Origin of the sequence: uncultured Roseobacter sp., assembly GCF_947488185.1 — a bacterium.
Classification (GTDB): Bacteria; Pseudomonadota; Alphaproteobacteria; order Rhodobacterales; family Rhodobacteraceae; genus Roseobacter.
This window is the reverse complement of sequence record NZ_CANKYM010000002.1, coordinates 789,553-1,020,238: the sequence shown is the minus strand read 5'-3', so window position 1 is coordinate 1,020,238 and position 230,686 is coordinate 789,553. Positions and strand designations below refer to the sequence as shown.

The 230,686-nt window shown below is 60.3% G+C and carries 208 protein-coding genes and 3 tRNA genes (2 of these 211 running past the window's edge); 95 read left to right on the top strand and 116 right to left on the bottom strand.

Annotated elements, in window-relative coordinates; genetic code table 11:
- From glnA to Q1A52_RS10785, 4 genes are all read left to right on the top strand, one after another.
- Positions 1–1,189, top strand: partial view of a type I glutamate--ammonia ligase gene (gene glnA / locus Q1A52_RS10800; protein ID WP_299830559.1) — the 3' portion only. It extends 215 nt beyond the left edge of the window; the window shows 1,189 of its 1,404 coding nt (coding positions 216–1,404); its start codon lies beyond the left edge, outside the window; the stop codon is at positions 1,187–1,189.
- A gap of 204 nt (positions 1,190–1,393) precedes the next feature.
- Positions 1,394–2,221 (top strand): hypothetical protein, encoded by an 828-nt coding sequence (locus Q1A52_RS10795; protein ID WP_300014696.1) that lies wholly within the window; start codon positions 1,394–1,396, stop codon positions 2,219–2,221.
- A 100-nt stretch (positions 2,222–2,321) separates the two neighbouring features.
- Entirely contained in the window at positions 2,322–3,245 is a 924-nt protein-coding gene (locus Q1A52_RS10790; protein WP_300014694.1) for an alpha/beta fold hydrolase, read from the top strand.
- A 195-nt stretch (positions 3,246–3,440) separates the two neighbouring features.
- Positions 3,441–3,884: a glyoxalase superfamily protein gene (locus tag Q1A52_RS10785; protein WP_300014691.1), complete on the top strand. Its 444-nt coding sequence runs from the start codon at positions 3,441–3,443 to the stop codon at positions 3,882–3,884.
- A 33-nt stretch (positions 3,885–3,917) separates the two neighbouring features.
- Here Q1A52_RS10785 and Q1A52_RS10780 read toward each other — a convergent pair whose 3' ends face one another.
- On the bottom strand, positions 3,918–4,655 hold the full coding sequence (locus Q1A52_RS10780; protein WP_300014688.1) for a DUF3445 domain-containing protein: 738 nt from the start codon (positions 4,653–4,655) through the stop codon (positions 3,918–3,920).
- A 128-nt stretch (positions 4,656–4,783) separates the two neighbouring features.
- Here Q1A52_RS10780 and dddP point away from each other — a divergent pair, with 128 nt between their 5' ends.
- Positions 4,784–6,124 carry a dimethylsulfonioproprionate lyase DddP gene (dddP, locus tag Q1A52_RS10775; RefSeq protein ID WP_300014685.1) on the top strand — a complete coding sequence of 447 codons (1,341 nt, stop codon included), beginning with the start codon at positions 4,784–4,786 and terminating at the stop codon, positions 6,122–6,124.
- 16 nt (positions 6,125–6,140) lie between these two features.
- On the opposite strand, the gene Q1A52_RS10770 is transcribed toward dddP, so the two are convergent.
- Complete coding sequence (locus tag Q1A52_RS10770; protein WP_300014682.1) at positions 6,141–6,938, bottom strand: penicillin-binding transpeptidase domain-containing protein; 798 nt, start codon at positions 6,936–6,938, stop codon at positions 6,141–6,143.
- A gap of 591 nt (positions 6,939–7,529) precedes the next feature.
- Here Q1A52_RS10770 and Q1A52_RS10765 point away from each other — a divergent pair.
- Positions 7,530–8,225: a VPLPA-CTERM sorting domain-containing protein gene (locus tag Q1A52_RS10765; RefSeq protein ID WP_300014679.1), complete on the top strand. Its 696-nt coding sequence runs from the start codon at positions 7,530–7,532 to the stop codon at positions 8,223–8,225.
- A 166-nt stretch (positions 8,226–8,391) separates the two neighbouring features.
- A complete protein-coding gene (locus tag Q1A52_RS10760) occupies positions 8,392–9,606 on the top strand; it encodes an alpha/beta fold hydrolase (protein ID WP_300014676.1) in 1,215 nt (404 codons plus the stop codon).
- Between the two features lie 84 nt (positions 9,607–9,690).
- Here Q1A52_RS10760 and Q1A52_RS10755 read toward each other — a convergent pair whose 3' ends face one another.
- From Q1A52_RS10755 to Q1A52_RS10745, 3 genes are all read right to left on the bottom strand, one after another.
- Positions 9,691–10,296 carry a biotin transporter BioY gene (locus Q1A52_RS10755; RefSeq protein WP_300014673.1) on the bottom strand — a complete coding sequence of 202 codons (606 nt, stop codon included), beginning with the start codon at positions 10,294–10,296 and terminating at the stop codon, positions 9,691–9,693.
- 74 nt (positions 10,297–10,370) lie between these two features.
- Entirely contained in the window at positions 10,371–10,784 is a 414-nt protein-coding gene (locus Q1A52_RS10750) for a DUF6314 family protein (protein WP_300014670.1), read from the bottom strand.
- A complete protein-coding gene (locus Q1A52_RS10745) occupies positions 10,774–11,112 on the bottom strand; it encodes a hypothetical protein (RefSeq protein WP_300014667.1) in 339 nt (112 codons plus the stop codon). The genes Q1A52_RS10750 and Q1A52_RS10745 overlap by 11 nt, the downstream gene beginning before the upstream one ends.
- A gap of 83 nt (positions 11,113–11,195) precedes the next feature.
- Here Q1A52_RS10745 and purB point away from each other — a divergent pair, with 83 nt between their 5' ends.
- From purB to Q1A52_RS10725, 4 genes are all read left to right on the top strand, one after another.
- Positions 11,196–12,500: an adenylosuccinate lyase gene (gene purB / locus Q1A52_RS10740; protein ID WP_300014663.1), complete on the top strand. Its 1,305-nt coding sequence runs from the start codon at positions 11,196–11,198 to the stop codon at positions 12,498–12,500.
- A gap of 96 nt (positions 12,501–12,596) precedes the next feature.
- Positions 12,597–12,758 carry an adenylosuccinate lyase gene (locus Q1A52_RS10735; RefSeq protein WP_195820718.1) on the top strand — a complete coding sequence of 54 codons (162 nt, stop codon included), beginning with the start codon at positions 12,597–12,599 and terminating at the stop codon, positions 12,756–12,758.
- A gap of 101 nt (positions 12,759–12,859) precedes the next feature.
- Positions 12,860–13,381 (top strand): hypothetical protein, encoded by a 522-nt coding sequence (locus Q1A52_RS10730; RefSeq protein WP_300014660.1) that lies wholly within the window; start codon positions 12,860–12,862, stop codon positions 13,379–13,381.
- 72 nt (positions 13,382–13,453) lie between these two features.
- Complete coding sequence (locus tag Q1A52_RS10725; RefSeq protein WP_299779085.1) at positions 13,454–14,512, top strand: FliG C-terminal domain-containing protein; 1,059 nt, start codon at positions 13,454–13,456, stop codon at positions 14,510–14,512.
- A 324-nt stretch (positions 14,513–14,836) separates the two neighbouring features.
- On the opposite strand, the gene Q1A52_RS10720 is transcribed toward Q1A52_RS10725, so the two are convergent.
- A complete protein-coding gene (locus Q1A52_RS10720) occupies positions 14,837–15,532 on the bottom strand; it encodes a thioredoxin family protein (protein ID WP_300014657.1) in 696 nt (231 codons plus the stop codon).
- Between the two features lie 229 nt (positions 15,533–15,761).
- On the opposite strand from Q1A52_RS10720, the gene acnA reads away from it, so the two are divergent.
- Positions 15,762–18,452: an aconitate hydratase AcnA gene (gene acnA, locus Q1A52_RS10715; RefSeq protein ID WP_300014654.1), complete on the top strand. Its 2,691-nt coding sequence runs from the start codon at positions 15,762–15,764 to the stop codon at positions 18,450–18,452.
- A 100-nt stretch (positions 18,453–18,552) separates the two neighbouring features.
- On the opposite strand, the gene Q1A52_RS10710 is transcribed toward acnA, so the two are convergent.
- Positions 18,553–18,837, bottom strand: coding sequence for a hypothetical protein (locus Q1A52_RS10710; RefSeq protein WP_300014651.1), 285 nt, complete (start codon positions 18,835–18,837; stop codon positions 18,553–18,555).
- 314 nt (positions 18,838–19,151) lie between these two features.
- Here Q1A52_RS10710 and Q1A52_RS10705 point away from each other — a divergent pair, with 314 nt between their 5' ends.
- Positions 19,152–20,036, top strand: coding sequence for a DMT family transporter (locus Q1A52_RS10705; RefSeq protein ID WP_300014983.1), 885 nt, complete (start codon positions 19,152–19,154; stop codon positions 20,034–20,036).
- A gap of 49 nt (positions 20,037–20,085) precedes the next feature.
- Here the strand turns inward: Q1A52_RS10705 and Q1A52_RS10700 are convergent, their stop codons facing one another.
- The 10 genes from Q1A52_RS10700 to yajC are packed head-to-tail and all read right to left on the bottom strand — an operon-like array spanning position 20,086 to position 26,960.
- On the bottom strand, positions 20,086–20,628 hold the full coding sequence (locus Q1A52_RS10700; RefSeq protein WP_300014648.1) for a DsbE family thiol:disulfide interchange protein: 543 nt from the start codon (positions 20,626–20,628) through the stop codon (positions 20,086–20,088).
- On the bottom strand, positions 20,621–20,776 hold the full coding sequence (gene ccmD, locus Q1A52_RS10695) for a heme exporter protein CcmD (RefSeq protein WP_300014645.1): 156 nt from the start codon (positions 20,774–20,776) through the stop codon (positions 20,621–20,623). The genes Q1A52_RS10700 and ccmD overlap by 8 nt, the downstream gene beginning before the upstream one ends.
- Positions 20,776–21,543: a heme ABC transporter permease gene (locus Q1A52_RS10690; protein WP_300014642.1), complete on the bottom strand. Its 768-nt coding sequence runs from the start codon at positions 21,541–21,543 to the stop codon at positions 20,776–20,778. Before Q1A52_RS10690 ends, ccmD begins: the two co-directional genes overlap by 1 nt.
- Positions 21,544–21,595: 52 nt before the next feature.
- Positions 21,596–22,252, bottom strand: a complete 657-nt coding sequence (gene ccmB / locus Q1A52_RS10685; RefSeq protein WP_300014639.1) for a heme exporter protein CcmB — start codon at positions 22,250–22,252, stop codon at positions 21,596–21,598.
- On the bottom strand, positions 22,249–22,866 hold the full coding sequence (ccmA, locus tag Q1A52_RS10680; RefSeq protein ID WP_300014636.1) for a heme ABC exporter ATP-binding protein CcmA: 618 nt from the start codon (positions 22,864–22,866) through the stop codon (positions 22,249–22,251). The genes ccmB and ccmA overlap by 4 nt, the downstream gene beginning before the upstream one ends.
- Before the next feature lie 41 nt (positions 22,867–22,907).
- Positions 22,908–23,261 (bottom strand): Mth938-like domain-containing protein, encoded by a 354-nt coding sequence (locus Q1A52_RS10675; protein WP_300014633.1) that lies wholly within the window; start codon positions 23,259–23,261, stop codon positions 22,908–22,910.
- A 9-nt stretch (positions 23,262–23,270) separates the two neighbouring features.
- Positions 23,271–24,023: a sulfite exporter TauE/SafE family protein gene (locus tag Q1A52_RS10670; RefSeq protein ID WP_300014630.1), complete on the bottom strand. Its 753-nt coding sequence runs from the start codon at positions 24,021–24,023 to the stop codon at positions 23,271–23,273.
- Entirely contained in the window at positions 24,016–24,984 is a 969-nt protein-coding gene (gene secF / locus Q1A52_RS10665) for a protein translocase subunit SecF (RefSeq protein ID WP_300014627.1), read from the bottom strand. The genes Q1A52_RS10670 and secF overlap by 8 nt, the downstream gene beginning before the upstream one ends.
- 1 nt (position 24,985) lies before the next feature.
- Positions 24,986–26,647, bottom strand: a complete 1,662-nt coding sequence (gene secD, locus Q1A52_RS10660; RefSeq protein ID WP_300014623.1) for a protein translocase subunit SecD — start codon at positions 26,645–26,647, stop codon at positions 24,986–24,988.
- Positions 26,648–26,681: 34 nt separating this feature from the next.
- Complete coding sequence (yajC, locus tag Q1A52_RS10655) at positions 26,682–26,960, bottom strand: preprotein translocase subunit YajC (protein WP_300014619.1); 279 nt, start codon at positions 26,958–26,960, stop codon at positions 26,682–26,684.
- 206 nt (positions 26,961–27,166) lie between these two features.
- Here yajC and Q1A52_RS10650 point away from each other — a divergent pair, with 206 nt between their 5' ends.
- Positions 27,167–27,934 carry a trypsin-like peptidase domain-containing protein gene (locus Q1A52_RS10650; protein ID WP_300014616.1) on the top strand — a complete coding sequence of 256 codons (768 nt, stop codon included), beginning with the start codon at positions 27,167–27,169 and terminating at the stop codon, positions 27,932–27,934.
- Positions 27,935–28,010: 76 nt separating this feature from the next.
- On the top strand, positions 28,011–29,303 hold the full coding sequence (serS, locus tag Q1A52_RS10645) for a serine--tRNA ligase (protein WP_300014613.1): 1,293 nt from the start codon (positions 28,011–28,013) through the stop codon (positions 29,301–29,303).
- 53 nt (positions 29,304–29,356) lie between these two features.
- Here the strand turns inward: serS and Q1A52_RS10640 are convergent, their stop codons facing one another.
- A complete protein-coding gene (locus tag Q1A52_RS10640) occupies positions 29,357–30,301 on the bottom strand; it encodes an NAD(P)-dependent oxidoreductase (protein ID WP_300014610.1) in 945 nt (314 codons plus the stop codon).
- A 114-nt stretch (positions 30,302–30,415) separates the two neighbouring features.
- Here Q1A52_RS10640 and Q1A52_RS10635 point away from each other — a divergent pair, with 114 nt between their 5' ends.
- Positions 30,416–31,579, top strand: coding sequence for a reductive dehalogenase domain-containing protein (locus Q1A52_RS10635; protein WP_300014607.1), 1,164 nt, complete (start codon positions 30,416–30,418; stop codon positions 31,577–31,579).
- A 4-nt stretch (positions 31,580–31,583) separates the two neighbouring features.
- Here the strand turns inward: Q1A52_RS10635 and Q1A52_RS10630 are convergent, their stop codons facing one another.
- Both Q1A52_RS10630 and Q1A52_RS10625 read right to left on the bottom strand, forming a co-directional pair.
- The gene (locus Q1A52_RS10630) at positions 31,584–31,793 is read right to left on the bottom strand and encodes a hypothetical protein (RefSeq protein ID WP_300014604.1); all 210 of its coding nucleotides are present in this window, start codon (positions 31,791–31,793) and stop codon (positions 31,584–31,586) included.
- A gap of 115 nt (positions 31,794–31,908) precedes the next feature.
- Entirely contained in the window at positions 31,909–32,511 is a 603-nt protein-coding gene (locus tag Q1A52_RS10625) for a TetR/AcrR family transcriptional regulator (protein ID WP_300014601.1), read from the bottom strand.
- 97 nt (positions 32,512–32,608) lie between these two features.
- Between Q1A52_RS10625 and Q1A52_RS10620 the strand changes: the two genes are divergently transcribed.
- The 5 genes from Q1A52_RS10620 to Q1A52_RS10600 all read left to right on the top strand — a co-directional run bounded on the left by Q1A52_RS10620 (position 32,609) and on the right by Q1A52_RS10600 (position 37,253).
- A complete protein-coding gene (locus Q1A52_RS10620; protein WP_300014598.1) occupies positions 32,609–32,893 on the top strand; it encodes a hypothetical protein in 285 nt (94 codons plus the stop codon).
- 85 nt (positions 32,894–32,978) lie between these two features.
- Entirely contained in the window at positions 32,979–34,265 is a 1,287-nt protein-coding gene (locus Q1A52_RS10615) for a homoserine dehydrogenase (protein ID WP_300014596.1), read from the top strand.
- A 69-nt stretch (positions 34,266–34,334) separates the two neighbouring features.
- The gene (gene glpX / locus Q1A52_RS10610) at positions 34,335–35,300 is read left to right on the top strand and encodes a class II fructose-bisphosphatase (protein ID WP_300014592.1); all 966 of its coding nucleotides are present in this window, start codon (positions 34,335–34,337) and stop codon (positions 35,298–35,300) included.
- Between the two features lie 48 nt (positions 35,301–35,348).
- The gene (gene recJ, locus Q1A52_RS10605) at positions 35,349–37,094 is read left to right on the top strand and encodes a single-stranded-DNA-specific exonuclease RecJ (RefSeq protein WP_300014589.1); all 1,746 of its coding nucleotides are present in this window, start codon (positions 35,349–35,351) and stop codon (positions 37,092–37,094) included.
- An 84-nt stretch (positions 37,095–37,178) separates the two neighbouring features.
- Positions 37,179–37,253, top strand: a tRNA-Glu gene (locus Q1A52_RS10600).
- 220 nt (positions 37,254–37,473) lie between these two features.
- Here Q1A52_RS10600 and Q1A52_RS10595 read toward each other — a convergent pair.
- From Q1A52_RS10595 to Q1A52_RS10565, 7 genes are all read right to left on the bottom strand, one after another.
- Complete coding sequence (locus Q1A52_RS10595) at positions 37,474–38,802, bottom strand: c-type cytochrome (RefSeq protein ID WP_300014587.1); 1,329 nt, start codon at positions 38,800–38,802, stop codon at positions 37,474–37,476.
- Between the two features lie 118 nt (positions 38,803–38,920).
- On the bottom strand, positions 38,921–40,777 hold the full coding sequence (locus tag Q1A52_RS10590; protein WP_300014584.1) for an SLC13 family permease: 1,857 nt from the start codon (positions 40,775–40,777) through the stop codon (positions 38,921–38,923).
- Positions 40,778–41,400: 623 nt separating this feature from the next.
- Positions 41,401–42,441, bottom strand: a complete 1,041-nt coding sequence (locus tag Q1A52_RS10585) for a diguanylate cyclase (protein ID WP_300014581.1) — start codon at positions 42,439–42,441, stop codon at positions 41,401–41,403.
- Positions 42,441–43,025 carry a heme NO-binding domain-containing protein gene (locus Q1A52_RS10580; protein WP_300014578.1) on the bottom strand — a complete coding sequence of 195 codons (585 nt, stop codon included), beginning with the start codon at positions 43,023–43,025 and terminating at the stop codon, positions 42,441–42,443. The genes Q1A52_RS10585 and Q1A52_RS10580 overlap by 1 nt, the downstream gene beginning before the upstream one ends.
- A 98-nt stretch (positions 43,026–43,123) precedes the next feature.
- Positions 43,124–44,686, bottom strand: a complete 1,563-nt coding sequence (locus Q1A52_RS10575; RefSeq protein WP_300014575.1) for a trimethylamine methyltransferase family protein — start codon at positions 44,684–44,686, stop codon at positions 43,124–43,126.
- Positions 44,687–44,795: 109 nt separating this feature from the next.
- Positions 44,796–45,494 carry an HAD family hydrolase gene (locus Q1A52_RS10570; RefSeq protein WP_300014572.1) on the bottom strand — a complete coding sequence of 233 codons (699 nt, stop codon included), beginning with the start codon at positions 45,492–45,494 and terminating at the stop codon, positions 44,796–44,798.
- Entirely contained in the window at positions 45,491–45,775 is a 285-nt protein-coding gene (locus tag Q1A52_RS10565) for a DUF3572 domain-containing protein (RefSeq protein ID WP_300014980.1), read from the bottom strand. The genes Q1A52_RS10570 and Q1A52_RS10565 overlap by 4 nt, the downstream gene beginning before the upstream one ends.
- Before the next feature lie 99 nt (positions 45,776–45,874).
- On the opposite strand from Q1A52_RS10565, the gene Q1A52_RS10560 reads away from it, so the two are divergent.
- Complete coding sequence (locus tag Q1A52_RS10560) at positions 45,875–47,278, top strand: diguanylate cyclase (protein ID WP_299776873.1); 1,404 nt, start codon at positions 45,875–45,877, stop codon at positions 47,276–47,278.
- A 24-nt stretch (positions 47,279–47,302) separates the two neighbouring features.
- Here Q1A52_RS10560 and Q1A52_RS10555 read toward each other — a convergent pair whose 3' ends face one another.
- The 4 genes from Q1A52_RS10555 to Q1A52_RS10540 all read right to left on the bottom strand — a co-directional run bounded on the left by Q1A52_RS10555 (position 47,303) and on the right by Q1A52_RS10540 (position 49,294).
- Positions 47,303–47,806, bottom strand: a complete 504-nt coding sequence (locus Q1A52_RS10555; protein WP_300014568.1) for a periplasmic heavy metal sensor — start codon at positions 47,804–47,806, stop codon at positions 47,303–47,305.
- A 3-nt stretch (positions 47,807–47,809) separates the two neighbouring features.
- Positions 47,810–48,181: a hypothetical protein gene (locus Q1A52_RS10550; RefSeq protein WP_300014565.1), complete on the bottom strand. Its 372-nt coding sequence runs from the start codon at positions 48,179–48,181 to the stop codon at positions 47,810–47,812.
- Positions 48,165–48,758, bottom strand: coding sequence for an RNA polymerase sigma factor (locus Q1A52_RS10545; protein ID WP_300014562.1), 594 nt, complete (start codon positions 48,756–48,758; stop codon positions 48,165–48,167). The genes Q1A52_RS10550 and Q1A52_RS10545 overlap by 17 nt, the downstream gene beginning before the upstream one ends.
- A 71-nt stretch (positions 48,759–48,829) precedes the next feature.
- Positions 48,830–49,294 carry an EF-hand domain-containing protein gene (locus Q1A52_RS10540; RefSeq protein ID WP_300014559.1) on the bottom strand — a complete coding sequence of 155 codons (465 nt, stop codon included), beginning with the start codon at positions 49,292–49,294 and terminating at the stop codon, positions 48,830–48,832.
- A gap of 195 nt (positions 49,295–49,489) precedes the next feature.
- On the opposite strand from Q1A52_RS10540, the gene Q1A52_RS10535 reads away from it, so the two are divergent.
- Together Q1A52_RS10535 and Q1A52_RS10530 are read left to right on the top strand one after the other, a co-directional pair.
- The gene (locus Q1A52_RS10535; RefSeq protein ID WP_299867926.1) at positions 49,490–49,915 is read left to right on the top strand and encodes a DUF983 domain-containing protein; all 426 of its coding nucleotides are present in this window, start codon (positions 49,490–49,492) and stop codon (positions 49,913–49,915) included.
- A gap of 39 nt (positions 49,916–49,954) precedes the next feature.
- Positions 49,955–50,662, top strand: a complete 708-nt coding sequence (locus Q1A52_RS10530) for an NUDIX hydrolase (protein WP_300014556.1) — start codon at positions 49,955–49,957, stop codon at positions 50,660–50,662.
- A 2-nt stretch (positions 50,663–50,664) separates the two neighbouring features.
- Here the strand turns inward: Q1A52_RS10530 and Q1A52_RS10525 are convergent, their stop codons facing one another.
- From Q1A52_RS10525 to Q1A52_RS10510, 4 genes are all read right to left on the bottom strand, one after another.
- On the bottom strand, positions 50,665–51,582 hold the full coding sequence (locus Q1A52_RS10525; RefSeq protein WP_300014553.1) for a DMT family transporter: 918 nt from the start codon (positions 51,580–51,582) through the stop codon (positions 50,665–50,667).
- 94 nt (positions 51,583–51,676) lie between these two features.
- On the bottom strand, positions 51,677–53,149 hold the full coding sequence (locus tag Q1A52_RS10520; RefSeq protein ID WP_300014550.1) for a carnitine 3-dehydrogenase: 1,473 nt from the start codon (positions 53,147–53,149) through the stop codon (positions 51,677–51,679).
- Positions 53,146–53,697, bottom strand: a complete 552-nt coding sequence (locus Q1A52_RS10515; RefSeq protein WP_300014547.1) for a lipocalin family protein — start codon at positions 53,695–53,697, stop codon at positions 53,146–53,148. Before Q1A52_RS10515 ends, Q1A52_RS10520 begins: the two co-directional genes overlap by 4 nt.
- Positions 53,698–53,729: 32 nt before the next feature.
- A complete protein-coding gene (locus Q1A52_RS10510; protein ID WP_300014544.1) occupies positions 53,730–54,644 on the bottom strand; it encodes a 3-keto-5-aminohexanoate cleavage protein in 915 nt (304 codons plus the stop codon).
- 77 nt (positions 54,645–54,721) lie between these two features.
- On the opposite strand from Q1A52_RS10510, the gene Q1A52_RS10505 reads away from it, so the two are divergent.
- Positions 54,722–55,720 carry a GlxA family transcriptional regulator gene (locus Q1A52_RS10505; RefSeq protein ID WP_300014541.1) on the top strand — a complete coding sequence of 333 codons (999 nt, stop codon included), beginning with the start codon at positions 54,722–54,724 and terminating at the stop codon, positions 55,718–55,720.
- Here Q1A52_RS10505 and Q1A52_RS10500 read toward each other — a convergent pair.
- The gene (locus tag Q1A52_RS10500; RefSeq protein WP_300014539.1) at positions 55,671–56,714 is read right to left on the bottom strand and encodes an aldo/keto reductase; all 1,044 of its coding nucleotides are present in this window, start codon (positions 56,712–56,714) and stop codon (positions 55,671–55,673) included. The two genes, Q1A52_RS10505 and Q1A52_RS10500, sit on opposite strands and share 50 nt — an antisense overlap.
- A 139-nt stretch (positions 56,715–56,853) precedes the next feature.
- Here Q1A52_RS10500 and Q1A52_RS10495 point away from each other — a divergent pair, with 139 nt between their 5' ends.
- The 4 genes from Q1A52_RS10495 to metG all read left to right on the top strand — a co-directional run bounded on the left by Q1A52_RS10495 (position 56,854) and on the right by metG (position 61,235).
- Positions 56,854–57,468, top strand: coding sequence for a hypothetical protein (locus Q1A52_RS10495; RefSeq protein ID WP_300014536.1), 615 nt, complete (start codon positions 56,854–56,856; stop codon positions 57,466–57,468).
- Between the two features lie 60 nt (positions 57,469–57,528).
- On the top strand, positions 57,529–58,125 hold the full coding sequence (locus Q1A52_RS10490) for a YceI family protein (RefSeq protein ID WP_300014533.1): 597 nt from the start codon (positions 57,529–57,531) through the stop codon (positions 58,123–58,125).
- A gap of 65 nt (positions 58,126–58,190) precedes the next feature.
- Positions 58,191–59,420: an MFS transporter gene (locus Q1A52_RS10485; protein WP_300014976.1), complete on the top strand. Its 1,230-nt coding sequence runs from the start codon at positions 58,191–58,193 to the stop codon at positions 59,418–59,420.
- Positions 59,421–59,513: 93 nt separating this feature from the next.
- On the top strand, positions 59,514–61,235 hold the full coding sequence (gene metG / locus Q1A52_RS10480) for a methionine--tRNA ligase (RefSeq protein WP_300014530.1): 1,722 nt from the start codon (positions 59,514–59,516) through the stop codon (positions 61,233–61,235).
- A 65-nt stretch (positions 61,236–61,300) separates the two neighbouring features.
- On the opposite strand, the gene Q1A52_RS10475 is transcribed toward metG, so the two are convergent.
- The 4 genes from Q1A52_RS10475 to Q1A52_RS10460 form a co-directional block, all read right to left on the bottom strand.
- Positions 61,301–63,907 (bottom strand): methyl-accepting chemotaxis protein, encoded by a 2,607-nt coding sequence (locus Q1A52_RS10475; protein WP_300014527.1) that lies wholly within the window; start codon positions 63,905–63,907, stop codon positions 61,301–61,303.
- Between the two features lie 536 nt (positions 63,908–64,443).
- Positions 64,444–64,529, bottom strand: a tRNA-Leu gene (locus Q1A52_RS10470).
- A gap of 373 nt (positions 64,530–64,902) precedes the next feature.
- On the bottom strand, positions 64,903–65,457 hold the full coding sequence (locus Q1A52_RS10465) for a tetratricopeptide repeat protein (RefSeq protein WP_300014524.1): 555 nt from the start codon (positions 65,455–65,457) through the stop codon (positions 64,903–64,905).
- 32 nt (positions 65,458–65,489) lie between these two features.
- On the bottom strand, positions 65,490–65,951 hold the full coding sequence (locus Q1A52_RS10460) for an Lrp/AsnC ligand binding domain-containing protein (protein ID WP_195822577.1): 462 nt from the start codon (positions 65,949–65,951) through the stop codon (positions 65,490–65,492).
- Between the two features lie 123 nt (positions 65,952–66,074).
- Here Q1A52_RS10460 and putA point away from each other — a divergent pair, with 123 nt between their 5' ends.
- Positions 66,075–69,500, top strand: coding sequence for a bifunctional proline dehydrogenase/L-glutamate gamma-semialdehyde dehydrogenase PutA (gene putA, locus Q1A52_RS10455; protein WP_300014521.1), 3,426 nt, complete (start codon positions 66,075–66,077; stop codon positions 69,498–69,500).
- A gap of 69 nt (positions 69,501–69,569) precedes the next feature.
- Positions 69,570–70,340, top strand: a complete 771-nt coding sequence (locus tag Q1A52_RS10450) for a rhomboid family intramembrane serine protease (protein ID WP_300014518.1) — start codon at positions 69,570–69,572, stop codon at positions 70,338–70,340.
- Here Q1A52_RS10450 and Q1A52_RS10445 read toward each other — a convergent pair whose 3' ends face one another.
- The 5 genes from Q1A52_RS10445 to Q1A52_RS10425 form a co-directional block, all read right to left on the bottom strand.
- The gene (locus Q1A52_RS10445) at positions 70,341–71,126 is read right to left on the bottom strand and encodes an inositol monophosphatase family protein (RefSeq protein WP_300014515.1); all 786 of its coding nucleotides are present in this window, start codon (positions 71,124–71,126) and stop codon (positions 70,341–70,343) included.
- Between the two features lie 123 nt (positions 71,127–71,249).
- Entirely contained in the window at positions 71,250–72,038 is a 789-nt protein-coding gene (locus tag Q1A52_RS10440; protein ID WP_300014512.1) for a hypothetical protein, read from the bottom strand.
- The gene (locus Q1A52_RS10435) at positions 72,032–72,856 is read right to left on the bottom strand and encodes a sulfite exporter TauE/SafE family protein (RefSeq protein WP_300014509.1); all 825 of its coding nucleotides are present in this window, start codon (positions 72,854–72,856) and stop codon (positions 72,032–72,034) included. Before Q1A52_RS10435 ends, Q1A52_RS10440 begins: the two co-directional genes overlap by 7 nt.
- Positions 72,857–72,873: 17 nt before the next feature.
- Positions 72,874–73,875 (bottom strand): tRNA dihydrouridine(20/20a) synthase DusA, encoded by a 1,002-nt coding sequence (gene dusA / locus Q1A52_RS10430; RefSeq protein ID WP_300014506.1) that lies wholly within the window; start codon positions 73,873–73,875, stop codon positions 72,874–72,876.
- Positions 73,876–74,486: 611 nt separating this feature from the next.
- Positions 74,487–74,711: a hypothetical protein gene (locus Q1A52_RS10425; protein ID WP_300014503.1), complete on the bottom strand. Its 225-nt coding sequence runs from the start codon at positions 74,709–74,711 to the stop codon at positions 74,487–74,489.
- 332 nt (positions 74,712–75,043) lie between these two features.
- On the opposite strand from Q1A52_RS10425, the gene Q1A52_RS10420 reads away from it, so the two are divergent.
- The 5 genes from Q1A52_RS10420 (at position 75,044) to Q1A52_RS10400 (ending at position 80,459) form a co-directional block, all read left to right on the top strand.
- A complete protein-coding gene (locus Q1A52_RS10420) occupies positions 75,044–76,051 on the top strand; it encodes a D-cysteine desulfhydrase (RefSeq protein ID WP_300014971.1) in 1,008 nt (335 codons plus the stop codon).
- A gap of 31 nt (positions 76,052–76,082) precedes the next feature.
- Positions 76,083–77,042, top strand: coding sequence for a glycine betaine ABC transporter substrate-binding protein (locus Q1A52_RS10415; protein WP_300014500.1), 960 nt, complete (start codon positions 76,083–76,085; stop codon positions 77,040–77,042).
- Between the two features lie 95 nt (positions 77,043–77,137).
- Positions 77,138–78,193: a glycine betaine/L-proline ABC transporter ATP-binding protein gene (locus Q1A52_RS10410; protein ID WP_299776927.1), complete on the top strand. Its 1,056-nt coding sequence runs from the start codon at positions 77,138–77,140 to the stop codon at positions 78,191–78,193.
- The gene (locus Q1A52_RS10405; protein ID WP_300014497.1) at positions 78,190–79,731 is read left to right on the top strand and encodes an ABC transporter permease subunit; all 1,542 of its coding nucleotides are present in this window, start codon (positions 78,190–78,192) and stop codon (positions 79,729–79,731) included. The genes Q1A52_RS10410 and Q1A52_RS10405 overlap by 4 nt, the downstream gene beginning before the upstream one ends.
- Complete coding sequence (locus tag Q1A52_RS10400; RefSeq protein ID WP_300014494.1) at positions 79,728–80,459, top strand: alpha/beta fold hydrolase; 732 nt, start codon at positions 79,728–79,730, stop codon at positions 80,457–80,459. Before Q1A52_RS10405 ends, Q1A52_RS10400 begins: the two co-directional genes overlap by 4 nt.
- A 545-nt stretch (positions 80,460–81,004) precedes the next feature.
- On the opposite strand, the gene Q1A52_RS10395 is transcribed toward Q1A52_RS10400, so the two are convergent.
- A complete protein-coding gene (locus tag Q1A52_RS10395; protein WP_300014491.1) occupies positions 81,005–81,694 on the bottom strand; it encodes a helix-turn-helix transcriptional regulator in 690 nt (229 codons plus the stop codon).
- 72 nt (positions 81,695–81,766) lie between these two features.
- On the opposite strand from Q1A52_RS10395, the gene Q1A52_RS10390 reads away from it, so the two are divergent.
- The 4 genes from Q1A52_RS10390 to pobA all read left to right on the top strand — a co-directional run bounded on the left by Q1A52_RS10390 (position 81,767) and on the right by pobA (position 85,864).
- On the top strand, positions 81,767–82,090 hold the full coding sequence (locus tag Q1A52_RS10390) for an NIPSNAP family protein (protein ID WP_300014488.1): 324 nt from the start codon (positions 81,767–81,769) through the stop codon (positions 82,088–82,090).
- Positions 82,087–82,440 carry an antibiotic biosynthesis monooxygenase gene (locus Q1A52_RS10385; RefSeq protein WP_299776937.1) on the top strand — a complete coding sequence of 118 codons (354 nt, stop codon included), beginning with the start codon at positions 82,087–82,089 and terminating at the stop codon, positions 82,438–82,440. The genes Q1A52_RS10390 and Q1A52_RS10385 overlap by 4 nt, the downstream gene beginning before the upstream one ends.
- Before the next feature lie 109 nt (positions 82,441–82,549).
- Positions 82,550–84,595 (top strand): EAL domain-containing protein, encoded by a 2,046-nt coding sequence (locus Q1A52_RS10380; RefSeq protein ID WP_300014485.1) that lies wholly within the window; start codon positions 82,550–82,552, stop codon positions 84,593–84,595.
- Positions 84,596–84,694: 99 nt separating this feature from the next.
- A complete protein-coding gene (gene pobA / locus Q1A52_RS10375) occupies positions 84,695–85,864 on the top strand; it encodes a 4-hydroxybenzoate 3-monooxygenase (RefSeq protein ID WP_300014482.1) in 1,170 nt (389 codons plus the stop codon).
- Here the strand turns inward: pobA and Q1A52_RS10370 are convergent.
- The 3 genes from Q1A52_RS10370 to dctP (Q1A52_RS10360) all read right to left on the bottom strand — a co-directional run bounded on the left by Q1A52_RS10370 (position 85,861) and on the right by dctP (Q1A52_RS10360) (position 88,975).
- Entirely contained in the window at positions 85,861–87,261 is a 1,401-nt protein-coding gene (locus Q1A52_RS10370) for a TRAP transporter large permease (protein WP_300014479.1), read from the bottom strand. The two genes, pobA and Q1A52_RS10370, sit on opposite strands and share 4 nt — an antisense overlap.
- Entirely contained in the window at positions 87,261–87,890 is a 630-nt protein-coding gene (locus Q1A52_RS10365; RefSeq protein WP_300014476.1) for a TRAP transporter small permease subunit, read from the bottom strand. Before Q1A52_RS10365 ends, Q1A52_RS10370 begins: the two co-directional genes overlap by 1 nt.
- A gap of 68 nt (positions 87,891–87,958) precedes the next feature.
- On the bottom strand, positions 87,959–88,975 hold the full coding sequence (gene dctP, locus Q1A52_RS10360; RefSeq protein ID WP_195819227.1) for a TRAP transporter substrate-binding protein DctP: 1,017 nt from the start codon (positions 88,973–88,975) through the stop codon (positions 87,959–87,961).
- A gap of 426 nt (positions 88,976–89,401) precedes the next feature.
- On the opposite strand from dctP (Q1A52_RS10360), the gene acs reads away from it, so the two are divergent.
- Positions 89,402–91,366 carry an acetate--CoA ligase gene (acs, locus tag Q1A52_RS10355; protein ID WP_300014473.1) on the top strand — a complete coding sequence of 655 codons (1,965 nt, stop codon included), beginning with the start codon at positions 89,402–89,404 and terminating at the stop codon, positions 91,364–91,366.
- A 167-nt stretch (positions 91,367–91,533) separates the two neighbouring features.
- Positions 91,534–92,061: a flavin reductase family protein gene (locus Q1A52_RS10350; RefSeq protein WP_300014470.1), complete on the top strand. Its 528-nt coding sequence runs from the start codon at positions 91,534–91,536 to the stop codon at positions 92,059–92,061.
- Here the strand turns inward: Q1A52_RS10350 and Q1A52_RS10345 are convergent.
- Both Q1A52_RS10345 and Q1A52_RS10340 read right to left on the bottom strand, forming a co-directional pair.
- A complete protein-coding gene (locus Q1A52_RS10345; RefSeq protein ID WP_300014466.1) occupies positions 92,055–95,666 on the bottom strand; it encodes a translocation/assembly module TamB domain-containing protein in 3,612 nt (1,203 codons plus the stop codon). The two genes, Q1A52_RS10350 and Q1A52_RS10345, sit on opposite strands and share 7 nt — an antisense overlap.
- On the bottom strand, positions 95,666–97,411 hold the full coding sequence (locus Q1A52_RS10340) for an autotransporter assembly complex family protein (RefSeq protein WP_300014463.1): 1,746 nt from the start codon (positions 97,409–97,411) through the stop codon (positions 95,666–95,668). Before Q1A52_RS10340 ends, Q1A52_RS10345 begins: the two co-directional genes overlap by 1 nt.
- An 830-nt stretch (positions 97,412–98,241) precedes the next feature.
- Here Q1A52_RS10340 and Q1A52_RS10335 point away from each other — a divergent pair.
- Positions 98,242–99,006: an HAD-IIB family hydrolase gene (locus Q1A52_RS10335; RefSeq protein ID WP_300014460.1), complete on the top strand. Its 765-nt coding sequence runs from the start codon at positions 98,242–98,244 to the stop codon at positions 99,004–99,006.
- A 3-nt stretch (positions 99,007–99,009) separates the two neighbouring features.
- Positions 99,010–100,509 carry a glucosylglycerol-phosphate synthase gene (gene ggpS / locus Q1A52_RS10330; protein ID WP_300014457.1) on the top strand — a complete coding sequence of 500 codons (1,500 nt, stop codon included), beginning with the start codon at positions 99,010–99,012 and terminating at the stop codon, positions 100,507–100,509.
- A 38-nt stretch (positions 100,510–100,547) separates the two neighbouring features.
- Here ggpS and Q1A52_RS10325 read toward each other — a convergent pair whose 3' ends face one another.
- Positions 100,548–104,348: an Ig-like domain-containing protein gene (locus Q1A52_RS10325; RefSeq protein WP_300014454.1), complete on the bottom strand. Its 3,801-nt coding sequence runs from the start codon at positions 104,346–104,348 to the stop codon at positions 100,548–100,550.
- A gap of 281 nt (positions 104,349–104,629) precedes the next feature.
- Here Q1A52_RS10325 and Q1A52_RS10320 point away from each other — a divergent pair, with 281 nt between their 5' ends.
- Positions 104,630–106,894, top strand: a complete 2,265-nt coding sequence (locus tag Q1A52_RS10320) for a CHASE2 domain-containing protein (RefSeq protein WP_300014451.1) — start codon at positions 104,630–104,632, stop codon at positions 106,892–106,894.
- Here the strand turns inward: Q1A52_RS10320 and Q1A52_RS10315 are convergent, their stop codons facing one another.
- From Q1A52_RS10315 to Q1A52_RS10275, 9 genes are all read right to left on the bottom strand, one after another.
- Positions 106,895–108,217, bottom strand: coding sequence for an HlyD family type I secretion periplasmic adaptor subunit (locus tag Q1A52_RS10315; protein WP_300014448.1), 1,323 nt, complete (start codon positions 108,215–108,217; stop codon positions 106,895–106,897).
- A gap of 3 nt (positions 108,218–108,220) precedes the next feature.
- Positions 108,221–110,425, bottom strand: a complete 2,205-nt coding sequence (locus tag Q1A52_RS10310; protein ID WP_300014445.1) for a type I secretion system permease/ATPase — start codon at positions 110,423–110,425, stop codon at positions 108,221–108,223.
- A complete protein-coding gene (locus Q1A52_RS10305) occupies positions 110,422–111,801 on the bottom strand; it encodes a TolC family protein (RefSeq protein WP_300014442.1) in 1,380 nt (459 codons plus the stop codon). Before Q1A52_RS10305 ends, Q1A52_RS10310 begins: the two co-directional genes overlap by 4 nt.
- Before the next feature lie 168 nt (positions 111,802–111,969).
- Positions 111,970–112,359 (bottom strand): DUF3307 domain-containing protein, encoded by a 390-nt coding sequence (locus Q1A52_RS10300; RefSeq protein ID WP_366944006.1) that lies wholly within the window; start codon positions 112,357–112,359, stop codon positions 111,970–111,972.
- 175 nt (positions 112,360–112,534) lie between these two features.
- On the bottom strand, positions 112,535–113,641 hold the full coding sequence (locus Q1A52_RS10295) for an ABC transporter ATP-binding protein (RefSeq protein WP_300014439.1): 1,107 nt from the start codon (positions 113,639–113,641) through the stop codon (positions 112,535–112,537).
- Positions 113,642–113,666: 25 nt separating this feature from the next.
- Positions 113,667–115,319: an alpha-glucosidase gene (locus tag Q1A52_RS10290; protein WP_300014436.1), complete on the bottom strand. Its 1,653-nt coding sequence runs from the start codon at positions 115,317–115,319 to the stop codon at positions 113,667–113,669.
- Positions 115,320–115,333: 14 nt separating this feature from the next.
- Positions 115,334–116,458, bottom strand: a complete 1,125-nt coding sequence (locus tag Q1A52_RS10285; RefSeq protein WP_300014433.1) for a carbohydrate ABC transporter permease — start codon at positions 116,456–116,458, stop codon at positions 115,334–115,336.
- On the bottom strand, positions 116,458–117,438 hold the full coding sequence (locus Q1A52_RS10280) for a carbohydrate ABC transporter permease (protein WP_299776981.1): 981 nt from the start codon (positions 117,436–117,438) through the stop codon (positions 116,458–116,460). Before Q1A52_RS10280 ends, Q1A52_RS10285 begins: the two co-directional genes overlap by 1 nt.
- Positions 117,439–117,510: 72 nt before the next feature.
- Positions 117,511–118,866 carry an ABC transporter substrate-binding protein gene (locus Q1A52_RS10275; protein ID WP_300014430.1) on the bottom strand — a complete coding sequence of 452 codons (1,356 nt, stop codon included), beginning with the start codon at positions 118,864–118,866 and terminating at the stop codon, positions 117,511–117,513.
- Positions 118,867–119,123: 257 nt separating this feature from the next.
- Between Q1A52_RS10275 and Q1A52_RS10270 the strand changes: the two genes are divergently transcribed.
- Positions 119,124–120,155, top strand: a complete 1,032-nt coding sequence (locus Q1A52_RS10270) for a substrate-binding domain-containing protein (protein ID WP_300014427.1) — start codon at positions 119,124–119,126, stop codon at positions 120,153–120,155.
- A 1-nt stretch (position 120,156) separates the two neighbouring features.
- Positions 120,157–121,470 carry a GH1 family beta-glucosidase gene (locus tag Q1A52_RS10265; protein ID WP_300014424.1) on the top strand — a complete coding sequence of 438 codons (1,314 nt, stop codon included), beginning with the start codon at positions 120,157–120,159 and terminating at the stop codon, positions 121,468–121,470.
- Here the strand turns inward: Q1A52_RS10265 and Q1A52_RS10260 are convergent.
- Positions 121,460–122,701, bottom strand: a complete 1,242-nt coding sequence (locus tag Q1A52_RS10260; RefSeq protein ID WP_300014421.1) for a cytochrome c peroxidase — start codon at positions 122,699–122,701, stop codon at positions 121,460–121,462. The two genes, Q1A52_RS10265 and Q1A52_RS10260, sit on opposite strands and share 11 nt — an antisense overlap.
- A gap of 45 nt (positions 122,702–122,746) precedes the next feature.
- Here Q1A52_RS10260 and Q1A52_RS10255 point away from each other — a divergent pair, with 45 nt between their 5' ends.
- Positions 122,747–123,217 (top strand): tetratricopeptide repeat protein, encoded by a 471-nt coding sequence (locus Q1A52_RS10255; protein WP_300014418.1) that lies wholly within the window; start codon positions 122,747–122,749, stop codon positions 123,215–123,217.
- A 126-nt stretch (positions 123,218–123,343) separates the two neighbouring features.
- Here Q1A52_RS10255 and dctP (Q1A52_RS10250) read toward each other — a convergent pair whose 3' ends face one another.
- From dctP (Q1A52_RS10250) to Q1A52_RS10225, 6 genes are all read right to left on the bottom strand, one after another.
- The gene (dctP, locus tag Q1A52_RS10250; protein WP_300014415.1) at positions 123,344–124,402 is read right to left on the bottom strand and encodes a TRAP transporter substrate-binding protein DctP; all 1,059 of its coding nucleotides are present in this window, start codon (positions 124,400–124,402) and stop codon (positions 123,344–123,346) included.
- 24 nt (positions 124,403–124,426) lie between these two features.
- Positions 124,427–125,716, bottom strand: a complete 1,290-nt coding sequence (locus Q1A52_RS10245; RefSeq protein ID WP_299776995.1) for a TRAP transporter large permease — start codon at positions 125,714–125,716, stop codon at positions 124,427–124,429.
- On the bottom strand, positions 125,716–126,306 hold the full coding sequence (locus Q1A52_RS10240) for a TRAP transporter small permease (protein WP_300014412.1): 591 nt from the start codon (positions 126,304–126,306) through the stop codon (positions 125,716–125,718). Before Q1A52_RS10240 ends, Q1A52_RS10245 begins: the two co-directional genes overlap by 1 nt.
- A gap of 80 nt (positions 126,307–126,386) precedes the next feature.
- Positions 126,387–126,911 carry a flavin reductase family protein gene (locus tag Q1A52_RS10235; RefSeq protein WP_300014409.1) on the bottom strand — a complete coding sequence of 175 codons (525 nt, stop codon included), beginning with the start codon at positions 126,909–126,911 and terminating at the stop codon, positions 126,387–126,389.
- Positions 126,911–127,801 carry an aldo/keto reductase family oxidoreductase gene (locus tag Q1A52_RS10230; RefSeq protein WP_300014406.1) on the bottom strand — a complete coding sequence of 297 codons (891 nt, stop codon included), beginning with the start codon at positions 127,799–127,801 and terminating at the stop codon, positions 126,911–126,913. Before Q1A52_RS10230 ends, Q1A52_RS10235 begins: the two co-directional genes overlap by 1 nt.
- On the bottom strand, positions 127,801–128,955 hold the full coding sequence (locus tag Q1A52_RS10225; RefSeq protein ID WP_300014404.1) for an LLM class flavin-dependent oxidoreductase: 1,155 nt from the start codon (positions 128,953–128,955) through the stop codon (positions 127,801–127,803). Before Q1A52_RS10225 ends, Q1A52_RS10230 begins: the two co-directional genes overlap by 1 nt.
- 103 nt (positions 128,956–129,058) lie before the next feature.
- Here Q1A52_RS10225 and Q1A52_RS10220 point away from each other — a divergent pair, with 103 nt between their 5' ends.
- Together Q1A52_RS10220 and Q1A52_RS10215 are read left to right on the top strand one after the other, a co-directional pair.
- Positions 129,059–129,766, top strand: a complete 708-nt coding sequence (locus Q1A52_RS10220) for a GntR family transcriptional regulator (RefSeq protein WP_300014402.1) — start codon at positions 129,059–129,061, stop codon at positions 129,764–129,766.
- Between the two features lie 9 nt (positions 129,767–129,775).
- On the top strand, positions 129,776–130,870 hold the full coding sequence (locus Q1A52_RS10215) for a Gfo/Idh/MocA family oxidoreductase (protein ID WP_300014400.1): 1,095 nt from the start codon (positions 129,776–129,778) through the stop codon (positions 130,868–130,870).
- A 10-nt stretch (positions 130,871–130,880) separates the two neighbouring features.
- Here the strand turns inward: Q1A52_RS10215 and Q1A52_RS10210 are convergent, their stop codons facing one another.
- The gene (locus tag Q1A52_RS10210) at positions 130,881–131,612 is read right to left on the bottom strand and encodes a hypothetical protein (protein ID WP_367278017.1); all 732 of its coding nucleotides are present in this window, start codon (positions 131,610–131,612) and stop codon (positions 130,881–130,883) included.
- Positions 131,613–131,882: 270 nt separating this feature from the next.
- Between Q1A52_RS10210 and Q1A52_RS10205 the strand changes: the two genes are divergently transcribed.
- The 6 genes from Q1A52_RS10205 to Q1A52_RS10180 all read left to right on the top strand — a co-directional run bounded on the left by Q1A52_RS10205 (position 131,883) and on the right by Q1A52_RS10180 (position 138,355).
- Positions 131,883–131,958: transfer RNA gene (locus Q1A52_RS10205), tRNA-Thr, on the top strand.
- Positions 131,959–132,240: 282 nt separating this feature from the next.
- Positions 132,241–133,311, top strand: coding sequence for a tyrosine-type recombinase/integrase (locus tag Q1A52_RS10200; protein WP_300014394.1), 1,071 nt, complete (start codon positions 132,241–132,243; stop codon positions 133,309–133,311).
- A 28-nt stretch (positions 133,312–133,339) separates the two neighbouring features.
- Positions 133,340–133,723 (top strand): hypothetical protein, encoded by a 384-nt coding sequence (locus tag Q1A52_RS10195; protein ID WP_300014391.1) that lies wholly within the window; start codon positions 133,340–133,342, stop codon positions 133,721–133,723.
- 446 nt (positions 133,724–134,169) lie between these two features.
- A complete protein-coding gene (locus Q1A52_RS10190) occupies positions 134,170–134,523 on the top strand; it encodes a hypothetical protein (RefSeq protein WP_300014388.1) in 354 nt (117 codons plus the stop codon).
- An 815-nt stretch (positions 134,524–135,338) separates the two neighbouring features.
- Positions 135,339–136,661 (top strand): hypothetical protein, encoded by a 1,323-nt coding sequence (locus Q1A52_RS10185; RefSeq protein ID WP_300014385.1) that lies wholly within the window; start codon positions 135,339–135,341, stop codon positions 136,659–136,661.
- Positions 136,658–138,355 carry a hypothetical protein gene (locus Q1A52_RS10180; RefSeq protein ID WP_300014382.1) on the top strand — a complete coding sequence of 566 codons (1,698 nt, stop codon included), beginning with the start codon at positions 136,658–136,660 and terminating at the stop codon, positions 138,353–138,355. The genes Q1A52_RS10185 and Q1A52_RS10180 overlap by 4 nt, the downstream gene beginning before the upstream one ends.
- A 546-nt stretch (positions 138,356–138,901) precedes the next feature.
- Here Q1A52_RS10180 and Q1A52_RS10175 read toward each other — a convergent pair.
- The 4 genes from Q1A52_RS10175 to Q1A52_RS10160 form a co-directional block, all read right to left on the bottom strand.
- Positions 138,902–139,126: a hypothetical protein gene (locus Q1A52_RS10175; protein WP_300014379.1), complete on the bottom strand. Its 225-nt coding sequence runs from the start codon at positions 139,124–139,126 to the stop codon at positions 138,902–138,904.
- 15 nt (positions 139,127–139,141) lie between these two features.
- The gene (locus Q1A52_RS10170; protein ID WP_300014376.1) at positions 139,142–139,270 is read right to left on the bottom strand and encodes a hypothetical protein; all 129 of its coding nucleotides are present in this window, start codon (positions 139,268–139,270) and stop codon (positions 139,142–139,144) included.
- 50 nt (positions 139,271–139,320) lie between these two features.
- Positions 139,321–139,956 carry a hypothetical protein gene (locus tag Q1A52_RS10165; protein ID WP_300014373.1) on the bottom strand — a complete coding sequence of 212 codons (636 nt, stop codon included), beginning with the start codon at positions 139,954–139,956 and terminating at the stop codon, positions 139,321–139,323.
- 168 nt (positions 139,957–140,124) lie between these two features.
- Positions 140,125–141,192: a vanadium-dependent haloperoxidase gene (locus Q1A52_RS10160; protein WP_300014370.1), complete on the bottom strand. Its 1,068-nt coding sequence runs from the start codon at positions 141,190–141,192 to the stop codon at positions 140,125–140,127.
- 437 nt (positions 141,193–141,629) lie between these two features.
- Between Q1A52_RS10160 and Q1A52_RS10155 the strand changes: the two genes are divergently transcribed.
- Positions 141,630–143,135, top strand: coding sequence for a winged helix-turn-helix domain-containing protein (locus tag Q1A52_RS10155; RefSeq protein ID WP_300014367.1), 1,506 nt, complete (start codon positions 141,630–141,632; stop codon positions 143,133–143,135).
- A gap of 25 nt (positions 143,136–143,160) precedes the next feature.
- On the opposite strand, the gene Q1A52_RS10150 is transcribed toward Q1A52_RS10155, so the two are convergent.
- Complete coding sequence (locus Q1A52_RS10150) at positions 143,161–143,889, bottom strand: hypothetical protein (protein ID WP_300014364.1); 729 nt, start codon at positions 143,887–143,889, stop codon at positions 143,161–143,163.
- Positions 143,890–144,054: 165 nt separating this feature from the next.
- Here Q1A52_RS10150 and Q1A52_RS10145 point away from each other — a divergent pair, with 165 nt between their 5' ends.
- The 4 genes from Q1A52_RS10145 (at position 144,055) to Q1A52_RS10130 (ending at position 145,311) form a co-directional block, all read left to right on the top strand.
- Positions 144,055–144,348: a hypothetical protein gene (locus Q1A52_RS10145; RefSeq protein WP_300014361.1), complete on the top strand. Its 294-nt coding sequence runs from the start codon at positions 144,055–144,057 to the stop codon at positions 144,346–144,348.
- A 2-nt stretch (positions 144,349–144,350) separates the two neighbouring features.
- Positions 144,351–144,524: a hypothetical protein gene (locus tag Q1A52_RS10140; protein WP_300014358.1), complete on the top strand. Its 174-nt coding sequence runs from the start codon at positions 144,351–144,353 to the stop codon at positions 144,522–144,524.
- Position 144,525: 1 nt separating this feature from the next.
- Positions 144,526–144,738, top strand: coding sequence for a conjugal transfer protein TraD (locus Q1A52_RS10135; RefSeq protein ID WP_300014355.1), 213 nt, complete (start codon positions 144,526–144,528; stop codon positions 144,736–144,738).
- Between the two features lie 288 nt (positions 144,739–145,026).
- A complete protein-coding gene (locus tag Q1A52_RS10130) occupies positions 145,027–145,311 on the top strand; it encodes a hypothetical protein (RefSeq protein WP_300014352.1) in 285 nt (94 codons plus the stop codon).
- A 1,626-nt stretch (positions 145,312–146,937) separates the two neighbouring features.
- Here the strand turns inward: Q1A52_RS10130 and Q1A52_RS10125 are convergent.
- Complete coding sequence (locus Q1A52_RS10125) at positions 146,938–148,314, bottom strand: DUF3179 domain-containing protein (RefSeq protein WP_300014348.1); 1,377 nt, start codon at positions 148,312–148,314, stop codon at positions 146,938–146,940.
- A 156-nt stretch (positions 148,315–148,470) separates the two neighbouring features.
- Positions 148,471–149,493, bottom strand: coding sequence for a substrate-binding domain-containing protein (locus Q1A52_RS10120; protein ID WP_300014345.1), 1,023 nt, complete (start codon positions 149,491–149,493; stop codon positions 148,471–148,473).
- Positions 149,494–149,587: 94 nt separating this feature from the next.
- Between Q1A52_RS10120 and Q1A52_RS10115 the strand changes: the two genes are divergently transcribed.
- The 5 genes from Q1A52_RS10115 to Q1A52_RS10095 are packed head-to-tail and all read left to right on the top strand — an operon-like array spanning position 149,588 to position 155,534.
- Entirely contained in the window at positions 149,588–151,099 is a 1,512-nt protein-coding gene (locus Q1A52_RS10115) for a tripartite tricarboxylate transporter permease (RefSeq protein ID WP_300014342.1), read from the top strand.
- Positions 151,096–151,566, top strand: a complete 471-nt coding sequence (locus tag Q1A52_RS10110; protein ID WP_300014339.1) for a tripartite tricarboxylate transporter TctB family protein — start codon at positions 151,096–151,098, stop codon at positions 151,564–151,566. The genes Q1A52_RS10115 and Q1A52_RS10110 overlap by 4 nt, the downstream gene beginning before the upstream one ends.
- A 43-nt stretch (positions 151,567–151,609) precedes the next feature.
- The gene (locus Q1A52_RS10105) at positions 151,610–152,578 is read left to right on the top strand and encodes a tripartite tricarboxylate transporter substrate binding protein (RefSeq protein WP_300014335.1); all 969 of its coding nucleotides are present in this window, start codon (positions 151,610–151,612) and stop codon (positions 152,576–152,578) included.
- Between the two features lie 53 nt (positions 152,579–152,631).
- On the top strand, positions 152,632–154,035 hold the full coding sequence (locus Q1A52_RS10100) for an aldehyde dehydrogenase family protein (RefSeq protein ID WP_300014332.1): 1,404 nt from the start codon (positions 152,632–152,634) through the stop codon (positions 154,033–154,035).
- On the top strand, positions 154,032–155,534 hold the full coding sequence (locus Q1A52_RS10095; RefSeq protein WP_300014329.1) for an AMP-binding protein: 1,503 nt from the start codon (positions 154,032–154,034) through the stop codon (positions 155,532–155,534). Before Q1A52_RS10100 ends, Q1A52_RS10095 begins: the two co-directional genes overlap by 4 nt.
- Positions 155,535–155,628: 94 nt before the next feature.
- Here the strand turns inward: Q1A52_RS10095 and Q1A52_RS10090 are convergent, their stop codons facing one another.
- On the bottom strand, positions 155,629–156,546 hold the full coding sequence (locus Q1A52_RS10090) for a LysR family transcriptional regulator (RefSeq protein WP_300014326.1): 918 nt from the start codon (positions 156,544–156,546) through the stop codon (positions 155,629–155,631).
- A gap of 164 nt (positions 156,547–156,710) precedes the next feature.
- Between Q1A52_RS10090 and Q1A52_RS10085 the strand changes: the two genes are divergently transcribed.
- Genes Q1A52_RS10085 through Q1A52_RS10070 form a run of 4 tightly spaced genes read left to right on the top strand, consistent with a single transcriptional unit; the run spans position 156,711 to position 160,821 of the window.
- The gene (locus tag Q1A52_RS10085; protein WP_300014323.1) at positions 156,711–157,631 is read left to right on the top strand and encodes a tripartite tricarboxylate transporter substrate binding protein; all 921 of its coding nucleotides are present in this window, start codon (positions 156,711–156,713) and stop codon (positions 157,629–157,631) included.
- 4 nt (positions 157,632–157,635) lie between these two features.
- Positions 157,636–158,106 carry a tripartite tricarboxylate transporter TctB family protein gene (locus tag Q1A52_RS10080; RefSeq protein WP_300014320.1) on the top strand — a complete coding sequence of 157 codons (471 nt, stop codon included), beginning with the start codon at positions 157,636–157,638 and terminating at the stop codon, positions 158,104–158,106.
- A complete protein-coding gene (locus tag Q1A52_RS10075; RefSeq protein WP_300014317.1) occupies positions 158,087–159,616 on the top strand; it encodes a tripartite tricarboxylate transporter permease in 1,530 nt (509 codons plus the stop codon). The genes Q1A52_RS10080 and Q1A52_RS10075 overlap by 20 nt, the downstream gene beginning before the upstream one ends.
- The gene (locus tag Q1A52_RS10070) at positions 159,616–160,821 is read left to right on the top strand and encodes a CaiB/BaiF CoA-transferase family protein (protein WP_300014314.1); all 1,206 of its coding nucleotides are present in this window, start codon (positions 159,616–159,618) and stop codon (positions 160,819–160,821) included. The genes Q1A52_RS10075 and Q1A52_RS10070 overlap by 1 nt, the downstream gene beginning before the upstream one ends.
- Before the next feature lie 49 nt (positions 160,822–160,870).
- On the opposite strand, the gene Q1A52_RS10065 is transcribed toward Q1A52_RS10070, so the two are convergent.
- Positions 160,871–161,602, bottom strand: a complete 732-nt coding sequence (locus Q1A52_RS10065; protein WP_300014968.1) for an alpha/beta hydrolase — start codon at positions 161,600–161,602, stop codon at positions 160,871–160,873.
- 286 nt (positions 161,603–161,888) lie between these two features.
- On the opposite strand from Q1A52_RS10065, the gene Q1A52_RS10060 reads away from it, so the two are divergent.
- Positions 161,889–163,076 (top strand): helix-turn-helix domain-containing protein, encoded by a 1,188-nt coding sequence (locus tag Q1A52_RS10060; protein WP_300014311.1) that lies wholly within the window; start codon positions 161,889–161,891, stop codon positions 163,074–163,076.
- A gap of 6 nt (positions 163,077–163,082) precedes the next feature.
- Here Q1A52_RS10060 and Q1A52_RS10055 read toward each other — a convergent pair whose 3' ends face one another.
- The 4 genes from Q1A52_RS10055 to Q1A52_RS10040 form a co-directional block, all read right to left on the bottom strand.
- A complete protein-coding gene (locus tag Q1A52_RS10055; RefSeq protein WP_300014308.1) occupies positions 163,083–163,667 on the bottom strand; it encodes a histidine phosphatase family protein in 585 nt (194 codons plus the stop codon).
- A 181-nt stretch (positions 163,668–163,848) separates the two neighbouring features.
- On the bottom strand, positions 163,849–165,678 hold the full coding sequence (locus tag Q1A52_RS10050; RefSeq protein ID WP_300014305.1) for a serine hydrolase: 1,830 nt from the start codon (positions 165,676–165,678) through the stop codon (positions 163,849–163,851).
- Positions 165,679–165,989: 311 nt separating this feature from the next.
- Complete coding sequence (locus Q1A52_RS10045) at positions 165,990–168,167, bottom strand: molybdopterin cofactor-binding domain-containing protein (protein ID WP_300014302.1); 2,178 nt, start codon at positions 168,165–168,167, stop codon at positions 165,990–165,992.
- Between the two features lies 1 nt (position 168,168).
- Positions 168,169–168,633, bottom strand: coding sequence for a (2Fe-2S)-binding protein (locus tag Q1A52_RS10040; protein WP_300014299.1), 465 nt, complete (start codon positions 168,631–168,633; stop codon positions 168,169–168,171).
- Between the two features lie 139 nt (positions 168,634–168,772).
- Here Q1A52_RS10040 and Q1A52_RS10035 point away from each other — a divergent pair, with 139 nt between their 5' ends.
- On the top strand, positions 168,773–169,378 hold the full coding sequence (locus Q1A52_RS10035; RefSeq protein WP_300014296.1) for a TetR/AcrR family transcriptional regulator: 606 nt from the start codon (positions 168,773–168,775) through the stop codon (positions 169,376–169,378).
- Between the two features lie 15 nt (positions 169,379–169,393).
- On the opposite strand, the gene Q1A52_RS10030 is transcribed toward Q1A52_RS10035, so the two are convergent.
- The 5 genes from Q1A52_RS10030 to Q1A52_RS10010 all read right to left on the bottom strand — a co-directional run bounded on the left by Q1A52_RS10030 (position 169,394) and on the right by Q1A52_RS10010 (position 174,588).
- Positions 169,394–170,395, bottom strand: a complete 1,002-nt coding sequence (locus Q1A52_RS10030; protein ID WP_300014293.1) for an endonuclease/exonuclease/phosphatase family protein — start codon at positions 170,393–170,395, stop codon at positions 169,394–169,396.
- On the bottom strand, positions 170,392–171,441 hold the full coding sequence (ugpC, locus tag Q1A52_RS10025; RefSeq protein WP_300014290.1) for a sn-glycerol-3-phosphate ABC transporter ATP-binding protein UgpC: 1,050 nt from the start codon (positions 171,439–171,441) through the stop codon (positions 170,392–170,394). Before ugpC ends, Q1A52_RS10030 begins: the two co-directional genes overlap by 4 nt.
- Before the next feature lie 12 nt (positions 171,442–171,453).
- A complete protein-coding gene (locus tag Q1A52_RS10020) occupies positions 171,454–172,323 on the bottom strand; it encodes an ABC transporter permease subunit (protein WP_299777052.1) in 870 nt (289 codons plus the stop codon).
- Positions 172,324–172,333: 10 nt separating this feature from the next.
- A complete protein-coding gene (locus Q1A52_RS10015) occupies positions 172,334–173,215 on the bottom strand; it encodes an ABC transporter permease subunit (RefSeq protein WP_300014287.1) in 882 nt (293 codons plus the stop codon).
- Positions 173,216–173,283: 68 nt separating this feature from the next.
- Positions 173,284–174,588, bottom strand: coding sequence for an extracellular solute-binding protein (locus Q1A52_RS10010; RefSeq protein WP_300014285.1), 1,305 nt, complete (start codon positions 174,586–174,588; stop codon positions 173,284–173,286).
- 235 nt (positions 174,589–174,823) lie between these two features.
- Here Q1A52_RS10010 and Q1A52_RS10005 point away from each other — a divergent pair, with 235 nt between their 5' ends.
- A complete protein-coding gene (locus tag Q1A52_RS10005) occupies positions 174,824–175,855 on the top strand; it encodes a LacI family DNA-binding transcriptional regulator (protein WP_300014283.1) in 1,032 nt (343 codons plus the stop codon).
- 76 nt (positions 175,856–175,931) lie between these two features.
- Here the strand turns inward: Q1A52_RS10005 and Q1A52_RS22855 are convergent, their stop codons facing one another.
- The 4 genes from Q1A52_RS22855 to Q1A52_RS09990 form a co-directional block, all read right to left on the bottom strand.
- A complete protein-coding gene (locus tag Q1A52_RS22855) occupies positions 175,932–176,270 on the bottom strand; it encodes a GFA family protein (protein ID WP_367278024.1) in 339 nt (112 codons plus the stop codon).
- 161 nt (positions 176,271–176,431) lie between these two features.
- Positions 176,432–177,343 (bottom strand): LysR family transcriptional regulator, encoded by a 912-nt coding sequence (locus tag Q1A52_RS10000; RefSeq protein ID WP_300014281.1) that lies wholly within the window; start codon positions 177,341–177,343, stop codon positions 176,432–176,434.
- 227 nt (positions 177,344–177,570) lie between these two features.
- Positions 177,571–180,723: an AAA family ATPase gene (locus Q1A52_RS09995; protein ID WP_300014278.1), complete on the bottom strand. Its 3,153-nt coding sequence runs from the start codon at positions 180,721–180,723 to the stop codon at positions 177,571–177,573.
- A 259-nt stretch (positions 180,724–180,982) separates the two neighbouring features.
- On the bottom strand, positions 180,983–181,918 hold the full coding sequence (locus tag Q1A52_RS09990) for a calcium-binding protein (protein WP_300014275.1): 936 nt from the start codon (positions 181,916–181,918) through the stop codon (positions 180,983–180,985).
- A 500-nt stretch (positions 181,919–182,418) separates the two neighbouring features.
- Between Q1A52_RS09990 and Q1A52_RS09985 the strand changes: the two genes are divergently transcribed.
- Both Q1A52_RS09985 and Q1A52_RS09980 read left to right on the top strand, forming a co-directional pair.
- Complete coding sequence (locus Q1A52_RS09985; protein WP_300014272.1) at positions 182,419–183,318, top strand: NAD-dependent epimerase/dehydratase family protein; 900 nt, start codon at positions 182,419–182,421, stop codon at positions 183,316–183,318.
- Between the two features lie 95 nt (positions 183,319–183,413).
- Positions 183,414–184,655, top strand: coding sequence for an oxidoreductase (locus Q1A52_RS09980; RefSeq protein ID WP_367278016.1), 1,242 nt, complete (start codon positions 183,414–183,416; stop codon positions 184,653–184,655).
- Positions 184,656–184,805: 150 nt separating this feature from the next.
- Here the strand turns inward: Q1A52_RS09980 and Q1A52_RS09975 are convergent, their stop codons facing one another.
- From Q1A52_RS09975 to Q1A52_RS09960, 4 genes are all read right to left on the bottom strand, one after another.
- Positions 184,806–185,369 (bottom strand): hypothetical protein, encoded by a 564-nt coding sequence (locus Q1A52_RS09975; protein ID WP_300014265.1) that lies wholly within the window; start codon positions 185,367–185,369, stop codon positions 184,806–184,808.
- Complete coding sequence (locus tag Q1A52_RS09970; protein ID WP_300014262.1) at positions 185,366–187,909, bottom strand: HWE histidine kinase domain-containing protein; 2,544 nt, start codon at positions 187,907–187,909, stop codon at positions 185,366–185,368. Before Q1A52_RS09970 ends, Q1A52_RS09975 begins: the two co-directional genes overlap by 4 nt.
- A 235-nt stretch (positions 187,910–188,144) precedes the next feature.
- Complete coding sequence (locus Q1A52_RS09965; RefSeq protein WP_300014259.1) at positions 188,145–188,531, bottom strand: response regulator; 387 nt, start codon at positions 188,529–188,531, stop codon at positions 188,145–188,147.
- 133 nt (positions 188,532–188,664) lie between these two features.
- On the bottom strand, positions 188,665–190,068 hold the full coding sequence (locus Q1A52_RS09960; protein WP_300014256.1) for a short-chain fatty acyl-CoA regulator family protein: 1,404 nt from the start codon (positions 190,066–190,068) through the stop codon (positions 188,665–188,667).
- A 138-nt stretch (positions 190,069–190,206) separates the two neighbouring features.
- Between Q1A52_RS09960 and Q1A52_RS09955 the strand changes: the two genes are divergently transcribed.
- From Q1A52_RS09955 to sucD, 4 genes are read left to right on the top strand one after another with little or no spacing between them, the layout of a single operon-like run.
- Positions 190,207–191,409, top strand: a complete 1,203-nt coding sequence (locus Q1A52_RS09955) for an aminotransferase class V-fold PLP-dependent enzyme (protein ID WP_300014253.1) — start codon at positions 190,207–190,209, stop codon at positions 191,407–191,409.
- Between the two features lie 25 nt (positions 191,410–191,434).
- A complete protein-coding gene (locus Q1A52_RS09950) occupies positions 191,435–192,376 on the top strand; it encodes a CoA ester lyase (RefSeq protein ID WP_299866052.1) in 942 nt (313 codons plus the stop codon).
- A gap of 22 nt (positions 192,377–192,398) precedes the next feature.
- Entirely contained in the window at positions 192,399–193,574 is a 1,176-nt protein-coding gene (locus tag Q1A52_RS09945; protein WP_299955248.1) for a malate--CoA ligase subunit beta, read from the top strand.
- A 23-nt stretch (positions 193,575–193,597) separates the two neighbouring features.
- The gene (sucD, locus tag Q1A52_RS09940; RefSeq protein ID WP_195819045.1) at positions 193,598–194,494 is read left to right on the top strand and encodes a succinate--CoA ligase subunit alpha; all 897 of its coding nucleotides are present in this window, start codon (positions 193,598–193,600) and stop codon (positions 194,492–194,494) included.
- 48 nt (positions 194,495–194,542) lie between these two features.
- Here the strand turns inward: sucD and Q1A52_RS09935 are convergent, their stop codons facing one another.
- Positions 194,543–195,628, bottom strand: coding sequence for an NmrA family NAD(P)-binding protein (locus Q1A52_RS09935; RefSeq protein ID WP_300014249.1), 1,086 nt, complete (start codon positions 195,626–195,628; stop codon positions 194,543–194,545).
- Between the two features lie 81 nt (positions 195,629–195,709).
- On the opposite strand from Q1A52_RS09935, the gene Q1A52_RS09930 reads away from it, so the two are divergent.
- Positions 195,710–196,372, top strand: coding sequence for a helix-turn-helix domain-containing protein (locus Q1A52_RS09930; RefSeq protein ID WP_300014246.1), 663 nt, complete (start codon positions 195,710–195,712; stop codon positions 196,370–196,372).
- Here Q1A52_RS09930 and Q1A52_RS09925 read toward each other — a convergent pair.
- Genes Q1A52_RS09925 through Q1A52_RS09905 form a run of 5 tightly spaced genes read right to left on the bottom strand, consistent with a single transcriptional unit; the run spans position 196,369 to position 202,344 of the window.
- Positions 196,369–197,700, bottom strand: a complete 1,332-nt coding sequence (locus Q1A52_RS09925) for an FAD-binding oxidoreductase (protein WP_300014243.1) — start codon at positions 197,698–197,700, stop codon at positions 196,369–196,371. The genes Q1A52_RS09930 and Q1A52_RS09925 overlap by 4 nt on opposite strands.
- A 7-nt stretch (positions 197,701–197,707) precedes the next feature.
- Complete coding sequence (locus Q1A52_RS09920; protein WP_300014240.1) at positions 197,708–199,258, bottom strand: trimethylamine methyltransferase family protein; 1,551 nt, start codon at positions 199,256–199,258, stop codon at positions 197,708–197,710.
- Complete coding sequence (locus Q1A52_RS09915) at positions 199,255–200,745, bottom strand: aldehyde dehydrogenase (protein ID WP_300014237.1); 1,491 nt, start codon at positions 200,743–200,745, stop codon at positions 199,255–199,257. The genes Q1A52_RS09920 and Q1A52_RS09915 overlap by 4 nt, the downstream gene beginning before the upstream one ends.
- A complete protein-coding gene (locus tag Q1A52_RS09910) occupies positions 200,745–201,650 on the bottom strand; it encodes a dihydrodipicolinate synthase family protein (protein ID WP_300014234.1) in 906 nt (301 codons plus the stop codon). The genes Q1A52_RS09915 and Q1A52_RS09910 overlap by 1 nt, the downstream gene beginning before the upstream one ends.
- A complete protein-coding gene (locus Q1A52_RS09905; protein ID WP_300014231.1) occupies positions 201,640–202,344 on the bottom strand; it encodes a GntR family transcriptional regulator in 705 nt (234 codons plus the stop codon). Before Q1A52_RS09905 ends, Q1A52_RS09910 begins: the two co-directional genes overlap by 11 nt.
- A 156-nt stretch (positions 202,345–202,500) precedes the next feature.
- On the opposite strand from Q1A52_RS09905, the gene Q1A52_RS09900 reads away from it, so the two are divergent.
- On the top strand, positions 202,501–203,505 hold the full coding sequence (locus Q1A52_RS09900) for a D-cysteine desulfhydrase family protein (protein ID WP_300014228.1): 1,005 nt from the start codon (positions 202,501–202,503) through the stop codon (positions 203,503–203,505).
- Here Q1A52_RS09900 and Q1A52_RS09895 read toward each other — a convergent pair.
- Positions 203,502–204,131 carry an NAD(P)-dependent oxidoreductase gene (locus Q1A52_RS09895; protein ID WP_300014225.1) on the bottom strand — a complete coding sequence of 210 codons (630 nt, stop codon included), beginning with the start codon at positions 204,129–204,131 and terminating at the stop codon, positions 203,502–203,504. The genes Q1A52_RS09900 and Q1A52_RS09895 overlap by 4 nt on opposite strands.
- 205 nt (positions 204,132–204,336) lie before the next feature.
- Between Q1A52_RS09895 and Q1A52_RS09890 the strand changes: the two genes are divergently transcribed.
- Positions 204,337–204,729 carry a nuclear transport factor 2 family protein gene (locus Q1A52_RS09890; protein WP_300014222.1) on the top strand — a complete coding sequence of 131 codons (393 nt, stop codon included), beginning with the start codon at positions 204,337–204,339 and terminating at the stop codon, positions 204,727–204,729.
- A 45-nt stretch (positions 204,730–204,774) separates the two neighbouring features.
- Here the strand turns inward: Q1A52_RS09890 and Q1A52_RS09885 are convergent, their stop codons facing one another.
- Positions 204,775–205,059 carry a DUF2312 domain-containing protein gene (locus Q1A52_RS09885; RefSeq protein ID WP_195819039.1) on the bottom strand — a complete coding sequence of 95 codons (285 nt, stop codon included), beginning with the start codon at positions 205,057–205,059 and terminating at the stop codon, positions 204,775–204,777.
- A gap of 165 nt (positions 205,060–205,224) precedes the next feature.
- Here Q1A52_RS09885 and Q1A52_RS09880 point away from each other — a divergent pair, with 165 nt between their 5' ends.
- From Q1A52_RS09880 to Q1A52_RS09870, 3 genes are all read left to right on the top strand, one after another.
- Positions 205,225–205,464, top strand: a complete 240-nt coding sequence (locus Q1A52_RS09880) for a hypothetical protein (protein WP_299777109.1) — start codon at positions 205,225–205,227, stop codon at positions 205,462–205,464.
- Positions 205,465–205,528: 64 nt separating this feature from the next.
- Positions 205,529–206,392, top strand: a complete 864-nt coding sequence (locus tag Q1A52_RS09875; RefSeq protein WP_300014219.1) for an MBL fold metallo-hydrolase — start codon at positions 205,529–205,531, stop codon at positions 206,390–206,392.
- 144 nt (positions 206,393–206,536) lie between these two features.
- Positions 206,537–206,968: a TIGR01244 family sulfur transferase gene (locus tag Q1A52_RS09870; RefSeq protein ID WP_300014216.1), complete on the top strand. Its 432-nt coding sequence runs from the start codon at positions 206,537–206,539 to the stop codon at positions 206,966–206,968.
- A gap of 8 nt (positions 206,969–206,976) precedes the next feature.
- Here Q1A52_RS09870 and Q1A52_RS09865 read toward each other — a convergent pair whose 3' ends face one another.
- The 5 genes from Q1A52_RS09865 to Q1A52_RS09845 all read right to left on the bottom strand — a co-directional run bounded on the left by Q1A52_RS09865 (position 206,977) and on the right by Q1A52_RS09845 (position 213,117).
- On the bottom strand, positions 206,977–208,191 hold the full coding sequence (locus Q1A52_RS09865) for a FliM/FliN family flagellar motor C-terminal domain-containing protein (RefSeq protein ID WP_300014213.1): 1,215 nt from the start codon (positions 208,189–208,191) through the stop codon (positions 206,977–206,979).
- 125 nt (positions 208,192–208,316) lie between these two features.
- A complete protein-coding gene (locus tag Q1A52_RS09860; RefSeq protein WP_300014210.1) occupies positions 208,317–211,010 on the bottom strand; it encodes an ATP-binding protein in 2,694 nt (897 codons plus the stop codon).
- Positions 211,010–211,285: a hypothetical protein gene (locus Q1A52_RS09855; protein ID WP_300014207.1), complete on the bottom strand. Its 276-nt coding sequence runs from the start codon at positions 211,283–211,285 to the stop codon at positions 211,010–211,012. The genes Q1A52_RS09860 and Q1A52_RS09855 overlap by 1 nt, the downstream gene beginning before the upstream one ends.
- 3 nt (positions 211,286–211,288) lie before the next feature.
- Positions 211,289–211,672: a response regulator transcription factor gene (locus tag Q1A52_RS09850; RefSeq protein WP_195819032.1), complete on the bottom strand. Its 384-nt coding sequence runs from the start codon at positions 211,670–211,672 to the stop codon at positions 211,289–211,291.
- A gap of 155 nt (positions 211,673–211,827) precedes the next feature.
- Positions 211,828–213,117 carry a helix-turn-helix transcriptional regulator gene (locus tag Q1A52_RS09845; RefSeq protein ID WP_300014965.1) on the bottom strand — a complete coding sequence of 430 codons (1,290 nt, stop codon included), beginning with the start codon at positions 213,115–213,117 and terminating at the stop codon, positions 211,828–211,830.
- Between the two features lie 236 nt (positions 213,118–213,353).
- Between Q1A52_RS09845 and Q1A52_RS09840 the strand changes: the two genes are divergently transcribed.
- The 6 genes from Q1A52_RS09840 to Q1A52_RS09815 all read left to right on the top strand — a co-directional run bounded on the left by Q1A52_RS09840 (position 213,354) and on the right by Q1A52_RS09815 (position 219,602).
- On the top strand, positions 213,354–214,703 hold the full coding sequence (locus Q1A52_RS09840; protein WP_300014204.1) for a substrate-binding protein: 1,350 nt from the start codon (positions 213,354–213,356) through the stop codon (positions 214,701–214,703).
- Between the two features lie 80 nt (positions 214,704–214,783).
- A complete protein-coding gene (locus Q1A52_RS09835) occupies positions 214,784–215,815 on the top strand; it encodes a branched-chain amino acid ABC transporter permease (RefSeq protein WP_300014201.1) in 1,032 nt (343 codons plus the stop codon).
- A complete protein-coding gene (locus Q1A52_RS09830) occupies positions 215,815–217,014 on the top strand; it encodes a branched-chain amino acid ABC transporter permease (protein ID WP_300014962.1) in 1,200 nt (399 codons plus the stop codon). Before Q1A52_RS09835 ends, Q1A52_RS09830 begins: the two co-directional genes overlap by 1 nt.
- 11 nt (positions 217,015–217,025) lie before the next feature.
- Positions 217,026–217,790: an ABC transporter ATP-binding protein gene (locus tag Q1A52_RS09825; RefSeq protein WP_299777128.1), complete on the top strand. Its 765-nt coding sequence runs from the start codon at positions 217,026–217,028 to the stop codon at positions 217,788–217,790.
- Positions 217,791–217,915: 125 nt separating this feature from the next.
- Positions 217,916–218,671, top strand: a complete 756-nt coding sequence (locus Q1A52_RS09820) for an ABC transporter ATP-binding protein (protein WP_300014198.1) — start codon at positions 217,916–217,918, stop codon at positions 218,669–218,671.
- A 154-nt stretch (positions 218,672–218,825) separates the two neighbouring features.
- On the top strand, positions 218,826–219,602 hold the full coding sequence (locus Q1A52_RS09815) for a hypothetical protein (protein WP_300014195.1): 777 nt from the start codon (positions 218,826–218,828) through the stop codon (positions 219,600–219,602).
- 21 nt (positions 219,603–219,623) lie between these two features.
- Here the strand turns inward: Q1A52_RS09815 and Q1A52_RS09810 are convergent, their stop codons facing one another.
- Entirely contained in the window at positions 219,624–221,138 is a 1,515-nt protein-coding gene (locus tag Q1A52_RS09810) for a class I adenylate-forming enzyme family protein (protein ID WP_300014192.1), read from the bottom strand.
- Between the two features lie 147 nt (positions 221,139–221,285).
- On the opposite strand from Q1A52_RS09810, the gene accB reads away from it, so the two are divergent.
- Genes accB through aat form a run of 3 tightly spaced genes read left to right on the top strand, consistent with a single transcriptional unit; the run spans position 221,286 to position 223,793 of the window.
- Positions 221,286–221,786, top strand: a complete 501-nt coding sequence (gene accB, locus Q1A52_RS09805; protein WP_300014189.1) for an acetyl-CoA carboxylase biotin carboxyl carrier protein — start codon at positions 221,286–221,288, stop codon at positions 221,784–221,786.
- Between the two features lie 12 nt (positions 221,787–221,798).
- Positions 221,799–223,151, top strand: a complete 1,353-nt coding sequence (gene accC, locus Q1A52_RS09800) for an acetyl-CoA carboxylase biotin carboxylase subunit (RefSeq protein ID WP_300014186.1) — start codon at positions 221,799–221,801, stop codon at positions 223,149–223,151.
- 9 nt (positions 223,152–223,160) lie between these two features.
- Positions 223,161–223,793: a leucyl/phenylalanyl-tRNA--protein transferase gene (gene aat, locus Q1A52_RS09795; protein ID WP_300014181.1), complete on the top strand. Its 633-nt coding sequence runs from the start codon at positions 223,161–223,163 to the stop codon at positions 223,791–223,793.
- On the opposite strand, the gene Q1A52_RS09790 is transcribed toward aat, so the two are convergent.
- From Q1A52_RS09790 to Q1A52_RS09765, 6 genes are all read right to left on the bottom strand, one after another.
- Positions 223,757–224,113, bottom strand: coding sequence for a DUF2155 domain-containing protein (locus tag Q1A52_RS09790; protein WP_300014178.1), 357 nt, complete (start codon positions 224,111–224,113; stop codon positions 223,757–223,759). The genes aat and Q1A52_RS09790 overlap by 37 nt on opposite strands.
- On the bottom strand, positions 224,110–224,556 hold the full coding sequence (mlaD, locus tag Q1A52_RS09785; RefSeq protein WP_299777145.1) for an outer membrane lipid asymmetry maintenance protein MlaD: 447 nt from the start codon (positions 224,554–224,556) through the stop codon (positions 224,110–224,112). Before mlaD ends, Q1A52_RS09790 begins: the two co-directional genes overlap by 4 nt.
- Before the next feature lie 8 nt (positions 224,557–224,564).
- Positions 224,565–224,948: an NADH:ubiquinone oxidoreductase subunit NDUFA12 gene (locus tag Q1A52_RS09780; protein ID WP_299777147.1), complete on the bottom strand. Its 384-nt coding sequence runs from the start codon at positions 224,946–224,948 to the stop codon at positions 224,565–224,567.
- Between the two features lie 93 nt (positions 224,949–225,041).
- Positions 225,042–225,404, bottom strand: a complete 363-nt coding sequence (locus tag Q1A52_RS09775; protein WP_300014175.1) for a RidA family protein — start codon at positions 225,402–225,404, stop codon at positions 225,042–225,044.
- A gap of 169 nt (positions 225,405–225,573) precedes the next feature.
- A complete protein-coding gene (gene clpX, locus Q1A52_RS09770) occupies positions 225,574–226,839 on the bottom strand; it encodes an ATP-dependent Clp protease ATP-binding subunit ClpX (RefSeq protein WP_300014172.1) in 1,266 nt (421 codons plus the stop codon).
- A gap of 140 nt (positions 226,840–226,979) precedes the next feature.
- On the bottom strand, positions 226,980–227,606 hold the full coding sequence (locus Q1A52_RS09765; protein WP_300014169.1) for an ATP-dependent Clp protease proteolytic subunit: 627 nt from the start codon (positions 227,604–227,606) through the stop codon (positions 226,980–226,982).
- 586 nt (positions 227,607–228,192) lie between these two features.
- Here Q1A52_RS09765 and Q1A52_RS09760 point away from each other — a divergent pair.
- Entirely contained in the window at positions 228,193–230,226 is a 2,034-nt protein-coding gene (locus Q1A52_RS09760) for a PhoX family phosphatase (RefSeq protein ID WP_300014166.1), read from the top strand.
- A 68-nt stretch (positions 230,227–230,294) separates the two neighbouring features.
- On the opposite strand, the gene Q1A52_RS09755 is transcribed toward Q1A52_RS09760, so the two are convergent.
- Positions 230,295–230,686 carry the end of a zinc ABC transporter substrate-binding protein gene (locus Q1A52_RS09755; RefSeq protein WP_300014162.1) on the bottom strand. 670 nt of this gene lie beyond the right edge of the window, so the window shows 392 of its 1,062 coding nt (coding positions 671–1,062); the start codon falls outside the window, past its right edge — the gene reads right to left on this strand; it ends in the stop codon at positions 230,295–230,297.

Below are 230,686 nucleotides of genomic sequence, written 5' to 3'. Positions count from 1 at the left end.
CAGCGCCTATGTCGATCCTTTCTACGCGGAAAAAACCGTTTGTCTGCACTGCTCCGTCGTGGAACCCGACACCGGCGAAGCTTATGAGCGCGACCCGCGCGGCACGGCGCAGAAAGCCGAAGAATACCTGAAATCCACCGGCGTGGGTGACGTGGCCTACATGGGTCCCGAGGCGGAATTCTTCCTCTTCGACAACGTGAAATATTCCACTTCGATGAACAAAGTCTCCTACGAGGTCGATGCCTCCGACGGTGCGTGGAACACAGACACCGATTACGAGATGGGCAACATGGGCCACCGCCCGGGCGTCAAGGGCGGCTACTTCCCGGTCAACCCGGTGGATGAAAGCCAGGACCTGCGCTCCGAGATGCTGTCCACCATGAAGCGTCTGGGCATGAAGGTGGACAAGCACCACCACGAAGTGGCCTCCTGCCAGCACGAGCTGGGTCTGATCTTTGACAGCCTGACCAAACAGGCCGACGAGCTGCAGAAATACAAATACGTGATCCACAACGTGGCACACGCCTACGGCAAATCGGCAACCTTCATGCCGAAGCCGATCGCGGGCGACAACGGCACCGGCATGCACGTGAACATGTCGATCTGGAAGGACGGCAAGCCCGTGTTTGCAGGTGACAAATACGCTGATCTGTCTCAGGAAGCGCTGTATTTCATCGGTGGCATCCTGAAGCATGCCAAGGCGCTGAACGCCTTCACCAACCCCGGCACCAACAGCTACAAACGCCTGATCCCGGGCTTTGAAGCCCCCGTGCTGCGTGCCTATTCCGCGCGCAACCGCTCGGGCTGTGTACGGATCCCATGGACCGAAAGCCCCAAGGCCAAGCGTGTCGAGGCCCGCTTCCCCGATCCGTCGGCGAACCCCTACCTGTGCTTTGCAGCACTGCTGATGGCCGGTCTTGACGGCATCACCAGCAAGATCGATCCCGGTGAGGCGATGGACAAGAACCTCTATGATCTGCCCGCGGAAGAGCTGGCCGGCATCCCGACCGTTTGCGGTTCGCTGCGCGAAGCCATGGAAGAGCTGCAGGCCGATATGGACTTCCTGCTCAAGGGTGACGTCTTCACCAAGGATCAGATCGAAGGCTACATTGACCTGAAGATGGAAGAGATCGAGCAGTACGAACACACGCCGCACCCGGTCGAGTTCGCACTCTACTACAGCTGCTGATCCGGCCCAAAAAGCCGTCACATCATGTCAAAACTGGGGCGCTCCGATCGGGGGCGCCCTTTCTTTTTCGGTAACCTACTGAAATCTAAAACTTTCCTAAAATTTCCCTCAAAACGGGAATACCCCGCTCCCTGCACCGAATCTCCCAAGGATCATCGCATTTGCAGATGAAACTATAAGTTGAATTCAGACAGGAGCGGCACCATGTCAGAGACTGACAGAGGGTATCAATCTGGGCTGGTATTGAGTAGCGGAACCACGGCGGACCTCGACGAGATCGCCAGACTGGTTTCGGGGTTTTTCAAGGCGATGGGGGCGGTCATTTGCGTCACGCAACCCGTGGGAGACCGCGAGGTTCTCGTGCAGACTGAAATTGTCGATGTGGGCATTCTGATGGAAGACGGGGGTGCGGCCTGCAGGATCATGCTGCGGCTCTCGGGTGCGACCGATGGCGCGAAAGCTGAGTGTGACACGCATCTGGCCGCCCTGCTCTACCTGTTGGCCCATAGTCATCCCTGCGACGGGATCTGCTGGCTCTCGCGCGATGCGCTGATGGCGACCAACGATTTCTTCCGGTTTTTCGCTCCCGCAGCCGCCCCCGGCCCGGTCACGGTTCGACGGCCCCGGTTGCGGCAACCCGCACGGACGCAGCGACCCGCGCGTTGCGTTGAGACCGCTGTTGCGATGCCCGCGCTATGCAAACCGGGCACGCAGGTGGTGCCGCGACGCCCCGTGGCCGGCCCAATCAGCCGGCAACGTCAGGACACCCGGATTATACGCGCAGCACTCTCGCCGCACCGACCCGCCATGCGGCAGGCCGCGCCATCTCCGGACAATTCTGTCAGCGTGACCACATGGGTCAGTGCGCTGCGGCGCTCGAAGATCACCACAAGGCTTACGGCAGCGTTGACGCAACGGATCGGATCCGAAGCGGCCCTCCGCCTTACGGCCTTTGCGTTACTGGTCTGCGGCATCATCGGACAGCCGGAAATCGGCCATGCGCTCCACAGCGCGGCCGACGTTCTGCACTGACAATAGCCACGCCTCGGAAAAATCTGCGTTTTGTAATTTCCCGTTTCTGGTGCATCATCATCGCATTTGATGACACGTATTTTTGACGGAGATTTTTCGCATGACCCTGTTCTTTTCGCGCCGTACCTATAATGCCTCGAAAAAACGCTTCACCAATAATCCCGCCGATGTGACCCGCTATGTCCAGTTGACCAGCGGTCCGGACGCGAGCGGGAAATGGCAGGGCGGAATCATCAGCAAGGACGACTGGCTGGCCCAAGTCAAGGCAGAAGCCACGACCAACGAGATTACGATCTACGTGCATGGGTTCAACACCAACCAGATCGACAACCTTGGCCGCATGAACAAGATACGGGCCGGGTTGCGGGGGGAAGGCTACCGCGGTGCCCTGATCGCTTACGACTGGCCCAGTGCGGGCACGGTCACGGCCTATGACAGCGACAAACGCCACGCCAAGCTGACAGCGGAACACCTCGTCCGCGATGGCATCCTGCCCCTGCTGGCGCTGTCCCCGCGCCCCAAGGTCAATCTGATCGCGCATTCCATGGGGGCCTATCTGGTGCTGCGCGCGCTCTCTGAATTCGACGATGACGCAGGCCCCGGATCGGGGGCATGGAAGCTGAACGAGACGATGTTTGTCTCGGGTGACGCGGATCGTCGGTGGTTCGGGAAAGGCGCCTGGGGCGCGCTTTTGCTTGCGCATAGGTCCAAGCGGTTCACCAATTATTACAGCCAGTTGGACGATGTTCTGAATGCTGCTGTCCCCGCCAACGGGTTCCGCAAACGGGCGGGTCGCAGTGGCATGCCCCCCGGCATCCACAAAAACCACGTCGATCTTTACAGCCACGAGCAATACCTCAAGGATGTGGACGGGCCACAGCGGACGGTACTGAACTCGCACCGCTGGTGGTTCGACAATGCGAAGTTCTACAAGGACGCAGGCCTGACGCTGGCGGGCAAGCCTGCCTTCCCGCTGCCAACACGGCGCCGGACAACGACGACGGATCTCGCGCTGTTGAGTTGAGGCCAGCGGGTCGACAGGCGGAATGGTCTTGCCATTGACCGCGCACCGGCGTAGAGGCGGCGCAGGCGCGTGGTGCCTGCCGTTCGCATTCTGGTGAAACCACGATGGACCTTCCGATTTCTGATCCCATGGGTCGCGCATCGGTGCCGGCAATGCGAACACCCGCCCTCTCCTGCGACCTGAATGGAGATGAAAGTGGATACACCTCTTCCTTCCCGCGACGCGTTGAAGGCCCAGGCCCGGCGGCTGCGGGCCCGGCTGATCGAGGCCGGTCAGCCCATGTCGCATTCGATGGCGCTCGAAACCGTCGCACATCAATGGGGCATCCGTGACTGGAACACGCTCTGCGCGCTGGCCGACGATGCGCCCAAGACCGTCTGGCAAGTTGGGCAGCGCGTCACCGGCCGTTATCTCGGGCGCCGCTTTCAGGGCGTCGTGAAGGCGGCAAACCAGCGCGCGCAGGGGTTCTGGCGCATGACCATCCGATTTGACCAGCCCGTGGATGTGGTGCGGTCAGAGCAGTTTTCCTGCCTGCGTCGCCAGATCAACTGCAGCCTCGATGCACGGGGGCGCAGCCCGCAGAAAACATCCGATGGCATGCCGCAGGTCATTCTGAATGATCACTGGTCGCGCCCCTGACAGCGGTCCGGGCGTTCGATCACGACGCCCGGATCACCCTTGCGTGGCTTTGACCACATAGCTGTGAATGGAAAAGACCACCGCGCCGCTCTCGGGCATGCGTACGATGCACTGACGTTCCGCCCGTTGGTAGGCGGCCTCCACCTCGCCCGGTGCAATCCGGCGGGGCGACAGGGCCGAGCGGGGCTGAAACAGGTCCGGATCATCATACCACAGGCGATTGTAGCGCCACATCGGGCGGCCCACCTGTACCCCGTCAAACAGGCGTTGTACCCGGCGGGCGATGCCTGCGTCATATTCCGGCACCGTGTCGTGGATGCCGATCAACGGGCGCCCGACCTTCTCGCTCAGCCGCCAGCTGGCGGGAAAACACAGGCAGGCGGCGGTTAGTACGTGTTCGTCACCGCGCTTTTGCAGAATGCAAATGTCCTCCTGCACCAGCTGGCCCAACGCGACCAGTGGCGCATCGTCATCGAATGGGACGACCTGCCCGTCCGGGCAGCGGCACTCTGTGTCTGAAACCTCGAAACCCAAACCCGGCAGCAGCTTGAGAGCCTCACTCAACACCTCCCGCGCAGCGATATGCGCGCCAGCGTCCTGCCAATAGACATCCGCGCGCTGCGTCGCGAGCAGCGACCGACGATGCGCCATCTGGGCGGCATACGCCTCGTCCAGACGCAGCCAATCGGCACCACCAAGCGGCTGCACACCCGGCAAGGCGCGCTCTTCCAGCATCTCCTGCGGCAGTTTTTTCTGCAAAATCTCCACCATAACAGCGCCTTAGTCAGAGACAGCCATGATGTCATCAAAAAACGACCATGAGGTGTGTCGCATTCGAGCAAACCTGCAACGGAAATTGCGCCCAAGCTTGAGTGGAAACAGATACCGCGAGGTCCGCGATGAACCAACATTACCGCGATACGCGCAAGATCGACCCGAACCGGGGCGCCACGCTGGGCGATGGCTCCCCAAATGACATGGACCGGGTGGAGATCGGCCCAACACAGCTGGCCTTTGCCGAATGGGCGAATGCGGGGCTGGAATTGCCTAACCTCGCCGCGATGCGCGCCTATCGGCACGCACGGCTGACGCAGCATATCGTTGACCGTGGTTATGCCGGGTTGCTGATGATCGACCCGCTCAACATCCGCTATGCGACAGACAGCACCAATATGCAGCTTTGGAACACCCACAATCCCTTTCGCGCCGTGTTGCTCTGCGCCGATGGCTATATGGTCATGTGGGACTACAAGAACGCGCCTTTCCTGAGTAAATTCAATCCTCTTGTCCGCGAACAGCGCTCCGGCGCGGATCTCTTTTATTTCGATCGCGGCGACAAGGTGGACGTGGCCGCCGACGCATTTGCCAATGAAGTGCGGGTGCTGCTGGCCGAGCACGCGCCCGGGCTAAGGCAACTGGCCGCGGATAAGATCATGCTGCACGGGCTGCGCGCGCTGGAGGCACAGGGGTTCACCATCATGGACGGTGAAGAGGTGACCGAAAAATCCCGCGCGGTGAAGGGCCCAGACGAAATCAAGGCGATGCGCTGTTCTTCCCACGCCTGCGATGCCGCGATGCGGGTGATGGAGGATTTTGCCCGCACCCATGTGGGCGACGGCGTGACCTGCGAAGATGACATCTGGGCCATTTTGCATGCCGAAAACGTCCGTCGCGGCGGCGAGTGGATCGAAACCCGCCTGCTGTCGTCGGGACCGCGCACCAACCCGTGGTTCCAGGAATGCGGTCCGCGCGTCTGCCAGCGAAACGAGATCATCTCCTTCGACACCGATCTGGTGGGGGCCTATGGCATCTGCACGGACGTCTCGCGCAGCTGGTGGATCGGCGATGAAAAACCGCGCCCCGACATGATCTATGCCATGCAGCACGGGGTCGAGCACATCATGACCAACATGCAGATGCTGAAACCCGGCGTGATGATCCCGGAGTTGTCGGCAGGTACCCATGTGCTGGATGCACCGTTCCAGAAACAGAAATACGGCTGCCTGATGCATGGCGTGGGTCTGTGCGATGAGTGGCCGTTGGTGGCCTATCCCGACCAGGCAGTGGACGGCGCCTACGACTATCCGCTGGAGCCGGGCATGTGCCTTTGCGTGGAGGCGCTGGTCAGCCCGGAGGGCGGTGACTTCTCGATCAAGCTGGAGGATCAGGTTCTCATCACCGAAGACGGTTTCGAGAACCTGACCACCTACCCCTTCGACGACGATTTGATGGGGCGTTGATGGGCGTTAGACCCGGTTACGGCGCGGGAAAGATATCGAGCCGCGCAAGCACGTGCCGGGCCAGCAGCTTGCGCTGCGGTGCCTCGTCAAAGCCACCCAGATCCATGTTGACCGCAAAGACATAGGTTTCATCCGCCGTCTCGACCCAGCCGACATACCATCCCAGATCCTCCTTCCCGCTGCGCAGGTTATAACCGGTTTTCGCATAGAGTCGCGCGCCACCGGCTTCCGCCTCCATCATGATCTTGCGCGCGTCCACATAGGTCGCGGGCGCGAGCTGCAGGTCTTCCTGTGCCAGTTTGGTCAGAAAGTCGACCTGCTCCTCGGCGCTGATCGCAAGCGGGCCGCGCAGCCAGTAATTGTCGAGCGCGCTTTCATCGCCGATCTCCGCATTGCCGTAGTCCAGGGCCTGCAACCAGTCTGCCATCTTGTCGCCACCGATGCTGGTCGTGATGTGCTGGTAGACCCAGACCGCTGATCGCTGATAGGCGGATGTCAGCGACTGGTCCTGATTCCAGCTGTCGATAAATCGTTCCTTGCCATCCCAGTCAAAGGTGGTCTCAGGCGTGGCAAAACCGCTTTCCAGCGCGATCAGCGTATGGGGAATTTTCGATGTCGACGCGGGCTGAAAGCGTTCCTCGGCCCGGGCAAAGTTACTGCTCCACTTATGTCCGTCCGACAGGCGCTTCACCACTACGGCCGTGGTCGCATTCTCCACGCCAATTTCTGAAACATAATCAGAAATATCATAGGGTTGCGCATAGGCACCCGCCGCGAAAATACTACAAAACGCAGCGGTTCTCAACATCGACATCATAACGTTTCTCCTGATCGAAAATGCTCTGACGGCACATCTGTGACATCCAGAGTTTGGGTTTTTTGGATAGGGATTACTGCTTCTTTTATCCCACCCTGCTTCTAGTATTGCGGGAAGCGGGGAGCAAAGGAGAAATCACAAACCAACCGCCCAAATATCTGCCTGCGCGGCAATCCGCTTGCGACACATCTCTGGAGACCGTGGACATGCCTGATGACTTTTCCGTCAGATTGGTTGATCGGATTCTGGCGCCCTGGATCGGGCGCACTTGACGTCATGCCCATGGGTCGAATGGTAGCTCACCCATCGGGTCGATTCAAGGAAACCCAGGTGGAGGCCTGTGCCCAACATGGTTAAGGTCTTGCCCAGCAAGACCAGAATGCGCCATAGGCTGGAGTACTATGCACGCTGAGGGCGAAAAAGACGGATTCGCAGCGGGATACAGAAAATTCCCCTTCCGTTCCGTCGCGCACCATTGTAGACAAATTTTAATCTCTGGGTTCGGCGAAATAGATTCGCAGGGCTCAGGTTATGTTCATTTGGATCGGCCCTTCAAACGGTCGAACAGTAACGAGTTGGAGACACGGTTTGAAACTCATCGCTCTGGCGGCTGCGGCTGCTCTTTCCCTTACGACATTTGCAACACATGCGCAGGCTGCGACGCTGTCCGGCACTTTTGAAGTGCAGGTTGTGAACTTCAACGCCGGCGGGTCCGGTAATGGTGCACGTGCTGACCGCGAAAACTTTGACGCGCGTTTTGCCGCCGCTGATGATACGCACAAGGACACGTTTGTTTACACCGGCGCGCTCGACTTCTTCGTCGATAACTTCCCCAAGGACATCGATCTGGAAACCGTTTCGGACTTTCTGGAGTCTCTCAACTCCGGCACGGTCAGCGGCTTGGACGCTGGGGTTGCCGGTTTGCGTCTGAGCAACCCGACGTTCCAGACCACCACATTGTTTTCCTTCACCGAAGTTTATGCCAACGCCTTTGACACATCCGTGACCCACGATGATGGCTTCACCATCTATGATGACGGTGAGGAACTCATTGGCTTTGCGAACCCGACGGGCATCCGCACAACGCCGAAAACCGGCACCGTCAACTTCACGGGTGGCGAGTTCAACCTGATCTATGCGGCCGCAAACGGTAACCCATCCAAGCTTTTCGTTGAAGGCGATGGCGTACCGGCTGTGCCGCTGCCAGCTTCGGCCTTTCTGCTGATCGGTGCGATGGGTGGATTTGGTGTTGCAGCACGGCGCAAGGCCCGCAAGGCAGCCTGAACCAACAGTATAGTTGACTGGAAACGCGCTCTGCTTCGGGCGCGTTTTTTTATGTGACACCGTCACTGTGAATGCGCGCGCGTCACCTCCCCGTGATCCTGCTGTCACACCCCTTGCATGCGTCCTGTCATGGCCCCACTCTGATCCCTGACAAAGGAGCCCTGCCATGCCCACTCAACGTATCACTTTCCCCGGACATGACGGCTCGGAACTGGCCGCGCGTCTGGATCTGCCGGACGGGCCACATCTGGCGACGGCACTCTTTGCGCATTGCTTTACCTGCGGCAAGGACATCCCGGCGGCACGGCGTATTGCGGCGCGGCTGGCGTCCATGGGAATCGCCGTGCTGCGCTTTGATTTCACCGGGCTGGGGCATTCGGCGGGTGAGTTTTCCAACACCTCCTTCACCTCCAACGTCGATGACCTAATTGCCGCCCATGCCTATCTGTCAGGTCGCGGCATGACGCCGTCCTTGATGATCGGTCATTCCCTGGGCGGTGCTGCGGTGCTGAAGGCCACCGCGCAGCTCGACACGATCAAGGCGGTTGCCACGCTGGGTGCGCCCTTTGATACCGAGCATGTCACACACAACTTCGCTGACGCCCTGCCCGAGATCATGTCGAAAGGCGTGGCCGAGGTGTCGCTGGGGGGGCGTCCTTTCCAGATCGGCAAGGGTTTCGTAGAGGATGTCGCGCAGGAAAAGCTGACGCCCGCGATTGCCGCCCTGAACGCCGCACTGCTGGTTTTGCATGCTCCGCGGGACGAAATCGTTTCCATCGACAACGCCAGCCAGATTTTTCTGGCGGCAAAACACCCCAAGAGCTTTGTCACCCTCGACAGCGCCGATCATCTGGTCACCCGTGGCGAGGATGCGGAATACGCCGCTGACGTCATTGCCACCTGGGCGCGGCGCTACATCGCTCTGAAACCGCCCGCCCCGCCCCCCGGCGCGCCTGAAGGTGTGTTGCGCGTATCTGAGGCCGATCCAAATGGATACCTGACTGACATAACCTCATCGGACGGGCATCATCTGCTGGCGGATGAACCGCTGGCCTATGGCGGCAGCAACAAGGGGCTCAGCCCCTACGGGTTTCTTTCTGCCGGTCTGGGGGCTTGCACCTCCATGACCATCCGCATGTATGCCCGCCGCAAGGGGTGGCAACTGGCCCATGTCTCCGTCGATGTCAGCCACAACAAGATGCACGCCCAGGATGCGGAAACCGCTGTTGGCGAGAAAATCGACACCTGGCGACGGCGTATTACCCTCACCGGGGAGCTTGACGCAGAGCAACGCACGCGCCTGCTGGAGATTGCCGACAAATGCCCCGTGCACCGCACGTTGGAGCGCAGTTCCACCGTCATCACCGAACTGGCGGAGTAACGGGCTCAGCGTGCCACAAGCGCCAGAATGAAATGAGGCGCAGCCATCGGCTGCGCCTCGCATGTTAACAAAGCGGCGGTGCGCTTAACGGCGCGCGGTGCCGACCATTTTCCAGATCGCCGGCAGGATCAGCGCGGCCAGCGCCAGCTTGATCGCATCCCCCAACAGGAAGGGTGTCAGACCCCATGCGAGGATCGGCTTGTCCCAACCGTAAAGCTGGCCCAGCCACAGAAGGCCCGGCACATACAGCAGGATATTGCCCAGCAGCATCGCCACCGCCATCCACACCATGGACCGATCCCAGCCGCGCTGTGCCAGCGCGCCCAGCAGAACAGTCGCCATCACATAGCCAACCAGATAGCCACCGGTGCCCCCCATCATGTATTCGATACCGTTCAGATCGGCGGTGGAGCTTTGGAACACGTCAAATCCCAGCGCGCCGATGATCATGTAGCCCAGGATCGTCGCCAGGCCGAGCCGCGCCCCATAGGCCGCACCAATGGTGAGCACGGCAAAGGTGCCAAGGTTCATCAGCACCGGCGATCCCGGCACCGGCACCTTGATGTTCGCGGCGATCGTCACCAAAGCGATACCCAGAACGACAAGCACAGCCTGTTTGATCCGACGCGCGGTGCCTTCCGAGGGCACGAAGTAATCTGCCAGAACGGAGTGTGAGGCGGACAATTGCATGAGAAGAGGTCTCCTGTTGAGAATGCTTGGCCCCTGAATGCCGCAGCCACCCGCCCGGTGCAAGACCTGTTGCGCTAACGGCGGCTGTATTGGCTGACCATTCTGTAGGCCTTTTTCGGCCCGGTCACCTCCCAGACCGTCGAAAAAGCAGGCCAGCGCGTGAAATCATACTGCACCACATAGCTATCGGGGTCACACCAGTGGCGCGCCGTGCCCCCCACCGCAGGTACCCGGTGAAAGAACCGGCCATCGTCGAAATTGACGTCCAGATTGTCACGCCACCGGTACATCCGCTCTGCCTGCAAGACCGGTCCGCCGATCATCTCCAGCCGTCCCGTCTCACGGTAGATCATGCCGTGCCCGTCCGGTGTCCAGACCGCCTGCCCGACAAACTTTGCCGTCTGGCCGCCTTGGTGTTCGATCTGGCGGTGCAGGTCCCACTGGCCCTCGAAATCCGCCAGCACGCGCTCTGCGGCCTCAGTCTGCATAGACCGCATCCGTGATGTCGCCACCCGTCCCGATAAAGCGCAGCCTGTCGCCGGACCGCGCAATGTCATAGCAGGCCCAAAGGTCGGACGGCGGCCATTGGCTGCAGTATTGGTCGCCCTGCACGCGCCAATAGCCCCAGCTGTCCGCTCCCGCGTTATACAGCGTGCGGCCCGAGGCGCGAAACTCCTGCCAGGCGCTGTCATACTGCAGTTTGCGGTCCGTCAGCGCCTGCTGCACTTCATCCCCCGTCAGCGGGATCCAGACGACCGTTTCCGCCGCTGCCAGAGCGGGCCACAGCCACATCAAAGCGATCCACACCAAACGCATAAACCCCGGCTCCCGTCTTGTAGCGCCATGCCCGTCAGTCTATGAGCGCAGGCGAGCCGACACAAATACGAAAAGGTGCGCCGATGATCCCCCGCTACTCCCGTCCTGACATGGTTGCCATCTGGTCTCCGGAGACGAAATTCCGCATCTGGTACGAGATCGAGGCCCATGCCTGTGACGCGATGGCCGATCTGGGCGTGATCCCGCGCGAGAATGCCGAGGCCGTCTGGAAGGCCAAGGATGTGGAATTCGACGTGGCGCGGATCGACGAGATCGAAGCCGTGACCAAGCACGATGTGATCGCCTTCCTGACGCATCTGGCCGAACATGTGGGCAGCGACGAGGCGCGTTTCGTGCATCAGGGCATGACCTCTTCGGATGTGCTGGATACCTGTTTCAACGTGCAGCTGACCCGCGCCGCCGACTTGCTGATTGGGGACGTGAAGGCCCTGCTCGCCGCGCTGAAGCGCCGCGCGCTGGAGCATAAGGACACCGTGCGCATCGGGCGCAGCCACGGCATTCACGCCGAACCCACGACGATGGGTCTGACCTTCGCGCGTTTCTATGCTGAGATGGATCGCAATCTGGACCGTCTGGAAAGAGCCCGAGACGAGATTGCCACCGGCGCAATCTCGGGGGCCGTCGGCACCTTCGCCAATATCGACCCGGCGGTGGAAGAGCACGTCTGCAAGCAATTGGGATTGGAGCCTGAGCCGATCTCCACCCAGGTGATCCCGCGCGACCGACACGCCGCCTTCTTTGCCGCCCTAGGCGTCGTGGCCAGTTCCATCGAAAACATCGCGACCGAGATCCGCCATATGCAGCGCACCGAAGTGCTCGAAGGCGCGGAGTTTTTCTCCATGGGCCAAAAGGGCTCCTCGGCCATGCCGCACAAAAAGAACCCGGTGCTGACCGAAAATCTGACCGGGCTGGCGCGCATGGTCCGCTCCGCCGTGATCCCCGCGATGGAGAATGTGGCCCTCTGGCATGAGCGCGACATCTCGCATTCCTCGGTTGAGCGCATGATCGGGCCGGATGCGACCATCACGCTCGACTTTGCCCTCGCCCGACTCACGGGCGTGATCGACAAGATGTTGATCTTCCCGGATAACATGCTGGACAACATGAACAAATTCCCCGGTCTGGTCATGAGCCAGCGCGTGCTTCTGGCGCTCACCCAGGCCGGTGTCAGCCGCGAGGACGCCTACACCTTCGTGCAGCGCAACGCGCTCAAGGTCTGGGAACATCGCACGGATTTCAAAGAGGAACTGCTGGCAGACCCCGATGTAACAGCGGCGCTCGGCCCTGCGGAGATCGAAGAGAAATTCGACCTCGGTTATCACACTAAACATGTCGACACGATCTTTGCGCGGGTGTTCAAGGACTAGGCACAGCGTCGTTATCGCCAGAGCGGACCCGGCATTTTTGTTGACCAAACGTCAACCGCTGCTACCTTGGAGGGTATTCAACACAGGAGACCCGCAATGACGATCAAGACGTTGGCCGCCGCGGTGGCCCTCACGCTTGCCCCCGCCCTGGCTTTTGCCGCCGGGTGCAACTACGGCAAGGAAGAAATAACCATGTCCTGCGCTGCAGGCACGGTCTATGACACCGACAGCAAATCCTGCGTGGCCACGACCACCTGATTTGAACTTTTTTATGCGATCACGCTTCTGTGATCGCATAAAATGACCCTCTGCCTTGTTATCGGCGTACAGTAATTAACCCGTGCAAGGAGATTTCTTAAATGCGTATTTTTCTGACAGCAGCCTTTCTGTTGCCCACCGCCGTTATGGCCAATGGGGGCAACGACGATGCTCCGCCCCCAAAACCGACTGTGAGCTGCGACGGCGCAAAGGTCTATGACAAGAAAACCAAGACCTGTGTGGATGCTCAGGAAAGCAGCCTCGAAAGCGAACAGCTCTATCTGGCCGTGCGCCAGCTGGCGTATGCGGGCCGCTACCAGGACGCCCAGACAGTCGCGCAGGCATTGCCCCGCGATCATGCCGGGCGCCTGACCTATATGGGGTTCACCCACCGCAAGATGGGCAATGTCGATCTGGGCATGATGTTCTATGAACAGGCGATTGCCGAGAACCCGGGCAATATTCTGGCACGCTCCTACATGGGTCAGGGCCTTGTCGAGGCGGGCGATGTCAAAGGGGCCATGGTGCAATTGCGGGCCATTCGTGCCCACGGTGGCGCAGGCACCTGGTCCGAGGCGTCGCTGCGCAATGCCATCGCAACAGGCACCACTTACAACTACTGACTTCAGCCAATCCTTAACCTTTATCTGCGAGAACAAAGAGAGATCAAGTTCAGGCAGGTGAAGATGACAGATATGGTTCCAATGGCTCCGTTTCCGGCTTTGCCGGAGACGGGAAACAAGGCTCCGGTCTCCTTGAGCCGCAAGGCGAAGGCGGCGATCGTCGTGCGGCTGCTGTTGAACGAAGGGGCAGATATCCCGCTTGAGGATCTGCCCGAGGAACTTCAGGCGCAGTTGACCAAGCAGATGGGCTCCATGCGTCTGGTCGACCGTGGCACGCTGGGCAGCGTGGTTTCCGAATTCGCCGATGAACTTGAAAGCATCGGTCTGTCTTTCCCAGGTGGGATCGCAGGCGCGCTCGATTCGCTGGACGGGCGAATTTCCAAGCAAACGGCAGCGCGCCTGCGAAAAGAAGCAGGGGTTCGTCAATATGGCGACCCATGGGCACGGTTGCGTGACATGGGGACCGAAAAGCTGCTGCCGGTCCTGGAGAATGAAAGCACCGAAGTGGCCGCCGTCTTGCTGTCAAAAATCGATGTGTCGCGCGCCGCCGAGTTGTTGAGTAAATTGCCTGGCCCGCAGGCCCGGCGCATTACGTATGCCGTATCACAAACCAGTGCCGTGACCCCCGACGCGGTAGACCGGATTGGCCTGTCACTTGCAACCCAGCTTGATGCAGAGCCGATGAAAGCTTTCGACGATGGCCCGGTGGAGCGGGTTGGGGCGATCCTGAACTCAACAGCCTCCGTCACGCGGGACGATGTACTGGAAGGGCTGGACGAAACAGACGCGGGTTTTGCCGATCTGGTGCGCAAGGCGATCTTCACCTTTGCCAATATCCCCAAGCGGATTGCACCGCGCGATATCCCGCGTGTCGTTCGCGAGCTGGATCAGGAGGTGTTGGTCACCGCACTGGCCGGGTCAGAGGCGGCTGGTATGAAGGAAAGCGCCGACTTCATTCTGGAGAATATGTCCGGGCGTATGGCCGATCAGCTACGCGAGGAAATCTCCGAGCGCGAGAAGGTGAAAGCAGCCGAGTGCGAAGAGGCGATGGCGACGATTGTGACGCAAATCCGGGAAATGGAAGCCTCTGGTGACCTGCTGCTGGTGGTGCAGGACAGCGACGAGGACTGACCTTCAGACTCTAGACCCGCTTCGCGGTCTCGTCTGGGTGATAGCGGGTCTGAGGCGTCCGCTTGCGTATCAGTGGTTCCGCCAACGCGCGCTGCGCAACCCGCGAGAACGCCAGCCCGTCTGCTTCTGCCGGTTTGCCGGGAGGTGCGTTATAGACGCGTCGCACGTTGGCTCCGGCCACAATGGCGCGTACAGGCGATTTCCACTCACGAGTGACAACGCCCTACGGTCTCGGAAGGCGTGGCGGATTGGTGGTCAATTTGACCTCGTGATGAAGACAAGTAACGACAGTTGGACTACATCACCCGACGCCATTCCACCAAATCACTTCAGTTGCGCGGCGGCCCGAATAGGGCCCATCTTGGCCGCTTGGATCAAAACCACCACCGGCGCATCCCCGGGCGCAGCGGCCGAGAGGGACAGCGGCGCTCTGCCGTCCCATTCTCCCAGCACCTTCCAGTCCTCGGTCACATTGGCGTATTTGATCGTCCGGCCCGCATTCTCGCCCCGGGTGATCCGCGCCTCGCGCTGAGGCCTGTAGCGCAGCATCTGCACCACCATCGCCTCGCTATTGCCCTGCAGGCGCGACGCCTCGATCTGTACCTTATCACCGCTGCGCGTCAGCGACAGCGTGACGGGCTGCGACCGTTCCTTGTGCATCGCAATCGCTTCCGAAATCTGCATAGGCTTCGCGCCGACGATGTCCGTCAAACCGTTCACGATCATTTCGGGCGTGTAGATCGACCGCCGGCCGGCAACCGTTGCATAGGCCCGCTGGCGCTCCGCATTGCGCGGATCGGCAAACTCATCTTTCCAGCCGATGTAGTCCCAATAGTCCACGTGCAGCGCCAGTGCGATCACGTCGTCGCGCTTGGCCAGCGCATGCATCAACTCATCCGCCGGGGGGCAGGACGAGCATCCCTGCGACGTGAACAGCTCCACCACGACCGGCGAGTTTTGCGCAAAACCGGGCACGGCCAGCAACCAAAATGCGGCAAAGGCCTGCAACATTCGTTTCATGTGATTCCTCTTGCGGCCATCAGAGCCGTTTCATGCACCGTAGAATCTCCCGACTGTAATGACCAATCAAGGTTTCTTGAGAGATTGCGAGGTAAATTTCCTTGAAACGGTACACAATGGTATACAATTTTCAACCAACCGGGTGGATTTGAGTTGAACTGCCTTGCTCCATAGGGCATTGAACGCGCAACCCAAGACATGATCCAGCCCAAGCCAGAGGACACCCCTTATGCCCATTACCGTTGGTCACGACATTTCCAAAACCCGCAAAACCCTGAGTGTTGGCGCGCAAAGCGTCGATTATTACTCCATTCCTGCCGCGACGGAGGCCGGTCTGGGGGACTTCGCAAACCTGCCCGCCGCTCTGAAAGTGGTGCTGGAAAACATGCTGCGGTTCGAGGATGGCAAGACGGTCACAACCGACGACATCAAGGCCTTTGCCGAATGGGCGCAAAAGGGCGGCAAGAACCCCCGCGAGATTGCCTACCGCCCTGCCCGCGTGCTGTTGCAGGATTTCACCGGTGTGCCGGCGGTTGTCGATCTCGCCGCGATGCGCGACGCGATCATCAGCCTGGGTGGTGATGCCGAGAAGATCAACCCGCTGAACCCGGTCGATCTGGTCATCGACCACTCGGTCATGATCGATGAGTTTGGCAACCCGCGCGCGTTCCAGATGAACGTGGACCGTGAATACGAACGTAATATGGAGCGCTATACCTTCCTCAAATGGGGTCAGAAAGCGTTCAACAACTTCCGCGTGGTGCCCCCCGGCACCGGCATCTGCCACCAGGTGAACCTGGAATACCTCGCCCAGACCGTCTGGACCGACACCGATCAGAATGGGGCGGAGGTTGCCTACCCTGATACGCTTGTCGGCACCGACAGCCACACCACCATGGTCAATGGTGCAGCCGTTCTGGGCTGGGGCGTCGGCGGGATCGAGGCCGAAGCCGCGATGCTGGGGCAGCCAATTTCCATGCTGATCCCCGAGGTTGTTGGCTTTGAGCTGACCGGCACGATGATGGAAGGCACCACTGGCACTGACCTGGTGCTGAAGGTCGTCGAGATGCTGCGCGCCAAGGGCGTGGTTGGCAAGTTCGTGGAATTCTACGGCGAGGGCCTTGATCGCCTGCCGCTTGCTGATCGCGCAACCATCGCCAACATGGCGCCTGAGTATGGAGCCACCTGTGGTTTCTTCCCGATTGACGCGGAAACGCTGCGCTACCTGCGCAATACTGGCCGGGATGAAGACCGCGTGGCACTGGTCGAAGCCTACGCCAAGGAAAACGGTTTCTGGCGCGGCGCGGACTACAGCCCGGTCTACACCGACACGCTGCACCTCGACATGGGCACCATCGTGCCTGCCATCTCCGGCCCAAAACGCCCCCAAGACTACGTTGCACTGGACCAGGCCAAGGCCGCCTTCCTGCGCGAAATGGAAGAGACTTTCAAACGCCCGATGGGCAAGGAGGTTGCAGTCGCGGGCGAAGACTACACCATGGAAAGCGGCAAGGTCGTGATCGCCTCGATCACCTCCTGCACCAACACCTCCAATCCTTACGTGATGATCGGCGCGGGCCTCGTAGCCCGCAAGGCAGCGGCATTGGGCCTGAACCGCCAACCATGGGTCAAGACTTCATTGGCGCCTGGAAGCCAAGTGGTCTCCGCCTATCTGGAGGCCGCAGGTCTGCAGGAAGATCTCGACAAGATCGGGTTCAACCTCGTGGGTTACGGCTGTACCACCTGCATCGGCAACTCTGGCCCGATCCAGAAAGAGCTGTCCGATGCCATTGCCGAAGGGGACCTCGTGGCCACCTCCGTGCTCTCGGGCAACCGCAACTTCGAAGGGCGGATCAGCCCGGACGTGCGCGCCAACTACCTCGCCTCGCCGCCGCTGGTCGTGGCCTATGCGCTGGCAGGCACCCTCGACATTGACCTCACCACGGAGCCCCTGGGCCAGGATCAGGACGGCAATGACGTCTTCCTGAAAGACATCTGGCCGTCCAGCCAAGAGATTGCCGAACTGGTCGAGGCGACCGTAACGCGCGACGCCTTCCTGACCAAATACGCCGATGTCTTCAAAGGCGACGAGAAATGGCAGGACGTCAGCACAACGGATAGCAAGGTTTATGACTGGCCAGTGTCTTCGACTTATGTGCAGAACCCGCCTTACTTCCAGGGCATGGGTAAAGAACCGGGCACCATCAGCAACATCGACAATGCCAAGGTGCTTGCCGTGCTGGGCGACATGATCACGACAGACCACATCTCCCCTGCCGGTTCCTTCAAGGATAGCACCCCGGCCGGTCAATATCTGATCGAACGTCAGGTACCAGTGCGCGAGTTCAACTCTTACGGCTCACGGCGCGGCAACCACGAGGTGATGATGCGCGGCACTTTCGCCAACATCCGAATCAAGAACGAGATGCTGGACGGGGTCGAGGGCGGCTACACCAAGGGTCCCGATGGCGACCAGACGTCGATCTACGACGCCGCGATGGCCTATCAGGAAGCGGGCACACCGCTGGTCGTCTTTGGTGGTGAGCAATATGGTGCGGGGTCTTCCCGTGACTGGGCTGCCAAGGGGACCGCGCTGCTGGGCGTCAAGGCAGTGATCGCGGAGAGCTTTGAGCGTATCCACCGCTCCAACCTCGTGGGCATGGGCGTGATCCCCTTTGAATTCACCGGCGGCGATACACGCAAGTCGCTGGGCCTGACCGGGGAAGAAACCGTCTCCATTGCCGGTCTGGACACCATCAAGCCGCTGCAGGAAGTGCCCTGCACCATCACCATGGCGGACGGTTCAGTGAAAGAAATAACGCTGAAGTGCCGGATCGATACCGCGATCGAGATCGAATACATCGAACATGGCGGCGTGCTGCACTACGTTTTGCGCAACCTCGCCCAAGAAGCGGCCTGATTGTCCGTTCTGATAAACTCAAAGAAGGCTCCGGATCTCCTCCGGGGCCTTTTTTCATTGTGATGGAGGCAGCAGGTCAAGGCCCTGAACCATCAAATCCCTAGTCGCTGTCAGGCTGCGCGGCCTGCTGTCGGCGCTCTTCGATGAAGTACCGGCCCTCTTCCCGCGCCGCTTCCAGGATGGCCTCTCCCACAAGGGTTCTGGACAGTGTGCCACCCTGAGACTGTACAGCGCGCTGAGGGTCTGACGGATCAACGACCCTTGATGAGGAGGCAGCCGAGCGACTGCCGTCAAAGCGTGGCGGTTCCTGCACGGTCTGCGCCTGTGCAACACCGGCGAAGAGCACGGCTGCCAGACCGAGATAGAGATTTTTGACACGCGTCATGGGACAGGCTTTCTATTAAGGCGTCTATGGTAGCACTCTTCCATGCAATAGCTTCGGCTGACTTAAATCATGATTAAGAACAGCGATTTCAGCGCGCGTGGCGACATGTAAGGGTGCCAAATCTGGCGCTCATCGACGGCACGCTGTTGGTCAAATCCCCCTTTTGACAGCTCAGCGGGTATGGAAGTTGGCATTCCAACCCTCTCAGCAACAAGGAAAAATGAGGGCTGGAACTCTAGACCACGACCGCTCAGTGGGATAGCGGTCACGGGCACGCACGCGCTGACAGAACGGGATTCCTTACCATTACCGCCATCGCAACGGATAACAGGGCCAACCTGATCGGCAGCATCTGGATGATCGCCTCAATGGCGGCTTTCACGGTCGAGGATGCCTTTGTGAAGGCAGCCTCCGACGTGCTGCCGGTGGGGCAAATCCTGATTATATTCGGCCTGGGCGGTGCCTTTCTGTTCGCCTGTCTGGCCATGCATCAAAGAGAGCCGCTGTTCACCCCCGACGTCGTATCGCGCCCGATGCGCATTCGCGTGCTCTTTGAAATTGTCGGGCGGCTTTTCTATATCCTCGCCATTTCGCTTACGCCCTTGTCCTCGGCGACCGTGATCCTGCAGGCAACGCCGCTGGTCGTGGTTGCAGGCGCGGCGCTGGTCTTTGGTGAAAAGGTCGGATGGCGCAGATGGGCGGCCATTCTCATTGGGCTGGTCGGGGTCGTGATCATCGTGCAGCCGGGCACGGAAAGCTTCTCCATGCTGTCGGTTCTGGCCATTGTCGGCATGATCGGATTTGCCGGGCGCGATCTGGCCAGCCGGGCCGCGCCCGCGTCACTCAGCACCCCGATCCTCGGACTATATGGATTTCTGTCTGTCGTCGTCGCCGGTGTGATTTTTTCGGCATGGCAGGCACAGCCGTTTGTGATTCCAACGGCCCGGACATCTCTTTTTCTGGCAGGCGCGGTTCTGGCCGGCGTTGCGGCCTATAGCTGCCTGATGAAGGCGATGCGCACTGGCGAAGTTTCTGCCGTGACGCCCTTCAGATACGTCAGACTGCTGTTCGGTGTGGGCTTCGGTGTGGTCTTCTTTGGCGAGCAGTTGAGTTTTTCAATGCTGCTCGGCTCAGCCGTGATCGTTGTGTCGGGTCTCTTTATCCTGTGGCGGGGGAAAAAGGCAGACGCGCCATCCTGACATCTGAACGCGCGGTGACACCCTGTGCGCTCAAAGGCAGTGCGGCGGCTTACTGCGCCGCGCGTGCCTTTTCCAGTTCCGGCAGAAACCGCTGCTCATAATCGCTACCAATCAGCGGGCCAGCAAAGCGGAAGAGCACGGTGCCCTCGGCATCCAGTATGAAGGTTTCCGGCGGCGCGGTCACACCCCAGTCGATGGCCGTGCGGCCCTGCGGATCGAAGGCCACCGCTTCAAAGGGGTTACCATCATCGTCCAGATAGCGCGTGGCGGTACCTGCCTGATCCTTGAAGTTCACGCCAATGATCGGCATGCCCTCTGCCGCCATGCGCAGGAGGTTGGGGTGTTCCGCCCGACACGGTGGGCACCAGCTGGCCCAGAAATTCACCAGCGTCACCTCGCCCGTGGCCATCGCCTCGGGCGTGACGCCGGGATAGTCGCCCAGCACATCACTGGTGATCGCAGGCGCCGCCTGGCCGATCATCGTGGAGGGCAGATCATTGGGATTGTCACGGAACATGCCAATGCCTGCGAGGGCAACGAACCCTGCAAAGATCAGCGGCGGGGCGATCATCAGGGGCGAGACTTTAGGCATCGGGCTTGCTCCTCTTCTCCACGTCCTGCAGCGCGCGTCGGGCGCGGCGACCCTGACGCAGGCTCAACGCGATCAGCAGAACCAGCAACACGATAGAGACCCCGTAAGCGGACAGCACCGCATCCGCGTATTTGCCAAGATCGGGCATCACAGACGCGCCTCCCGGGCTTGCAGTGCGCGGGTCCGGCGCAGGCGGATTTCGGTGCCTGTGCGATAGAGTACAAGCGCAAGGAAGAGCAGCACAAACCCCGCGATACAGACCAGCAGCGGGAAGTAAAAGACGTCTGCCACGTTCTCTTCCTTGTCGAGGCTCAGCGACGCCCCCTGGTGCAACCCCTGGTTCCAGAAGTTCACCGCGTAGCGCGACAGCACCGCAAAGACCGACCCCACAAGGCACAGTACGGAGGTGAGGTCAGCGGCGGTGTCCGGGTCCTCAATGGCTTCCCAGAGCGCGATGTAGCCCAGATAGAACAGGAACAGGATCAGGAAGGAGGTCAGGCGCGGGTCCCACGCCCACCACGTGCCCCACATCGGCTGACCCCATATCGCGCCCGTACAGAGCGCGATCAGCGTCATCACAACGCCCACCGGTGCGGCGGCCTTGGCGGCCAATGCACTCACATGGTGCCGCCGGATCAGCCAGATCAGCGAGGTGACCAGCATCATGACCCAGACGTTGATCGCCATCATGGCAGAGGGCACATGCAGGTAGATGATCTTGACGGTCGATTCAAACTTGTCGGCGTTCGGCGTAAAAAAGAAACCCCAGATCAGGCCGACAACCAGCGAAATCGCCGCCAGTGCCCAAACCGCGGGCAGTACCCGTTCACTCAGGCCCAGAAACTTCACCGGGTTTGCATAGCTCCAAAAGCCGGAGGGGCGTTTGGGTGTGGCTGTGTCTTCGGTCATGGACATGGCACTGATCTAAGCCTTTCGGTGTTTTGGCTCAATGGGCAAATGGTCCCGTTCACCGCAAGTTCACCCGCAGCGCGGCCGCGGACGCAAAGGGCATGATGGCAATCACCCCGGCGCTGATCCCCGCCAGCATCAGCAAGGGCGTCACCGGATCCATGCCCGTGGCGCCGCGGCGCGCCACCTCTGCGCCAAAAATCAGCGTCGGCACATAGAGCGGCAGCACCAGCAGCGACATCAGCAGCCCGCCCCGTTTCACGCCCACGGTCAGCGCCGCCCCAAAGGTGCCAATGACAGACAGGGCAGGTGTCCCGAGCAGCAGGGACAGAACGAGCCAGCCGTACCCTGCCGCAGGGAGGTTCAACAGGATGCCCAGCACCGGTGCTGCCAGCACCAGCGGCAACCCGGTGGTGATCCAATGGGCCAGCGCCTTGACGCTGAGCGCGGCCTCCAGCGGCAGTGGCGAGGTGGCGAGCAGGTCGAGCGTGCCGTCTTCCCAGTCGAGCGCCAGCAGACGGTCCAACGACAGGAGGCAGGCCAGCAAGGCACCAAGCCACAGAATGCCCGGCGCGATGCGCGACAAAAGCTCCGACTGCGGGCCCACGCCAAAGGGCACCAGCACCGTCACGATCAGGAAAAACGCAAGCCCAAGGCCAAAGCCGCCGCCAGCCCGTATCGCCAGTTTCAGATCGCGACGCAGCAGCGCTGTCATAGGAACGCCTCGTCACTGGCGCCCGCGCGCGTGTCCTGTGTCGCGCGGAAGGGCGTGACGTCCAGCACATCGGCCTCCAGCCCAAGGTCGATATGGGTGGCGATCAGCGCTGCGCCCCCAGCCCTCAGATGGGCGCGCACGGCGGCGGCAAATTGCGCCACGGCGTCCACGTCGAGCGAGACGGTCGGTTCATCCAGCATCCAGATGGGCCGTCCGGTCACCAGCATCCGCGCGAGCCCCAGCCTGCGTTTCTGCCCCGCCGACAGCGTACCTGCCAGCCGGTCGATCAGTGGCCTCAGAGCGAAGGCATCGAGCGCAGGCACAATGTCCGGTTGCCCGAACACATCGGCCCAGAAAGTCAGGTTCTCCCGTACGGAAAGCATGGCCTTGAGCCCGTCGGAATGCGCAGCATAAGCGATCTGCTCCTCGGTGCCGTCAATCTGCCCGGCAAGCGGCGGTTGCAGCCCGGCCAGGGTGCGCAACAGGGTCGTTTTGCCCGATCCATTGGGCCCGCGCAGGATCAGCGCCTGCCCCGGCGCAAGCGTGAAGCTCAGCCCTTGCAGAACCGGCAGCCCGCCGCGCGCCACGCAAAGATCACGGATCATCAATGTCATGAGACAGCGTTAACCGATTGCCCGCGCAACCAAAAGCCCGTTCAAACCGGGATCAGCGCCAGCGCGATGCGGCGGCCTTCGCTCAGCAGCACGTTGTACGTCCGACAGGCAGCAGGTGAGGCCATAACCTCGACGCCCATACCCGCCTCTTCCAGCGTCGCACGGACATCGGAGGGCAGATGCGCGGTCTCGGCCCCGGTGCCGACAAAAAGCACGTCAATCTCGTCCTTCAGGGCCAGGAGTGCATCGACATCCTCGTACCCCTGCCACCCAAACGTGCCGGTGGGTCCGGCGATCACCGGGCCCTGGAAGACCTCGCCGCCGATGCGAAAGAACCCTGCCCCGTATCCCTCGATCGGTTTGGCATCTGTAAAAGATATCTCGTTCAGGCGCATGCCCGTCTCCTAGCTCCAGATCGGCAGCCCAAGAATAGCCGATGTCGCAATGATGAGGTAGGCCACCCGGCGAAAAAGAAGCTCTGCCGTTGGATCGAACAACCGGGCGCCGATCATATTGGCCACCACATTCGGGATGCCCGCCAGCAGCCCCAGCAACGCGATTTTCCAGACAAACAGGTCCAGCGCGAAGAACACCGCGATCATCACGAAATCAATCGCCAGCAGGTAGAGCAGGAAATTCGCCCGGATGACCGCAATCGGCAGGCGGCTGGACATGTAGAGCATGATCACCGGGGGGCCCGGCACCCCGGCAAATCCCCCCATGAAACCGCCCAAACCTCCGGTTGCAACGGTCATGGGGCGGGTCAGCACGCCCTTGTAGCGCCAGCCGGACATGACCAGCACCAGCAGGACCGCCACACAGATCGACACCACCCAGCCGAAGAAGGTGGCATCCATATGCGACAGGCAAAAGACGCCCACGGGGATGGTCAGTGTCGCGCCCAGCATCAGCCGCCCGACATCGCGCGGCGCGCCGTCCCGCCAGGCGGCAGGCAGGTTCGGCAGGGGGCCGACCAGTTCCGCCATCATCATGAAGATCACAGCCTCAACGGGGGAGAGGACGGAGGCCGCCACGGGCATGATGATCATGCCGCTGCCGAATCCCGCAAAGCCCCGCACCATGCCGGCGGCGAGAACGCCCAGTGTCAGCCAGATCAGCCCGCCTGTATCGGTAACGCCTGAAAGCGCCTCAAGCATCAATGCCCGCGTATTGGTTGCCGGAATTGGCGTCCGGCTTGGACCAATCGCGTTTCACGCCCAGATAGAGAAGTGCGGCAGAGGCCACGAAGATGGAGGAATACGTACCCACAATCACGCCCCAGATCATCGCGAAGACAAAGCCGCGGATCACGTCGCCGCCCAGCACAAACAGCGCGATCAGCGCCAGCAGCGTGGTCACCGAGGTCATGAATGTCCGGCTGAGGGTTTCGTTGATGGAGATGTTCAGTACCTCGTTCAACGGCCGTTTCTTGTATTTGCGCAGGTTCTCCCGCACTCGGTCGAAGACCACCACTGTATCGTTGAGCGAATAGCCCACGATGGTCAGCAAGGCGGCAATGATCGCGAGATCAAAACGGATCTGCAGTTCGGAAAAGACCCCGATGGTCAGGATCACGTCATGCACCAGCGCCAGCACCGCGCCCAGGGCAAACTGCCACTCGAAACGCAGCCAGATGTAGATCAGCACCGCCCCGATGGCGAGCACGACGGCAATCGCCGCCGTCTGGATCAATTCACCGGATACTTTTGGTCCGACGGATTCGACGGAAACGAATTTGATATCCGGCCGCACCGTTCTCAGCGCCTCCTGCACGGAGGCAATCACGTCGGTCGTCACCGCTTCTTGTCCGTCCTGCGCCTGAATGCGGATCATGGCCACGTTCTGGTCTGCCTCGAACGTGGGATCGAAAACCTCGGTGATTGTGACATCGCCCAACTCCAGCACGGCAATGGCATCGCGGTAGACACCGATTTCCACGGGCAGCGGGCTTTCCGTGCGGATCGTCGTACCACCCCGGAAGTCGATACCGAAGTTCAGTCCCTGGATCATGAAGGAGGCAAAGGCCACCACCATCATCAGGCCGGAGATGCCCAGCCAGAGCTTCCAGCGTTTGAAGAAATCGAAATTCGTGTTTTGTTTGACCAGTTTCAGGCGCATATCAAATCTCGATCGTTTTGGGGCGACGACGTTCGAACCACATCACCACAAGCAGACGCGTGACGAAGATCGCAGTGAAAACGGAGGTCAGAATACCCAGACCCAGTGTGATCGCAAAGCCGCGTACCGGGCCAGAGCCCATGGCAAAGAGGATCGTGGCGGTGATGAAGGTGGTGATATTGGCGTCAAGAATGGCGCTAAGCGCCTTTTCATATCCCAACTCAATGGCCCGCGCGGGACCTTTCGAGGTCTTCAATTCTTCACGAATCCGCTCGAAGATCAGCACGTTGGCATCCACCGCCATCCCGACTGTCAGAACGATGCCCGCGATCCCAGGTAGGGTCAGCGTGGCACCGATGAGGCTCAGCAGCCCAAAGATCAGCCCGATGTTGATGATCAGCGCGATATTGGCAAAGATGCCGAAGAGCCCATAGCTGAGGAACATGAAGACCAGCACGGCGCTGAAGGCCACGATGGTCGCGACCTTGCCCGCGTCGATGCTGTCCTGCCCCAGTTCCGGACCGATCGTGCGCTCTTCGAGGAATTCAAGCCCCGCAGGCAGGGCCCCTGCCCGCAGCAGCACTGCGAGATTGGTCGATTCCTCCACGGTGAAGCGCCCGGTGATGATGCCGGACCCGCCCGGAATATGGCTCTGGATCGTCGGGGCGCTGACCACTTCGTCGTCAAGGATGATGGCAAAGGGCGATCCGATGTTCTCCGCCGTGTAATCGCCGAACTTACGCGCGCCAGAGGTGTTGAACCGGAAGTTCACCGCCGGGCGACCGTTCTGATCAAACGCAGGCTGCGCGTCCACCAGTTCCTCGCCCGTCACGACGGGCGCCGCTTCGATGGTGTAGAAAACGCCGGGTTCATCCAAAGACGGCACGATTTTATTGCCGATCCCGGCAGAGGCATCAGGGTTCGTACCGCGCGTCACCACCGGGTTGAAGGTCAGCTGCGCCGTGGTGCCGATGATCTCTTTCAACTCGCCCGCTGACCCGATACCGGGCACCTGGATGAGGATACGGTCCGCACCCTGCCGCTGGATTGTTGGTTCGCGGGTGCCGACCTCGTCGATACGGCGACGAATGATTTCGAGGCTTTGCTGAACGGTGCGTTCGTCGGTCGCGAGCTTTTCAGCCTCCGATAAGGTGACGATGATCAGGTCGTTCTCTGCCCGGACCTCAATGTCATTGGCACCCACCCCGGTCAGGGTCTGCACAGGGCGTGCCAGTCCGCGTACGATCTGCAACGCGCGCTGCATACCCTCCGGCTGACTGATGCGTACCCGCACCTCATCATCGGCTGAGGGCTGCAGCCGGATCGTGCCCACCGTTGACCGCTCCGGGCGCAAGCTGTCGCGGATTTCCGGCCAGGCCGCTTGCATCCGTGCGGCGTAGACATCCTCGACCTGCACTTCCGCCAGCAGATGCGCGCCGCCGCGCAGATCGAGCCCGAGGTTGACCAGCCCCGAGGGCATCCAATCCGGCCAGCGCGCCTGATCCGCCAGATTTTCCAGAGTGGTGGCACCCAGTTCGATGGCCTGAACCGCGTCGTTGTGTTTTTCAACATTCGTGTAGAAGGCGTTGGGCATCGCAAGCCACAGGCCCACCGCACAGGTCAGCCAGATGGTGATCCGCTTCCAAAGATCGATTTGCAGCATGTCTACGCCTTTTCGAACGCGTCAGGAGGCGTTGTTACTTCGCCGGTTCGGTCTTGGAGACAACGGTCGCAATGGTAGATTGCACAACGCGCACTTTCACGCCCTCGGCGATTTCCAGTTCCAGCTCGCCGTCGTCCTTGACCTTGGCCACCTTGCCGACGATCCCGCCCTGGGTCACCACCTGATCCCCACGGCGCAGCGCGGCCACCATCGCCTGATGCTCTTTGACTTTTTTCTGCTGCGGGCGGATCAGCAGGAAATACATGATCGCAAAGATCAGGATGAGGGGCACAAATTGCGCGAACGCTTCCATGAAAATGGTCCTTCCGGGTGGGGCGCGACAACGCGTTAAGCAGGTCGCGAATTTTGGCGGAACCTATGGGCTCACACGGCGCTTTGCAAGGGAGGCTTTGCACAATACTGCTTGACCCTGACCGGCACCATCCTGCCTGTCACCGCCCCCTTGGCGCGCCCGGCAATTCAGGCCATTGTGACGCGATACGAGGTTTGGGAGATCATATGGCAAACGGGACAGAAACCAGCGCAATTCTGGGAGGAATCCTAGCCTGCGCAATCGGGTTTGCCGCGCCCCTCCTTGCGGCCCCCCTGCCTGCTCTGGATCCGGCAGAGCGCGCGCTTTGGTTGGCCGTTGGGGGGATTAATAGCACCAGCCCCGAAAAATCGGCGACCTGCACGGGCACGCTGATCGCGCCCGATCTCGTGCTGACGGCAGCGCATTGCGCAGGTGGTACAGCAAAACGGACACGTCAGCGCCACTTCATTTTGGGAAAAACACAAGATGCTGCCACGATCTATCGCGGCTCTGTGCAAAGGGATGTGCATCCCGCCTACCCGTTTGCAAAAGGAAACACCCGGTTCAAATACGATGTGGCGGTTCTGCGGCTGGACACGCCCTTGCCCGCAGATCTGGTCACCCCGCTCCCCCTGTTCCAGCCGGACCGGCAGATCAGCGGACCTCTGGCCTTGATGGGCTACAACCGTGGTGGGAAGGAACGGCTTGCCGGTCGGTTCAACTGCCCTGTGATCCCGGAAGATGACCACGATGTGATCGTCATCGATTGCGAAGTCGTGAGTGGCAACTCCGGAGGTCCGGTTCTGGCGCAAGTTGATGGCGACTGGCATCTCGTCGGCGTGATCGTGGGGCGCATTGGCAGCGAAAACCCGACGACGCTGGCGGTTCCAGTTGACGACTGGATCACTGACCACTGGGAAGACGCGTGGGAACGGGCGGATGCGCGCGCCACTAAAGTGGCGCCCGGACAGTGAAATCTCATGGTTACGGACCGCACCAAGATCGGTCATAAGCAGCAATAAGAGACGACTCAGATCAAGGACTGCCGACATGCATGATATTCGTGCCATCCGTGAAAACCCCGATGCTTTTGACGCCGCCCTGGCGCGCCGGGGAGAGGCGCCCGCGTCTGCCGCGCTGTTGGCGCTGGACGAGGCGCGTCGGGCCAAGATCAGTGCCGCAGAAACCGCACAGGCGGATCAGAACAAAGCCTCTAAGGAAGTTGGCGCTGCGAAAGCCGCTGGCAACGATGCGGAGTTCGAGCGTCTCCGCGCTCTTGTCGGTGAGAAAAAGGCCGAAGTCGCCGCCATGCAGGCGGAAGCCAAGGAGCTTGATGCTCAGCTGACCGAGAAACTGGCCTGGATCGCCAATCTGCCCGCGGCCGATGTGCCGGACGGTGCGGATGAAGAGGATAATGTCGAAGTGAACCGTTGGGGCGATGTCCCCGCTTTCGGTTTCGCACCCAAGGAGCACTACGAGATCGCCGGGGTTGCCGCGTCGATGGATTTCGAAACTGCTGCCAAGACCTCGGGCGCGCGGTTCGTCATGCTCAAGGGTGCCGTGGCGCGCATCCACCGGGCGCTGGCGCAATTCATGATCGACACCCATGTGGATCATAACGGGCTGACGGAAGTGAACTGCCCGGTGCTGGTGCGGGATGAGGCGATGTATGGCACTGACAAGCTGCCGAAATTTGCCGAAGACAGCTACAAGACGACGGAGGATATGTGGCTGATTTCCACCTCCGAGATCACGCTGACCTATTCGGTGGCGGGCGACGTGTTGGACGAGGCGGACCTGCCGCGCCGGATGACGGCCCACACGTTGTGTTTCCGGTCCGAGGCGGGCAGCGCCGGCCGTGACACGGCGGGCATGCTGCGCCAGCACCAGTTCGAAAAAGTGGAAATGGTGTCCATCACCCTGCCCGATCAATCAGATGCAGAGCAAAAGCGCATGCTGCGCTGTGCTGAGGATATTCTGGAACGGTTGGGCATCCCCTACCGCACCGTGATCCTCTGCACCGGTGACATGGGGTTTGGCGCCAAGCGGACCTATGACATCGAGGCGTGGTTGCCCGGTCAGGACAGCTATCGCGAGATTTCATCGGTCTCCACCACCGGCGATTTCCAGGCGCGGCGGATGAATGCACGGTACAAACCGGCGGATGGCGGCAAGCCCCGGTTCGTTCATACGCTGAACGGGTCGGGTCTTGCGGTCGGACGGTGTCTGATTGCTGTGCTGGAAAACGGTCAGCAGGAGGATGGCTCGGTTGTCTTGCCCGATGTGCTGGCGCCCTATCTTGGCGGCAAGACTACGCTGACCCCCGAAGGTCAGCTGGTGTGAGACAGGCTTGGGGCGCTGCCCCAAACCCCGGCATATTGATAGAACAATGAAAATCAGCGGTTGGGGGTGACCTCGTAGCCGCGCGCTTCGGGTTCGTCATCGATCAGCTCCAGCGGGAACCCGGGGGCGCGGATCTCAAGCCCGGTTGCCTCTTCCAGCCGTTCGATCATCCGGTCGGACTGCGCGCGGGCACCGTAGCGCGCCTGCCCATCCGCCATCATCTCGATCACCTTGGGGGACAGTTCCAGCGGGACCCCATGTACATCGGCCAGTTTTTGGAAGAGCCCGATGTCCTTTTGCACCAGGTCCATGGTGAAGTTCACGTCGCGGGATCCCGACAGGATCAGCTGGCTTTCGGTTTCATGCACGAAGGAGGTGCCTGAAGACATCGCAATCGCCTCGTAGGTGGTGCCCATGTCCATTCCTGCGGCTTTCATGACCGTGAGCGCCTCGCACAGGGTCAGCAGGTTGGCCGTTGCAAGATAGTTGGTCATCACTTTGAGAACGCTGGCATTTCCGATCTCGCCCACGTGCAGGATACGGCGCCCCATGCACGTCAGGACGGGCAGCACGCGGTCGAAGGTGGCACGGTCACAGCCTGCGTAGATCGAGATGTTGCCGGTGTCCGCGCGGTGGCATCCGCCCGAGACAGGACAGTCGACCGCCGCGCCCCCTTGAGCCATGACCAGCGCGCCCAGCCGTTTGACCTCGGCGGCGTCTGTTGTCGACATTTCCATCCAGACTTTTCCGGGTGCGACGTGCGGCAACATCTCGTCGAGCACCGCGGCGGAGGCGGCAGGCGACGGCAGGCAGGTGATCACGGCATCGCAGGCCTGCATCATCCGCGCGGGGCTCTGGCCATCTGCGGCCCCCTGGGTCACCTTCGCCGCCACTAATTCCGCATTGAGATCAAAGACCTGCACATCCATCTTGTTGCGGATCAGCGAGCCGCAAAGCTTGCTACCGACATTGCCCAGCCCGATAAAACCAATCTTCATGTCGCACTCCCTGACAATCGTGTTTCGGGCAGCCTGCGAACCCCGGCCGCCATGGTCGCGCCTGTTTGCGACCTTTACGATTGACCGATGAATTTCGCGGCGTACCCTGAGAGGATGGTAAAGGAGTTGCACAGCGACGTCTCTGACAAGGCCGCCGGGATCGACGTGACCGACGGGTTTGAACCCTTTGCGCAGCGCAATGACATTTTCACCCGGGCGTTCTGGGATCCCGCCGTGCGCTGCGCGCGGTCGGATGCGTTTTTCGCCTCCTACCGGATGGAGGCGACCCCGCGCCGGGGCGACGGGTTTGGTCAGCGGGACTTTGCGCTGCGCAATGCGTCCTGGCTGATCTCGGATGTGATGACGGACCGCTTTGCCGATCAAGGGCGCCGCGAAGGATTTCAGGCACCGATCAGCGCCGATACACCCGTCGCTCCTGTGGCCCTCAAGGTTACGGATTCGAACGAGATGTCGCGTGAGATCAAAAAGGTAGCGCGCTTTTTTAAAGCAGACTTATGCGGAATTACCGGGGTTGATTCGCGCTGGCACTACAGCACCCGCATCGACACGCGTGATCTGTCTGACGCACCGAACAACCTGCCCGAGGGGATTACGTCTGTGATCGTGCTGGGCCATGAGATGGATGCAGATCTGGTTGATACCTACCCCGCAGCGACCGCTGGTGCGGCCACCGGGCGCGCTTACAGTCAGGAGGCCGCAACCGTGATGCAGCTGGCCGCCTACATCCGTAATCTCGGGTATGAGGCCGTTCCGTCGATGAACGACACGGCGCTGGTGATTCCCTATGCGCTCCAGGCGGGGCTGGGGGAATATGCGCGTAACCAGATGGTGATCACCCCGCAATTCGGGCCGCGGCTGCGGTTTTCGAAGATTTTCACGTCGCTGCCTCTGGCGCATGACAGCCCCAAACCGCAGGGCGTCCGGGCATTTTGCGACATCTGCACCAAATGCGCCGAGGCCTGCCCGGTAAAGGCCCTACCCTTTGGTCCGCCGGAAGTTGGGGGTACCAATATCTCCGCCCTCAAGGGCGTGCGCAAATGGACATCCGACGCAGAGAAGTGCTTTGGGTTCTGGGCCAAGCTGGCCTCGGACTGCGCGATCTGCCTGCGGGTCTGTCCGTTCAACCGGGACTTTCGCAAATGGCATCACCGGCTGTGGCTGCGCCTTGCGCTGTCTCCGCTCAGGCGCGTGGCGCTCTGGTTCGATCGAGGTCGTGGGGGGCGGAAAAAACCGGGCGCATGGTGGTCCGCCCCCTGAACCCTCAGGGGACTGACCGGCGCACGTTGCCGTGCCAGTCTTCACCTGCAATCGGTTGTGCCTGGAAGGTTGCGCGCGCATCGCTGTCCATCGCAACATCACGTAGCTCTGCCAGCATGATGCCAAGAAATACGCCTGTTGCCAGAAGCAAGAGTGTATGGGTGACACTCCGCAGTGGGCTGTGACGTTCTTCAATCGCTGTTTCGTAAACCATCTGAGCCTCCTTTCAGCCGAGCCCGCTATGGGGCCTCTGAGGATATAGGGGCGCACAGAAAATAATGAAAACGAATATATGGCATGATATACATCACATAACGTGATGATTTGCGCTATGGGCTCGACCCGTCCGATGCTGACACCGCCTTGGACACCATCTGCCAATACTGTGCGGTGACATCGTCCAGCGACAACCTGCCATCCGCGCGGAACCACGTGTTAATGCCGGTCAGCATGGCAATCACCGCGCGCGTCGCGATCTTGGTATCGTCCACGGCAAAATCACCGGTGATCACACCTGCCCGCAATATGGCCTCCAGCCGGTCCTCATAGGCCCGGCGCAGGGTTTCGATCTGCGCGAAATTTGCGGGCGTCAGGTTGCGCAATTCCATATAGGCGATGAACACCGCGTCTGGCCGATCATGGTGGAAGTGGATGTGAAACTGCACAAGGTGTTTCAACCGCGCCACCGGATCTGCATCGGCGTCGTCCCGAAACGCGGCCAGCAGAGCGTCCAGGTGGCTCTTCATCAGATCAAAAAGCAGGCTTTGCTTGTCTGGGGTATAGTTGTAGAGCGCGCCGACCTGCACCCCGACCTCGCGCGCGATTTCGCGCATGGAAACCGCCGCAAAGCCCTGACGTGCAAAGAGCTTTAGCGCTGCCGCGCGCACGCGCGGGCCGGTAATGTCTGAATGTGAACCTGCGGTACGAGCCATGATGGCCAAGGATATCTGAACAAATGTTCAAAACAAACCCTCCTTGCGCGCGTCGGGCGCTTGAGGCACAACAATTGCGACCAACCGGAGCTCCTTTATGCGCCTTGCCGCCTTCCTGATCCTCATCCTCGGTGTTGTCGGCTGCGTGCAGTTTCCTGAGATCGAAGACGCAACGGGACAGGCCGCGCGAGAGGCGGATTTTCCGGACCTGATTCCCTTTGATCCCTTGCTGACCTCGACCGAGGCGCGGCAGAGCAAGACCGAGGAGACACAATCGCAGCTTGAAGCGCGGGTCAGCGGCCTGCAGGCGCGCGCCGCAGGGCTGCGCGGATCGGTGCTCAGCGGAGAGGAACGGAACCGGCTGGAGGATGAAGTGCAATAGCACCAAGCGCGTTGCACGTCGCTGCCGAACCCGCTACATGGCGAAAAACAACCGCTTCGCCCTGAAAATCAAAGGAATTGCCGTTATGTCTGCGCCGCTGCGTCTTGGAATTGCTGGTCTGGGCACGGTTGGGATCGGCGTTCTGCGCATCATTCGGCAACACGCCGCCCTGCTGGCCGCGCGCAGCGGGCGAGAGATCGTCATTTCCGCCGTCTCTGCCCGCGACCGGGCCAAGGATCGCGGCGTGCCACTGGACCACTACGCCTGGGAAAATGACCCAGTCGATCTGGCGACGCGCGATGACGTGGATGTCTTTGTCGAACTGATCGGAGGCGATGAAGGCCCTGCCAAGCAAGCCGTCGAGGCAGCGTTGGCGGCGGGCAAGGACGTGGTGACCGCCAACAAGGCCCTGCTGGCGATCCACGGTCAGGCGCTGGCGGAACAGGCCGAAGGGGCCGGGCGTGTCTTGCGCTATGAGGCCGCGGTGGCAGGCGGCATTCCGGTCATCAAATCGCTGACGGAGGGGCTTGCCGGGAACGAGATCACCCGGGTCATGGGGGTGATGAACGGCTCGTGCAACTACATCCTGACCCGGATGGAGAGCGCGGGCCTCAGCTATGAAGAGGTCTTTGCCGAGGCTGACGGGCTGGGCTATCTGGAGGCCGATCCGCAGCTGGACGTGGGCGGTATCGACGCGGCGCATAAGCTGGCCATTCTTGCCTCGCTGGCCTTCGGCACCAAGGTGAATTTCGACGGTATCACGCTGGAAGGCATCGACCGGGTGAGCATCAATGACATCCACGCCGCTGCCGACATGGGGTACAAGATCAAATTGCTGGGCGTGGCGCAGAAAACCGGGCGCGGGCTGGAGCAGCGCATGCAGCCCTGCCTCGTGCCCGATACCTCGCCGCTGGGGCAATTGGAGGGCGGCACCAACATGGTGGTGTTGGACGGCGACGCCGTGGGCCAGATCGTCCTGCGTGGTCCCGGGGCGGGCGAAGGCCCCACTGCCAGCGCGGTCATGGCCGACGTCTGCGATATCGCCAAGGGATGGCGCGGACCGGTCTTTGGCCTGCCCGCCGACAACCTGACAACGGCAAACCCGGCCCGTGCGGAACTGCCCGCACCCTATTACCTGCGCATGTCGCTTGAGGATAAACCTGGCGCGCTGGCCAAGATCGCCACGGTACTGGGCGACGCCGGCGTCTCCATTGATCGGATGCGCCAGTACGGCCATGACGACACCTCGGCGCCGGTGCTGATCGTGACCCACAAGACCACGCCCGATGCCCTGAACGCGGCGCTGGCGGCCATGGAAACCACCAATGTGCTCTCCGGTGCGCCCGTCGCTCTGCGCATCGAAGCGGTCTGACCGGCGGTTGTACGCCTCACGCTCAAACGATACACCTACCCATAATTAATGCCCAAGAAGGACAGTTTCATGCCAGCCAACGCTCAATTTCAGGACCGTATGCTTTCACTTGGCCTTGCCCGCGTGTCAGAAGCGGCAGCGCTGGCCTCTGCTCGGCTGGTGGGAAACGGTGATGAAAAAGCTGCCGACCAGGCGGCGGTCAACGCCATGCGCGAGCAGCTCAACATGCTGGATATCGCGGGCGTTGTCGTGATCGGCGAAGGCGAGCGGGACGAGGCCCCGATGCTCTACATCGGCGAAGAGGTTGGCACCGGCAATGGCCCCGGCGTGGACATCGCGCTCGATCCGCTGGAAGGCACCACGCTGACCGCAAAGGACATGCCCAACGCGCTCACCGTCATCGCCATGGGCCCGCGTGGCTCCATGCTGCACGCGCCCGATGTCTATATGGACAAGCTCGCCATCGGGCCGGGCTATGCACAGGATGTGGTCACGCTCGACATGAGCCCCGCCGAACGGGTCGCGGCCCTGGCCAAGGCCAAGGGTTGCAGCGCCTCTGACATCACGCTGTGCATTCTGGAACGTCCCCGGCACGAGGAGATGATTGCCGAGGTGCGCAAGACCGGCGCTTCCATCCGCCTGATCACCGATGGTGACGTTGCCGGTGTCATGCATTGCGCGGAGCCGGGCACCGGCATCGACATGTATATGGGCGCGGGCGGCGCGCCCGAAGGTGTACTCGCCGCCGCAGCGCTGAAATGTATGGGCGGGCAGATGTACGGCCGCCTGCTCTTTCGCAACGACGACGAAAAAGGCCGCGCCAGCAAGGCCGGGATCACCGATTTCGACCGCATCTACAGCCGCGACGACATGGTGACCGAAGACGTGATCTTTGCCGCCACCGGCGTGACCGATGGCAACATCCTGCCCGCCGTCAAACGCGAACCCGGCTGGATGACAACCGAAACGCTGATCATGCGGTCCAAGACCGGGTCCGTTCGCCGAATCAACTACCGCACACCAGTTGAGGCCTGAGACCTCCGCAGTGGCGCTGGTGCCTGCGCTCTTGAGGGAGGAGACGCAGTGAGTTTTCTCGGCGTAGAGCAGAGCCTGACCGGGCGGCGTTGGATCGGTCCGCCCGTTGACATCTCTCGTGCTGCCGAAGCCATCGCCCAGCAAAGTGACCTGCCCGATGCTGTGGCACAGGTGCTGGCGCGGCGGGCCGTTGCCCCTGCCGACGCCAAGGGATTCCTCGCCCCATCGTTGCGCGATCTGTTGCCGGACCCCCATGCTTTGAAGGACATGGAAAAAGCGGCGTCGCGGTTCCTGCAGGCTGTTCAGCGCAAAGAGAAAATCGCGATCTTTGCCGATTATGACGTAGACGGCGGTGCATCCGCTGCCCTGCTGCTGGTCTGGCTGCGGCAGATGGGGCGGCAGGCTACGCTCTACATTCCCGACCGGATCGACGAAGGCTATGGCCCCAACGAAGAGGCGATGGCGGACCTCGCCCGCACGCATGATCTGATTGTCTGCGTTGATTGCGGCACCCTCTCCCATGGCCCCATCGCCGCGGCTGTGGGGGCGGATGTCATGGTGCTCGATCATCACCTGGGAACTGAAACGCTGCCCGATGCCTGCGCCGTGGTGAACCCCAACCGGCAGGATGAAATTAGCGATCTGGCGCATCTCTGCGCGGCGGGCGTGGTGTTTCTGCTGCTGGTAGAACTTGGTCGTCAGCTGCGCAGCGCGGGGCAGTCCGGCCCGGATCTGATGGGGATGCTGGATCTCGTTGCCCTGGCCACGGTGGCAGATGTAGCACCGCTTGTTGGTGTAAACCGCGCCTTTGTCCGGCAGGGCCTGCGTGTCATGGCCCGGCGCGCACGGGTCGGCCTGGCGGCCTTGTCGGATGTGGCGCGGATGGATACCGCCCCCACGGCCTACCACCTTGGCTTCCTGCTGGGACCTCGGGTCAACGCCGGTGGGCGCATCGGGGCCGCCGATCTGGGCGCGCGACTTCTGGCCACGGATGATCCGCATGAGGCGACAGCTCTGGCGGAGCGCCTGGACGCGTTAAACACCGAACGGCGCGATATCGAAGCGAGCGTGCGCGCGGCTGCGCTGGCGCAGGCGGAAACCAGGGGTCTGGACAAGGCGCTGGTCTGGGCGGCAGGCCCCGGCTGGCACCCAGGTGTGGTGGGGATCGTGGCCTCGCGGCTCAAGGAAGCCTCCGGGCGCCCCAGCATCGTGATTGGGCTGGAAGACGGCATCGGCAAAGGCTCCGGACGGTCCATATCGGGCATTGATCTTGGCCAGCCGATCCAGCGGCTGACCAGCGAAGGATATCTGTTGAAAGGCGGCGGTCACAAGATGGCAGCGGGCCTGACGGTCGCCGAAGACAAGCTGGAAGAGGCCATGGCGCGGCTGACAGAGCTTTTGGAAAAGCAAGGCGCGCATCTGGCGGGTGCTGCGGATCTGAAGCTCGACGGGTTGCTCATGCCCGCTGCTGCCACGGTTGAGCTGTCGGAGCTGATTGAACAGGCGGGCCCGTTCGGGGCCAGCGCCCCCGCGCCGCGCTATGTCTTTGCCGACATGGCGATCCGCTTTGCCAAGCGCGTCGGCGAGAACCACCTCAAGATCAGCTTTGGCGAGCAGGGTGCCGCCCCCCTTGACGCCATTTGTTTCGGGGCTTTTGACAGCCCTCTGGGCCCGGCTCTGGAAAACCACGGCGGCGCGCGTTTTCACCTCGCCGGACGGCTGGACATCAACACATGGCGTGGGCGGCAAAGCGTTCAGTTACGGCTTGAAGACGCCGCACCGGTTGCACGCTGACTGCGGCAAAGTTTCTTTGTCAGACGCGAAATTTCCGCTTGCGCGCCGGGCGCGGATTGCCTAATCAACCGCTCACGACCAAGTGGCCCGTTCGTCTATCGGTTAGGACGCCAGGTTTTCAACCTGGAAAGAGGGGTTCGATTCCCCTACGGGCTGCCACTTTCCCCCTCAGACAAAGATTTCGAAGAACAAACCGAATTGATCAGCAGTTGCACCTATGAATTTGTGCGCAATTCAGGGCGGAGATCTCCCGAGGCGTTATGGTTGTGCTGCAAATGAAGGCGACAGGTCAATCCTTGCGCAGGCCGTTTGAGAGTGAACCCGCGCGTAGGAACGCGCTCGCCAGCATCCGCAGATTTCGGGTCGTCACTGCAAACCTTCAATCCGGAATTGTTGCCATCTGAAGAAAGCTGATCAGGTCTTCGCGATCCTGTGCTTTCGTGATCCGCTGCATGGGCATCTTTGATCCCGGGATGTAGTGATCGGGACCAAGATCGAACAACTGGTCAATTGTCTCCTCGCTCCAGACGATCTGCGCCTCCGCAAGCGTTGCCGAGTAAGCGTATCCGGCGACACTGCCTGCGGATCGGCCAAAGAGCCCGTGCAATGACGGCCCCGCCCGGCGCTTTCCGTCCGGCTCCAGCGTGTGGCAAATGGAGCATTTGCGTTGGAACTGGCGCTCCCCGTTGGACATCTCTTTCGGATCTTTCAGGAAGGACCGTTCAGTGCCCGTCATATGGGTGGCCTCGGACAGACCGTCAGTTGGCCAGCTGTACACCGCATCCGTGATCCCCCCGGCGTGAATGTTCCGACCATCCGGTGAGAAAGCCAAAGCCCAGACCGGTCCGGAGGCCGTTGCGCGAAAATCTTCCGCAATCCGCCAGGCGCGGCTATCGATCATCATGATGTAGCCCTGGGCATCCCCCACGGCGATCCGCCCAATGTCCGACTGGTAAGCCATGGCCAGAATGGGCCGCCTGTCCGCTGTGAAGTCACCGATTTCCGTTGCTTCTGGCAAAGCGACCACCCGGGTGCCACCATCGACCGCCCCATAGGCGAGCCAACTGTCGTCCGGCGCGACCAGCAGGGCATTGATCCCGAACCCATGTTGCACAAGACGTCGAAGAAACTCACCAGTACGCGCATCCCAGAGCCTGATGGTCCCATCCGCTGAAGCCGTATAGACCTGACCGCCATCAGCGGAGAAAGCAACGTCACTGACTGTATTTACGTGGCCTGCTAGTTCGACGGGCGCGCCACCCTCCAGAGACCAGATGCGCACGGTCCTATCCCAGCTTGCAGAAGCAACCCGCGTGCCGTCAGGCGAAACGGCGAGACGGATGACCTTGGCGCTGTGCCGGCCAAGCTCACGCATCGACCCATCCCTCGGGTCCCAGAGGCGCACAGAGTAGTCGTCACCACCGGATACCACCCTGCCCCCAGCCACCGGGGCAACGGTATTCACCGCAGCCTCGTGCCCTTCCAACCAGATTGGGACGCCGTCCTGCCACAGGCCCACAGAATTATCAAAGCTGGCCGTCAGAATGGCTCCATCAGCGCGCACGCTGATGCCTTTAACCGGCCCGCCGTGCCCTTCAAGGATGAATGAGTCTTGCGCCAAAAGCAGATTTGGACCGATGCCAAAAGCAAGGCAAAACGTCCATAACAGCAGCCGTCCGGCTGCGCGCGTCACTCTTGCGTTTTTCATACCTGCATGCGCCGCCTTTTCCGTTCCGGGCCAAGTTTCACGCGTCAATTGCATCGCACCCTAGCAGCCCAAACCGCGCCTCGTCGATTCACCGGCTCGGCCAAGCAGACTGGCCGCGTCAGAACACAACATTCATGACCAGCAACGACACAACGAGAAACAGGATCGTCATGACGCCGCCGCTTTTGATGAAGTCCGTCACCCGGTAGCCCGCTGGCCCCATGATCAGGGCGTTGACCTGATGGGTAGGAATGAGAAAGGAATTTGACGTCGATATCGCGACGGTCAGGGCAAAAATGGCCGGATCTCCCCCTGCCGCCACAGCGATTGAAACCGCCAAGGGCACCAGCAACACCGTCGCCCCGACATTCGACATGATCAGCGTGAACACCGTGGCAAGCACCGCAACCCCGGCCTGCAGGGACCAGAGCGGCCAGCCGTTCAGCAGGGACAGGATCTGATCGGCAATCCAGGCCGCCGTGCCTGTTGTCTGCACCGCCTGCCCAAGCGGGATCAGGCTGGCCAAAAGGAAAACGGTGCTCCAGCTAACGGCCTCATAGGCATCGTCGATGTCCAGCACACCCGTCAGGATCATGCCCACCGCCCCGGTCAGCAGGCATAAAGACAGGCGCAGATCCGTGAAGAGGATCAGGGATATCGAGATGATGAAGAACAGCAGCGCCCACCCGACTTTCTTGGGGCGCAGTTCCTCCTGGGGGAAATCCGTGGTGACCACCACGAAATCCCGGTCGCGCGTCAGCCGGGTCAAGGCTTCCCAGGTGCTGTGGATGACCAGGGTGTCCCCTGCGTGAAACGGGACTTCCCCCACGGCCGTCGGGGCGTGGTCTTCTGTCTCCACGTAACTCATCGTTTCTTCATCGCGGTGAATGGCCAGAAGGCTGGCCCCATAGGTCTTGCGAAAGACCAGATCATGCGCGCATTTGCCGATAACCGAAGAGCCGGGCGGCACGACCATTTCGGCCACCCCGGATTTAGTGGCGGCGTAATCCTCGGCAAATACCTCCAGGGCGTTGTGCAGGATGTACCCGCCTTCTTCGACCATGCGGTGAATGACCTTCTCGCGCCCAAGCACGGCAATGCGACAGGGGGCGGTGATCTGCGTCTGGATGACGGGCGCAAACCAGCGCTTGCCCTGATAGGCGCTGCCGATGATGTAGACGTGGTAGCGTTGCATCACGTCATCGAAGGTTTCGCCCACACAATCATGCCCTTCTGGGATCGAGATCTCAAAAATGTCAGTCTTCAGACCATATATGTTTTTCAGATAATCCTTCAGGGACTGGCCGCTGGTACCGTCCCCGGTCTTCCTGCCCTTTGGCAGAACCCAGCGACCCAAAAGTGTGAAATAGAGGATACCTGTCGCAACAAGGCAGATGCCTACGGGCGTTACGGAAAACAGGCTGAAGGTCGCCATCTGCTGGTCCGCGGGCAGCGATTGATTGGCGCTTAACAGCAAATCATTCAGCAGGATCAACGGTGAGGAGCCCACCATTGTCATCGTCCCGCCCAGAATGGCGCAGAATCCCATAGGCATCAGCAAGCGGCTGAGCGGCAGTTCTGTGCGTACCGAAATCCGGCTAACCACGGGCAGGAAAAGAGCGGCGGCCCCCACATTCTGCATGAAGGAGGAAATCACGCCGACCGTGCCGGAGACAATCGGGATGATCCTGGTTTCTGTTTTCCCACCGTGTTTCAGGATCAGGGAAGCCACCTTGCTCATCAAGCCGGTTTTGTCCAACCCCGCGCCGATGATCATCACCGCAATGATCGAGACAACCGCGTTGGAGGCGAGGCCGTTGAACAGGTTGCTGACGTCCGCCAGCGATCCGAGACCGGGCAATTGACTGAGCAGACCCAGCAAGACCATGACCATGATCGCGGCCAGGTCTATTCGGACAATTTCAGAGACAAACAAGAAGACCGTGAATGCCAGCAGACCAAGAACCACTGACATTTCAAAAGTAAGACTGATATTTTCCAAGTCACGCCCCCCGTTTTCAATTGTTACTGCCAGAAGACTGCACACGCAACAATCCGTCAGAACATGGAGTGTCAGCGCACGTCAGACCCTCTTTCTCCAGATAGGAGGTCTTTTCAGGCGCATCCGCAGTTCCGAGGACATCGAAGTAAGCATCCGAGCATGGATCACCTTTAATGCTCGCGGTCGGAGCACACCGAAAATGATCTTCAATTTTAGCACTGCGCAGATCAAGAACCATAATCACTGACTTGGACGGCGACCCTTGTGGCAAAACACCCGGGGCGGGACATGCATGATTGTCAGGTGAATCCTCTCGTAGGATGCGGCAAGATGCTCTTGATACTCTATAAACTGCTGCGCGTACGTCCAGTTTCTGCGCGTGACATCCATTGAAAGGCGGCAAAAAGCCAATCTTTCGACGCGAGAAAGGTCACTTACATCGACTTTGCCCAAGGTGTGTCTCGAAAAGACCCGTCGACACCAGGGTCACTTTCAAAAAGAACTCCGACATTTTTTTGGTGAGCGCCTAAACGTGGCTTAAATGAACCCTGTTCCCGGCTTCCCCGCCTTGACTGTTCACGCAGGAGGTTGGTGTCTCAAGCATGTTTTACGATCGGCGTACGGGATGACGCCAATGCGGGATCCCGCTCTTTCTCGCGTAGATCTTCAGAAAAGAATGTATGCCGCCCGCGCCCACGGTACTTCGACTCGTAGAGCGCAACATCGGCATCCCCCAGCAGGTTATCCGCTGTCAAAACCGGATAGTTGCTCGACAGGGTTGTGCCGGCGCTGCCGGAAACCTCACAGCGCGCGCCTTCGAAATAGATGGGCTCGCTCAACTTTTTAATGATGCGGTTTGCGATCTGATCAATGATTGCGGGATCTTCCACATCGCGCAGCAGCAAAACAAACTCATCCCCCCCCACGCGGGCAACCGTGTCGCGGCTGCGCACTTCGTTCAACATAATCGTGGAGACCTGTTGCAGCACATGATCACCAGCCGCATGGCCCATCGTGTCATTGACCGCCTTGAAGTAGTCTAGGTCCATGTGCATCAGGGCAAAACATTCTCCCTCGGCAATCAGGTCCGCAAGAACCTGATCCATGGCACGCCGGTTCTTCAGTCCGGTCAGCGTATCGGTCAGGGCCTGCTCCTCTGCGGCAATGCGTGCGCCCTGCAGTCGGCGGTTCAACTGCCGCGATGCCTCCATTGCCGCCGACTTTGCCTCTACGAGGTAGAGCATCTCGATCGTCAGATCAGTCGGGGCAAAATCCGCCGCCGTAAGCTTGTATTCCTGCACGGCGTCCACGACCGAAATGCCAAAGGAAAGGTTGACAATCATCTGCCCGACTTCGGGACCCTCCATCAAAACGCCCTTGAGTTCACGGTGCGGAGGATCGCGAAACTGCATGTGCAGTTTCATGCCCGCCTTCTCGCGCAGCGCGCTTATTGACTTGATTTCCCTGGGTCTTTTGATCTCGAACACATCGAGAAAGGAACGACCCACAAGGCTTTGATCCGGCAGCAATTTCTGCGCTGTCGGTCCTGCGAACCCGATATCGCCATTGCGGTTGAGGATGACATGCATCGGGCACATCACGTTCAGCATTTTGTAACACAGGGTGGCGCCGCTCATCAGACACTTACCCCCAATTCGAACCCACGACCTTCCGCAAAATCCGTCTCGAGAAGAGCGATCGCGACGGTCTCGACGCCATCCTTAACCCCCTGATGCTCCAGAAATACGAGCGCGCCATAGTCATCCGCCATCGCCCGCAGCACCCCGGTAAAAAGATGCCCACAGCCGGGAATGTCGCCTTCACAGTTCAAGCTGAACTGATGCGGATTATGTTCCCGCAGCTCAATCCGCGGCAAAACAAGATCGGCCACGGCCAGTCGGGCGCGGTCGGGCAAATCATCCAGCGAATGCAGGAAATCCAGAAAATTGACACCGCCAAAACGCAGCAGCCTGCGCAGGGCTTCCAGGTTGGGATGCGAGACCAGGTAGGTGCCGATGTCTTCCATCAACTCGTCGTAGGGGCGGTCAAGCACATCACAGACGGCCGCCAGGACACGGGGTGTCAGGCAGTCTTCATAAGTCCACATCGCCTCGAACTCGACGAACCCGAGATCCGCATTGCGCGCAACGGCAGCCCATTGTGCACTGCCATAGCTGTCAACGACAAACCGTTGAATAGCTCTGTTCACAAGCCCATGCATGATTGCCTCATTTCCGTAACAGGCCGGACAATGAAGCCTAGCGGTTAACAAAGAGCCAACATCGCCAATTGTACAGATAATTTCAGGCCAACTGCATGCTAGAAGTCCGTCGGAGCGCCCCCTTCAGCTTTGCGACGGTCAACGAAGTCAGCCAACTCTTCGCGGATGGCGTCCTCCATGGGTGGGGCCTCGAAACTGCCGATGATCTCCTTGAACATCAGATGCGCGCGCTCCGGGGTCCAGACGGCACCGGCCACCTCCCAGCCTTCGTAGTTTTTCCAGTCACTCAGGAAAGGTTGATAGAAGGCGGTCGTATACCGGTCCTGCGTATGCTGGATACCGAAAAAATGCCCTGCGTTGCCAACGGATTTGATGGCATCCAGCGCAATCTCATCGGGGCCGGTCGCAGTGATTATCGGATCCATATAGCGTTGAATCTGCTGCAGGATTTCGCAATCCATGATGAATTTCTCCGGGCTTGCGATCAGCCCACCCTCAAGCCAGCCTGCCGCGTGGTAGACCATGTTCGTTCCCGACTGCACGGCGGCCCAAAGGCTGTTGGAGGTCTCCCACATCGCCTGCCCGTCCGGCACATTGGCCGCACAGACACCGCTTGACCGCATCGGCAGGCCGTAAAACCGGCACAGCTGCCCGGTCATTTGTGTCGCGCGCATGTATTCCGGGGTGCCAAAGGCGGGAGCGCCCGATTTCATATCCACATTCGAGGTAAAGGTCCCGATGGCCACGGGGCAGCCCGGTTTGATGATTTGCGCGAGCACCACCGCACAAAGGGCTTCGGCCAGGGATTGAGCCACCGCGCCAGCCATGGTGACGGGCGCCATGGCACCTGCCAGGGTGAACGGCGTGACCACCAACCCCTGTCCACGCCGGGCCATACGCATCCAGCCGTCCAGCATCGGGATATCATGTTTGAGCGGTGATGTTGAGTTAATATTCGTGTACATTCTTGGGCTTGCGTCAAATTCTTCATGTGACAGCCCACCCGCGATACGCACCATTTCCATCACATCTTCGACGCGCTCTTTACCCAGCGAATAGGCGTGCATCACCTTGTCCGTGAGCGTCAGTTTGTCATAGAGAACGTCCAGATGACGGATCGATGCGTGTAGATCCACAGGCTCCACCGGATAGCCGCCTGCAAAGTGGATGCAGTTGAAATACTGGGTCAGCTTCAGCAGGTTCCGACACATCTCACGCGTGCCAGGCACCTTGGTGCCCCGCTCCATATCCCAATAGTTGGGCGGCGATGAGACGTTGCCAAAGAGCAGGTTGCGCCCGCCAACGGTGATCCTGCGATCCAGATTGCGCGGGGTCAGGATGAATTCCGACGGCGCCTTGGCGATCCACTCCATAACGAAGTCCCTGCCCATGCGGACATTCTCACCGTTGATGGTGCACCCTGCCTTGCGCAGAATGTCCAAGGCTTCGCGGTTCAGAAACTCGACGCCGATCTCTTCGAGAATGCGCATGGCACCATCGTGAATGGCCGCGACCCCTTCGGGCGAGAGCGGCTCGGTCGGTGCGTCCGTGTTGACCGGCGGGTTCCACGGCATCTGCTCGATCACGGCGCTTCCGCGGCGTGTCGCGGCACCTGCGCGCCCGCCGCCGCGTGTTCTGCGTTTGGTTGTTGACATGGCCATGCGGTTGCCCTCCTCGCACCTCTGTCTTCATAAAGGGCAGAGGCGCTGGCGGGCAGCCGTCTTGTTCGCGACGGATTCAGTCGTTTTTATGCGGGCATGGTGGCTGGTTTCACGTGCCTTGTGCTGCAATCCAGTCGGGAAGCGCGGAGATATCATCAAAAACCGCATCCGCGTAGGGCGCCAGGACATCGCGCCCGGCAAGCCCGGTCAAAACGCCGACACAGCGCATACCAGCGGCCCGTCCGGCCTGCAGATCATGGGTGCTGTCGCCGACCATGACAATCTGCTCCACCGGCAAATCGACAGCCTCGGCAAAGGCCAGAAGCTGCCCCGGCGCGGGTTTGCCGCCATGGCCGCTGTCAAAGCCAACAATGAAATCAAAAAGCTCGGTGACCCCTGCGCGCGCCAGATGTGTCCGGGCGGGCGCTTCGGCATCGTTGGTCGCCACGCCCAGTCGCAGGCCATTTTGCCGTAAACCGCTGAGGAAGGGGACCAGCGGCACCGCCTCCACCTGGGGCGCCCGCTCGGCCTCCGCGTTCAGGAAATCCAGCAGGCTGGTCATTGAATGCCCCTGCATATGCGGCAACAGGGTTTCCGCCACCTCCCCAGGTGTGCCTGCAATCACGACGCTGTCGGGCTGAAATCGTCGTTGCGCGTAGTCAAATCCGATGATCGCGCCCAGGTCCACCGCAACATCGGCGTTAGGCGTCACACCCTCAAGGAACGCGGCGGCCCACGCCTCCCATGTGGCGGCGAAATCAAAGAGTGTCCCGTCTTTGTCGAAAAGCGCACCACGCACCGCAGTCATGTCCAGTTGACCTCCTCGCCGCCTGGAAGCACCTGTCGGGCGCGCATCACGCTGTCATAACCTACACCGAGCGTATCGCAGGCCTGAACCACCCAAGTGTCATCCATCATTACGAAATCCATGACCGACCCCAGAAACACCGGGTCCGTGGCCCCGGCCCGCAGATCGGATTCCACAGCCCCTGTTGCGCCCAGAAACACCGGCAGAAGCTCTTCATTCCCCGCCAGCCAGCCCAACAGCCTGATGCCGAAGACTTCGGCGGATTCCCGCGTGTACATGATGGTTTGCCCGCAGATTGCACCCAATTCGAAACCCTTTGTTAACCAAATTGAGCGCAATGTCGATCATCGGAAATTAACCCTCGAAAGGACGCAGAGCGCGTGCAGGGCAAAATTCTCATCGTGGATGCGATCTCGACAAATCGCATTGTTTTAAAGGTCAAACTCGCCTCTGCCTTCTATGAGGTGATTCAGGCTGCAACGGCCGATGAGGCCTGCGTTGCAGCATTGCGACACGATCCTGATCTGATCATTTCCGCAATGGCCCTGCCCGATTGCGACGCGGCAGAGCTTTGCAACAGGTTGAAGCGGAGCCCCCAAACCCGTGCGATCCCGATGATGGTGGTCGGATGCCGCCCCGATGCGGACACGCGGCTCAAAGCGCTTGAAGCAGGCGTGCAGGACGTGATGCTGAAACCCATCGACGACACGCTGCTGCTGGCGCGCGTGCGCAGCCTGATCCGTGCCCATAACTCGGCGGCGGAATGGCAGATGCGTGATGACACCTCGCGCGCCCTGGGCTTTGCTGAGGAATCGATGGAATTCGGGCCTCCGGGCCGCGCCGTGCTGGTGGGGTCGGACGCCGCTACGGCCCACAACTGGATGACCCTGCTCCGCCCGCATCTGCGCACCAGCCTGGATTTCAGCACGCCCGAGACCGCCTTGCGGGATCTCTCACCGGGCAAGGTGCCTGACGTCTTCATCCTGACCCTGGCGGAGGACGACAACAATACCAGCGATGTCCTGCGCCTGCTGGCTGCAATCCGCGCTACGGCAATCACCCGCCATTCAGGGATCCTGGTGCTGCAGTCACGTCCCGATCCAGGATTGGGGGCCTATGCGCTCGATCTGGGGGCCGACGATTTGATGACCGACGGCTTCGACGTGGCCGAGCTGACCCTGAGGGTCAAGGCGATGCTGCGCCGCAAGCGGATTGCCGATCAGCTGCGCGCCACCGTGCGCACCGGCCTGCAGGCGGCTGTGTCCGACCCGCTGACCGGGCTGCACAATCGGCGTTATGCGATGCCGCATCTGGCCCGCGTGGCCGAACATTCTGCTGCAACGGGACGCAGCTTTGCCGTGATGGTGGCTGATCTGGATCATTTCAAACGGATCAACGACCTTTACGGCCATGCTTCGGGCGATGCGGTGCTGGTGGAAACGGCACGGCGGCTGCGCGACAATCTGCGCGGCGTCGATCTGATCGCCCGGATCGGCGGTGAAGAGTTCCTGATCGTGATGCCCGCCACCCCGCTGTCAGAGGCGCGCGCCGCAGCAAGCCGACTGTGCCGCAAGATCGGCGGGCGTGGGTTCACCGTGCCCGGCGCGGACGAACCGATCAAGGTCACCGTCTCCATCGGCGTCACCATCGGCGGCATGCGGGCCAAACATGAAGCCAAAGAGCAGCAGGACGCCAACATGCTGCTCGACGCAGCGGACAAGGCGCTCTATGCGGCCAAGCTGCAGGGCCGCAATCAGGTCAACCTCAATCGGCCCGCAGCCTGAGCAATTTCAATACTTTATGCCGTCTTATTGATGTCGTTTTCGCGACTTCGGGCCGCGCCGCAGAACCTCTTCGATCTCTTCGGCATAGGCCGCGCGCTCTGCATCGCTCATATTCGCGACGACTTCCAGCCACGCGTCTTGCGCCACTTGCTGCACCCTGATCGCGGTTTGCGCCTGACTGGTCACAACATCGGACAAGGCCTGTGCATCAAAGGGAGAGGCGCGCAACACTGCCAGCGTTTCGAGATAGAGCGCGCGCCGCGCCGCACGGTCCGGCAGATCGCCCTTCTTGCCTGCACGGACCGCCTGGATCACGGACCGGCGCTCCTCTCGCGGCAAGGCAATCATGTAAGGCAATCCATACGCCCCGAACCCCGCAGAACGCGGCCCACCCCGCTTTTCATCACCGTGCCGCAACGCCGTGCCGGCGATCAGCCCCACAACAGCAAGGTTCAGCGCCAGGGACAGCCCAAGGATCACCTTGATCCGGCGCGATATCCGCGGTCGTTTCGGGGGGGTGTCCTGCATGGCTCAGTCTCCGTCCAGATCCCAGCCGAAGCTGGTCAGTTCCGCGGTCGTACTCATGACCTCCGCACTCTCGTATCCCAGAATCAATGCGCCTGCATCGGGCAAGGTCTCGGGCGGGCTCCACCCGATCCACACGCCTGCCGTGGCAGCCGCCACCAGCCCTCCCATGCCCTGCCAGCCCCCGAGGAGGTCAGCAACCCATGCCCGCAGCCCCGGGCGCACCACATCGTGTCGACCGTGAGTTGGTTGCAGGACATCCGCATCCGCCAGCACCCGTGCCATCAGTGCCTCTGTCACCTCCGGCGGATGCGCTCGGGCATCGTCAAACAAGGCGTCCAGCGCCTCGGCTTCAGCGTCATTATCCTGCTTTTTCATCTTCATATCCCAATTCTGCGCGCCGCCCGGCCAATAGATCGGTCAACGCACGTTTACCCCGCGCCGTCAGACTTTCCACAGCGCGCGGGCCGATCTCCATAACCTGCGCAATCTCGGGGTTCGATAGCCCCTCGATGTGGCGCAGCACCACCGCCTGCCGCTGCCGCGCCGGCAATTGATCAAGCGCCTCCTGAAGCGCATCGTGGCGCGCCCTATTCTGTATCTGCTCCACCGCGCCGGGGGTCGGATCCTCCGGTTCGGCGATCTCGTCGAGGCCGACACCGCGGCGCTTACGCAACCGGTCCGTGCAGAGGTTGGCCGTGACGCGGTAGAGCCACGTTGTCACCTGCGCTTCACCCTGCCGCCAGTCCGGGGCAATCCGCCACAACCGCACCATCGCCTCCTGTGCCACGTCCTCCGCTTCGGCCCCGTCACCAAGCAGGCGCAGGGCATGCCCAAAGACACGCGGCAGGAGCCGCGCCGTCAACGTGCGGGCCGCCGTGGGATCGCCGTTGGCATAGAGCACCAAAAGCGCATCATCCGTCGCAAAAGCTGGGTCGTCCGGCGGCATATCCATTCCGAGCATCGATAAGTGGCTGCGGACGTGCAATCAAGTCACGCCGCAGCCTATTGCCTTGATCTGAGACGTTACTCGGCGGGCGCGCGTCCCTTGCGATGCCCTTTCATATTGGCCCGCGCCGCATCGAATTCTGCCTCTGAAATGGTGCCGTTACCATCCGTATCGACCCGGTCGAACCGGCGCTCTGCCCGCTCTGCACGGTCCGGCTTCTGCATCTCTTCAGCGGAAAGTTTGCCGTCCGCATTCGTATCCAGCCGTTCGATCATTCGGCTGGCAAAGGCACGGGCACGTTCTGCCCCCGCCGCCTCAAGCTCTTCCTGGGTCAGGAAACCATCGCCATCGGTGTCGGCGCTTGCCATGCGGGCCGCACCGCGCGCCTGCATCTCTTCCTTGGTGATCTGACCGTCGCTGTTGCTGTCCAGCGTCTCAAAATCGATCGGTGCGCCATGGTGCCCGCCGCGGGCATAGGCAGCCCCACCTGCAACAGCGATGGCAGTGGCGGCGATCAGGCCGATAAATACTGTATTTTTCATCTCGATACTCCAAAAGGTTATGTCCGTCTGCGACCCTCTTTGCGGGGTTGGACAGTCTTTTTACGGAGGCGGGCGCCATTCCCGTCGCAAAATTTTTCGGCAGGTCTTCGCGACATCCCGCCGCAGCGACAACGCCGTGTCTTTTATTTGCCGCGTTAAAGGCGCATTAGGAACGGATGTGAAAGGATCCGGTTCATGTCAGACATCTCGCAAGCCCCCTCCAGCCTGTCCGCAAGCAGTGCCGAGGTGCATCAGGAAGAGCGCGACACCAAGCGTGCCATGCTGCGTGGATGGAGCCGTAAATGCCCGAATTGCGGCAGCGGTCCCTTGCTGAAATCCTATCTCAAGGTCAACGACAGCTGTTCGGTGTGCCGCGAGGAGTTGCACCATCACCGCGCCGACGATGGGCCCGCATATTTGACGATCCTTTTTGTCGGCCACCTGATGGCGCCGTTGCTGCATCTGGTCTTTGTAAAATGGCGGCCGGAACCAATGACGCTATTTACCATTTTTGCGGTTGGCTGTGTCGGCCTGTCGCTTTACCTTTTGCCACGACTGAAGGGGGCCATTGTCGGCTACCAATGGGCGCGCGGCATGGGTGGGTTTGGCAAATCGCTCTAGCTACACGCGGTGAGCCCCCGGAACCCAAGGGGGCAGCGCATGCCAGAGACACGCACACCGGATAAATCTGCCATAAGACATGCGGCGACGGTCATCGTGCTGCGGGATCGTGAAACGCATCCGAAAATCCTGATGGGCCAACGGGGGGCGCGGGCCGCCTTCATGCCAAACAAATTCGTCTTTCCCGGCGGTGCGGTGGATGCGGGCGACGCAAAGGTCCCGCTGGCGGGCGCACTGCCTGCGCTCTGCGCCACCCGTTTGGCCGAAGATGCCCGCGCCGCGACCCCGCACGCCTTGGCGGTCGCCGCGATTCGTGAACTTTGGGAAGAAACGGGCCTTGTGCTGGGCGCATCCGGCGCCTGGCCCGACGATGTACCCGATGACTGGCAAGGCTTTGCGGCGAGAGGGTATCTCCCCTCGGCCGCGGGGTTGCAATTCGTTTTTCGTGCACTCACGCCTCCGGGACGGCCTCGCCGCTTTGACGCACGTTTCTTTCTCGTGGATGCGGAAGACATCGCGAACGATCCCGATGATTTTTCCGCCGCCAGCGACGAGCTCTCACATCTGCAATGGGTCAGCTTGCGCGATGCACGCGCCTTCGACATGCCGTTCATCACCGAAGTCGTCCTCTCCGAGATCCAGGCCCGTGCGACGGACAAAGCCCCGCCCGCCAGCATCCCTTTCTTCAAGAACAATGACGAAGAAAGCCTGTTTCTGCGGCTGCGGGGCGTGCCGATGTCCGGTTGACGCTAGAGAAACAGAACCAGCATCAGGATCGACAGGCACAGCACCGCCATACCGCCCAGCTCCCGCAGGCTCGAGCGCTCCTTGAAAAAGAAGACCGACGCGAGCAGGCTCATCACCAATTCCACCTGCCCCACGGCCTTGACATAGGCGGCGGTCTGCAGTGTGAAGGCCAGAAACCAGCAGAACGACCCTGCCATCGACAGCATCCCCAGCCATCCCGCGACGCGGCGCGCGCGCCAGACAGCGCCGATCTGCGACGCATCCCGGCAGACAAGCCATATCGCCATGCCGATCATCTGCGCCCCGGTCACCGCCGCCAATGTCACGCCCGCGCGCAGCACCGGGTCCATCGATGCGATCTCCAGTGACGCGCCACGATAGCACACCGCAGAGACGGCAAAGAGCACGCCCGAGGCAAGGCCCAACCCGATCCCACGGTTCCAGACAGCGCGACCGCCCCAGCCCGTTACGCCCGGCGGCGTAGACAACATAAGAACACCAACCAGCCCAAGGCCAATCGCCCCGAACGCCGCCCAGCTCACGCCTTCGCACAACAAGACCAGCCCCACCACAACGGACAGGATGACTTCGGTTTTCATCAGCGTCACGCCAACAGCAAAATTGCGCAGTTTGAAGAGGCTGACCACGCAGATCGTTGCGACGACCTGCGCCAGACCACCGGCCAATACATAGGCCCAGAACCGACTACTCAAGGAGGGCAGCATCTCCCCGGTGCCCTGTAGGTAGAAAACCAGCAGCAGCGACACCAGGGGGGCGGAATAGAAAAACCGCGCGAAGGTCGCGCCGGTCGGGGAGAGTGTCGCGGTGACGAGCATCTTTTGCAGCATGAAGCGCAGGGTCTGAAATGCGGCGGCGGCAAAGGCCACGAGAATCCAGAGGTGAGGGTAGGCAAAACTCATGCCTCCTCTTGCCGCATAAAGCAGGGGAGAACCAGCGGCTTACCGAGGTGGTGCCATGCGATCCCATGCCTGCGGTCCGACGCCGAAAAGACGCCTATCGCGGTGCCCCCACTGCGCGGCCTGCCCCCTCGGGGCGCGGCAGGTGCTGTTGTGCCTCGGCAAAGCGGCGCAGGGCCGCGTCAATCTCCACACTGGGCTCGGCCGGACGACGCGTCTGAAGGCTCACGTGCAGTAGGAAGTGCTCCCCCGTGGCCAGCAAACGATCCCCCTCCACCATCTCGTGCCACAGGTGCATCTTCTTGCCGCCGCCCGCCAGCACACGCGTATGGACCTCGATCACAGCGCCCGCATGCACCTCGTCAAGGTGCCGGATATGTGCCTCTGCGGTGAAATAGCTGCCACCCGCGGCAATGTAGGCCGCGTCACAGCCGATCAGCTCCATGAACCGGTCGGTGGCATCCCCGAAAGCCTGCAGGTATTTCGCCTCGTTCATGTGGCCGTTGTAGTCGGTCCAGTCGAGCGGCACCGCCCGACGGATCGTCAAAACCGGCGCCGCCGGATCATCGACATCCGCGGCGCGCTGTCCCAGCGCGGTACCCTGCCGCAGCTGGCGTTCCTGCACCTGCAGTAGTGCTCCCGCGCCCCAGTCCTGTGCCTTCAGCGCCCGCATCATCGCCACCAGATTGTTGTCCCGGATCCGTTCCAGGTCGCGGATCGAATGCTGCCCCGATTGCGCATCCGACTGACCCGCGATCAGATCGACCAATTCATCGGTGAACTCCGGCACCTCCATCAGCTTGGTCCATGGCCATTTCAGCGCAGGACCGAATTGCGCCATGAAGTGTTTCATGCCCGCCTCGCCCCCGGCCACGCGGTAGGTCTCGAAAAGCCCCATCTGCGCCCAGCGGATGCCAAAGCCATAGCGGATCGCGTCGTCGATCTCCTCCGTGGTGGCGATGCCGTCCTTGACCAGCCACAGCGCCTCGCGCCAGACCGCCTCCAGAAAGCGGTCCGCCACATGAGCGTCGATTTCCTTTTTCAGATGCAGCGGATGCATGCCAAGTCCGGTCAGCGTGCTCTTGGCCGCCTCCAGCAGGCCCGGATCGGTGGCGTCGGTGGTCACGACCTCGACCAGGGGCAACAAATAAACGGGATTGAACGGGTGGCAGACCATAATTTGCTCAGGCTGCCGCGCATCCGCCTGCAACTCTGACGGCTTGAACCCGGAGGTCGACGAACCGATCACAGCGCCCGGATCGCAGGCCGCCTGTATCGCGGCAAAGGTCCGATGCTTGACCTCGAGCCGTTCCGGCACGCTTTCCTGTATCCACTCTGCGCCCGCTACGGCACTTTCGATCGTGTCGTGAAAGGACAGCGCGCCTTCGTCAGGCAGCGCCACGTCCAGCAGCCCGGGCAGCGACCGCCGGGCGTTGCCCAACACCGCGCCGATCTTGCGCTGCGCCTCGGCGTCCGGATCGTAGACCTGCACGTCCCAACCGTTCAATAAAAAGCGCGCGGCCCAGCCACCGCCGATCACGCCCCCTCCTATGATTGCCGCTGTTGTCATTTGATCCCCTCCTGCAACCGACTGACGTCGTAGCCGTTGAACGCCATGATCTCGCGCGCCGCAGCAAATCTGTCGGCACGCAGCCCGCGCGATCTGTTGAGAATCCACCCCATTTCACCCGAGGGTGTGCCGATCACTGCTGTTTGTGCGTCCTCATCCATCCACATCACCCAAAGGGCGCGTGCGGATACGTCCAAATCAGCACTTTGCGCCTGCAAGACCCCACGCGGGTTCACCGCCAAGGGCACATTAAGGGCCGCAGCGCCAGCACCGCAGAACACCGCAAGCCGAGGTGGCGCTGATGCCGTCGTGGCCTGCCAGCGCTGATCGAGGCAGGCCGGGAAGAAATCTGTGGCATAGGCTGCGGCAACGTACCAGACGCCGTCGAAATTCTGCGGCGTGAATCGGGTTGTGGCCGTGATCGGCACGGATTGATCGCGAAATCCCGGGTCTGGTGGCGGTGCGCAGGCGGTAATCAGAGCCGCGCCTGCGCAAAGCATCCCCAACCGCACCCCCTGGCTTACGTCACTGAAAAGACGCGAAGCCAATGCGAAAAATTGCTTCGAAACGGGGGTATTTTTCATGAACATGGCGCCCGTTTGACCAGCCCCAGCTTCTCCCGCACCTCGGCGGCGCCAATGACCCGCGCACCCATGTTCTCGATGATCGTACCCGCGCGTTCGACCAACTGCCAGTTTTCAGCCAGCACGCCCTTGTCGAGCCAGAGATTATCCTCCAACCCCACACGCACATGCCCCCCGGCAAGAACGGCTGCCGCCACATAGGCCATCTGGTTACGCCCCAGCGAAAAGGCTGAAAAGGTCCAATCCTGAGGCACATTGTTCACCATCGCCATAAAGGTATTGAGATCATTGGGCGCACCCCAGGGCACCCCCATGCAGAGCTGCACCAGTGCGGGTGCGTCCAGCACGCCATCCGCCACCAGCTGTTTTGCGTACCACAGATGACCGGTGTCAAAAGCCTCGATTTCCGGCTTCACGCCCAATTCCGTCATCATGCGGCCCATCGCAGTCAACATACCCGGCGTGTTGGTCATCACATAATCGGCTTCGGCGAAATTCATCGTGCCACAATCGAGCGTGCATATCTCCGGCAGGCACTCAGCCACATGCGCCACACGCGCCGCAGCGCCGATCATATCGGTCCCCTCCTGCTTCAGCGGCAGCGGGTTTTCGGTGTCACCAAACACCATGTCGCCCCCCATCCCCGCCGTCAGGTTCAGCACAACATCCACGTCGGCGTCGCGAATGCGGTCTGTAACCTCGCGGTAGTACTCAAGTTTCCGGCTTGGCGCGCCGGTTTCCGGGTCGCGTACGTGACAGTGTACCACCGCCGCCCCGGCCTTGGCGGCCGCAATCGCGCTGGTGGCGATCTCTTTGGGCGACCGCGGCACATGCGGGCTGCGATCCTGTGTGCCCCCGGAGCCTGTCACGGCACAGGTGATGAAAACCTCGTTGTTCATGGTCAGCGGCATCCGGAATCTCCCTTGTCTTCGCGGCCAGCATGGCCGAGAACCAACCGCGATACTTGCCGTAATACGAAGTCAAATTGATGAAATCTGCACATCTCATGCGGACAACCGTGCTGGTGCTGGAGGAGACCAACACCTTGACCTTCGCCGCCGCGGTGGACCCGATGCGGGCGGCGAACCGGCATGCGGGTCGCCCGGTTTTTGACTGGCAGTTTGCCACGCCGACGGACCGCGATGTGACCCTGACCAGCGGGTTGGTTGTTCCTGCAGCCGCTCTGAACCGGGCGCCACCCTGCGATCTGCTGATCGTCGTGGCAGGCTTCGATCCGGACACTAAAGCCACGCCTGCCTTATGTGCCAGCCTGCGCCGCCTCGCGGCAACCGCCCGCATCGTGGCGGGCATTGACGGTGGGCCCTGGGTCATGGCCCGCGCCGGTCTGCTGGACGGATACAAAGCCACAACCCATTGGGAAGACCTTCCGGAGTTCACCCAGCAGTTTCCGGATGTGATCACCCTCGACGCCCGTTTCGTGGAGAGTGGCCCGCGGATGACCAGCGGCGGTGCCGCACCCGCCATTGAAATGATGCTGCACCTGATCGCGGTGCAGAACGGTGCCGCACTGGCCGACCGCGTCGCGGGCAGCTTTATCTATGACGTCAGTTCGACACCAGCGCGGCCGCAAGGACGGCAGCAGCTTGGGATGCGCCACTCGCCGGTGACTGCGCGCGCGCATGATATCATGCAGGCGCATCTGGAAGACCCGCTTGCGATTGCCGCCATTGCGCAGGAATTGGGGGTGAGCCTTCGGGCTCTGCAATTGCAGTTTCGCACGCGTCTGGACCGGACACCACAGGCGCACTACCTAGGGCTGCGTCTGGCGGAAGCGGACAGATTGGTGACGCAGACGGCCCTGCCCCTGCAGGATGTGGCCCTGCGCACGGGGTTTGGATCGCAATCGAGCTTTGCGCGCGCTTACCGGCATCATTTTGAGACATCCGCGCGACAGCGAAGGAGGTCGATGGGCGGGATCAATAGGGCATTGGATGCTGGCGATGTGCCGCGTCGATCTCTTTCATGACTTCATCGCTCAGCGTCAGATCAATGGCGCCAAGACAGGTTTCCAGCTGTGCCATCGTGGTGGAGCCAAAGATGATCGACCCCATGAAAGGCCGGTTTTTGCACCACGCCAGTGCCATCTGGGCCGGATCGAGACCATGACGCTGTGCGATATCGAGATAGGCATCCACGGCGTCAAAGGCCCGAGCGCTCTTGCGCCCGCCGAGATCGCCGTTCAGTGACATGCGCGATTTGTCCGGCACCGCACCGTTTTGGTATTTGCCCGTCAACAACCCCGCAGCCAGCGGTGAGAAAGCCAAAAGCGGGACGTCTTCCTGCACGCTCATCTCGGCCATGTCAGTGTCATAAAGACGGCAAAGCAGCGAGTATTCATTCTGCACTGACGCCACGCGCGGCCCGCCCATCTCTTCGGCGGCCTCCAGCCATTTGGTGGTGCCCCAGGCGCTTTCATTGCTGAGCCCAAAGGCACGGATGGTGCCGCGCTTGACCTCTTCCTGCAGCGCGCCCAGCGCATCCACCATATGTTCCTGCGTGTCCAGCATCAGCTGGCTGGTTGGGTCATAAGACCAATTCTTGCGGAACATGTAGCTGCCGCGATTGGGCCAGTGAAACTGATAAAGATCGATGTAATCCGTCTTGAGGCGCCGCAACGACCCCTCGATGGCTTCGGGAATTGTCTCTGATGAAATGGGCGCCCCTTCGCGCACCGCGGCCAGCCCTTCGCCGGAATGCTTGGTGGCAAGGATCACGTCCTCGCGGCGCATGTCGCGTTCGAACCACAGGCCAATGATGCGCTCTGTCCGGCCGATGGTCTCGGCGCTGACCGGGTTCACGGGGTACATTTCCGCCGTGTCGATGAAATTGATGCCCGCATCGAGCGCCCGGTCGATCTGGTCGTGCGCTTCTTCCGCGCTGTTCTGTGTGCCCCAGGTCATGGACCCCAGGCAAAACTCGGAAACCTCGATTTTCGTACGCCCGAGCCTGTTCATTTTCATCGCGGGATCCTCTTTGTCGCCTGTCGCGCGACACACTACCCGGCAACGCCGTGGCTGCAAGCTGATTTACCTGCGAAAACTTCCTTAAAAATCGCAGAAAACGATTGAGAACAAAAGAGGAACTAAATAAAGTTGCGCCATGTCTGCCCCGCACCCCCTTTTAAGCCGACGGCCCGCACGCAAGGCATCGGCGGTGCCGCTTTTCCCCGCGCCCGACTTTCATCTGGCGCAGGCGCGGGTGCATGAAGCCTGCGGCCTGGCCCGGCGCACCCTGGCCCTGTGGGTCGCTGCACAGACCGAAGGGCCGGTGATCTGGATCGCTCCGTCCTGGGCGCAGGAACAATTGCATTGCGCCGGTGTGGCCGACTGGATCGACCCTGCGCGGCTCACCTTCATCCAGCCGCGCCGCCCGGATGATGTGCTTTGGACCATGGAAGAAGTGTTGCGCGCCGGGGTCGTGGCGCTGACGGTCGCGGATCTGCCCGGCCTGCCGGGGTTGACGCAGGTGCGGCGCATGCATCTGGCCGCCGAGACCGGGGCCGGTACGGGACACTGCGCGCCGCTGGGTCTGTTGCTGACGCCCGGCATAGGAGGCGCTGCGGGAGTGGAGACCCGCTGGCACCTCTCCCCTGCCCACACCAGGGGTCCCGAGGGATGGAGGCTGACCCGCATGCGGGCGCGGACCGCGCCCCAAAAAACATGGGACGTTCACCGCCCGACACGAAAAGCGCCCCCACAGATCAAGACAGCGTGAAAAGACTAGCAAGCGTAAGGAAAAAGCTATCTAAATGAAGAGCTTCAAGGAGGCGCTCACATGTCGCTGCAGCTTTCACGACGCCTGCTGATCACCGCTGGTCTGGCCAGTTGGGCAACGGTCGGGTTGGCGGCCTCGCAACGCTACGAATTGGTGCGGGAACGCTCTCGTGTCGCCTTCATTTTCGCAGTCAGCGGTGCCAGCCAGACCGGCACCGTGCCCATCCGCTCTGCCGACATCCGTGTGGATACGCGCAACCTCGCCCGGTCCAGCGCCGATGTCACCGCCGATATCCGCAATGCCAGAGCCGGGATGCTCTTTGTGACGCAGGCGCTGCTCAGCCCGTCAGTTCTGGACGCTGAAAACCACCCGATTGTGCGGTATAAATCCACCAGGATCACGCTTGGCCGTGCCGGGCGCATCTCGGATGGGGCAAGGATCGACGGGGAGCTGACATTGCGGGGCGTGACCCGCCCGTTGCAATTAGCCGCCGGCCTGACGCGACCTGCCGGCACCGCGCCGGATGATCTATCCGTCCTGAACATCCGGCTGACCGGGATGCTGAGCCGCGCCGCTTTTGGCGCAACCGGCTATCCAAAACTGGTCGACGATCCGGTCAATCTCGACATCAGCGCAGAAATCCGGCGCAGCGGCTGAAAACGACGCGCTTTGTCGAATAACCGATAGGGCGCCGCGCCCAGGCTGCTATGGCTTTGATCACTATGCGCCTGCTCATCTCCTTTGCCGCCCTCTTCCTCTCGGTCCTGCTCCTGCAACTTTCATCTGGCGGTGTTGGCCCACTCGACGCGCTGTCCGGCCTGGCACTGGGGTTTACCAAACAGGACATCGGCCTGCTGGGGTCCGCGCATTTCCTCGGGTTTTTCATAGGGTGCTGGTGGGCGCCGCGCCTCATGGGCAGCGTCGGCCATTCGCGCGCCTTCGCTGCCTTCACCGCCGCAGGGGCCATCGGATTAATGAGCCACATGCTGGTGATCGATCCCTACGCATGGGCGCTGATGCGGGTGGCCTCGGGCATGTGCGTGGCCGGATGCTACACCGTCATCGAAGCCTGGTTGCAGGCCAAGGTCACCAATGAGACGCGCGGACGCACCATGGGTGTTTATCGGGTGGTTGATATGACCGGGTCAATGGCCGCACAGATGATCATCGGCGTTTTGGAACCCGCGAGCTACGTCTCCTACAACCTGCTTGCCATTGTGTGCTGTGCCGCGCTGCTGCCGCTGACCCTGACCACCGTCCGCCAACCCGAAACGCCCGCATCGCCCCGGCTGCGCCCGCGTCTGGCACACGAACGCTCCCCTCTCGCGGCCGCCGCCGTTCTGGTCGCCGCCCTGTCCAGCGCGTCCTTCCGCATGGTGGGTCCTGTCTATGGGCAGGAAGTCGGCCTGAGCAACGATCAGATCGCCTATTTTCTGACGGCCTTTGTTTTGGGGGGTGCCTTGGGTCAGCTGCCCATTGGTTGGCTTGCGGATAAATTTGACCGGCGGCGGGTGCTGATCTGGCTGTCCATTTCTGCCGTTGCCAGTTCGGCCATCACCATTCTTGCTTCCGATCTTGGTACGCTGGGGATTATGCTGACGGCCGGGCTCTTCGGGTTGACCACCTTCCCGATCTATTCAGTCGCCGCAGCACATGCACATGATTTCGCCGGCGACGATGAACGCGTCGAGCTTTCAGCGGCCTTGATGTTCTATTTTGCCCTGGGCGCAATCGCAGCACCTTATGTGGCCTCCATGCTGATTGACGGGTTTGGTCCCAAAGCTCTCTTCGTGATGATTGCCGTCGGTCACGTGCTACTGGTGGTCTTTGGTCTGACCCGCATGCGCGCGCGTCCCGCGCCATCTGACCGCACACGGTACACCTACGCGCCACGCACATCCTTCACAATTGGGCGCCTCATCCGACGTGCCCGGACCCGGCCAGACGACTGAGATTGGGGTATGTGCGACGTGAATTCGCCGTGGCCCTTACGCAAAACCTGCGTTAGATGAGGCGGACAGGTCAGAATTCACGAGGCTTCCCCCATGGCGCGCCATCTTATCACATCCGCAATCCCGTACATCAACGGGATCAAGCACCTGGGAAATCTGGTCGGCAGCCAACTGCCGGCCGACCTCTTTGCACGCTACCAGCGCGCGCGCGGCAACGAAGTGCTCTTTCTCTGCGCCACGGATGAGCACGGCACCCCGGCGGAGCTTGCCGCAGCCAAGGCGGGAAAGCCTGTCGCGGAGTACTGTGCCGAAATGCACGCGGTTCAGGCTGAAATTGCCCGCGGATTTCGGCTGTCCTTTGATCACTTCGGGCGCTCGTCAAGCCGGCAGAACCATGCGTTGACCCAACACTTTGCCGGTCGGCTGGCCGAGGCTGGTCTGATCAGCGAAGTCAGCGAGAAGCAGGTTTATTCTCATGCCGATGCCCGGTTTTTACCCGATCGCTATATCGAAGGCACCTGCCCGAATTGCGGATATGATAAGGCGCGCGGCGATCAATGTGAAAACTGCACCAAGCAGCTCGACCCGACCGACCTGATTGACGCACGATCCGCGATTTCCGGCTCGACCGATCTGGAAGTGCGCGAAACCAAGCATCTTTATCTTCGTCAATCGGCGCTGAAGGATGAGCTCGATGCCTGGATCGAATCCAAAACCGACTGGCCTGTTCTGACCACCTCCATCGCAAAGAAATGGCTGCATGATGGTGACGGGTTGCGCGACCGGGGGATCACACGTGACCTGGACTGGGGTATCCCGGTTCGCAAGGGCACTGAGGATTGGCCGGGGATGGAGGGCAAGGTTTTCTATGTCTGGTTTGATGCGCCGATAGAGTACATTGCCTGTGCAGGTGAATGGGCAGAAACGCATGAGTTGGATGACACCGATTGGCACAGGTGGTGGCGCACCGACAAAGGAGCGGACGATGTTCGCTACACGCAGTTCATGGGCAAGGACAATGTACCCTTCCATACGTTGAGCTTTCCCGCGACTCTGATCGGATCGGGCGAGCCATGGAAGATGGTGGACCACCTGAAATCCTTTAACTACCTCAATTACGATGGTGGTCAGTTTTCCACGTCGCAAGGCCGCGGTATTTTCATGGATCAGGCGCTGGAATTGCTACCCGCCGATTATTGGCGGTGGTGGTTGCTTAGCCATGCGCCCGAAAGCAGCGATTCCGAATTTACCTGGGAGAACTTTCAAGGCTCAGTGAACAAGGACCTCGCGGATGTTCTGGGCAACTTCGTCAGCCGGATTACCAAGTTCTGCCGGTCCAAGTTTGGTGAATTCGTTCCTGGCGGAAGCCCATATGGTCCGGCCGAAGATGCCTTGATCGCCGATCTTTCCGTCCGAATTGAGCGTTATGCAACGCAGATGGACGCAATGGAAGTACGCAAATCTGCTCAGGAATTGCGTGCCATCTGGGTCTGCGGCAACGAATACCTGCAAAGCGTCGCACCCTGGACAACCTATAAAACCGATCCGGATACGGCAGCAATGCAAACTCGCCTTGGCTTGAATCTCGCCCATCTTTTTGCAGTTTTATCAGCGCCGTTCCTGCCCGATGCCAGCACAAAAATCCTGGGAAGCCTGAAGATCAAGGAAGCCATCTGGCCAAAGGACCAATCAGTGTTCCTGTCACAGCTTGCGAAAGGACACGCCTTCGAAGTGCCAGATGTGTTGTTCGCAAAAGTTACCGATGAGCAATGCGATGAGTGGAAGGCACGATTTTCAGGCGTTCGAGAAAATTGAACAACCGCCATTCAGAAAAAAGTATGCATTGGCAAACGCAGCTTGCCCGATCCTGGAGAGTGAAATCAGAATTCTTCCCACCCAGAGTCCAGGTCCAATTCTTCTTCCAATTCCACTTTGAGTGCGGCATTGCCTTGTGTTGCGCCAGCAGATGCAGCAGCCGGTTCCGTATTTGATGGCTTGGATTTAACTGGAGCCGTTGGTTTCGCTACTTGGGCAAAGTCAAGCTTGAAGCGCGCCACAGCTGCAGCCAGTGCGTCCGCCTCTGCCGTAAGGGCATGGCTGGCGGCAGTGGTTTCTTCAAACATGGCTGCATTCTGCTGCGTCACATGATCCAATTCGTTCACAGCAGTATTGATTTCATTGAGCCCCGCAGACTGCTCTCTCGACGAGGTAGCAATGGTGGAAACACGTTTGGAAATCTCCGACACTGAACTGACAATGGAAGCAAGTGCGCTGCCGGTCTTGTCGACCAGATCGACCCCCTGCTCAACCTGATCTCCGGAGCTGGAAATCAATGCGTTAATCTCTCGCGCTGCATCCGAAGACCGTTGCGCCAGCGCACGGACTTCCGTTGCAACAACCGCAAACCCACGGCCCGCCTCTCCTGCACGTGCAGCTTCCACCCCTGCGTTCAGTGCCAACAGGTTTGTTTGGAAGGCGATATCATCAATCACCGAAGTGATTTTCGAGATCTCTTGTGACGAGGTTTTGATACCATCCATTGCCTCAACGGCCTTGCGCGCAATCTCACCACCTTTTTCGGCGTTCGCTTGTGCGTCAGCGGACATCGACGATGCTTCATCGGCACCCTCCGCGGCCGACCTTACGGAGCTGGTCAATTCATCAAGTGCCGCCGCCGTTTCTTCCAAGGTCGCCGCTTGCTTTTCGGTGCGGCGCGACAGGTCATCCGCGGCTGTCGTGATCTCGGACGTCTCGTTCCGGATGGATTCCGAGTTTTGCATCACGGCGCCGACAGCCTCTTTCAACGCCCGCACCGCCGCATTGAAGTTGCTGCGCAGCTTTTCGTAATCTTCGGGGAAAGCCGTCGCGATTTCACTTGTCAGATCGCCTTCAGACAAGCTCTGCAACCCAACACCAAGCGCCTGAACCACGGTCTGCTGCTGTTCTGTAACGCGCGCGCGCTCCTCATCAGCCAAACGAACGGCTTCAGCGCTTTGTGTTACGTCGGTACCGAGGAAGATCGCGCGCTCCAGCTTGCCGTCAGGCGACGGAACTGAAGCAAAATTACCTTCGAGTATCATGGTCTTACCGTCAGACGCGCGATTGACCTCAAAGCGCCCAAAGACCGCATCACCGCCCAAATCGCTGCTCAATGCGCGACGCTTCAATTCTTCTGCGCTGATATCCCCTTCCGCCGAACCAGCAAACACGTCGGAGAAGGTGTTGGAATGGATGGCATCTTCCTGCACTGCTAGCAGCGAAACCATATTTGGATTCGTTCCGATCACCTCTCCGCCAGCGTCGAATTCAATGCGCAACTGGCTGTGATCGATGGTCTCCAATAGGGCGGAATTGCGTGCCGCTTCCGTGTTGTCCGCCCACTCAATGACGGCGCCGATCATCTCCCCTGCTTCATCCAAAGCGGCATTCAGATTAATCTCGATCAGAGCATCCCCGATTTTGGCGGTGTGCGATAGCGGCAAGGCCTCCACGCCACGGGTAACGATCTCCTGTGCATGGCTTTGCAACTGCTGGAAGTTTACCAAATTCGCCCCCAGGGCACTTCCAGTTTTCAAATCCGGCCAGCCTTTTTGCAAATCGGCCGCAATATCCTGCAAAAGCGCTTCACAGGTAGGATTGAGAAAGATCACTTTCAGATGCTCATCGACCATCATCATCGGTGCAGTCGAGCCGACGAATGCCGCACTCTTGAAAGCGCTTTCGCGCTCCGCCTCTTTGGCGACACTCAAGGCACCGCGGAAGGTGTCAAGGCGGCGGGCCATTTGCCCGACTTCGTCCCCACGGCTGGTATAGGGAATTTCAATGTCGTAATTTGCCTTTTCCACATCGCCCATCGCCGAGGTGAGACGTACAAGGGGTTGCGACATCTGGCTGCGGAGAAAGTAACCCGCCAACGTCACTGCAACGATCATGACAACCAGACCCGTCGTCAGGGCTCTTTTCTGAAGCGCCTCAAGACGTGCCAATTGGCTCGCGTCGCTCCAGCTCGTTACGACAACACCGGAAATTGCGTCACCGTCCCCGAAAACCGCTGGATAGGCGACCGAAAGACCATCCTCGGAAACAACAATTTGCTCTTGATCCAAAGCCTGTTGGGCCAATGCCGTTGCCATCTCGGCATCGAAGCTCTCAATCCCTTTGTTGTACAGCGCCGCACCGGCAGCGCTGACCACAAGCGCGCCGGTGGCATCAGGTTTTGCGGAGGCGATGACACCATCCACGATCTGCTCAACCGCATTGGCGTTCCCGAACTTGATGGCGCCTCCCATCTGCATTGCCAGCAGCCCGGTCACTTCTGACGCACGTTGACTGAGCGCTTCGGAGGTCAGCTCCTCTTTCATGTTGTTACTCATCAGGGCGACGGCGGCTACAACGGCGACGACACATACGACAACCATGACGGTACATTTGATAAAGAGGCTGTTGAGTGGGTTTGTCTGCAGCGTGGAGGGTTTCAAAATTGACATCGCCGGGTCCCTTTGTGCGTGGTCTTACCGTGCCGTCCGCTTTTGTTCTTGGATGGGCAGACAGGTTTCAAATGCCTTATCTACAATTGAGTTCTTACGGAGCACTTAACACCAACCGCCGCCGGTAGGTTTTTGGACCACTGGGACGCATTTGGGCCAGGCTTCATCAAGCTGTCCATGCCTCCAAACCAATACAAATCCTTGAACCTACGCTACTCCTTCACCATTGCATGCAAAGAAGGCGCCAGCACTGTCCTTGAGGGCAACGAGAGACTGGTGTGATGCCCGCAGCAGGCCTCAACCTGCGTCGTACTACCTTGAAACTTTCAAAGTGAGCGCTCTACCTGCAAACGGTCAATGACGTGCAGGCCCTTGAGCATACGCCAGCTTTCCTCCGGAACGCCCTTAGAACAATGTTTGAAACCGTTACAAATTGCCCCAACCGGTTTTTGAGTGATTGCTGAAAGCCGAGGTTAAAAAACTGCAGCCCCCTAACCATCCCAGATTTTAGCGAGATTTTAAGTTAAAGGAGATCTTGGTGCGGGCGGTGGGACTCGAACCCACACGGGCGTACGCCCTTCAGATTTTAAGTCTGATATGTCTACCATTCCATCACGCCCGCACGACGCGCCAGACTTATTCCAGCTTAGGAAACTCAATACGGCCACAAAGCCATGACAGCAATGCGTATTGCAGTGGCACATCAGGAATTTTGGTTTCTGTGCACGCCGTTTTTTAACAGAACCCACCCGTGAAGCAGGGTTTTCAAGTTTAAGTTAGGAAAAGATTAGGCACTCACCTCATCAGGTTATGCCAGAACAGTTATCTAATAATGCGCACACTGACCGTTGAATGATCGCGGAAGGTGCGAACCAGCCTGCTTTCAAAGAGCTCCGCGGATCAAAGGTGAAACATACCGCTCAGAGTGACGCGCTTTTCCTCCCATTGACTGGTTCAGGCTGCACGCTTTCTCACACCCCTTACGGACACCTGGATCAGATATCTTTTCCTGACCGTGCCAACGGACCACCCTCCGACATCAAGAAGCGCTCCGATAGCCAGGGGTTGTTCGCCAGCGCCTGCTTTAGTTGTTCACGCGCTTCGTCGATACGGTCGAGCCTCATGAGTGTCAGCGCCCTGCCCGATTGGGCCGCAACATGTCGCGGTTGCAGGCTGAGCGCCTTGTCCAGATCAACCAGCGCCAAGCGATAGTCTTCCCGCAGAAAGTGGATGTAGGCGCGTTGGTTGAACCCTTCGGCATAGAGCGGGCAATACTCCGCAAGCCGGTCAAAATCCTTCAGCGCGCCAGCGAAATCGTAAACATCCCGCTTGCGCATTCCACGCTCCAGAACCTCTTGCGCCGCAGCGTCCGGGGCGCGCAACCACACCTGCCACATCTGGTTGGACACCAGGCGTCCCGCCTGATCGTTGGGCGCGGTGCGTGCCTCTTCAAAGAGCCCTTCGAGCTCGTTGGCCACATCGGGCGGTGCCGGGCATGCCGCAAAGGCGGGCGCGGCCAGAACGGCCATGATCATCCACAAATGTTTCATACCCTTCAGCGTCGCCGCGACAGGCCCTCAGGTCAAGCCGTGTCTGCCAGCATCGTCTCCTTGACCGCCTCCATGGCCACATAGGTGGAGGTTCCCGCCACATGCGGCAGGGCTGAAATCGTCTCCCCCAGAAACTGGCGATAGCGCGACATGTCGCGGGTGCGTACCTTGAGCAGGTAGTCGAAATTGCCCGCGATCATATGGGCCTGTTCGATCTCCGGCACCTTTGCCACCGCAAGGTTGAACGCCGTCAGCGCGGCCTCCCGCGTGTCACTCAAACGCACCTCGACGAAAGCGACGTGATCGAGGCCCAGTTGAATGGGATCCAGCAGTGCCCGGTATCCGATGATCACGCCCGTCTGTTCCAGCCGCCGCAGCCGCGCCTGCGTGGGCGATTTGGACAGCCCGATCCGCTTGGCCAGATCGGTGATGCTGATGCGCCCATCTTCTGCAAGCACCGATAGAATCGCGCGATCAAACCGGTCGAGGTTCATCTGCTCGCTTTTCTCATCTTCCGTCGAAATTTTTACCACTTCGCCCTCCAGGAATAAGATCTTCAGTCAGTATGGCTTCTGAATTACGGGTATACTAGGCCAAACCTTCACCGGAGATGCCAAATGGCCCGAGATGTATCCCCTTCCCTGCGCCACCTGATCGACGCAGGCACCTATGCCGATCCAGACACTGTGCTGCCCGATCTCATTGCAGCCGCCGATCTGACCGCCACCGCCCGTGCCGAAATCAGTGCGGGCGCGGCGCAGCTGGTGCGCGACATCCGCGGCACCAGCGCCCCCGGGATGATGGAGGTTTTCCTTGCCGAATACGGCCTGTCGACCGATGAAGGCGTGGCCCTCATGTGTCTGGCCGAGGCCCTGCTGCGCGTGCCCGATGCCGATACGATTGATGCGCTGATAGAAGACAAAATCGCCCCCTCCGACTGGGGCCGCCATCTGGGCCATTCCACCTCCAGCCTCGTGAATGCCTCGACCTGGGCGCTGATGCTGACCGGTCGTGTGCTGGATGACGAACAGCCCGGGCCGGTGCGTCACCTGCGGGCCGCCATCAAGCGGTTGGGCGAGCCGGTGATCCGCACCGCCGTCAGCCGGGCGATGAAGGAAATGGGGCGACAATTCGTGCTGGGTGAGGACATCAACAACGCCATGGAACGCGCTGCAAACATGGAGAAAAAGGGGTTCACCTATTCCTACGACATGCTTGGAGAGGCTGCCCGGACGGAGGCCGATGCAAAACGCTACCACCTGAGCTATTCGCGCGCGATCTCCGCCATTGCGACCGCCTGCACGTCGGATGACATCCGCAAGAACCCCGGCATTTCGGTCAAGCTCTCCGCCCTGCATCCGCGCTATGAGGTGGCGCAGGAAGAGGCGGTGATGACCGATCTGGTGCCGCGTCTGCGCGCACTGGCGCTGCTGGCGAAATCCGCGGGCATGGGGCTGAACGTGGACGCCGAAGAGGCGGACCGCTTGGCGCTGTCATTGGAGGTGATCGACCGGGTGATGGGGGAACCCGCGCTTGCCGGTTGGGACGGCTTTGGTATCGTGGTGCAGGCCTACGGCCCACGCGCGGGCACCGTGGTGCAGGCGCTCTATGACATGGCCGTCCGTCACGACCGCAAGATCATGGTGCGGCTGGTCAAGGGCGCCTATTGGGACACAGAAATCAAACGCGCGCAGGTCGAAGGCATCGATGGCTTCCCGGTGTTCACGCAGAAAGCCGCCACCGATGTCTCCTACATCTGCAACGCCAAGACGCTGCTGGGCATGACCGACCGGATCTACCCGCAGTTCGCCACCCATAATGCGCATACGGTGGCGGCGATCCTGCACATGGCGGATGATCCTGAAACCTTCGAATTCCAGCGCCTGCACGGCATGGGCGAGACCCTGCACGGGCTGGTGATGGCGCAGAACAAAACCCGCTGCCGCATCTATGCGCCGGTGGGCGCGCACCGCGATTTGCTGGCCTATCTGGTGCGGCGCTTGCTGGAAAACGGGGCCAATTCCAGTTTCGTGAACCAGATCGTGGATGAGGATGTGCCGCCCGAAGTGGTCGCCGCCGATCCCTTTGAGCTTTTGGCCACGGGACCTGCGCCGGACATCGCGAAAGGGCCCGCGCTGTTCCTGCCGCTGCGGGGAAATGCGCGGGGCTTCGATCTCGCGCATACCCAGACGCTGGAAGCGATCGAAGCCGCGCGCGCGCCTTTTGCCGCGCAGGCGTGGACGGCGGCGCCGCTGCTGGCCGGTGATGTGGACCCGGAGGGCACGACCGCGCCCGTGACCAATCCCGCCAATCCCGACGACGTCCCGGGAACCGTCCAGAATGCCATCGCTGCCGATGTTGCGACGGCATTCGACGCCGCCGCACCCTGGTCCGCGCCCCTCGCTGAACGCCGCGCGGTGCTGCAGAAAGCCGCCGGGATGATGGAGGACCGCTTTGGCGAGATCTTCGCCCTGCTGGCCCGGGAGGCGGGTAAAGGCCTGCCCGATTGCGTGGCGGAGCTGCGCGAGGCGGTCGATTTCCTGCGCTACTACGCGGCGCAGGCGACAAACACGCCCCCGGCGGGCATCTTCACCTGCATCTCACCATGGAACTTTCCCTTTGCCATCTTCTGCGGTCAGGTAACGGCGGCACTGGCGGCGGGCAATGCGGTGCTGGCCAAACCGGCGGAGCAAACCCCGCTGGCCGCCTATCTGGCCGTCTCGATTCTGCATGAGGCCGGTGTGCCGCGCAGCGCGTTGCAACTGCTGCCCGGCGGCGGCGACATCGGCGCCCTGCTGACCTCGGACGCGCGCGTGGGCGGCGTGGCCTTCACCGGGTCGACCGCCACGGCCCTGCGCATCCGCACCGCCATGGCGGAAAACTGCGCGCCCGGCACCCCGCTGATCGCGGAAACCGGCGGGTTGAACGCGATGATCGTGGACAGCACCGCTCTGCCCGAACAGGCCGTGCAATCGATCATCGAAAGCGCCTTTCAATCCGCGGGCCAGCGCTGCTCTGCCCTGCGCTGCCTTTACGTGCAGGAGGATATTGCCGAAGACTTCACGAAGATGCTGATCGGGGCGATGCAGGCGCTAAGGCTGGGCGCGCCATGGGACCTTGCCACCGACGTGGGGCCGGTGATTGATGAGGCCGCGCGCAAGGGGATCGCCGATCACGTCGCCGCCGCCCGCGCAGAGGGCCGCGTCATGGCCGAGCTTGCTACGCCGGATCACGGCACCTTCATTGCGCCGACCCTGATCCGGGTGCCCGGGATCGATGCGTTGGAGCGGGAAATCTTTGGCCCGGTGCTGCATCTGGCCACGTTCAAATCGCAAGAGCTTGACGCGGTGATCGATGCCATCAACCACACCGGATACGGGCTGACCTTCGGTCTGCACACGCGGATCGATGACCGTGTACAGCATATCTCCGAACGGATCGAGGCGGGCAACATCTATGTGAACCGCAACCAGATCGGCGCGATTGTCGGCAGCCAGCCCTTTGGCGGTGAAGGCCTCTCCGGCACCGGACCCAAGGCGGGCGGTCCCAACTATCTGCCGCGCTTCTCCGCCCCGGACCGCGAAACGCGTGACACGGCGTGGGACAGTGCCATGGCGCAACTGCCTGCGCTGCGCGCGGCCCGACCGATGCCACAGACGGCGCAAAGCCTGCCGGGGCCGACGGGCGAATCCAACCGGCTCAGCACCCTGCCCCGCGCCGCCCTGCTCTGCGCGGGTCCGGGCGCGGAGGTGGCAGCAGCACAGGCCCGCGCCGTCGAAGCGCTTGGTGGTGCCGCCGTCATGGCAACCGGCACGCTGGACGTGGATGCGCTGGTGGACGGGGCCGCCTATGGCGGCGTGCTCTGGTGGGGGGATGCCGAGACCGGGCGCGCCATCGAGATCGCGCTGTCGCGACGCAGTGGCCCGATCATCCCCCTGATCCCTGGCCGCCCCGACACCGCCCGCGTGCGCGCGGAACGTCATGTCTGCGTGGATACCACCGCCTCGGGCGGCAACGCGGCACTGCTGGGCGCTTCCACCTGATCCGGCCTCCCGGCGCCCTGCGCGTCGGGGTGCCTTGACCTCACCCGGTGGATCGCCCAGCGTGGGGCCATGTTTCCGATCCGTGATCACAACCCCTCCGGCCGTACGCCCTATGTCACCTACATCCTGATGGCGGCCAATATCGGCATTTTCCTCAGCTACGTAGGGATCATGCAGGACGTGCGCCTGATCAACGCCTTCTGGCTCGATTGGGCGCTGATCCCCGCGCGGCTGGAGGCCGGACAGGGCAGCTATACTCTCGTCTCATCGATGTTCCTGCACGGCGGCTGGATGCATCTGGCGGGTAACATGCTGTTTTTATACATCTTCGGCGACAATATCGAGGATGAGATGGGGCACCTGGGGTACCTGCTCTTCTACGCCGCCGCCGGTATCGCCGCCGGGTGGATGCAGTATCTTTCCGCACCCGGATCGACCGTGCCCATGGTCGGGGCCTCCGGTGCCATCGCCGGGGTCATGGGCGGCTACCTGCTGCTTTTCCCAAAAGCCAAGGTGGACATCCTGATCATCTTCATCGTGTTTTTCCGCATCTTCCCGATCCCCGCGTGGATCATGCTGGCGGTCTGGTTTGCGCTGCAGTTTGTCGGCGGCGTTGGCGCGGACCCGTCGGCGGGCGGTGTCGCCTATTGGGCGCATGCCGGGGGCTTTGTTGCCGGGCTGGTGCTGGCGGTGCCGGTCTGGATGCGGCGGGGTGGGCCTGCGTTCTGGACCCGGACCGATGGCCATCCGCCACACCCCGAGGCGCGCTATAGGGTGGCCAGAAGCAGCGTTCCGAAAATCAGCAGACGCCGCCCCAAAGGCAGAGGCCCCTGGACCTGATCAGCCGCGCACCAGTTTCGCCAGCGGTGAAAAGAGCGCCTCATTGGCGCAGATGATGCTGCCGTCCTCGACGATATTGCCTGCCGGATCGATCGGTTCTGCCAACCCCCCGGCCTCGCGCACGATCACAAGCCCCGCCGCGATGTCCCACGGGTTGAGCCGCCGTTCCCAGTAACCGTCATAACGACCCGCCGCCACATAGGCGAGATCAAGCGCTGCCGCCCCCCAGCGCCGCACACCGGAACAGGCCGGGGCAACCCGCGCCATCTCTTTCAGTGTATCGGGCAGATCGGACCGACCGCCAAAGGGCAACCCGGTTGAGAACAGCCCCTCGATCATCTTGATGCGGCCCGAGACACGCAGGCGGCTTTCGTTCATCCAGGCGCCGGTGCCCTTTTCGGCAAAAAACATCTCGTCCTTGGCCGGGTCAAAAACCACACCGGCGACGATCTGGCCCTTGTGCTCCAACGCAATGGAGACCGCCCAATGCGGCAGGCCGTGCAGGAAGTTGGTGGTGCCATCCAGCGGATCGACGATCCAGCGTCGCGTGGGGTCCTGCCCCTCTTCGCCGCCCCCCTCTTCGCCCAGCCAGCCATAAGTCGGGCGGGCGCCCATCAGGTCTTCCTTGATGATCTTTTCGGCGTTGATATCCGCCCGGCTGACGAAGTCGCCTGCCCCCTTCATGGAAACCTGCAGGTTCTCCACTTCGCGGAAGTCCTTGACCAGCGAACGCCCGGCACGGCGGGCGGCTTTGATCATGATGTTAAGATTTGCGCTGCCAACCATTTTGCGGGGCTCCTGAGGGGGGATCAGGCTGCGCGTATAAGTGCTGGGCGCGGCCTTGCCAAGGGGGGTCGGAAGATGTGCGCACATGGCAGCGATGCAGCAGGTGCAACGGCGTGATATATGTCAGGGGTCCGTCAGCCACGCCGCGACGCCGCCCGCGAGTTCCGGGCGGAAATAGGCGATCATCCGACCCTCGGGGGCCGCAACGGCGCCTTTGGCCCACGGCGCAACGCCGTGCAGGGTCATCCGGTGCAACAGGCTGACCGATCCGACCGGCCCCGGCAGCGCAACGCGCGGACAGGTGGCAAAGATCTCCCGCCGGGCGGATTGATATACCTCGGTGACATCGACCTCGGACAAGGGACCGCCACCCTGCCCCTGCATGGCCTGCCGCAGGGCGGCTTTCATGATGTGATGACTGCCTTCCCAGACCACCAGCGGCGCGGCCTCAGGATCCGCCTGCGTGAGGGGCACGCCCAGAACAAAACCGTGGGGTTCCTGCACAAAACGGCGCTTGGGGGTTCCCACACCGATGATCCCGTCCACATGAGCGGCATCCCGGTCGCGCCTGTAGTGAAAACCCGCATCGCTCTCGCCTTCACGGGGACGTGGGTAGCCGGGGTAAGTCACCGAGAGCTGCGCCCGGTGCAGCGCAGGCCAGCCGCCGCAATGCGCCGTTGCGAAATCGACCGCCGCACCGCTCAGCGGGGCACCTCCGGCGACACGACCCACGGTATCATTTGGCAAGGCATCCAGCCCGACAAACCACGTATCTTCGCACTGCAATAGATGTCTGTTTTCAGGGCTCTGAACAGCCTTTTTCGCGTGGACGGCCGCATGGCGCGCCCAGGCTTCCACAACAGGTTCGGGCGGGAAGACCGCCCACCCCTTGGTGAAAAAATCCTCTACCATCCGGCGGCCTTGCGGATCATGTTCGCGGCCACCAGCAACAGAAATACCGCAAAGACGCGCCGGAGCGGTTTGGGATCGAGCGCATGGGCAAGACGTGCGCCCAGAGGAGCTGTCAGCAGGGTCATCGAAATGGTGACGCCAAAGGCGATCAGGTTGATCGACCCCAGCGTCGCGGGGGGCCGCGTCTCCGCCGTCATCGGCAACAGCAGAAAGCCTGCGACAGAAGGAATGGCAATCAGCAGGCCAAATCCGGCAGCCGTGGCCACGGCCCGGTGAATCGGTACGGCGAACAGGCTCATCAGCGGCACGCCGAAACTGCCGCCGCCCACGCCCATCAGGACGGAGAGAAAGCCGACAAAGGGCGACAAGAGCAGTCGCAGCAAACCGCTTGGCATCGCGGTACCCAACCGCCACTCCGACCGCCCGAAGGCCATGTAAAGACCCACCGTCATCGCCAGCGCGCCAAAGATGAACTGCAGAGCAACCGTGCGCAGCTGCGCCACGATCAGCATCCCGATCAGCGCGCCCAGCATGATGCCCGGTGCCCAGGCCCGCAGGATCGTCCAATCCACAGCACCTTTCTTGTTGTGGCTCAGCACCGAGCGGGTGGAGGTGACCAGTATCGTCGACAGCGACGTGGCCACGCAGAGCTGCATCAGCTCCGGCCCTGCATAGCCAAGCGTCTGGAACGCATAGAAAAACGCAGGCACAAGCACGATGCCGCCACCCACGCCCAACAGGCCTGCGAGCACACCGGCAAAGGCGCCGATCACGAGGAGCAGCACAAGCATCTGGAGCAGAAGGATGGGGTCTTGCATCGGGGTGTTCTGCGCGATCAGCCGGTCTGTTGCAAGCCGTCGCGGGCCTCAATCTGGCGCAATGCCTCAAGTACCAATTCCGGTCCCGCACCGGGGCGATGCGCGCCTTCCGACAGGACGCGCCGCCACATCCGCGCGCCGGGCCGTCCGGTGAAGAGCCCCAGCATGTGCCGCGTGATCTGCCCCAGCTTGCCGCCCGTTGTCAGATGCGCCTCGATGTAGGGCAGCATCTGGGTGACCGCGTCCTCGGGTCGGGTGACCGTGCCGGTGCCAAAGATGCGCGGATCGGCCGCGCAGAGAATCGCAGCCGGGTCATGATAGGCCGCGCGCCCGATCATCACACCGTCCAGCCCCGCCTCCAGAAACGCTTCTGCCTGGTCAAGCGAGGTGATACCGCCGTTGATCGAGATGTGCAGGTTCGGGAACAGCCCTTTCACCTGCATCACCAGGTCGTAGTCAAGCGGTGGGATGTCCCGGTTTTCCTTGGGGCTGAGCCCCTGCAGCCAGGCCTTGCGGGCGTGAATGCTGACCCGCTCGCAGCCCGCGCCGACAATGCGCGCAAGGAATTCGGGCAACACCTCCTCGGGTATCTGATCATCGACCCCAATCCGGCATTTCACCGTCACCGGGACAGACACAGCCTGCTGCATGGCGGCAAAGCACTTCGCCACCAGCGCCGGTTGTTCCATCAGCACCGCCCCGAAACAGCCAGACTGGACCCGATCCGACGGGCAGCCGACATTCAGGTTGATCTCACAATAACCAGCCTCGGCCCCCAACCGCGCCGCAATGGCCAATTCCTTCGGATCAGACCCACCAAGCTGCAGCGCCACCGGGTGTTCGGCTTGCGAATACTCCAACAGGTGCAACGCCTGCCCGCGCACGAGTGCCGCGGACGTCACCATTTCCGTATAGAGCAGTGTATGCGTACTCAACAGGCGGTGCAGATAGCGACAGTGCCGATCCGTCCAATCCATCATGGGGGCAATCGACAGCCTAGTGTGTTGATTTATTTCCATCTTTGTACTTTCAAACTGTTGGCGGCGGATGCTGCTATGCTGGAATACGCCCCAATACCCTCGAATTTACCCGTCTGCGACGATTCATTGCACACACGGCACACACAAAAATGGCTTTCATCACAAAACTCCCTTCCGGTGTCTACCGGGTCCAGATCAGGCGAAAGGGGTGCTACGCGAGCGAGACCTTCCTCAGGTGCGACAACCCCCATTGCCGGGCCCGCCAAGCGGAGACCCGGGTGGATCAAGGGTTGGCACCGAACAGGTCTTCCGCCTCAAAACCTTTAGCAGCTTCGTCGACCTTCACATAGCCGATGTGGGCGAGATCACGAAAGGCATGCAAGCGCATGTGTGGTTGCTTGCGGCCTCTGACGTCCTCGGCAAATGGCATTTCGGTTTGTGTAACTGGGTCTATTGCGCCCGGCTCTTGCGAACGTTCCCTTGAAACCGGACCCTTTACCTCTGCGCTCAACACGCTCTTGTCCGCATTGACCGTCAACTGAAACGCAAAGATCCCTGAGCTTCTGACGTCTGGCACCGCAACAAGGACGTATCGCCGCACAAGAACATCGAGGCACAGTCGCTTAAATTGCCTGCGCGCATGCGAAACTTCAGCGCTGGCAGACCGGGTTTTGCGTGCAGCGCCCCACCTGAAAAATCGAAAATATCGGTGCGTGCTGCGCGGCGATGGAAATGGTGGAACTGGCCGGATTAAAATGCGCAGTTTCTGTGCGCAGCGCGCGAATGCGGGTGACGAAAGCGCAGATGTCGGCCTCGTTCGATATCAGAACGCAACCGATGTCGATGCGGTTGCTTACCCGACCCAAGACATTCACGCCGAGCCACCCTCAAGACTGCGAATGCGCCTTGAAAACACCGGCTGAGTATTGTTCCGGCGTGCGGCAGCACGGGTCAGACTGCGCTCTCCCAACAGCACCAGAGCGTCGTCAGACCCTTGTGCATCCATCGCGTGCGGCCCCTTGCCCAAAGCCTATGTATGGGCAGGCCAAGAAAAAAGCATTATTTTTGGGTCAGTCTATTGGTGATCCTCTGTCTTAACTGTTTGAGCAGGAGAACGAGCGTGACTGAAACCGATCAGACGATTGAGCAAAAGGCGCGGGTCTTTCCAGAATTGACGACAAGCCTTTGCAAGGAACTTGCGATTGCGATGGCCAGGTTTCCCAAAGTGCGCCTGGGGCATTTTCCAACACCTCTTGAGCCGATGGACCGGCTGAGTGAGAAACTGGGTGGACCGCGCCTGTGGGTTAAAAGAGATGATTGCACCGGGCTTTCATCTGGCGGCAACAAGACCCGCAAGCTGGAATACCTGATGGCGGATGCGCAAAAGCATGGTGCCGATACAATCATCACGCAAGGGGCAACGCAATCCAACCATGCACGCCAGACAACGGCCGCTGCGGCCAAGCTGGGCATGGAGTGTCACATCCTGCTGGAAGACCGCACCGGGTCAAATGACCCGAGCTACATTCTGAACGGCAATGTCCTGCTCGACCAACTGCACGGTGCGACCATTTCCAAACGCGGCGGCGGCACTGACATGAACGCCGAAATGCAGACCCTGGCCGAGACGCTGCTGGCTGAGGGCAGGACGCCCTATGTTATTCCGGGCGGTGGATCGAACGCCATCGGGGCGTTGGGCTATGTGAATTGCGCACGTGAACTAGCCGAACAGGCCGCGGGCACAGGGTTACGTATAGACGCCCTGGTGCACGCCACTGGCAGTTCCGGCACACAGGCAGGCCTAGTGGCCGGGCTGGCCGCGATCCAGAGTGATATACATCTGCTGGGAATCGGCGTGCGCGCGCCTCAGGAAAAGCAGGAGCAGATGGTGTTTGATCTTGCTCAGAAAACAGCCAACCATCTTGGAACAGGCCAGATAATTCAGCGCAGCGCCGTGCGGGCCAATTGCGATTACGTAGGGCCGGGATATGGTCTGCCGACGGATGGTATGATTGCCGCGCTGAAGTTACTGGCGCAAACCGAAGGCCTGTTGTTTGATCCGGTCTATTCCGGAAAAGGGCTGGATGGTCTGATCGACCAAATCCGCAAGGGATATTTCGACGGTATGGACAATGTTGTTTTCTTGCACACCGGCGGAAGCGCTGCATTATTTGGGTATCCCGATACGTTCGGTTTGCCCGGCTACAAAGACTAAAAACCAAAAAAGACCAACAAGGAGACCACTTATGTCACTCAAATCCAACGTACTGTCAGCTGCTCTGATCAGCGCACTGTGCACGCCAGCATTCGCTGAAAGCGTCAAGATCGGCGTCCCGACCTGGACAGGCGCGCAAGCCATAGCCCACCTGTTGGGAGCCGTTGTTGAGATGCGCATCGGCGGCACCGTCGAATATGTGCCCGGCAACAACGCCACGATTTTCCAGGCCATGGACCAGGGCAAGGGCGACATCGATGTACACCCCGATGTCTGGCTGCCGAACCAGGAAAGCTTTACCAAGAAATACGTGGATGAGGCAGGCACCGTGACGATGTCGTCCAACCCCTATGAGGGCAATCAGGGCTTCTGCGTCTCCAAGGATTTTGCTGCAGCCAACGACATTTCCGATATTACCGATCTGGGACGCCCCGACGTTGCTGCATTGATGGACAGCGACGGCAACGGCAAAGGCGAGATGTGGATCGGTGCGCCGGGCTGGGCCTCTGCGAACGTGAACGAGGTCAAGACCCGAGACTACGGTCTGATGGACTTTATCGAGCCCATCCGCGCCGAAGAAAGTGTGAAGACAGCGCGCATCAAGGACTCCATCGCCAAGGGCGAAGGCTATGCCTTTTATTGCTACAAGCCCCATGCCGTCTGGTTCATGTTTGACGTGGAAATGCTGACCGAGCCGACATTCGATCCGGCCAAATACGTGATGGTTCAGCCGTCCGACGATGCGGACTGGTTTGAAAAATCCAACGTGGCCACCAAGGACGCGTTGAAAGAAGTCCAGATCGCATGGTCCAACACCCTGCCGGAGCGGTCGCCAGCCATCGCTGATTTCTTCAGCAACTTTGCACTGACCGCCGATGATGTCAGCAGCTTTGCCTTTGAGATCAGCGGCAAAGGCCGTGATCCTGCTGACGTTGCGCGTGAGTGGGTTGAAGCCAACCCCGAGCGTGTCGACGCCTGGTTGGGTCTGTGATCCGAACCCCTATTTGAAAACGGTGCGCGCGGGGGTCCCCGCGCGACCTGCCCCCCAACAAGGGCACCGACTGCGGCGATGGAGCGTTATCCGGTATGAACCACGAAACAGTCATTGAGATTTCAAACGTCTGGAAGATTTTCGGCGCCCGTCCCGAGGAAGCGCTGAAGGCGATCCGTGATCGGGGGCTTACCAAGCCGGAAGTCTTGAAGGAATTCAACGCAGTCGTAGGTGTGGCTGATGTCAGTCTGTCTGTGAACCGTGGTGAGATTTTTTGCATCATGGGCCTGTCAGGCAGCGGAAAATCCACACTTGTCCGGCACTTCAACCGCTTGTTGGAGCCAACGGCCGGAAAGATCGAGATCCAGGGTACCGATGTCATGGCTTTGGGTCCACGCGAGCTTCAACAGTTCCGCAATCAGAAGATCGGGATGGTGTTCCAGAACTTCGCGCTGATGCCGCACAGGTCTGTGCTGGACAATGTGGCCATGCCGCTTGAAATCCGGCAGATCGCCAAGAACGAGCGGATGCGTCAGGCCGCAGCGATCCTTGATATCGTTGAGCTTGGCGCATGGGGCGCCAAATTCGCCCACGAGCTGTCAGGCGGGATGCAACAAAGGGTTGGGCTGGCGCGTGCTCTGGCCGCAAACCCTGATGTTTTGCTTATGGACGAGCCTTTTTCGGCGCTTGATCCGCTGATCCGACGGCAGTTGCAGGATGAATTCATTCGCCTGTCCAAGATCCTCAAGAAAACAACTGTGTTCATCACCCATGACCTTGATGAAGCAGTGCGCATCGGCGACCGCATTGCGATCATGCGGGACGGTAAGATGGTACAGATGGGCACAGCCGAGGACATTGTGATGCACCCGGCAGACGACTACGTGGCCGACTTTGTGGCGGGGATATCGCGGCTCAAGGTGGTGCATGCAGATGCTGTCATGCAGCCGCTGGATGCCTTTAAATCCAAGGGCGGCACAGTGCCATCGGATGCGCCCGGTGTGGCGGGCACCGAAACCCTCAGCAACCTCATTACGCTGGCCATAAATGACGACAAACCAATTTTGGTAAAGCACGATGGCGCCGATGTCGGTGTCATTACACGGGCTGATCTTTTGCGCACCGTAGTCGAAGGGACGGAAATGTCATGAGAGACGAAGAGGTCAATCCGCTGGAAGACACAGAAAGTGCAGCGGCCGTTGCTTACGCTGAAGGGCGCAAGGAAAACATCCGCACCTTCGTGCGCACCAGTCCGGACTATTACATCGCAAACTTCGATAAGGTCGGCGCCTCTGCCCGCTTTACGCCGACGTTCAACACCATGGCGGGGCTTTTTGGTCCCATTTGGTTTGGCGCGCGAGGATTGTGGTCTTGGGCCCTGGTCTTTTTGGTCATCGAGGCCATCGCATTCGTTCAGATTGCACGGGGCCTGTTTGGCGACCTGGCTTCAGACGCCATGGCGCGCATCGCATCAATCGAAGGCACGCTGGATCTGCGTCGCCAACAACTGGCTGCCGCCATCGAGAGCGGATCGGACAGGGTGGACGCCTTTCAGCGCGCAGTCGACGGGCTTGAGGCCAATATCGGCGGCATACGCGCCGAAGCCGAGGCGTTGGCCCAGCAAGGTCCGAGCATTGTGCTGACGGGCATTGTGATCCTGGCCCTCGTCAAGGCCGTGCAGGCGGTGACGGCCAACTGGGCGCTTGAAACGCGGTTTTCCGAATGGCTGTCGGACCGTACCATACGCTCCGGTCTGCCGGTGGATCAGATCGTTTTCAGCGCGGCCTTTATGGTGGTTATCGTGGTCGTGGCAATGGTCCACTACAGTTTTCCGGGGCGGTACACCGTTCTCAGCGAATTCCCGACCGATCCTGACATCCGCCGCACGGGCATTGCGTGGGTCGAGGAACTGATCGCGTTCTGCGTGCGCAACAGCGAGGCGTTCTTTGATGGGCTGACCATAGGTATCCGCTCCATTCTTGACGCGCTTGAAGTGATATTGGTGCAAACCCCTTGGATCGTGATCGCAAGCCTCATTGTGCTGTTGACGTGGCTGACGGCCGGCATCCGCACTGCGATCTATTCCGGTGCCTTCTTGGCGTATATGGGCCTCCTGGGCTTTTGGGAGGCCGCAATGACCACGCTGGCCCTTCTTGGTACTGCGGCGTGTCTGTCGATCGTGATCGGCATTCCGCTGGGGATGTTCGCCGCGCACCGGCCACGGTTTTACGCCTTCATCCAACCCATTATGGACTTTATGCAAACCATGCCCGCTTTTGTCTTCATGGTCCCGGTTATTGCGTTCTTTGGGGTTGGCAAGCCCGCGGCCGTTATTGTGACGATGATTTTCGGCGGCACACCTGTGGTGCGCCTGACCGTTCTGGGCCTGCGGGGTGTCCCTGAAAGCGTGCGCGAAGCCGCAATCTCGTTTGGTGCGAACAAGTGGTACCTGCTGAGCCGCGTCGACTTGCCCCTGGCGGGCCCGTCGATCCGGGCCGGGGTCAACCAGACCATCATGTTATCGCTCGCCATGGTTGTCGTCGCATCGCTCATCGGGGCCAAGGGCCTGGGCGAGGATGTGCTTGAGGCGCTGCAGTATGCCAACGTCGGACAGGGCATCCTGGCCGGGTTTGCCATCCTGTTCTGCGCCATGATCCTTGACCGGATTGTGCAGGGCCAACGCAAGTGAAAACGCTGGTGCTGGTCCATGGGTTCATGGGCGGCAGCACACAGTGGGACGCGCAGGCGGCTCATTTCGGGGACCGCTACAACGTCTTCGCACCTGACCTGCCCGGATTTGGTGCGAACCGGCATCTGCCGGTCCTTCACTCCATTCCCGCCTTTGCTGATTGGGTGATTGGCGAACTTCGGCGCAACGGCATCAAACGATATCACCTGCTGGGCCATTCCATGGGCGGCATGATCGTACAGGAAATGACGCGCAGGGATCAGGACAATATCGATCGCCTTGTTCTGTATGGCACGGGCGCCATTGGTGTCTTGCCGGGCCGTTTTGAAACAATCGAACAAAGCAAAGCCCGTGCGCTGGCGGATGGCGCGCAGGCCACCGCGCGTCGGATCGCGGCAACATGGTTTCTCGAACACCAACAGGACCCCGCCTTTGAAAGCTGCGCCGCCATTGCCGAAAACGCCTCTCCAGACGCCATTCAGGCGGGTCTGGATGCCATGCAAGCGTGGCGGGGGGATGATTTCTTGCCCTCCATCACCCCCGAAACGCTTGTCCTGTGGGGAGACGGGGACCGCACCTATCAATGGCAACAAGCGCACCAGCTTTGGGAGACGATCCCTCGATCGAACCTCGCCGTCGTGCCGAACTGTGCGCACGCGGTACACCTTGAAATGCCGGAGGTGTTCAACTTGCTTGTTGGCGGTTTCCTCGCCAGGGAAGGTGAGTGACCGCAACAAATCTGCGCCCGCTACTGTGGAACGCCGTTCTTTTCCTGTGTCGAGGAAAAGCAGCCCGGGGTGCAAAAGCGCACGGCCGACGCTTGCATCCCTATTGGTCATTTTAATCGCTGCGGTCTCCACCGACAAAGCGGCACATAACCCCGGGACAGAAGCATGCCCTGCATAACACCGCTTGCAGCGCACTTAACGCAAGTCCGTTTTGGACTCAGGGCAGACCTCGGAGACAGCGTGGCATAAGCTCAGTTCATTTGGATGAAACACTCAAAAGCTTCAGTGATTATGTAGGCAACCAGGCGAAAAACAGACACGGTGCGAGCAAAGCATGAAAACACTCTGCACACAGCGTTCTAATACTTTGAAAAAAATAGAGAAACTGCCCAATTCATCATCGGCGCAACAGAGAGCCTATGTGCGCGAAAAGAGGTCATTTTCGTCTGCGGGGTGGTCGCCGACATGCTCCATTCATCTGGCAGGCCAACGCCCCTGTAGCGCAGACCGTGCAAGCTTGCCGCGTCGAAACACAGGCCGAGAGATCAAACCGTGGCAACCGCGAGTTGCCTTGCAAAGGCGGCCTCTCCCCGCTGCGTGAAGATCACCGCGCGACTGTCCGGATCCCGTTTGGCCCAGCCCAGGGCTTCAATCCGCGACAGCAATGCCCGCCCCAGGCTGCCCGCAAGGTGAGAGCGCCGCGCGCTCCAATCCAGACACTCTTTGCATAACGGCGATTTCTGCGCGGCCAGCTTGTCCAGATCAATCCCGAACCCTGCCACGAACTCCGCGCCCTCGGAGGTGAGCCGCAATGCCTCGCGCTCCAGCACCAGAAACCCACGCCCGTGAAAGCTGTCGAACATCCGAATGCCCATGTCACCGGCAAGATGATTGTAACAGACCCGCGCCTTGCGCAGCGATGCATCTCGGGGTCCGGTGCGGGTGCGCAAATGGCCGCTCTTGGCCGCGAGCCCCATCAACCCTTCCAGAACCGCGGCGACATCATCCGTCGCCAGCGAGAAATACTTATGCCGACCCTGTTTACGCACGCGCAGCAGGTTGCCGCCGTCCAGCTTGGCCAGATGCGTGCTGGCCGTCTGGCTGGTGACGCCCGCCTCCGCCGCCAGTTCCGTGGCCGTCAACGCCTTGCCGACCATCAGCGCGGTCAGCATATTGGCGCGCGCCGGATCTCCGATCAGCGCGGCCACACGGGCGATATCTGGTCCTTCTTTCATAGTTCGACCCTAATCGAACCATCTGCGAAAATCAATTCTGTATGACACAGATGTGCATCAAAGGAGATTGACATGCTGACCTGTATCATCCGCTATCAGATTGACCCAACCAAACGTGACCATTTTGTCAGATACGCGCGCAACTGGGGCCAGGCGATCCCGCGCTGTGGCGCCGATCTGATTGGATATTTTGCGCCACATGAAGGATCATCAACCCTGGCTTATGGCCTTTACAACATCCCCAGCCTTGCCGCCTATGAGGAGTATCGCGCGCGGCTTGCGGACGATCCACTGGGCCGCGAGAACTACGCCTTTGCCCAGTCGGAAAAATTCCTGCTGCGTGAAGACCGAACCTTTTTGACACTGGCCTCAGCGCCACATGGAGAGCCCACGTGATTGCCGTTATTTTCGAAGTGGAACCCGCCGACGGGCGCAAGGAAGACTACCTGGATATCGCGGCGAAAATGCGTCCGATGATCGATGAGGTCGAAGGATTTATCTCCGTGGAGCGATTCCAAAGCCTGACCGATCCAAAGAAAATCCTGTCGCTGTCCTTCTTTGAGGACGAAGACGCCATTGCCCGCTGGCGCAGGCTGAGCGCGCATCGCGCGGCGCAAAGCGCGGGTCGCGACGGCATCTTCGACGGCTACCGTTTGCGCATTGCCAGTGTCATCCGCGACTATGGCATGGAAGACCGGGCCGAGGCGCCCGAAGACAGCAAGCTGCACCACGACACGCGGAATTAGACGCAATATGAACTAAATGCTCCGGCTTATTTTCCGCTATCGTATCAATGTGTTTACCGGTTCCGTGTGATCCCGTCGCATCCATGCTTCGGCGAGCGCCAGGACGACGATGAACCGCTTTATTGAATGCCTTACTCAGGAACATAACCACGGGTTGGTTGCGCTTGCCGCATTCATTTGCGTCATCGGCAGTTGCCTGTCTATCTTGCTGGCGCGGCGGCTGATCCACTCCCAAGGGCCACGTAAGGCGGTGCAGCTGGCGCTCAGCAGCCTGATTGCCGGCTCGACAATCTGGTCGACACATTTCATCGCAATGCTGGCCTATGATCCGGGGTACGAACATGGCTACGAACCGGTCGCAACCGGGCTGTCGTTGCTGGTGGCTGTACTCGGGCTGCTGGTCGCAAATGGCATTCTCGCCTACGCGCCCAAGGGGATCTACACACTGATCGCCGGTGCCGTCTTTGGTCTCACCGTGTCAGCGATGCATTACATCGGGATGTCCGCTTATCTCTTGCCGGGATCGATCATCTGGCAACAGTCCACTGTTGCGGTTTCGGTCCTGCTTGGCGCGGTGCTGGGTTCAGGCGCCTATCACCGCGTGGTTTTTCCGGTGACACGGTATTGCTGGCTTGGGGGCTCTCTGCTGATGGTCCTCGCGATCTGCGCCATGCATTTCACGGGCATGAGTGCTATCACCATCGAATTGAGCCCTCTTTATCAGGTCCCACCGCAGGTCGTTTCGGATGAAACACTGGGGATCATCATCATGGGGGTAATGGCCGTGGTCTTGCTGGTTGGTTTCGCCTCGGTCAGCATTGAAACCAACATCGAAGATGAAGCGCGCGATCAGTTGCAACGCGCGGCTCTGCATGACCCGCTCACCGGCCTGCCGAACCGCATGCATCTGAACCAGAAGATGACCCAGTTTTCCGCGCGAATGGATCAGAACGAGACGGAACGCGCCGCCGTTCTGACCATTGACCTGAACCTCTTCAAGGAGGTGAACGACGTCTATGGCCACGCAGCGGGCGACACCGTCCTGTCAACGGTGGGAAAACGCCTGTCGCAGGCGCTTCAGTCGGATGAGTTCGTGGCCCGCGCAGGAGGCGATGAATTCGTGGCCCTCAAGCGCGGCTTTCGCCGCCTTGATCAGGTGACCGCCTTTGCCGAAAGACTGCATGCCCTGGTGGTCGAACCGATCAACATCGATCAGGCCTCTGTTATGATCGGTGCCTCCATCGGCATTGCCTCGACCATCGAAGACGGTCGGGAGCTCCATGACCTGCTGCATAAGTCCGATCTTGCCATGTACCGCGCCAAGATGGAGCCCGAGCGCCATATTTGCCACTACAACGCGGAAATGGACCAGCAGAGCCGTGAAAAGAAGGTCATGATCAGTGATTTACGTCAGGCATGTGCCAACGGTGAGTTCGAACTGGCCTACCAGCTGCAAAATGACATTCAGTCCTTGGCACCTGTCGGCTTCGAGGTCTTGTTGCGCTGGAACCACCCGACAAAGGGGCGTGTTTCGCCCGGTGAATTCATTCCCATCGCGGAAGAGACTGGCCTGATCCGCGAGATCGGGCTCTGGGTTTTGCGGACGGCGTGTTTCGAGGCATCGCAGTGGCCGAAGCCCTACAGCATCGCCGTCAACGTGGCCCCACAGCAACTGGTACAACCCTCCTTCCTGGAACATGTGTCTGACATCCTGTTCGAGAGCCGCCTGCCACCGGAACGGCTGGAACTGGAGGTGACCGAAGCCAGCATCATCGACGATCAGGCCCATACGCTAAGAGTGATGCATGGCCTCAAGGAAATGGGCATTCGCATTGCGATGGACGACTTTGGCACTGGCTACTCCTCGCTCGCAACCTTGCAGACCTTCCCTTTCGACAAGATCAAGATTGATCGCAGCTTTGTCCAGAATGTGCACCTGGATCAGCAGCGTGCCGCCATCGTGCGCTCGACCCTTCTATTGGGTGCCGCGCTTAAAATCCCGGTTCTGGCCGAGGGCGTCGAGATTGAGGATGAGTTGACTTTCCTGCGGTCGGAACGCTGCGATTCCGTTCAGGGCTTTTACTTTGGCCGCCCGATGAACCGCGAAGAGATGCTCAAGATATTCGACAGCAGCTCCGACAGCAAAGCCTCCTGACGAAAACGCCGCGGCGCGGCGCCGTTTTCCCCCTCTCCCCATTTGCCATTGTCTGATGCTCCTCTATCCTGTGCCATGCGGGGAAGAGGAACCGGGATCATGCGTACACAGGTTGTCATCATTGGCGGCGGCCCATCTGGCCTGCTGCTGTCGCAGTTGCTCTACACCAAGGGGATCGACAGCATTGTGCTGGAACGCCAGACCCGAGAGCATGTGCTGGGCCGCATCCGTGCGGGCGTGTTGGAACAAGGGATGATGGCGCTGATGGCCGAGGCCGGGGTGGATGCGCGCATGAAGGCCAAGGGTATCGCCCATCATGGTACGCTGATCTCCTATGATGACACGCTCTTTCGCATCGATTTCCAAAAACACACCGGCACCTCGGTCATGGTCTATGGCCAGACCGAAGTAACGCAGGATCTCTATGCCGCGCGCGAATCCCAAGGCGGACAGATCGAATTTGAGGTGGCGGGCGTTATCATCCACGACGCGGATCGCGACGCGCCTTATGTCACCTACACGATCGGGGGCCAGGAACGCCGCATCGACTGCGACTTTATCGCTGGCTGTGACGGGTTTCACGGGGTCAGCCGCAATTCCATTCCACGGACGTCGCGCCGCGAATTCGAAAAAGTCTATCCCTTTGGTTGGCTGGGCGTGCTGAGTGAAACGCCGCCCGTGAACGATGAGATCATCTACGCCAATTCGGAGCGCGGCTTTGCCCTCTGCTCCATGCGCAATGATCAGCTGTCGCGCTACTACATCCAGTGCAGCATGGCGGACAAACCGCAGGACTGGTCGGATGACGCCTTCTGGCAGGAGCTGAAACGCCGCATCCCACAGGATCAGGCGGCGCAGCTGATCACCGGCCCCTCCATCGAGAAATCCATCGCGCCGCTGCGGTCTTTCGTGACCGAACCGATGCGCTGGGGGCGGCTCTTTCTATGTGGCGATGCTGCCCATATCGTGCCGCCCACCGGAGCCAAGGGCCTCAACACTGCCGCGTCAGATGTGCACTACCTTTTCACAGGGTTGTGCCAGCACTACCTCGACAAGACGGACGAGGGGCTTGATCAGTATTCGGAAAAGGCGCTGGCGCGGGTGTGGAAGGCCGAGCGGTTCAGCTGGTGGTTTTCCTCCCTCATGCACCGCTATCCCGACCAGTCCGAGTTTGATCTGCGCATGCAGCGCGCGGAATTGGAATTCCTGCGCAGCAGCGATGCCGCGCAGAAAGCGCTGGCCGAAAACTACGTGGGCCTGCCCTATTAACCGGCCAGCGCCGGCAGGAAGAGCACGATGTCCGGGAAGGCGACCAACAGCGCAATGGTCACCGCATCCGCCACGAAGAAGGGCGTCACCCCTTTGAAGACGTCCTGCACGGTCAGGTCATCACGCACGCCCGCAACCACGAAACAGTTGAGACCAATGGGCGGTGTGATCAGACAGAACTCCGCCATCTTGACCACCAGAATGCCAAACCAGATCGCGCACATCGGCCCCGACATGCCAAAGGCGCTGTCTGCCGCGCTGACGAACTCGCCGCCGTTCAGCGCCATGACCGCCGGGTAGACCACGGGCAGCGTCAACAGCAGCATGCCGATGGCATCCATGAACATGCCCAGCACCGCGTAGGCCAGCAGGATGCAGACCAGGATCAGCATCGGCGACATCTCCAGCGAGGTGATCCAATCGGCAAAGGCTTCCGGCAGTTCGGCAAAGCCGAGGAACCGCACGTAGATCAGCACCCCCCAGATGATGGAAAAGATCATGACGGTCAGCTTGGCGGTGTCCAGCAGGGCGTCCTTGAGCTGAGCCCACCGCATGCCCCGATAAAGCGCCATCAGGAAGATGATGAAGGCCCCGATGGCGCCGCCTTCGGTCGGGGTGCCCCAAGCATCGCCAAAGGGGTTGTAGACAAAGAAGATGATGATCACGACCACCGCCAGAATGGGCAGCGCGGGGGGCAGTGCTTCAAAGCGTTCGCGCCAGGAAAACCCGCCGACGGGCGGCCCCACGGTTTTGAAAACCACGGCGATGCCGATGATCAGGGTGGCATAGACCACGGCGGAAAACATGCCGGGCAGGAATCCCGCCAGCAGCAGTTTGCCCACGTCCTGCTCCACGATGATCGCGTAGATCACGAGGATCGCCGAGGGTGGGATCAGCGAGGCCAGCGTGCCGCCCGCCGCCACGACACCGGCTGCGAATTGTTTATTATAGCCGATCTTAAGCATTTCGGGGATGGCGATGCGGGCAAAGACCGCCGCCGTCGCAACTGACGCGCCAGAAACCGCGGCAAACCCGGCGGTGGCAAAGACGGTGGAGACGGCGAGCCCTCCCGGCACCCAGGCAATCCAGCGTTTTGCCGCGACAAAGAGGGCTGTCGTGAGCTTGGCGTAATAGGCCAGATAGCCGATCAGGATGAAGACCGGGATCAGGCTCAGCACCTGTGCGGAGACTTTGGAATGCGGGGTGAGGCCTGCGATTTTCACGCTGATCTCGACCGCTTTCCAAAACCGTTCCGGGTCATAGTCAAACCCGTTCCAGCGCAGCCAGACAAGCCCGACAAATCCGGCCAAGCCAGCGGCAAAGGCCACACGCATACCGAGGACGACAAAGACCAGAAGGCCACCGCTGACCCACAATCCGATTTCAATGGGTTCCATCAATCCGCCCCATCCAGTGCTTCGGCCTCAAGCCGCGCCTGTTCAGCGACGGAGAGGTTCAGCGGCACCGCAACCGGGCTTTCGAGCCCCAGCACCAGCGCCCGCCCATAACCCCAGGCCTGCAGTAAAAGTCGCAGGCACAGCACACCAAAGGCAATGGGCACTACCAGTTTCGAGGGCCAGATCGGCAAGCCGATGTCGATGGAGCTGTCGCGGCTGCACAGGGGCCGCGCGCAGTCAAACGAGCGGTCGAAATGATCCCACGCCCCCCAGGTCAGCGCCACGATCAGCACGAGGATCAGCAGAACGGAGACCAGCTCGAAGAACCACAAGACCCGCCCCCGCAGCGCGCTGACCAGCATATCCATGCGCACATGGGTGCCATCCCGCTGCACGTAGGACACGCCCATGATCGCAATGATCGGCATCGCCGCCTCGATGTAATCCACGTAGCCCGCAAGCGGTGAGGCAAAGAACTTGCGCCCGGTGACCGAATAGGCCGCCAGGAACATCAGCGAGAAAATCGCCAGCCCGCTGAGCAGCGCGCAGAACCGTTCAATTGGTAAAAGTGTGCGATCCAGTCGGCTCAGCAGACTGGAATCTTCGAGCACCGCAGCGGATCCCGCCATCGCTCTGCCCCCCGGTTGTTATAGGTGGGGCCGCCCCCGAAGGCGCGGCCCGGTCAGATCGTTTCCGATCAGCTGCCGCCCTTGGCTTCTTCAAGCGTTGTCACGACCAGATCATAGAGCTCCTGGCCCGGCAGGCCCTGCGCTTCCATGTCCTTGATCCACTGATCGCGGATCGGGTCTGCAGCCTTGGCGCGGAATTCCTCGATCACTTCCGGTGCGATGTCGACTTTCTGCACGCCCTTCTCTTCCAGCACGGAATCCCAGCGCTTGAGCAATTCGCCGTAGTTGGCAAGGTAGTGATCCAGCGCTTCGGAGACGGAACTGTCGAGCGCTTCGCGTTCCGCATCGCTCAGAGATTCATAGGCGTCTATGTTCACCACCACCGGGCAGTTCACCGTGCCGGGGTTGAGGTTGGCCGTCCACCAATCCGCCTGGTTGATCGTGCCGAAGCTCAGATGCGCGTGCTGGGCAAAGGCCACGGTATCGACAACGCCGCCTTCCATCGCCTGATAGGCCTCGGTCGCCGTCACGGATGTGGGCACGCCCCCCACGGCCTTAAAGGCTTCACCCAGCCCGCCGGTGGCGCGCACCCGCATGCCGTCAAACTCGGCCAGTTCGTCACGCGGCTCGCCGGTGCCGACGATGTTGTATTGCGGCATGGGCGAGGTCATCAGCAGTTTCGCGTTCCACTGCGCCATCTCTTCGGTCGCGGCGGGGTGTGCGTAAACGGCCGAAGAGACTGCAACCTCCTGTTCCAGGTTCTCAACGCCCAGGAACGGCAGTTCCAGCACGGTGATCACGCGGTTCTTGTCGCGGTGGTAGCCCGCGCAGAACTGCGCCATCTCAAAGGCCCCGATGGAGATGCCGTCGAGGTTTTCGCGATTTTTCGACAGGCCACCATAGCTGATGTTCATGGTGAACTCACCGTTTGTCTTTTCGGACACGAGTTCAGCCAGTTTTTCAACGTGCTCGGTAAAGGCGCGGCGTTTGCCCCAGACGGATACGTTCCATTCCGTGGCGGCGGCCTCCGAGACGAAAGCAAAGCTGATGGCGGCGACGGCGGCACCGGACAGATATTTGTTCATGTGTTTCTCCCTTTTTACGCACCTCACATGGGGTACGATTAGGGCGAGGCTACCCAAGCTGGCGCTGGCTGCCAAGCACAGAATGCCCGCCGGGCCCTTCCCCATCGATTCTGGCAAATTGGGCAGCTTTCGACACCACACGGGCTCTCGGGGGACAAACCAGCGTGTCCGGTGACTTGCATCCGACACACAATCATACCCCATTCTAGGCAAAGGACGCTCGAAACTGCCGCGCTGACGCCTCGAATTTCAAGTCGTGCCTTGGGCCTTGAAAACCGCAGGCTTCAAAAACCTTGTGTTTCCTAAGCTTATTCCCTTCTTTTCCGATCACGCTATGATCCGTCTCGGAGGAGAGGACAGACCATGCGTGCAGACGCACCCGCATGCCGTTCCTTCGCACTGTTACGACCCAAGGGAGGAGCCTTCATGTCCGACACCGCCACAGCCGCCAAAACCTATCCGCCATCGCCCGATATGGCCGCCAACGCCCATGTCGACGCCGAAAGCTACGCGGCCATGTACGCGGCATCGATCAAGGATCCAGAAGGTTTCTGGCGCAAGGAAGCGGCGCGCGTCGACTGGATGACGCCCTTCACCCAGGTCAAGGATGTCGACTTCACGCTGGGCAATGTCTCCATCAACTGGTTTGCCGATGGCACGCTGAACGTCTCAGCCAATTGTGTCGATCGGCATCTGGCGACACGCGGCGATCAGACCGCGATCATCTGGGAACCCGACAGCCCCGACGACGAGGCAATGCACATCACCTACAAGGCGCTACACAGTGCGGTCTGTAAAATGGCAAATGTGCTGAAAGACCTCGGCGTCAGTAAGGGGGACCGGGTGATCATCTACATGCCGATGATCCCGGAGGCGGCCTATGCTATGCTCGCCTGCGCGCGAATTGGCGCCATACACTCCATTGTTTTTGCAGGATTTTCGCCGGATGCTCTGGCGGCACGCGTAAACGGCTGTGACGCCAAGGTGGTCATCACCGCAGACCATGCGCCACGCGGCGGGCGCGACACGCCGTTGAAATCCAACGCTGATCAGGCGCTGCTGCATACCGCTGATGATGTGAAGCTGCTGGTGGTCAAGCGCACGGGCGGCCAGACCACGTGGATTGACGGGCGCGATTTCGACTATAACGCGCTGGCCGCCGAGGCGTCGGAGGACTGCGCCCCCGAGGAGATGGGGGCCGAAGACCCGCTGTTCATCCTCTACACCTCCGGCTCGACGGGTCAGCCGAAGGGCGTGGTGCACACCACTGGCGGTTATCTCGTCTATGCCGCGATGACGCATGAAATCACCTTCGATTATCACGACGGCGATATCTACTGGTGCACAGCAGACGTCGGCTGGGTCACCGGGCACAGCTATATCGTCTACGGCCCGCTTGCGAATGGGGCCACCACGCTGATGTTCGAAGGGGTGCCTACCTACCCGGATGCCAGCCGCTTCTGGCAGGTCTGCGAAAAGCACAAGGTGAACCAGTTCTACACCGCGCCCACCGCCATTCGCGCGCTGATGGGTCAGGGCAACCAGTTCGTAGAGACCTGCGATCTGAGCAGCCTCAAGCTGCTGGGCACCGTCGGTGAACCGATCAACCCCGAAGCCTGGAACTGGTACAACGACGTCGTGGGCAAGGGCAAATGCCCCATCGTGGACACCTGGTGGCAGACCGAAACCGGCGGGCACCTGATGACCCCTCTGCCCGGCGCCCATGCGATGAAACCGGGCTCCGCTATGAAACCCTTCTTCGGGATCGAACCGGTTGTGCTGGAGCCGGCAACCGGCGAGGTGATCCAGGGCAATGACGTCGAAGGGGTGCTGTGTATCTCCGACAGTTGGCCCGGGCAAATGCGGTCGGTCTGGGGCGATCACGCGCGGTTCGAGAAGACCTATTTCGCGGACTACAAGGGCTACTACTTCACCGGCGACGGCTGCAAACGCGATACGGATGGCGACTACTGGATCACCGGCCGCGTCGATGATGTGATCAACGTCTCGGGCCACCGGATGGGCACCGCGGAGGTGGAAAGCGCGCTAGTGGCGCATGGGAAAGTGGCCGAGGCGGCGGTGGTTGGCTATCCGCATGAAATCAAGGGCCAGGGCATTTACTGCTACGTCACCCTGATGAGTGGCGAGGAACCTACCGAAGAGCTGCGCAAGGAGTTGCGCACTTGGGTGCGGACGGAGATTGGTCCGATTGCCAGCCCCGATCTCATCCAATGGGCGCCGGGTCTGCCCAAGACCCGTTCGGGCAAGATCATGCGACGTATCCTGCGCAAGATTGCCGAGGATGATTTCGGTGCTCTGGGCGACACGTCCACGCTGGCCGATCCCTCGGTGGTCGAGGATTTGATCGAAAACCGAATGAACAAAGGCTGAAGTCAACGGACCCGATGGGCCGGTACCGCGCGTACCGGCCTTCGCCGTGGGGCGGGCGTCACTGGCGGCCTTGCCCTGCGCGGTTCATGCCATACATGGCCTCTCAAGACTGACCGGGCGAGGTGCGATGATCCATTCTGAAACAAGCAAGGCCAGCGGACGCCCGAATGCCCTCTGATACGGCGCTGTTTTCCCCCGATCCCGACCGCCTGCAGGACCTTCGGCGTGCTTTCGGCTGCTACGGCACCGGTGTGACGGTGATCACAACGCAGACGCCCACGGGGCCGCTTGGGATGACGGCGAATTCATTCTCTTCTGTCTCGCTATCCCCACCCCTGGTGTTGTGGTCGCCCGCAGTATCCTCCCGCCGTCACGACGCCTTCACCGGGGCAGACAGCTTTTGCATTCATGTCCTGGGGGCTGATCAGCTCGACCTCGCCCACCATTTCGCAAGCAGCGGGGACGGGTTCGAAACACTGGTGTGGGAGGCAGGCCCGCTGGGCACCCCGCATCTCGCAGGATGTCTTGCCGCGTTTTTCTGCACGACCCATGCGGTGCATCCGGCGGGCGATCACTCGCTGATCCTGGGCAAAGTGCGCCACGTGGCGCAGGGCACATCTGAAGCACCGGGGCTGCTGTTCGATCGGGGGCGGTTTGGCCAGTTCACACCGGGTTCCACAGCGCCAGATCAGTAATCCCGCTCAAAGAATATGCCCAGGGCAGTGTTGCCGTCCTGCTCCAGCGTGCCCTTGGCTTTCAGAGATTCTGTCAATTCAAGGTTGATCGACAATTCCGTCTCCCCGCCGCCCGTGGTCACATCTGTGTAGATGTTGTCGGAGATGTATTTGCCCGCCCGCACCGCCGCCTCGCCGTCATCGGTGGTGGTCACGTCGAAATCATCCAGACCGAAACCCTCTCTAAGATTGCCAATGACATCGGACCCCTGCCGCCCTGCCAGCTCGGCCACCGCATTCGCCAGTTGCAGCGCCTGAAAAGCCGATATCTCGTCAATATTGCGCCCGAAGAGCAGTTGCGCCAGCACCTGATCCTGCGGCGCATCGGGCGTTGAAATAAAGGACACATCCGGCGTCGACGCCGGTCCGTCAAGCACGATCCCGGCGGTGCCGTTTTCCGTGCTCGAGGAGGTCACGAAGCGAATGTAGGGCACAAGATCGCCCTGAAACTGGATAGATCCTTCGACCAGATCGAACCGTTTGCCAAGGATATCGAGCCGCCCGCGCACCAGATCGAATTGACCGGCGGAGATCACCCGCGCCGTAGTCCCGGTAATCTCGAGCCCGCCGCCCAGTTCCGCGTCAATGCCGCGTCCACGCACGAAAATCCTGCGCGGCGCATTGATCTGAATGCCAAGACGGTACGCCGCTGCGCCGGACGCGCCGGCAGACTGCGGCTCGGGGATCACCCCTGCGCGGCCGCGGGTGCGGGTCACCGCCGCCGGCGCCCCCACATGGGTGATGTCGGGGATTTCGCCAATACTGGTCAATCCGGAGGACGGCACGGTTACAAGGGTCTCGCCCACGTTGATTTCCCCGGCAATCCGGGCACCGCCGTTCAACGGACCCGTAACGGCAATCGCACCATCCAGCACGGTGGAAAACAGGCGTGGGTCGACAAAGCCAACGCTGTTCAGGGTCACCAGCAGATCAGTGGACAGGTTTGTCAGGTTGAGAAAGCCGGACGCCACCATGCTACCACCGCTTTCAACGGCACTTTGCGCGTCGATGCGCAGCGACCCGCCCGCCAGATCAAGGGTTGTGTCAAGATCGGTCAACGCAAGCCGCAGATTGGGTGCGGCAAAGCTGGCGCCATCTGTCGTGATACGCCCGGAAACAGAGCCAAGCGCAGGCGCCCCATTCACGGCAAGGTCAAACCGTGCCTGTCCCTGCAGGCTGCGCGGCGCCAGAAATGGTTCCGATAACCCCAAAGGCAGCGCGCCCGCAACATCGAGGTCGAGTGTGCCGTCTTCCCGCACAAGCCCCGCGATCGTGGCATCCGTCCCTGCGGGTCCTTGAGCAACCGTATCGATCTGCCAGCCGCCGGTGGTGCGATCTGCATCCCCCGCAATGGAGAACGGTCCCCGGATGTTGGGCACAAAAACGCTGATGTCCGGGAGTGCTGCGGAGAAGGTGACGGCGGCATCAGGCCCGGTGGCGAGCCCCGCGACGCTGACATCCGATTGGTAGGGCCCGCCCGCATCCACATCCACGTTATAGCCTTGATCCGTCAGCCAGATGCGTCCGGCGGCCTTGAGCGGTCCCTGCACGGTGGGCACCAGCGGTTTGACCTCCGGCACGGAAAGATCAAAAACCACGTCGGTTTGCGGCCCGGTCGCACGCCCCTTGACGCTGAGCGCGCTGTCATAGGGCGCATCCGCCGTCAGATCGACCTGCCAGCCCAGGCTGTCCTGTGTGGCGTCGACCACCACGCTCACCGGCCCCTGATATTGCGGCAGCACCAATGCGATATCGCTGAGGGTCGCGCGGGCAGAGACGACGCTGTCATCCGTGCGCAGCTCGAAATCACCCGCCACGTCAAGCACGTCATTGCGCAGGATCAGATCCTGCACGAAGGTCCCCGACACATCGCGCCGCGCCTGCAGGGTCAGCGCCGTTTCGCCCGCCAGCACCGCATCGGCCTGCGGGATGCCTACCGTCAGATCGTTGGTTGTGCCCCGGATCGCGAGGTCAAACATGCTGCTGAGCGGCGTGACGTTCCCCTGGATGTCTAACTGCGCGCCGCCCGTCAGCGGCTGACCGGATATGCCGGCGAAGCGCGCCAGCTCTAGGGCCTGCACACTCAGGTCCAGCTCGGTCGGGAAACCGCCCGCCAGCCCGTCGATGATGACATCGCCCCTCAAGCCGTAGTCTTCGCCCGTGAGTTCCAGACCGGTAATCCGGATTGGCTGGCCTTCGACATAGTCGATATTGGCCCTGCCCTGCAGGTCCTGCCCCAACGCCTGCGCAGCCTGCGGATCGGACAATTCCAGCCCTTCCGTCGTCAGATCAAGATCGCCCAGAAAACGACCGACCGTGCCCGCGGCACTTTCCAGCGTCCCGTCGAGCACCAATGCGGCCTCGGCGAAACGGACGTCCTGACGGTCAAGGTCCACAATGTCGAAAACACCGCGAAACGCATCGCCATCCGCGGCATCGAAATCCACACTCAGCGTCACAGCCTGCACCGTGGTTTCCACATCCGATCCGGGCAAGACAACCGGTCGCCGATCAGACCGCGCAATCTGTCCATTGATATCTATGAACACCGGCCAGGCCTCACTGTTGAGCCGCACCGCGCCACTCAACTGGGCAGACTGCGCATCAAGGCTGAATTCAGAGACATCAACGGCGCCATCAGCGGCCAAAACCGCATCCGCAGCGATCTGAACGTCGGTGCCGAAGAAATCTCGCGACTCCGGCGCGACAAGGGCCGTAATGTCGCCGCCAAGGTTGGCCCGCACGCGGCGATCAGGCACAGCGCCCTCGGTCTCCACCGGCAGCGTGCTCAACACCACCTGCCCCGCGACACGGTCCTGCCCGTCGGTGGCCAGCGCGATATCCGCCGTGAAATCATCCAGCGGTCCGGTGCCCGCCACGGTCAGATCGATGGAGGGTTGGCCCGGCAGGTTCATCACCCGCCCCACCAGCCCGCCTGCAGCTTCATCCAGTTCCATCTGCACCGAAATCTCTGACGTCTCCCGCGCAAAACTGCCCTGCACCACATAGGTGCCCGCCGTGTTGTCCACCCGGTTTGCCGTCAGATCGACAAAGGCCCCCTCGTCATCGAGCCGCGCGCTGGCCTTGACGTCCAGAACGGCGGCTGCGCCCAGAACCGGTTCCCCTAGAGCGATGCGAGAGACTTCGAACTGCTGGATGTTCACCGACACCGGCAGGTCCGGCAGCGCAAATTCCGTGGCTTCCGCGGCGGGCACTTCCGTTGTCTCCTCAACCTCCGGCAGGCGCGGCAGATCGAGCACCGCGGCGCTCAGGTTGTCCACTTCGAGCCGTCCGCGCAGCAGGGCCAGCCTGCTCCAGTTCAGCTTCACGTCTTCGAGTGTCAGCCAGATGCCCTGATCATCGGCAATGGTCATGCGGTCAAACGACGCCTCGGAGCTCAGCGCCCCGGCAAAGCCTTCGATGTTGACCTCGCGCCCCGCGCCTGAGAGCAGGTCTTCGAGCGTGCGGGTCAGAAAGCCGCCGTCATCCTCATCGCTCTGCGCCTGCGCATGGGTAACGCCCCAGAGCAGCGCGATGACGGCCAGTATTTTTACCCAAACCCACATCAGAATGCCTGCCCTATGCCAATGTAGACCTGAAACGATGACCCGTCGTCGTCGCCCGATGTGGGCATCGCCAGGTCGAGGCGGATGGGCCCGATGGGCGTGGCATATCGCAGGCCCACCCCGGCGCCGCTGTGCCATTCGCCCGACCCGTCGGGAAAGACCTCCTCCCCGATATAGCCCGCGTCCAGAAATCCGACATACCCCAGATTGCCGGACGTCCGCATGCGTATCTCGGCGGACAACCCAAGGAAAGACCGGCCCCCGACGGTCTGGCCACCCCCCAGATCGACGCCAAGCGATTGGTATTCATGGCCGCGCACCGTGTCACTGCCGCCGGAATAGAACAGGAAATCAGCCGGTGCCACGGAGAGCGTCGGCCCGATCAGCGACCCAAGCTGCCCACGCAGGGCAATGGTCGTAGAGCGCGTCTCGCCGAATGTCCGGTAACCGCGCAAATCGACTTTTGTCAGCAGCCCGTTGTCCGCGCCCGAGGCCGCCAGAAACGGGGCCACCTCCGCATCCAGAAAATAACCGCGCCGCGCATCCAGCACCCGGTCGCGGTAGTCGAAGGTCGCACCCGCCGGCGCGAGCAGCAGCGTGTAGTCGTTTTCCCCAAAGGCGTCGCGGGTGGTCGCGCGCCGGACCGCCAGCCCAAAGCGGTAACTGCGCTGGTCCGATGCGATCCGTTCGATGCCTGCACCGATCGTGCCCTGGCGCGAGAAAAAGTTGATCTCGTCCTGCTGCTCAATCTCGCCCAGCACGTAGAGGCCGGTGTCTTCATTGAAGGTGGCAGGGCGCTGGTAGAGCGCACGCAACAAAAAGTCCGTCCCACCGGTATCGCCACCGATCCCCTCGATCTCTGCGTCCAGACGCAGCCGCTCCGCGCCGCCAAAGAGGTTGCGGTGCATCCAGAACGTGCTGACGGACAACCCCTCCACGGTCGAGATTTCTCCACCAAAGCCGAACCGCCGCGGTTTCTCTTCAGCCACACGCGCGGTGATCGCGAGGGTGTCGCCCGGCCCAGGCTCCTGCGCCTCGATCATGGCAACCGAGCTGAAGGTGCCGGTGCGCCGCAGACGGGCCGCAGCCTGTTGCAATTCCTGGGGCGAATAGGTGGTGCCCACGGGCAGGCCGGCAATCTCGACAATGCGTTCAGTGCGCACGGCCTGATTGCCCCGCACGCTCAATGCCCCAAAGCGCAGCTTGGGCCCCGGGTCGACACGCAGCGTCGCGTTCAGCGCGCCTTCGTTGTGCCGCGCGGTAACACGCTGGCTTTCAAGCTCAGCCTTGGCATGGCCCACATCGCGCCAGCCATCCGTGGCGGCACTGGCGGCATCGCGCAGCAGGCTCAGCCGGGCGGTTTCACCGGATCGAAACCCATCCGGCAAGGTGGTATCGGGTGCCAGTGGGCCAATCTCCGCTGTCCCAAAACGAAATTGATTTCCGGGTGTAATCGCGATCTCGGCCCGCGACACGCTGCTTGGCGGTGCTACGGATTTGATCGAGGATGCCTCGCGCCCGTCCAGCGTGATGCGAATGACCGCGCTGTAATATCCGTAGTCATAGAGCACGGCGAGCAGGCGCTTGTAATCCGCCTGTGCAATGGAGACGATTTCCTGTGAGGAAACGTCTGTCTCGGATGACTCCTGTTCGATCAGCAGCGAGCCGCCTTCGAGATCGCCGCGCAGATCATCACCCAACGCGCCCTGCAAGGTCACATCCAGCGCTTGCGCGGGCTGCGACATAAGCGCGGCCAGACTAATCGCACTGACAAGACCACGACCCCGAAGACCCCTGCCCATAATGGTTACCTGCACATTTTTCCCCCGATCGGTGCGTCCATATCATCCACACAGGCAGCGTTTGGTGGATGCGTGAACTACCTCTTTTGCTCGTTCTAACGGAAATAGACTGCGATCTGCAAATGGACAGGCGATCAGCGCGCCGCTTGAGCGGGAAAACCCGAGGTATGTTACGACCCAAGCGCCCTACGTCAGCATGCTGTTGGATCGGGGCTGCCGTTACTGAGATTACAAAGTGTCAAAAACGACATCTGCGCTGGTCGAGATCGAAAAGCACCAGGGCTCCGCTTGGGTCGGATTTAAGTGTTACTGCGAAACCTAGCTAAATCACCATGAAATATATGTTAATCAATATTCTGCGTCTTTTTCTTAAAGTAATATTACTGGTAGCGCTTGCACGCACCTTCTGGATTTAGTGGAATCCCACGCACCAAATCCCGAATATTTGCCTATTTTATAAGCATTCCGCAAAAAAGAGCCGTCACAGCGATGTCGCAAATGGACCACGGGGTTGAAGCCGGGCACAATCCCGTTATCTGACACGGCAATGCTATTTAACGTGTCAAAAAAAATGCCCGCCGGATCGCCTTGGCGCGCCAACGCCCGCGTGACAGTTCGCCCTGCCCCTTGCATGAGACCCGCGCCCGCACAGGACCATCGCGGGCAGTGCCGGTGGCTGTTGTCGATGACGAACGCTGCAGCATTGTTGTCAAATATCCCGAATTTCATTGGCAAGGCGGTCTCCCAAGTTCAAAAACCCGAGGATGCGCACAGTGAATGACACCCTTTCCGAGCGGCAATTCGTGCTGGCGACGGACCTTGATGGCACCTTCCTTGGTGGTAGTTCGGCGGACCGGCAGGCCCTCTACGACTGGATCGAGGCGCATCGCAGCTCTGTCGGGCTTGTGTTTGTCAGTGGGCGCGACCCGGCGTTCATTCACCAGCTTTGCGGCAGCGGCCAAGTGCCCTGGCCCGAATATGTGATTGGCGACGTCGGCACGACAATTGCGCATGTGACCCAGGATCGCACCATCGCACCGATCATGGATCTGGAAAGGCAGATTGCCGAGCGCTGGCGGGATGGGGGCGATCGGGTCAGATCGACCCTTGAAAGCGCGCCGGGGTTGACGCTGCAACCCACAGAGTTCCGCTACCGCGTGAGCTATGACTACGATCCGGATCAGTTCGACCCCGCCACAACCCGGAAGGTCGAGGCGATGGGCTTTGACGTGCTGATTTCGGACAACCGGTTCTTTGACGTGCTGCCCCAGGGCGTCAGCAAGGGCCCCTCTCTGCTGCGCCTGCTCGATCATCTGAACATCCCGCAAGCCCAGGTCCTGGCTGCTGGCGATACCCTGAACGATCTGTCCATGCTGGTCGCGGGCACGCCTGCCGTTGCTGTGGGCGGCTCCGAACCACCCCTGTTGAGCGCCCTGCCCGACGCTGCCCATATCTACCGCGCAGAGGGTATTGGCACCGCGGGCATCTTTGAGGCCATCGCTCATTTCAAATTGCACCCAACCCCGGAAAGGGTCTGATCCATGCCGTCTGATCTCGTGATCGTCTACCACCGCCAACCCTATGAGGAAGTGGAGGAAAACGGCCAAACGGTCCTGCGTGAAAACAAGAGCCCCAATGGTATTGTCCCCACGCTCAAGAGTTTTTTCGGCACGGCGGAGCACGCCGCCTGGATCGCCTGGAAACTGGCCGACGACCCGGCCAATCCGGACTTCGAAAAGGTGGTAGAGATCAGCGATGCCCATGGCACCTATTCCGTGTCGCGCCTGCCGCTGACCCACGAACAGGTCAGCAGCTTTTATCACGTGTCATCGAAAGAAGCATTCTGGCCGATCCTGCACAGCTTCAAGGAGAAATTTAACTATGACCCCGTGGACTGGCCCACCTTTCGCGAAGTGAACTGGGCCTTTGCCGAAGCCGCAGCACGCGAGGCGGCGCAGGGCGCGCGGGTCTGGATACATGACTACAATCTCTGGCTCGTGCCCGGGTATTTGCGGCAGTTGCGCTCCGACGTCACCATCTCGTTTTTCCACCACACGCCCTTCCCGGCGGCGGATATGTTCAACGTGCTGCCGTGGCGGCGCGAAATCGTGAAAAGCCTGCTGGAATGTGACATCGTGGGCTTTCACATCCCGCGCTATGCCGCGAATTTCGTCTCGGTTGCGCGCAGCCTCTTTGACGTGGACGTGGTGAAGCGGGAAACGGTGGCGGCAGAACTCGTTTCGGACGGCACCGCGCTCAGCGAACGATCGGCCCCGACCCTGCTGTCTTTCGAGGGGCGGCAGGTTGCGGTCAGCTCTGCCAGTGTCGGGGTCGCCGTGGATTTCATCGAAGAGCGCGCCACCGACCCGCAGGTACAGGCGGATGCCAGGGAAATCCGCAAGGGACAGGGAGAGCGTCGCCTGATCCTTTCCGTGGGCCGCACCGATTACACCAAGGGCGGCGTCGACCAGCTGGAAAGCTTTGAGCGCGTGCTGGCGGACAACCCCGACCTGCGCGGCAAGGTCAAACTGATGCATGTCTCGGTGAGCGCGAACCGCAACATGTCCGCCTACGCGCTGACCCAAACCGGGATCGAAGAGACCGCCGGGCGCATCAACGGGCGCTACGGCACGCTCGACTGGCAGCCGATTGCCCTGATCTCACGGGCGATCCCCTTTGACGATCTGATCAAGTATTATCTGGCGGCGGATGTGGCCTGGATCACGCCACTGGTCGATGGCATGAACCTTGTCTGCAAGGAATTCGTGGCCGCGCGCACAGACGGTGACGGGGTGCTTGTGCTCTCCGAATTTGCCGGGGCGGCGGTGGAATTGAACTCGGCCGTGATCACCAACCCGTTCTCCCACCGCTCCATGGATCAGGCGATCCTGCAGGCGCTGGAGATGCCGGAAAAGGAACGGCGCGACCGGATGAAGGAACTGCGCCGCGTGGTCGGCAAATACTCCGTCGCGGCCTGGGGGGCAGAGCAGGAACGGCAGTTCAGCGCGGCGATAGCGCGCAAGGAAATGGCCGATGCCTGAGTTGTTTCAAGAATTGGAGTGACATCAATCCGTCGGCGTCAGCCCACCGGCACGGCGCCCGAGACGTCGATATCGCTGTCAACGCCCAGCGTGGCCAGCACGTTACCACCCTCGACATAGGCATAGATGTCCAGCGTGTTGCCGTTGCCGTCCTCCACCGGGGTGTCCGATACCTTCTGGAACCCGCCTGCCGGGCCCGAAACCAGCGTCAGACTGTCGGTCGCATCGCCGTAGATCACTGCACTTTCCGGCAGGGCCGCGTTCAGCAAGGCTTCCAACTGGCTGTCGCTGGTCGAGGACATATCGATGACATCCTCCAGCGTGATTTCCAAGCTGTTGGCCTGGCCGTTTTCCATGTCGATGGCTTCGATATCCCTGATCTCCAGCGACGGGATCAGATCCTCCGTCAGATTGCCCCCAACATCGATTTCAAGCACGTCGCGCCCGGCACCACCGTCCAGCAGATCAACACCTGCCGTCGGCGCTTCGGAGACGCGCAACACATCATCGCCACCCCCCGCCAGCACGATATCCGCATCGGCACCACCATCCAGTGTGTCCGCCCCGTCAAACCCGAGGATCAGGTCACTGCCGGCCCCGCCTGCAATATCATCCGCCAGATCGCTGCCAAAGAGCAGGTCCGCCGCCTCCAGGCCAGCGGTGCTCTGCGCGGTATCCGCCTTGCCAATCACATCGCTGGAAAAGAGCTCGATCTCGGCGGTGCTGTCATCCCCATCCAGATCAAAGCGCGCGGTCACGCTGATCCGGTTGCTCTCACCCAGCAGCATTTCGATATTTTCGATACTGGCAAGCGGCAGTTCGTAGTCGATCCCTTCGACGATCAATGCATCGCTGTCTTGCGTGGCGATGGTGACCGGATCTGCGCCGTCAGCCTCGAGCGAGACATCGAGCGAGATCAGCGTGGGCGCAAAGACGGGTGTTTGCGTCAACGCCGCCGCGAGGTCGTCGGCGGTCAGCAGAAGGGCCGGGTCGGGATCGATCTCCTGCAGAAAGGTCGGATTGTAGTCATCGCCAATGCCAAAGGCCGCGATGTCCACGGTGAAGGCCCCTCCGGGCGGGTTGGTCAAGGCCTCCAGAGACTCACGCCACGCACCATTCGACGGCACGCCATCGGTGATGAAGAGGAGAAAATTGGCTTCTCCGGCCGGCTGCCCGGTCAGAAAGTCATTGGCCTCATCCAGCGCCAGGTTCCAGGCCGTGGCGCCGCCCAGAAAAGGAAGTGCGAGGATTTCCGATGGCAAGTCCGGATCTTGCAGATCGAACGGCCCGATGGTGGAGGTTACTCCCGAGTAAGTGATGATCTGAACATCGACGGAAGTTGTCGACCCGTCGAACTGATCGCTCAGCAGCGCCACGGCATCTTTGACCGCCGCGCGCTGCACGGCCCAATCCGCCGACCCGATGCTGCCGGAGCTATCCATGGCGATGACCAGATTGACCGATTGCGCCTCCACCGATTGCGCATCAATGGCCACCGCGCCCGCCGCTGTTTCGGCGGTTGCATCCACGTTGAGAGACAGGGTGACCGACTGGTCTCCTTCGCCGCCAGACGTGCTTTCGACGGCCGCCGTGACCCGACCGGTCGAAACACCGCCCTGCGCGTCCGTGACCGTGTAGCGGAAGCGGTCCGCGCCCAGGAAACCCGCATTGGGCGTGTATGTGAAACTGCCATCTGCGTTGACCGTGACAGTGCCGTTGTCCGGGCCGTCATCGCCCAGGGCGAAACTCAACGGGCCGCTGCTGTCCACATCCGTGGCAGCCAGCTGGTTGGTCAGCACCCCATCCTGATCGATCTCGAACACGGTATTGCGCGTGACGGTCGGCGCGTCATTTGTGCCCGTCAGTGTCACCTCGACGGTTTGTGAAACTGTCGCTCCGAATTCATCCGTGGCGACAGCCGTAAAGGTTTCGACGACAGTTTCACCCTCGGAGATGCTGTCGGCGGCATCGTTGTTCAAAACATAGGTCCAGGCGCCAGTGCCGGAAATCGCGAAAACGCCGAAAAGGGCTGTGGAGGTGCCGCTCCATGTGACAGCGTTATCCTCGGGGTCATCCGCACTCAGCTGACCGCCGGTGTCGGCCTGCTCATCACCTTCCACCACAGTGCCGAGATTCGCACCGATTGCCGTCGTGATGATCGGCGCATCGTTTTCGCCGGATATGGTGATGCTGATCGTTGCCTCCGCAGTCTCGCCCGAAGGGTCAGAGACGACAACGCTGAAACTGTCAGTACCCTCAAAATTCATATCGGGCCGATAGGAATAGGTCCCATCGGGAAAGAGCGAGACCTCCCCGTTGTCGGGTGTCGCGCCGATGGCATAGCTCAGGACATCACCGTCGATATCGCTGGCGATGATAGTGCCCGTGACAATGCCGTCTTCGACAACCGTCGCCGTTCCATCTTCTGCCTGGGGGACATCGTTCACGGGCAGGACCCGCACGATCACGGTGCCTTGTATCGTTTGCCCGTCCGGATCGGTCGCTGTGTAAGTGAAACTGTCGGTGCCATTGAAGTTCGGATCGGGCACATAGTCGAACTGACCATCAGTGGCGACCGCGACATCGCCGTTTGACGGGCCGCTGGCGAGTGTGAAAACCGTGGCTGCGGTGCTTCCCGGCACCACGATGTCGCCGCTGATGGCGTCTTCCTCACCTGCGTCCTCCGGGCCGCTGACCATAACCACCGGGGCATCCTCATCCGGCACAAGCAGCCCTTCGTCAAAGGTTTCGCTGTCTTCGCCTTCCTGGTCGTCCACTTCGGGAGGGGCCTCGACTGCGCCGGGCTCATCGATGGAATCCACTTCCAGATCGGTGGGCGACTGCCCTTGCTGCTCTGTGCCAATGCCGCCGCCACCTGCATCCGACAGGGAGACGAAGGTGTCGCCAGCATCAACACGAGACACCGCGGAACGGAAGGCCGCAAAGGCCTCGGCGATCAGCAGATTATCCTCGGCGTCATCCTGTAACGTGCGGTCAACCTCGCGGGTTTCACCAGTTGCGGCAGAGACAATCCACTTGGTGTTGGTCTGGTCGATGACAGCGACGAGGTTGCCCTCGATATCACGAAGTTCCACCCGCCCAGTATCCCCGTCGGGGTCGTTGGTGAGGGTCACCTCGGTGGTATCGACGCCATTTACCGTTCCGACCTGAACCACCACGGTTGTGCCGCGAATGCCCATCGTCGAGGACGGCGTATTCACATCCATGCCGCCGGTTTTGGCGACCTGCCCCGCAATGAAGACAAAACTGCCCTGGATCAGGCTGAAGCTGCCCGAGTTATCCGTTGCGCCGGGATCATAAATCAGTTCGTCGATCACCATGCGGGACGCGGCCGCCAGTGTGAAGATCGTGCCATCCACAAAGGTGACCGAAACAGCGGCATCGTCGGACGTGGCAATCACATCGTTCTGGTAGATTTTCGAGCCCACCTGCAGGGCCTCAACCGTGCCATCGACGCGCTGGACCGATGTGGCACCCTCTACCGTCTCGACCTGTCCGATTGGGCTGGCCGCCGCAGCGTTACCAACCTGCGCGTATTGGCCGGGTGCCAATGGGCCAGCAAGCAGTTCAACCAGATCGCCGCGCAGCACGGCCCCGTTGGGATCGTGAAGATCCGCAGCCTCGGATTGCCGAAAATAGTCCGGTACGCGGAAATTCGCCGCCCCGTCATTTGCGATGTAAAGGTCCGGCCCGACCCGGAAGAAATCGCCATTGAAAAGAAGAGCGCTGTCCGGCACGGCGACCACCCCAGAAGTGTCACCCCATAGGGTAACTACCTCATCCGGGTCTTCATTTTGTGCCTCGTGGAACAGGGACACCACACCACCCTCAAAAAAGTTAAGTTAACCGATGATTAACCGAAAAATGCGCAGCCGTATGTGATCCACACCACATTTTGCCCATTTTGGGCCTGAAAAATGTCATATTCTTGCCGACGGCTAAGAAAATCCTTGATTATCCCCATAGTGCGAACAATCGCTGGTTGTTGCCCCGCTTGATCCATTTGCCGATTCGGTCAGTATGGGCACAGCAACCGGGAGAGCCGGTCTGCCCTGCACGGTTTGTGTAGTTTGTTGGCACCGGGCAGGTGGTCCCCGAGATGAACCAATGGTTTTCGAAATGGGTTGGATGGGTCCGCGTGATCGCCTTGGTGGGGCTGTTTTTCGGCCTCATCATCCGTATCGGTGACCCGCACGCCCTGGCAACGCTGCGCAACGCCTCGTTCGATTTTTACCACCAGTCCAAACCCCGCGATCTGACGCCGATGCCCGTGGCCATTCTGGATGTGGATGACCGCAGCATCGAGGAGATCGGGCAATGGCCGTGGCCGCGCAGCTACATCGCCGAACTGGTCACCCGCGCGACGGCACAAGGCGCCGTGGCCATCGGTTTTGACATCATCTTTTCCGAACCGGACCGTCTGTCGCCCGCGCAAATCGCCGAAGACAATCCCGACATGCCCGGCGATCTGGCAACCCGTCTGGCGCAACTACCGGACAACGACACCAAGCTGGCGCAGGCCTTTGCCGGGGCCCGGGTAATCGTCGGTCAGACCAGCGTGCGTAACGTGGCGGGCAACCGGGCGGAAAAGCGCGAAATGGCGGATGCAGCCCACGCGCTCATCGGCCCCGATCCGATGCCCTACCTGATGAAATTCCCCGACATCGTGCAAAACCTGCCGGCGCTCGAAGCCAATGCCGCAGGCCGTGGGATGTTCGCGACCCGGCCTGATGCCGACGGCGTCTACCGGCGCGTGCCTCTGGTGATGAGTGTGCAGGGCCAGATCCGTCTTGGTCTCACGCCGGAGCTGTTGCGCGTGGCGACGGGGGGCGATCCTTTTGCCGTGCGCACGAATGATGCGGGGATCGAGGGGGTTGTCCTGGCCCGCCAACTGATCCCGACCGCGCGGGACGGCACGGTCTGGCCCTACCTGACCCCTTCCGCGCAGAGCCGCTATGTCTCCGCGGCCGACCTGCTCCGGGATCGGGTGCCCGACGGACGGCTTGCGGGGCATCTGGTCCTGGTCGGCACTTCTGCCATCGGGCTCGAGGACTTCCGTGCCACCCCGCTGGGTGTAGCCATGGCCGGGGTGGAGATACATGCGCAGGTGCTCGAAAACATCATGGCCAAGACCCTATTGATCCGGCCGAATTACACCATCGCCATCGAACTGGTGACAACGCTGATCCTCTGCCTTTTGGTCATCATCTTCGCGCCCGCCCTCTCCGCACGGCTGCTCATTTCCTCGTCCGTGCTGCTGCTGGGCGGCTATGTCGCGGTCTCCTACTATCTCTTTTACGACAAGCGCATCCTGCTCGACCCCTCCTTCCCCGTGGTCGCCGTGACGACGGCAGTCATGCTGATCTCCACCGTGAATTACCTGCGAGAGGAGCGAAAGCGGCGCGAAATCCGCAGCGCCTTTGGCCAATATGTCTCACCCGATCTGGTGGATCAACTCAGCCGCAATCAGGGCAGCCTGACCCTGGGCGGTGAATCGAGACAGCTGACGCTTCTTTTCAGCGATGTGCGCGGCTTCACGGCGATCGCCGAGGAATTCCGCGACGACCCCGAGGCCCTGACCGGCTTGATGAACCGCTTCCTGACCATCCTGTCCAATGCGATCATGGAGCAGAAGGGCACCATCGACAAATTCATGGGCGACGCGGTGATGGCCTTCTGGAACGCGCCGCTCGACAATCACGATCACCCGCGCGCCGCCTGTCGCGCCGCGCTGAAGATGATCGCCGACGTGGCGCAGTTCAACAAGGGCCGGCTCAGAGCGCAGAAGCGCAAGCGGGTCGGGCAAAAACGCCAGCGCACTGAAAAACGGCAACCTTGGGTCGCGGTGCACAAGATCAACGTCGGGATCGGCATCAACACCGGCCAATGCGTGGTCGGTAACATGGGCAGCGACACGCGGTTCGACTACACCGCCCTTGGGGATCCGGTGAACGTGGCCTCCCGGCTCGAAGGGCAATCGCGCTACTACGGGGCAGCGATCATTCTGGGACAGGCCACGGCGCGCGAAGTCATGAATGAATTTGCGGTGCTGGAACTGGATGTGATCCGCGTCGTGGGCAAGGAGGTACCGGAAACGATCTACGCCCTGCTGGGTGACGAAGCCTTGCGACAGGACCCGCGGTTTCAGCAGCTTTGGGCGATAAACAAGGACATGCTGGCTGCGTATCGCTCCCAGAACTGGGATCAGGCCGAAGCCCTCCTTGCGAAGGTCCGCACATCCCTTGCCGCGTTGGATATCTCCCTGCAGGAATATCTGGACATGTACGCGACACGCATTACCGATCTGCGTGCCAACCCGCCGGGCGCCGATTGGGATGGTGTGTTCTCGTCAACCCGCAAGTGATCAGCGCTCGCGCAGCGCCTCTGCCTGCGCGCGCAGGATCGGTTTGGCCAGATAGGACAACACGGTCTTTTGCCCCGTCTGGATATCGACCGAGGCGATCATCCCCGGCGTAATCGGCAGTGGTTTGTCCTCGGTCCCAAGGTAGGATTTTGTGGTGCGCACGATCACCCGGAAGAACTCCGCCCCATCTTCGGTGGCAATCGTATCCGCGCCGATGCGCACAACCTCGCCCTCCAGCGCGCCATAGATCACGTAGTCATAGGCAGAGATTTTCACTGACGCAGGCTCGCCCGGGCTGACAAAGGCAATGTCACGTGGGCCCAGGTCCGCCTCGATCAGCAGACTGTCGTCGATCGGCACAATCTCCACGAGAGGCGCGCCGGGTTGTACCACCGCGCCAATGGTCGTGGCATTCACCCGGTTGATCGTCCCGCGCACCGGTGCACGTAACTGTGCGCGGGTGACGCGGTCATTGGCGCTGCGCAGGGTTTCCTGCACCACCGCCAGTTCCAACTGCAGGATCGCCAGCCGCTGGCGCGCCGACAGCACATAGGCAGAGCGCGCCGCGTCGATCTGGTTTTCCGCCTCGGCAATTGCTGCCTGCATGCGCGGTTCCGACGCCCGGCTGACCGCCATATCTCCGTTGAGCTCAGCTAATTTCGACTGCAACCGCAGCAGTTCAATCTGCGGCACCAACCCGCGGTCGAACATGTCTTGCGTGAGGGCAATCTCCGCGCTCAGCGGCGCAATGATACCTTCCGTTCTGTCGCGCAGCGCCCTGATTTCGCTCAACTCCCCCCGGCGTTGCAGCAGCTGTGCCTCCAGCACCTGTAGTTCGCGTTTGAGCTGTTCACGGCGGGACAGGAAAACCTCCTGCTCGGCCGCGACGGCCAAAGGAGCGCGGCCTTGCAGCAGCGCCGGAAAATCAAGTTCCGCCGCGAATTGCGCCTCCGCCGTCAACCGCGCGGCTTCAGCGAGGATTGCCGCTTCCCGCTCCAACAACTCCCCGCGTTCTGCATCAAACCGCGTGTCGTCGATCCGCATCAGAACGTCCCCAGGAGCCACGATATCGCCCTCACGCACCGTGATGTCACGCACGATACCGCCCTCGAGGCTCTGTACCACCTGCACCTGTTGTGAGGGGATCACGCGGCCCGAGGCGCGCGCCGTCTCTTCAATCTTGTAGGTGGCCGCCCAGAGCAGAAAGGCACCCAGCCCAAACGCAATCGCTAACAACAGACGCCAGGGACCACCATCGCGTACAGCCGCGCGCGCGCCCGAAATGTTATTGGCAAATTCATCTTCGATGCGGTTGCCGAACATCCCCTACCCCTTTGCCCGCGCGGCACCCATGGCCCGCAGTTTGTTCAACACATCGTTGCGCGGACCATCCAGCGCGGCGCGCCCCTGATCCATCACGATCAACCGCTCTGCCATGGCGGCCAGCGATTGCCGATGCGTGCAGATGACCATGCCGACGCCGGTCTTGTTCAGCTCTGCCAGTCGGTTGATGATCAACGTCTGCATGCGCTGATCCATGGCGTTGGTCGGTTCGTCCAGAAATAGCGTCTTGGGGCGGCGCAGCAGCAGGCGGGCCAGCGCCACGCCCTGCTTTTGCCCGCCCGACAAATGCTTGCCCTGCTCGCCGATGAACATGTCGAGCCCTTCCGGCGCTTCAGCGAGAAACTCATCCATCGCCGCAAAATAGAGCGCCCGTGCAATCTCTTCATCGCTGGCGTTTTGCTGACCGATCACGAGGTTCTCGCGCAGGGAGCCGGTGAAAAGTTCTGGGATTTGAGGCAGATAACCGATGCCGCGGCGCAGCTCTGCAGGTTCGTATTGCGACAAGGCGATCCCGTCGACGAGCACCGTGCCGCTGTCGGGCTGGAGCAACCCCGCCAGCACCTTACCCGCCGTGGTTTTGCCGGACCCGACCCGGCCCAGCAAAGCGACACATTCCCCCGGTGCCACGGTAAAACTGAGGTCTTTCAGCGCCGGGCGCGCAGCATTCGGATAGGTGAGCGACACGGTGTCCAGCGCAAGCTCGCCCTCTTTGACATGCGCGTCACTCTTCACAGCCGGGCCTTGTTCTACCGGCAACGCCATGAACCGATTTAGCGCCGCCAGCGATTTAAACGCATATTGTGCGCGGAAAATCGTCTGCGCGATGGTTCCCAGGGGGGCCAGCACCCGACCGGCGAGGATATTCGCCGCAATCAGCCCGCCCACGGTGATCACGCCGTCCGAGACCAGAAAAACGCCCCAGACAATGATCAGGACCGACACCAGTTGCTGCACCAACATCGTGCCATTGGTCGCGACGTTGGACCAGAATTTGGTGCGGCCGTTGATCCGCGAGGAGGCCGCGACCGCCGCTTCCCACTCACGCTGCATCAGGGGTTCGGCGTTCAGGCTCTTGATGGTTTCAATCCCGGCCAGCGATTCCACCAGCACCACGTGGCGTTTCGTGGCCATTTGCTGCGCGCGCCCCGCGCTGCGACCCAGCGGCAATTGCGCAGCAATGGCGATCACCAAGACCACGGGAACGGCAAGCAGAGGCACCAGCGCAATCGGCCCGACGATGAGGTAGAGCGCCGCCACAAAGATTCCAATGAACAGCAGATCAATCAGCGCGACAAAGGTGGCGGAGGCAAAGAATTCGCGCACGACTTCGAAATCGCGGATCGTGCTGGCGATGCCCGCAGCCCCGCCGGGGCGGTCCAGCAGCCGGGTATTCATCGCCTGCCGAAACAGCGTGGCCGCCACTTTCAGATCCACGCGTCGGCCAATATTTTCAAGGATATTCGCGCGGATCGTGCGCATCACCAGATCAAGCAGCAGCGCAATCCCGACCCCGATGGCCAGCGTCCAGAGCGTCACATAGGCGAGATTGGGGATCACCTTGTCATAGACGTTCATGACAAAAAGCGGCAGCGCCAGCGTCATCAGATTGAGCAGGAAAGCGGCGACGAGAATCTGCGCCCAGTTCCCCGAGTTTGCCCGCACCGGCGCCCAGAACCAATGCCCGGCTCGCGGGCCATCCCGCGCGGTGTCGGGCGACAGCATCGCCCCTGCCCGGTCGGCGCTGCGGGTGACCAACATCAGCTCCGGGCGGATGTCCTTGCGCAGCTTACGCAACGGGATTTCCTGCACCAGGGTACCCTGCGCCGGATCGACCACGCGTGCGGTCTTGCCGCCTTCACTTATGTCTTGAACGATCAACGGCTGCCCGGATTTCCGCCAAACCAGAAACGGCAGCGCAATCGCATCAATCGCCGCAGGGTCGCGCAATATAAGCCGGGATGCCAGCCCGATGGCCTCCAGCGCGCGGGCAAGGTCGTGCGGATCCGATAATGCGGTCTCTTGCGAAAGCCGTGCTTGCACAGCATCCGCCGAGAACGGTTGGTCAAAGGCCCGCGCCAGCCATTCAATCATCGCCATATCCGGCGCAGCGCCGTCCTTCGGTGGCATGCCGGCCCCCGCACGGCGTAGCGGTACGGCACCAGCCTCCGTGCCGCCCTGCAATCTCATTCGAGCGGCTCGATCGCGACGTTGAAAATCGCGTTTGGATTACCCTTCACGCGGTCCTGAAACCTCGGCTCCAGGGCAATATCGGCCTTGGCCAACCCGAAATGCGCCGCCAACAGGCTTTGCGCAGCCAGCGCACGGTAGGTGCTGAAGGCAAGACCGGCCCGCGCCCCAACCGCTTCGAACTCCACGTTGAACCGGGCGCGTTCGACTTCCAGCAGGTCCAGCAAGGTGCGCTTGGCCGCCAGAAATTCGTCACCGTAGACCTCGACGATCAGCCTGTTGATGCGCAGCTGATCGTTGAGCTGTGTCACCCGGTCGGCATTTGTCCGGTAGGAGTTCCATGTGCGGGCGGCCAGTTCACGTACGTCCCGCACGGCGACGGCCTGAAGTGCCATCGCGCGGCTGTTGCGTTCGGCCAACGCGCGCCGTTCCGCCTGTCGACCACCCTGATAAATCGTCCATCGCAGTCCGATGCCCACCGTCTCATCCGTGCGCGTGCCTGAAACGCCGTTGCGATTGATATCGCGTACGACGCCGGTATTCAGCGACAATTCCGGGTAGCGGTCCGAGAGGGTCACTTCGGACTGAAAGCGCGTCTGATCGATCTGCGTACGGGCAAATTGAACTCGATAACTGTTGCGTTCGGCGGTGTTGGAAAGCTGCGCAAGGGACGACGGTGCCTTGGCCAGCGGAACGCTCATGGCACCGCTTGGTGGACGGCCAATTACCCTTTGATAACGCGCATTTGCATCCCGCAGTGCACGTTCCACATCAAGCTGTGCCAGTTGAGCAGAGCGGACCCTGTCATCAATTGTCAGTTCGTCACTGAACGGCAGACGCCCGCCTTCCACAAGGTCCCGCACGCGGGCCCCGATTTCCTCATGTTTGGCGACGTTGCGCTCGGCCACGGTCAGCAATTGCCGGTGCCTGTGCACATCAATGTAGGCTTCGGTGGCGTTCAGTGCCATGGTCTCGGATGCGTCCAGCAGACGGAAAATACTACCGTCCACGCGCGCCGCGTTTGCATAGACAAGATTGGCACGCCGAAACCCGTCAAACAACACCAGCTCCGCCCGCACCCCCAGCTGATTGCGAGCCTTGGTGTTGTCATTGTCCGAAACGGACAGGGAATTCGGGTCACTCACCCGCTGCCACCCGGTTTCGCCTGACAGGGTCACCCGCGGTTCATACTCGCCCCGCAATTGGATCAGCTCATAGGCCGAGGCACGCATTTCAGCCTGCGAGGCCTTGATGGTCGGGTTCGTCGTGACGGCAAAACGCACCGCGTCAGACAAAGCTTCGGCGGAAACCGTTCCGGCAAGTACCGAGACAGCCAGACCTGCACAGACAAAATTGCGCATTCGTTTCAAGATCATGCCCCCCGCACCCGCGTACAAAATACTAAAACCAATGACCTTACGTTAACCAACTCGGTCAAAAAAGCAATCTGTCAGGGTTTTACCGGTGACGAGCGACCAAAGCTGCCGTGCAACCGACCGCATTTGCAGGTGCGTGGCTCGATGCAATTTTCCGCTGCGCAACCGTTAGGGTGCAGCCGCGGCCATCAGCCAGAGCCAGATCATACCGACATACGTGAGCTGGTGCAGAGCCTGATCCACACCCGACGCACGCCAATAGGCGGCATCCGCCGGTGTCAGTTTCAAATCTTCAGTATGGCGCCCTTTCCACCAGTCAATGTGGAAGTGTACAGCCCATTCCAGCAACACGACAGGAATGATGAAGGCGAATGGCGTGCCCACCAGGGCAAACGCCGCAACCGATCCGACGGCATGCACGCCCGCATGCAGGAACCGCCCAAGGTGCAGGTATTGCCCGCGTCCATCCAGCATCATCTTTGTCTGAAGGAAGTAATCCGCCAGCATGTGTTTTACTTGTAAAAGGCACAACAGGATCAACAGTGTGCTGTAACTCACTACCAAGACATCTTCCTTTCACCCCCGGCATCTCAGACACTAATGCCAGCGGGGATCACCTGTAAATCCGGCAATCTACCAAAAGCCCCTGCAAATTTGCATTTCTCGGCGCAGGAGCAAAAATCTTCCTGTCAGGACGTCGCCGGATCGGGCGAAATTGAGCGGATTCTAACCGTCACGTCCGATAAAGCAGTGACTTACCATTGGCAAAAAGATGTACTTTGGACGGGTCCGCGGTCAATTTCAGGGTCTGGCCGCGCATATTGGTGTGAATCCCGGCCAGTTTGGCAATCACCGTGTCCGTGTCCCGGCTGGAGCTCGGGGCTTCGAAGTACAGTTGCGTGACCTCGCCCAGAGCTTCGACAATGGTGACTTTGTCAGCGAAGGCATAGTTGTCGCCATCGGTGGCAATCATGTCTTCGGGGCGAATGCCGACGTTGATCTTCATGCCCCTATCCGAAGGCTGCGTCGGTACATTTGACTGGAAGGTGCCGCCCCCTTCCGGACAGGAGACGGTGGTGACCTCACCGGTTTCCACGATCTCACCCGCCAGCAGGTTCATCGCCGGAGAGCCGATGAACTGCGCCACGAATTCGTTCTCGGGCTTCTCATAAAGCTCCAGCGGGCTGCCCACCTGCGCGATGCCTTTGTTGGCCAGCACCACGATGCGGCTGGCCAAAGTCATCGCCTCCACCTGGTCGTGAGTCACGTAGATCATGGTGGAATTCGGCATGCTCTCCTTCAATTGCGCAATCTCGATCCGCGTGGCGACCCGCAAGGAGGCATCAAGGTTCGAGAGCGGTTCGTCAAAGAGATAGACCTTGGGGTCGCGCACGATGGACCGACCAATAGCCACCCGCTGACGCTGCCCGCCCGAGAGCGCCTTGGGCAAACGGTCGAGGTACTCATCCAACTGCAGCACCTTGGCCGCGCGGCCCACCGCCTCGTCGATCTCCTGCGGCGATTTCTTGGCCAGCTTCAGCGCAAAGGCCATGTTGTCGCGCACCGTCATATGCGGGTAGAGCGCATATGACTGGAAGACCATCGCAATGCCCCGTTGTGCAGGGGGCACGTCGTTCATGCGGTCGCCGTCGATGGTCAACTCACCCGCGGTGATCTTCTCCAACCCCGCGATCATGCGCAGCAGGGTCGACTTGCCGCAGCCGGAAGGCCCGACAAAGACGATCAATTCGCCCGTGGTGATGTCCAGATCGATGTGCTTGAGCACCTCGACGTTGCCGCCATAGGCCTTGCCCACATCCGTCAGTTTCAGATTGGCCATATCCTTGTCCCTCCCAAGACGCGGGTTAACCCTGTTTGATGGCCAGGCAGACTTGCCACGGCCCCAGGTGTAGTTTGAAATCCGGTGACGGGGTGGCCCCGCCCAATTCATGCCCGATTGTGCTCCAGTCGCCCGGCGGCATCCCATGCAGCGACGGCGTGTCCGACAGGTTGAAAGCGCAAAACAGCGTCTCGTCCCCATGTGTCCGGGTGAATTGCAGAATATCGCCATAGGCAAAGACACCGCCATGCTCCCCCTTGATCAGCGAGGGGTGCTCTTTACGGAAGGCAATTGCCCGGCGATAGTGGTGCAGGATCGACGTCGGGTCGTCCTCTTGCACCCCAACCGACCGGTTGAGGTGATCATGACTGACCGGCAGCCACGGGAACCCTTCGGAGAAGCCACCGTTCTGGTTCGACGCCTCCCAAACCATCGGTGTGCGGCAGCCATCGCGACCCTTGAACTCGGGCCAGAACTGCTTGCCATAGGGGTCTTGCAGGTCCTCAAAAGCCACGTCTGCCTCCGGCAGGCCAAGCTCTTCCCCCTGATACAGGCAAACCGACCCGCGCAGGCACATGATCAGCGTCGCGAACATGCGTTGCGCCGCCGGAGGCAGATCCCAGCGGGTCGCATGGCGCATCACGTCGTGATTGGAAAACGCCCAGCAGGGCCAGCCGTGTTTGGCCACGCGACCCAACTCATCGAAAACCTGGGCCACACGCGTGGCATCCAGCGGCGTCTTCGCGAGGAATTCGAAAGCGTAACACATGTGCACCCGATCGGTGCCCTTGGTGTATTCGCCCAGCAGCTCAAGACCCCGCTGCGCGTCACCGACCTCGCCCACACAGGCGGCGGCGGGGTATTCGTCCAACAGCGCCCGGAACCGTTTCAGGAATTCGACATTCTCCGGCTGGTTCTTGGAATGGATGTGTTCCTGGTGATTGTAGGGGTTCACCGACGGCGCGATATTGGCGTTGCGCCGCTCCGGCGGCAGCGCCGGATTGTCGCGTAGTTTTTTGTCGGCATAGTAGAAATTGATGGTGTCGAGCCGGAACCCGTCCACCCCCCGATCCAGCCAGAACCGTGTGGTGGCAAGAATCGCGCTCTGCACGTCCTCGTTGTGGAAGTTCAGATCGGGCTGCTCCACCAGGAAGTTGTGCAGGTAGTACTGCTCGCGCCCCGGGTCCCACTGCCACGCGGGCCCACCGAAGATCGACAGCCAGTTGTTGGGCGGCGTGCCATCGGGTTTCGGGTCGGACCAGACGTACCAATCGGCCTTGGAATTGGTGCGGTCCGACTGGCTTTCCACGAACCACGGATGCTGATCCGAGGTATGGCTCAACACCAGATCAATCATCACCTTCAGCCCGTGCTGATGCGCGGCCTCGACCACCACGTCGAAATCCGCGAGGCTGCCGAACATCGGATCGACGTCGCAATAGTCGCTCACGTCATAGCCGAAATCCTTCATTGGCGAGGTGAAGAACGGCGAAATCCAGATCGCATCGACACCCAGTGAAGCGATGTAGCTCATGCGTTGCGAAATACCGATCAGATCACCGATGCCATCGCCGTTGCTGTCCTGAAAACTGCGCGGGTAGATCTGGTAGATCACCGCACCGCGCCACCAGTCCTTGTCGATCACGGGCAGGTGCAGATGGTGTTCCATCTTGGTCATTCTTGTTGAACTTTCTATTTCACGGAGCCGGCCAGCAGACCGCGCACCAGATAGCGTTGCATTGTAAAGAAGACGATCAGCGGCACGGCAATCGAGATGAAGGCCGCAGAGGCCAGAATACCCCAATCGCCACCGCGTGAGCCTAAAAGATCATCGGCGATCTTGACCGTCATGACCCAGCTTTCCGAGTTTGACGGCAGGAAGACCTTGGCAACCAGCAGATCGTTCCACGTCCAGAGGAACTGGAAGATCGCGAAAGACGCCAATGCGGGGAAGCTCAGCGGCAGCACGATCTTGGTGAAGACCTGAAAATCCGTGGCCCCGTCGACCTTGGCGCTTTCGATGATGTCGCGCGGCAGACCGACCATGTAGTTGCGCAAGAGGTAGATCGCGAGCGGTAACCCGAAGCCAGTATGCGCCATCCAGATGCCGAGGAAGCTTTGGCCGATGCCGATCTTGTTGTGGAACTGCAAAAGCGGCACGAGGGCCAGTTGCAGAGGCACCACCAAGAGCCCCACAACCATCGCGATCAGCAGCCCCCTGCCCGCAAAGTCCATCCACGCCAGCGCATAGGCCGCAAAGGCCGCGATCAGAATGGGGATGATTGTTGCAGGGATCGTGACCGTCAGCGTGTTGATGAAGGCGATGTCCATATTGTTGGAAAAGAGGATCGTCTGGTAGTTATCCAGCGAGAAATCCGGCGGCGTCGCGGTCGAATAGTAGACACTCGGATCGCGTTTGATCTCCGCCGGAGAGCGATAGACGAAATCTCCGTTCTCTTGCACTGTCAGGGTACGATCGCGCGTAAGCTCTGCAGTCTCGCCTGCAGCGGCAATCGTCGGATTGGACCGCGCACCGCCAAAGCGGATCACCTCACCCTCACCGCCCGAGAAGATGTTTCCCTCGATGACGAAGAACTCCCCATCCTGCCGGACTTCTCCCGCGGGGATCTTGGCCTGAAAGTTCTGCTCCACTGCGAAGGGCGACAGCCACCAGCCCGAGGCCGAAATCTGGTCCCGGTCCCGGAAGGAGGACACCAGCAGACCGACGGTCGGGATCAGCCAGAGCACCACGAGGAAGATCACCGAGAGGTTGACGGCCCAGCTGAGCGAAGATTTAGTCCCTGCAATATTGTCCATTATCTCATCTCCGCCCTTGCCTGCCGAATGTTCCAGATCATCACCGGCAGCACCACGATCATGATGATGAAGGCCACCGCCGTGGCGCGCCCGTCATCGCGGAACATGTAAGACATCATGTAACTGGGCAGGATGTCAGTGCCAAAATTGCCCCCTGTCATCGTATAGACGATGTCAAAAACCTTGAGCACGAGGATGGTAATCGTGGTCCAGACCACGACGATCGTGCCCATGATCTGCGGCACCTTGATCTTGAAGAAGACCTGAAACGGGTTGGCCCCGTCGATGATCGCCGCCTCAATGGTCTCCTCCGGAATGCCGCGCAGGGCGGCGGAGAGGATCACCATGGCAAAGCCAGTCTGGATCCAGACAAGGATGAACATCAGGAAAAAGTTGTTCCAGAAGCGCACTTGCAAGACGTCCAGCGGCTCGGAGGCGCCAAAGAAGTCGCGGATCGCGTTGATCAGCCCGATGTCGGCATTGTTGGCGTAGACGAACTTCCAGATCAGCGAGGCGCCGACGAAAGAGATCGCCATCGGCATGAAAATCAGCGATTTCGCGATATTGCCCCACTTCAGCCGGTCGGTCAGCTGCGCCACCAGCAGCCCGAGAAAGGTTGCCGCTGCGGGCACGACGAGCACCCAGAGCATGTTGTTGAAGAAGGCAATCTGAAAGCCATCGTCGGCAAACATGGTGGTGTAGTTGCCGAACCCGATGAATTCGTCGCCGGAGCGGTTGTAGAGCGAGCGGTAGAACGACCCCACCACCGGGTAGACCAGATAGAGCCCAAGAGCGGCCATCGCCGGAAACAGGAACAGCCACGGGCGCACCAGATTGGCGCGGTTGATGTTCTGGCCCGGATTGTCCGCGCGGGGCGGAAAGATGACTTTGTCAAGGATCAGGTTGGACAGGAAGAAATAGCCGACGCAGCCGCCGACCCCGACAATAACGGTGATAATTCCCTGGAGCAGCGGTGACATGGCAATCCCTCCCAAGACGCATGTGCGGGTTTGGTCCGGCGGCACACACCGCCGGACCCGTTGGCAAAGAGCTTACTGGATGGTGTCCCAGCGCTCTTGAATACCCTTGGCGACGTCCTCGGCACTGGCTCCGGTGGTGTAATCCACCATGCCCGTCCAGAAGGCGCCCGCGCCGATCTCACCCGGCATCAGGTCGGAGGCATCAAAGCGGAAGGTGGTCGCATTCAGCAGAATGTCGCCCTGCGCCTTGAGGCTGTCCTCAAGATACATCTCGGTGTTCACGCCCGCATGCGCGGTCAGGAAACCACCCTGCGCCATCCAGAGCTCATGCGCGATGGGGGTCTTCAGGAACTCGACGAAGGCGTTGGCAGCTTCGGACGGGTTTGTGATCGCAAAGAGCGTGCCCGCCCCCAGCACCGGCTTGCCAAGGTCTTTCTCCGCGTAGGCGGGGAAGTAGAAGAAATCCACATCGTCGCCCACGGTTGTCCCTTCCGGGAAGAAGGCGGGAATGAACGAGGCCTGACGGTGCATGTAGCATTTTGGCGGGATCGAGAAGAGACCTGCCGGGCTGTCGCGGAAATCGGTGTTGGCAACCGCGGAGGCCCCGCCATCGACGTAATCATCATTCCGCGCAAAGGCGCCGAATTCCTCGATGGCCGCGATGACCTTGGGGTCGTCGAACTTCATCTCATTGGCCACCCAGGCGTCGTAGTCCTCGGGCGCCTGCGTGCGCAACATCATCTCTTCGACCCAGTCGGTCGCCGGCCAGCCGGTCGCCGCCCCGGATCCCAGACCGATGCACCAGGGTGTGCCGCCCTCTTCCACGATCAGATCGGTGAGCTCTTTCAACTCTTCCATGGTTTCAGGAATGTCATAGCCCGCCTCGTCAAAGGCTTCGGGCGAATACCAGACCAGAGATTTCACATCGACCCGGTAAAAGATGCCGTACATCTGGTCGTCGCCATTCTGGTCCGCATAGGTGCCCAGATCGACCCAGGACTGACCGGCTGCATAATTGTCGCGCACCCAGTCGGACATGCCATCGGGCAGCGGCGTCAACAGCCCCTGGCTCGCCATATCAGCGGCGAGGCCGGGTTGCGGGAAGACCGCGAGGTTCGGCGCGGAGCCTGACCGCGCGGAAATCACGATATCCTGTTCGAAACTGTCGGATCCCGAATAATTGACCGTCGCGCCGGTGGCGCTGGTGAAATAGGCAAACGCCTTGTCGACCTTCTCCTTTTCGTCGCCGGTCCAGGGGCCGGTGATCTCGACCGTCTGACCGCTCAGGTCGTATTTGTCAGCGAATTCAGTGTAGCTGTCCCAGCTGAAATCGCCCTCGCCCACGGCAAAGGGCTGGTGCCCATCCGCATGGGCCGTTCCAGCGAAAAGAGCCAGTGCCGCAGCACCCGCGTAAAATCGTGCCTTCATGAGTTCCTCCCGTTGCAATGCCTGTTTCGACATCGTCTTGACCAATTTTTAGGCGCAAAGAATCACTTCAAAGCGCTTTGGATGTCTGAAAACTGGAGGAAGGTGTCAAATGTGTCAACTCGCGGTTGGGTTTCTGGACAAGTTTTCAATGCTCTGAGCCGAGTGAACGCCTCTCCCTCACGTTTCCGCTTTGACCTGCGGAAGCAGGCTGCCTAGGCTGTGATCTGTTTGAGAGTAAAAATGAAACTGCAAGTCTTATGAATCTACGCGAGCTTTCAGAACGGCTGAACCTGTCCCAGACCACGGTCAGCCGCGCGCTGAACGGGTACCCGGAAGTTAACGAGGAAACCCGCAAGCGGGTCGCAGCGGCGGCGGCCAAATTCAACTACCGTCCCAACATCCGGGCCCAAACGCTGGCGACAGGTCGGTCGATGTCCATCGGGCACATCATCCCCTTCTCAAAACAGAACGAAATGGTAAACATCGTCTTTGCCGATTTCATCGCCGGTGCCGGGGAGGTTTACGCCCAGCACGGCTATAGCATGAGCCTTTCGCTGGTCCGGGACGAGGATGAACTCAACGCTTACCAGGGGGTTGCCGAAAAGGGCGCAGTCGATGGCATCATCGTGCACTCGCCTGCCCGCGATGATCCGCGGATTTCCTTTCTTTCCGATCTCGACATCCCGTTCCTTGTGCACGGGCGCGCCTCCGAGGTGACAACGCCCTATTCATGGCTGGACGTGAACAACAAACGCGCGATCAAAACCGGCACCGCCCATTTGCTGGACCTTGATCACCGCCGTATCGGGTTGATAAACGGCGAAGAACGGATGGATTTTGCGCAGCGGCGGCGCGACGGATATCTGGCGGCATTAACAGCAGCAGGAATAACACCCGAGACCGCGTTGATGCGATCCGGCGAGATGAGCGAGCCCCACGGCTATGCCTCCGCGCATGATATGCTGGACAGCACGGAACCGCCGACCGCTTTTGTTGCTTCTTCCATCGTATCCGCCCTTGGTGTCAGACGCGCGATTGAAGAGCGTGGTCTTGTGATGGGACGGGACATCTCGATCCTGTGTTTCGACGATGATATCTCCTACCTTCCCAACGGGCGAACGACGCCTGTTTTCACGGCGATGCGGTCATCGGTGCGGGCAGCCGGTCGCCGGTGCGCAGAATTATTGATTGACCAGATCAAGATACCACAACAAGGCATGGCAACAGAGCTCTGGGACGCGGAACTCATCATAGGCGGCTCTACCGGCCCCTGCCCCAAAGGGAGATAAGATGGACTTCAAACGATCGGACTTCCCGGCGGATTTCCAATTTGCCGCGGCCACCTCAAGCTACCAGATCGAAGGTCATAGCTTTGGCGGGGCGGGCAAGACCCATTGGGACACATTCGCCGCGACGCCGGGCAATGTGGTGCGGGCCGAGCATGGCGATATCGCCTGCGATCACTATCACCGGATGGAAGAAGACCTTGATCTGATGCAGGCGCTTGGGCTGGATGCCTATCGGTTTTCCACGAGCTGGGCGCGGGTGCTGCCAGAGGGCCGTGGCACGCCGAATGAGGAAGGTCTGGACTTCTACGACCGGCTTGTCGACGGGCTGCTGGCGCGGGGGCTGAGCCCGATGGTCACGCTCTACCACTGGGAACTGCCCGTTGCGCTGGCCGATCTGGGCGGGTGGCGCAATCCGGACATTTCACATTGGCTGGCGGACTACACCACCGTCATCATGAAGCGGATCGGCGACCGGGTGTTCAGCGCCGCCCCGATCAACGAGCCGTGGTGTGTCGGCTGGCTGTCGCATTTCATGGGCCATCACGCGCCGGGATTGCGCGACATTCGCGCCACTGCCCATGCGATGCATCACGTGCTCACGGGCCATGGCCGCGCTATTCAGGCGATGCGCGCGCTGGGGATGAAAAACCTCGGGGCCGTGTGCAATTTCGAATATGCGCACCCTGTGGATGACACGCCCGAAGCGGCGGCGGCGGCACAGCTATATGACGGCTACTACAACCGGTTTTTCCTAGGGGGGCTCTTCAAGGGCGCCTACCCCGACGACGTGATGGAAGGTCTCGCCCCCCATATGCCAAAGGGTTGGGAGGATGATTTTGATCTCATTGGCCGACCTCTGGATTGGTGCGGGCTGAACTACTACACCTGCAAGCGCATCGCGCCGGTGGACGGCCCCTGGCCCGCGCATGAAGAGGTCGACGGACCCCTACCGAAAACGCAGATGGGATGGGAAATCTTCCCCAAAGGCCTGCATCACTTCCTGACTTGGGTGCATGAGACCTACACCCAGGGCCTGCCGCTCTACGTCACCGAAAACGGCATGGCCAACCCAGATGAGGTCGGCGTGCCGGATCAGGCGCGCATCGACTATCTGAACGCCCATATCGCAGCGGCACAGCAGGCGATGGCCGAAGGCGTGCCGCTGGCGGGCTACACCTTCTGGTCGCTGATGGACAATTACGAATGGGCGCTGGGGTACGAGAAACGCTTTGGCCTGATCCATGTGGATTTCGAAACCTTGGAGCGGACGCCGAAAGCGTCTTATCACGCGCTGGCCGACGCGCTTAAGGCGTGAACCACGCGGGCACGCCGAAGGGCGGGGTATCGACCGATGTGCCGGTCAGGCTCTCCAAAAACGCAACGATCTGAGCAATCTCGATGTCGTTGAGGTCGGGCCCACGCGCCGGTACAACCTGCGCCTGACGCGCCATCTCGCGCCTGTCCGACTGGATGATGAAGTCGGTTGCTGCCAGCCAGGGCACCTTTGGCAGTGCTGCATCCACCGGTTGCCACGTGGCGCGCATCGCCGCCGGATCAAGATGATGACGCACCATCTGCTCCAGCGTTGCATAGGCCCCGTTGTGCCCATAAGGCGCGGTGAGCGCCACATTGCGCAGCATCGGCGTACGGAAGGCATAGGCATCTTCGAGGCGATTGCTCTCGCCCATCCGCCCGACGTCACGCGCATAGGGGTCAAAGACCCGCGTCCGGCCGGGTCCAAAGGCAGGTAGCCCCAGCGCATGGAATTCCTGATCACTCATGAGCGCCCCGGCGTGGCACGTGCTGCACGTCGCCTTGCCGTAGAAAAGATCCATGCCCGCCCTCTGGTCCGCCGTCAGCGCGGCACTGTCCCCGGCGAGATACTGATCAAAGGGGCTGTCGATGCTGGTCCATTCGATGGTCATGAAGGCCGCCAGCGCGTTGGCGATCTCGACGATCGTCACCTCTTCCGGTGTCTCGATGTGATCGAACGCGGCGACAAAGCGCGCGCCGTAGTCAGTTTCCGTACGCACCCGTTTGGCCAGGATCGGCCAGGCGTTGGCGATCCGGTCATGCACGGCGCCGATGACCTCGTTCTCACCCGGATTGCCTGCCATTTCGAACTGTGCCACCAGTGGAAAGAGCGCCTGCGCGGCCAGCAGCGAGTTCAGCCCTTTCGGCAGCCATTCCTCCGCCGGAGAGTTGAAACCGTTGCCAAAGAGACCGGAGGTGCTCAACCGCCCGTCGTGAAACATCACCGTCAGATCCCGCGCGCCGAGGTTCCACAGCCCCGGCGCATTGCGCGGGATGCGCTTGGCGATGCGGGACAGGCCGATGCCGGGGGTGCGCTCGGGTCCCAGCCCCTGCCCGCCTTCTCCGATCCCAAGTGAAAGCCCGTCCCCCGTGCCAAAATCCGGGTGGTGGCAATGCGCACAGGAGATATTCCGGTTGCCCGACAAGATGGTATCGTAGAACAAGGAGTGGCCCAGAGCGGCCTGACCCCGGTCGAAGTCCAGAAAGTCTGTCGCCGTCAGAGGCGGCGGCAAATCCCCCGCGAATGCGGCGGTTGCGAAACAGGAGAGAAGAACCCCATGCGCGCCATATGTCTTGTGCTTGCGTTTCTTGCGTCTCCAGTCTTTGCGGAAATCGAAGAAGCGCGCGACATGATGGAAGAGGGCCGCTTTGAGGCGGCCTACGAGGCGCTCTGGCCCGCGGCGCGGTCCGGCAATGCAGATGCTGAAGAGTTGATCGGTGTCATGTATGCCATGGGCCTTGGTGTGCCCCGTGACGACACCCGCGCGTTCGAATGGTATCTGCGCTCGGCGATGAAGGGGCATCCGGGGGCGCAATCGGGCGTTGGCTGGTATTATGAGGTCGGGCGCGGGATGCCCGCGCCTGATCTGGTGCGCGCCTACATGTGGTACACGCTTTCTGCGATTGGGGGTGACCCGGATGCGGCGATCAGCCTGGAGGAGGTTGTGAAGAAAATGACGCGGGAAGAGATCGAAAAAGCGCATGTTCTGGTGGCCGACTACAAGGTCTGGATGTATCCGTTCCGCTAGGGTCGCGCGGCATCTGAAGTCTCTGTCGCTGTGCCTGCATCAGGTCGCGCCGCCGGGCATATTTTTGGAACAATGAAATCGAGGGAGAAGGCCCGAGTGCGCGGGCCCTCTCTGAGGTTTCTGGTGTCAGTTCACGTCGGCAGCGCGGGCGGCGCCGATCTCTTCTTCCGCTTCGGCAACCGCAGCGGTCAGCGCGTCGAAGATTTCCTCACCGCGACCGACGTTGCCCTTGAACCAGTCGAACACCGGGGCGGCCCCTTCTTTAAAGGCGGCTTTCTGCTCCGGTGTGGGCACGTAGAGGTCCCCACCTTCGGCCACGAACTGCTCATACGCCGCGATGGATTTGCGCTTGGGCGAGGCAAAGGTCGCCTGCTGCAGTGCATAAAAACCATCAACCACCACGCGGCGCATATCTTCCGGCATCTCGGTGAAACGCGCGTTGTTCATCCACCACAGCGCGCCCATGTAGGCGTGGCCGTCCAGCGTGACATATTTCAGGCCCGCATCCGGGAATTTCATGCCCATGATGTCGGTGATGCCGTTCTTGGAGCCTTCAACCACACCGGTCTGGAAGGAGGTGAAAAGCTCGGGCCATGGGATCGGCGTGGGGGCCGCGCCCAGGGCTTTTACCAGTTCCTGCGGCAGGTCGGCCACAACGGTGCGGATCTTCAGGCCTTCCATGTCGGACGGCTCGGCAATCCGGCGTTTGGTATTTGCAAAGTTGCGCCAGCCGCCGGTGTTGCCAATGGTCATCAGGCGGATCGAATCGCCAGAATCTTCCAGCGCCATGTCACGCATTTTCCGGGTAAAATCGCCCGAGAGAACATGCTCGGCAATCCGGTCATCGGCCATCAGATAGGGCAGATCGAGCACCTGTACGTAGGGGAAGATCCCGGAGGCACCGCCGGACGTGGACACAAAAATATCGACGGTGCCATCGGCCACGCCCTGCAGACATTCCGCGCCGTTGCCACAAAGCTGCGTGCCGATGAAAAGCTCTACCGCGATGGCGCCATTCGAGGCCGCCTCGACGTAGTTCTTGAAGACCACAAGGCCGTCATAATCCTCATCGTTCTCATTGGAATTGGCCGTCGCGCGCAGCGTGTAGTCCTGCGCTGCCGCCGCCATTGCGCTGCCCGCAAGCATCGCCGCCACTGTCAGCGATTTCAGGGTATTTTTGATCATGTTTTTCCTCCCATTGAATGTCGTTTAGTTCGCAAAACCCGTCAGACGCGGAACCGTCATGGATATGGCGGGTATGTAGGTGATTAAGAAAATCACGAGGATCTCAACCGCCAGAAACGGCAGGATCGCCTTTGAGATGGTCTCGACCCGTTCACCCGACACCGACGAGGCGACGAACAGCACCAGCCCCATGGGCGGTGTGGCCAGCCCGACGGTCAGGTTCACGCTCATGATGATCGCAAAGTGGATCGGGTCGACCCCGAGGCTCACGAAGATCGGGCCAAGGATCGGGCCGAGGATGATAATCGCGGGGCCTGCGTCGAGGAACATGCCGACGATGAAGAGCAGCAGGTTGATCAGGAACAGCAGGATCAGCGGGTTGCTGGTCAGGCTGAGGACGAATTCGGCCATGGTTTCGGGCGCGTGGCTGAGGCTCACGACTGTCTTGAAGGCCATCGCAGCCCCCACAAGCAGCAGCACCACGGCGGACGTGATCCCTGCGCGGTTCAGCACATCCGGCAGGTCGCTGAGCTTGAGCGTGCGCATGACAAACAGGCCAATGACCAGCGCATAGGCCACGGCGACCGCAGCCGCTTCTGTTGGCGTAAAGACCCCCGCGAGGATGCCACCAAGGATGATCACCGGCGTCAGCAGCGGGAAGAAGGCCTTGAGGCTCGCCTGCCCGCGTTCACCCCAGGAATGCTTTTTCGTGGCGACCGGGAAGTCGTATTTGTCCGCCTGGAACTTCACCATAAGCATCAGCCCAAGGCCCACCATTACCCCCGGCACGATGCCTGCAAGGAAGAGGGCCGCGACGCTCTCGCCCATCACATAGGCGTAGATGATCATGATGCCCGAGGGCGGGATGATCGGCCCGATCACGGAACTTGCAGCGGTGATGGCGGCGGCAAAGCGGCGGGTGTAGCCCTGCTTTTCCATCGCGGGGATCAACATCGAACCCAGAGCCGAGGTGTCGGCCACCGCTGATCCCGACAGCCCGGCAAAGAGCATCGAGCTGAGGATATTCACATGCGCCAGGCCGCCCCGGAAATGGCCCATCATGGCCTGGGAGAACTCGACCAGCCGCATGGTGATGCCGCCCCGGTTCATCAGCTCGCCTGCGAGCATAAAGAAGGGGATCGCCATCAGCGGGAAGCTGTCCATCCCGTTGTAGAGATTGCGATAGAGCAGCGTGATGTCACGCTCCTGCCCATTGAGCCACAACAGGATGCCGGGCGCGGCCAAAAGGCCAAAGAACACCGGCAGGCCGATCATCAGGAACAGCAAAAACAGCGGGAGGAACCAGACCAGCATTATTCAGCTCCTACCTGCTCTTCGAGCGCAATCGGCGGCAAGGCCTCTGCCCCACCCATCATCCTGACGACCGCGCGCAGGATCAGCTCGACGTTGACCGAAATCAGCGCGATCACCCCAAAGAGCAGCGACGCCATCATCCAGCTGCGCGGCACGCGGAACCACGCCTCAAAGCTCAGATCCGTTGGCAGATAGAGCGAAGCGGTCGTGAATTTCCCTGCAAAACCGGTCACTTCGGACCAACCGATCTGCATCGCGACGATCAGAACCCCGAGGCTGACAAACAACAGAAGAAGCGAGATCAGCGCCCCGATCCGCGCGGGCAGCAGCCGCACCACCGTGTCGATCGCCACAAACCCGCCGCGCCGGAACGCCGTGGGGGCCATCAGACCGGTCATCCACAACATGCAGAACCGAGCTGCCTCGTCTGGCCAGGGCAGCGCGTTGTTCAGCACATAGCGGTAGAACACCTGAATGAGGATCGCCGTGACCATAAGCGCCACAGCCACCACGCCGAGACCCCTGCCCAGTTTGAGCACGGCCTCATTGATCAGCCTGAGCGGTGTTATCACCGCCAGCAATGCTCCCATTCCGGAGCCTCCTCCCTTGTGCCCGGGTATTCCGGGTCACGACGTGCAGGTTTTCCCTGCACGCTTCATTGGTTGGCCTTTTAGGCCTGATTGTCAAACCGTCTGAAGCGGCCTTGGCAAAAAATCAGCGCGTCCCCCTCCCGGAACGCAGCTGAGCGCACGCGGCCCAGAACGATCGAATGGTCGCCTGCGTCGTGGATCTGGTGAGTGGTGCATTCAAACCGCGCAAGGCAATCGCCCAGCAGCGGCACACCGTCGGCATTATGTGTCACATCAAGCCCGCCAAAGGCTTGCCCGGACTTGGCAAAGCCCATCGCAATCTCTTCGTGCTCGGTCCCCATGACATGGATCGCAAAATGCTTGGCGGCGATGAAATGCGCATAGCGGCTTGATGATTTCGCTGGGCACCACAACACCAGGGGCGGATCCATGGAGACGCTGGAAAAGGAATTCGCGGTCATGCCGATGGGACCCGTCGGCGTCTGCGCGGTGACCACTGTGACCCCGGTGCCAAACTGCCCGAGGGCCGAGCGAAACTGTCTCTGCGTATCCGGGCCCGGCGCAAAGCTGTTCAACCGGGCCATTGTCCGTGTTCCATCCGCCATCATGGCACCTCCTGACCGTTTGCGGCCTCGTAGAGTTCGAACCACGTCTGGCGGTCCATCTCGACCTTGAACGCATCGCTGAAACCGGCAATGCGCGACAGGGTGTTGGTCCCCATTACCGGCAGGATGCCCGCCGGATGCGCTAGCAACCACGCCACGGCGACGGCGGCGCGATCGACGCCCTGTGCCTGCGCGACCGCGCCCATCTTCTGCGCCACTGCGCTGTCCTCTGTCATCAGGCTGCCGCCGCCAAGCGGTGACCAGGCCATGGGGCTGATGTGATGCTGCTGCAGATGCGCCAGATCGCCGTTGGTGAAACAGTCGCGCGCGGCGAGGCTGATCTCGATTTGGTTGGTGACCAGCGGGTTGGTCATCGCCGATTGCAGCAGGTCCCAGTCCCATGGGCGGAAGTTAGACACCCCCGCCGCTTTGATCTTGCCGCTCTGGATCAGTGCATCCAGCGCGCCGCCTGTTTCCGCGGCATCCATCATCGGATCAGGGCGGTGGATCAGCAGCAGGTCGATCTGCTCGATCCCCATGTAGGCCAGCGAGGCCTCGACACTGGCCTGAATATGGGCTGCCGATGTGTCGTAGTATTTGACCCGGCGGTCGGCATACTTGCCGATGGGTGCGACGATGTCGCATTTCGTCACAATCTCCAGCTCATCACGCAGGCCGGGGCTTTCCTTGAGGGCCGCGCCCAGTACCTCTTCGGCCGCGTAGCCGCCATAGATATCGGCCTGGTCCATCGTGGTGATGCCCTGCGCAAGGCAGGCGTCGATCTTGGCGCGCACATGCGCGGGCGAGATGTCATCGTCATCGGCCAAGCGCCACATGCCATAGACAATGCGGCTGAAATCGACGGTGTCTGAAAGGGTAACACGGTCCATCAGCGACGTTCTCCGGCGGCAAGAGGGGTAAGCGGCGCGCTCTGCGGCACGCGGCCATAGGCCTCGGGCAGAGAACAGGTTTTGAGATGCGGCATGACCAGACGGCCAAAATGCTCGGCTTCGTCGATGTGGGGATAGCCCGAGAAGATAAACGCGCGGATGCCCATCTTCTGATAGGCTTCGATCTCCGAGAGCACCTGATCGGCAGAGCCCACCAGCGCAGCCCCACAGCCCGAGCGTGCCCGACCCACACCGGTCCACAGATGCGGCTCCACATAGCCGAACTCATCGGCAATATCGCGGTTCTTCGACTGGTGAGACACGCCCAGCGAGGTGGCATCGAGCGCCCGTTCGCGGATCTTGCGCCCGTATTCATCGTCCAGTTTCGACACGATATAATCGGCGTATTCCTTGGCCTCGGCCTCGGTATCCCGCACGATCATATGCACGCGCAAACCATAGTCCAGCGTCCGGCCCTTCTCGGCGGCGCGCGCGTGCACCGCCTGCATCCGGCCCGTGATGGCGTCTTTGGGCTCGGGCCACATCAGGTAAACGTCGCAATGCTCCGCACAGAGATCGAGCGCCGCCGGAGAGTAGCCGCCGAAATACAACAGTGGCCCGCCGGTCTGATAGGGCTTCACAGGATCGGTGGTCAGGCCGGTGAAATTGTAGACCTCCCCGGCGTGGTCGATCTCATCCCGGGTCCAGGCCTGTTTGAGAATCTCCACCACTTCGCGGGATCGCTGATAGCGATAGTTGCTATCCGCCTTCTCGCCCGGGAAATCCGAGCTGATGATGTTCACCGTCAGCCGCCCCTCCAGCATGTGATCGAGCGTCGCGATGGTGCGCGCCAGCATGATGGGCTGCATCTCGCCGCAGCGCACGGCGGCCAGCAGGTTGATTTTAGACGTGATCGGCGCGCAGCCCGCCACGAAACTCAACGTGTCCTGCCCCACCTGATATGACGACGGACAAAGAATGTTGCGGAAACCCTGCGCCTCGGCCGTCTTCACAATGTCCGAACAGTGTGCCCAGCTTGAGCGCAGATCACCCTCCGGCACCCCCAGAAACTGGTAGTCATCCGAGCACAGCGCGGAAAACCACGAGACTTCGGCCGCATCCAGATCGGCGGAGGTGACGGGCACAACGGTCATAAATTTCCCTTTGTCAGGTAGCGGTGATTTCTGTCTTGAATAGCACCCTCAATATAGTAGATCAATGGTGTATCAATTTTTGATGTCGATACGGCCCGAGAGAATGACGCACCCACCCTCCCGCAGCACCGCGCTGCCAAAATACATCCAACTGACCGAATTGCTGATCCGCGACATCGACGCGGGCCGGTTGCTTGATGGCGAACGCCTGCCGCCCGAACGCGAGATGGCCGTGGCGCTGGGTGCCTCCATCGGCACCTTGCGCAAAGCACTGGCGGAGCTGGACAGAAAGGGGCTGCTGGATCGTGTGCAAGGGTCCGGCAACTACGTGCGCAAACCGCGCAAACCCATGGGCGTCTACGCTATGTTCCGGCTGGAGCTGCTGTCGGGCGGCGGCCTGCCGACGGCGGACGTGCTGCAGGTCGACGCCATGCACAAGCCGCAGGATTTGCCTGCGTTTGGCGATAGCCTTCGGGCCACGCGCATCCGCCGCAGGCGGTACCTCAATGACGTAGCAATCGCCGTGGAGGAAATCTGGCTCGACGCCAGCGCAGGCGTGCTGACACCTCAGATGCTGGGTGATTCCCTCTATCAGACCTACCTGTCAGAGCTGAATTTCTGGATCACCCGCGCCGAAGACCGGGTGAGCATCAGCGCCCTGCCCGCCTGGACACCGGACGGGTTTGGCCCGGCAGGCGCGCCCTGCGGCTACATCGAACGCTTTAGTTGGGCCGCGGACGCGTACCCTATTGAGTTTTCCCGCACATGGTTCGATACGGACAAATCCGTCTACGTACAGCGGTTGAAGTAAGGAAGAAAAATGGGACAGACCACGCGCTATGGCATGATCGGGTGCGGCATGATGGGCCAGGAGCATCTGAAAAACATAGCCCTTCTGCCGGACACGGCAGTCACGGTGATTTACGAACCGGACGCAACCATGCGCGCCATCGCCGCCGACCTCGCGCCGCACGCCCGTTTTGCCGGGACATTGGACGATCTGCTGGCCGACAGCGCGCTCGACTGTCTGGTGGTCACCAGTCCGAACCACTGCCACGCCGATCAGATGGCAGAGATTGCGGCGCGCAACCAGCTGCCCCTGCTGGTCGAAAAGCCTCTGCTGACCGATCCTGCTGACATCCCGCGCCTCAAGGAGATCGCGGCGACCTACCCCGCGCCGATCTGGGTTGCTATGGAATACCGGTATATGCCGCCTATTGCCGCCCTGCTCGACGATGTCGAAACCGTCACCGGCGGCATCAGGATGCTGAGCATCCGCGAACATCGCTTCCCCTTCCTGCAGAAAGTCGGCAACTGGAACCGGTTCAACCATCAGACCGGCGGCACCTTTGTCGAGAAATGCTGTCATTTCTTCGACCTGATGCACCTTATGATCGGCAGTGACCCGATCAGGGTCATGGCCAGCGCCAGCCAATCCGTGAACCACCTTGAAGAAACCTATGACGGGGCCACGCCGGACATCCTCGACAATGGGTTCGTGATCGTCGATTTCACCTGCGGCGCCCGTGCGATGCTGGAGCTGTGCATGTTTGCCGAAGGCGCACGCTATCAGGAAACCATCGCGGCGATAGGCCCATCCGGAAAGATAGAAGCCTTCGTGCCCGGCCCCACCCGGTTCTGGCCGGATGACCTTGGCCCCGCGCCCACGCCGATCCTTGAAATCAGCCCACGCGCACCCAAACATCCCGAAACGCGTGCTGTTCCAGTCGACCCGGCACTGCTGGCGGCAGGCGACCACAACGGATCCACCTTTTATCAGCATCAGCGGTTTCTGGATGTGGTCCGGGGCGTGTCGCACACGCCGGATGTCACCTTTGAAGATGGCCTCCGCGCCGTGGAACTGGGCATGGCGGCCCAACAGTCAGCGCAGACCGGCATGGCTGTCGAATTATAACCCGGGTCGGCTAAGGGGAAATCAATTGCACGCCCGGAATGCGTTCGATAGCGAAAACATCCTCGTCGTAGGTCTGGGTCATTTCGGCCACCAGTTCTTCTGTCCAACCGGGCATGTCCAACTCTTCCTCTATGGCCTCTTCGATTGCGAACTTGTCCAGAAACGCCACCATGACGCGACGCTTCTGAATTTCGGTCATGGTCGGATGTTTTTCGAGATAGGCCAGAAAACGGGTCATGCCTTCGGGTGCCATAATCTCGCTTAGGAGATCATACTCCCCTTCTACAGCGTCGCAGTGATCCATCCCCCCCATCTCGCGGAGAATCTCTGGCCAGATCAGCGGGGCATCTTCATTGCACCACACCGTGATCGATATCTTTGGCACCGCTTCCCGTATCCGCAGCAGCGTATCCGACCACCGTACCGCGCGTGGATCCACCCCGCCCATAAAATCCGCAAGGCCCTCTTTCGAAGATCGCCGATAGGCTTCTGGCAAAAAGGTCGCAGGGTTGCGCAGCCCCATGAAGAGCTCGATCTGGTCAGTTTCAAATATCTGGGCCATCTGAACCATTCGTTTCGACGCCTTCGGGTAGATCAACCCCCGCCGTACGGCCAGGCGGCCGGGGCCAAAAAATCGCCCATTCGACATGACAACGCGCTCGGCGGTTGCGTTGTCCAATATGGCGTCCAGCAGGATTTCCCGTGCGTTCTCAGCCGGTTCACTGATGTCCATGGCGTCCATAGTGTCGCGCAGCAATCTACGATATTTGCCAGGTCCCGGGACAACCACACCGCGCGTTCCGAAAGCTTCCTTGTTTTTCAAAAGACACTTCATGAGTCGCTCTTCTTCAGTGAAGTGTGCGCCCGTGTGAAAAACCAGTTGCATAAAGCTCCGCGCGATTGCATTTGCGTGGTGTCAAACTAGCTTGGGAAACGTTGGGGTTCAAACGCAAACAAAGGCGCATTTCCCCTCTTGCGCGACGCGCTCAAACTGACTAAACGACCGCGCAGTGCCCTTATAGCTCAGCTGGTAGAGCAACTGATTTGTAATCAGTAGGTCCGCGGTTCGAGTCCGTGTGGGGGCACCATTTCACTATATCGTAAAGTCCAGTGACATCCATTTAAGCCTTTTATATAAGGGGCTTCATGAAAGTTTTTGTCCAATCACGTTTCTTGCCGTCCAATACAATACCCCCAGAAAAGGGGTTATATTGGGGGTATCGGCAAAACGCTAAGATCGCGATACCCCCAAAATGCCTTTGAGCGACGCGAGGATTCGGAACCTGAAAGCCCGCGCCAAACAGTACAAGGTCGCTGATTTTGACAGTCTCTATGTTCTGGTAAAATCGAACAGTTCAAAGCTCTAGCAGATGAAGTACCGCTTGGACGGACGCGAAAAAACGCTGTCAATTGGCGCTTATCCTGCGGTGTCTTTGCAGAAAGCCAGAAAGGTGCGGGACGCAGCGCGTTCCATGATTGCCAATGGCGAAGATCCTTCTGAAGACAAACAGGAACAAAAGAGACTGAGGCGTGAAGCAAGCGGACAGACTTTCGAGAAAATCGGGGGCATGTTTCTCGACAAGCAGCGCAAAGAAGGAAAGTCCAAAGCCACGCTCGACAAGACCGCTTATCATCTGAAGCTGGCCAATCGCGACTTCGGCAAGAAACCGATTACCGCGATAACAGCTCCAATGATCTTACGCACGTTGCGAAAGGTTGAAGCGAAGGGCAATTACGAGACAGCGCACCGTTTGCGCGCTCGTATCGGCTCGGTGTTTCGCTATGCTGTTGCTAGTGGCCTTGCCGAAACAGACCCAACCCATGCTTTGCGCGATGCACTGATCCGCCCCACCCGCCAGCATCGCGCTGCAATCACGGACCCCGCCGCATTTGGCGCGTTGCTACGTGAGTTAGATGTCTTCGATGGCCAAGTGACAACGCGCATCGCGCTTCAGCTTTTGGCTCTTCTCGCACAGCGGCCCGGAGAGTTGCGGCACGCGAAGGGGAGCGAATTTGACGAAACAGAAAGAGTGTGGGCAATCCCCGCTGGCAAGATGAAAATGCGGCGCGACCACTTCGTACCCCTTGCGGGTCAAGCTATGAAATTGCTGGACGAGTTGCGCCCCCTCACCGGCGAAAGCGAGTATCTTTTCCCGTCCCTGCGTTCATGGCAACGCCCCATGAGCGAAAACACCATGAACGCCGCGCTTCGCCGAATGGGGTACTCCGGAGACGAAATGACTGCGCACGGTTTTCGCGCCACCTTCTCAACATTGGCCAATGAAAGCGGCCTCTGGAACCCCGACGCAATCGAACGCACTTTGGCACATGAGGAACGCAACGAAGTGCGCAGGGCGTATGCTCGAGGCGCACATTGGGACGAGCGGGTTAGACTTTCAAACTGGTGGGTTGGATATGTTGATGAACTAAGGGCAAGTTGATCCGACATTGATTAACGGCACATGAATTATGGACAAATCAGAACAAGTTGCTCACTATCTCAGAATACTCACGCAAATTGGCGGAGGTCTGGTCATTGGCCCGAACGAACCGGAAATCCCGCCAATGGGTGATGAATACAAAATGCAGATGTCACGCATGTTTGCAAAACGCGACGAATTGTCGAAGCAGATCCGCACCGGACTATCACAGTTTCCGCCGGAGCAACTTGAGCAGTCTTTTGGTTCCGACGGAAAGACCCTATCGGAAGACGCAAAGCAATTCGTTGCAAGATACCGAAGAGAGGTCGAGGCGACGTTTGGTCGACTGAAGCCGTTGTATTCAGCGCCGCTCGTTCGCACAAAGCAATTGGCGGATTTCGAACACTGGGCAAGGTTCAGAGAAACCACCTGAGGACTGGAAGCCGGAGTAGGGTTATTTCCTTAGGAAATAGAGAGATTAATTCATTTAAAATCATAAGTTTATAACTGTTTCCGAGCGGTGAAACCTGTTTCCCCCCTGACTTCAAACTTTGATCCAGAACCTGATCACATCACCTCACACAAGGGATGATCGGAATGGATAATACAGTATTTCCCCAGACCGGCCTCGTACGCCTTTCCCAGATTTTAGCACCTGCCGGCCCCATATGCTCATTGAAAACGTAGATGAACTGTCCAAATCAGTGATTGGAGCATTGATGAATAAATTGTTGGGCAATCATTTCACAGAGGATCGGCACCATCCAGTGATTGAAAAGTTGCGCAGGTTTAGTCCGAGGATCGAAATCCGTGGCCACCAATCCCAAACACTTCAAAGCGTTCTGAATTCTGGTGGCAGCTTACACGGGGATAAAGCTGGTGACGAACAAAGTGCAAGAAGAAGATTTTGGCGACGATGCCCATGCCGTCACGATTGCTCACGAAGTAAACATGAAAATTACTGGTAAACCCCAAGGCAATGTAGCCATAGATTTCATACGGGCACGGATTCAAGAGTTTCAGGGCCATGGTCTCGAAAACGCAAAAGTCGTAGTTGAAGATTTAAGCGGCCGGATCAAAACGTCTCCTCTTGATCTTAACCTTGAAGATATTGCCGGCAATTTTTTCATATTGCAGCACCTTCGCAGCGGATTTGAGCAACCTCTAAATGTTTGTGAGCCCACCATCCGGGCTGACGTAGTAGAAAAGATGAGAGAAGCGTTGCCTGTGTGATGCGATTTATTATTCCTTCGGAATTTTAACTACCTTAGGATTGAGCACGGCTACTACTGGCAATTTCATATCTTGCTACCGATGGCTTTTTCGGCGGTAATTGTAGGCCTGATTTTTGGTTTCGGATTGAACCTAGATATCTACGGCGATCAGGGGCAAATAGCGCGATTTTCACAGCTTCTAGCACTTCTCGCCCCCTTTTTCATCGCTTCTGCGCTCCATCAGTCGGGCCATCGTTGCATCTCTGATGACCCCCTTGCGAACCGACGGAAACAGATTCGTGAAATCCTGATCTAGGTCCCAAAAGGATTGTGGCGGAAACTTCCAGTCAAATCTGCAACTGAAAACCTCGCACCGGAAAACCAGTTCGGCGGAATCAACAATAAAACAACGCACGGCGCGGTTAGATCACGGTTACAATAGAAGGCCGAAAACGGGCGGGTGTCCGACAACTATTGCTACAGAAGCATAAAAGCAAACTCGCCAAAAGTCAGAGTGTAGAACAGAAAAACGGAGAACATTCTTAGGTGAAACACGGTAATACTTTAGTTGGTGAGCATTTTTCTCTTAGCGGCCGATTCTCTGCCGACTGCAGCGCTTCTAACCTAGAGGTCGACACGGTTCGTGGGCAGTGCAGTTCTGAGTATTTAAGGCAATTTGACCGGGGGCTGTGCGCCGTGATCTCAAGATTCAGGGTCATTCCTTTGATCAATGCGCGCGCCTCAGAACACCGGTAAGCCGAAGGGCCACGTTTGTCCAGAAAACCAGATTTATGAGGGCAATCGGTCCTGCACTCAAATCAACAGGAGATTTGTATGTTTACTTTAATTTACCATAATGATTACGCCACTGCATTACCACCAGAAGATTTATCCGGGCAAAACGAAGGCGTCAGCGTTACAAATGCTGTTCACTGGCCTGTGGGGTCCTTTGAAGATGCAGGCTTTTACCAATTCAACGGTGTCAATGCTCAAATTTCCATTCCTTTCTCCAACCTCTGGCGGGACCTGACGTTTCTCAGAATTGATTGTGAAATCTGGATTGACACACATGGGAAGCGGCATAATGTCGTTGAGGGCTTTTTGTCCTTCGCTCTATATGTACGGTCAAGCGGTGTACTATCGGCGACGATATATAGTCTTGTAGATGACACGAGTTTCAAAGACACTATTGCACCGCTACCGAGCACACCAGTAGCTCCGGGTGCGGACGTGCAGGGCTCGACCACTTTTACGGCGAACCTACCGGGCACTGATCCGGAAGATCCGGATATCGGTGGCGGCCAAACTATTCCTCCCGGCAAAAAATTTGGTTGGATTGGTGTCAACAGTGACGCGGAAAATGCACCTGACGGCGTGCGGCGGCTTGTGCCGACCGGAGAGTGGGTGAAGGTCAGCTTTATTCGCGGCGCGGATGGTTTCAGCCTGCTTATGAATGGCGAGACAGTTGGCCGTCGGCCTGATCGAGAGGCACTCGTTCGGTCGGTTCAGGGACCTGGGGTTACAATAGGGTCGTGGCCGAATTCAAACGCCTACACTCTCGCTGGTCGCATCCGGTCTATCTCGATCTGGAAGTATGATCATCAGCTGCGATTCAACAACTTCATCTGCGGAGTAACAGATGCAAAGGAAAAACTATATCTCCAGTTGCTCTACGCAAAGCTCCAGCAGCGGCTGCGCGACCCCGAAACGCGGGAAACCTTGTTGAACATCCTGCGCTGCATTCGCCAAGCAGAACAGGCTTTTGTGACCACAGTCCGCAACAGCAGTAAAGATGCGAGGCTCAAGGCGGACGGAGTTTTTAGAAAGTATACAGAAATCTGGTGTGCGGGGGACAGTGGCTCTGAGCAGATGGCACTGCTCTTGGATGAATGGAACGAGTGGATGTTGTCAGAGTTTGCCGAGGAGTTCTTTGAATATCAATGCACTGTATTACGGTGCCTCGCCCCGTTCAGAGAAATTGGAATTTGTTCTGACGTAGCTGAATTCAGTCAGATTGAGGGGGCGCTCTCACGTTTCTCGCGACTCGCGCGCCAATCCTACTTAACCGCCGTTCAATCCTACCCCTGCCGTCCCGGCGCACATGCCAGCGCTCCGGATTATGCACCCTACGAGGATAATCGAGGAGAAAAGAGATGACACTGACCCTTGATCAAAGAACCCAGCTTATGCTGGCTTACGAACCGCGGCTCGTTATGTTCGAGAGAGATGCTGCCATGCCACCGCTTTCGTTCGAGACTTTTCTGAGCGAATCTGGATTGTGGTCATCTATCGCCCTGCCCTCACAGTTCAGCACAGACGACAGGCGCTTGAAATGGGGTTTGCCAAAAACCGCAGCCACCTTTCCACGTACCGTCGATGTTGCAGCGGGAGAATTCGATTTCGACCCCGGTACGTTCACCGATAACTTCAGAATAGGAATTGGTGACAATAATGCTCTGATCCCGAGCAAGTTCTTCTTCCTGTCGACAGGCGCCTGGGATCCGGATGGCACGCCGCAGCTGCCAGGGGTGCTGGATGAAGGTGTGATATCACAAAATACGCCTGTCATATCCGCCAATTTCCCGGCTCTGCGGGCACGCTTCGGGACAACCGCGAATAACTCAGATGCCATTGTGCCGGATGTAGGCCCGGCGCTCCATCGGTACTCTGCCGAAGTCCTTGAATTCAAGGAAGCCTTTCTGGGTGTCGACGGTGAGATTTTTTTCAGCAACAATCTAAGCGACCTCGGTTTCAACCCCGTTCTCATTTTCTACTATTACTTGTTTCCAACGCACGAAGAACTACTCAGCTCAGCAGAGGCTGCGGCTACTTTGGCGACCACCCGGATGGATGATGGTGTCACGACAATCGATGAAATCATCGAAGACTACCTTGAATTCCTCAAAGACGTTTTGCCGCAGCAGGATCCGGTCGAGGTTCCGCCGGGAGGATCCATCGATATCAGTCAAACAGAAGGCCCTGTTTATGGTCAAATGACCAAATCTTATGCTGGGGACATGCAGTGTGTCTGCGTCGCAGTGCCAACTCTTGCCCAGACTGCGGATGGTGCTCGAATCCTTCCGGAGGAAAGCGACCTTCCCCAGCCGGTCGTCGTGGGCTTTGGCAGGCGTTTGCGATCATTGCGCGACGAAATCGATCTCGGTCACGGGCTGACTTCGCGCAGCCAACAGCAAATCATTGCCACAAAGCAATTTGAGAGTGTGGGACGGCGGCCGACTGTTTATGTCGCAGCGGGCACTCATAACTTCTATGCTTCGTCCGGGGAGAACGGTATCTGGCCCTTGAACGTGAACGAAAGAGGCTTCCCCATTCCAACAGTGTCACCCGAGGATGTTCCAGAACAGAACTTCGACGATCGCAGGGATTGGGCGGTTTTGACGTCGTTGTTAAAGTTTGCGACCATGGATCCGTTTTCGGCACTCTTTTCTAGCATTCAGGAGTCCGGTGCGGAGGGTTTTGATTCCTCCGGCACCGGAACCAGCGATGCTCAGCCGGGAAGCGAAACAGTGGACGTGGTCCCAGTGGCACCTGACGCGCAGGGTACTGTTGTCATCAAGACCAGAGACGCACCGGAGCCGGCCGAAGGTGTCCGTTTCTGGCGCCAGGGGATTGACGCGTCCGATCTACCTGCCGTAGAGCGATCTGATGTGGTGCAGGCCAATCAGGCGTGGTGGCCGCACCGGCCAGACGTCGTGGAAGCAGCTTCGCTTGGTTACGCTGGACGATGGGGCGTCGAGTGTGTCAATGACCCCTTTGACGCGCGCAGTGGTGAGCGTTTCCCGGACTTTCAGTGGGCGATGCTTAGCGGGCTCAACCAGATCTTGGCTTGATGTTTTTTCCGGTGAAACGCCACTGCTTGCGATAGCTCGAAACCGCTGCAAAACCTGAACACCGCTTTGATCCCGTGCGATCGAAGAGATTTGTCTGTTAAAAGCTTCGAGTAATTCTGTGACCCTGGGTGATGGCTTTCCATGTTGGGCTCGTTCACAGCTTCCTCTTAGAGACACCTTCAGATTTGCACATGCATTGCTCCAAAACTCTGGAACCAGAGGAAAGCACGTTTTCATCACAAATTCGGTGCAAGTATGAGTTTAGACGGAACGCAATCGCCTAAAGAGCAGCACGTAGACCTCGATACCCAGCTTTCACAATCCGGAGTTCATACTCAGTGGAATGGCAGCCCATTTGAGCATGCTTTGACCGATCTCGCCGTCCTTTAAAATGTGCAGCCTTCGGAAATCCGCTACAGCTAGAAATAAACTCTGCTCTGCACCATTGGTCAGATATTCTGCACAATTGGTCAGATATAGTGAAGCGGCATAATGGCTTCCACCAAGCTGTCCCAACGGCTATCCAGAGCACAAGATCGAAACAGTTCAGATCAGCAACTCATCGCAAAACAGAATGTTCTCTCCAATGACTATATCGTTCTGGTCAACATTATTGAGTAAAGGGATTTTATCGTTGTCAACCGACAAAACCGTCACTTGTGCCAATTGAACAAATGCCAGCTCGGCTTTGGCAGAGAAGCCGACCAAATGAAACTGGTCCTGTTGAGGGTCGAAATCCGTAATAAAATCAATACCGGTTTCGCCGAACACAAAGACAAACGAATCTTACCCTAAGCCACCATGCATCTCATCAAAACCGTCACTACCTGACAGTACATCATTGCCACGGCCGCCCTTGAGAGTGTCATCGCCATCTTCGCCAAGCAACGTGTCATCGCCTCGGCCGCCGTTCATCAGATCATCATCCCCACCGCCGCTCAGTAGATAATCTCCGCCACCACCGCTCAGATTATCATCGCCCAGACCGCCAAAAAAAGAAAATCAAACCCGCGATTGCCCTCCAGCATATCGTCACCACGACCGACTTTGATCGTGTCATCCCCGGTACCACCGAGGAGCCTATCGTCATCACGCCCCCCCGACAGATCGTCGTCACCCGAACCCCCTTCGATCAGGTCGTTGCCTCGTCCGCCGTTTGCCGTATCGTCACCAGCGCCGGCCAGAAGCCCATCGTTGTCGCGGCCCCCGAACATCAGATCGTCGCCCTCTCCGCCTTCCAGCGTGTCCTCATCCCGGCCTCCCCGCAGCTCATCATCGCCGTCTTCGCCCAGCAGAAGGTCGTTGCCGCGACCGCCCTGCACGCTATCATCACCAGCACCCGCTATGGTGAGCCCGCCTTCGGCCCTCGTTTTGATTTCATCATCACCGCCACGGGAAAAAAGGGCGTCCCAGCGTATCTCGGCATTTGCAGCGACCTCTCTGCAGACCTGCAGCCCGTTCAGGTTTCCGTCCTTAATGTGGATGCCACCGTAAAGACGGGAAATGCCCACCTCCTCTGCCGCTTCGGTGAGCGTCTCCCACTGCAGCACGACGGGGGGGGTCCGCCGCAAACGTTTCAAAGGCCAGTTCACTCGTTTCATAGCGGCCCAGCAGATCAATCCCATCTACACCATCCAGATCGTAGTTGCTCAGAGAAGTGCCGTCATAATAGGTGTCCGAGCCAACGAAACTGGCAATCGTCTTTGCTGCCGCCATGGAGAATGTCGAGTGGCCTGAGACATATTAAGGGAACGGCGGCGTGACGAAAGTCACGTTCTGATAAGGCTGCCATTCCTGTCCAAGGATTTTTTGGGTTCTCTGGTTGACGCCGCCCCATGCTTCAGTGGTCTGGTCATAGAAAAGGTCGCGGATTGCGGACGGACGTAGTCATAAACGCACTTGGTCTCCCAAGTCGCAATGCCAGCGTCGAAAACAGCAGCATTCAACGCGAAGAACATCTTTGCGTCGTCGTCAATGCCATGGCCTTCGCGCACCGCGATATCCTGCGCGATCTGGTTCCAGTGCCCAGGAGGCGATTCTGTGCGCGGACCGTCAGCCCAAAGCTCGGCCACGACCATTTGTTCGTTCGTCAGTTCGGTTGAAGACTGAACGACCTCCGCGATCTGATCTCGGTAGGCCTGATCATTTGTGGTGACTTTGCCGGTCTCGTCCACATAGGTGGAAAATTCGCCCAGTTGGGGTGGCGCTTCAGGACGAAACTGGTCGTTCGAGGCAAGCGCAAAACTGTCTACCGACCCCCAGTGCGGTGTCAATGCAACTTGATCCGCATAGCTTGCTGGATCGTTGTTATCGATGACTGGAACGCCGTTCGCATCGGTCACTGTTCCCGTCGGAACGCGTAGTGGCTGCCACAGGTTGGGGTCGAAATCGGCTCCACCCGGCGCACCCGCCGAGCCGGGCTCTGCAGTGTTGACCGGCGTGTAACCGCTTGTGTCGGCAAAATCGTTTTCTGCGTTCGATCCGTCATTCTCTCGGGCCGCAAAAACGTTCTGCGTGGCGAGCCTGCCCAGTCCCGCAGCTGTGTCCGGATCCGCTGACAGATTTGCAGGATCATACCCCTGTGACGTGAGAAATGCGTCGAAAAGCTCAGCCTGCCCGGGGAAGAGTTTAACCAGCGCCGTGTGAGCGGCAAAACTCACGGCCTCAGTCTTGTTGGCATCGGTGTTGGCCAATGCGGTCTCGATCTCCGAGTAATGCCCGTACGCCTCATCCACCAAAGCGGCCCATGCATCGTAAATTGTCGAACTCGCAAGATGCAGCTGATATGTCGTTTCGGTGGGTTTCGCACTGCCTTCGCGAATAGCTTCGAGCGTCACTCCATTCCATTAGGCGACAATAGACTGTTCGTGGCTCAATATCGTAAAATCTCCAAAAAAAATCAGTTTTCAAAAATAATTCGACGTACATCAAAAAACCTGTACGCCTGCATAAGAACAACCGAAGTTGCGGGCGTTCCCTACTGATGCCGTACCATGCGTGCCCTGCTTTGAAAGACAGGTAGGAACCTGCGGTTTTGCTGGCAACCTGTTGCACGGGTTCTGGCTAGGGTGCCGCAGGAAAACTGGAATACGTTCAGCTACCTGCCGGGACATTTGTACCTTTGTCACCGAACATTCTCCTTCTCTCTCATGCAACGCCACTGCGTGCGGGGATTCGCCGAAGCCTGTTTTGGAGTATATCGTCTGGTGCTTTAATCGGCGCGTTGACTTATCGTTGATTCTCTCAGCAGCAGTGCCTGCCTTGGGGTAACTATATGAAGAAATGGGCTTTCACTCCGTCAGAAAACCGTCTTGAAACCGGCAATGAAATTGCAACCGTCACCGGCAAGGCATCTTCTGTTTTAAAGTATCTTCTTGAGAACGAGGGCCGGGTCGTGTCCCGGGATGAGATCCTCAAGGCGATCTGGCGGGATGTGCATGTGACGCCCGACATCGTTCGCGAATACATCTTCGATTTGCGGCAGGCGCTTGGGGATAGCGCCTCAAACCCCCGCTATATCGAAACTGTCAGAGGCAAGGGTTTTAGGTTGCTGGGTGGCGTAGAGGTTCAGCGCCGCAAGCCAGACCTGCCAAACGCCATGCGTCGCGCGCGCATCGCCGTGCTGCGCCCCTTGTGTCTGGAAGGTGGCGAACGCTGGCAGCGGTTTGCTGATGGCATGGCGGACGAGCTGATCACGGATCTGGCGCGGTTCAGTGATCTTGCTGTTGTGGCACGGGTTTCGTCGTTCGGCGCGGATACGTCGAAATCCATTCTTGACGTGGTCGAACAACTGGATTGTGACTATGTTCTCGAAAGCAGCCTATCCGCCTGGCCGGATGGGTTGAAAGCGCAATTCCAACTTATTGACGGGCGCGATGGGCTGCATGCCTGGGCCGACACGATTGAACGGCCCATAGGCTCCATGCCTCAACTTTCAGGCGAGATAGCGCTTTCTGTTGCCAATCAATTGGGCGGCATGTCTGGTGCGATCATCCGGTCCGAGCAGCGTTATGCTGTGCGGCGTCCGATGTCAGCACTCACGGCTTACGAAAATTACGTAATGGCCTGCCAGTTGGAGGAGCGTTACGATCAAGCGTCCATGCGCAAGGGGTTGGCCCATGCGGAGCGGGCAATCGAAATCGATCCCGAGTTTGCGCGGGGGCATCTTGTCAGAGCTTTCTTCTGTGAGCGAGGGGAAGCCGTATCTTCAGAGCGAACCCGCGATGAGTGGATCGCGGAAACGCAGGCCTCGGCGGAACGTGCGATGACGATTGATACAAGGGATCCGCTCATTCTATCGATCTGTGCACGGTCGTTTGCGAGCACGGGCCGCGTTGCGGAAGCACGCAATGCCGTCATTCGTGCCGCAGACTTCGCGCAGAATGAGTCCCAAGCGGCCCTTGAGACGGCCTCTGCCCTGACCCTGGTCGCTGGCGAATACGATCTGGCCGATCACCTGCTGGAGACAGCCTTCGCACTGTGTCCTATGCCCCCAGCCTACTATGCGTTTGCAAAGGGCCGGAACCTGCTCTTCTCAGGCCGCTACCAAGAGGCAGAGGCGGTTGCAGAGACCGGCCCGGACTACGAATCCACCTATGTCATTGGTTGCCTTGCGCAAAGCCTGCAAAACAAAGCCGCCGAAGCCCGGCGGACGCACGAAATTCTTATGTCGAAATACCCCCACTTTAGCTTTGCGCGCTACCCAGAGACATTTGGCATAGTGGCCGAGACGACTCTCGATACCTACCGCGATGCGGTCGCTCGGCTGGCACTGGACTGAACGACGACGTTCCGCCTCTTTTCGACTAACGCTCGGAATTGTTTCTATCCATCAGAACAACCCGCCCGTTCCACAGCAACAGCAGGTCCGCCCAAAGCCATAAGAAAAAACAAAGGATTATGATCGCCGACAGGATCACCTCTTGCGGTGCATCTCCACCCCGCACGATCGTCACCGCAAGCGCAATGATTGACGGCACTCGGCTGGCTAAAACTGTGCTTCGGAAAACGCGCTCAGCCAAGCCTTGCCGCGGCAGGTCGAATGTCGGCAGAACGGCGGAACCAAGCTTACCACCTGCCAAAAGTAGTCCGGCAAAAAGCGCAATCGCCGCATCGCCCAACCAGACCAAAGCCACGGTCAGCGCAACCGCCGCAATGCCTGAAACCAGGTCACCCAACTGGATCAGGCGCGGATCGGGTCCACCACGCCTCTGCCAGGAGCGATGATATAATTCCCCTGAGATCAGAAAGATCAGCATGGATCCCGTCAGCCAAACCGAAGCGGGGCTCCCAATCAAATTTTCGCGGATCGCGACACTCACGTTGGATTGGCCCCAAACTCCACCAATTTGCACGATAACTCCTGACAGCAATGCCAGAAGGTTGCCGATATTGTAGAGCGCACCGGGTCCTCTGCAGCGCCGCTTGAACCATGAAGGAGGTGTTGTCTTCGAACGTTTTCTGGCCGTGGCACAACGATCGTTGTGCCGTCGGCCCTGAGACGTGACCAAGATAACATGATGATTTTCATCCAACTGGCTGCCCTCCGGAAAATTCTATGCAAATACTGCGCAGCGCCTGAACACGGAGCGCCGGGTGCATAGTCTAAAGAGAAGGGTCGGGTGTTTTCGATGACTCTTTGTTGATTCTGGTTTTGATGTTAAGACACTGCTTAGTGTGGCGATACCAAGCGGAAATCCATGGACGGCAATTTTTGTTTCTTGATGCTCGTTAAGAAACGGTCTTTCTTTCCAACTGAAACTCTCAGCAGATATTTTTTGCGTCGCCTGAAACGCACAATGCGCAGTTTTTCAGTGATCCCAACCTCTTCATCCTTTCCCCTCTGGCTGGTCCAACAGAGCTTCGAGAGATTTCATCACGCGTTCGGCCGGCGGCTTCTCTTTTTCCAGCGCATCGATGCGTTCTGCAATATTGCTGCGTTATTGCCACAGGGGCCGATGCATTCAGCACCGAAGAACTCGCAGGTGCGTTGATCGTGCTGGCCGAGACAACGGATACTGCAAAAAGGGAGGCCCGGGCAAAACGCGGGGCCGCGTTCTTTCAACGCCGGTCGCGGCGATCCCAGAAAACGGCTGACCGCAACGCGGAAAGCACTCTGGCGCAACCGATCGGCACGCAACCGGCATCAGGCGACAAAGCCGCGGCGTGATATGTGCAACTGGCGGGTCGAACGCCGCAAACGCACACGACATCTGATCGAACTTGGAGGACTCGTGGTCAAGGCGCGCGTCGTGGACATAACCGAAGACGACCGCGCACTGATCTACGGCGCGTTGCTCTGGATGGCCGACAAACTGCAAAGCGACCAAGGCGATCAAGCGCGGGATGTTTGGGCCGAGAAGGGGAAAAGGGCGTTCGAGTAAGATCAGAAAGGTGACGGGCACTTGGGACGGTAATGCTGAAGAGGTCAGCGGGCTGCGACGTGTTGGGGGCACGTTACCCCGTGCAGAATCTCGCCCAGCGGTCCATCAAAGGCCGCCGCTGATCCAGGAAGTGGGTCTTGCGATAGGTCCGGACCACCTTGCTGTCGGATACGTGGGCCAAGACCATCTCGGCCACCTCATGCGGGGCGTCCGTCTCTTCGGCAAGCCATGTCCGCAGGCTGGACCTGAAACCATGAGGACGGGCCTCAACGCCACTCTAAGGCTGCCATGGGGGTCTTGGGAGAAGAGTATTTTCAGGTTCCCACGAGAGCACGAAAGGGTGCTGCCCTTGTTTCTGAACAAGAAACCATGCTTGCAGAATATGAGAATATCGAAAAGAAGGCCAAACTAAAGGCTGCGGGTCAGGGCGCGCTATCACCTCTTGAACACTGGCGTGAAGCGGTTGCCGAAGTCACGGCCATGAAGGACGCGATAGTTGGGGGCCTCTTCGCAATGCACTGGTTGGAAGTGACGGGGCCAACTGGCGTAGTGTCATCGACACCGGCATTCTAATTGGCGTTGCGTGTGATGCAGAAGATTTGGCTTCCTATTTCAAAGCAGGCGGCTGGACTGTCGGGCTCATCGTGGGAGGCCAGCAGGTGCATCAACCGGCCCCTTCGGCCCTCCGAACCGACGGTTCTACTATGACTTCATCTATGGCTATGGGCACTGCACATGGTCGTTTCGTTCCATCATCTTTGGGAAGCGATGCAATAACATCTCCATCCACACCTTAGAAGGCATTGTCACTCATGTCGGCGGTGGCGGTTTGAAGTGACATCAAATAAAAGGAGTTTGGCATGGCCGTGTCGCGCCAATTCATTCCCACGGACACCAATCCCCTTGGACTCCATGTAAATTGGCAATTTTTACTCCCTAATTGATCAGGGCCGTTCTTCTATTTCGTCGGACCTGCAGTGATCGAAACTATTTTTCCTCTGAGCAGGGTTACACTCGACTGAGCCCTACATCTGCGAATTAACCACCGCATGGGCCAAGACCTAGTAAGGCAAAAGACTAGTCCGCGGTCCCCTCGAAAGCCTTCACCGGAGATGTCCACGACCCTAAGAACGCGCCATCCACCCGTTTCAAACCAGGAGATTAAATCAGTTTCGCTGCAGACTAGGTTAGTTAGCTCGTGTCCCGAACGGTCTGAGTTAAGCTCAGGATAAGAATTATCTCGCAAAGCCGAATCCAGGTCGCCCAGTTTCGTGGAGCAGTTCTCTAGCGATGAGAGGCTTCGGACCCCAGATGCCGAGGGTAACTCACTTTTGTGCTTTCCAAAGACGGAGTTGGAGACATCTTCGGCGAAGAAAGCTTGGACCGCAGAACGATAAGGCACCAAAGTCGCATTGACGCCTTGGGTCGCGGCGATTTCATAAGAATGCTTCGCGCGTGCTTGGTTGGTTAGGGCCAATGCTAAGCCACCGCAGCTCCAAAACAGAAGTGCAATGAGTATTTTTTAACGCCTGTCAAAGCATTGCACCTCTTTCAGATTGATGAGGTAACGCCGCATTCAGGAGTTCAACGAACACACACTTATGCTCCTGTCGAACTCGTTGAAGCCGATTTTCTCATTGTTTGCCGGATATGCTCCATAACATAGCCAATTCCTCCCACCAATCTGCCGTCTACAAAAGCATCGTAACTTACTGGCAATCAGAAAGATGCAATTGCTCTGAGCATTTTGCGGTATGGCTGACAGGCGGGCTTTGGTTTTGATTTCGGGCAGGATGTTTCGAGGTGCTTGGCTAGCCGAAATCTGGCCTTTTTGCTGTTCTTTAAAGGAGCGTCTTGGTTAATATAGATCTGAGAAAAGCGCTTCCCGTGTTTACTACTATCAGTCATCGAAATCCCAGATAGTATGTGTTTGTGTTTCTTCACGAGACTATACTTGGGGTTGAAGAATTCCAACTACTGAATCCCAAATTACGACCCAGATGACAGAGGGGACCCAAAACCCAACCATCATCTGGGCCTTCTCAGCGGCCCGACATGGTCTAGGACCGGCGGATCGGCCACCCCAAGACAGTGGCGGGTAGAAAACCACTCTCATCAAAAGTGACTTTGCGCCAATTTGAAGCTTCGTCTTAAAGACCGTGTGTAAACCGGCGGCGCGATGGAAGGGACGACCGCACTTCATTGAGAATACGCGCTGTACACGCTCGCGGCGTCACCCAGATAATTATCCCAGGCAAACCAATAGGCAATATGTCCGGCGACGCGTGACAGGCGCTCTCCGTCAGGGCTCACCAGCGCGTCCTCTGTCACCTTCCAAATCTGACCGGTTTCATCCGTCAATGCGCCGCCAGATGCTTTGAAACTATGTGCGTTTCGCTCATAGGCGCGCACGGTGCGTCGCGAAACATCTCCAACCAGCAGCAGCGGTGTGTCGGCGATGGCATCGTTGATGACACGCTTTTCTTCAAATGCAGCCAGCGGCCAGGCCCTAGCGGCGCCGAACTGGCGGATGGCAAAGACATAGTCTTTCTGCCGATGCTCTGTCTGGTCGACCAATGCAGGAAACATCAGATCTGAGGAGGCAAAATACTCCCGATACACAACGCCCGAGCCATAGTTGCGGCGATGGCCCGTATTGAGGGACAGCACTTGGGAGTTCGGATGCGAAGATGTCCAATTCTCCCAGGTGGTGATCACCACGGGGCGCTGTTTCAACTCGATATTGCTGTCCACCAGGGGGCCGACCACGGGTTTGCCGGTGAACTGGTTCCACAGCGAATGGGTTTCGCGATCGAACATCAGCTTGTTCGACCGGTAGAGAAACCCCGAAGAGCCAAAGACCAGTGGCTTTGCCCGCCCCGCGACCTGCGTCTCAAACAGAATGCCGGAACCGCACAGGGTGCAATAGGCCAGCGCAACGGGCACCCCGCCAATCACCTCGTTGAACATCTCGTGCCAGCCCATGATCCGCAAAGGATAGGCACGCACGTCCCCGTTGATGGCGACACCAAAGACCAGATCGTCGGGCCTCAGATAGTCGGCACGCGCGGCCGGGATCAGATCCGGGTTGTCGAGCGACGGGATACCGTCCTTGCTGACCCCGCCCCAGGCGATTTCCTCCAGCCTGATCTTCATCCGGTCCCGCGCCAGATACTCTGGGCGTAAAAACACGTCGAAATTCTCATCCACCCCAAGCAGCACTTCGCGTTTGAACGGGATCAACGCCGGATGCGGGACGATCTGCGGGTTGCGCTCCTGCCAGAGCATCCAGTCGAACCAATCGGTGCCATGGGTTTCGCCCGTCAGCGCCTCCATCACCACTGCGATCTCGTCGCGCCGCCGTCTGGAAAACCGCAACCCGGTCAGCAAGGCGGGCACCACATCCGGATTGCCGCGCGTCTTCAGCAGCGCCATGCCATCGGCGAATTCCGAGCTTGTGCCGTAGAGCGTGGATCGAATGGCCTCAAGAACCGGGTCTGCCTGCGCCCAAAGAGCATGCGGCGTGAACGCCCCTGCCCCGATCATCCCTGCAAACCCGCGACGTGTGACTGACATGACATCCTCCAGATAACTTGCCGCACAGTCTGCGCGTTTATCCGTTCACATGCATGAAACACTGTTGTGATCGGGTTGCGATCCTGCCGTAGACCGAACGCAAGGGTCTATTTCATCTGCGCGGCCGGGGTTTTCGGTTGCCGGTTGCGGGCGATATCAAATCGCCCTGCAAGAGCCCCTCACGACAAGCTCAGGGGCGCAATGGGCGCCGGTCCTATCCGCCTTGGGGTCCTTGATGGCCGCGGCAAGGGTCATCCCGGCGCGCCGTCCGATGCGCCGCGCTGGCAGACGTACGGTGGTCAGGCCGGGTTCGAACTCGGACGAGCCTTTGAAATCCCCAATGCCGACAATGGAGATGTCATCCGGTAGCTTGAGCCCTGCTCTGGCTGCCGCATAGATTGCGCCCGTGGCCAGAATGTCATTGCCGCAGATCAGCGCGGTGGGCCGCTTTGCGCTGCTGAAAAGCGCGAAGGCCTGACGCTTGGATTCCGAGACGCTGTAGACGGTGGTGAGCTGCCAGTCTTGCGGCACCGCGACGCCCGCCGCCGCTAATGTATTCAGAATTGCCCTACTGCGGGCCTTGGCACGGTCGTTGCCTGCGCCGGGCGCAAAGAGACACGCCACCTCACGATGACCCAGCGCCAGCACGTGCTGGCTGATCATCTGCCCCGCCAGTTCGTTGTCAGCCCCGATGGAGGGATAAAGGGAGTCTTCCGCGTAATTCCACATCAGGACGGTCGGCACGTCCTGGCTCTCGATCAACTGGAACACGGCCTCGTCATGATCCAGCCCTGTCAGGGCGATGCCATCCACGCGGTGTTCCAGAAACTTCCGCAGGATCGCGTATTCCCGCTGCGGGTCATAGCCATGTGAGGCCAGCAGAATGGTGAACCCCTCTTCCGCAACCGCGTCTGAGAACGCCTGCACAACCTCGGCAAAGATCGTGTGGTCGATGGTCGGCACCAGAACACCGATGGTGCCGGAGCGTATTCCATGGATCGTCTGGGCCGCGCGATTGCGGATATAGCCTTCCTTGCGCACTGCCTTTTCGATCCTGCGCCGAGTCGTGAGTTTCAGAAGTTCGGGGTGATTGAAGTATCGCGACACCGTCGAAGGTGACACACGTGCGGCCTTTGCGACGCTGATAATGTCGGACTTTTTTCCATTTTTATCAGACATCTACGGACCTATGCTGCGCAATTTATGAAAACATTTGCAAAACTATTTTCATCACGTAGCGTAAATGGTCAAGCAGCGTTGCGGGGAGGCAGCGATGGAATTTCTGTTCTACATGGGGGATGTGTTCACGCCGATTAACTTCGGGCTGCTCCTGCTGGGTACCATCGGCGGGCTGATCCTTGGCGCGACGCCGGGTCTGTCGCCCACCATGGCGGTGGCGCTGCTCATTCCCTTCACCTTCCAACTTGACGCGGCACAGGGGCTGATCCTGCTGGGGGCGGCCTATACCTCTACCGTGGCCGGTGGCGCGGTCAGTGCGATCCTGCTGAAAATCCCCGGCGCGCCCGCCAATATCGCCACCACGCTCGACGGGCACACGATGGCGCGCAAGGGCGAAGGCGCCAAGGCGCTGCAGATCAGCTTTCTGGCCTCTGCCGTCGGTGGTGTCTTCGGTGTGCTGCTGCTGATCTTCCTGACGCCTGTTCTAGCGCAATGGGCGCTGGCCTTTGGCCCCAGCCACCTCTTCTGGCTGGCGATCCTCGGGGTTACGGTGATTGGCTCGCTCGACAGTAAATCGGTGGTCAAGGGACTGCTCTCGGGCTGCATCGGTCTTTGGCTTGCCACCATCGGGTTCGACGACATCATGGGCGCGCAGCGGTTCATCTTTCACCCCGCATTGGGCGGCGGGATCAACATCATCGCGGCCCTTATCGGTCTGTTCGCTATTCCGCAGGTCATCACCATGTTCGCCAAAGGCCGTCACAACGATGGCGCCGAGGTAATCAAAGTTCAGAAACACCCCATCGGCGGCGCGATCCGCGAGCTTCTGCGCAACAAGCGCGCCATGGGCATCGGCACCGCGTCGGGCTCGATCATCGGCCTGATCCCCGGTGTCGGCGGCCAGATCGCGGGGCTTGTCGCCTATGATCAGGCCAAGAAATTCAGCCCCGAACGTGACAAATTCGGCACCGGTCACTCCGAAGGCGTGATCGCCGCCGAAAGCGCCAATAACGCCATGGTCGGCCCGTCGCTGGTGCCGCTGCTCACCCTGTCCATTCCCGGCTCCCCCACAGCGGCGGTGTTGCTGGGCGGTTTGCTGATCCACGGTATTTTCCCCGGCACTGATCTCTTTGACAATCATCCGGATGTCGCATGGACTTTCATCAACTCCATGCTGATCGGTCAGGTGCTGATGTGCCTCTTTGGGCTCTACGTCGCCGGTCTTGCCGCGAAGGTCGCGCAGGTGCCGCAATCAGTCATGGCCGCCGTGGTGCTGGGGCTCGCGGTCTTTGGCAGCTATTCGGTGCAATCCTCCATGGGTGACGTCTATGTCATGGCGACCCTGGGGGTGATGATGTATTTCCTCGAACGTTTCGGCTTTTCCGCCGCCCCGCTGGTGCTTGGTTTGATCCTCGGGCCCATTGCCGAGGCGAACTTCATCCAAGGATCCATGATCGCCAATGCCACTGACGGCATGAGCGCCTATTTCCTCGGCGGCGGGCTGAACCTGTTCCTGATCGCCGTGGTCATCGCCTCCATCTTCTATTCCGCCTATATGGAACTGCGGTCGCGCCGCTACACCTCGAAAGAGGAGATCATGGCATGAGCACCTCGTCTCTCCCCCGCCTGCAACATATCATCGGGTCCGGCATCGTGGCCGCCGTCGGCATCTGGGTGGCCTTTGTCAGCTACACCCAACAACCGTCTGAAGCGTTTCTGTTTCCACGCCTGATCTCCTCTGTCTTCGTGGTGCTGGCGCTCTGGACCTTTGCCAAGGCCTGCCTCGGCTGGACCAAGGTGGGGGGCGGCATTTCCGTGCGTCAGTTCACCAACCTGCTGCCCGGTCTGATCATCGCCCTGATCTACATCTTCTGGGCGGCCAAGGGCCTTGGCTTCTACACTGCGACCACCCTCGCCTTTTTCATCCTGCTAAGCCTCTATGATCCCGCACCGCACCACGCGGTCAGATCATGGCTCAGGCGCATCCTCATCACGGCCATCTTCATGGTCGTCATCTACGGCCTCTTCGCAAAACTTCTGACCGTGTACACACCGCGAGAGGTCTTTTTCTGAACCGCAACAGCGGCAGAGCTCATATCCTAGGGAGGAACTACACATGAAAAAACTGATAACAGGAGCGGCCATTGCACTGGCCTCCATCACCACGGGTGCGCTGGCCGACGGCCACGCGAACTATCCCGAACGACCGATCATGATGATGGTGAGCTACGGCGCGGGCGGGGCCACCGATTTCCAGGCACGCATCGTGACAATGACCGCCGGGAACGAGGACGCCCTGGGCATGCCCATCGCGATCATCAACAAGCCCGGCGCCGGGGGCCGCGTGGGCTGGAACTGGCTGGCGGGTCAGGCAGAAGCCGATGGCTACACGCTGGGGGCCTATAACATCCCACATTTCATCGCGCAGTCGATCAAGGGCGGGGTTGAATACTCCCGCGACAGCTTTGAGCCCATTGCCAACTGGGGTGCCGATCCTGCGGTGCTGGTTGTCGGCGCGGAGTCGGAATTCAACACGCTGCAGGACGTGGTTGAATTCGCCAAGGCCAACCCCGGCAAACTGACCACCTCCGGCGCGGGACTTTTTGTGGGCCACCACATTGCCGCCCTGCAGATGGAAAAGGCGGGCGAGATGAAGATGGCCTATATCCCCACCAAGGGCGGCGGGGCGGCAGCGATGAAAGCCGTGATCGCGGGCGATGTCATGGCGGGCATCAACAACCTCTCTGACGCCTTCCGTGCACGCGAGGCTGGGAATGTGAAGATCCTTGCTGTGGCGGATCTGGAGCGGAACGATTTCCTGCCCGATGTGCCCACGATGCGCGAAGCGGGCCTGGACGTGGATAACTCCTCCGTCAACTTCCGCGGCATCATGGTGCCCAAAGGCACGCCGCAGGGGGTAATCGACAAACTGGCCGCGACCGTCCCCGCCATGTTCGAGAACAAGCGCGTGGCGGGCAAGATGCAGGCAGGCGGCTCGCCGATGCATATCATGACCCGTGACGAAGTGCTGGACATGTGGGCCGCGCGGGAAGAAACCCTCAAGGAGCTGCTTGCAGGCCTCTGAAATCGCGAGGCGGGGCGCAAATGCCGCCCCGCCGACACATAAGGACACGTGACATGAATGCCCATGATGATCTTGCCGAGGTGGATACCATCGTTGCCACGGCCCGCGCCGCGCAGGCCCGTTTCGAGGCAGGCGGATCGCAAGCGCTCTATGATCGTGCCGCCCTTGCGGCGGGCTGGGCCATCATGGAGCCTGCGCGCAACCGCCATCTGGCGGAACTGGCGGTGGCGACAACCGGGCTGGGCAATGTGCCCGACAAGATCACCAAGAACCACCGCAAGACGCTGGGCCTGCTGCGCGACATCGCCACGGCCCAGACCTTTGGCGTGATCCGCGATGATCCGGCCACCGGCATCACCGAAATTGCCCGCCCCATCGGGGTGATCGGGGCCGTTGTCCCCTCCACCAACCCCGGTGCGACACCGGCCAATAACATCATTAACGCCCTGAAATGCGGCAATGCGATTGTCGTCTCGCCCTCTCCCAAAGGCGTGGCGACCTGCGAGGCGTTGCTGGGCTACATCCATGCGGAATTCGACAAATCCGGGATCGACCGTGATCTGGTGCAGATGATCCCCGGACGGGGCTCCAAGGAAAAGACCCAGCGCCTGCTGGAAATCTCCGACCTGATTGTTGTGACCGGCAGCCAGAACAATGTGAAACGCGCCTATACCTCGGGCACTCCGGCCCTCGCGGTTGGTGCGGGGAACGTGGCCGTGATCGTGGATGAAACCGCCGATCTGGCCGCTGCCGCCGATAAAATCTGCGCCTCCAAGACCTTCGACAACGCCACCTCCTGCTCGTCAGAAAATGCGGTGGTAATTGTCGACGCGGTCTACGACGCCTTCGTGGCAGAGATGGCGCGGACCGGCGGCGCGCTGATCCGCGATGAGACAAAGGTCACCGACCGGCTTTGGGTCAAGGGCCACCTGAACCCGCAGGCCATCGCGCGGGATGCGGACCAGATGATCGCGGCCCTTGGGCTAACGGATGAGGTGCCGGAGGGCACCGAATACCTTGCCGTTGAAACCACCGGCATCGGGCCGGACCATCCGCTATCGGGCGAAAAGCTCAGCCGTGTGCTGACGGTCTACCGGGCCCGCGATTTCGAGGACGCGGTGCGGATCACCCGAGAGATACAGCTGCATCAGGGGCTGGGCCATTCGGTGGGCATTCACACAACCGTGGCGGACAGGCCCATGGCCCTCGCCACCGCGATCCCGACCAGCCGAGTCATCGTCAATCAGGCGCATACCTTTGCCACGGGCGGGTCCTTTACCAACGGCATGCCGTTTTCGCTCTCCATGGGGTGCGGATCCTGGGGTGGCAATTCCATCGACACGAATCTGCATTGGAAGCATTTCATGCAGAGCACGAAAATCGTGCGTGAAATCTCCGGCCATGAACCCGCGCCCGAGGAGATTTTTGCCAACTACTGGGACGCGGTCGGAAAATGATCTTCACCCCGGATCATCCCCCGCGCGGCACCATCCGCGATTGGCTGACCGCGCGCGCAAAGGATGGCGGGACGGCAATTGTCTTCCCTGAAACCGGCGAAACCCTGACCTGGGCAGCGCTGCGCGCCACGGCGGAGCGCATGTCGCGCGGGATGTACGACCTCGGCCTTACCAAGGGCGAAAGCGTGGCGATCATTCACCCCAACGGACGCGCGGGTATAGACGCGCTCTATGCCGCGCTTTATGGCGGGTTTCGCGCGACGATGATCAATCTCGCTGCTGGGCCAGACGCCATTGCCTACGCGCTTGAGCATTCACAAGCGCGCTATGCCTTCGTGCATGAGAGCCAGATCAGCACTTATGAGGCGGTCGCGCCGCAGGGCATGACACTGCTGAAGCCGAATGCGCTGGAAGGCCGCGCGGATTTACCTGATCTGTGCGGAGAAGATCACGCGCTGCTGATGTACACCTCCGGCACGACGGGCAAACCCAAAGGCGTCGTGCACAGCCACAGCAGCCTTCTGGCCGGGGGCTGGACCACCGCCATGGCGCATGAGTTGACCGCACAGGATCGCGGTTTTTGCGTGCTGCCGATCTACCACATCAACGGGCTGTGCGTCACCGTGATGGGCGCACTGGTGTCGGGCGGATCGCTGGCCATGGTCTCGCGGTTTTCGTCCCGCAACTTCTGGGATCAGGCGGATCAGGGCGCGGTCACGTGGTTTTCGGTTGTCCCGACAATCATCAGCCATTTACTGCACGGCGCGGCAAGCCCCGGCCCCGCAGTCTGCGACCGGGTGCGCTTTGGGCGTTCGGCCTCCTCGGCTCTGGCGGTGGAGACCCAGTCGGCTTTCGAGTCCCGCTTTGGTGTGCCAATCGTGGAGACGATGGGGCTGACTGAAACCGCCGCCCAAATCCTGTCGAACCCCCTGCCCCCCGGCATGCGTAAAATCGGCTCCCCCGGTGTCCCTTACGGCAATGAGGTCCGCATCCTGCTGCCTGACCTGACCGAAGCGCCAACCGGCCAGGAAGGCGAGATCGCCATTCGCGGCCCCAACGTGATGCGGGAATATCTTTTCAACCCCGAGGCAACAGCCGCGAGTTTTGCAGATGACTGGCTCAGAACCGGGGATCTGGGTCGCATTGATGCAGATGGATATGTCTTTGTGACGGGTCGACTGAAAGAATTGATCATCAAGGGTGGCGAAAACATCGCGCCGCGCGAGATCGACGAGGTGCTCTACACCCACGCGGATGTGGTCGAAGCCGCCGCCTTCGCGCGGCCCTGCAAACGTTACGGCGAAACGGTCGAAGCCGCCGTGGCGCTCAAATCCGGTACAAAACTGTCGGCTCAGGACCTGATCGACCTCTGCACCCGGCGGCTTGGTGGGTTCAAATCTCCCGAGGTCATTCATGTCCTTGCAGAGCTGCCCAAAGGCCCTTCCGGCAAAATTCAACGCCTGAAGCTGGCCGATCTCATTCCTATCGACGCTGTTTGAGAGCCGTCGGGAGGGCATGGTGACACCCCCGCGCACCGAAGATCATTCGCACACGGCTGTGCCACTCTTCGAATTGTCACCGAAGCAATTGTCTTCACGCCTCCGCCTGCAGAGGCCGGGCCCCTTGCCTTCCTTCCTGAAAAACGGCTTCCAGCGCCTCGCAGAACGCGTCCTTTGCCTCGGCCCGCACGTCCGATTTTGGCAGAAAGTAGCCGAATTCGACCTCCATGCGCGGGTTCCAATCAATGAGCGCCACGTCACCTGACAACTCCGGATCCAGTGCAACCGGATCCGCGAAGGTGAAACCCAGCCCTCGGTGCACAAGCCTGTACGCCGCTGCCCCAAGGGACACCTCATGCGCCACCTGTATGGAAATCCCCTGCGCCGCCAACTCTCGATCCACGATCCGCCTGATCACCGTGGTGTCGTCCAATGCGATGTATGGAACGTCGGCAATATCCGAGGCGGTCAGGGCTTTTTTCCGCGCCAACGGATGATCCCGCGCGACGGCCACCTTCAAAGCAGCAGCGCCGAGACGGTGCGCCCGAAGTTGCTCGACAGGCAAGGGCAGTGCGGAAACGCCAACATCGTAACGATCATTCATGATGCGCCTGCCCAGGTCACGCCGTCGGTGAATCTCCAACTTGACCGGCTGCCCCGGCAGGCTGTCAACAAATCGGGCAATGGCCGGCAAGACCAACCCGTTCACGATGCGCGATTGCGCCACAATACGCAGCGGTTCAGGACGGTCAGACCCGATGTGCCGTACAAACTCCGGCAGTGCATCGATCTGAGAGAGGATGCGCAACGCCTCCGGATAAAACCGTTCCGCTTCCAAGGTTGGGCTCAATCGTTTCTTGTCCCTTTGAAAGAAACTGACGTCGAAGTCCTGCTCCAACAGCGTGAGCTGGCGACTTGCCGCAGATTGGCTCAGGTTCATCCTCTCTGCAGCGCGCGCAAGGGTGCCTTCCTCCATGACGAAGGCAAAAACTCTCAATGCACGCAGGTTCATAATTCTAATCTTTCGAAGTATGCATTCAATAATTGCATTTTTTCTACGACATATTCGGCGTTAAGGTCCAGTGAAGGATCAAGAAGGCGCACCATTGGCGCCTCGACCATTGGGAGGACGAAATGCGAAGACGAGATTTCATGAAGACAGGAGCGTCAGCCACCATGTTGTTATCAGCAGGTGCCGTTGCCGCTGAATGGGCACCACGACGCCCGATCAATGCTATTCTGCCTTACTCGGCAGGCGGTGGGACAGATGCGCTGGCACGCGCTGCGGCGGCTTCTGCTGACGGTATTTTGCCCGTGCCCCTCGTCATCGTGAACAAGCCCGGCTCCTCCGGAATCACCGGTGCGACCGAAGCAGCGGCTGCCCGGCCCGATGGCAATACCGTCATGGTGACCTCGGCAGGCTCCTTCCTGCTGACATCCATGCTGCGTGACACCGAGGTGACACCCTTTGACAGTTTCGAGATCATCGCCCAGATTGGCAACCTGACACCCGCGGTGATTGTGCCCGCAGCCAGCCCGTTCCAGAGCGTTCAGGATTTGGTCGACGCGGCGCAGGCGGCTCCGGGCACGTTGCGATGGGCGCACAACGGGCGTGGCGGGTTTCACCAGGTGGCCGGGCAGAGTTTCCTCAATCGCAACGGGCTGGAAGCGCAGGATGTCCCGTTCAAGGGCGGCGGTCCAACCCGCGCGGCGGTCATCGGCGAACAGGTCGATTTCGCCTTCGTCGGCATTCAGCAGGCAGCGGGGTTCGAAAACGAGCTGCGGGTACTGGGGCTGGTCGCGCCGGAGCGCGATGCCATCCGCGATGACGTACCGACACTGGCCGAACTCGGCTTTGACTATGTCGCCGTCTCTTCACCCATCGTGTTTTTTGCCCCCAAGGGCACGGATCCGGAGATTGTTGCTGGTATGGAGGCGGCTTTGAAAGTCATCACCGAAACCCAGCAATTTGCCGACCTGATGCGCGAGCGCGGCAACGTACCGGCTTTTTTGAATGGTACCGACACCGAGGCCCGCCTGCGCGCAATGCAGCGGGACACACAACCGCTCATCGACGCGCTGAAATCTCAGGGATAAGGCCATGGCTCCGGGAAGTTCGCCTGCCCCGCGCACCGTTGGCATCGCACTGATCCTTCTGGGGATCGGTGCAACAGCCGCCAGCATGGGCATCGCCCTTGATCAATATGGCCGCTGGGGCGCGCGACTCTTCCCGCTGTGCGCGTCCGGCGTACTGATCCTTTTGGGGATCGTGGAACTTCAGAGCGGGCAGAAACCACCGCGACCCGAACACCGCCACCTAACCCACATTGCCGCCTTGCTTGTGCTCGCTCTTTGCTATGTCTGGCTGATGTCACGGTTTGGCTATTTGATCAGCACAGCCGTCGCCGCCCCCGCGGCGCTTTGGATTTTTGGAATCCGCAATCCGGTTGGACTACTGGCCGCTGCGTTCATGTGTCCGGCAGCGTATCACATGATTTTCTTTGAAATGCTCGGAGTGTTCCCACCGTTAGGACGCTGGTTCGACCTTCTCGATGTGGTGGGAGGGTATTGATCCGGTGGAGATTTTCACAGGTCTTGCCACGGTCCTGAGCGATCCCGTGCTGATGGGCTGGGTGTTTCTGGCAGCCATCGTGGGCATGATTGTCGGGGCGATACCAGGGCTGACGGCCTCGGCCGCCATTGCGATGCTGCTGCCGCTGACCTTCTACATGGAGCCCTTGCCCGCGCTCGCCTTTCTCTATGTGATCGGCAAATCGGGGCGGTACGGCGGGTCAATCGCGGCGATCCTCTTTAACACACCGGGGACAGCGGCCTCAGCAGCAACGCAACTCGACGGTTATCCGCTGGCGCAAGAGGGCAAGGCCGGAAAGGCGATGAAAGTTGCCACGCTGTCCTCCGTGATCGGCGATTTCATCGGAGAGGTCCTGCTTATTCTGGGCGTGGCGTGGATTGCGGCCATTGCTCTCAAACTGGGCCCACCGGAGCTTTTTGCCGTCTACTTTGCGGCCTTCATCGTGATCGGATCGGTGATTGGCAAATCGGTCACCCGGGGGCTTGCGTCTGCCGCATTGGGTGTGCTTGTGAGTATGATCGGTCTTGATCCCATCAGTTCGACAGAACGCTTCACATTCGGCAGTTTCGATCTGACCAATGGCATCAGCCTCGTGCCGCTCATGATCGGGATTTTTGTGCTGGGCGAGGTCTTTGACCAGATCCAGACCAGACACACCCGCACCCAGATGGTGCCTGACACCGGAGATACCACGCGCAACGGGTTGCGTTGGGCTGAATACAAACCCTGCCTGCCGCATGTGATCCGGTCGTCCTTTATCGGCGCTTTCATTGGCATGTTGCCAGGGCTTGGATCAGCCATCGCGGCCTTTGTCGCCTATGGCGAAGGGAAGCGGCGCGCGCATAATTCTGCAGCCTGGGGACAGGGCGCGCTCGAAGGGGTCGCCGCACCAGAGGCGGCGAACAATGCGGTCAGCGGGCCGTCGATGGCGCCGCTGCTGACCCTCGGCATTCCGGGGTCGACCATCGGTGCCATACTTATCGGAGTGTTCCTGATCCACGGCATCCAGATCGGCCCCACCCTCTTTCTGACCTCGCGTGATCTGGTCTATGCACTTTTTGCCTGTGGGTTGATCGGGATCGTGATGTACGGGGTGATCGGCTATTTCGGCGCGGCGTTCCTGGGCCGTTTCATTGTCCGCATTCCCACCGCCGTGTTGTATCCGGTCATCTTCCTGACGTCCTTCATTGCTGCCTATACGGCACGTGGCAATCTGTTCGATGTCTACGTTATGGTGGCAGCAGGCTTTACCGGTTGGGCCATGCGCAAGCTGGATTTCAATCCCGCTGCCTTTGTCATTTCCTTCGTGCTCGCCGGAGGAGCAGAAGAGACGTTCCGACAGGCATTGCTGCTCAGCGATGACGGTATGATGATTTTCATCACGCGGCCCATTGCCCTTGCTTTCCTGCTGATCGGCGTTACCGCCTTGATCGCGCGTGTCCGCAGCCTGAGACGTCAGGCGCGCGTACCTGCCATGGGAGATACGTGATGGCAGCACCGCTGCAAGGCATTCGCGTCATCGACTGGACCCATGTTCTCGCGGGGCCCGCCTGCGCCTACTACCTCGGCCTGTTGGGCGCGGAGGTGATCAAGGTAGAACGCCCTGGCCGGGGGGATGCAATCCGCCATCGTGGCGGCACGGACCGAGGTCGCGCAGCGGAGGGCATGAGCACCGCCTATCTGACCCAGGCAGCCGGCAAGCAGTGCCTTGCCGTTGATCTCGGCACTGACACCGGACGCGCCGTCTTCCACCGTCTGCTCGCCTCTGCCGACGTGCTGGTGGAGAACCACCGGCTTGAGACATTGAAACGGCTGCGCCTGACCGAAAGCGATACCCGCGCCCTCAATCCGCGTCTCGTTCACTGTGCCATGACGGGTTATGGACGGGGAAACGACATGTCCGACGCACCGGCCTATGATGTGAACATTCAGGCGATCAGCGGATTGATGGCCCTGACCGGGACCCAAGACAGCGGGCCAATGCGGACCGGCGCCCCGGTCATTGACTATGCCACGGGGCTCGCCGGTGCGTTGGGTGTCATGTCCGCCCTGATGACCCGTGCCGCCAGTGGAACAGGCAGCTTTGTTGATGTCTCGATGTTGGAAACGGCCTTCACCTTGATGAGTTCAACGGTCACCGACCACATGCTGACGGGCGTGGAGCCATCTCCGCGTGGGAACGCGGCCAACAGCCGGTCTCCCTCCGCCGGCGTATTTCCATGCAAGGAGGGCTACATCAGCCTTGGCGTCAATGAGCCCACCCAATTCACAGCCCTCGCGCAGGCGCTGGACAGGGCAGCCTGGCTACGCGATCCCCGGTTCGCCACGGTGGAGGCCCGCGGTTGCCATGCAGAGGCGCTGGATCAGGCGCTTTCCGCAAGGCTGAAGGACAAGGATGCGTCAACATGGGAAGAAGTCCTGATGGCGGCCCGCGTTCCTTGCGCAAAGCTGCGCAAGCTGGGGGATGCAGTGCACCTGCCGCCGGTCGCACAACGCCACTACACAACGCGCGGCGCCGCGGGGTTTCCCGGTCTGCCTTTTGCACTCGACGGGACCGCGCATGGATCAGACGTAGCACCGAAAAGAATTGGCGCAGACACGGATACGATCCTGGACGGACTGGGTTACAACGCGGAGGAAATCTCTGCGATGCGGGCAAATGGCAGCGTTGGTGGCCCATCAGACGACGCCTGAAAACGCATTCGGCCCTGGCTTTCGAGCTCTCGCGCGTTGAGCCCGTCGCTCATGACAGCGGCACAGCATCCTTCAAGAATGTATCGATGGCACGGCGCAATTGCGCCGGATTATCCGTGTGCAACATATGGCCGCCGGGTAAAGACACCAGCCTGGCACCTGGAATGGTTTGCGCGATCAAACGGGCACCGCCATGTGTCGCGCGGTTTTTCTGGCCGATGACCACCAACGTAGGTGCATTGATCCTGTGCAGAATGGGACGGGCATCGTAATGGCTGGCCGCCTCCAGTGCCGCATTGATGCTGCGGCGGGTGTGGCGGGATAGCTGGTGCTTGAGATGGCGCGCCGTCTCCTCGGTCTGCCCAAATGCGGACAGCCAGCCAAAAAACCTTGGGGGCACGCAGTGCAGACACTTCATCGCGATGCCCGTGCCGATAATCCGCAGGCGGCTGGTTCTGACCGTGGGCACGGTTTCGATCAGGATGAGCGCTTTGACGCGGTCGGGAACCCGCGCCGCCAGCTCAAGCGCGACCATGCCCCCGAGTGAATGGCCAATCAGAACGCAGCCGTTCGGCACCTTCGCCTGCAGGATATCGGCAAAATGCCCAACCCGGGCGGGATAGACGTGCGGCGCGGCACCGTGCCCCGGCAAATCCGGGGTAACGGCGCGGTTCAAAGGTCCGGTAAAACGATCCCAGGTCGAGGCCGACAAGCCGGCACCGTGCAGCCAAAAGCTTGGGAGCGTCCAAAGTGGATATGGGTTCTCGGTGGCTTGAAGCATAATCACGTCAGGAAAGGAGGTTGCTTGCGGATTGGATTTCATACCGGGTCTTGTCCTTGAAAAGCGGTCAAATGCTGGCCGCCGCACTGTCGCGCAAAGCCTATCAAAGGATCCTCACCACATCGTCTGACCCCATGGGATCGGACCACCTCTCTGTCCTGACCGTCCCGGAAAGACACATCCGCCCAAGGCAAGAGTTGACCCGGGTCGGCAAGCCAACTACCGGACAGGGTAAATTATCCAAACACCCATTTTGAACGTCACCCCGATCTGAGGGAACAGGATCATGTTGGACACCAATCTGCTTTTTGTCGTCTTTCAGACGACGGGTTTCTCCGCGGCGTGTATTGCCTTTGCCTTATGCCTTGTGCAGTGGCGACATGGTTCGGCCTACGGGATGCTGGGCCTGATGTTTCTGGCGCTGGCCACCAGCGAACTGTCGGTGATGTTCGAAATCATCGTCACCGACCCGCCTCAGGCCCCGCGCGATGTTCTGCGGATGATTTCCTATTTCTCTACCTTCTTCATTGCCCCGCTGTTTCTATTCTACGTAAGATTGCTGACCGGATCGGACACTGTTTGCGCGCCACGCGCGTTCTGGTTCCACATGGCCCTGCCTGCCTTGAGCTTCATCGCCACCGCAGGCTTCCTGACGCTGCCCGCAGATATTCGTGGCCTGATTTTCGACGGAGCGGCCTTTGACACCCTGTCCGGCGCGGGCAAGACATTTGCGCTGGCACTGGTTGCCGTCGAATTCCTGATCTATTGCCAATGGCTGATCTACGTGCCCTGGGTCCTGCGCGTGCAAATGCAGCACAAGGCCAGGTTGCGGGATCTCTTTGCCAGTACAGAGGCGTTTGAAACCCGCTGGGTGATTGGCATGGCCCTGTTTCTCGGGTTTTATGCCGCGCTGTGCTTTGTGGATTTCGGATCCCGGCTCATCTATGACGCCGCACTTCTCGGACGTCTCACCGACACGCTCATGGTGATGATCATCGTCCTGATCCTCATGCTCTGGGGGCTGCGGCAGTCTCCCGGGCTACACGGCCCCCGCGAGGCGGTGCATCAGGCAACCACGGCACCGCATCCGAAATACGAACGCAGCGCCCTGGCGGACACGCATGCGGATCGGATCGAGCGGAAACTGCGGCGGGCGATGGAGCAGGACCACCTCTACCGCGATCCGAACCTGTCGCTCTGGACGCTGTCGCAACACATCGGCGCCTCCACCAACTACGTCTCACAAACCCTGAACGAACGGGTCGGGCAGTCGTTTTTCGACTATGTGAACGGCTGGCGGATCGAAGAGGCGAAGCCACTGATCCGGCGGGGCGAACAGACGGTTCTGGCGATTGCCTACGAGGTTGGCTTCAATTCCCGGTCTTCCTTCTACGCGGCGTTCAGGAAGCAAACGGGCGTCACGCCCTCCACGTACAAATCGACACCCGGTGCAGCGCAGGCCATGCTCGGATAGTACGTTTCAGATCAGCTCTTCCATCGGGCGCCATCCTGATCCCGGGCGGCGCGTGTCCGCATCGAAGGCATAATAATTGCCACCACCGCCCGGACCCTGATCATGTGTCCGGCTGATCGGCACCCCTGCAAGCGCACAATAAAGCAAGGTGCCAACGGCACCGTGCCCCACGAACAGCAGGTCACCGCCGGTGTGGCCGTCCAGGCATGCCTCGACCTCGGCGCAAATCCGGGCCTGTGCCGCGCGCGCGGTTTCCCACCCTGCCGCGCTTTGATCCGGCTCGGCAAAAAACCGGTCGGCCATTTGCTCAAAGGCATCGGGCGGCAAAAAGCCGGTAGCACTCCGGTCATTCTCGTGCATGTCTGCCCGCGTTTCCAGCGGGCAGTTCAGCGCATCCGCAAGGGGTTGCGCGGTCTCGAGCGCCTTGGTCTCCGCACTGCTGATGATCCGCGTGGTGTCCGCCAATCTCCCGGATGCTGCAAGTTGGGCGACACGGGCATGACCTGTGTCGTTCAACGACCACCGGGTGACGTCCTTGGCCGGATCGATAAGAACCTGAGGGTGGCTGAGATACCTGACTTTGAACGTCATGAACGGGCCTTTCACAAAATATCGGGGCAAAAACGGGCAATACGCAAAGGTTCTTTGCCGGGATTCGCCCGCCATGTCACCGCTAATCCGGGTATTCATTTTGACCCGACAAACCAGCGGGCGACATCAGGCGAAAACACGCCCGATGTCGCCTTGTGGGGCTGCGTGGTCATACGGTGGATCAGAACAGGAAATCGCTTTCCTGCAGTTCACAGTACCGATCAAGAAGTTCGATGCTGTCCCCGGCGCCATACTCGACAGTCACCCGGCCCCACCAGCTCCGGCTGATCTGCAGGTCCTCGAAACTCAGGCCAGTCTGGCTGAGGTCGATCACGTCTTCGCCAAAGCCGAAATCGCGGATTGCATCACGTCCGTCACCCGCCTCGAAAACGAAGCTGTCGGCACCGCGCCCGCCAAACAGCCGATCATTGCCTGCACCACCTTGCAAAACGTCTTCACCCGTGCCGCCAATCAGGATATCACGCCCGTCTCCACCGTCGAGCGTATCATCCCCCGCAGCCCCAATGAGCCGGTCGCACCCGGCGCCGCCCTCCAAAAGGTCATCCCCGGCCCGGCCATTCATACGGTCGTGGCCCGCACCTCCGCCCATCCTGTCATCGCCAAACCCACCTGCGAGCCGGTCGTTGCCTCCGCCTCCGACAAGCTGGTTGTCCGCATATGCGGCATCCCGCGCAGACCGCAACACATCGAAGCGGTCGCGGCCCCCGTCCCCGATCCAAAGCACCGAACCGTCGGAAAAGGTGAATGCATCTGTGTCCAGCTGATCGGGCGCGCCCTCAAAGGTAAGGGTCGCATCGTCCAGGCTGAACGTGGTCTGGGTTTGACCTTCCACATCCAGCGTCTCGGCAAGGTCGATATCCGCAGCAGTGCCCGCAATCGAGAAGCTGCCTGCGTCCGGGTCAAAGCTGGCCCAGTTCTCATCGTTGTAGATGGCTGCAAACGCATCAAAAAGAAGGCTTGCGGGGTCTGCTGTGCTGCTGCTCGCGACCACGCTCAGGATCGTCCCACTTTCCACATGCAGATAGGTTGATGAATTGGTACCCAGGGTCCCTCCGTCAAAGCCAACAAAGGTCTGCCCATATAGCTGCGCCGACGTCAGACCGAGACCAAAGCTGACGATGTTCGTACCATCTGGGCTGGTGAAATATGCCTCGAAATCTGTCATCTCTGTGAGCATGTCGGGCGACAGCAGTGATTTTGAGACCAACAGTGCATCAAGAAAGCGCACCATATCCGATGTCGTTGAGACAGCGCCGCCTGTCGCACCCAGATCCAGGGGAATGTCGGTCACATCGGTCAGGTCACCCGTGCCGATATCCGCGTAGCTACGCAGCCGGTCGTCACCCGCAGTTGTGGCCTTGAACCCGGTGTCCTCCATCCCCGTTGGCGTGAAAATCCGCGTGATCATCTCATCCGCCAGCGAAGAGCCCGTAACACTCTCGACAAGACGCTCCAGCAGCAGAAAATTGGTGTTTGAATACTGATAAGCGGTGCCCGGTGCGAAATCCGCCGGTACGTCCTCCACGGTCTGCAGTAATGCCTCCGGCCCGATGGGTGCTGTCGGATCGCTGATCAGCTGCTCAATATAGATCGGACGACCGCTATCGCCCAGCACACTGTCAAAATCCGGGATGCCTGACTTGTTTTGTAACATCTGCCGCACCGTGGCGATCCCCGCGTTGGCAATGCCATCAACAACCGCCGGAGGCAGGTAATCCGCTAGTGGTTTGTCCAGATCGATCAGCCCCTCCTCTGCCAGTTGCAGCACGACCACAGAGGTCATCATCTTGGTTTGGGAGCCAATTTCATAGGTGTTGCCGGTTTGTGCGGGCGTCCCCGATCCCCGCGCCTGTTCGCCTGCGGCACTGCGCACACTCAGCCCGTCGCGCCAAACCTCGATCAAGGCCGCAGGGGCCTGGTTTGCCGTCATGAATGCGTCAAGCGCTTGCTTTTGAGGGGTTTGTAAATCTGATGGGTTGAAATCAGCCATCTTGGTTTTCCTTGTCTGATAAACGGTGACCAAATCGGTCAGGGCGCCGGTTATCGGAGAAGACAGGAACAGGCGTCTTTCGAGGTCGGGGAGGACAGGTTTATCGTCTGGACGCGCAGGGCCAGACAGCCTCGCGGAGTTTTACTTTGATTGCGATGCAGTGCGGACAGGAGCGGCCAAAGGCAGCGCCCGCCAGAAATCTGAAAGCGGCCCTCTAGAAGTTGACTGCTTCAGACAGATATCCGGAGGCGCATACTCTGCGCCTCCGACGTTCCGGCCCGGCAGTCCAATACCGCGCCAAGGCTGCAGGATCAGGCGAACGACACGCCGTTTTCAGCCATCGGCAGGCTGCTGACCCGCAAATCGCTGCTCGCAGCAATCGCATTGGCCAGCGCCGGGGCGGCAGGTGGCGTGCCGGGTTCCCCAACACCGGTTGGGGCCTCCGCCGAAGGGACTATATGAGCATTGATCTCGGCAATATCGCCGATCCGCAATGGTTCGTAGTCGGGGAAGTTGTATTGATCCACCGCCCCATCCGTCAGGGTGATCTGGTCGCGCATGACATGGCCGATGCCATAGCCGATACCGCCCTCCATCTGCGCCTTGATCACGTCGGGGTTCACGGCCACGCCGCAATCCACCGCGCAGGTTACCTTTTCGATCCGTACGCCGTCTTCGGCTGTGCCCGAGATTTCGACCACCTCGGCCACGTAGGTTCCGAAGGATTTATGCACGGCCACACCCTGGCTGCGCCCGGCGGGTGCATTGCCCCACCCGGCCTCATCGGTAGCCAGCTTCAGAACGCCCGCCATACGCTGCTGATCGAGATCGCCCTCCAGGTACTTCAGCCGGTAGGCCACAGGGTCCTGCCCCGCAGCACTGGCTGCCATATCCATCATGACCTCCATCACATAGGCCGTGTGGGTATGGCCCACCGCGCGCCACCAGAGCGTGCTTGTGGCCTTTTCCGTATCGGTCAGCCCGAAATGCGCCGCCGGAATGCGGTAAGGCGTGTCCGCTGCCCCCTCGACAGAGGTGTGATCCACCCCGTCGCGCACGCTGAAGCTCTCGAACGACGTGCCCTTCATGATCGGCTGACCGGCAATGCGGTGATCCCAGCCGACAATCTCGCCATCCGCATCCAGCCCGATCCGCACCTTGTGACCAAAGGCCGGGCGATAATACCCGCTGCGCAGGTCATCCTCACGCGACCAGACAAGTTTGACCGGACGCGTCCGGTCGGTCATCACAAAGGCCAGCGCCGCTTCGACCTGATAGTCAGCCGTGGGCGTAGCACGCCGCCCGAAGGAGCCGCCCGCCAGCATGGTCTTGATCTGAATCTTCTCCATCGGCAGCTGGAAGATTTCCGCCATCGCCATATGTGGACCGGTCGGGAACTGGCACCCGTCATGCAACAGGATACCGCCGTCTTCCGTAGCCTCGATGGTACAATTCAACGGCTCCATCGGCGCGTGGGCCAGCAGTGGAAAATAAAACGTCTGCTCCACCACCTGCGCCGCCCCGTCAAGGGCCGCCTGCGTGGCGGCGGCATCGGTCTTGTTCACATTGTAGGTGGGTTCCGCGTCGAGTGCGGCGCGAATCTCGGCTTCGATGGCATCGGAACTACGGGTCTCTGCCGCAGACATATCCCAATCGACCTCGATCACATCGCGTGCCTGCATCGCAGCCCATGTATTTTCAGCATAGACCGCGACACCCGCCTGATTGGGCAGAATGGCCGCGCGGATATAGCCTTTGACCTCCTGCGCGCCGCTGTCATCTAGCCCCGTCGCCAGCGCGCCGCGCTGCTCGGGACGTTTGATCATCGCCACCATCTGGTTCGGCAGGAAGACGTCGATGGCATATTGTGCGCGGCCGTCGCCCTTTATGGCGCTGTCGAGCCGGCGCACGTCCGGATTGCCGATTAGTCGGAATTCTGACGGGTCCTTGAGCTTTGGACCCGCTATCGCGTCTAACGTCGCCGCCAGTTCGACGAAATCGCCCAGAGGCGCCGCGTTGCCCGCGCCCGAAATCACGCCGTCCTCAATCTTGAGTTCAGAGACCTCTGCGCCCCACGTCTGCGCTGCCGCCCTAATCAATATCTCGCGGGCGGCGGCTCCGGCCTCACGGTACTGCAGGTAGGAATTGGCCATGGCGGTCGACCCCCCGGTGCCCTGAACGGGGCCGAAGAGCGTGTTATTGTAGACCTGTGGGTTGGACGGCGCGAACTCATAGTCGATCTGGTCCATACGCAGGCCAAGCTCTTCGGCGATAAGAGTGGAGAGGCCAGTAGCCGGTCCCTGCCCTTTCTCGAAATGCTTGACGATTGCCGTGACCGAGCCGTCGGCGCTAATCTTTACGAAGGGGTTCAGCATCGCGCTTTCACCAGAGGCGGCCAGAACACCATCGGGACGGATGCCCAGCACCAGAACGGCACCGGAGGCGGCAGCAGTTTTCAAAAATCCCCGGCGGGATGTGGAAATGGTCATATCAGGCCTCCAGAATTTCGGACGCGCGCTGGATACCGGCGCGGATGCGTTGATAGGTGGCACAGCGGCAGGCGTTGCCGTACATGTAGCTCTCGATTTCTTCGACGGTCGGCGTGGGGTTTTCGCTCAGCAGACCAACGGCCGACATGACCTGCCCCGACTGGCAGTAGCCGCATTGCACCACATCCAGTTCGATCCAGGCCTGCTGGACCGCGGCACCAACTTTGGTGTCGGCCATGGCCTCGATCGTCGTAATCTCCGCATCGCCCACATCTTCGACATAGGTCTGGCAGGACCGCACGGGCGTGCCGTCCATGTGCACGGTGCAGGCCCCGCAGGAGGCCACGCCGCAGCCGAATTTGGTGCCGGTCATCTGCAGTTCATCGCGGATCACCCACAACAGGGGTGTGCCGGCCTCGGCGTCGACCTCATGTGTCTTGCCGTTCAGTTTCAGTGAAATTGCCATTCAGGGTTCCTCTCGCTCATACGCATGGGTGCCGCTCGCTTCATGCGTGTAGGTTAAATGAGACACGCCTGAGTGTAAACTGGCGAGTTTACACCTGTGCGATTTGACCTGCCGGGCGGGATGCTTAAAAGCTAGGCACATGGAACTGACAGACACGACCCCCTGCTCCAAGCGCGGCCAGATCATCGAGGCGGCGGTGCAGGAATTTCAGGACAAGGGCTTTGCGGCGGCCAGCATGGACACGATTTCCGCGCGCGCCGGTGTCTCCAAGCGCACGCTCTACAAGTATTTTGAAAGCAAACACAATCTCTTTCAATCCATCGTGGCCACGCTGTCGGAGCGGATCACCGACACGCTGGATTTGCGCTATGAACCGGGCCGGGATATCCGCGCGCAATTGAGGGATCTCGCCTGGGCCGAAGGGCGGCTGCTCTCCTCGCCTGCCGTCATGGCGATGTCGCGCATGATCATCAGCGAAACTTTGCGCAGTCCCCTGCTGGCGGCAGAGGTGCAGTGCAAGATCGACAAGAAATCGGCCTTCGTGGCGATGCTGCGGGACGCTCATAACGACGGGGCGCTGGATATCGCCGACGCCGATACCGCCGCAGATGAGTTCATCGCCCTGATCAAAGCCAAGGCCTTCTGGCCCGTGGTTCTGGGCGAAGAGATGCTCACCAACGCCCAGATGGAAGCGGTCGTGGAAAGCAGCGTGGACATGATGATCGCCAGATACACCCGGGCCTGACACCTGCCCGTCGCGTCAGAGCGTCACCCGGCACAGCATGCAATCATGATCCGACAAGGGGCGTCCGCTTTCATGTATGGAGGGCAGCACCGGCAGCGCCGCGCCCGCCACGCCCCGGCTTGCGAACCAGTCAAGCTTCATCTTGCGCGTCGGATGGGGCGTGATCAGGCTGGCGCGGGTGGTCGTGCCCTCGGCCGTCAGATCCCAGCTGTATCCCTGCTCTTCGGCCAGGGCAAAGAGGGTCTCCTTGCGCCAGTCGAAATCGGGCGGCATGTGATTGCCGGTGTTCAGATCGCCCCCGATCAGCACCGGCAGCCCCGGGGCAAAGTCATCGACCGCCGCCAGCAGGCGGGCGAACTCCGCGTGCCGATAGGGCGCCTGCGCGTTGCTTTCCAGATGGGTGGACACCACGCAGAGCGGTCCAGTGTCGGCGGGCACAATCGCCGCCACGGCCATGCGACCGCCAAGACGCGGCTGCCCGGTATCGCCGGCGCTTTGCGGTCCGGTGCAGAACCAATGGCCCTTCTGGTCGAGACGGATGAGCGCCAGCTTTTCAAAGGGCACCGACGACAGGATCGCATTGCCGTGCCACCCGGCGGCATTGAAATCATCGGTGCAGAAATCCCGCTCGGTCTCTCCGCCAAGACCCATTTCGTAGAACTCAACCCCAAAGGCGTAGGTCATGCCCAGGGCCACGGCCATCTCGGCGCTGGTATTCTTCTGCGCCGTGCGAGCCATGCCGCTGTCCATCTCGGACAGGAGCACGATGGCCGGGGCGTGTTCCGTCAGATGATCCGCACTCTCTTGCGGGAAAAGGCACCGCTCCACGTTCCATGCAGCCACGGTGAAGCTGCGCGGCAGCGCGTCGCGCGCCGGTGTCCCACCCTGCTCCAGCGCAGTCATGGCTGGGATCGACCCCATCAATGCGCCGTTAGCCTCGGATGTGCGTGGGGCTGCGAGGATACGCGCGCGCTCCGCCGCCGTGACCCGCGGCAGCGCCCCAACGATCTGCGTCATATGCGGCGTTGGGTTTGTGGGTCAAAGATGTGCAGGGCGCCCTGCTTTAATCCAAGTGTCACCGGACCGGCTTCGGCCTGCTCGTCCTTGCCGATGCTGACGGAAAACGGCGCACCACCCAACTGGCCGTGCAGCAACCGCAGAGCGCCCAGCTCTTCGATGATGTCGATGGTAAAAGGGATGTCGCCCGCACCGAGCATAACGTCTTCGGGGCGCACGCCAGCAAGAACCGACCCCGATGCGCCCTCTGGCGCATGCTCGGCCAGCACCGTGCCATCCGACAGGGTGATTTTCTGATCGGCCCCCACTGTGGCGGGCAGCAGGTTCATCGCAGGCGCACCGATGAAGCTCGCCACAAAGGTGGATTCAGGATGGTTATAGACATCCGAAGGCGTGCCGATCTGCTCGATCCGCCCTTCGTTCAGCACGATGATGCGGTCAGCCATGGTCATCGCCTCGACCTGATCATGGGTCACATAGACCGCCGTTGTGCCCAGCCTGCGCTGCAGCGCCTTGATCTCGATCCGCATCTGGTTGCGCAGTTTGGCGTCGAGGTTCGACAGCGGTTCGTCAAACAGGAACAGCTCCGGCTGGCGCACGATCGCACGGCCCATGGCGACCCGCTGACGCTGCCCCCCCGACAGCTGGCTGGGCCGTCGGTCCAGATACTCTGTCAGGTTCAGCATGGTGGCCGCTTCGCGCACCTTGGCGTCGATCTCAGCCTTTGGGATGCCACGGTTGCGCAGCCCGTAGCCCATGTTCCGCTCCACCGTCATATGCGGATAAAGCGCGTAGTTCTGGAACACCATCGCGATGTTGCGATCTGCCGGATCGACATCGTTGACCACCGCATCGCCAATGTAGAGCGACCCATCGGAGATTTCCTCCAGCCCGGCGATCATCCGCAGCAGCGTGGATTTCCCGCAGCCCGACGGCCCCACCAGCACGACAAATTCGCCATCGGGGATTTCAAAGCTGCAGGTCTGCACGGCCTCATTGCCGTTGGGATAGACCTTGCGGAGCTGTTCAAGCGTGACTTGCGCCATGTATCGCGTTCCTTACTTGTCGGATTCTGTGAGGCCCTTGACGAACCAATTCTGAAAGAAGACCACGATCAGCACCGGCGGCAGCATCGCGATGATGGCCAACGCCAGGGCTTGTCCGTGTTCGGGGATCTGGGCGTCCGTGTAGCTGAGCACGATCTGTTTTATCCCGCGCACCAGCGTGAAGAAGCTTTCATCGGTGGTGATCAGCGTGGGCCAGAGGTACTGGTTCCAGCCAAAGACAAACATGATGATGAAGATCGCGGCGATCATCGTGCGGCTCAGCGGCACCAGGATGTCGATGAAGAACTTCACCGGGCCCGCGCCATCAATGCGCGCCGCCTCGGCCAGTTCTTCGGGCACCGACATGAAAAACTGCCGGAAGAAGAAGGTGCCGGTGGCCGAGGCAATCAGCGGCACGATCAGGCCGGTGTAGGTATTGGCCAGCCCCAGCCTCTGGATCGCCTCGTAAGAGGGCAGAATGCGCACCTCCAGCGGCAACAGCAGCGTGGTGAAGATCATCCAGAAGGCCAGCGTGGCAAACCGCAGGCGGAAATAGACAATCGCATAGGCCGCCATCATCGAGATGATGATCTTGCCGAGCGCAAAGCCAACGCCAAGGATCAGGGAGTTGATCAGCATCAGCGTACCATCAACCGTTTGGGTAAAGCCGCCTTTTTCAAACATGGCTTTCTGAAAATTAGTGCCCAGTTGATCGCCAAACCCCAACTGAATCCCCTGGCGGTGAATGGTCACCGCGTCATGCGATGCGGTGATAAAAGCCAGGAGCGGTGGGGCCATCATGAGAATGGCGCCAAGGGTCAGGATCGTATGGTCCGACACGGTGGACCAACGGATGCGGCGGCGGGGAGATGTCTGTGTCATGTCGCGCCCCTCAGGTATAGTGAATCCGGCGTTCGATCAGCCGGAATTGGAAGACGGTCAGCAAGAGAACAAGCACCATGAGGATCACCGACTGCGCGGAAGACCCGCCCAGATCGTTGCCCCGGAACCCGTCGAGGTACACTTTGTAGACCAGTGTCATCGGGTTGTTGCCCGGCTCTCCCTTCATCAGCGTGTCGAGGATCCCGAAGGTGTCAAAGAGCGCATAGGTGATGTTGATGATCAGCAGGAAGAAAGCGGTTGGCGCCAGCAGCGGAAAGGTTACCTGCCAGAACCGCCCGGTGGCGGAGCGGTTGTCGATCATCGCCGCCTCGCGCACCGCGCGGGGGATCGACTGCAGACCGGAGAGGAAGAAGATGAAGTTGACGGGGATTTGCTTCCAGACGGCGACCATGACCATGGCCGTGGCCGTCGAGTTGTAGTTGACGCCCAGTTTGAAATCCCAGCCAAAAGTCTGGAAAAACACGGTGAGCGGCCCGTTGCGCTGGTCAAAGAACAGGATGCCCAGAAAACCCGCCACCGGGGGCGCGATCGCATAGACCCACATCAGCAGGGTGCGGTAGCTCTTTGCGCCGCGGATCACATTGTCGGCCTTGACGGCCAGCAGCAACGCGATGGAGAGGGAAAAGAACGTGACAAGCGCCGAGTAGACAACCGTGAACCATGCGATCCGCATGTATTCGCCGTTGTTGGCCAGATCGGTGTAGTTTTCTACGCCCACGAAGGTCGACCCGAAGCCAAACGGGTCCTGTAGGTAGAAAGAGGATTGCAAAGCCCAGCCCGCAGGCCAGTAGAAAAAGATCGCGATGATCATCAACTGCGGCAGCAGCAAAGCCACTGGCAGCCAAACGGTCGTAAAGCCTGCGCGTTTCATGAACTGTCCCTGTCATGTGCAGAGTGGCCGCATGAGGCGGCCACTCTTATTGGTTCAAAAGCTGTACGTCAGCCTTGTGTTTTTGCAAAACGGGCCAACAGGGCGTTGGCTTCTGTCTCGATGGCTTTGAAGGCCGCGTCGACGTCTGTTTCACCTGTCAGGATACGGCCATATTCGCGGTTCATGATGTCGCGGATCTGCACGTAGAACCCCATACGGTATCCCTTGGTGTGGTCACCTGCTGGCAGGGTCAGCTGCTTGATGCCCACTTCGGCGGCAGGGAAACGCTCGTAGTGACCATCAGCAGCAGCCGCTTCATAGGCGGCTGTGGTGATCGGTACGTAACCGGTTTCCTTGTGCCAGAAATACTGTGTCCCGGGTGCGGTCAGGAACTTGAAGAACTCGGCCGTGGCCTTGTTTTCCTCGGCAGATTTACCCGACATCGCAAAGAGCGCCGCCCCCCCGATGAAGGTCTGTGTAGGCTCCGTTGTCACAGCTTCCCAATAGGGCAGCATGGTCGCGGAAAACTCAAAGCCGAGGTCTTTCTGGATCAGACCGCCGAAGGAGCCCGAAGAGCCCAGCCACATGGCAACCTGGCCTTCTTCGAATGGCTTGGCGTTGTCGCCCCAGCCGGTGCCGTACCATTCAAACAGGCCCTGGTCTTTCCAGTCCGAAAGCGCTGTGAAATGCGCCTTGATCGCCGGGTTGTCGATCAGGATTTTGGTGTCTGTGCTGTCATAGCCGTTGTTATTGGAGGCAAACTGCAGGTTGTGACGTGAGAAGAAATTCTCGGTGAAAATCCACGGCAGGTGCGATTGCGACAGCGGGATGTAACCCGCTTCCTTCAGCGCAGGCGCCGTGACGGAGGCAAACTCTTCCCAGGTCTTCGGTGGCGTGACACCCGCTTTTTCCAAAGCGTCGATGTTATAATACATGATCGGCGTCGAGGAGTTGAACGGCATGCCGATCATCTTGTCGTCGCTGTCCGCATAGAAATAGCGCACACCTGTGATGTAGTCGTTGATATCGAAATCGATACCGTTGTCGGCCAGCAGATCGGCAACGGGAATGGTCGCGCCCTTGGCCCCGATCACGGTGGCGGCACCGGCGTCAAAAACCTGGATGATGTTCGGATGCTCGCCCGCGCGGAAAGAGGCGATACCGGCGGTCAGCGTTTCTTCGTAGCTGCCTTTGTAAACAGGGGTGATCTTGTAGTCGTCCTGGCTGGCATTGAAATCTTCGGCCATCTGATTGACGGTTTCGCCCAGCTGCCCCCCCATTGCGTGCCAAAAGGTAATATTGGTTTCAGCAAAGGTTGCCGTGGTCGTCAGACCAAAGGCAGCCGTTGTTGCTGCAATCTGCAGAAATTTCATGTCAGGCTCCGATGTTGTCACCGCATGAGTGCGGCGAATGATACATTGTTATAGTGGCGCAGCGCCACATTGGCTTCCCTGTGCAAAGTCGACTGTCGACATACGCAAGCGTCGCGATTTTACCATGGATTGCTCCGTGGAGATTCGAAATATGCACGCGTGTTCACATAACTGTCAAATTTTACAGGTATGTGACGGTTCGGAAGGTTTTTGGAAAAAGTTAAGGATCGTCACGATGGCCCACGATCGACCCCTTGCCGACCGCGCGGCACAGCCCCGCCGCCGGGCGCGCGTCACCGCCGCCGACGTCGCCAAGACGGCCGGGGTGTCGCGGTCTGCCGTGTCGCGTGCCTTCACCCCCGGCGCCTACCTGGATGAGGATAAACGCCAGCGCGTGCTGAAAACGGCGATGGATCTGGGCTACCGTCCCAACGCGCTCGCCGCCAGTCTGCAGGGTGCGGCGACCGATCTGGTTGGCGTTGTGGTCGGCGGGTTGAGCAATCCGTACGACAGCGAATGGTTGGCTGCGCTGGTGTCCGCGCTGAATGCCTCGGGCAAGTGGCCTATCGTCCTCGGCGGACAGGCCGAGGGGCTGGACGAAAGCGTCACATCGATTCTCTCCTACCCGCTGGACGCACTGATCGTGCGCGGCGGCAGCCTTGGCGAAGCGCTGATCGACAACTGCACGAAACTCAACATCCCGGTGATCTTTTCGGGCCGCGTGATATCGCATCCGGCCATCGATTGTGTCGCCTGTCGCAATCACATGGGCATGGTACAGGCGGTGACCCTGCTGTTGGAGAGTGGGCGGCGACGCATTGGATACATCGGCGGGCCGCCCACCCTGTCGTCAGAGAAAGAACGGCTGGCGGGCGTGGTAGAGCGGTTGGCAAAGGCCGGGCTGACGCCCGCCGCGCAGGTAACGTCCGACTACAGCTTTGACGGCGGAAAATCGGCCATGCGCGCACTCTTGCAGGACGCATCGCCTGACGCGGTTGTCTGCGCCAATGATGCCATGGCGCTTGGGGCCCTCTCCTTTGCCCGCAACACCTGCAACCTGACGGTGCCGGACGATCTGGCTATCATCGGCTTTGACGACATCGCGATGGCGGACTGGGCGGAATTCGACCTGACAACCGTCCGAAACCCCTTGGAAGAAACCGTCAATGAAGTGCTGCGCCTGCTGGAAGATCGCCTTGCGAACCCTCAGAAACCGGGTGAGGTCGTCATGGTCGAGCCGATGCTGGTAAAACGTGGCACACATTAACCCCGATACATCCTGACTCCTGATCTACGAGCCTACTTGGACAGGCGCCATGGTCTGGACCCGGGGTTGTCATCAGTTATCGCGGTAATCCTCTAGAGTGTTGCGGAAGACCGTCATCGATATGGCAACCCGCCACTCTGCTGCTGACCCACATGTGACAAACAGGTTGGGCCACAAACGGGGGCTCGATCACCGCGGCGATGACGCCGATGAGCTCCGGAAAGCCTTCTGAGGTGTCGAACATGACGGTTTGGCATTGGCTACAGGCCACGCGCTCTGTCCGGGCTCCCGACGCGGCAACAAAGCGCATCGCTGTCTGAGGCCCGTGTATCGCGATCAGCCCTTTGTGAAAAAACGCCGTGAGGCAAGATGGCCTGCCGGTCGCGGCACGGCAGTCTGTACAATGACAGATCATCTGCGTAACCGGCGCCGTAGATGCCTCGAACTGCAGCGCGCCGCAGGTGCACTTGGCGGAAACCAGTGGTGACATCTCGCAGACCCTTTCCTGATTTGTGAGGTGCGCGTACGCCCAGCGCCTTGCCTTGCCCGCGTGGGCTCACAAGTACCCAGGCCTTTTTAGGCGCACGCACGCTGTTTGAAGTTCGCCACGCTATCCTGTTGCGTCGCTTGTGCCGGATCGCCGAAAACGCTCTGTGCCCTCTCCCGCAGCCAGCGAATGGCCGTCTGCACCCGCAGCGTCTGCACTGTATCAGGATGCGCATGCAAATGCAGAACACGGGTGATTTCATATTCAGGGTGGTCAATCCGCTGCAGCGCCGGATCGTTGTCCCCAAGACAGACCGGCAGCAACCCCTTGCCCAACCCGCCAGCAACCGCGGTACGCACCAGCCGTGCATCATTTGCAGTCAGCTGCAACACCTCTTCCGGTTTGCGCATCTTCTCAAGAAACTTGGCGGGCGCGCGGCGGCTTGCGCTTTCATCCATCATCGATGCCCAGGGTAAATTGTCATGATTGACGCCTCGGGGGCCGTAAACAGCAAAAGGCACCTCCACCAGCTTGATGGCAAATTCCCCCATTTGCGGTGGCTCTTCAAACCACAGGGATATGGTTGCAGCTGTCCACAGCGACGCCGTCGGTTGACCGGAGGCAAGGCGCAGGGACATCTGCGGATGAGCTTTTACGAAGGGGGGTAAAAACAGGTTTGCCAGCTGCTCCAAAACCCAATGGTCGCCCATGATCTGCAACTGCCCCACGGGGCCTTCTTCCGGAGCAGCCGCGACCTCGGCGATGGTGTCAGCACGCCGCTCGATCTCCATTGCGTGTACGATGAGTTTCTCGCCGATCTCGGTCGGAATAATGCCGGTTTTCGATCTCAAAAAGAGGGTTGTGCCAAGCGCCGCTTCAAGAGCCGAAAGCCTGCGCCCGGCCGTCGACTGGTCGATGCCCAACATAACGGAGGCCCGCGTCAGCGAGCCGGAACGGACAATGGCCAGCAGAATCCGCAGATCATCCCAATTTAAGTTCACAACCTAAACCCCTCGTACGTCTCTGCCGCGCAACCCCAGAGCGGAAATGATAAACTGCCGACCTCGCTCGCTGCCTTTTGGTACCAACAAACACCCCGCGTGCGACAATTTGTTGGCTCAGAAAACGGCGATGTTTTTACATTGCGCGGCATCGACCGATGGTCTCAGAAGACGGGGAATGAATCCTGACGAAGTCTTGACCAAATCCTGACCGTACGACAGTTCGTTCAGGAGCCGATATCAGCGAGTTCCAGGAATCTCGGAGTCATGCCGAATGCACGAATTAAGTCAGACGCCTTTTGGGCATGTTCAGAAGCCCGGCTTTCCGCACCCAACATCCTGTGCAAACGCGCCGCCGTTGCGTGGATGCGCGGCGTGAAAAAAACGTCTTCGGCCTTTTGCGCGCAGGTCAGCGCGTGCTGTGCCGCTTCCAAACCCGCTTCAGGCTGATCTGCTGCCAAGAAAGTTTCCGCTTGCAACCCGTACCAGTTTGCCAATTGCACCCCGGCACCAGCGGCTTCAAAGACCGCAATTCCCTCGTCCATCGCTTCAAACGCTGGCTCAAAATCCTGCAATTGCCCCAATGCCCAGCCGCGCATGACCAAGCCTGTGCTAAGCCAGAAATCGAAGTTGTGTTTCCGGCTGACGACAACGGCGCGATCCGCCAGCATAAGGCAGCCTGCGGCATCCCCCATGAACATGTAAGGCTCTGAACACAGTGCAAAGTGAATGGCCTGTGCAAACGGGTTCTCGTACACCACACTCAACTCGGCAGAGCGCTCAATATATGCTTTGGCCCTCTCGACATCCCCCGACAAGCTGGTGGTCCAGGCGGCATAGGCAGCGCAGGCCACAGCCGAGTTTTGTGTGGGCAGTGTCGCGGGAGGCGCATCGCCGGTGCTGCGCAATCCCGACATCAAATGGCCCAATGCCTTTTGTGTTTCTCCGCGGTGCAAGAGCACCTGCCCCATGCTGGCCTCGGCTTGCAGATCAAGCGCGGGTTCCCTGACTGAGGCCGCGATGTCCAGAAGCTTTCCCGCGTGGCCCAGTGATTCCGTCAAACGCCCGCCGACCCATGTGTGAATCCACAACCCCACCAGCACCCGGACTTCCGCCTTGGTGCTGCCCACGCCGCGGTTCAACACGCGGGCCCTGTAGTAGGCCTCTCCCACGTCCTCCGCGCCGTATCCGCGCAGCGCCGCCAAGGCGGGTGCCAGGCAAAGCTGCAGATCAAGTTCCTCCTGTGCAGCGTCTGGTAAATCTGCATCAATCAAGGCCAACCCGTCACGGGCAAAAGCAATTGCCTCGCGGCGCGCCGAACGGTGGAGCGCATCACGGCTGGCAGCAATCCAATAGGAAATGGCTTTCTGGCGCGCGCCAGCTTCCTGATGGTGCCAGGCCAGTCTTTCCGGCCTTGGGGTCCAGTCAAAAACTTCTTCTTCCAGCAAGGCAGCAATGTCGCCGTGCAGACGCTTTCGATCCCTAGGCGCCACCATTGAACAGGCCGTGTCATGAATTAACATGTGGCGAAACGTGTAACCATCTGGCTCCGCCTGAATAAACCCCATGCGGATGAGCGGCTCGACCGCGTGCTCGACCTCTTCCACCCGCTTCTCAAGCAAACGCATCATCAGCTCGATGCGTGCAGGCGTCCCAATGACGGCGATCACGTAGAGCAAGGTACGCAGCCCGGCGTCCAGCGCACCAATCCGGACGGCGATGACCGCCTGAACCGTGTCTGGCAAATCGGTGGAGGGATCAGCCCCGACCTGACACGCCAGAGCCAATTCCTCGATAAAGAACGGATTGCCGGCGGCGCGGCGCACCAGCTGTTCGCTGGTGGTCTCATCGAACCCCTTGCTGTCTGCGTTCTGCTGAAGCAAGCTCACACTGTCCGCACGCCCAAGAGGAGCAAGGTGCAGAACCCCTTCGGTCAGGGGCGCTGTGTCGGTGGGGCGCGTGGTCATCACGATCATAAGCCGCTTGCGCCCAATATCGCGGAGCATCGCCTCCAGGTACTCCTGCGAGGTGGCATCAATCCAATGCGTATCTTCAATGACAAGCACCATCGGCTGGCTCTCGCACCAGGCCGCCAACATTCTGTCGATCAGGACGAGGCTGCGTTGGCGCCGCTGATGATCTGACAGTGCGGCCAGTGCCGCCTTGGAGACATTGGGCTCTTCGTAGAGGTCCTGCAACAGCGCGGTATCGACATCATCAAGAAGCGTACCCTCTGGAGGCGGCGAAAAGAGCGACAGGCACATATCCCGGATGGGTGCGCGGGGTGAGTTTACCAAACTGGGAAGGCACTGCAGCTTGATGTGCCTGACACCTGCCTCATCCAACGTTTTCAGAAATTCGGACACCAATCGCGTTTTGCCAATGCCGGCAGGGCCGGACAAGACAACCCCCTGCCCGTCTCCTGTCTGCACAAGCTCAAGGTTCTTAAGCAAAAACGCCATTTCCGCGCGGCGCCCGACAAAGGCAGCAGGCTTTTTTCGGGGCCGCGCCGGGACACCGGATTGCATCTGAGGAATCGAGATCAGGCGAAATCCGGCGGGGCACTGCACGCTCTCAATCTCATCCCGCAGCTGATCATGGGTCGCGGCGCTGAGGATGATTTCGCTGCGTGCGGCAGCCTTGGAGAGGGTGTTGGCCTTGCGTTCAATCCCGCCGGGAGGTGCCCATTTTTCCGTGTCCTCCCCCGCAACGACGTCGCTGGTCCCGGTGTCGATCCCAACGGACACCACCGCACCAGGGCCCAGCATGTCCGCACAGTCCAACAGTGCCCGGGCACAATGCGCGGCCCGTCGGGCGCCGTCCTCGTAGATGCCGCCCAAGCCGAAAGAGACGGTGAAACCCTCCAGCACCATCCGCAAAAGGTGCCCCTGATACTGATCGACAATTTCCCGAGCGCGGCCGAGGAACTCGTCGGAGAGCGGCGGCGGGTCGTCAGCGCCCACCTGCCCACCTGAGTGTTCGATCCGAAGACTCAGAACCGCGGCCAATCGCTGTTCGCGGACCACAATCGCCTCGGCGTCACCCCCCACAAGGGCCGGGCTTGGCGTCTGCGGGCTCCCCTGCGCGGCAGCCACGAAGCGGAAGCCAAGGCCGTGGTAGGTTTTCAGAACCTCCTGGCCGTTGTCCGCCACGGCCGTTGCCTTGCGGATCAGGCTGACGGTTTTCTGCAAGGCCGCCTCGGAAACCTGTGCCGACCAGAAAGCATCCAACAGCTCGGATTTCGGCACCACACGATCCTGATGTTCGATCAGATAGCACAACACATCAAATGCCTTGGGTGGCAGGGGTACCAGGCCCATGTCATCGCGCAATTCGCGCCGCTCCGTGTCGAGCGCAAATGTCAGAAATCGAAAAATCATCGGAAAACTACGGACATTGGAAAAAGTGAGGTCTGTATGGCATATCCTATCAATGAATCCGCAAAAGCAACAGCCCGGGTGCGCAGCGGGTTCCGGTTGCTCCCGCGCCTGAGTTCCGCACGCGTTCCCTCCACGGGTCACTGCGGCTAACGTGACGGGTGTCGGCGCGCGAAAGATGGCACGTTACTCCGTCAACGGCTGGTTTGGGCCGACGTGTCGACATCACGCCCTCGGCAGATCTGATCCGTAGTATGACAGCCTACCCCATCCATGGGACGTCGAGCGTTTCCAGAACCGGAGGATCACATGACATTTCCGGCTGGGGACTAATGAAAAATGGCTCATTTCCCAAAGTTGATCCCTTCAGAATACTGCCATCCGCAATTTTGCCCGCAACCAGAGCGGCATCCACGTCACGCACCCGGGTAATCCACTGCCTGCCATCATGGGCCGTTTCAGTGCAAATGTAGGTGTCGGACCCGACGCTGATCGCGAATAGCACGCCCGATAGCGCCCCCCCATCACCCGGGTCCTGGGCAAAAAAGCCGTCTTCAAACCAAAACCGGTCGTCAGAAAGGCTGAAATGAATCACGTCCGCAAAGCCGAGTTCACCAGAAGTCCATGCATTGCCGGGGCACCACTCGATCGTGTCTTCCCCTGCGCCTTTGTCCATCTCGTTCAGCCCCGCACCGCCCAACAGAAATTCGTTTCGGGTCCCACCACTCAGCGTATCATCGCCTTCGCCGCCCTGGATCAAGTCTTTATCCGCTCCGTCCCAAAGGATGTCGTTGTCACTACCTCCCTGGAGAGTATCATTGCCGGACCCGCCTTCGAGTGAGCCCCGACCACCTCCCGCAATCAGCGTATCGTTCCCTTCAAGACCAAGGATCGTGCCATTCCCCGCGCGCCCATCAATGTAATCCGCCAAGGCGGTGCCCGTCAGAAAATCGTGACCGTCCAAATCGCCCCCGACGTCCCAATCCAGTAAACACTTGCCTGCTCTGGCGTGCAGCCCGTTCAGCAGGCCCCCACCCTGTGTTCCAAACCAGAATGAGTTGGAGACGACAGCGGAAGGTAAACCTGGTGGAAGAGAAATACTCCCAAGGGGCAACGGCACGTCGGCCGGTTCCTTCTGAAGCAAGCTCCGCCCCTCATGATCGAACAACAAGCCTGTATCGACCGCAAAGGTTTTCAATCCCTGCCTTTTTGTCACGTCAGGCGTCCCTTTCTCTTACTCACAACACAAGTTTTCGACTCATCATAACCACTTGAGACCCGGCAGTTCGGTGCTTGAAGCCGACCCTAATCGGCGCGCACCGCGCCCGGAACCTGAGCCGGCGCAAAAGGTTCCTGCACCTGCGCAATGAAAGCGGTCGACGGGATTGCTACGCCCTTGAAGGACTTCAGGATGCGCCCATCCGAATGATAGAACCCTTCTCTGGCAACAGCGGCTTGACCATGAGCCGCACTCTGGACCTTTCTATCGCACCAGCAACGCAGAACGGCGCCACGAGCCATAGAAACTTTGCGCTCTGCGATAAATCAGCCTGATGAACCCACTTTGAGAGGAGACAAGACTTAGCCTAATCAATTGATACCAAGTTATTTTTCTGAAATTTCAAAGGCCCGGCCAATCTCTGACCCTCGCAATTGACCTGAAGGGGGCTTGAGGCTCTAGCATGGCGCGATAGTCAAATGGAGGAAGCTGTGCGTGTCTTTATCACCGGGGCCACCGGCACGATTGGAACTGCGATCCTGCGCAAGCTCGTTGCAGACGGGCATGACGTCACCGCGTTGACGCGTTCTCAGAGCGCGCGGCAGAGCGTTATGGCGGCAGGGGCGACACCCTATGCGGGCGACTTGCGCGTGCCAGAGGACTGGGCCCGTCATGCGGTCACCCATGAAGCTATTATCCACACCGCAACAACGTTTGACAAAGACATGGCGGAAGTCGACGGCAGGCTTGTCGCGGCCCTTCTGGAGAAGGTCAAAAAAGTGCGGCAACGTCCGCGTCTGCTCTACACTGGTGGCTGTTGGCTCTACGGTGACACCAGCGAGACCAGCGCGGACGAAGATCATCCCTTCAACCCTGTGCCCGCATTTGCCTGGATGGTTCAGCACGCCAGACAATTGTTGGCATCGCCCGATTTTTCAACGGCTGTCATCCATCCCGCATTGGTTTATCACGCGGCGGGCGGCGTGTTGGAAAGCTTCATGTCGGCAGCAACATGCGGGCAGCCGATCGAGATTTGGGGCACCTTGGACGCGCGGTGGCCGCTCATTCATCGACAAGACCTGGCCGATGTTTACGGTGCACTGCTCGTGCGGTGCGATCTCATCGGCCATTTCAATGCGGTTGCCGAAGAGGGTGTTCCGGTGCAGCAGATCGCGGATTTCATTGCACATTACAGCGGTTCGGAGCATCCTCATTTTGTCGTGCCCATGGATGCATTGATTACACGACACGGTGCGGCGGCGCTTGGGCCGACTCTGAAGCAAGGGATGACAGCACAGAAACTACAAAGGCTGTTGGGCTGGACGCCAAAGCAACTGGATTACCGTGCATCCGATCTTTTCATCCCCAGAAAAAATTGATTGAAATCTGCGTATTACAAAAACGGCCGACCTAAACTGCTCAAGCGCGGCTGCAATGGCACTGCAAACACACTCTTTCCAACAGGACAGTTCTGATGAAATACTCTACCGCTAGGAGCGGTCCCGAAATGACATCAAAGCCCCATGACAACCTCCTGTTTCAACCGGTTCATCTCCCCTGCGGCGCGGTCCTGAAGAACAGGCTTGTCAAGGCAGCCATGTCAGACGCGATGGGGGATGGGTGTGGCAGGCCGACCCCGGCGCAGAACAGGGTATACGCGCGGTGGGCAGATGGTGGCATCGCCGCATCAATCATTGGCGAAGTGCAAGGCACGTCACGGTTTCCGGAAAATCCCGGCAATCTTGTGCTTCAGCCCGAAACCTCGACCCCCTTCGAAGAACTGGCCAGCGCAGGACAGGCCAATGGCGCGGGGCTGTGGGTGCAACTTGGCCACGCCGGGGCGCTCGCCCACGCGAAGATCAGCCAGCCCGCCGGGCCAAGCGCCATCGATCTGCCCGGTTTGACCTGCGCTGCGATGACCCTGAAAGAAATACGGAAACTGCCTGACGAATTTGCCCAAACTGCGCGGGCTGCCAAGACCATGGGTTTTGGTGGAGTTGAGATTCACGCCGCCCACGGATTTCTGCTCAGCCAATTTCTCTCCCCCTTGTTCAACACACGCAACGACGTCTATGGCGGCTCTCCGGAAGCGCGGCGACGTCTCGTTCTGGATGTGATTTCAGCCGTGCGCGATGCCGTTGGTGAGACCTTTCCCGTTGCCATCAAGATCAACGCCTCCGATCTGCTCGAAGGGGGGCTGACAGAGAGAGATGCGCTGGCTCTGGTCGACGAGTTGGAGGCCTGCCCCATCGATCTGATCGACATCAGCGGTGGGACTCATTTCCCGGGCGCGGCCTCTTCCTCCGATGGTGCGGGCAAAGGCCCCTATTTTGCAGAATTCGCCAGGCAGGCGCGCAAACGGACCGCAAAACCCCTGATGCTCACCGGCGGCGTCAAGACCTTCGCGCAGGCTGATGAACTGATACGTGCAGGCCACGCGGACGTCATTGGTCTGGCACGCGCATTGGTGCTGGAGCCGGATCTACCGCATCAGTGGCAACGCGGCGAAAATCTGAGCCCGGCCTTTCCAAGGCTGACGTCAACCGAGACAGGCGCTGTGACGGCTTGGTACACTGTGCGCATTGCTGCTCTGGCAGAGCGCCAAAAGGCTGAGGTCGCCATGGAGGCATCCGAGGCGCTTTCCCGGATCAAGGCGCAAGACGCTGCAAAAGTGGCGCGCTGGACAGATCATTTCACAGGGTTATGCGGCACGTGACGCCTGTGTCCGGGATTGATTGAAAGAACCCTGAATTGCCCGCATGATAAGCTTCAACTTCGCACCGTAAAATTATGAATTGAATATATAATTCACGAAAAATATCCTAACGCCTGACCTCCAGTGATCAGCTGACCCTGGCGGTGCAATTCAACCCCCAATGCGCATCCGCGAGGAAACCGCCGCGACAAATGCAAAGCTCTGCGCAGCCCCCCGCTCGATCCGCTCTGCCGCAGGCCCATCACACCCGCGACTTTCCATCAGCGCGACCAGCGATTGCCACGTTTGCTTGCCCAGACGTGCGCTGATGAAAGCCTGCGGCGCATCGGGCAAGGCCTGTGCAATATTGGTGCGAAAACTGGACCTGCCAAAGGACGCGCCATGTGCCACATAGAGCCCTCCGAGCAGTGCTTCCTCAGTTTCATAGACCAGCTGGGTTTCTACTTCCTGTGGTGGCCCCACATCCGCCTGGAGTTGGGCACATACCATCTGCAGGGACAGATCAGGCCATATACCCGCCTGCTGACGTGCCCTTTCCACCACCTCATAGAAACGCTGCAAGACCTGCAAGGCGGTACGATAACACCTGGGCGTGATATCGGGGGCGGTCAAACGACCCAGCACTGGATCATGATGCAATGTTTCATGCAGATCGCGTGTCGACAGGGCGACATGTGCTCGGACGCCCCTTCTTATCGGTGCCAGTTCTGTCATGTATCAATCTCCGCCAACACAGAGCGCAATTCATCCTCCCGGACTGGCTTTTTCAGCACGGGAGAGGAGGCAAACATCCCGCCAAGTTTCATCGTATCGCCGTAACCTGTCACGAAGATAAAGGGAATGCCCCGCTCCGCCAAGGCCTCTGCCACGGGCTCTGACGTCAGGCCAGCGGTTAAATTGATGTCGAGAATGGCAATTCCGGGGTTCAGGCGATCCAGCTTTGCGAGCGCATCCTGCACATTGAGCGCGGTCTCCACTGTCTCAAAGCCAACGGCTTCGAGAACCCGCGCCGTGTCCAGGGACACCACATAGTTATCCTCCAGCAGCAGGCATCTGGCCTTCGTGATTTCAAGCGGATCGTTTGCGAGGGGGTGGGGGAAAAGAGAGGTTGAAACACTCTCCAGCGTTTTGAGGGGGAGCTTGTCCACCAACACGGAGTCCGGCAGTTTCAGCACAACCCGCACCCCATCCTTCTGAAAATCCAGTTCAACCTCGCCATCTAATTCGAAGGGCACAGAGGTTTCGATCAGCGTGGTTCCGAAGCCCTTGATCTCCGGCGGATGAATTTCCGGCCCACCGTCTTCCCGCCAGTTGACGTGCAACCCGTCGTCATGCCGCTGCAGATCAATCGACACGTGACCCTCGGGCCGCGACAGCGCGCCGTATTTCACGGCATTGGTCATCAACTCGTGCACGACCAGCGCAAACATTGGCGCCAAATCCGACCGGATGCCAACGTCGTCGCCCCGTACGCTGACGCGCCTGTCTTCCTGATTGTAGGGTGCCGCTTCCAGCTCAAAGATCTGCATCGCGGTGGCGCTGACGTTTGTCTTTTCAGCCCCGAGATCATGGGCGGACGCGACCGCGGAAATACGGGCCTCCAGTGCGGCGACATAGCTTTGGATAGAGCCGTTATGGGTCAAGGATTGCTGAGACAACGACCGGATCAGGGCGAGAATATTGCGCACACGGTGGTTCAACTCGTCAATCAGCAACGATTGTTGACGGTTGGTCCTTTCGATGAGTGCCTTGCGCTCGGCACTCACCAGCATCGACCAGATTTCTTCGGCAATCGACTTTTGATCCAGGGTCCAGGGCTCCGATCTTCCGCGGACCTCCGCCTTGTACTGCGCAAAGGAGCTGCGTGGATTCAAGCGAGCCACGCCGTCCAGCTTGATGATCGTCTTTTCCGGTACACCGGCCCAGGACACAGCGCTTTGTCGATCCTTGCGAAAGAAGATGACTGCGCTGTCTTCCGGCAGTTTGGCTACAAGTATTCCAGAAATGTCCGGGCCGCATTGCGCTGAGAGTGTCGGATACTCCTCGCCGAGGCGCGAGGAAGAGGTAACACCGGGTTCGAAGGAACTATTCTCAAAGAGCTCTGCCAATCCCTCTCTGGGCGGCGTGATGCCGGTCGTGAACACGGCATCCTTGAATAGCATGGCCGCCCCGTCAGCCTGCATGGCCTTTGCCAGATCTTCAACCACGGCGGCCTCGAAAACCTCGGCGCTCATTTCTTCGCCGCGCCCTTTCGCGACTCTTCGACGCAATTCCTCGGCCTGCACGAGACGCTCCATCTGGGCCACCTGCTGGATGCTTTCCAGCTGTAGCTTGAAGAATTCTGCAAAATTGCGGCACAGCTGACGCATCCGCTGGTTGGGGTGCCGCGGCTTGGCATGGTGGAATGAGATGATCCCCCAGAGCGTGTCCTTGATCACGATGTTCAGCGTGAAGGTCGCCCCTGTCCCCATGTTGCGCAGGTACTGCATGTGCACACTGGAAACGCCGCGAAGATGCCCAGCCGTCATGTCCAGTGGCGGCAGCGTAGGTGTTGCGGACAGAACCGGAACGGGAGTGCCATTCACATCCGCGATGTAGCGCATTGGGGTTTGGAGCATGATCCTGCGCGCTTGTGCCGGGATGTCCCATGCGGGAAAATTCAGCCCGAGATAAGTGTCAATCCCGGCAACGGTGGCTTCGGCCTGCACCCGACCATGCCCTTCGGCCTCAAATTGATAAATCATGACCCGGTCGTATCCGGTGAGTATCTGCAGAAGTTGGACCGTCTTGTCGAAGAGCACCTGCGCCGTGTTCACAGAGCGTAGTTGCGATGTCAGAAACTCCAGATCCCGCAGGTTGTCCGGAACGGCCGTCTCCCGCAAGGTTGCCGGTTCAAACTCAAAAAGGGTGCATCCCGGCGCTGCCGACGCGGTGACAATGACTTCGCCTCCGAAAATCTTCAGAAGCCCCAACTCGTTCACCTTCTGATCGGTCTCCTGATGGATCATACCGTTGAGCAATGCATGCCTTTCTTCCCGGTTGCAAAGATCGTTGAGCGTTTGCGCAAGCAAATCTGTTACCGGGCGGCCGATAATGTCCGCCGTGTTGACGCTTGCGTAGAGCACCTGCAAGCTCGTGTTGCACACCGCAATCATCGCGCCATGCGACTGGATCGTGCCGGGTATGTGCACCGGTTCGGCAGCGCAGTTTTCCAGCGCTTCGGCCAGGTCGTTGTCTGAATTCCGAGCGTGCATCTTTCTCCTCCGGATACTCCGCGTGATCAGGCGCGTTTTCTCTCAAATCCGTCGCAAAAATGTGGCCTGAGCGTGCCTGCAATTAACAGAGAGTTCATCATGCTAAAATTTGGTTAGCGGCACATGAGTACTTGTTGCCCGATGCGCCGCACGCACGTCCCCAACAGCAAAAACATCGGGCGCAACGTGCCTTTTCCGAAATAAGTCGCGGCATGATGCCAGTCGGTGGGACGGCTCACTTGGCGGGCGATGCCTTGGACAGCTTACCCCGGTCAATCAGGTAAAATGCGATGTCCGAAACTTCCGAGGGCGAGACCGGTTTCCGGATCAGGTAATCCGCGCTCATCGCCTCGTTGTGATCACCGTTGGCAAAGATACTGGACCCGGTGATCGACAGAATCGGTGTGTCAGGCATGCGCATGCGCAGGAAATTGGAGAAAGAGACTGTCGCCCCGTCGATTACAAACAGATCCAGAATGACCAGGTCATACTGCGCCCGCAGTGCACGCGACATGGCGTCCGCCACCGAGCGTACGGCGTCCACGGCTGCCCCGCCCAGTTCAAGCGCGGATTTCAGCGAACTCGCAAGGGTCAAGTCATCTTCGACAATCAGAATATGCATGCACCACCTCTTCTTGAAATTGACAAGAATACTTCTGGCAGGTTTAGAAAGTCATAATCGAGGGGTCGCGCGGCATGGGCTGTCCGGTGGTTGCGCTTGATTTCATCCAGAAATCCAGGGCATGTCGCGGCGTTCAGCTGCCGTAGCGTGTGGCCCCCCGGCGGCGCTCGTCCACAGGATCGGACCGTACTACCGCGTGATGCGCCCGCTGATCGCAATTGACGCGCGGGCAGATCCGGCAGTTGATCCCGATGGGCGTCACCGTGGTATCGGACAACGTGTGCCCTTCGGCATATCCGATGGCCGAGATATGCTCGGTAGTGCAGCCCATCGCAACGGCGAGCCGCACGTCCTGGGCAAAGCGGGTAAAACTGGGACGATCCACCGTGCGGGCGAAGACAAAAAACCGGCTGGCGTCCGGCATTTGCACGAATTGTGACACGATACGCCCCGGCGTGCGGAAAGAAGTGTGCACATCCAGCCGCGGACAGGCCCCGCCATATTCCGCCAACTGGAAATCGGTGGCGTTAAAGCGTTTGGAAACGTTGCCCGCCTTGTCGATGCGCAGAAAGAAAAACGGCACCCCGCGCGCGCCACTGCGTTGCAGCGTCGTGGCACGATGGCATGCCTGTTCAAAACTCACGCCAAACCGCGTGGCCACATGGTCGAAATCATATTTACTGCTGAGGATTTCATCCAGATAGGCACCGTAGGGCATCAACACCGCCGCCGCGAAGTAATTCGCCAATTCCACCCGGCAGCGGGCGCGCCCTTGTGGGTCGGTCAGGCCCGATTTCAACATCAGGTCATCCAGAACCTCTTTCTGCTCGATCAGGCCGAGGACATGCACCAATTGAAACACCCGGTTGGGATGGTCCAGCGCCTCGGAGAGGATCACCTCGCGGCGGTCCTCGCTGTATTCGCGCAGCGTGCCCGGCATGTCGGCAACCGGCACCAGACGGACATGCAGGCCAAAACTCTTGCGCAGCCGTTCTTTCAGGGCCGCATAGATGTCATCGGTTGCCACGCGCCTGCCGCCCCAGAATGTTTCTGCCGCGCGTTCAAGCTCGTGAAAGTAGTTGTGATGCTTGCGGAAAAAGTTATGCACCGTCGCTTCGGGCGCCTTGGGCAGGGCCGCCTGCGCCCCCTCGCCCGCGCTGGCCATGCTCATCAGCTGGTCGGTTGCCGCGAGATACGCCTGATGCAGTTTTAAAAAGCAGGCCGCCAGATCGGGGCTATGCGTTAAGGCCCCTCGTAGCTGGGTCAGGTCCGGGCGTCCGGCCTCGAAGAGCGGATCCTGCAGGACCCCGCGCAGATCCGCCAGCTTGGCGGTGTCGTCATCCTCGACCAGATCGCGCCAGTCGACGCCATAGACCTCCAACAGCCTCAGCAGCACCGGCACCGATACACTGCGTTCGTTTTTTTCAAGCAGGTTTACATAGGATGTGCTGATGCCAAGCGCCTTGGCCATCTGCGCCTGGGTCTGAGCGCTATCGCCGCGCAGGCGACGCAGTTTTGGACCAATAAACGTCTTCATACAGTATTTGATACCGAAAATTTTACAAATTTACAATATTTCCATCTTGTAAATATTCGCATCCACAGCAGGACGCGGTTCCCTTAGGTCACAACCGGAACTTGCGCCATGGTCCTCTCATCAACAAGGAGGACTCAGATGCGCACCGGACAGACCCATCTCTTCATTCCCGGCCCGACCAATGTGCCGGAAGTTGTACGCCAGGCCATGAATGTGCCCATGCAGGACATGCGCGCCCCGGATTTCGGTGACGTCACTCTCAGCCTGTTCCAAGACCTCAAATCCGTCTTCCGCACCAAAACCGGCACCGTCATGATCTTTCCCGGATCGGGCACAGCAGCCTGGGAAGCGGGCATCACCAATACGTTGAACCCCGGCGATAAGGTGCTGATGGCCCGGCACGGGCAATTCTCGACCCTCTGGGCGGAAATGGCCGAACGGCTGGGGTTGGATGTGCATCTGGTGGACGTCCCATGGGGTGCTGGTGTCCCGGTGCGCGAATTCGAACGCCAACTGGCCGCAGACACGAATGACGAGATCAAGGCGGTGTTCGTCACTCATAATGAAACCGCCACCGGGGTGACATCCGATGTTGCCGCCGTCCGCCGCGCGCTGGACGAGAATTTCCACGACGCGCTGCTCTTTGTCGACGGTGTCTCCTCCATCGGATCGCTGGATTTCCGCATGGACGACTGGCGCGTTGATCTGGCCATCACCGGCAGCCAGAAGGGGCTGATGCTGCCCGCCGGTCTGGGCATTCTCGCGGTCAGCGAAAAGGCCATGGCGCTGGCCGAAACCGCGACCTCGCGCCGCGCCTATTTCGAATTCAGCGACATGGTCAAGCTCAACGCGGATGGCTATTTCCCCTACACCCCGCCCACGCAACTTCTGCATGGGTTGCGTAAATCGCTGGACCGGATCTTTGCCGAAGGGCTCGACAACACCATTGCCCGCCACACCCACCTCGCCGAAGGGGTGCGCCGGGGGGTGGCTGCTTGGGGCTTTGATCTGGTGGCAGAACACCCGTCGCTCCATTCCAACACCGTCTCGGCCATTCGCACGCCGCAGGACGTGGATGCGCGCGAGGTGATCCGCATCGCCTATGAAGATTACAACACCTCGCTGGGCAGCGGTCTGGCGCGGCTGGCAGGCAAGGTCTTTCGCATCGGCCATATCGGTGACCTAAACGAAGGCATGTGTCTCACCGCGCTTTCCGTGGCGGAGATGGCGCTGCACCGGGCAGGCGCAGACATCGAATTCGGCTCCGGCGTTGCTGCCGCACAGCGCTGGTTCGCCGATGAAACCCCTATGCAACAGCCGCTGGCCGTTGCCGCAGAATAACACAGTCTCAAAGGAAAGTACCCACGTGTCACACACCCTCTACCCTCTGAACAAACAACGTCTACAACGGTCTGAACTGGCCGTGCCCGCGTCGAACCCGACGATGATCGACAAGGCCGCCGAGGGCGCCGCCGACTACGTCTTTCTCGATCTGGAGGACGCGGTTGCACCCCCGGAAAAGGAACAAGCGCGCCGCAATGCCATTCAGGCCCTCAATGACATCGACTGGGCGGCCCGGGGCAAGACGGTTTCCGTTCGGATCAACGGGCTCGACACCCACTACATGTATCGCGACGTGGTCGATGTGATGGAACAGGCCGGGGACCGGGTGCACACGCTGCTGGTGCCAAAGGTTGGCGTCCCCGCCGACCTCTACATGGTCGATGCGATGGTCAATCAGATCGAACAGGGGCGCGGCTTGCACAGCCGCGTCGGGCTCGAGGCCCTGATCGAAACGGCACTTGGCATGGCCAACGTCGAGGCAATTGCGCAATTCGGCGGCCGCCTTGAGGCGCTGCATTTCGGGGTCGCGGACTATGCGGCCTCCATGCGGGCGCGTACGGTCAATATCGGCGGTCTGAACCCGCTCTACCCCGGCGATCAATGGCACGCATCAATCACCCGGATGGTGATTGCCTGCCGCGCCTATGGGCTGCGCGCCATCGACGGGCCCTTTGGCGATTTCTCTGATCCCGAGGGCTACAAGGACGGCGCGCGCCGGGCGGCTGCCCTGGGCTGCGAAGGCAAATGGGCCATCCACCCCAGCCAGGTTGCCCTGGCCAACGAGGTCTTCAGCCCGCCGGAAACCGAGGTTTCCAAGGCCGAGCGCATCATCGAGGAGTTGAAGAAAGCCGAGGACGAAGGGCGCGGCGCGGCCTCGCTCGACGGCAAGATGATCGACGCCGCCTCGGAAAAAATGGCGCGCAACGTGATCGATGTGGCGCGCGCCATCGCTGAAAAAGTCTGAACACACAAAAAGGGGGAAGACCATGGACATCCACGAACATCAGGCCAAGGAAATTCTTGCTGGGTTCGGGGTGCCCGTGCCCCGCGGCGGGGTCGCGTATTCCCCCGAACAGGCAGGCTACCGCGCGCGCGAATTGGGAGGGGAGGCCTGGGTCGTCAAGGCGCAGATCCACTCCGGCGGGCGCGGTGAAGCCGGTGGCGTAAAGCTCTGCAAGACCGAAGAAGAGGTGCGCGACTATGCCGCCACGCTCTTTGGCAAGCAGTTGGTCACCAAGCAAACGGGTGCGGCGGGCAAAGGCGTCTACCGCCTCTGGGTAGAAGAAGCCTCAGACATCCAGCAGGAGCTCTATCTGGGCTTTGTGCTGGATCGCAAATCCGAACGGATCATGATCGTCGCCTCTTCGCATGGCGGCATGGAAATCGAAGACCTCGCGGAAAAGGACCCGGACTCCCTGCGCCGCATGATCATCGACCCGGCGGTCGGGCTGGCGGGCTATCAGGCGCGTGAGCTGGCCTTTGCGCTGGGGCTGTCCGGCGGACAGATCGCGCAGATGGTCAATGTTTTGAACGCGTGCTACCGCGCTTACCGGGACCTCGACGCCTTCATGGTCGAGATCAACCCGCTGGTGATCCGCGCCTCCGGCGATCTGGTGGCGCTGGATGCCAAGATGAGTTTCGACACCAACGCGCTGTACCGGCGGCCGGATGTGGCGGCCCTGCGCGACCCCAGCCAGGAAGACCCGCGCGAGGCCATGGCAGCCGATCACGGGCTGGCCTATGTGGGTCTGGACGGCGACATCGGCTGCATCATCAACGGCGCCGGTCTGGCGATGGCCACGATGGATATGATAAAGCTGGCGGGCGGCGAGCCGGCCAATTTCCTCGACATCGGCGGTGGGGCCAGCCCGGAACGTGTCTGCACCGCCTTTCGCACCGTGTTGTCGGACCCGAATGTCGGCGTGATACTCGTCAATATCTTTGCGGGCATAAACCGCTGCGACTGGATCGCGAATGGGGTCATTCAGGCCTACCGTGACATCGGGCTGGACCTGCCGGTCATCGTGCGGCTCGCCGGGACCAATGTGCAGGAGGGCAAGGCGCTGCTTGAGGCATCCGGCCTGCCGATCATCGCGACCGATACGCTGGCCGAAGCGGCAGAGGCCGCCGTCTCCCTGCGCAGACAAAACGCCGCGGCCTAACTCAAAACGGATCGGAGGACCCCATGGCCATTCTCATCGATGAAACCACACCTGTTCTGGTGCAGGGCATTTCCGGCCGCATCGGCCAGTTCCACGCGGCGGAAATGATTGAGCACAACACCAATGTGGTCGCGGGTGTCACGCCGGGCAAAGGCGGCAGCCGCATTCTGGATCGCCCGGTGTTCAACACGGTGCGCGAGGCCGTTGAGGCCACCGGCGCGCAGGCCAGCGTCATGTTTGTGCCGCCCCCCTTTGCCGCGGACGCGATGATGGAAGCCGCCGATGCGGGCATTCAGACAGCGGTCTGCGTGGCCGATGGCATCCCGGCGCAGGACATGATGCGGGTGAAACGGTTTCTGCGCCGCTACCCGCGGCATCGGAAAATGCGCCTGATCGGGCCGAATTGCGCCGGTGTCATCTCGCCCGGGCGCGGGTTCATGGGGATCATGCCGCCGCATATCTACACGCCGGGCCGTGTCGGGATCGTCGGGCGTTCCGGCACCCTTGGCTATGAGGCGGCAAGCCAGATGAAGGCTCTGGGCATTGGGGTATCGACCTCCGTGGGGATCGGAGGCGATCCGATCAACGGGGCCTCCTTCCGGGACATTCTGGAACTTTTCGAGGCGGATCCGGACACCGATGCGGTGATGATGATCGGTGAGATCGGCGGCCCGCAGGAGGCCGAGGCCGCCGCTTTTGTCCGCGATCACATGAGCAAGCCCGTGGTCGCCTATGTGGCGGGTCTTTCAGCACCAAAGGGTCGGCAAATGGGGCACGCCGGCGCGATCATCTCCGCCTTTGGCGAAAGCGCGCAGGAAAAGGTGGAGATGCTCAATGCTGTCGGCATTACCGTCGCCCCGAACCCTTCGGCCATGGGGGCCACGGTGGCCGAAGTGCTGCAGGGTCGACACGCCGCGTGATACCCGGGCGGCCCTCTGGAAGCCCTCGCAAAAGACGTTCAAACCCGCTCAGGACAGGCCAAGGTGCCTATGCGCGGCACCCCATTCGGCGTCGTCCTGGCTGAACGCAGGGGCTGCGAGGCGCACATAGTCACGCTGCGCCTCGATCTCTTCCGGCACCAGCGCAGGCGTCAGCAGCATACGGGCAAAACCCGCCATCGCACTCAGGCGACGGGGGAAACTGCGCTGCAGATCAGGTCGCGCAGCCACTCTCCTCTTGACGATGGATACGAAGGGCTCGGGCACCCGCCCACCGATCCGCAACACGTGATCCGTCGGCGCGCTGATCGCAAAGGTGCCCCGCCTGTACTCCTCCGTGTAAAGCGCCAGCTGCGAGGCGGCAGCCTGAGAGAAATTCGCAGGCGGCATCGCTCTCAGCGCCTTCATCATCATCTTCTCCGATATATTCCGGTACTTTACGCGGCGCCCTAGTGCCTGCCCCATGGCCTCGGCAATCTCGTCAGGCGACAGGAGTGCAGGCCCCGTGGGGCGGTAGGTTTTGCCCGCGTGGACCTCCGGGTCGCTGAGGGCCGCCACGGCAACGCTGGCAATATCCTCATTGGACGGCGGCGCGTTCCCAGGCACTTCCCCTGCCCCCAACGGCATCGCAAAGAGCCCCAGATGAGCGGCCATATCCAGCACCATCAGATAGTTGTCGGCAAACCAGCCTGGAATGATGGAGGTCACGGTCATCTCGCCCGGCATGCGGATCAGGATGTCACCAAGATAGGTTTCCCGCGTGAAGAGCGACGGGTGATCAGCCGTGGACAGCCATTGACCAAGGGTAACCACATGCTCAAGCCGCGCCTCGAAGGCGGCAGCCGTGAAGACGGCATTATAGTGCAACCCATTGGGCGCGGTCGGCGCGCATTGATAGGCACGCTGGACGTCTTTCATTGCCGCGCGCATGTCGGTCAGCGCATATTGATCGCCGACAAAGATCTCTGCACCGGCCTCCTTGAGCTGCTGGGCACGGTGATCCTGCCGCCGCACAAAGGCACGCACGGCAAACCCCTTTTCCAGCAGTTGAAGGGTGACCGGCAGGCCGGTTTTTCCGGCTGCGCTGGTGACAAGAATTCTGGTATGCGTTGACATTTTGATGCCTCCCTTTCACAGATTACTAGATGAACTAAAGTGATTACTTTATTTTTTAAAGTAACTTTACCGTGAGATGCCATGGCCAAAACGCGTTCCTACAAGCTGCTCTGCCCGATCGCGCGGGCGCTGGATGCGATCGGCGACCGCTGGACCCTGCTGATCCTGCGCGATCTGCTTGCGGGACCCGCGCGCTTCACCGATCTGCAAACCGGGCTCTCCGGTATTGCGGCCAACCTGTTGACCGACCGGCTGGCGAAACTGACGTCGGACGGGCTGGTCACAAAATCGGACGGCCAGCACGGTGCCGCCCTCTATGCGCTCACCGACAGCGGCAAACGCACCCGCAACATCCTTTTTGAGCTGGCGCTATTTGGCGGCGGCATGCCCCCCCCCGAAGCGCAGGTGAAACCCGGCAATCTGAGAACCGTTGCCACCACACTGGGGGCAGCCGCCGCGCGCGTTACCCTGTTAACCGACGATTTCGTTGCCGAGTTGCGGGTGGATGGCGAGCAGATCACGATGCGGGTTGAGGATGGCACCCCGACGGTCCTCTATGCGGCAGCACGTGACCCTGATGTGGTTTTCGAGACCAGCTATGAGGCCTTGCTGCAGGTCTCGGAAGGCGAAATTTCATTGCAGGACTTTACCACCAATCACAGCAGATTACAGACCTACACGCTTGAAAAAGATCAGAGTTTCATGGCGGTCATGCAGCAGATCATGAGCCAGTTTAACGCCTAGAGCTCGCGTCCTGCCCGAACCTCCCCCCAGCGCAAACGCACTGCGGCGCCCAGTTTTGTGATGGCCCTGGGAGGTAGCCGTTTGGGCGTCTCAGCTGCCCGCGCCCGGTCCAGCGCATCGGTCTCAATGCCGTTTGCCGCTTCTGCCGCAAGCAGACCTGCCAGCGTGCCCTTTGCCGTTCCCAACCCGTTCTGACAGCAGGCCGACCACAGCCCCGGCTCAAGCTCGCCGATGACCTGCACGTTGTTCAGGCTGAGGCAAAGCCGCCCGCCCCACCGGTACGCCATCCGGACATCGCCCAGCATCGGAAACCTAGCCGCAAAAGCACGATCATGATCCCGCCCCACATACGCGATACGCTGGTCATCCACTTCCATTTCCGGATCGAAAGTGAACCGGTTTCGGATTACGATCCGGTCTCCTCCTGTCCCCGAAATCCTGCGGACCGTCGTACCCAGGGGATCAGCGGGTGTGAGACCCCAAACCGGTGCACCACCCAATGCAGCGGCTTGTGCCGCGGTCATCGGCTCGGTCATTGAGGCATATGTAAAGACATGCATCAGTCGACTGGCCATATGTCCAAAGCTTTCCAGGTGACCGTTGACCGCCAGAATGACCCGTGGCGCCGTCACCCGGCCTTTGGGTGTCTCCGCCACCCAACTCCCCTGCCGCCTCAGGGAAATCACCGGGCTTTCCTCGTGAAGAGACAGGCGATTTGACAACAAGGAATCGGCAACGCTGCGAACGAACAGCGCGGGCTGGATCATCGCGGCACCAGGGGTGACAAGACCGCTTTGGTAATAATCTGTTCCGGTCAAATCCCGCATCTGGCCGGCATCCAGCATCTCATGCGCCTCACCCATGGCTGTCAGGTGGCGCGCATAATCGAGGTTGTGCTGATGTCCCTTGGGGGTGGCCGCCCCGTTGATCTTGCCAGATGGACTGAACGCCTCTTCGCTCAGCCCGAAATCCGCGGCCATCTCGGCGGCAAAGGCAATGCCGCGCCGGTTATCTGCCGTCTGGGCGCGATCCGCCACCAACGCGCCGCCGTAGTTGTCAGACGCCAGGTCATGGGGCAGATCGATCATGAACCCGGAGTTGCGCCCGGCAGGCCCCGCGCCCACGCGGCTTGCTTCCAGCACGACGATCCGGTCGCCCGAACAAAGCTGTGACAAACGCCGTGCTGCGGCAAGCCCCGCAAACCCGGCCCCGATGATCAGCCAGTCAGCGCTGACATGCCCTTCCAGCGGCGTTGGTGCATTGGGCCGTGGCAGCAGACAATTCCAACCTGCCGGACCCGGATCACGCGGCAATCGGGACACTTTCATTGCACCCTCAATGCGTCTGGTTGAGGGCGTCCGCCGCCGGGATTTCACGCTCCCGGCGGGTGATATAATCACGCAGGGCCTCATCCCTAGCGGCATCGAGCGTCGGCTCTTCATAGGTGTTGAGCAGATCGCGCGCCCGGATCAGCGCCCGTTCCGTGATTTCGACACCGCCCTCGGCCTGCCATTGCTCGATGGAGTTGTTGTCGAACATCTCCGGCATGAAAAACGCCCTTTGGAAGTTCTCCAGCGTGTGCGGGTGGCCCAGGTAATGTCCGCCGGGCCCGATATCACCCACGGCCTTGATGGCCTCGTCGAAATCGTCCCAGTTGACTCCTTCCGCCATGCGGTAGCCCATTGCGCACATCTCGGCATCCACCACGAACTTGGCCATGGAGCAGTGCATCCCCGCCTCATTCCAGCCCGCCGAATGCCAGATGTAGTTGGCCCCCGCCATCAGCACCGCGTTCAGCGTCATCGCACTTTCATACCCGGCCTGCGCGTCGAAGGTCTTGGCCCCACCCAGCGTGTTCGACGTGCGCCAGGGCACGCCATAGTGCCGCGCCATCTGCCCGATCATGAAGTTCATCAAGCTGATCTCCGGCGTCCCCGCCATCGGTGCGCCGGATTTCATGCTGACCGTGCTGAGGTAGTGCCCATAGATCGCGGGACACCCTTTGCGGATCACCTGCGTGTAGGCCAGCGCGCTCAGCGCCTCGGCATTCAGCTGCGCCACCGTAGGCGCGACAGACGCGGGCGTATTGGCCCCGCCCAGCACGAAGGGCGAGCACAGCACCGGCTGATTGCGGCGGCAAAACGCGCGCATCGCACCCAGCATCGTCTCGTCCCAGACCAGCGGCGAGTTGCCGTTGCAGTTACCCGTCACCACCGGGTGGCTGTCGATGAAGTCATCGCCGAAGAGGATCGCGCACATCTCGATCACATCCTCGGCGTTCTTCGGGCTGGTGGTCATGCCCATGAAGGTCTTGTCCGAATGCTTCATCGAGGAATAGGTGATCCGCAGGTGCCGCTGGCTGATCGGATGATCGTAAGGCTCCACGATATGATGCGCCGAGGAATGGATGCTGGGTAACATGTGGCTCAGCTTGTGGAAATTCGCCAGATCCTCCAGCGTCGGGTTGCGCCGCACATCGTCGAGATCGCGCAGATAAGGCGCGCCGGTCATCGGCACAAAGATCGCGTGATCTTTCCCAAACGGCAGGTTATTCAACGGGTTGCGCGCGTGATAGGTGAAGCTCTCGGGGATGGTCGAGATCAATTCGCGGACCAGCCCGCGGTCCAGATGCACCCGCTCGCCCCGCACATCCGCGCCCGCGCGTTTCCAATCGGCGAGTGCAATCTCATCCCGGAACACAACGCCGACGGTCTCCAGAATGTCCATCGACGCCGCATCGACACGCGCGACCTGGTCTTCATCCATGACCTCGGTCAGCGGCAACCGCCGCTTCAGTGCTGGCAGCATCGTCACATCGCGCGTCTGCCGCAGCGCTTTACGCGCGCCCCGGCCGCGCCGGGCAGTTCCCACAGCCTCGACACTCATCCGATGTTATCTCCGTCTGCGGGGTCGCTCAGATCGACCCAGATAGTCTTCAGCTCGGTGTATTGGTCATGCGCCTGCATTCCATTGTCGCGCCCGCCAAAGCCCGACTGCTTGTACCCGCCAAAGGGCGTCGCGATATCACCCTCGCCATAGCAATTCACGGTGACCGTACCCGCCCGGATGTCTCGTGCCGCGCGGATCGCCGTGCGCGTATTGGCGGTAAAGACGCTGGCCGCAAGCCCGTAGGCCGTGTCATTGGCCACCGCGATCGCCTCATCAGTCGAGGCCACCTCGATCACACTAAGAACGGGCCCGAAAATCTCCTCCCGCGCCTTCACATCATCCTTGGCCACCTCATAGATCGCAGGTGGCATAAACGGCCCGTCCGACGTGCCTCCGGCCAGCGCGGGACCGGTCAGGTAGCCGTTGACCTTGGCCAGATGATCCGCGTCGATCAGCGCGCCGAGGTGGTTTGCAGGGTCCAGCGGATCACCCGTCTTCCAGTCCCGCAACCGCGCCATGATCCGCTCCAGCAGCGGTGCTTTGACATCTTTGTGCACAATCAACCGCGACGCAGCCGAGCAATTCTCGCCCATGTTCCAGAAGGCCGCGTTGACCACATGCTCGGCCACATGATCGAGGTTCTCGGCATCGGCCAGCACCACCGCCGGGTTCTTGCCGCCGCACTCCAGTACGACCTTTTTCAGGTTGCTGTCCGCAGCATAGCGCAGGAAGTGGCGCCCCGTCTCCGTCGAGCCGGTGAAGCTCATCATGTCCACATCCATATGCCGGCCCAGCGGTTCCCCCACCGATGGCCCATCGCCCGGCAGCACCTGCAACACGCCGCGCGGCACCCCCGCCATATGTGCCAGCTCCGCCACCCGCAGCGCGGTCATCGAGGTCTGCTCCGCCGGTTTCACAATGACCGAACAGCCCGCCGCGAGCGCCGGGCCGATCTTCCAGGCCAGCATCAACAGCGGGAAGTTCCACGGCAGGATCGCCGCCACAACACCCACCGGCTCCCGCACGATGACCGACAGCGCATCATCTCCCGCGGGGGAGGTCTGGTCATAGATCTTGTCCGCCGCCTCTGCGTGCCATTTGATGCAGTGAATGGCCTCGGGAACATCCACCAGCTCGCAATCGCGGATCGGCTTGCCGGACTCCAGGCTCTCCAGCACCGCCAGCTCCCGCCTGCGCCGCGTGATGTATTTGCAGAGTTTGATCAGCATGTCCTTGCGATCTGACGGGTGCATGCGCGCCCAATGCCCCTGTTCAAAGGCCTCGCGCGCCTTGCTGACGGCGAGATCAACATCCGCCGGACCAGCCGTGGAGATCTGCGTGATCTCCTCGCCCGTGGCGGGGTTCAGCGTGGACATCATCCCCCCCGCGCCCTTGCGAAATTTGCCGTCGATGAACGGCGCTGCGGGGAAATCCAGATCAGCGGCAATGGCGGCATACTCCGCCCGGGTCAGAAGATCGGTCATCACAGGGCTCCCGGAATGGCGGCAATGGTGGCGGTCATCGTACGGATCACCTCGTCCAAAGCGCGCTTGTCGTCTTTGTTGAGCGGTTGCAACGGCTTGCGCGGCGGCCCTGCGTCGATGCCCCGCAGCGTCACACCGTGCTTGATGCACTGAATGAACTTGCCGCCCTGCTCCAGCACCCGCATCAGCGGCAGCATTGCCGACATAATCGCACGGCCACGCGCGAAATCCCCATCGACCGCACAGGCGCGGTACAGCGCCAGATGCGCTTCGGGCGCGAAATTCGACCCTGCGCAGACCCAGCTGCGCGCGCCCCAGGCAAAGAACTCCAGCGCCTGATCATCCATCCCGCAGCTCAGCGCGATATGCGGATAGTCGCGCGCCAGCATATGCAAGCGATTGATATCGCCCGAGCTTTCCTTGATGGCACAGAAATTCGGGCTGCGGCCCAGACGGTCAAGACACTCTTCGTCCATATCGACGCTCATCCGGCCCGGGTAGTTGTAGAGCATCGCGGGCAGGTTCGCGGCCCGGTCCACGGCCAGCGCGTGCAAGGCAATCTCGCGACCTGTTGGATAGGCGTAAGGCGGCGTGGCGATCAGGATCGCATCCGCCCCCACCTCCCTGGCGGCCTCCGCATAGGCAACGCTGTCCTCCGTGCGGATCGCGCCTGTGCCAACGATCATCGGCACGCGCCCGGCAATCAACGCCTTGCAGCGGCGCATCATGTCCACCCGCTCCTCCATCGACTGGGCGTAATATTCCCCCGTGGTCCCCGCCACGATGAGCCCATGCACGCCCGCAAAAATCAGGTGCTCCACCGTCTCGCCCAATGCGGCCTCGTTCAGCGAGAAATCTGCGTGATAGGGTGTGATCAGCGGTGTGTAGATGCCTTCAAACTGCATTGCGCCGGTCCTTCAGTGACACAACATCCACCGGCAGCGGATCAGGCCGCACATAGCGTTCCATCCGGTCCCGCGACAAATCCCAGTGCTGTAACGACAGATCGATCGCCAGAGCGCTCTCCTGCGCCTCGATTGCCGTGATCAGCGCGTCATGCTGATCGCTTGCCTTCACGATCAACATCTTTTCATTCGCATTGGCGGGCTGGTAAAACCGCTGGCTCAACCGCGTATGGTCGATCAGCAACCGATCCAGTGACGCGACCAGGTAAGGGTTGTGCGCCATCTCTCCGATCACGGCATGAAACCGGTGATTGGCCAGTGCCGTCGCCTGCGCATCCTGCGCTGCGGTCGCCTTGGTGAAAGCATGCTGCGCGTCCTTGAGCGCATCCATCTGCGGGCCTGTCCGCGCCTCTGCCGCAAGGCTGGCGATATTGGCGTAGATCATCGGGGCGGTCTGAAAGAACGTCCGCATGGTGCCAATGTCCATCGATGCCACCTTGGCACCGCGGTTCTCCGACGTCGTGATAAAGCCCGCCCCGGCCAGCCGGTGCAACACTTCGCGCATGGGCGTACGCGACATCCCGTAGTGTTCTGCAAGCGTCGTTTCATCCAGATCGCTGCCGGGCGCAAGCGCCGTAGACAGGATGCGCAGCTTCAGATCACTCAGGCACTGGTCCTTGGACAAACGGGGCATCGGCAACTCCAGGTTCACTTTGTGTACTAAATGTATACAATTTCGAGCCCGTCAAGATAACTCTCGACCAACCCCTCTCAAGCGTCTGACTTGGCCGATATTCGCTTTCATGGCACGATGCGGAGCACATCCATTTACAGAACCAAGGGACAGCCCATGGATTTTCCCCGCGCCTCACTTGTCAGCGCCGTGACCCCGATAGAACACCTGCCGCGGTTGTCGGATGAACTTGGCATCTCGCTGCATATCAAACGTGATGATCTGGCCGGGACCACGATGGGCGGCAACAAATCGCGGCAGCTGGAGTATTATCTTGGCGCGGCGCAACAGGTCCGCGCGCAGACCGTCCTGATCACCGGTGCGGTACAATCCAACTTCGTACGGACCGCGGCGGCGTCGGCGGCAAAACTGGGCATGAAAACCATCGTCCAATTGGAAGACCGCGTGCCCCTGACCGATGCGCTCTACGGGGCGAATGGGAATGTGCTGCTGTCGCGCCTGCTGGGGGCGGAAGTCATGCACTACCCGGTGGGTGAAGATGAGGCAGGCGCGGATGCCGCGCTGCGCGCACGCGCGGCGGAAGAGGAAGAGGCCGGGCGCACCCCCTATGTCATCCCACTGGCGCTGGGAAACGCACCGCTGGGCGCCCTGGGATATATGCGCGCGGCCGAGGAAATCCTGTCGCAGGATGACGGGTTCGATGTGGTGGTCGTGGCCTCTGGCAGTGGCCTGACACACGCCGGGCTGTTGCACGGGCTGCGGAAAGCAGGTCACCGCGCGCGGGTCATCGGCAGCTGCGTGCGCCGGGACGCGAAACAACAGCAGGACCGGATGCACCAGGTACTCGACGCCCTCGCAAAGATGACCGGGACTACCGCCGCCCAAGACACGGACATCGCCATCTGGGACGGCGCCCTGTCGCCCGGCTATGGGCAACTCGGTCCGGCGGCGGCACAGGCCACGGCGATGATGGCGCAGACCGAAGGCATCATTCTCGACCCGGTCTACACGGCCAAGGTTTTTGCCGCCATCCCCGCACTGGTAGCGCGCGGCGACATCAATCCCGGTGAACGCGTGCTCTTCGTGCACACCGGCGGGCTGGCGTCCCTATTCGCTTATCAATCCGCCTTAGAAAACGCCTTCCCCCACCCCAAGGCCTAGTTCGAAACACCTACCGCACGCTGCGCATAGGCAAGATCGGTCAGCTGCCGGGTCAGGAATCCCGCCAGATCCGCGCGCGCGATCTTGAGGGTGAGGTTGCGTTCCTGCCGTCCAAAGCCTTCCTTGAAGCTGTCCGTGGCTGGTCCGTCGGTGAAGGCGCTGGGGCGCACGATTGTCCAGTCCAACCCGCTCGCGCGCACCAGGTTTTCCTGCAATTCATGATCCTTGAAGACAGGGCGCAGCACTGCGCCGAACATGATCCGTTTCCAGAAGAAGTTCAGGTTGTTCCAGCTTTCATGCGCCCCCAGAGTGGACTGGCAGATGAGACGCTTTACCCCGTGGGTCTGCATTCCCCGGATGACGTTCATCGTGCCTTGTGATCGAACGGACCCCTTACGCGATTTACCCGCGCCCAAGGTGACAACCACAGCATCATGACCCCGGATCGCCCCGGCAACGGCGGCCCCGTCCATCGCATCCCCCGCCACACGTGTCAGGGCCGGGCTCTGAATATCCAGCCGCTCGGGGTGACGCGCGAATGCGGTGACCTCATGGCCCTCCGAAACCATCTTTGCCACGGTCAGGCATCCAACACTGCCGGTGGCTCCAAAAACGACAACCTTCATGATGTGCTCTCCAATTCAGGGTTTTACATTGTGTAAACTTTACACAGCGTCAATATCCGATTCTTTACACAGCGTCAACGCCCGATCATCGCTCTTCGGCGCCGCCCCTTACGGAAGATCGCGAACAGATTTTAGATGCCTTACATATGCGGCACCCGGCATCCTCACGCATGCCCTTCACACTCTGATATTGAAAGATGCGCCCATGACCCAAAACACCGCCGAGGATGCGGCCTTAATGGCGGAGTTACTCCAATGCGAAACCGCCATATGGGAGGCGCTGGTCTCCGGCAACATGGCGCAGGATGCCGCCGCTTTGCATGCCAGTTTCCTGGGCGTGTATCCTGATGGTCTTGCAGGCAAAGATGGCCACACCCGACAGTTGGCGTCGGGGCCAACAGTCGGGCGGTACAAAATGGATCAGGAACGGGTGATGGAACTGGGGTCGGATTACGCCCTGCTCAGCTATCGCGCAACGTACAGCCGACCCGCCTGCACCAAGGAGGATGTCATGTATGTCAGCTCCATCTGGAAACGGAACGGAACAGGCTGGATCAACGTCTTCAGTCAGGACACACCCGCAGCGGTCCCCGACTGATAGTCATGCCTCAAGGTCAGGGCGGATCGTACCGGCCCCACCCGGCTACATCCCCAGCGCTTCCTTGTACATCTCAAGCACCGCTTCTTCTTCGGCGATGTCATCCGCGTCCCGCTTGCGCAATGCGATGACCTTGCGCATCACCTTGGTGTCATAGCCGCGTGCCTTGGCCTCGGCCATGACCTCTTTTTGCTGCTCGGCCAGATCCTTCTTCTCTGCATCCAGCCGCTCGATCCGCTCCACGAACTGGCGCAATTCATTGGCGGTCACGCGGTAGGTCGCGTCGCCCTGCACATCCTGTTCCGGCAGATCGGTGGCGCTGTCACTCATGAGAATATCCTTGTCGCTTGCGGGAAATCGGTCGGCCCTTGCCTAGCCTTCCGGCGCTGGCGCTGCAAGCCGCTTTGCGCTTGTGACAAAACGACGCCTGTTGGGCCGGGCCCCGGCACGGCGGCGTGACTTGCACTCGCAGCGGGAATTGGATAGCGCTGCGGCATGGAAACACACGAAACATCCATCTTCGATTTGCTGATCTGGGGCGGCGCGTCGCTGTCCTTCATCGGGCTTATCGGCCTTGTATGGTGCATTATTTACGTGGCCCGCGCCCGCCGCGCCCATCTTCCGGACGCAGAAATGCGGGCAAAGCTGAAAACCGCCTTGCCCATGAACCTCGGCGCACTCTTTTTATCTGTCATAGGGCTGATGCTGGTCATTCTGGGCATCTTCTTGGCCTGATCGCACCGCTTGCAAGCGCGGTAGTGACCACCATATAATTGTGGTGTCTAACGGAGCCTTGCCCATGTCACCCAGTGTCAAAGCCTTCTTCGATACCGCAACCAACACCGTCAGCTATGTCGTACGGGATCCGCAGGGTGCCGCCTGCGCGATTGTCGATTCGGTGCTGGATTTCGATCACGCCTCGGGGCGCACGGACACCGCCTCGGCGGATGCGGTGATGGCCCATGTGCAGGCCGAAAACCTGACCGTGCAGTGGATTCTCGAAACCCACGTGCATGCCGATCACCTCTCCGCCGCGCCGTACCTGCAGGAGCAGCTGGGCGGTCAGATCGGGATCGGCAATCAGATCACGACGGTACAGGATACCTTCGGCAAGGTTTTCAACGAAGGCACGGATTTTCAGCGCGACGGCAGTCAGTTCGACCGCCTTTTCGGCGACGGCGACAGCTTTCACATCGGCCAGCTTCGTGCCGATGTGATGCACACGCCGGGCCATACGCCCGCCTGTATGACATATGTGATCGGCGACGCGGCTTTTGTGGGCGATACACTCTTCATGCCCGATTTCGGGACCGCCCGCTGCGACTTTCCCGGCGGCTCCGCCCGCGATCTTTTCCAATCGATCCAGCGCATTCTCAGCCTGCCGGATGACACACGGATTTTTGTCGGGCACGATTACAAGGCACCCGGCCGCGAAGAATTTGCCTGGGAAACCACTGTGGGCGCCCAGAAGGCGCGCAATATACATGTGGGCGCGGATCGGGATGAGAACAGCTTCGTTGAGATGCGCCGGGCGCGTGACGCAACGCTGGGCATGCCAAAGCTGATTTTGCCCTCGCTGCAGGTCAACATGCGCGCGGGCCATATGCCCGAGCCGGATGAACAGGGCGACGTTATGCTGAAATTGCCGGTCAACAAGCTCTGATCGTGTGTCGCATTACCCGACGGGGCGTAACACTGCCTGAGAAACGCGCAGAGACCATGGCCTGTTTTGAATCTAACCCACTCTCTGCGGCTTTCCGCTGCGCCTGTCTGGACAGTGCCCGGCACCTTGCATAGGTCTATGCCCATGGATATGCGCCAAATCACACCTCACTTTTATGCAGCGCCACAGATTGCGCCTGAAGACATGGCCGACATCGTTGCGGCGGGTATCAAACTGGTTCTCTGCAACCGACCAGACGGGGAAGTGCCGCCCAGCCATCAATGTGCCGCGATACAGGCAGCCGCCGAGGCTGCGGGGCTTGAATTTGCGGTGCAACCGCTGACCCATCAGACCATGACGGCAGAGGTCATCGCCACCAACCGGGCGTTGATGGACCGATGCGACGGTCCGGTGTTGGCCTATTGCGCCTCGGGGACGCGCTCCACCATCGCGTGGGCACTGGCAGCGGCGCAAGATATGCCCGCAGATGACATTATTGAGGCGGCACGCGGCGGCGGCTACGATCTGACACATCTTGGCCCAACCCTCGTGGCCGTCGCGCAGATGAAGCGCTGACTCCGCAATCAGGCGGACTTCAGATCAGACAACCCCTCTATCGACGGCAACTCCTCTGCTCCGTCGAGATCAGGCAGATCCGGCAAATCTGGCAGGTCGGGCAGATCAGGAAGCGCGGCGCCAGTGTCGACCTCGGGCAAATCCGGCAATGCTGCCTCTTCCTCAAAGGCTGGTAAGTCCGGCAAATCGGGCAAGTCCGGCAAGTCCGGCAAATCATCGGCGAGGGCCGGCGCGATCTCCTGCGTCAGATCCGGTAAGGCCGCTGGGGTATCTGCCTCTGCCCCATAATCCGTCATCTTGACCTGTGGCAAGTCTAGATCGTCACGATCACTCACCCGGCGCTTCGGGCTGTCACCCGTAGCTGCGACATTTTCCAGTTGAATGGCGCGCTGTCCGTCCACCTGCCCCATGGCCCCACGACTGATCACGCGCCCATCTAGGGTTCTGATTTCGACAGAATCAAACGCATCCGGACGCAAGGCCAGCTCATCTCCCGCAGCGAGTTTCTCCAACTGCGCCAGAGGCAGTCGCACGCGCCCCAAGATGGCCATCAGATCAGCCTTCATTGTCATCACGGTCTTTTCCAGGGTGACCGGGCCTGTCTTAGTCTCAGCATTTTCTTCATCGGAGGCGACAGGTTCGAAACGTTTTTCCACGACGGGCAGTAGCAGGGTCAGGCCCGACTGGAACGCCCCGCCGGCAATATCCACCGTGAGCTTGAAAAGCGTGTATTCCGTTGCATCCAACGCCAATCCAAAGAGGCGTGCGTTCTCCACCCGCGCCCCGAATTTATAGGGGGGAAACATATCGCGATCGACATCCGTCTCCAGAAGCCTATGGGCCCGCTCAAAAAGTGAATCCAACAGCGGTGCAGATAAGGACGCGTCCGTGGCCGTCAGCGGGCGTTGCGCAGGAGAGGTCGTTGCGATCTTTCCAGTGGTTTGCTGCTGGATCATCGCACCAACCAGCTCCGGCCCCAACATCGCGCCGCCCGAGGCACCGCTAGGGCCATCCAGCAGCATCAACAGGGAATCGTCATCAAGCTTTTCGGAAATCGTGTCGCCGTCACAGCGTTCCTGCGTGATCCCGATCACCACAAGGGCCATGCCGAAGACTTCATCAGCGATTTTGGCGACACTCACGCGCAGCGCTTTGGGCACGGTCATTGCCCGTGCCTGATGCTCCTGCTTTCCTGCCTGCGCCTTGCGCTGCAAAACTGACATCTGCGGCCCTTGTCAAGATAACCGGCGCCTCGCCCATCGCGCGCGGTCCTGTAGGGCCGGGATAAGGGACAATGGTTACTATTGCCTTTATGTCCTCAGAAACATGCGGTTTTTCAGCGAAAAACCTACTGCGCGGCCAGTGCCTGAGAATGCGGGAGAGTGACCCGGAAAGCGGTGCCACCGGTGCCGTCCAGATAGCTCACATCACCGCCAAGCCGCGCCATGATTTCACGACAGATGGCAAGACCCAGGCCCGCACCATTGCCATCCTGCGCGCCGATCCGGCTAAATTTCTCGAACATCACGTCACGCGATGCGGCGGGAATACCCCACCCGTTATCGATAAAATCAATCACCACGCGCTCCCCTGACTGGGTGACGTCGATCCGCAGTTCCGGATCCTGCGCAAGGCAATATTTCTGCGCGTTGGTGATCAGGTTGATAAAAACCTGGCTCAGCCGGTCCAGATCCGTGTGCAGGGTGACCGTTTCATCAAGGCGTCTGCGTTTAAAGGTGATGGGCCGCGCCTCGCTGGCCTGCGCGGTTGCAATGGCGTGGTCCAGCAGATCCACAAGGCTGCCCGATTGCCGGTTCAGCGTCACCTGCCCGTTCTCCAGTACGGAAAGATCCAGCAGATCATCCAGCAACCGGGTCAGGCGGATCGCCTCTACGTGGATGATGTTGGCGTATTTTGTTTTTTCCAGCGGGCCGAGCCCGTCGGTATCGCGCAGAATCTCCGAAAAGGCGCGGATCGAGGTCATCGGCGTACGCAGCTCGTGGCTGATCTGGCTGAGGAAGGCATCCTTCTGATCGCTGAGCTGCATCAGCTTCGCGTTGGCGTCGCGCAACTGGGCGGCGGTCTGGCTCAACTCGCGCGACTTGGCCTCAAGCTGGCTGGAGTATTCCAGCATCTGGGCGGATTCGTCCGCTACCGCGAGCAGGTCCTGCACCGAAACGGCGGTGCCGCCCACGATCTGGCTGATCATCGCATGGGCCGTGGCGCCGCCAACCGAGCCCGCCAGTTCCAGCTCCAGCCGTTGCAGGAAATCCGCGGTGGGTTTGGGCAGATAGCCCCCATTGCCCTGCCTGTCCGCCTCGGTCTGAAACAGGCGCTGCGCCTCCTCCGCCCCGAGGATACGCTGCGCCATGATCATCAGATCTTCGCTTTCGGCCACGGGGGCCTGCCAACCGCGGGTCTGACCGGAATGATCGAAGACATTGACGAATTGCGCGCCCTGCAGCCGCTCCAACGGGTCCGGAAAGGTCAGCAGAGAGACCAGCGCGAAACTGACCGCGTTCAGCAGCAGGCTCCAGAAAATCGCATGCACCGTCGGATCAAGCCCCGGAATACCGAAGAGCGCCTGCGGGCGGAGCCCGTTGATGCCAAAAAGCCCCTGATCAAACACCGCGGCACTTAGGATCGCATCCGGCCCGAAGCTCGGCAGCAACATGGTGAAAACCCAGACGGAAAAGCCTACACCCAGGCCCATCAACGCTCCGGCCCGTGTCGCGCCGCGCCAGAAGATACCGCCCAGCATGGCGGGCAGGAATTGCGCCACCCCGGCAAAGGAGATCAGGCCAATGGCGGCCAGGGCGCCAGAGCCGCCCGACAGGCGGTAGTAGATATAGCCGAACCCAATGATGGCGAGGATGGACAGACGCCGCGACAGGATGACCACATTGCGCACGTCCCCAGATTGAGTGGCGCCCCCCTGATGCAGGTAGAGAAAGACGGGCATGACCACGTGGTTCGACACCATCGTGCTGAGCGCCAGCGTGGCCACGATCACCATGGATGTTGCCGAGGAGAACCCGCCCAGGAAGCTCAGCGTCGCAAGGCCCTCGCGCCCCTGGCTGAGCGGCAGGCTGAGCACGAAGAAATCCGGGTTCGATCCCGCTGGCAGCAGATCGAGACCGATCACCGCAATCGGCACCACGAAAAGGCTCATGAGCATGAGGTAGAGGGGAAAGGCCCAGCTTGCGATCTGCAGGTGTCGCTCGTCGTCGTTCTCCACCACCATGACCTGAAACATGCGCGGCAGACAGAGGAAGGCGGCGGCAGAGACAAAGGTCAGCCCGGCCCAGCGGCTGCCATCCATCTCCCATGTGCCGAGATCCGAGGCATCGATCCGCGCCAGCGTTTCCGACACACCGCCCGCGATCCCCCAGACGACAAAGACACCGACCGCCAGCAGGGCGATCAGCTTGACCACCGCCTCCACCGCGACGGCGATCACCACCCCGTGCTGACGCTCGTTCACGTTGAGATTGCGGGTGCCGAAGAGCACCGTGAAAAGCGCAAGGCCCACGGCAATCCAGAACCCGGCGGCGCGGGCCTCGTCCGCATCCGTGAGGCTGCCCTGCTCGGCGGCGGCAAAGAGGGACAGGGAGGCCGTAACCGATTGAAGTTGCAGAGCGATGTAGGGCGTCACACCGATCACCGCCATCACCGTGACCACGATGGCAAGGCCGTTGGATTTGCCATAGCGCGAAGAGATGAGGTCGGCGATGGAGGTGACCTTGTGGCTGCGCCCGATCCGCACCAGCCGCCGCGCGATCCACCACCAGCCGATCATCACAAGGCTGGGGCCAAGATAGATCGTCACATACTCCAGCCCCGACCGGGCGGCATAGCCCACCGCGCCGTAGAACGTCCAGGCGGTGCAGTAGATCGACAGCGACAGCGTGTAGACCAGCGGGGAGCGCAGCAGCCACCGGGCCCGCCCCCGCACCCCTGCCCGTTCAGCGGCAAAGGCCACGCAGAACAGGAAAAACACATAGGCCAGGCAGACCGCGACCAGTGCATTGAGCGAGGCCATCATGGCGCCTCAGCGTCCTCCGGCGTCTTCGGCAGCCACCGCATGCGATAGGCCAGATAGACCGACGCCAGGATCAGCAGCGACCAGATGCCAAAGACATAGAGCAGCGCGCGCGACATTGGCACGGCCTCCTCCGCCGCCCCTCCGGTGGGCCACAAAAGCGGGATCATCCACAGGCCGACGCCGAGAAACACCACCAGTCGTGCTGCATCCATGACCCGGCGCTGGCGGTAACTGCCGCGTTCCAGAAACAGCGGTGAGCCGCGCGGCGCCATCGCTCAGGTCCGCTGCCCGTGCACGTAGAGCAGATCGCGCACCGCTGTCAGAACCTCGGTATTGGAAAAGGGCTTGGTCATGAAACGGCTCACACCGGCTTTCTCCGCCATTTCGCGGTCCCGGCTCTGCCCCCGCGCGGTCAGCATCAGCACCGGCAGATCGGCTGTGGCCGCATCGCCGCGCAATTCCTCAAGGATGTCGAAACCGCTTTTGCCCGGCAGCATCACGTCCAGCACCACTAGGTCGGGCTTGCTGCTGCGGATCACGTCCGTGGCATCGGCTCCGTCAGAATGTGTGTCCACCTGCCAACCCTCCCGGCTCAGCAAAAATCGAATGGCTTCGATGATGTTCAGCTCATCTTCGACCAAAAGCACATGCTTTCCCATCGCGACCTCCTCCCAAAAGGCGCTGCCCCGTCAGACATGTTGCCTGCCTCCCTCGGGGCGAAGTTAAACTATCGTCTGTTTTATGCTGCCTGTCAAAGCTTTGAAGGGCGGCATCGACGCGTCCCTGACGTCAAAAACCGGTACGACGACTGCGTTTACAATCCATTGCTGAGGATCGAGGGCTCGCGCCGTCCGGCGCAACCGTCACGCGGGCAAACGCTGCAGGAGGCACCCACTTCTGCGGGCTGGGCGGCATCGGCGGCGCTGTTGGGCAGCACCAGCATGCTCGCCTGCACCAGAGGCGTCTGATTGTAGCTGGGCGCGCCAACCACCTCAGCCACCGCAAAACAGTCAAAGGCCGCGCGCCCGCGTCCCAGTTGCACCAGCGGGGTGCGGATCACCTGCCCGGGCTGCCCCAACACGGAAAAGAGCGGCCAGAGCGCGCAGGCCGGACCGAACCGTGGAATGACAAAGCCAGTGGTCGGCTTGCGAAAGAGCAGGCTGCCGGCGCGGTCACAGACCACCAAGCCAGCCTCCAGGGCGGGCAGGCTCGCCATGCGCCGCAGGACCATCGCCACGGGCACGGTGAGGTGTCGCGCCAGAGCCACCGGATCGGGGCCGGTCTCGTTCAGCGCGCTTTGCAGCCTGGGCAACGGAACCTGCCGCGCATCCTCGACCACGCGCTCAAGAATCCCGCGTGCCATGTGACGTGCGGCGTTGGATCTGAGGCTGGACGCGGCGGCGATCATGCCCTCCGGCGTATCCTTGCCCTGCTCCAGCGCGGCGAAAGTATAATCGTGCTCGCTCAGAAAGGCTTCCAACTCGTCCTGCGGGCTGGCGCCTGCATCCTCCACCCCCTGCCCGGCATCGAGATACTGCACCAGCGCCTTGGAACTGTCGGCAAGCCGCCTGCTTTCCTGATTGATGTTGGCATGAAATCGGTCGCGCCATTCATCCGTCAACTCCGCATCATCGGCCAGAATGGCCGCCGTGGACCGGATCGCCGCCGCCGTCGACAAAAGCTCATGCACCGAGGCCGCCAGATGCGGGTCATGGGTCAACCTGTCCGACAGGGTTTCCACCGTGCGCTCCAGACTGGCAATGCGCCGGTGACCGGTCGCCAGGACCTCTGCCCATCCCGGGAAACGACCGGCGAATTCATCGGCGCGCCCCGCCTCTGCTTCGGTCAGATTGGCCGCCGTTGCCGCCTCACGCAGCGTGGCAATCAGCGCCGCCTCAGCCCCTTCGGTGAGCATCGACGGCTCTACATCCAGAACGCGTGCGATGTTCAGCAGCAGCTTACCGCCGATTCTGCGCCGGTTGTGTTCAATCAGATTGAGGTAGGAAGCCGAAATCCCTAAAGATCGAGCAAGATCGGCCTGCCGCAGGCCCGCAACTGACCGTCGTTCCCTGATCCGACTGCCGGTCAACCCTTCGCGTGCCATTTCAACCTCTTCCGCAATATCATGCCTTTTCAACGGCTTTCTGCGCCGCAACATCATTTAATTTACAAATCACCCTGCCAATCTGTCGATTTATTTACAAAATAAATGAGCATTTCAAGGCACTTGTTGCGCAATTTTCACTTACTGCGCGATAACTAAGTTTGCACCTTTGTGCATCGCGCGCCCGATTTTGGAGGAAACATCGGGTGTTCGTTTTACCAACTGGGAGGATTTTCATGTCCAATTCGAAACTTACGCGTCGCGGTCTGATCAAGACCGGTGCCGTGGCCGGTGCCGCTGGTCTGACACTGCCGACGTATCTGCGTGCCGATGCGCATGCAGGCTATCTGAACGCCCCGCAGGGCGACACTGTGACCCTGGGCTTCAACGTGCCTCAGTCCGGTCCCTATGCGGATGAGGGCGCGGACGAGCTGCGCGCCTATGAGCTGGCGGTCGAGCACCTGAACGGGGGCGGCGACGGCGGCATGATGAATACATTCACGTCCAAGGCCCTGCAGGGCAACGGCATCCTCGGCAAGAAGGTCGAATATGTCACGGGCGATACGCAGACAAAATCGGATGCCGCACGCGCCTCTGCCAAGTCGATGATCGAAAAAGACGGCGCGGTGATGATCACCGGTGGTTCCTCCTCCGGGGTGGCCGTGGCCGTGCAGGCGCTCTGCCAGGAGGCAGGCGTGATCTTCATGGCGGGCCTCACGCACTCCAATGACACCACGGGGAAAGACAAGCGGGCCAACGGTTTCCGCCACTTCTTCAACTCCTACATGTCGGGTGCCGCCTTGGCACCGGTGCTGAAAAACGCCTATGGTTCGGACCGCAAGGCCTACCACCTGACCGCTGATTACAACTGGGGCTACACCACCGAAGAAGCGGTGAAATCCTCCACCGAAGCGATGGGCTGGGAAACCGTTGCGGCCGTGAAAACACCGCTGACACAGACCGATTTCTCCTCTTATATCGCACCGGTGCTGCAATCGGGTGCCGACACGCTGGTGCTGAACCACTACGGCGGCAACATGGTCAACTCGCTGACCAATGCCGTGCAGTTCGGCCTGCGTGACAAGCAGGTCAACGGCAAGGACTTCCAGATCATCGTGCCACTCTACTCGCGCCTGATGGCGAAGGGTGCGGGTGCCAACGTGAAGGGCATCTTTGGCTCGACAAACTGGCACTGGTCGCTCACCGACGAAGGCTCCAAGGCATTCGTGCAGTCCTTCGGCACCAAATACGGCTTCCCGCCGTCTCAAGCCGCGCACACCTGCTATGTCCAGGCGCTGCTCTATGCGGATGCCTGCGAACGTGCGGGCACGTTCAACCCGTGTGGCGTTGTCGAGGCGCTCGAAGGCTTCGAGTTCGACGGCATGGGCAACGGCAAGACGCTCTACCGTGCCGACGACCACCAGTGCTTCAAGGACGTGCTGGTCGTGAAAGGGAAAGAGAACCCGACTTCGGAGTTCGACCTTCTCGAAATCGTTGAGGTAACACCTGTTGAGCAGGTGACATATGCGCCGGATCACCCGCAGTTCGCGGGCGGTAGCTTGGGCACCTGTAATCCGGGCGCCTGACCTCTTACAGGGCGGAGCCAGCCTCCGCCCTGTCCTCCCCGGGATCTCCGGGGCCACGACCGTTTCATGAAGGTGGGACCATGGACGCAATCATCCTGCAAATTCTCAATGGCCTCGACAAAGGCTCTGCCTATGCGCTGATTGCGCTGGGTCTGACACTGATTTTCGGCACGCTCGGCGTGGTGAATTTCGCCCATGGGGCGCTGTTCATGATCGGGGCCTTCTGCGCGGTCACGCTGAGCCGTATCCTGACGCTCAGCCACACGGTGATCGACGAGACGCAAAAGGATTTCCTGGGCAATCCACTGAAGGTGGAGGTGCCTTACATCTATGACATCTTCGGGCAGACTACGGGCGATGTGATCATCGACTGGGCGGTGCCATTGTCGATCCTCTTTGCGATCCCCGTCATGGTCGGCATCGGCTTTGCGATGGAACGCGGGCTGATCAAGCACTTTTACAAGCGCCCCCACGCCGATCAGATCCTTGTCACCTTCGGCCTTGCCATCGTGCTGCAGGAGATCATCAAGTATTTCTACGGCGCCAACCCGATCCCCACGCCTGCGCCTGACGCCTTCCGCGGCTCCTTTGATTTCGGCGCGATGCTGGGCTTCGATCCGAATACGATCATCTACCCCTACTGGCGGCTTGTCTATTTTGCCTTTGCCGCCGTGATCATTGGCGCGGTCTTTGCCTTCCTGCAATTCACCACCTTTGGCATGGTCGTGCGCGCCGGCATGGCCGACCGCGAGACCGTTGGCCTTTTGGGCATCAATATCGACAAGCGCTTTACCATCATGTTCGGGATCGCCGCCGCCGTGGCAGGCCTTGCAGGGGTGATGTACACCCCGATCAACTCGCCCAATTACCACATGGGCATGGATTTCCTTGTGCTCAGCTTTGTTGTGGTTGTTGTCGGCGGCATGGGCTCGCTGTCTGGTGCTGTGCTAGCAGGTTTCCTGCTCGGCATCCTTGAAAGCTTCGCCTCCATGGCCATCGTGCTTGAGACCCTGCCAGGCATCAACCAGATCATCATCTACCTGGTCGCCATCATCATCTTGCTTACCCGTCCACGCGGCCTGATGGGCCGCAAAGGCGTGATGGAGGAATAATCATGGGCCTGACAAAAAAAGACTTCACCCTCCTGATCATCGTCGCCATCCTCTGCGTCTTTGCCCCCTTCATCCTGAACCCCTTCCCCGAGGGCTCCGCCATGGCGCAGTTCAACGCGGGCTATCCGGATCTGATGCAGCGGCTGGTGATCTTTGGCATTTTCGCCATCGGCTTCAACATTCTCTTTGGTCTCACGGGCTACCTCAGCTTCGGGCACGCGGCCTTCCTCGGGGTCGGTTCCTACGCCGCAATCTGGATGATGAAGCTGCTCACGATGAACGTGATCCCCGCGATCATCATCTCGGTGCTGGTGGCGGGCCTCTTCTCGCTGCTGGTAGGCTGGATCAGCTTGCGCCGCTCGGGCATCTACTTCTCGATCCTGACACTGGCCTTTGCGCAGATGTCCTATTCGCTGGCCTATTCGGTGCTGACACCGATCACCGGCGGTGAAACCGGGCTGCAACCCAAAGTGAACGATCCGCGCATCCTCGACGGTGTCCTGGCTGCGGGTGAGACCCCGCGTGCCAACCTCTTTGGCCTGCAAATGAACCAAAGCTATGAGATGGCGGTGGGCAACTGGGTCTTCACCTTCAACGCCGGCTACTATCTGGCGGCCATTGTGATGCTGATCGCCTTCTACATCTCGATCCGTATCTTCCGCTCACCTTTTGGCATGATGCTGCGCGCGGTGAAATCGAACCAGCAGCGGCTGAACTACACCGGGCTGAACGCCAAGCCCTACACGTTGGCGGCCTTCGTGATCTCGGGCATGTATGCCGGGCTCGCTGGCGGTCTGCTGGTCGCGATGGACACGCAGGTGGGCGCCGAACGGATGTTCTGGACCGCCTCCGGGGAAGTCGTTCTGATGACCATCCTTGGCGGCGCGGGCACGCTGATCGGGCCAGTGCTGGGCGCGGGTTTCATCAAGTACATGGAAAACATCGTCTCCAAGATCAACAAATCGATCCTGGAACAGTGGTTCGCCTTCATGCCCGACGGGATCGAAGATTTGCTGATCACGCTGGTCTACCCCTTTATCGGCAAGGGCTGGCATCTCACACTTGGCATCCTTTTCATGCTGGTGGTGATTTTCCTGCCCGGCGGTCTGGTCGAAGGCGGCCAGCGGATCGGCCGGCTCTTCAAGCGCAAGAAGCCAGCGGATGACAAGCCCGATGGCAAAACAACCCCGGCCGAATAAGGAGAGAAGACATGGGAATTCTCGAAGTTAAGAACGTCGGCAAACGCTTTGGGGGCCTGCAGGCGCTTGGAGATGTGAACCTGAGCATCGCCGAAAACTCGGTGCATGCGATCATCGGGCCCAATGGCGCGGGGAAATCCACGCTGCTGAACTGCCTTGTGGGCAAGCTGATCCCCGATACCGGATCAGTGATGTTTGACGGGCAATCGGTGCTCGGACGCAAGCCTTATGAGATCAACCAGATGGGCATCTCCCGTGTGTTCCAGACGCCGGAGATCTTTGCCGATCTGAGCGTGATGGAAAACATGATGATCCCCTGTTTTGCCAAGCGCGACGGGGCGTTTCAGCTCAATGCACTCTCGTCGATCCCGTCGCAGCGCGACATGATCGAACGGGCCGAGCACATGCTGGAAGACATGAACATGGCCGACAAACGTGCGATGCACGCGGGCTCTCTGTCGCGCGGTGATAAGCGACGGCTCGAGATCGGGATGTGCCTCAGCCAGGAACCGCGCCTGCTGCTGCTGGATGAACCCACGGCCGGCATGGCGCGGGCGGACACGAACAACACCATCGACCTGCTGAAACAGATCAGCGAGGATCGTGACATCACCATCGCGATCATCGAACACGACATGCATGTGGTCTTCAGCCTCGCCGAACGTATTACCGTGCTGGCGCAGGGCACCCCGCTGGTGGAGGACACACCGGACAACATCAAGGGCAATCCGAAAGTGCGCGAAGCCTATCTGGGCGAGACCCAGGACGCGGCGTGAGCCTTGTGCAAGGGCGGCCTGAAGCCCACCCTACCTGCCGTACGACAGAGGCCACGACATTCAAAACAGACAGGTAGGGTGGACTTTAGTCCACCGCTTACCCGGCCAACCGAAGGACGATACCGATGAACGTCAAACCGGATTTTTCCAAAAACGCCAATCAGGCGGCCACGGCGCCGGCCTTTCTGTCGGTCTGGGACATGCACGCCTACTACGGCGAGAGCTATATCGTGCAGGGGATCAGCTTCAACGTGCACGAGGGGGAGATCCTGGCCCTACTGGGCCGCAACGGGGCGGGCAAGACCTCCACCCTGCGGGCGATTGCACGCCTGTCCGATCCGGAAGTGAAACGCGGGGAGATCTGGCTCGATCACCAGCCGCTGCACAGCATGTCCAGCTATCAGGCCTCGCAGGCGGGCCTTGGTCTCGTGCCCGAAGATCGCCGCATCATCGCGGGGCTGACGGTGGAGGAAAACCTCAAACTCGCGCAAATCGCGCCGCCCATCGGTTGGTCGCTGGAGCGGGTCTATGACCTCTTCCCGCGCCTGCGCGAACGCCGGACCCAGGAAGGTGTCACGCTGTCGGGCGGCGAGCAGCAGATGCTGGCCATCGCCCGCGCGCTCTGCCGGGACATCAAGGTCCTGCTGCTCGACGAGCCCTACGAGGGCCTCGCCCCGGTGATCGTAGATGAAATCGAAAAGACCCTGCGCATCATCAAGGAACAGGGCATCACCACGATCCTCGTCGAACAAAATGCCGTGCGCGCGCTGCAGCTGGCCGATCGCGCCGTGATCCTCGACACAGGTGGTATCGTCTTTGACGGCACCGCAGCAGAGGTGCTGGAGAACAAGGAATTGCGCGAGGAGTATCTCGCGATCTGACCTCACAATTCTACGTTTAAACGAACAAAACCCGGTGCATCCGCCGCACCGGGTTTTTTGCTGCAATTTGACCGATCCGCCGATGAGGCGCACACTTGCCCCCTATTCAACACTTGGGAGCAAGACGATGTTTATTCCTAGTCGATTGATTTTAATGATCTCTTTTCTGTTCACTGCAACACTCTCTGCCTGCGTTCTTTTCACGCAAGACCCCTTCACAACAACGAATTGCGTCGGATTTGACGGGGAGGAATTCGGCGATGCCCCGGATCAGACCCCGACGGGCTATACGGCACCGGGCGCCGACATCGGTGCCTTCCCCTCGCGACGCGTCAACGATGGCCCCCGCGCCCAGGTACGCTGCCGGTACTGGATCGGGGAATACGTCACGGTCGAGGCAGATTATACCGACCCAAACGATCCCGATCCGATCAACCCCCGGGGGCGGCCACCGGGGACAAATGTGCCGAACATCACCACCGACTATGATGACGGCGTGACCTACGACTGGCTGGTTGCGGCACCCTCGACACCCGACAGGCTACCGGCGAAACTCAACTTCCGCGTCCAGATCAACAGCATCGGGGAGCATGAGGTATTCTTCAACGTGCTGGTCGATGCCAACCGGGACGGCGACTGGAAGGACGATTCACCCATTCTCGGGCCGGGGGAATGGGCCGTGCGCAACCACCGCGTCAGTGTGCGCGACGGGTTTGTCACCTACGATATGCCGGAGATCGATTTTCCCATCGGTGCCAGCGGCATGCCGGAATGCATGTGGGCGCGTGTCACGGTCTCTGACCGGCAAGTGGGTCTGAGCCAGGAAACGCCGTGGAGCGGCACCGGGGCGATTGGCGAGGGCGAGATCGAGGATGTCCTTGTCATCGGCGCGAATGGTACGACCTGCGCCGTGCTGCAGCCTGAAAACTGACCCGCCCCGCAGGGCGGCGCGCTACGTGCCGCCCTTTGATTTCAGACGGGCGCGGAGCTCGGTTTTGAGCACCTTGCCGTAGTTGTTCTTGGGCAAAGCCTCGATGGGGATATAGGCCTTGGGGCGTTTGAACCGCGCGATGTTATCCAGACAGAGCACGTCCAGCCGCGCGGGCTCGACATCGCCCACGATGAAGGCCACGACTTCCTCGCCCCATTCCGGATGATCCCGCCCCACCACCGAGACCTCCGACACATCCGGATCGCGCAGCAGAACCTCCTCAACCTCACGCGGATAAACGTTCGAACCGCCAGTGATGATCATGTCCTTGGACCGGTCCTGCATGGTGACATAGCCGCCCGCATCCATGAACCCCATGTCGCCCGTCATCAGCCAGCCATTGACGAGCGTCATCGCCGTGGCTTGCGGGTTTTGCCAGTATCCAGGCATGACGGTATCGCCGCGCACCATGATTTCGCCATGGGTTCCGGGGGCCACGGGAACGCCTCTTTCATCGCCAATCTGCACTTCGACGGCGGATTGCGCCCGCCCCACGGACTGGAGCCGATCCGCCCAGCCCGAAGAACTGCGATCCGCAACATCTGCCCGGCTGAGCGCGGTGATGCCCATGGGACACTCCCCCTGCCCGTAAATCTGCACGAAAATTGGGCCGAAATGGTCCACGGCTTCGATAATGTCCGCGTTGTACATCGGCCCGCCCGCATACACGACCGTGCGCAGACCAGCCCCATCGCGGCCCGTGGCCTTGGCCACATGGGTCATCCGCTGCACCATTGCCGGGGCGGCAAAGATCTGGACGGACCCGAAATGCGCGGCAAGATCGAAGATTTCACCGGGATCGAACCCGCCGGACGCCGGACAGACATGCCGCGCCCCCGCCCGGACATGCATCATGTTGTAGATGCCCGCGCCATGGCTCATCGGCGCGGCATAGAGCGTTGTATCCTCCGGGTGCACCGGGTCGGCGTCCTGCGTGTAGCACAGGCTCATGGTTGTGAGCATGCGGAAGGTGATCATCACCCCCTTGGGCTTGCCTGTCGTCCCGGAGGTGTAAAAGAGCCAGGCAAGGTCTTCTGCGGACCGGGGCGCGATGGTCTGGATCGGCGCATGGCGCACGACGGCGTCAAAGGCCAAGCCCGGCGCCTCGGTCATCGGCACGGCAACGCCAGCGTCGCTCAGGCCCCCGCGCAAATCGGGCGAGACAAAGACATGCGCGGCGCCTGTGTCCTCAAGAATATAGGCCGCCTCGCGCCCGTGCAGCTTGGCGTTGATCGGTACGACCACAGCGCCCAGCGACCAGATCCCGTAGAAGACCACCAGATAGTCGGGCACGTTCTTCATGAAGATAGCGACACGGTCCCCCGGCCCCACACCCTGCGCCTGCAGCCACCCCGCCACCGCGCGGGCTTGCGCAAAAAACGCGCCATAGCTGGCGATCTGCTGCTGGCCCAGGAACAACGCCGGACGGTCCGGCATCGCCGTTGCAGTGCGTTCAAGCCAATGTGCCAGATTCATCAAATACCCCTCCCTCATAGCCCAATCTACGCGCCCCGGACACCGCTGCAAGAGGCGGGTTTTCATGGCTCTGACCTTCCCCTATAACAGGGAAGCAGGAACAAGGGCCGCACAAAACAAGGCTCCCCCGAATGGTCGAGGACTTACATGACAAAAAAGAACCATGACGCCGATGTGGCCTTTATTCAGGCCCTGGCCGAATTGCTGCGGGAAAACGATCTGACAGAGCTGCAGGTCAAACGGGACTACGGCGCCGATGACAGCCTGAATGTGCGCGTCAGCCGCCATCTGCAACAAGCGCAACCCGTGGTGAGCCAGATTGCGGCACCAGCCCCGGCGGCCGCAGCCCCGGCAGCGCCTGCACCCTCCGCAGGAGCGCCCGCCGCCGAAGGCGGGGAAGACCCGGCAAACCACCCCGGCGCAGTCACTTCACCCATGGTCGGCACGGTTTACATGCAGGCGGAACCCGGTGCGCCAGCCTTTATCTCGGTCGGGGCCAGCGTGGACGAAGGCGACACCCTGCTGATCGTCGAGGCAATGAAAACCATGAACCACATTCCCGCCCCCCGGGCCGGGACCGTTAAGCGTATCATCGTCGAGGATGGTGCGGCGGTGGAATTCGGCACGCCGCTTGTGATCCTTGAATAAGGGGCGCGGGACATGTTCGAAAAAATCCTGATAGCCAACCGCGGCGAGATCGCGCTGCGCGTCGTACGTGCCGCCCGCGAGATGGGCATTGCCACGGTCGCCGTGCATTCCACCGCCGACAGCGACGCGATGCATGTGCGCATGGCCGACGAAAGCGTCTGCATCGGCCCGCCCTCGGGCGCGCAAAGCTACCTCTCGGTACCTGCCATCATCGCAGCCTGCGAGGTGACCGGGGCCGAAGCCATTCACCCCGGCTACGGCTTTCTGTCGGAAAACGCAGGCTTCGTGCAGGTGGTCGAGGATCATGACCTGACCTTCATCGGCCCCACGGCGGAACATATCCGCATCATGGGCGACAAGATCACCGCCAAGGACACCATGAAGAAGCTCGGCGTTCCTTGCGTGCCCGGATCGGACGGCGGCGTAGCCACGCTGGAAGAAGCCAAACGCCTCGGCGAGGACATGGGATACCCGGTCATCATCAAGGCCACGGCAGGCGGTGGCGGGCGTGGCATGAAGGTCGCGCAGAACGCGGGCGAGATGGAAAAAGCCTTTCTGACCGCCCGGGCCGAGGGCAAATCCAACTTCGGCAATGACGAAGTTTATATCGAGAAATACCTGACCACGCCGCGCCACATCGAAATTCAGGTCTTTGGCGATGGCAAGGGCCGCGCGGTGCATCTGGGCGAGCGCGACTGCTCCCTGCAACGGCGCCATCAGAAGGTGTTCGAAGAGGCCCCCGGCCCCGCCATTTCCGCCGAAGAACGTGCCGCCATCGGCAAGGTTTGTTCGGATGCCGTCGCACGGATCAACTACACCGGTGCCGGTACAATCGAGTTCCTCTATGAGAACGGCGAGTTCTACTTCATCGAGATGAACACCCGCCTGCAGGTGGAACATCCCGTCACAGAAGCCATCTTTGGCGTCGATCTGGTACGTGAACAAATCCGCGTGGCCTCTGGCATGGAGATGTCTTTCCAGCAGGAAGACCTGACCATCAACGGCCATTCCATCGAGGTGCGGATCAACGCCGAAAAACTGCCGAACTTCGCGCCCTGCCCGGGGCGGATCACGCAGTATCACGCGCCCGGCGGTCTGGGGGTGCGGATGGACTCGGCGCTCTATGACGGCTATTCCATCCCGCCCTACTACGACAGCCTGATCGGCAAACTGATCGTGCACGGGCGCGACCGGCCCGAGGCACTGGCCCGCCTGAACCGGGCCCTGGGCGAGTTGATCGTTGACGGCGTCGACACCACCGTGCCGCTCTTCCATGCGCTCTTGCAGGAAGAGGACGTGCTCACGGGCAACTACAACATCCACTGGCTGGAGCATTGGCTGGAAACCAATCTCGGCGACGGCTGACGCTGAGCGGTGCGCCTGACCCCGGATGTCTTGATGCAGGCCTATGCCTCGGGGATTTTCCCCATGGCCGAACATCGCGACGATCCGGAGATTTTCTGGGTGGACCCGCAGCGCCGGGGCGTGATGCCGCTGGATGGCTTTCACGCCTCGCGGTCGCTGCGCCGCGCCATGCGGAACACGCGCTTCGAGATCAGCATCAACCAGGATTTCGCGGGCGTCGTCGAAGGCTGCGCAGATCGCGCGGACACCTGGATCAATGCGGAAATCCGGCGCCTTTACATGGCCTTGCACGAGGACGGTCAAGCGCATTCGCTTGAGGTCTGGGAGGGTGGAACCCTCGTAGGCGGGGTCTACGGCGTGACGCTGGGCGCCGCATTCTTCGGTGAAAGCATGTTCTCACGCCGCACCAACGCGTCGAAAATTGCATTGGCCTGCCTGGTGGATCGGCTGAACGAGGGTGGGTTCAAACTCTTTGACACGCAGTTCCTGACAGAGCATCTTGCGTCCATGGGCGGGCTGGAAGTGTCACGGGCGACCTACCATCGCGCGCTGGCCGTAGCGCAGGATTTACCCGCCAGTTTTACCGCGCCGTCGCTGCGCAGCCCTCAGGAGGTGGTGCACCGCATCACCCAAAGGTCATAGCGCGCGTGATCCATGGCCGACAGCGCCGGTGCCGATGCGATCATCCATCCTGAAAAGACAGTGGACCCCTGCACCCGATCCGCGATCTCCAACGCGGCAAAGGCGTCTCCCGAGGGGTTGCCAACCGGGAAGCGGCAGGAATTCAACGTGATCCGGAGTTGTTCGAACACCGCCGTCTGACCGGCTTTCATCTCGATGTCGTAGACCTGTCCACTGATCTTATCTAGGCCACGCAGGATGGCCCCTTCGGCTTCGGTCACCTGCTGGGCGCCCGCCGCGTTCGCCATCACCCCGATCAGCAGCGCGGCCCGCCAGATCATTCAGACGAACCACTCACGAATTTCAAGAGCAGGGAGACAAGGCTCACCGCGCCTTGCGTGTCCGTGATCGTATCGCCGGCCTCAAAGTAGAACGGCGACCCGCCCGGCACGATTTCCACGAAGTTCCCGCCCAGCAGCCCTTCGGAGGAAATCACGATGGCGCTGTCATCGGGGATTTCGATGCCCTGCTGCACGGAGACGGTGGTATCGGCGCGGTAGGTCTCGGGGTTGAGATCAACCGCTGCGACGGTGCCCACGCGCACGCCCGCGAGGCGCACATCCGTGCCCACGCTGACCCCTTCGAGGCTGCGAAAACTGGCCTCCAGCGGATAAGTGGTTGCCGTGCCGGTAAAACCCGACACCTGGCTTGCATAAATGACAAAGCCGATAGCGGCGGCCAGAACCCCCGCGCCAACGATGACTTCGGTAGTGTTTTCAGACATTTAACTCATTACTCCGGCGACCAGGCCTCGTAATCGCTGCGCGGCGCGGGATCCGACCGGCGGATGGATCCCTTCGGCGCGTATGCGAGTGCGGTACCCGTCAGGTTTTCCTGATGCGGTTTTTCCCATGATTTGCGCGGCAAGGGCGCTTCTGTCGGGGCCGCTTCCCACGTGCGGTGCAACCAGCCGTGCCACTCCGGGTCGATACGGCTGGCCTCAGCCTCGCCGTTGTAAATCACCCAGCGACGGCTTTTGTCCTTGTTTTCATAGAAAATATTCCCCTGACTGTCCTCGCCGACCTTGATGCCCTTGCGCCAAGTCCAAAGCTGCGTGTTCAGCGTCTGGCCATTCCACCAGGTCACTGCGCGCAGGATAGAAGTCAGAAGTCCCATGAAATGCCTCCGGTCGCACTGTCGTCTCAACGTATGGCCGATTGCGTGCGAAACGTCCAGATGGATGCGTCGCGTGAAGTGGCTTTCACCCGCCTATTTCGGAAGAAGCGCCGTCACCTCGATCTCGATGCGGAATTTCGGGTCAATCAGACCACATTCGATCATGGTAGCCGCCGGGGGATTCGCACCAAAGGCCTCCGACAGCAGGGGCCAACAGGGCGCGAAGTCAGCGGCATCAGGCAGCATATAGGTGACACGCACCACATTTGCAAAACTGGTACCAGCAGTTTGCAAAGCCGTCTCGATGATTTGCAAAGCCGATTTGCATTGTTGCAAAACCGTGTCGCCTTGCCCGGTTGTCCCCGCGACATGTACCCAGCCGCCTGCTACAACCGCACGGCAGTAGCCGATTTTATCTTCGTACTCGCCACCTGATTTGATGCGCTGAATCGCCATGAGCATGCTCCCTTTGTATGCCGCTTGAACCTTTGCCCTGCGCCCGCTGCCTGACTGCCCGGCTGGATGCTGCAATACGAGGCGCGGGCATGTTCTGCCTCAGATACGAACGCGCCGCGCAAAAAAGGCAGGCCCGAAAAGACCTGCCTTGATGGAATTTCAACAGAGATCAGCCCGCGCTGGCTGGCTCTTTCTCTGCGTCCGCGTGGATCATCAGCGGCGCAGCCTCGGATACCACGGCCTCTTCATTCACCACCACCTCCGTGACACTATCCAGCCCCGGCAGATCGAACATCGTGTCGAGCAAGATGTCTTCCAGAATGGACCGCAGGCCCCGCGCGCCGGTTTTGCGTTCGATCGCGCGCTTGGCGATGGCCGAAAGCGCGTCTTCGGTGAAGGAAAGCGTTGTATCTTCCAACTCGAAGAGACGTTGATACTGCTTGACCAGCGCGTTCTTGGGCTGGGTCAGGATGGTCACCAGCGCGTCTTCGTCCAGATCTTCCAGCGTTGCCAGAACAGGCAGACGACCGACAAACTCCGGGATGAGGCCGAATTTCAGCAAATCCTCTGGCTCAAGATCGGTGAAAATCTCGCCTACCCCGCGTTCGTCATTGTCGCGTACGTCAGCGCCAAAGCCCATGGCCGACCCCTTGCCGCGCGCCGCGATGATCTTGTCGAGGCCTGCAAAGGCACCACCGCAGATAAAGAGGATGTTCGTCGTGTCCACCTGCAGGAATTCCTGCTGCGGATGCTTGCGCCCGCCCTGCGGCGGCACGGAAGCCACGGTGCCTTCCATCAGCTTGAGCAAAGCCTGCTGCACACCCTCGCCCGAGACATCACGGGTGATCGAGGGGTTTTCGGACTTGCGGGTGATCTTGTCGACCTCGTCGATATAGACGATGCCGCGCTGCGCGCGCTCCACGTTATACTCAGAGGACTGCAGCAGTTTCAGAATGATGTTCTCGACATCTTCCCCGACATAGCCCGCTTCGGTCAGCGTGGTGGCATCGGCCATGGTGAAGGGCACATCCAGAATGCGCGCCAGCGTCTGGGCCAGCAGCGTCTTGCCGCACCCCGTGGGGCCGATCAACAGGATGTTCGACTTGGCCAGTTCGATGTCGCCGCCCTTTTGGGCGTGGTTCAACCGCTTGTAGTGGTTGTGCACGGCGACCGACAGCACGCGTTTGGCCATGGCCTGCCCGATCACGTAGTCATCGAGCACCTCGCAGATGTCTTTGGGCGTCGGCACCCCATCCGTGGCCTTGAGACCGGAAGCCTTGGTCTCTTCGCGGATGATGTCCATGCAGAGCTCAACGCATTCATCGCAGATGAAAACGGTTGGCCCGGCGATCAGCTTGCGCACCTCATGCTGGCTCTTGCCGCAGAAGCTGCAATAGAGGGTATTCTTGCTGTCGCCCGTCGAATTCGTAGCCATGTCAACCCTTTCAGGTCTTGCGTGTGTCCGGCAGCACGCGGCGTAAAACGCGTGCTGCGTTGTCTTTATGGCAGCTTAGGCCAGCGCTGGCAGGTCCACAATCGCTAAATGGTAAACTGACTGTGCCTCCGGCGTGACGTTTAGCTGTCGTCCTCATCCTTATTGCGGCTCTCGACGATCTCGTCGATGAGACCCCATTTTTTCGCTTCTTCCGGCGACATGAAGTTGTCACGTTCCAGCGCATCTTCAACCTTTTTAAGGGTTTGTCCGGTGTGCTTCACGTAGATCTCATTCAGGCGCGTCTTGAGTTTCTGGGTTTCCTGCGCGTGGATCATGATATCCGTCGCCTGACCCTGATAGCCGCCCGAGGGCTGGTGCACCATCACGCGGGAGTTCGGCAGCGAGAACCGCATGCCGGCCTCACCTGCTGTCAAAAGCAGCGATCCCATGGAGGCTGCCTGCCCGATGACCAATGTGGAAACCTTGGGCTTGATATATTGCATGGTGTCGTAGATCGACAGGCCGCTGGTGACCACGCCACCCGGCGAATTGATGTACATGCTGATTTCCTTCGACGGGTTTTCCGCCTCAAGGTGCAGCAGCTGGGCCACGATCAGCTGCGACATGCCGTCGTGCACGGGCCCTGAGAGGAAGATGATCCGCTCCTTCAGCAGGCGCGAAAAGATGTCATATGCACGCTCGCCCCGGCTGGTTTGTTCCACAACCATGGGGACAAGATTCATATAGGTGTCGATGGGATCGTTCATGAGGGGATGCCTGTCAGTTGGTGTTCGGGGGACCATACCCCGCGAACCGTTACGCAAAGCTTAGTATCGGCGCCGGGGGGCTGCAAGGGGGGCCGTTGCAATCTTCGGCAGAGGCGTGGAGCCATCTCGGCTCTACCGGAACACGCGCCCGCGGCTCTTTAAAAGCGGCGGCCCTCCGGTATGTGCAACGCTCCGGTTGATCCGGCGGAGACCAGCCAAGATGGAGGTGTGTCACGCCAATCGTCACCATGCAAAGCCGCGAAGCGGGTAGCTGTAAATGCAGCGCTGGCCGGGCAGTATCAGCGCCGCAGCGGTCGCCACAACGCCTTGCCGGAATCCATCAAGATCGCGTCGTTACTCACTGATAAAAAATGCACTTCTGCTGTTCTTTCAGAATTTCACACATCTGAAATTCTAGCATAAGTTGCTTCAACACGCCTGAGGTATTAACCTTTTTTGCGGGGGATTCTTAACAGCTGCGTAGTCAGTCATACGCGCGTTACATCCGCCGGGCAGAGCAAGACAGAAGCCACGTGGCACGGATTCGCTGCCACGCCCATATCAACGCCACCGACAGAGGAAGCATATGAACCGCAGAGATATCATCAATGACCCGGAGCATGGAAACAAAGCGGAAGCCTATGAGGCTTTTGACGATATTCCGACAAACCCAAATCTGAGCCGTACGATCGGCGATGTGATCAACAGCCGATATGGCCGCCGCGACATGCTCAAGGGCATGCTGGGCGTGTCCGCGACAACCGCGCTTTTCGGGACCTCAGCGATGATTGCGCCGCGGCAGGCGACCGCCGCGGGCCATGCCAAGGGTCGCTACAACTTCGACGAACTCACCTGGGGCAATGACGAAAAGCACCATATCGCCGAAGGGTACAATGCCGATATCCTGCTGCGCTGGGGCGATCCGATCACCGCCGATGCACCCGAGTTCGACGTGATGAACCAGACCGCTGCGGCGCAGCTGAAGCAGTTTGGCTATAACAACGACTATGTGGGCTTCACGGCGCTGAACGACGAGGGCACGCGCGGGCTGCTTTGTGTGAACCATGAATACACCAATGAGGAAGTCATGTTCCCAGGCCTGGGCCGTCAGGACCGCGACGGGTTCAAAGGCATGACCAAAGAACTGGTGGACATCGAGATGGCCGCGCATGGCGGCTCGGTGGTCGAGATTGCGCAGGGTGACGATGGCAAATGGGCGCTGGTGCGTGACAGCCAATACAACCGCCGTATCACCCCGCTGAACACCGAGATGACCATTGATGGCCCCGCCGCCGGTCACGACCGGATGAAGACCAATGCGGACCCAGAGGGCATGACCGTGATCGGTACGGTGAACAATTGCGCCGGTGGTATGACGCCCTGGGGCACCTATCTGATGGCGGAGGAAAACTTCCACGGCTATTTCTGGACCGATGTGGTGGACGGCGAAGACAAGCCGGACATTTCTGCTCAACCGGAAGCGGCCAACATGAAACGCTACGGTGTGCCCGGCCGCTGGTACGCGTGGGGCCAGCACCACGACCGCTGGAACATCGACAAGGAGCCAAACGAGCCCAACCGCTGGGGCTGGATCGTCGAAGTAGACCCGCGCAACCCAGATGCCGCGCCGATCAAACACACCGCTCTGGGCCGCTTCCGGCATGAGGGGGCGGAGACAACGGTCTCTTCCAGCGGCAAGCTGGTGATCTACTCGGGTGACGACAACCGCTTTGACTACCAGTATAAATACGTCTCCGGCGGCACGGTCACGGATGAAAACTCCGTCTTTGGCAGCCCGCTGATGTCGGACGGCACGCTTTATGTGGCGCGCTTTGCTGCCGACGGTACGGTCGAATGGATGCCTCTGGTACACGGGCAAGGCCCGCTCACGGCGGAGAACGGGTTCAACAGCCAGGCGGATGTGATGATCGACACACGCATCGCCGCCGACCTGCTGGGGGCCACCCCGATGGACCGCCCCGAGGACGCACAACCGGGCCCGAACGGCACCGCCTATATCATGTTGACCAACAACACCCGTCGTCAGCCGGATCAGGTAAATGCCGCCAATCCGCGACCTGAGTCGTCCTTTGGTCACATCATCGAGATCAAGGAAGACGGTGAGGACCACGCGTCCACCAAGGGCACCTGGTCGATCCTGGTGAAATGCGGTGATCCGACCATCGAAGAGGTCGGCGCACAGTGGAACCCGGAAACCTCCGAAAACGGCTGGTTCGGCTCGCCCGACAACTGCGCCATCGACGCCGATGGCCGTCTCTGGATCTCGACCGATCAGGGTTCCAGCTGGGGCAAGACCGGCAAATCCGACGGGCTCTATGCGCTGGAAACCGAAGGAGACCTGCGCGGGCACTCCAAGCTGTTCTTCCGCTGCCCGGTGGGCGGCGAGCTCTGCGGTCCCTATTTCCACGACAGTGGCGAGACACTATTCCTTGCAGTGCAGCACCCCGGCACGGACGGCACTAAGGACTTCAAGGGCTTCGAGCGCAACTCAACGTTCGAAGATCCGGCAACCCGCTGGCCCGACTTCGACCCAGCCATGCCGCCGCGTCCGTCGGTTGTTGTGGTGACCAAACAGGGTGGCGGTAAAATCGCCATCTAAGAGATTGTTAAAGTCATTTCAGACAATGTAAGGCCCCGCATCCCCCCGCGGGGCCTTTATTCTGTAACCTAGTCCGCAAGGCAGCGCGCAATCGCCTCCGATGTCTGCATCAAGAGCTGCCCATAAAGCGTTAATCCTAAATCACTTTCCAAACCCAGCGGATACACGGTTTCCATCCGAATATCCGCTTCCGCGAAGACCGCATCAATCAGCCCTTCCCGCGCCTCGGGTTCGATCAGCGCACAGCGCGCGCCAGTCGCTGCCACGGTATCGCGCACCTCGGCCAAATGACCGGCACTGGCCGCGCCACCGTCTGCAAGGCTGATCGCCGCGATCGCCTCAATGCCAAATCGCGCTTCGAAATAGTGGTAGGCGTCATGGAATACAATGAACGGCCTGCCCTGAAGCGGGTCAAGACGTGCCTTGATCTTGGCCTCGATCTCTTTCAGTTCGCGTACGC

Coding starts and splice junctions, on each gene's coding strand:
- Q1A52_RS09890 (WP_300014222.1), top strand. CDS start 204,337: ATGACCCAAAACACCGCCGAGGATGCGGCCTTAATGGCGGAGTTACTC.
- Q1A52_RS09930 (WP_300014246.1), top strand. CDS start 195,710: ATGGCCAAAACGCGTTCCTACAAGCTGCTCTGCCCGATCGCGCGGGCG.
- Q1A52_RS10745 (WP_300014667.1), bottom strand. CDS start 11,112: ATGCGTTTGGTGTGGATCGCTTTGATGTGGCTGTGGCCCGCTCTGGCA.
- Q1A52_RS10445 (WP_300014515.1), bottom strand. CDS start 71,126: ATGGTTGGCAGCGCAAATCTTAACATCATGATCAAAGCCGCCCGCCGT.
- Q1A52_RS10460 (WP_195822577.1), bottom strand. CDS start 65,951: ATGAACCTCGACCGGTTTGATCGCGCGATTCTATCGGTGCTTGCAGAA.
- Q1A52_RS10395 (WP_300014491.1), bottom strand. CDS start 81,694: ATGAAAGAAGGACCAGATATCGCCCGTGTGGCCGCGCTGATCGGAGAT.
- Q1A52_RS10465 (WP_300014524.1), bottom strand. CDS start 65,457: ATGAAACATTTGTGGATGATCATGGCCGTTCTGGCCGCGCCCGCCTTT.
- secD (WP_300014623.1), bottom strand. CDS start 26,647: ATGCTGCAAATCGATCTTTGGAAGCGGATCACCATCTGGCTGACCTGT.
- Q1A52_RS10365 (WP_300014476.1), bottom strand. CDS start 87,890: ATGGCGGGATCCGCTGCGGTGCTCGAAGATTCCAGTCTGCTGAGCCGA.
- Q1A52_RS10410 (WP_299776927.1), top strand. CDS start 77,138: ATGAACCACGAAACAGTCATTGAGATTTCAAACGTCTGGAAGATTTTC.
- ggpS (WP_300014457.1), top strand. CDS start 99,010: ATGCCGTCTGATCTCGTGATCGTCTACCACCGCCAACCCTATGAGGAA.
- Q1A52_RS10635 (WP_300014607.1), top strand. CDS start 30,416: ATGGTAAAGGAGTTGCACAGCGACGTCTCTGACAAGGCCGCCGGGATC.
- Q1A52_RS09820 (WP_300014198.1), top strand. CDS start 217,916: ATGAACGTCAAACCGGATTTTTCCAAAAACGCCAATCAGGCGGCCACG.
- Q1A52_RS09995 (WP_300014278.1), bottom strand. CDS start 180,723: ATGATTTTTCGATTTCTGACATTTGCGCTCGACACGGAGCGGCGCGAA.
- Q1A52_RS10795 (WP_300014696.1), top strand. CDS start 1,394: ATGTCAGAGACTGACAGAGGGTATCAATCTGGGCTGGTATTGAGTAGC.
- metG (WP_300014530.1), top strand. CDS start 59,514: ATGGCGCGCCATCTTATCACATCCGCAATCCCGTACATCAACGGGATC.
- Q1A52_RS10525 (WP_300014553.1), bottom strand. CDS start 51,582: ATGAGTTTTGCCTACCCTCACCTCTGGATTCTCGTGGCCTTTGCCGCC.
- Q1A52_RS10080 (WP_300014320.1), top strand. CDS start 157,636: ATGGCTCCGGGAAGTTCGCCTGCCCCGCGCACCGTTGGCATCGCACTG.
- Q1A52_RS10270 (WP_300014427.1), top strand. CDS start 119,124: ATGAATCTACGCGAGCTTTCAGAACGGCTGAACCTGTCCCAGACCACG.
- Q1A52_RS09975 (WP_300014265.1), bottom strand. CDS start 185,369: ATGACAGAACTGGCACCGATAAGAAGGGGCGTCCGAGCACATGTCGCC.
- Q1A52_RS10045 (WP_300014302.1), bottom strand. CDS start 168,167: ATGACCATTTCCACATCCCGCCGGGGATTTTTGAAAACTGCTGCCGCC.
- Q1A52_RS10195 (WP_300014391.1), top strand. CDS start 133,340: ATGGACAAATCAGAACAAGTTGCTCACTATCTCAGAATACTCACGCAA.
- Q1A52_RS09810 (WP_300014192.1), bottom strand. CDS start 221,138: ATGAATCTGGCACATTGGCTTGAACGCACTGCAACGGCGATGCCGGAC.
- Q1A52_RS10690 (WP_300014642.1), bottom strand. CDS start 21,543: ATGTCCATGACCGAAGACACAGCCACACCCAAACGCCCCTCCGGCTTT.
- Q1A52_RS10085 (WP_300014323.1), top strand. CDS start 156,711: ATGTTGTTATCAGCAGGTGCCGTTGCCGCTGAATGGGCACCACGACGC.
- Q1A52_RS10185 (WP_300014385.1), top strand. CDS start 135,339: ATGTTTACTTTAATTTACCATAATGATTACGCCACTGCATTACCACCA.
- Q1A52_RS09875 (WP_300014219.1), top strand. CDS start 205,529: ATGTCACCCAGTGTCAAAGCCTTCTTCGATACCGCAACCAACACCGTC.
- Q1A52_RS09935 (WP_300014249.1), bottom strand. CDS start 195,628: ATGTCAACGCATACCAGAATTCTTGTCACCAGCGCAGCCGGAAAAACC.
- Q1A52_RS10670 (WP_300014630.1), bottom strand. CDS start 24,023: ATGCTTGAGGCGCTTTCAGGCGTTACCGATACAGGCGGGCTGATCTGG.
- Q1A52_RS10020 (WP_299777052.1), bottom strand. CDS start 172,323: ATGACACAGACATCTCCCCGCCGCCGCATCCGTTGGTCCACCGTGTCG.
- dusA (WP_300014506.1), bottom strand. CDS start 73,875: ATGGAAATAAATCAACACACTAGGCTGTCGATTGCCCCCATGATGGAT.
- secF (WP_300014627.1), bottom strand. CDS start 24,984: ATGCGCCTGAAACTGGTCAAACAAAACACGAATTTCGATTTCTTCAAA.
- Q1A52_RS09815 (WP_300014195.1), top strand. CDS start 218,826: ATGATCTCTTTTCTGTTCACTGCAACACTCTCTGCCTGCGTTCTTTTC.
- Q1A52_RS10115 (WP_300014342.1), top strand. CDS start 149,588: ATGGAATTTCTGTTCTACATGGGGGATGTGTTCACGCCGATTAACTTC.
- Q1A52_RS10265 (WP_300014424.1), top strand. CDS start 120,157: ATGGACTTCAAACGATCGGACTTCCCGGCGGATTTCCAATTTGCCGCG.
- Q1A52_RS09920 (WP_300014240.1), bottom strand. CDS start 199,258: ATGAGTGTCGAGGCTGTGGGAACTGCCCGGCGCGGCCGGGGCGCGCGT.
- Q1A52_RS10090 (WP_300014326.1), bottom strand. CDS start 156,546: ATGAACCTGCGTGCATTGAGAGTTTTTGCCTTCGTCATGGAGGAAGGC.
- Q1A52_RS10015 (WP_300014287.1), bottom strand. CDS start 173,215: ATGAAACGCGCAGGCTTTACGACCGTTTGGCTGCCAGTGGCTTTGCTG.
- Q1A52_RS09860 (WP_300014210.1), bottom strand. CDS start 211,010: ATGGCCTCGCTCAATGCACTGGTCGCGGTCTGCCTGGCCTATGTGTTT.
- Q1A52_RS10540 (WP_300014559.1), bottom strand. CDS start 49,294: ATGAAAAATACAGTATTTATCGGCCTGATCGCCGCCACTGCCATCGCT.
- Q1A52_RS10145 (WP_300014361.1), top strand. CDS start 144,055: ATGGACGGCAATTTTTGTTTCTTGATGCTCGTTAAGAAACGGTCTTTC.
- Q1A52_RS10200 (WP_300014394.1), top strand. CDS start 132,241: ATGAAGTACCGCTTGGACGGACGCGAAAAAACGCTGTCAATTGGCGCT.
- Q1A52_RS10105 (WP_300014335.1), top strand. CDS start 151,610: ATGAAAAAACTGATAACAGGAGCGGCCATTGCACTGGCCTCCATCACC.
- Q1A52_RS10235 (WP_300014409.1), bottom strand. CDS start 126,911: ATGGCGGATGGAACACGGACAATGGCCCGGTTGAACAGCTTTGCGCCG.
- Q1A52_RS10530 (WP_300014556.1), top strand. CDS start 49,955: ATGCCAGAGACACGCACACCGGATAAATCTGCCATAAGACATGCGGCG.
- Q1A52_RS10060 (WP_300014311.1), top strand. CDS start 161,889: ATGTTGGACACCAATCTGCTTTTTGTCGTCTTTCAGACGACGGGTTTC.
- Q1A52_RS10490 (WP_300014533.1), top strand. CDS start 57,529: ATGTCGCTGCAGCTTTCACGACGCCTGCTGATCACCGCTGGTCTGGCC.
- Q1A52_RS09760 (WP_300014166.1), top strand. CDS start 228,193: ATGAACCGCAGAGATATCATCAATGACCCGGAGCATGGAAACAAAGCG.
- Q1A52_RS10035 (WP_300014296.1), top strand. CDS start 168,773: ATGGAACTGACAGACACGACCCCCTGCTCCAAGCGCGGCCAGATCATC.
- ccmD (WP_300014645.1), bottom strand. CDS start 20,776: ATGCCCGATCTTGGCAAATACGCGGATGCGGTGCTGTCCGCTTACGGG.
- Q1A52_RS10730 (WP_300014660.1), top strand. CDS start 12,860: ATGCGTATTTTTCTGACAGCAGCCTTTCTGTTGCCCACCGCCGTTATG.
- Q1A52_RS10615 (WP_300014596.1), top strand. CDS start 32,979: ATGTCTGCGCCGCTGCGTCTTGGAATTGCTGGTCTGGGCACGGTTGGG.
- Q1A52_RS10135 (WP_300014355.1), top strand. CDS start 144,526: ATGTGCAACTGGCGGGTCGAACGCCGCAAACGCACACGACATCTGATC.
- Q1A52_RS10500 (WP_300014539.1), bottom strand. CDS start 56,714: ATGAAAATGAACAGGCTCGGGCGTACGAAAATCGAGGTTTCCGAGTTT.
- Q1A52_RS10440 (WP_300014512.1), bottom strand. CDS start 72,038: ATGGTAGAGGATTTTTTCACCAAGGGGTGGGCGGTCTTCCCGCCCGAA.
- accB (WP_300014189.1), top strand. CDS start 221,286: ATGACAAAAAAGAACCATGACGCCGATGTGGCCTTTATTCAGGCCCTG.
- Q1A52_RS09985 (WP_300014272.1), top strand. CDS start 182,419: ATGGAGGAAGCTGTGCGTGTCTTTATCACCGGGGCCACCGGCACGATT.
- Q1A52_RS09905 (WP_300014231.1), bottom strand. CDS start 202,344: ATGCCCCGTTTGTCCAAGGACCAGTGCCTGAGTGATCTGAAGCTGCGC.
- clpX (WP_300014172.1), bottom strand. CDS start 226,839: ATGGCTACGAATTCGACGGGCGACAGCAAGAATACCCTCTATTGCAGC.
- Q1A52_RS10095 (WP_300014329.1), top strand. CDS start 154,032: ATGATCTTCACCCCGGATCATCCCCCGCGCGGCACCATCCGCGATTGG.
- Q1A52_RS10415 (WP_300014500.1), top strand. CDS start 76,083: ATGTCACTCAAATCCAACGTACTGTCAGCTGCTCTGATCAGCGCACTG.
- Q1A52_RS09825 (WP_299777128.1), top strand. CDS start 217,026: ATGGGAATTCTCGAAGTTAAGAACGTCGGCAAACGCTTTGGGGGCCTG.
- Q1A52_RS09915 (WP_300014237.1), bottom strand. CDS start 200,745: ATGACCGATCTTCTGACCCGGGCGGAGTATGCCGCCATTGCCGCTGAT.
- Q1A52_RS09945 (WP_299955248.1), top strand. CDS start 192,399: ATGGACATCCACGAACATCAGGCCAAGGAAATTCTTGCTGGGTTCGGG.
- Q1A52_RS10370 (WP_300014479.1), bottom strand. CDS start 87,261: ATGGAACCCATTGAAATCGGATTGTGGGTCAGCGGTGGCCTTCTGGTC.
- Q1A52_RS10725 (WP_299779085.1), top strand. CDS start 13,454: ATGGTTCCAATGGCTCCGTTTCCGGCTTTGCCGGAGACGGGAAACAAG.
- Q1A52_RS10580 (WP_300014578.1), bottom strand. CDS start 43,025: ATGCATGGGCTTGTGAACAGAGCTATTCAACGGTTTGTCGTTGACAGC.
- Q1A52_RS10215 (WP_300014400.1), top strand. CDS start 129,776: ATGGGACAGACCACGCGCTATGGCATGATCGGGTGCGGCATGATGGGC.
- Q1A52_RS10170 (WP_300014376.1), bottom strand. CDS start 139,270: ATGAACGGCGGCCGAGGCGATGACACGTTGCTTGGCGAAGATGGCGAT.
- accC (WP_300014186.1), top strand. CDS start 221,799: ATGTTCGAAAAAATCCTGATAGCCAACCGCGGCGAGATCGCGCTGCGC.
- Q1A52_RS10520 (WP_300014550.1), bottom strand. CDS start 53,149: ATGACAACAGCGGCAATCATAGGAGGGGGCGTGATCGGCGGTGGCTGG.
- serS (WP_300014613.1), top strand. CDS start 28,011: ATGCATGATATTCGTGCCATCCGTGAAAACCCCGATGCTTTTGACGCC.
- Q1A52_RS10125 (WP_300014348.1), bottom strand. CDS start 148,314: ATGTCAGTCACACGTCGCGGGTTTGCAGGGATGATCGGGGCAGGGGCG.
- Q1A52_RS10720 (WP_300014657.1), bottom strand. CDS start 15,532: ATGAAACGAATGTTGCAGGCCTTTGCCGCATTTTGGTTGCTGGCCGTG.
- Q1A52_RS10475 (WP_300014527.1), bottom strand. CDS start 63,907: ATGTCAATTTTGAAACCCTCCACGCTGCAGACAAACCCACTCAACAGC.
- Q1A52_RS10405 (WP_300014497.1), top strand. CDS start 78,190: ATGAGAGACGAAGAGGTCAATCCGCTGGAAGACACAGAAAGTGCAGCG.
- Q1A52_RS10055 (WP_300014308.1), bottom strand. CDS start 163,667: ATGACGTTCAAAGTCAGGTATCTCAGCCACCCTCAGGTTCTTATCGAT.
- Q1A52_RS09970 (WP_300014262.1), bottom strand. CDS start 187,909: ATGCACGCTCGGAATTCAGACAACGACCTGGCCGAAGCGCTGGAAAAC.
- Q1A52_RS10220 (WP_300014402.1), top strand. CDS start 129,059: ATGACGCACCCACCCTCCCGCAGCACCGCGCTGCCAAAATACATCCAA.
- putA (WP_300014521.1), top strand. CDS start 66,075: ATGGCCCGAGATGTATCCCCTTCCCTGCGCCACCTGATCGACGCAGGC.
- Q1A52_RS22855 (WP_367278024.1), bottom strand. CDS start 176,270: ATGATCTGTCATTGTACAGACTGCCGTGCCGCGACCGGCAGGCCATCT.
- Q1A52_RS10040 (WP_300014299.1), bottom strand. CDS start 168,633: ATGGCAATTTCACTGAAACTGAACGGCAAGACACATGAGGTCGACGCC.
- yajC (WP_300014619.1), bottom strand. CDS start 26,960: ATGGAAGCGTTCGCGCAATTTGTGCCCCTCATCCTGATCTTTGCGATC.
- acnA (WP_300014654.1), top strand. CDS start 15,762: ATGCCCATTACCGTTGGTCACGACATTTCCAAAACCCGCAAAACCCTG.
- Q1A52_RS09845 (WP_300014965.1), bottom strand. CDS start 213,117: ATGGCACGCGAAGGGTTGACCGGCAGTCGGATCAGGGAACGACGGTCA.
- Q1A52_RS09775 (WP_300014175.1), bottom strand. CDS start 225,404: ATGGCGATTCAGCGCATCAAATCAGGTGGCGAGTACGAAGATAAAATC.
- dctP (WP_195819227.1), bottom strand. CDS start 88,975: ATGAACAAATATCTGTCCGGTGCCGCCGTCGCCGCCATCAGCTTTGCT.
- Q1A52_RS10710 (WP_300014651.1), bottom strand. CDS start 18,837: ATGACGCGTGTCAAAAATCTCTATCTCGGTCTGGCAGCCGTGCTCTTC.
- Q1A52_RS10210 (WP_367278017.1), bottom strand. CDS start 131,612: ATGGACGCCATGGACATCAGTGAACCGGCTGAGAACGCACGGGAAATC.
- Q1A52_RS09900 (WP_300014228.1), top strand. CDS start 202,501: ATGGATTTTCCCCGCGCCTCACTTGTCAGCGCCGTGACCCCGATAGAA.
- Q1A52_RS10380 (WP_300014485.1), top strand. CDS start 82,550: ATGAACCGCTTTATTGAATGCCTTACTCAGGAACATAACCACGGGTTG.
- Q1A52_RS10390 (WP_300014488.1), top strand. CDS start 81,767: ATGCTGACCTGTATCATCCGCTATCAGATTGACCCAACCAAACGTGAC.
- mlaD (WP_299777145.1), bottom strand. CDS start 224,556: ATGTCTGAAAACACTACCGAAGTCATCGTTGGCGCGGGGGTTCTGGCC.
- Q1A52_RS10595 (WP_300014587.1), bottom strand. CDS start 38,802: ATGAAAAACGCAAGAGTGACGCGCGCAGCCGGACGGCTGCTGTTATGG.
- ugpC (WP_300014290.1), bottom strand. CDS start 171,441: ATGGCGCAAGTCACGCTTGAACAGCTCCGCAAGGTCTATCCCAACGGC.
- Q1A52_RS10585 (WP_300014581.1), bottom strand. CDS start 42,441: ATGAGCGGCGCCACCCTGTGTTACAAAATGCTGAACGTGATGTGCCCG.
- Q1A52_RS10245 (WP_299776995.1), bottom strand. CDS start 125,716: ATGCTGGTCTGGTTCCTCCCGCTGTTTTTGCTGTTCCTGATGATCGGC.
- Q1A52_RS10315 (WP_300014448.1), bottom strand. CDS start 108,217: ATGTTCGGCAACCGCATCGAAGATGAATTTGCCAATAACATTTCGGGC.
- Q1A52_RS10075 (WP_300014317.1), top strand. CDS start 158,087: ATGTGGTGGGAGGGTATTGATCCGGTGGAGATTTTCACAGGTCTTGCC.
- Q1A52_RS09885 (WP_195819039.1), bottom strand. CDS start 205,059: ATGAGTGACAGCGCCACCGATCTGCCGGAACAGGATGTGCAGGGCGAC.
- Q1A52_RS10110 (WP_300014339.1), top strand. CDS start 151,096: ATGAGCACCTCGTCTCTCCCCCGCCTGCAACATATCATCGGGTCCGGC.
- Q1A52_RS10285 (WP_300014433.1), bottom strand. CDS start 116,458: ATGGACAATATTGCAGGGACTAAATCTTCGCTCAGCTGGGCCGTCAAC.
- Q1A52_RS10100 (WP_300014332.1), top strand. CDS start 152,632: ATGAATGCCCATGATGATCTTGCCGAGGTGGATACCATCGTTGCCACG.
- Q1A52_RS10505 (WP_300014541.1), top strand. CDS start 54,722: ATGAAATCTGCACATCTCATGCGGACAACCGTGCTGGTGCTGGAGGAG.
- acs (WP_300014473.1), top strand. CDS start 89,402: ATGTCCGACACCGCCACAGCCGCCAAAACCTATCCGCCATCGCCCGAT.
- sucD (WP_195819045.1), top strand. CDS start 193,598: ATGGCCATTCTCATCGATGAAACCACACCTGTTCTGGTGCAGGGCATT.
- Q1A52_RS10070 (WP_300014314.1), top strand. CDS start 159,616: ATGGCAGCACCGCTGCAAGGCATTCGCGTCATCGACTGGACCCATGTT.
- Q1A52_RS09780 (WP_299777147.1), bottom strand. CDS start 224,948: ATGGGACTTCTGACTTCTATCCTGCGCGCAGTGACCTGGTGGAATGGC.
- Q1A52_RS10310 (WP_300014445.1), bottom strand. CDS start 110,425: ATGAGATTGCAGGGCGGCACGGAGGCTGGTGCCGTACCGCTACGCCGT.
- Q1A52_RS09870 (WP_300014216.1), top strand. CDS start 206,537: ATGGATATGCGCCAAATCACACCTCACTTTTATGCAGCGCCACAGATT.
- Q1A52_RS10130 (WP_300014352.1), top strand. CDS start 145,027: ATGGGGGTCTTGGGAGAAGAGTATTTTCAGGTTCCCACGAGAGCACGA.
- Q1A52_RS10230 (WP_300014406.1), bottom strand. CDS start 127,801: ATGGACCGTGTTACCCTTTCAGACACCGTCGATTTCAGCCGCATTGTC.
- Q1A52_RS10450 (WP_300014518.1), top strand. CDS start 69,570: ATGTTTCCGATCCGTGATCACAACCCCTCCGGCCGTACGCCCTATGTC.
- Q1A52_RS09840 (WP_300014204.1), top strand. CDS start 213,354: ATGTCCAATTCGAAACTTACGCGTCGCGGTCTGATCAAGACCGGTGCC.
- pobA (WP_300014482.1), top strand. CDS start 84,695: ATGCGTACACAGGTTGTCATCATTGGCGGCGGCCCATCTGGCCTGCTG.
- Q1A52_RS09850 (WP_195819032.1), bottom strand. CDS start 211,672: ATGGGAAAGCATGTGCTTTTGGTCGAAGATGAGCTGAACATCATCGAA.
- Q1A52_RS10755 (WP_300014673.1), bottom strand. CDS start 10,296: ATGCAATTGTCCGCCTCACACTCCGTTCTGGCAGATTACTTCGTGCCC.
- Q1A52_RS10555 (WP_300014568.1), bottom strand. CDS start 47,806: ATGCAGGACACCCCCCCGAAACGACCGCGGATATCGCGCCGGATCAAG.
- Q1A52_RS10225 (WP_300014404.1), bottom strand. CDS start 128,955: ATGACCGTTGTGCCCGTCACCTCCGCCGATCTGGATGCGGCCGAAGTC.
- Q1A52_RS09960 (WP_300014256.1), bottom strand. CDS start 190,068: ATGAAGACGTTTATTGGTCCAAAACTGCGTCGCCTGCGCGGCGATAGC.
- Q1A52_RS10780 (WP_300014688.1), bottom strand. CDS start 4,655: ATGGTGGAGATTTTGCAGAAAAAACTGCCGCAGGAGATGCTGGAAGAG.
- Q1A52_RS09955 (WP_300014253.1), top strand. CDS start 190,207: ATGCGCACCGGACAGACCCATCTCTTCATTCCCGGCCCGACCAATGTG.
- Q1A52_RS10065 (WP_300014968.1), bottom strand. CDS start 161,602: ATGCTTCAAGCCACCGAGAACCCATATCCACTTTGGACGCTCCCAAGC.
- Q1A52_RS10630 (WP_300014604.1), bottom strand. CDS start 31,793: ATGGTTTACGAAACAGCGATTGAAGAACGTCACAGCCCACTGCGGAGT.
- Q1A52_RS10485 (WP_300014976.1), top strand. CDS start 58,191: ATGCGCCTGCTCATCTCCTTTGCCGCCCTCTTCCTCTCGGTCCTGCTC.
- Q1A52_RS10180 (WP_300014382.1), top strand. CDS start 136,658: ATGACACTGACCCTTGATCAAAGAACCCAGCTTATGCTGGCTTACGAA.
- glpX (WP_300014592.1), top strand. CDS start 34,335: ATGCCAGCCAACGCTCAATTTCAGGACCGTATGCTTTCACTTGGCCTT.
- Q1A52_RS10575 (WP_300014575.1), bottom strand. CDS start 44,686: ATGGCCATGTCAACAACCAAACGCAGAACACGCGGCGGCGGGCGCGCA.
- Q1A52_RS10005 (WP_300014283.1), top strand. CDS start 174,824: ATGGCCCACGATCGACCCCTTGCCGACCGCGCGGCACAGCCCCGCCGC.
- Q1A52_RS10030 (WP_300014293.1), bottom strand. CDS start 170,395: ATGACGCAGATCGTTGGGGCGCTGCCGCGGGTCACGGCGGCGGAGCGC.
- Q1A52_RS10240 (WP_300014412.1), bottom strand. CDS start 126,306: ATGGGAGCATTGCTGGCGGTGATAACACCGCTCAGGCTGATCAATGAG.
- Q1A52_RS10640 (WP_300014610.1), bottom strand. CDS start 30,301: ATGAAGATTGGTTTTATCGGGCTGGGCAATGTCGGTAGCAAGCTTTGC.
- Q1A52_RS10550 (WP_300014565.1), bottom strand. CDS start 48,181: ATGAAAAAGCAGGATAATGACGCTGAAGCCGAGGCGCTGGACGCCTTG.
- Q1A52_RS10495 (WP_300014536.1), top strand. CDS start 56,854: ATGTCTGCCCCGCACCCCCTTTTAAGCCGACGGCCCGCACGCAAGGCA.
- Q1A52_RS09855 (WP_300014207.1), bottom strand. CDS start 211,285: ATGGCGCCGCGCGGCTCACCGCTGTTTCTGGAACGCGGCAGTTACCGC.
- Q1A52_RS10050 (WP_300014305.1), bottom strand. CDS start 165,678: ATGGCTGATTTCAACCCATCAGATTTACAAACCCCTCAAAAGCAAGCG.
- Q1A52_RS10305 (WP_300014442.1), bottom strand. CDS start 111,801: ATGATCTTGAAACGAATGCGCAATTTTGTCTGTGCAGGTCTGGCTGTC.
- ccmB (WP_300014639.1), bottom strand. CDS start 22,252: ATGACAGCGCTGCTGCGTCGCGATCTGAAACTGGCGATACGGGCTGGC.
- Q1A52_RS09835 (WP_300014201.1), top strand. CDS start 214,784: ATGGACGCAATCATCCTGCAAATTCTCAATGGCCTCGACAAAGGCTCT.
- Q1A52_RS10165 (WP_300014373.1), bottom strand. CDS start 139,956: ATGAAACGAGTGAACTGGCCTTTGAAACGTTTGCGGCGGACCCCCCCC.
- Q1A52_RS10750 (WP_300014670.1), bottom strand. CDS start 10,784: ATGCAGACTGAGGCCGCAGAGCGCGTGCTGGCGGATTTCGAGGGCCAG.
- Q1A52_RS09865 (WP_300014213.1), bottom strand. CDS start 208,191: ATGTCAGTTTTGCAGCGCAAGGCGCAGGCAGGAAAGCAGGAGCATCAG.
- Q1A52_RS10340 (WP_300014463.1), bottom strand. CDS start 97,411: ATGTCGCAGCCCGCGCAAGCGCTGGATGTGACCTTGCAGGGCGCGTTG.
- Q1A52_RS10735 (WP_195820718.1), top strand. CDS start 12,597: ATGACGATCAAGACGTTGGCCGCCGCGGTGGCCCTCACGCTTGCCCCC.
- Q1A52_RS10255 (WP_300014418.1), top strand. CDS start 122,747: ATGCGCGCCATATGTCTTGTGCTTGCGTTTCTTGCGTCTCCAGTCTTT.
- Q1A52_RS09965 (WP_300014259.1), bottom strand. CDS start 188,531: ATGCATATTCTGATTGTCGAAGATGACTTGACCCTTGCGAGTTCGCTG.
- Q1A52_RS10545 (WP_300014562.1), bottom strand. CDS start 48,758: ATGGATATGCCGCCGGACGACCCAGCTTTTGCGACGGATGATGCGCTT.
- Q1A52_RS10320 (WP_300014451.1), top strand. CDS start 104,630: ATGAACCAATGGTTTTCGAAATGGGTTGGATGGGTCCGCGTGATCGCC.
- Q1A52_RS10295 (WP_300014439.1), bottom strand. CDS start 113,641: ATGGCCAATCTGAAACTGACGGATGTGGGCAAGGCCTATGGCGGCAAC.
- Q1A52_RS10155 (WP_300014367.1), top strand. CDS start 141,630: ATGAAGAAATGGGCTTTCACTCCGTCAGAAAACCGTCTTGAAACCGGC.
- Q1A52_RS10345 (WP_300014466.1), bottom strand. CDS start 95,666: ATGTGGGTTTGGGTAAAAATACTGGCCGTCATCGCGCTGCTCTGGGGC.
- Q1A52_RS10350 (WP_300014470.1), top strand. CDS start 91,534: ATGCCCTCTGATACGGCGCTGTTTTCCCCCGATCCCGACCGCCTGCAG.
- dddP (WP_300014685.1), top strand. CDS start 4,784: ATGAACCAACATTACCGCGATACGCGCAAGATCGACCCGAACCGGGGC.
- Q1A52_RS10535 (WP_299867926.1), top strand. CDS start 49,490: ATGTCAGACATCTCGCAAGCCCCCTCCAGCCTGTCCGCAAGCAGTGCC.
- Q1A52_RS09880 (WP_299777109.1), top strand. CDS start 205,225: ATGGAAACACACGAAACATCCATCTTCGATTTGCTGATCTGGGGCGGC.
- Q1A52_RS10420 (WP_300014971.1), top strand. CDS start 75,044: ATGGCCAGGTTTCCCAAAGTGCGCCTGGGGCATTTTCCAACACCTCTT.
- Q1A52_RS10760 (WP_300014676.1), top strand. CDS start 8,392: ATGCCCACTCAACGTATCACTTTCCCCGGACATGACGGCTCGGAACTG.
- Q1A52_RS10280 (WP_299776981.1), bottom strand. CDS start 117,438: ATGTCACCGCTGCTCCAGGGAATTATCACCGTTATTGTCGGGGTCGGC.
- purB (WP_300014663.1), top strand. CDS start 11,196: ATGATCCCCCGCTACTCCCGTCCTGACATGGTTGCCATCTGGTCTCCG.
- Q1A52_RS10700 (WP_300014648.1), bottom strand. CDS start 20,628: ATGCCTAAAGTCTCGCCCCTGATGATCGCCCCGCCGCTGATCTTTGCA.
- Q1A52_RS10790 (WP_300014694.1), top strand. CDS start 2,322: ATGACCCTGTTCTTTTCGCGCCGTACCTATAATGCCTCGAAAAAACGC.
- Q1A52_RS10675 (WP_300014633.1), bottom strand. CDS start 23,261: ATGCGCCTGAACGAGATATCTTTTACAGATGCCAAACCGATCGAGGGA.
- Q1A52_RS10010 (WP_300014285.1), bottom strand. CDS start 174,588: ATGAAATTTCTGCAGATTGCAGCAACAACGGCTGCCTTTGGTCTGACG.
- Q1A52_RS10120 (WP_300014345.1), bottom strand. CDS start 149,493: ATGTCTGATAAAAATGGAAAAAAGTCCGACATTATCAGCGTCGCAAAG.
- Q1A52_RS09910 (WP_300014234.1), bottom strand. CDS start 201,650: ATGCAGTTTGAAGGCATCTACACACCGCTGATCACACCCTATCACGCA.
- Q1A52_RS10650 (WP_300014616.1), top strand. CDS start 27,167: ATGGCAAACGGGACAGAAACCAGCGCAATTCTGGGAGGAATCCTAGCC.
- Q1A52_RS10770 (WP_300014682.1), bottom strand. CDS start 6,938: ATGTCGATGTTGAGAACCGCTGCGTTTTGTAGTATTTTCGCGGCGGGT.
- dctP (WP_300014415.1), bottom strand. CDS start 124,402: ATGATCAAAAATACCCTGAAATCGCTGACAGTGGCGGCGATGCTTGCG.
- Q1A52_RS10590 (WP_300014584.1), bottom strand. CDS start 40,777: ATGTCAGTGGTTCTTGGTCTGCTGGCATTCACGGTCTTCTTGTTTGTC.
- Q1A52_RS10620 (WP_300014598.1), top strand. CDS start 32,609: ATGCGCCTTGCCGCCTTCCTGATCCTCATCCTCGGTGTTGTCGGCTGC.
- Q1A52_RS09790 (WP_300014178.1), bottom strand. CDS start 224,113: ATGATCTGGCGGGCCGCGCTGCTGATCGGGGTGATGGCGAACGCGGCG.
- Q1A52_RS10435 (WP_300014509.1), bottom strand. CDS start 72,856: ATGCAAGACCCCATCCTTCTGCTCCAGATGCTTGTGCTGCTCCTCGTG.
- Q1A52_RS10275 (WP_300014430.1), bottom strand. CDS start 118,866: ATGAAGGCACGATTTTACGCGGGTGCTGCGGCACTGGCTCTTTTCGCT.
- Q1A52_RS09765 (WP_300014169.1), bottom strand. CDS start 227,606: ATGAACGATCCCATCGACACCTATATGAATCTTGTCCCCATGGTTGTG.
- Q1A52_RS09925 (WP_300014243.1), bottom strand. CDS start 197,700: ATGAAAGTGTCCCGATTGCCGCGTGATCCGGGTCCGGCAGGTTGGAAT.
- Q1A52_RS10625 (WP_300014601.1), bottom strand. CDS start 32,511: ATGGCTCGTACCGCAGGTTCACATTCAGACATTACCGGCCCGCGCGTG.
- Q1A52_RS09980 (WP_367278016.1), top strand. CDS start 183,414: ATGAAATACTCTACCGCTAGGAGCGGTCCCGAAATGACATCAAAGCCC.
- ccmA (WP_300014636.1), bottom strand. CDS start 22,866: ATGACATTGATGATCCGTGATCTTTGCGTGGCGCGCGGCGGGCTGCCG.
- Q1A52_RS09895 (WP_300014225.1), bottom strand. CDS start 204,131: ATGAAGGTTGTCGTTTTTGGAGCCACCGGCAGTGTTGGATGCCTGACC.
- Q1A52_RS10290 (WP_300014436.1), bottom strand. CDS start 115,319: ATGACCAAGATGGAACACCATCTGCACCTGCCCGTGATCGACAAGGAC.
- Q1A52_RS10570 (WP_300014572.1), bottom strand. CDS start 45,494: ATGACTGCGGTGCGTGGTGCGCTTTTCGACAAAGACGGGACACTCTTT.
- Q1A52_RS10510 (WP_300014544.1), bottom strand. CDS start 54,644: ATGCCGCTGACCATGAACAACGAGGTTTTCATCACCTGTGCCGTGACA.